The organism is Candidatus Latescibacter sp. IFSED24 (genome assembly GCF_058273205.1).
Genome location: NZ_CM177850.1, coordinates 1380917 through 1611602, shown reverse-complemented (window position 1 = coordinate 1611602; position 230686 = coordinate 1380917). Strand labels below are relative to the sequence as shown.

General features: G+C 68.4%; 187 protein-coding genes and 2 tRNA genes (1 of these 189 only partly in view). 154 read left to right on the top strand and 35 right to left on the bottom strand.

Going from position 1 to position 230686, the window contains the following annotated elements; translation table 11 throughout:
- The 23 genes from IFSED24_RS06630 to IFSED24_RS06520 form a co-directional block, all read left to right on the top strand.
- Positions 1-603 carry the 3' portion of a glycosyltransferase family 2 protein gene (locus tag IFSED24_RS06630; RefSeq protein ID WP_491334433.1) on the top strand. It extends 351 nt beyond the left edge of the window, so the window shows 603 of its 954 coding nt (coding positions 352-954); its start codon lies off the left edge, out of view; the stop codon is at positions 601-603.
- A gap of 30 nt (positions 604-633) precedes the next feature.
- Positions 634-3225 carry a hypothetical protein gene (locus IFSED24_RS06625; protein ID WP_491334432.1) on the top strand — a complete coding sequence of 864 codons (2592 nt, stop codon included), beginning with the start codon at positions 634-636 and terminating at the stop codon, positions 3223-3225.
- Positions 3218-3955 carry a polyprenol monophosphomannose synthase gene (locus IFSED24_RS06620; protein WP_491334431.1) on the top strand — a complete coding sequence of 246 codons (738 nt, stop codon included), beginning with the start codon at positions 3218-3220 and terminating at the stop codon, positions 3953-3955. The genes IFSED24_RS06625 and IFSED24_RS06620 overlap by 8 nt, the downstream gene beginning before the upstream one ends.
- A gap of 8 nt (positions 3956-3963) precedes the next feature.
- Positions 3964-6042: a glycosyltransferase gene (locus IFSED24_RS06615; protein ID WP_491334430.1), complete on the top strand. Its 2079-nt coding sequence runs from the start codon at positions 3964-3966 to the stop codon at positions 6040-6042.
- Entirely contained in the window at positions 6039-8474 is a 2436-nt protein-coding gene (locus tag IFSED24_RS06610; RefSeq protein WP_491334429.1) for a T9SS type A sorting domain-containing protein, read from the top strand. Before IFSED24_RS06615 ends, IFSED24_RS06610 begins: the two co-directional genes overlap by 4 nt.
- A gap of 14 nt (positions 8475-8488) precedes the next feature.
- A complete protein-coding gene (locus tag IFSED24_RS06605) occupies positions 8489-9952 on the top strand; it encodes a polysaccharide biosynthesis protein (protein WP_491334428.1) in 1464 nt (487 codons plus the stop codon).
- Positions 9949-10977, top strand: a complete 1029-nt coding sequence (locus IFSED24_RS06600) for a GNAT family N-acetyltransferase (protein ID WP_491334427.1) — start codon at positions 9949-9951, stop codon at positions 10975-10977. The genes IFSED24_RS06605 and IFSED24_RS06600 overlap by 4 nt, the downstream gene beginning before the upstream one ends.
- Entirely contained in the window at positions 10974-12272 is a 1299-nt protein-coding gene (locus tag IFSED24_RS06595) for an MATE family efflux transporter (RefSeq protein WP_491334426.1), read from the top strand. Before IFSED24_RS06600 ends, IFSED24_RS06595 begins: the two co-directional genes overlap by 4 nt.
- A gap of 217 nt (positions 12273-12489) precedes the next feature.
- The gene (locus tag IFSED24_RS06590; RefSeq protein ID WP_491334425.1) at positions 12490-12969 is read left to right on the top strand and encodes a division/cell wall cluster transcriptional repressor MraZ; all 480 of its coding nucleotides are present in this window, start codon (positions 12490-12492) and stop codon (positions 12967-12969) included.
- A 45-nt stretch (positions 12970-13014) separates the two neighbouring features.
- A complete protein-coding gene (locus IFSED24_RS06585) occupies positions 13015-13428 on the top strand; it encodes an STAS domain-containing protein (protein WP_491334424.1) in 414 nt (137 codons plus the stop codon).
- A complete protein-coding gene (gene rsmH / locus IFSED24_RS06580; protein ID WP_491334423.1) occupies positions 13425-14369 on the top strand; it encodes a 16S rRNA (cytosine(1402)-N(4))-methyltransferase RsmH in 945 nt (314 codons plus the stop codon). Before IFSED24_RS06585 ends, rsmH begins: the two co-directional genes overlap by 4 nt.
- Entirely contained in the window at positions 14366-14794 is a 429-nt protein-coding gene (locus IFSED24_RS06575) for a hypothetical protein (RefSeq protein ID WP_491334422.1), read from the top strand. Before rsmH ends, IFSED24_RS06575 begins: the two co-directional genes overlap by 4 nt.
- Positions 14791-16890, top strand: a complete 2100-nt coding sequence (locus IFSED24_RS06570) for a penicillin-binding transpeptidase domain-containing protein (RefSeq protein ID WP_491334421.1) — start codon at positions 14791-14793, stop codon at positions 16888-16890. The genes IFSED24_RS06575 and IFSED24_RS06570 overlap by 4 nt, the downstream gene beginning before the upstream one ends.
- Positions 16881-18419 carry a UDP-N-acetylmuramoyl-L-alanyl-D-glutamate--2,6-diaminopimelate ligase gene (locus IFSED24_RS06565; protein ID WP_491334420.1) on the top strand — a complete coding sequence of 513 codons (1539 nt, stop codon included), beginning with the start codon at positions 16881-16883 and terminating at the stop codon, positions 18417-18419. The genes IFSED24_RS06570 and IFSED24_RS06565 overlap by 10 nt, the downstream gene beginning before the upstream one ends.
- Positions 18412-19857, top strand: coding sequence for a UDP-N-acetylmuramoyl-tripeptide--D-alanyl-D-alanine ligase (locus IFSED24_RS06560; RefSeq protein ID WP_491334419.1), 1446 nt, complete (start codon positions 18412-18414; stop codon positions 19855-19857). The genes IFSED24_RS06565 and IFSED24_RS06560 overlap by 8 nt, the downstream gene beginning before the upstream one ends.
- Entirely contained in the window at positions 19854-21230 is a 1377-nt protein-coding gene (gene murD / locus IFSED24_RS06555; protein WP_491334418.1) for a UDP-N-acetylmuramoyl-L-alanine--D-glutamate ligase, read from the top strand. Before IFSED24_RS06560 ends, murD begins: the two co-directional genes overlap by 4 nt.
- Position 21231: 1 nt before the next feature.
- Positions 21232-22386, top strand: coding sequence for an FtsW/RodA/SpoVE family cell cycle protein (locus tag IFSED24_RS06550; protein WP_491334417.1), 1155 nt, complete (start codon positions 21232-21234; stop codon positions 22384-22386).
- A gap of 56 nt (positions 22387-22442) precedes the next feature.
- A complete protein-coding gene (gene murC / locus IFSED24_RS06545; RefSeq protein WP_491334416.1) occupies positions 22443-23828 on the top strand; it encodes a UDP-N-acetylmuramate--L-alanine ligase in 1386 nt (461 codons plus the stop codon).
- Positions 23825-24643: a cell division protein FtsQ/DivIB gene (locus IFSED24_RS06540; protein ID WP_491334415.1), complete on the top strand. Its 819-nt coding sequence runs from the start codon at positions 23825-23827 to the stop codon at positions 24641-24643. Before murC ends, IFSED24_RS06540 begins: the two co-directional genes overlap by 4 nt.
- Before the next feature lie 20 nt (positions 24644-24663).
- A complete protein-coding gene (ftsA, locus tag IFSED24_RS06535; RefSeq protein ID WP_491334414.1) occupies positions 24664-25896 on the top strand; it encodes a cell division protein FtsA in 1233 nt (410 codons plus the stop codon).
- Between the two features lie 112 nt (positions 25897-26008).
- Entirely contained in the window at positions 26009-27517 is a 1509-nt protein-coding gene (gene ftsZ / locus IFSED24_RS06530; protein ID WP_491334413.1) for a cell division protein FtsZ, read from the top strand.
- 1 nt (position 27518) lies between these two features.
- The gene (locus tag IFSED24_RS06525) at positions 27519-29207 is read left to right on the top strand and encodes a tetratricopeptide repeat protein (RefSeq protein WP_491334412.1); all 1689 of its coding nucleotides are present in this window, start codon (positions 27519-27521) and stop codon (positions 29205-29207) included.
- Positions 29208-29307: 100 nt separating this feature from the next.
- Positions 29308-30741 carry a tetratricopeptide repeat protein gene (locus IFSED24_RS06520; RefSeq protein WP_491334411.1) on the top strand — a complete coding sequence of 478 codons (1434 nt, stop codon included), beginning with the start codon at positions 29308-29310 and terminating at the stop codon, positions 30739-30741.
- Positions 30742-30750: 9 nt separating this feature from the next.
- Here the strand turns inward: IFSED24_RS06520 and rpmB are convergent, their stop codons facing one another.
- Positions 30751-30942, bottom strand: a complete 192-nt coding sequence (gene rpmB, locus IFSED24_RS06515; RefSeq protein ID WP_491334410.1) for a 50S ribosomal protein L28 — start codon at positions 30940-30942, stop codon at positions 30751-30753.
- 88 nt (positions 30943-31030) lie between these two features.
- On the opposite strand from rpmB, the gene recG reads away from it, so the two are divergent.
- Positions 31031-33118 carry an ATP-dependent DNA helicase RecG gene (recG, locus tag IFSED24_RS06510; RefSeq protein ID WP_491334409.1) on the top strand — a complete coding sequence of 696 codons (2088 nt, stop codon included), beginning with the start codon at positions 31031-31033 and terminating at the stop codon, positions 33116-33118.
- A gap of 92 nt (positions 33119-33210) precedes the next feature.
- The gene (locus tag IFSED24_RS06505) at positions 33211-33867 is read left to right on the top strand and encodes a zinc-ribbon domain-containing protein (protein WP_491334408.1); all 657 of its coding nucleotides are present in this window, start codon (positions 33211-33213) and stop codon (positions 33865-33867) included.
- Between the two features lie 81 nt (positions 33868-33948).
- Here the strand turns inward: IFSED24_RS06505 and IFSED24_RS06500 are convergent, their stop codons facing one another.
- On the bottom strand, positions 33949-34398 hold the full coding sequence (locus IFSED24_RS06500) for a hypothetical protein (RefSeq protein ID WP_491334407.1): 450 nt from the start codon (positions 34396-34398) through the stop codon (positions 33949-33951).
- 220 nt (positions 34399-34618) lie between these two features.
- Here IFSED24_RS06500 and IFSED24_RS06495 point away from each other — a divergent pair, with 220 nt between their 5' ends.
- From IFSED24_RS06495 to IFSED24_RS06485, 3 genes are read left to right on the top strand one after another with little or no spacing between them, the layout of a single operon-like run.
- Positions 34619-35407 carry a hypothetical protein gene (locus tag IFSED24_RS06495; protein WP_491334406.1) on the top strand — a complete coding sequence of 263 codons (789 nt, stop codon included), beginning with the start codon at positions 34619-34621 and terminating at the stop codon, positions 35405-35407.
- A gap of 46 nt (positions 35408-35453) precedes the next feature.
- Entirely contained in the window at positions 35454-36341 is an 888-nt protein-coding gene (locus IFSED24_RS06490) for a tetratricopeptide repeat protein (RefSeq protein WP_491334405.1), read from the top strand.
- 16 nt (positions 36342-36357) lie between these two features.
- On the top strand, positions 36358-37137 hold the full coding sequence (locus IFSED24_RS06485) for an undecaprenyl-diphosphate phosphatase (protein WP_491334404.1): 780 nt from the start codon (positions 36358-36360) through the stop codon (positions 37135-37137).
- Positions 37138-37139: 2 nt separating this feature from the next.
- Here IFSED24_RS06485 and IFSED24_RS06480 read toward each other — a convergent pair whose 3' ends face one another.
- A complete protein-coding gene (locus IFSED24_RS06480; protein WP_491334403.1) occupies positions 37140-37520 on the bottom strand; it encodes a response regulator in 381 nt (126 codons plus the stop codon).
- Between the two features lie 162 nt (positions 37521-37682).
- Here IFSED24_RS06480 and IFSED24_RS06475 point away from each other — a divergent pair, with 162 nt between their 5' ends.
- The gene (locus IFSED24_RS06475) at positions 37683-39089 is read left to right on the top strand and encodes a DUF4139 domain-containing protein (RefSeq protein ID WP_491334402.1); all 1407 of its coding nucleotides are present in this window, start codon (positions 37683-37685) and stop codon (positions 39087-39089) included.
- 1 nt (position 39090) lies between these two features.
- On the opposite strand, the gene IFSED24_RS06470 is transcribed toward IFSED24_RS06475, so the two are convergent.
- A complete protein-coding gene (locus IFSED24_RS06470) occupies positions 39091-41226 on the bottom strand; it encodes a tetratricopeptide repeat protein (RefSeq protein ID WP_491334401.1) in 2136 nt (711 codons plus the stop codon).
- Between the two features lie 286 nt (positions 41227-41512).
- On the opposite strand from IFSED24_RS06470, the gene IFSED24_RS06465 reads away from it, so the two are divergent.
- On the top strand, positions 41513-42403 hold the full coding sequence (locus IFSED24_RS06465) for a sigma-70 family RNA polymerase sigma factor (protein ID WP_491334400.1): 891 nt from the start codon (positions 41513-41515) through the stop codon (positions 42401-42403).
- 60 nt (positions 42404-42463) lie between these two features.
- Here the strand turns inward: IFSED24_RS06465 and IFSED24_RS06460 are convergent, their stop codons facing one another.
- Entirely contained in the window at positions 42464-43093 is a 630-nt protein-coding gene (locus IFSED24_RS06460) for an IMPACT family protein (protein ID WP_491334399.1), read from the bottom strand.
- A 190-nt stretch (positions 43094-43283) separates the two neighbouring features.
- On the opposite strand from IFSED24_RS06460, the gene IFSED24_RS06455 reads away from it, so the two are divergent.
- Complete coding sequence (locus IFSED24_RS06455) at positions 43284-43904, top strand: hypothetical protein (RefSeq protein WP_491334398.1); 621 nt, start codon at positions 43284-43286, stop codon at positions 43902-43904.
- Positions 43905-43951: 47 nt separating this feature from the next.
- A complete protein-coding gene (locus IFSED24_RS06450; protein WP_491334397.1) occupies positions 43952-44743 on the top strand; it encodes a hypothetical protein in 792 nt (263 codons plus the stop codon).
- 85 nt (positions 44744-44828) lie between these two features.
- Here IFSED24_RS06450 and IFSED24_RS06445 read toward each other — a convergent pair whose 3' ends face one another.
- On the bottom strand, positions 44829-46586 hold the full coding sequence (locus IFSED24_RS06445; protein WP_491334396.1) for a protein-disulfide reductase DsbD family protein: 1758 nt from the start codon (positions 46584-46586) through the stop codon (positions 44829-44831).
- A gap of 271 nt (positions 46587-46857) precedes the next feature.
- Here IFSED24_RS06445 and IFSED24_RS06440 point away from each other — a divergent pair, with 271 nt between their 5' ends.
- Positions 46858-47292: a TlpA family protein disulfide reductase gene (locus IFSED24_RS06440; RefSeq protein ID WP_491334395.1), complete on the top strand. Its 435-nt coding sequence runs from the start codon at positions 46858-46860 to the stop codon at positions 47290-47292.
- Between the two features lie 374 nt (positions 47293-47666).
- Here IFSED24_RS06440 and IFSED24_RS06435 read toward each other — a convergent pair whose 3' ends face one another.
- Positions 47667-50156 carry a SpoIIE family protein phosphatase gene (locus IFSED24_RS06435; protein WP_491334394.1) on the bottom strand — a complete coding sequence of 830 codons (2490 nt, stop codon included), beginning with the start codon at positions 50154-50156 and terminating at the stop codon, positions 47667-47669.
- A gap of 73 nt (positions 50157-50229) precedes the next feature.
- The gene (locus tag IFSED24_RS06430; protein WP_491334393.1) at positions 50230-51372 is read right to left on the bottom strand and encodes a right-handed parallel beta-helix repeat-containing protein; all 1143 of its coding nucleotides are present in this window, start codon (positions 51370-51372) and stop codon (positions 50230-50232) included.
- Positions 51373-51607: 235 nt separating this feature from the next.
- On the opposite strand from IFSED24_RS06430, the gene IFSED24_RS06425 reads away from it, so the two are divergent.
- The 5 genes from IFSED24_RS06425 to IFSED24_RS06405 are packed head-to-tail and all read left to right on the top strand — an operon-like array spanning position 51608 to position 59061.
- Positions 51608-54373 carry a valine--tRNA ligase gene (locus tag IFSED24_RS06425; protein ID WP_491334392.1) on the top strand — a complete coding sequence of 922 codons (2766 nt, stop codon included), beginning with the start codon at positions 51608-51610 and terminating at the stop codon, positions 54371-54373.
- A 20-nt stretch (positions 54374-54393) separates the two neighbouring features.
- The gene (locus IFSED24_RS06420; RefSeq protein WP_491334391.1) at positions 54394-55443 is read left to right on the top strand and encodes a helix-turn-helix domain-containing protein; all 1050 of its coding nucleotides are present in this window, start codon (positions 54394-54396) and stop codon (positions 55441-55443) included.
- 2 nt (positions 55444-55445) lie between these two features.
- Positions 55446-57464: an excinuclease ABC subunit UvrB gene (uvrB, locus tag IFSED24_RS06415; protein WP_491334390.1), complete on the top strand. Its 2019-nt coding sequence runs from the start codon at positions 55446-55448 to the stop codon at positions 57462-57464.
- Positions 57464-58333: a carboxylating nicotinate-nucleotide diphosphorylase gene (gene nadC, locus IFSED24_RS06410; RefSeq protein WP_491334389.1), complete on the top strand. Its 870-nt coding sequence runs from the start codon at positions 57464-57466 to the stop codon at positions 58331-58333. The genes uvrB and nadC overlap by 1 nt, the downstream gene beginning before the upstream one ends.
- Positions 58330-59061 carry a type III pantothenate kinase gene (locus IFSED24_RS06405; RefSeq protein ID WP_491334388.1) on the top strand — a complete coding sequence of 244 codons (732 nt, stop codon included), beginning with the start codon at positions 58330-58332 and terminating at the stop codon, positions 59059-59061. The genes nadC and IFSED24_RS06405 overlap by 4 nt, the downstream gene beginning before the upstream one ends.
- Positions 59062-59120: 59 nt before the next feature.
- On the opposite strand, the gene IFSED24_RS06400 is transcribed toward IFSED24_RS06405, so the two are convergent.
- The 11 genes from IFSED24_RS06400 to IFSED24_RS06350 form a co-directional block, all read right to left on the bottom strand.
- Positions 59121-59882: a hypothetical protein gene (locus IFSED24_RS06400; protein WP_491334387.1), complete on the bottom strand. Its 762-nt coding sequence runs from the start codon at positions 59880-59882 to the stop codon at positions 59121-59123.
- 147 nt (positions 59883-60029) lie between these two features.
- Positions 60030-61286: an NHL repeat-containing protein gene (locus IFSED24_RS06395; RefSeq protein WP_491334386.1), complete on the bottom strand. Its 1257-nt coding sequence runs from the start codon at positions 61284-61286 to the stop codon at positions 60030-60032.
- A 131-nt stretch (positions 61287-61417) separates the two neighbouring features.
- Positions 61418-62599 carry an acetyltransferase domain-containing protein gene (locus IFSED24_RS06390; RefSeq protein ID WP_491334385.1) on the bottom strand — a complete coding sequence of 394 codons (1182 nt, stop codon included), beginning with the start codon at positions 62597-62599 and terminating at the stop codon, positions 61418-61420.
- Between the two features lie 55 nt (positions 62600-62654).
- Positions 62655-65063 carry an SUMF1/EgtB/PvdO family nonheme iron enzyme gene (locus IFSED24_RS06385; RefSeq protein ID WP_491334384.1) on the bottom strand — a complete coding sequence of 803 codons (2409 nt, stop codon included), beginning with the start codon at positions 65061-65063 and terminating at the stop codon, positions 62655-62657.
- 10 nt (positions 65064-65073) lie between these two features.
- The gene (locus IFSED24_RS06380; protein ID WP_491334383.1) at positions 65074-66600 is read right to left on the bottom strand and encodes a surface lipoprotein assembly modifier; all 1527 of its coding nucleotides are present in this window, start codon (positions 66598-66600) and stop codon (positions 65074-65076) included.
- A gap of 12 nt (positions 66601-66612) precedes the next feature.
- Positions 66613-67518 carry a hypothetical protein gene (locus IFSED24_RS06375; protein ID WP_491334382.1) on the bottom strand — a complete coding sequence of 302 codons (906 nt, stop codon included), beginning with the start codon at positions 67516-67518 and terminating at the stop codon, positions 66613-66615.
- On the bottom strand, positions 67515-68654 hold the full coding sequence (gene pgsW / locus IFSED24_RS06370) for a poly-gamma-glutamate system protein (RefSeq protein ID WP_491334381.1): 1140 nt from the start codon (positions 68652-68654) through the stop codon (positions 67515-67517). The genes IFSED24_RS06375 and pgsW overlap by 4 nt, the downstream gene beginning before the upstream one ends.
- Complete coding sequence (pgsC, locus tag IFSED24_RS06365) at positions 68635-69108, bottom strand: poly-gamma-glutamate biosynthesis protein PgsC (RefSeq protein ID WP_491334380.1); 474 nt, start codon at positions 69106-69108, stop codon at positions 68635-68637. Before pgsC ends, pgsW begins: the two co-directional genes overlap by 20 nt.
- Positions 69108-70280: a poly-gamma-glutamate synthase PgsB gene (gene pgsB / locus IFSED24_RS06360; protein WP_491334379.1), complete on the bottom strand. Its 1173-nt coding sequence runs from the start codon at positions 70278-70280 to the stop codon at positions 69108-69110. Before pgsB ends, pgsC begins: the two co-directional genes overlap by 1 nt.
- A gap of 61 nt (positions 70281-70341) precedes the next feature.
- Complete coding sequence (locus tag IFSED24_RS06355) at positions 70342-74187, bottom strand: C25 family cysteine peptidase (RefSeq protein ID WP_491334378.1); 3846 nt, start codon at positions 74185-74187, stop codon at positions 70342-70344.
- Entirely contained in the window at positions 74184-75830 is a 1647-nt protein-coding gene (locus IFSED24_RS06350; protein WP_491334377.1) for a right-handed parallel beta-helix repeat-containing protein, read from the bottom strand. The genes IFSED24_RS06355 and IFSED24_RS06350 overlap by 4 nt, the downstream gene beginning before the upstream one ends.
- A gap of 488 nt (positions 75831-76318) precedes the next feature.
- Between IFSED24_RS06350 and IFSED24_RS06345 the strand changes: the two genes are divergently transcribed.
- From IFSED24_RS06345 to IFSED24_RS06250, 20 genes are all read left to right on the top strand, one after another.
- Positions 76319-81433 (top strand): C25 family cysteine peptidase, encoded by a 5115-nt coding sequence (locus IFSED24_RS06345; RefSeq protein WP_491334376.1) that lies wholly within the window; start codon positions 76319-76321, stop codon positions 81431-81433.
- Positions 81434-81522: 89 nt separating this feature from the next.
- Positions 81523-82239, top strand: coding sequence for a hypothetical protein (locus tag IFSED24_RS06340; RefSeq protein ID WP_491334375.1), 717 nt, complete (start codon positions 81523-81525; stop codon positions 82237-82239).
- A gap of 271 nt (positions 82240-82510) precedes the next feature.
- Positions 82511-82798 carry a co-chaperone GroES gene (gene groES, locus IFSED24_RS06335; protein ID WP_491334374.1) on the top strand — a complete coding sequence of 96 codons (288 nt, stop codon included), beginning with the start codon at positions 82511-82513 and terminating at the stop codon, positions 82796-82798.
- A gap of 60 nt (positions 82799-82858) precedes the next feature.
- Positions 82859-84508 (top strand): chaperonin GroEL, encoded by a 1650-nt coding sequence (gene groL, locus IFSED24_RS06330; protein ID WP_491334373.1) that lies wholly within the window; start codon positions 82859-82861, stop codon positions 84506-84508.
- 130 nt (positions 84509-84638) lie between these two features.
- Positions 84639-85760 carry a glycosyltransferase gene (locus IFSED24_RS06325; RefSeq protein ID WP_491334372.1) on the top strand — a complete coding sequence of 374 codons (1122 nt, stop codon included), beginning with the start codon at positions 84639-84641 and terminating at the stop codon, positions 85758-85760.
- A 153-nt stretch (positions 85761-85913) separates the two neighbouring features.
- Positions 85914-87089 (top strand): tetratricopeptide repeat protein, encoded by a 1176-nt coding sequence (locus tag IFSED24_RS06320; RefSeq protein WP_491334371.1) that lies wholly within the window; start codon positions 85914-85916, stop codon positions 87087-87089.
- 89 nt (positions 87090-87178) lie between these two features.
- Complete coding sequence (locus IFSED24_RS06315; protein WP_491334370.1) at positions 87179-88330, top strand: aminotransferase class I/II-fold pyridoxal phosphate-dependent enzyme; 1152 nt, start codon at positions 87179-87181, stop codon at positions 88328-88330.
- Positions 88330-88722, top strand: a complete 393-nt coding sequence (gene folB / locus IFSED24_RS06310) for a dihydroneopterin aldolase (protein WP_491334369.1) — start codon at positions 88330-88332, stop codon at positions 88720-88722. Before IFSED24_RS06315 ends, folB begins: the two co-directional genes overlap by 1 nt.
- Complete coding sequence (folK, locus tag IFSED24_RS06305) at positions 88719-89324, top strand: 2-amino-4-hydroxy-6-hydroxymethyldihydropteridine diphosphokinase (protein ID WP_491334368.1); 606 nt, start codon at positions 88719-88721, stop codon at positions 89322-89324. Before folB ends, folK begins: the two co-directional genes overlap by 4 nt.
- Positions 89299-89940: a deoxynucleoside kinase gene (locus tag IFSED24_RS06300; protein WP_491335034.1), complete on the top strand. Its 642-nt coding sequence runs from the start codon at positions 89299-89301 to the stop codon at positions 89938-89940. Before folK ends, IFSED24_RS06300 begins: the two co-directional genes overlap by 26 nt.
- 10 nt (positions 89941-89950) lie before the next feature.
- Positions 89951-90826, top strand: coding sequence for a 3-methyl-2-oxobutanoate hydroxymethyltransferase (panB, locus tag IFSED24_RS06295; RefSeq protein ID WP_491334367.1), 876 nt, complete (start codon positions 89951-89953; stop codon positions 90824-90826).
- A gap of 2 nt (positions 90827-90828) precedes the next feature.
- Positions 90829-91716 (top strand): pantoate--beta-alanine ligase, encoded by an 888-nt coding sequence (panC, locus tag IFSED24_RS06290; RefSeq protein ID WP_491334366.1) that lies wholly within the window; start codon positions 90829-90831, stop codon positions 91714-91716.
- A complete protein-coding gene (locus IFSED24_RS06285; RefSeq protein ID WP_491334365.1) occupies positions 91713-92462 on the top strand; it encodes an NTP transferase domain-containing protein in 750 nt (249 codons plus the stop codon). Before panC ends, IFSED24_RS06285 begins: the two co-directional genes overlap by 4 nt.
- 41 nt (positions 92463-92503) lie before the next feature.
- The gene (locus IFSED24_RS06280) at positions 92504-92968 is read left to right on the top strand and encodes an HIT family protein (protein ID WP_491334364.1); all 465 of its coding nucleotides are present in this window, start codon (positions 92504-92506) and stop codon (positions 92966-92968) included.
- Entirely contained in the window at positions 92965-93411 is a 447-nt protein-coding gene (locus IFSED24_RS06275) for a LytR C-terminal domain-containing protein (RefSeq protein WP_491334363.1), read from the top strand. Before IFSED24_RS06280 ends, IFSED24_RS06275 begins: the two co-directional genes overlap by 4 nt.
- Positions 93412-93593: 182 nt before the next feature.
- A complete protein-coding gene (locus IFSED24_RS06270) occupies positions 93594-93860 on the top strand; it encodes a DUF4321 domain-containing protein (RefSeq protein WP_491334362.1) in 267 nt (88 codons plus the stop codon).
- A 19-nt stretch (positions 93861-93879) separates the two neighbouring features.
- The gene (locus IFSED24_RS06265; RefSeq protein WP_491334361.1) at positions 93880-94143 is read left to right on the top strand and encodes a Sec-independent protein translocase subunit TatA/TatB; all 264 of its coding nucleotides are present in this window, start codon (positions 93880-93882) and stop codon (positions 94141-94143) included.
- 46 nt (positions 94144-94189) lie between these two features.
- Entirely contained in the window at positions 94190-96529 is a 2340-nt protein-coding gene (locus tag IFSED24_RS06260; protein WP_491334360.1) for a DEAD/DEAH box helicase, read from the top strand.
- Positions 96530-96545: 16 nt separating this feature from the next.
- Positions 96546-97730 (top strand): ribonuclease H-like domain-containing protein, encoded by a 1185-nt coding sequence (locus IFSED24_RS06255; RefSeq protein ID WP_491334359.1) that lies wholly within the window; start codon positions 96546-96548, stop codon positions 97728-97730.
- A gap of 73 nt (positions 97731-97803) precedes the next feature.
- Complete coding sequence (locus tag IFSED24_RS06250) at positions 97804-98226, top strand: sigma-70 domain-containing protein (RefSeq protein ID WP_491334358.1); 423 nt, start codon at positions 97804-97806, stop codon at positions 98224-98226.
- Between the two features lie 121 nt (positions 98227-98347).
- Here IFSED24_RS06250 and IFSED24_RS06245 read toward each other — a convergent pair whose 3' ends face one another.
- Complete coding sequence (locus tag IFSED24_RS06245) at positions 98348-100165, bottom strand: peptidylprolyl isomerase (RefSeq protein ID WP_491334357.1); 1818 nt, start codon at positions 100163-100165, stop codon at positions 98348-98350.
- Between the two features lie 254 nt (positions 100166-100419).
- Between IFSED24_RS06245 and IFSED24_RS06240 the strand changes: the two genes are divergently transcribed.
- From IFSED24_RS06240 to IFSED24_RS06180, 13 genes are all read left to right on the top strand, one after another.
- Positions 100420-100731 carry a hypothetical protein gene (locus IFSED24_RS06240; protein ID WP_491334356.1) on the top strand — a complete coding sequence of 104 codons (312 nt, stop codon included), beginning with the start codon at positions 100420-100422 and terminating at the stop codon, positions 100729-100731.
- 51 nt (positions 100732-100782) lie between these two features.
- A complete protein-coding gene (locus IFSED24_RS06235) occupies positions 100783-101202 on the top strand; it encodes a divergent PAP2 family protein (protein ID WP_491334355.1) in 420 nt (139 codons plus the stop codon).
- Positions 101203-101390: 188 nt separating this feature from the next.
- The gene (locus IFSED24_RS06230) at positions 101391-102464 is read left to right on the top strand and encodes an AAA family ATPase (RefSeq protein ID WP_491334354.1); all 1074 of its coding nucleotides are present in this window, start codon (positions 101391-101393) and stop codon (positions 102462-102464) included.
- Positions 102465-103019: a hypothetical protein gene (locus tag IFSED24_RS06225; protein WP_491334353.1), complete on the top strand. Its 555-nt coding sequence runs from the start codon at positions 102465-102467 to the stop codon at positions 103017-103019. It abuts the gene before it with no gap.
- A 63-nt stretch (positions 103020-103082) separates the two neighbouring features.
- Positions 103083-103616, top strand: a complete 534-nt coding sequence (locus IFSED24_RS06220) for a hypothetical protein (RefSeq protein ID WP_491334352.1) — start codon at positions 103083-103085, stop codon at positions 103614-103616.
- On the top strand, positions 103613-104992 hold the full coding sequence (locus IFSED24_RS06215) for an O-antigen ligase family protein (protein WP_491334351.1): 1380 nt from the start codon (positions 103613-103615) through the stop codon (positions 104990-104992). The genes IFSED24_RS06220 and IFSED24_RS06215 overlap by 4 nt, the downstream gene beginning before the upstream one ends.
- Positions 104989-106125, top strand: coding sequence for a glycosyltransferase family 4 protein (locus IFSED24_RS06210; protein ID WP_491334350.1), 1137 nt, complete (start codon positions 104989-104991; stop codon positions 106123-106125). The genes IFSED24_RS06215 and IFSED24_RS06210 overlap by 4 nt, the downstream gene beginning before the upstream one ends.
- A gap of 111 nt (positions 106126-106236) precedes the next feature.
- Positions 106237-107526 (top strand): glycosyltransferase family 4 protein, encoded by a 1290-nt coding sequence (locus IFSED24_RS06205; RefSeq protein ID WP_491334349.1) that lies wholly within the window; start codon positions 106237-106239, stop codon positions 107524-107526.
- A 67-nt stretch (positions 107527-107593) separates the two neighbouring features.
- Complete coding sequence (locus tag IFSED24_RS06200) at positions 107594-108151, top strand: hypothetical protein (RefSeq protein ID WP_491334348.1); 558 nt, start codon at positions 107594-107596, stop codon at positions 108149-108151.
- Positions 108148-109449 (top strand): hypothetical protein, encoded by a 1302-nt coding sequence (locus tag IFSED24_RS06195; protein ID WP_491334347.1) that lies wholly within the window; start codon positions 108148-108150, stop codon positions 109447-109449. Before IFSED24_RS06200 ends, IFSED24_RS06195 begins: the two co-directional genes overlap by 4 nt.
- A 135-nt stretch (positions 109450-109584) precedes the next feature.
- On the top strand, positions 109585-114387 hold the full coding sequence (locus IFSED24_RS06190; protein ID WP_491334346.1) for a C25 family cysteine peptidase: 4803 nt from the start codon (positions 109585-109587) through the stop codon (positions 114385-114387).
- 117 nt (positions 114388-114504) lie between these two features.
- Positions 114505-116139 (top strand): ABC transporter substrate-binding protein, encoded by a 1635-nt coding sequence (locus tag IFSED24_RS06185; protein ID WP_491334345.1) that lies wholly within the window; start codon positions 114505-114507, stop codon positions 116137-116139.
- A gap of 83 nt (positions 116140-116222) precedes the next feature.
- A complete protein-coding gene (locus tag IFSED24_RS06180; RefSeq protein ID WP_491334344.1) occupies positions 116223-116828 on the top strand; it encodes a hypothetical protein in 606 nt (201 codons plus the stop codon).
- Here the strand turns inward: IFSED24_RS06180 and IFSED24_RS06175 are convergent.
- A complete protein-coding gene (locus IFSED24_RS06175) occupies positions 116825-117169 on the bottom strand; it encodes a histidine triad nucleotide-binding protein (RefSeq protein ID WP_491334343.1) in 345 nt (114 codons plus the stop codon). The two genes, IFSED24_RS06180 and IFSED24_RS06175, sit on opposite strands and share 4 nt — an antisense overlap.
- Positions 117170-117258: 89 nt before the next feature.
- Here IFSED24_RS06175 and IFSED24_RS06170 point away from each other — a divergent pair, with 89 nt between their 5' ends.
- The 48 genes from IFSED24_RS06170 to IFSED24_RS05935 all read left to right on the top strand — a co-directional run bounded on the left by IFSED24_RS06170 (position 117259) and on the right by IFSED24_RS05935 (position 172312).
- Positions 117259-118197, top strand: coding sequence for a carbohydrate kinase family protein (locus tag IFSED24_RS06170; protein ID WP_491334342.1), 939 nt, complete (start codon positions 117259-117261; stop codon positions 118195-118197).
- 81 nt (positions 118198-118278) lie between these two features.
- Positions 118279-118890: a transcriptional repressor LexA gene (gene lexA / locus IFSED24_RS06165; protein ID WP_491334341.1), complete on the top strand. Its 612-nt coding sequence runs from the start codon at positions 118279-118281 to the stop codon at positions 118888-118890.
- Between the two features lies 1 nt (position 118891).
- A complete protein-coding gene (locus IFSED24_RS06160; protein ID WP_491334340.1) occupies positions 118892-119941 on the top strand; it encodes a hypothetical protein in 1050 nt (349 codons plus the stop codon).
- A 55-nt stretch (positions 119942-119996) separates the two neighbouring features.
- Entirely contained in the window at positions 119997-120434 is a 438-nt protein-coding gene (locus tag IFSED24_RS06155) for an Hsp20/alpha crystallin family protein (protein ID WP_491334339.1), read from the top strand.
- Positions 120435-120466: 32 nt separating this feature from the next.
- Positions 120467-122857 (top strand): endopeptidase La, encoded by a 2391-nt coding sequence (gene lon, locus IFSED24_RS06150; protein ID WP_491334338.1) that lies wholly within the window; start codon positions 120467-120469, stop codon positions 122855-122857.
- A gap of 34 nt (positions 122858-122891) precedes the next feature.
- The gene (locus tag IFSED24_RS06145; protein ID WP_491334337.1) at positions 122892-124016 is read left to right on the top strand and encodes a glycosyltransferase family 9 protein; all 1125 of its coding nucleotides are present in this window, start codon (positions 122892-122894) and stop codon (positions 124014-124016) included.
- The gene (locus IFSED24_RS06140) at positions 124016-125122 is read left to right on the top strand and encodes a glycosyltransferase family 9 protein (RefSeq protein ID WP_491334336.1); all 1107 of its coding nucleotides are present in this window, start codon (positions 124016-124018) and stop codon (positions 125120-125122) included. Before IFSED24_RS06145 ends, IFSED24_RS06140 begins: the two co-directional genes overlap by 1 nt.
- Positions 125119-125709, top strand: coding sequence for a D-glycero-alpha-D-manno-heptose-1,7-bisphosphate 7-phosphatase (locus IFSED24_RS06135; protein ID WP_491334335.1), 591 nt, complete (start codon positions 125119-125121; stop codon positions 125707-125709). The genes IFSED24_RS06140 and IFSED24_RS06135 overlap by 4 nt, the downstream gene beginning before the upstream one ends.
- Positions 125706-126860 (top strand): glycosyltransferase family 9 protein, encoded by a 1155-nt coding sequence (locus IFSED24_RS06130; RefSeq protein WP_491334334.1) that lies wholly within the window; start codon positions 125706-125708, stop codon positions 126858-126860. The genes IFSED24_RS06135 and IFSED24_RS06130 overlap by 4 nt, the downstream gene beginning before the upstream one ends.
- A gap of 112 nt (positions 126861-126972) precedes the next feature.
- On the top strand, positions 126973-127761 hold the full coding sequence (locus IFSED24_RS06125) for a DUF3108 domain-containing protein (protein WP_491334333.1): 789 nt from the start codon (positions 126973-126975) through the stop codon (positions 127759-127761).
- The gene (locus IFSED24_RS06120; RefSeq protein WP_491334332.1) at positions 127754-129358 is read left to right on the top strand and encodes a hypothetical protein; all 1605 of its coding nucleotides are present in this window, start codon (positions 127754-127756) and stop codon (positions 129356-129358) included. Before IFSED24_RS06125 ends, IFSED24_RS06120 begins: the two co-directional genes overlap by 8 nt.
- Entirely contained in the window at positions 129355-130044 is a 690-nt protein-coding gene (locus IFSED24_RS06115) for a sugar transferase (RefSeq protein WP_491334331.1), read from the top strand. The genes IFSED24_RS06120 and IFSED24_RS06115 overlap by 4 nt, the downstream gene beginning before the upstream one ends.
- The gene (acpS, locus tag IFSED24_RS06110) at positions 130045-130422 is read left to right on the top strand and encodes a holo-ACP synthase (protein ID WP_491334330.1); all 378 of its coding nucleotides are present in this window, start codon (positions 130045-130047) and stop codon (positions 130420-130422) included.
- A 117-nt stretch (positions 130423-130539) separates the two neighbouring features.
- On the top strand, positions 130540-131454 hold the full coding sequence (locus IFSED24_RS06105; RefSeq protein WP_491334329.1) for a PhzF family phenazine biosynthesis protein: 915 nt from the start codon (positions 130540-130542) through the stop codon (positions 131452-131454).
- A 52-nt stretch (positions 131455-131506) separates the two neighbouring features.
- Positions 131507-133162 (top strand): acyl-CoA dehydrogenase family protein, encoded by a 1656-nt coding sequence (locus tag IFSED24_RS06100; RefSeq protein ID WP_491334328.1) that lies wholly within the window; start codon positions 131507-131509, stop codon positions 133160-133162.
- Positions 133163-133164: 2 nt separating this feature from the next.
- Positions 133165-135297 (top strand): glutamate mutase L, encoded by a 2133-nt coding sequence (locus IFSED24_RS06095; RefSeq protein ID WP_491334327.1) that lies wholly within the window; start codon positions 133165-133167, stop codon positions 135295-135297.
- Positions 135294-136433, top strand: coding sequence for a hypothetical protein (locus IFSED24_RS06090; RefSeq protein WP_491334326.1), 1140 nt, complete (start codon positions 135294-135296; stop codon positions 136431-136433). Before IFSED24_RS06095 ends, IFSED24_RS06090 begins: the two co-directional genes overlap by 4 nt.
- Positions 136430-137239 (top strand): DUF6754 domain-containing protein, encoded by an 810-nt coding sequence (locus tag IFSED24_RS06085; RefSeq protein WP_491334325.1) that lies wholly within the window; start codon positions 136430-136432, stop codon positions 137237-137239. Before IFSED24_RS06090 ends, IFSED24_RS06085 begins: the two co-directional genes overlap by 4 nt.
- A 16-nt stretch (positions 137240-137255) precedes the next feature.
- Complete coding sequence (locus IFSED24_RS06080; RefSeq protein WP_491334324.1) at positions 137256-137966, top strand: hypothetical protein; 711 nt, start codon at positions 137256-137258, stop codon at positions 137964-137966.
- Complete coding sequence (locus tag IFSED24_RS06075) at positions 137963-138844, top strand: hypothetical protein (RefSeq protein WP_491334323.1); 882 nt, start codon at positions 137963-137965, stop codon at positions 138842-138844. The genes IFSED24_RS06080 and IFSED24_RS06075 overlap by 4 nt, the downstream gene beginning before the upstream one ends.
- Entirely contained in the window at positions 138841-139515 is a 675-nt protein-coding gene (locus IFSED24_RS06070) for a hypothetical protein (protein ID WP_491334322.1), read from the top strand. The genes IFSED24_RS06075 and IFSED24_RS06070 overlap by 4 nt, the downstream gene beginning before the upstream one ends.
- Before the next feature lie 97 nt (positions 139516-139612).
- Entirely contained in the window at positions 139613-140413 is an 801-nt protein-coding gene (locus IFSED24_RS06065; RefSeq protein WP_491334321.1) for a tetratricopeptide repeat protein, read from the top strand.
- 101 nt (positions 140414-140514) lie between these two features.
- The gene (gene efp, locus IFSED24_RS06060; protein WP_491334320.1) at positions 140515-141072 is read left to right on the top strand and encodes an elongation factor P; all 558 of its coding nucleotides are present in this window, start codon (positions 140515-140517) and stop codon (positions 141070-141072) included.
- Positions 141073-141226: 154 nt separating this feature from the next.
- Complete coding sequence (gene accB / locus IFSED24_RS06055; RefSeq protein WP_491334319.1) at positions 141227-141694, top strand: acetyl-CoA carboxylase biotin carboxyl carrier protein; 468 nt, start codon at positions 141227-141229, stop codon at positions 141692-141694.
- Positions 141695-141852: 158 nt separating this feature from the next.
- Complete coding sequence (locus IFSED24_RS06050) at positions 141853-143001, top strand: type IV pilus twitching motility protein PilT (RefSeq protein WP_491334318.1); 1149 nt, start codon at positions 141853-141855, stop codon at positions 142999-143001.
- 137 nt (positions 143002-143138) lie between these two features.
- On the top strand, positions 143139-144521 hold the full coding sequence (accC, locus tag IFSED24_RS06045; protein WP_491334317.1) for an acetyl-CoA carboxylase biotin carboxylase subunit: 1383 nt from the start codon (positions 143139-143141) through the stop codon (positions 144519-144521).
- Positions 144493-146841, top strand: coding sequence for a DNA translocase FtsK 4TM domain-containing protein (locus IFSED24_RS06040; RefSeq protein WP_491334316.1), 2349 nt, complete (start codon positions 144493-144495; stop codon positions 146839-146841). The genes accC and IFSED24_RS06040 overlap by 29 nt, the downstream gene beginning before the upstream one ends.
- On the top strand, positions 146841-148271 hold the full coding sequence (locus IFSED24_RS06035; protein ID WP_491334315.1) for a MiaB/RimO family radical SAM methylthiotransferase: 1431 nt from the start codon (positions 146841-146843) through the stop codon (positions 148269-148271). The genes IFSED24_RS06040 and IFSED24_RS06035 overlap by 1 nt, the downstream gene beginning before the upstream one ends.
- Positions 148272-148292: 21 nt before the next feature.
- Entirely contained in the window at positions 148293-148985 is a 693-nt protein-coding gene (locus IFSED24_RS06030; RefSeq protein ID WP_491334314.1) for a hypothetical protein, read from the top strand.
- Between the two features lie 34 nt (positions 148986-149019).
- The gene (locus IFSED24_RS06025; RefSeq protein ID WP_491334313.1) at positions 149020-149805 is read left to right on the top strand and encodes an outer membrane protein assembly factor BamD; all 786 of its coding nucleotides are present in this window, start codon (positions 149020-149022) and stop codon (positions 149803-149805) included.
- A complete protein-coding gene (locus tag IFSED24_RS06020; protein ID WP_491334312.1) occupies positions 149802-150398 on the top strand; it encodes a nicotinate-nicotinamide nucleotide adenylyltransferase in 597 nt (198 codons plus the stop codon). The genes IFSED24_RS06025 and IFSED24_RS06020 overlap by 4 nt, the downstream gene beginning before the upstream one ends.
- Positions 150395-153244, top strand: a complete 2850-nt coding sequence (polA, locus tag IFSED24_RS06015) for a DNA polymerase I (RefSeq protein ID WP_491334311.1) — start codon at positions 150395-150397, stop codon at positions 153242-153244. The genes IFSED24_RS06020 and polA overlap by 4 nt, the downstream gene beginning before the upstream one ends.
- Before the next feature lie 99 nt (positions 153245-153343).
- Entirely contained in the window at positions 153344-153961 is a 618-nt protein-coding gene (coaE, locus tag IFSED24_RS06010; RefSeq protein ID WP_491334310.1) for a dephospho-CoA kinase, read from the top strand.
- Positions 153958-155074 (top strand): peptide chain release factor 2 gene (gene prfB / locus IFSED24_RS06005; RefSeq protein WP_491334309.1). Its coding sequence is split into 2 segments (ribosomal slippage): positions 153958-154011 and positions 154013-155074, totalling 1116 coding nucleotides; the frame shifts between segments, so codons are not numbered across the junction. The genes coaE and prfB overlap by 4 nt, the downstream gene beginning before the upstream one ends.
- Positions 155075-155103: 29 nt before the next feature.
- Positions 155104-156666, top strand: a complete 1563-nt coding sequence (gene lysS, locus IFSED24_RS06000) for a lysine--tRNA ligase (protein WP_491334308.1) — start codon at positions 155104-155106, stop codon at positions 156664-156666.
- 17 nt (positions 156667-156683) lie between these two features.
- Positions 156684-157934, top strand: a complete 1251-nt coding sequence (locus IFSED24_RS05995; RefSeq protein ID WP_491334307.1) for an FtsX-like permease family protein — start codon at positions 156684-156686, stop codon at positions 157932-157934.
- A gap of 8 nt (positions 157935-157942) precedes the next feature.
- Positions 157943-158638 (top strand): ABC transporter ATP-binding protein, encoded by a 696-nt coding sequence (locus IFSED24_RS05990; RefSeq protein WP_491334306.1) that lies wholly within the window; start codon positions 157943-157945, stop codon positions 158636-158638.
- 1 nt (position 158639) lies between these two features.
- Positions 158640-159176 (top strand): UvrB/UvrC motif-containing protein, encoded by a 537-nt coding sequence (locus IFSED24_RS05985; RefSeq protein ID WP_491334305.1) that lies wholly within the window; start codon positions 158640-158642, stop codon positions 159174-159176.
- Positions 159176-160228 carry an ATP--guanido phosphotransferase gene (locus IFSED24_RS05980; RefSeq protein WP_491334304.1) on the top strand — a complete coding sequence of 351 codons (1053 nt, stop codon included), beginning with the start codon at positions 159176-159178 and terminating at the stop codon, positions 160226-160228. The genes IFSED24_RS05985 and IFSED24_RS05980 overlap by 1 nt, the downstream gene beginning before the upstream one ends.
- Before the next feature lie 155 nt (positions 160229-160383).
- Positions 160384-162840 (top strand): ATP-dependent Clp protease ATP-binding subunit, encoded by a 2457-nt coding sequence (locus IFSED24_RS05975; protein ID WP_491334303.1) that lies wholly within the window; start codon positions 160384-160386, stop codon positions 162838-162840.
- Between the two features lie 208 nt (positions 162841-163048).
- Positions 163049-165379, top strand: a complete 2331-nt coding sequence (gene bamA, locus IFSED24_RS05970; protein WP_491334302.1) for an outer membrane protein assembly factor BamA — start codon at positions 163049-163051, stop codon at positions 165377-165379.
- A 103-nt stretch (positions 165380-165482) separates the two neighbouring features.
- Positions 165483-166025, top strand: a complete 543-nt coding sequence (locus IFSED24_RS05965; RefSeq protein ID WP_491334301.1) for an OmpH/Skp family outer membrane protein — start codon at positions 165483-165485, stop codon at positions 166023-166025.
- A gap of 120 nt (positions 166026-166145) precedes the next feature.
- Entirely contained in the window at positions 166146-167189 is a 1044-nt protein-coding gene (lpxD, locus tag IFSED24_RS05960) for a UDP-3-O-(3-hydroxymyristoyl)glucosamine N-acyltransferase (protein ID WP_491334300.1), read from the top strand.
- Positions 167186-168499, top strand: coding sequence for a UDP-3-O-acyl-N-acetylglucosamine deacetylase (gene lpxC, locus IFSED24_RS05955; RefSeq protein WP_491334299.1), 1314 nt, complete (start codon positions 167186-167188; stop codon positions 168497-168499). The genes lpxD and lpxC overlap by 4 nt, the downstream gene beginning before the upstream one ends.
- Before the next feature lie 30 nt (positions 168500-168529).
- Positions 168530-169405, top strand: coding sequence for an acyl-ACP--UDP-N-acetylglucosamine O-acyltransferase (gene lpxA / locus IFSED24_RS05950; protein ID WP_491334298.1), 876 nt, complete (start codon positions 168530-168532; stop codon positions 169403-169405).
- A 40-nt stretch (positions 169406-169445) separates the two neighbouring features.
- Positions 169446-170618 (top strand): lipid-A-disaccharide synthase, encoded by a 1173-nt coding sequence (gene lpxB / locus IFSED24_RS05945; protein WP_491334297.1) that lies wholly within the window; start codon positions 169446-169448, stop codon positions 170616-170618.
- 1 nt (position 170619) lies between these two features.
- The gene (locus IFSED24_RS05940) at positions 170620-171243 is read left to right on the top strand and encodes a lysophospholipid acyltransferase family protein (RefSeq protein WP_491334296.1); all 624 of its coding nucleotides are present in this window, start codon (positions 170620-170622) and stop codon (positions 171241-171243) included.
- The gene (locus IFSED24_RS05935) at positions 171230-172312 is read left to right on the top strand and encodes a tetraacyldisaccharide 4'-kinase (RefSeq protein ID WP_491334295.1); all 1083 of its coding nucleotides are present in this window, start codon (positions 171230-171232) and stop codon (positions 172310-172312) included. The genes IFSED24_RS05940 and IFSED24_RS05935 overlap by 14 nt, the downstream gene beginning before the upstream one ends.
- Here IFSED24_RS05935 and IFSED24_RS05930 read toward each other — a convergent pair whose 3' ends face one another.
- Positions 172313-172921, bottom strand: coding sequence for a hypothetical protein (locus tag IFSED24_RS05930; protein ID WP_491334294.1), 609 nt, complete (start codon positions 172919-172921; stop codon positions 172313-172315).
- A gap of 266 nt (positions 172922-173187) precedes the next feature.
- Between IFSED24_RS05930 and nadB the strand changes: the two genes are divergently transcribed.
- From nadB to IFSED24_RS05850, 16 genes are all read left to right on the top strand, one after another.
- Positions 173188-174861: an L-aspartate oxidase gene (gene nadB / locus IFSED24_RS05925; protein ID WP_491334293.1), complete on the top strand. Its 1674-nt coding sequence runs from the start codon at positions 173188-173190 to the stop codon at positions 174859-174861.
- Positions 174858-175670, top strand: a complete 813-nt coding sequence (locus tag IFSED24_RS05920) for a class I SAM-dependent methyltransferase (RefSeq protein WP_491334292.1) — start codon at positions 174858-174860, stop codon at positions 175668-175670. Before nadB ends, IFSED24_RS05920 begins: the two co-directional genes overlap by 4 nt.
- On the top strand, positions 175667-177238 hold the full coding sequence (gene bshC / locus IFSED24_RS05915) for a bacillithiol biosynthesis protein BshC (protein WP_491334291.1): 1572 nt from the start codon (positions 175667-175669) through the stop codon (positions 177236-177238). The genes IFSED24_RS05920 and bshC overlap by 4 nt, the downstream gene beginning before the upstream one ends.
- Positions 177239-177258: 20 nt before the next feature.
- Positions 177259-178017, top strand: a complete 759-nt coding sequence (locus IFSED24_RS05910; protein WP_491334290.1) for a PIG-L family deacetylase — start codon at positions 177259-177261, stop codon at positions 178015-178017.
- Positions 178014-179147, top strand: coding sequence for an N-acetyl-alpha-D-glucosaminyl L-malate synthase BshA (bshA, locus tag IFSED24_RS05905; RefSeq protein WP_491334289.1), 1134 nt, complete (start codon positions 178014-178016; stop codon positions 179145-179147). The genes IFSED24_RS05910 and bshA overlap by 4 nt, the downstream gene beginning before the upstream one ends.
- A 110-nt stretch (positions 179148-179257) precedes the next feature.
- A complete protein-coding gene (locus IFSED24_RS05900) occupies positions 179258-179635 on the top strand; it encodes a Minf_1886 family protein (protein WP_491334288.1) in 378 nt (125 codons plus the stop codon).
- 158 nt (positions 179636-179793) lie between these two features.
- Positions 179794-180519 (top strand): MotA/TolQ/ExbB proton channel family protein, encoded by a 726-nt coding sequence (locus IFSED24_RS05895; protein WP_491334287.1) that lies wholly within the window; start codon positions 179794-179796, stop codon positions 180517-180519.
- Positions 180519-180917, top strand: a complete 399-nt coding sequence (locus tag IFSED24_RS05890) for an ExbD/TolR family protein (RefSeq protein ID WP_491334286.1) — start codon at positions 180519-180521, stop codon at positions 180915-180917. Before IFSED24_RS05895 ends, IFSED24_RS05890 begins: the two co-directional genes overlap by 1 nt.
- 3 nt (positions 180918-180920) lie before the next feature.
- On the top strand, positions 180921-181625 hold the full coding sequence (locus tag IFSED24_RS05885; protein ID WP_491334285.1) for a TonB family protein: 705 nt from the start codon (positions 180921-180923) through the stop codon (positions 181623-181625).
- Positions 181626-181628: 3 nt separating this feature from the next.
- A complete protein-coding gene (locus IFSED24_RS05880) occupies positions 181629-182927 on the top strand; it encodes a hypothetical protein (RefSeq protein WP_491334284.1) in 1299 nt (432 codons plus the stop codon).
- 32 nt (positions 182928-182959) lie between these two features.
- On the top strand, positions 182960-183529 hold the full coding sequence (gene pal / locus IFSED24_RS05875) for a peptidoglycan-associated lipoprotein Pal (protein WP_491334283.1): 570 nt from the start codon (positions 182960-182962) through the stop codon (positions 183527-183529).
- 15 nt (positions 183530-183544) lie between these two features.
- Positions 183545-184330: a tetratricopeptide repeat protein gene (locus tag IFSED24_RS05870; protein ID WP_491334282.1), complete on the top strand. Its 786-nt coding sequence runs from the start codon at positions 183545-183547 to the stop codon at positions 184328-184330.
- Between the two features lie 130 nt (positions 184331-184460).
- Positions 184461-186098 carry an L-glutamate gamma-semialdehyde dehydrogenase gene (gene pruA / locus IFSED24_RS05865; protein ID WP_491334281.1) on the top strand — a complete coding sequence of 546 codons (1638 nt, stop codon included), beginning with the start codon at positions 184461-184463 and terminating at the stop codon, positions 186096-186098.
- Positions 186099-186244: 146 nt separating this feature from the next.
- Positions 186245-186739, top strand: a complete 495-nt coding sequence (locus IFSED24_RS05860; protein WP_491334280.1) for a hypothetical protein — start codon at positions 186245-186247, stop codon at positions 186737-186739.
- A gap of 96 nt (positions 186740-186835) precedes the next feature.
- On the top strand, positions 186836-187339 hold the full coding sequence (locus tag IFSED24_RS05855; RefSeq protein ID WP_491334279.1) for a hypothetical protein: 504 nt from the start codon (positions 186836-186838) through the stop codon (positions 187337-187339).
- A 29-nt stretch (positions 187340-187368) separates the two neighbouring features.
- Complete coding sequence (locus tag IFSED24_RS05850) at positions 187369-187959, top strand: hypothetical protein (RefSeq protein ID WP_491334278.1); 591 nt, start codon at positions 187369-187371, stop codon at positions 187957-187959.
- 10 nt (positions 187960-187969) lie between these two features.
- On the opposite strand, the gene IFSED24_RS05845 is transcribed toward IFSED24_RS05850, so the two are convergent.
- Positions 187970-188057, bottom strand: a tRNA-Leu gene (locus IFSED24_RS05845).
- A gap of 132 nt (positions 188058-188189) precedes the next feature.
- On the opposite strand from IFSED24_RS05845, the gene IFSED24_RS05840 reads away from it, so the two are divergent.
- Positions 188190-188265 (top strand) — tRNA-Ala (locus IFSED24_RS05840).
- Between the two features lie 428 nt (positions 188266-188693).
- Here the strand turns inward: IFSED24_RS05840 and IFSED24_RS05835 are convergent.
- Positions 188694-189263 carry a hypothetical protein gene (locus tag IFSED24_RS05835; protein ID WP_491334277.1) on the bottom strand — a complete coding sequence of 190 codons (570 nt, stop codon included), beginning with the start codon at positions 189261-189263 and terminating at the stop codon, positions 188694-188696.
- A gap of 209 nt (positions 189264-189472) precedes the next feature.
- Between IFSED24_RS05835 and IFSED24_RS05830 the strand changes: the two genes are divergently transcribed.
- The gene (locus IFSED24_RS05830; RefSeq protein ID WP_491334276.1) at positions 189473-190102 is read left to right on the top strand and encodes an RNA polymerase sigma factor; all 630 of its coding nucleotides are present in this window, start codon (positions 189473-189475) and stop codon (positions 190100-190102) included.
- The gene (locus IFSED24_RS05825; RefSeq protein WP_491334275.1) at positions 190086-192116 is read left to right on the top strand and encodes a protein kinase domain-containing protein; all 2031 of its coding nucleotides are present in this window, start codon (positions 190086-190088) and stop codon (positions 192114-192116) included. The genes IFSED24_RS05830 and IFSED24_RS05825 overlap by 17 nt, the downstream gene beginning before the upstream one ends.
- A gap of 284 nt (positions 192117-192400) precedes the next feature.
- On the opposite strand, the gene IFSED24_RS05820 is transcribed toward IFSED24_RS05825, so the two are convergent.
- A complete protein-coding gene (locus IFSED24_RS05820) occupies positions 192401-193402 on the bottom strand; it encodes an AraC family transcriptional regulator (protein ID WP_491334274.1) in 1002 nt (333 codons plus the stop codon).
- A 224-nt stretch (positions 193403-193626) separates the two neighbouring features.
- Here IFSED24_RS05820 and IFSED24_RS05815 point away from each other — a divergent pair, with 224 nt between their 5' ends.
- From IFSED24_RS05815 to IFSED24_RS05790, 6 genes are all read left to right on the top strand, one after another.
- Positions 193627-195213, top strand: coding sequence for a DUF1254 domain-containing protein (locus IFSED24_RS05815; protein WP_491334273.1), 1587 nt, complete (start codon positions 193627-193629; stop codon positions 195211-195213).
- 241 nt (positions 195214-195454) lie between these two features.
- Entirely contained in the window at positions 195455-196975 is a 1521-nt protein-coding gene (locus IFSED24_RS05810) for a DUF1254 domain-containing protein (RefSeq protein ID WP_491334272.1), read from the top strand.
- 38 nt (positions 196976-197013) lie between these two features.
- Positions 197014-197571 (top strand): YMGG-like glycine zipper-containing protein, encoded by a 558-nt coding sequence (locus tag IFSED24_RS05805; RefSeq protein ID WP_491334271.1) that lies wholly within the window; start codon positions 197014-197016, stop codon positions 197569-197571.
- Positions 197572-197606: 35 nt separating this feature from the next.
- The gene (locus tag IFSED24_RS05800; protein ID WP_491334270.1) at positions 197607-198023 is read left to right on the top strand and encodes a hypothetical protein; all 417 of its coding nucleotides are present in this window, start codon (positions 197607-197609) and stop codon (positions 198021-198023) included.
- Positions 198024-198073: 50 nt separating this feature from the next.
- Positions 198074-198832 (top strand): hypothetical protein, encoded by a 759-nt coding sequence (locus IFSED24_RS05795; RefSeq protein WP_491334269.1) that lies wholly within the window; start codon positions 198074-198076, stop codon positions 198830-198832.
- A gap of 67 nt (positions 198833-198899) precedes the next feature.
- Entirely contained in the window at positions 198900-199700 is an 801-nt protein-coding gene (locus tag IFSED24_RS05790) for a bestrophin-like domain (protein WP_491334268.1), read from the top strand.
- A 149-nt stretch (positions 199701-199849) separates the two neighbouring features.
- Here the strand turns inward: IFSED24_RS05790 and IFSED24_RS05785 are convergent, their stop codons facing one another.
- On the bottom strand, positions 199850-200734 hold the full coding sequence (locus IFSED24_RS05785; protein ID WP_491334267.1) for a DUF1295 domain-containing protein: 885 nt from the start codon (positions 200732-200734) through the stop codon (positions 199850-199852).
- Between the two features lie 79 nt (positions 200735-200813).
- Between IFSED24_RS05785 and IFSED24_RS05780 the strand changes: the two genes are divergently transcribed.
- The 4 genes from IFSED24_RS05780 (at position 200814) to IFSED24_RS05765 (ending at position 204908) form a co-directional block, all read left to right on the top strand.
- Positions 200814-201134, top strand: a complete 321-nt coding sequence (locus IFSED24_RS05780) for a linear amide C-N hydrolase (protein ID WP_491334266.1) — start codon at positions 200814-200816, stop codon at positions 201132-201134.
- A 302-nt stretch (positions 201135-201436) separates the two neighbouring features.
- Complete coding sequence (locus IFSED24_RS05775) at positions 201437-202237, top strand: neuromedin U (RefSeq protein ID WP_491334265.1); 801 nt, start codon at positions 201437-201439, stop codon at positions 202235-202237.
- 79 nt (positions 202238-202316) lie between these two features.
- Positions 202317-203741 carry a DUF1254 domain-containing protein gene (locus IFSED24_RS05770; RefSeq protein WP_491334264.1) on the top strand — a complete coding sequence of 475 codons (1425 nt, stop codon included), beginning with the start codon at positions 202317-202319 and terminating at the stop codon, positions 203739-203741.
- A gap of 51 nt (positions 203742-203792) precedes the next feature.
- Entirely contained in the window at positions 203793-204908 is a 1116-nt protein-coding gene (locus IFSED24_RS05765; RefSeq protein ID WP_491334263.1) for a hypothetical protein, read from the top strand.
- Positions 204909-204967: 59 nt separating this feature from the next.
- Here IFSED24_RS05765 and IFSED24_RS05760 read toward each other — a convergent pair whose 3' ends face one another.
- Positions 204968-206569, bottom strand: a complete 1602-nt coding sequence (locus tag IFSED24_RS05760) for a hypothetical protein (protein ID WP_491334262.1) — start codon at positions 206567-206569, stop codon at positions 204968-204970.
- Between the two features lie 183 nt (positions 206570-206752).
- On the opposite strand from IFSED24_RS05760, the gene IFSED24_RS05755 reads away from it, so the two are divergent.
- Complete coding sequence (locus tag IFSED24_RS05755) at positions 206753-207055, top strand: hypothetical protein (RefSeq protein ID WP_491334261.1); 303 nt, start codon at positions 206753-206755, stop codon at positions 207053-207055.
- Between the two features lie 88 nt (positions 207056-207143).
- Positions 207144-209522, top strand: coding sequence for an arylsulfatase (locus IFSED24_RS05750; RefSeq protein ID WP_491335033.1), 2379 nt, complete (start codon positions 207144-207146; stop codon positions 209520-209522).
- 34 nt (positions 209523-209556) lie between these two features.
- Here IFSED24_RS05750 and IFSED24_RS05745 read toward each other — a convergent pair whose 3' ends face one another.
- Complete coding sequence (locus IFSED24_RS05745) at positions 209557-210381, bottom strand: DUF169 domain-containing protein (RefSeq protein WP_491334260.1); 825 nt, start codon at positions 210379-210381, stop codon at positions 209557-209559.
- Between the two features lie 260 nt (positions 210382-210641).
- Between IFSED24_RS05745 and IFSED24_RS05740 the strand changes: the two genes are divergently transcribed.
- Both IFSED24_RS05740 and IFSED24_RS05735 read left to right on the top strand, forming a co-directional pair.
- The gene (locus IFSED24_RS05740; RefSeq protein ID WP_491334259.1) at positions 210642-211661 is read left to right on the top strand and encodes a hypothetical protein; all 1020 of its coding nucleotides are present in this window, start codon (positions 210642-210644) and stop codon (positions 211659-211661) included.
- A 278-nt stretch (positions 211662-211939) separates the two neighbouring features.
- Positions 211940-213355, top strand: coding sequence for a FlgD immunoglobulin-like domain containing protein (locus IFSED24_RS05735; protein WP_491334258.1), 1416 nt, complete (start codon positions 211940-211942; stop codon positions 213353-213355).
- A gap of 104 nt (positions 213356-213459) precedes the next feature.
- Here the strand turns inward: IFSED24_RS05735 and IFSED24_RS05730 are convergent, their stop codons facing one another.
- The 5 genes from IFSED24_RS05730 to IFSED24_RS05710 all read right to left on the bottom strand — a co-directional run bounded on the left by IFSED24_RS05730 (position 213460) and on the right by IFSED24_RS05710 (position 225245).
- Positions 213460-214566, bottom strand: a complete 1107-nt coding sequence (locus tag IFSED24_RS05730) for a hypothetical protein (protein WP_491334257.1) — start codon at positions 214564-214566, stop codon at positions 213460-213462.
- Between the two features lie 159 nt (positions 214567-214725).
- Entirely contained in the window at positions 214726-218481 is a 3756-nt protein-coding gene (locus tag IFSED24_RS05725; protein ID WP_491335032.1) for a S8 family serine peptidase, read from the bottom strand.
- Between the two features lie 44 nt (positions 218482-218525).
- Positions 218526-219626, bottom strand: coding sequence for a helix-turn-helix domain-containing protein (locus IFSED24_RS05720; RefSeq protein ID WP_491334256.1), 1101 nt, complete (start codon positions 219624-219626; stop codon positions 218526-218528).
- A gap of 165 nt (positions 219627-219791) precedes the next feature.
- Positions 219792-223973: a hybrid sensor histidine kinase/response regulator transcription factor gene (locus IFSED24_RS05715; protein ID WP_491334255.1), complete on the bottom strand. Its 4182-nt coding sequence runs from the start codon at positions 223971-223973 to the stop codon at positions 219792-219794.
- A 117-nt stretch (positions 223974-224090) separates the two neighbouring features.
- A complete protein-coding gene (locus IFSED24_RS05710) occupies positions 224091-225245 on the bottom strand; it encodes a hypothetical protein (protein ID WP_491334254.1) in 1155 nt (384 codons plus the stop codon).
- A gap of 340 nt (positions 225246-225585) precedes the next feature.
- Between IFSED24_RS05710 and IFSED24_RS05705 the strand changes: the two genes are divergently transcribed.
- Positions 225586-228381 (top strand): cytochrome c3 family protein, encoded by a 2796-nt coding sequence (locus IFSED24_RS05705; protein WP_491334253.1) that lies wholly within the window; start codon positions 225586-225588, stop codon positions 228379-228381.
- A 22-nt stretch (positions 228382-228403) separates the two neighbouring features.
- Here the strand turns inward: IFSED24_RS05705 and IFSED24_RS05700 are convergent, their stop codons facing one another.
- Complete coding sequence (locus tag IFSED24_RS05700; RefSeq protein ID WP_491334252.1) at positions 228404-229225, bottom strand: hypothetical protein; 822 nt, start codon at positions 229223-229225, stop codon at positions 228404-228406.
- 241 nt (positions 229226-229466) lie between these two features.
- Between IFSED24_RS05700 and IFSED24_RS05695 the strand changes: the two genes are divergently transcribed.
- Complete coding sequence (locus IFSED24_RS05695; RefSeq protein WP_491334251.1) at positions 229467-230045, top strand: hypothetical protein; 579 nt, start codon at positions 229467-229469, stop codon at positions 230043-230045.
- An 81-nt stretch (positions 230046-230126) separates the two neighbouring features.
- On the opposite strand, the gene IFSED24_RS05690 is transcribed toward IFSED24_RS05695, so the two are convergent.
- The gene (locus IFSED24_RS05690; RefSeq protein ID WP_491334250.1) at positions 230127-230657 is read right to left on the bottom strand and encodes a DinB family protein; all 531 of its coding nucleotides are present in this window, start codon (positions 230655-230657) and stop codon (positions 230127-230129) included.
- Positions 230658-230686 lie beyond the last annotated feature (29 nt).

Below are 230686 nucleotides of genomic sequence, written 5' to 3'. Positions count from 1 at the left end.
GCCGACCCCGTCGCCTGGGCCGCGACCCCGCGGATCGTCTATGCCGACGATCCCGGCCGCGCCTGGTACGACGGGGGACTGGTCGGGACCTGGAGCGGCTGGGTGCGCCACGTGGGCATCCGGCGCCTGGCCGGTCGCCTGCCCGTGGCCAACCGCCACGTCGAGTACGGCACCGGCTGCGCCCTGCTCCTGGCTCGCGAAGCGGTGGAGCACTGCGGCCTGCTCGACACGGCCTACCATTTCTACGGCGAGGATGCCGACTACTGCCTGCGTCTGCGTCGGGCCGGCGGTGCGGTGCTGCACGTGCCCCGGGCGGTGGTGCTGCACAAGGTGTCGGCCTCGCTGGGCGCCGCGAGCCCGCGCAAGGTCTACTTGCGGAGCCGCAGCCACGTCCGCCTGTTGCGCCGGCACTGGTCGCGCTGGCGCTGGCCGGTGCTCCTGCCGGCCCAGGCCGCCTACTTCGCCGGCCACGCGGCCTGGCACCTCTGGCACGGACGACTGGAGACGGCCCTGGCGCTGCTGCAGGGCGTCATCGACGAGATTCGCCTGCAATGCTCGACCGTGGGCGATGTGGACAGCCGGTCCGGACCGATGGTACCCTGACCGGCACCAGCAACCGACAAGGAGCTCGCATTGGCCAGGCGTACCCGCCGCGGACGGCCCGACAGGGCAGCCGCTCAGGATCCGGACCAGCCCCGAGGTCTGCTCGCGTCCGCCTCGCTGGCGGGACGGCTGCGACCCTGGTTGCCGCTGCTTGCGGTGCTGGGCTTGCTGGCGATCCTCTATCCCGAGGCCCTGTTCCAGGGCCAGGTCTTCGGCGCCGCGGACACCGCGGCCAGCGAGACCTTCCGGCAGGTCGGCGATCAGGCTCGCGCGCAGGGCGAGTATCCGCTGTGGAATCCCTTCATCTTCGGCGGCATGCCCAGCTTCGGCTCGCTGGCCTACACCATCGGCGTCTACCCGCCCACCATGGTCATCGAATTCCTGCAGTCACGCCTCGGCCTGCCGCCCCTGAGCTGGATGCTGCTGCACCTCCTCTTCGGCGGCCTCGGCATGTGGTGGCTGCTCGGTCGCTGGAACGCGCCCTGGGCCTCGCGACTGCTCGGCTGCGTGGCCTGGCTCTGGTTTGCCCGCGTGGTGGCCTGGGGGGTCCACGGCCATGGTTCCAAGCTGGGGGCGGCCATGTATCTGCCCTGGCTGCTCGGGTTGACCTGGGAGATCCTGGTGCGGGGCAACCTGCGCGCCACCGCGCTGGCGGCGCTGCTGCTGGGACTCCAGTTCCTGCGCGGGCACGTCCAGATCAGCTACTACACCTTGTTGCTCCTGGGGGCGCTGACGGTCTGGAGCCTGTGCTGGCCCCTGGGCGAGGCGCCGCGACCGCGGCCAGCGGTGCGCTGGCGTCGGGCCGGCCTGATGGTCCTGGCGATCGGGCTGGGGTTCGCCCTGGGATCGGCCCTGCTCCTGCCGGTGCACGATTACGCCGCGCTCTCGACCAGGGGGGCCGGCGGCGCCAGCGGCGGCGGCGGATCGGCGTTCGATTACGCGACCAACTGGAGCCTGGCGCCGGAGGATCTGCAGGCGGCGTTCCTGCCGGCGGCCGCGGGCTTCGGCAAGGCCACCTACATGGGCCGGATGCCCTTCACCGACTATCCGAACTACGCCGGCCTCCTGCTGCCGCTGCTGGTGGCCGCGGCCTGGCTGGCCCGCCGGCGCAGCCTGGTGGTTTCGCTGGCCGCCATCGCCCTGCTCGCCGTCCTGGTGAGCATGGGGCGGTTCAGCCCGGGGCTCTACCAGCTCGCCTACGCGGTGCTGCCCTACTTCGACAAGTTCCGCATTCCCTCCATGATCCTGGTGCTGCCGGCCTGTCTCGGCGCCGTGCTGGCTGGCCTGGGCTCCGCCGCCCTGGTCTCGGCAGGGGCGGAGCGGCCGCTGCTCCTGCGTCGCGCCGGTCTCGCGTTGCTCATCGCGGGCGCTGTGCTGACGCTCGCCGGGGCCTCCGGCGTGGTCGCCGACACCTATCGCGAGAGCCTGGTGGCCATGGCCGCGCGCAGCGGCAAGCAGGCGGCGTCGACGCTCCTGGAGACGGCCTGGAGCCTGCATCGGTCGTTCCTGTTGCGACAGGGACTGGTGCTGCTGGCCGCCGGTGGAGCGGTGCTGCTGGCCGGTCGTCGACCGGCCTTCCGGCAGCACTGGCTCGTGCCGGTCCTGGCCGTTTTGGTAGCGGTGGACCTGGGCAGCGTGGCCAGGCTGGTCACGCACCCCGAGCAGGCCCTGGTCCAGGTGGTCCGCACCGCCGATGGGGGCGGTAGGCTGGCACCGGCGACGCGGATGATCCGACCCTACCGCGGCGCCACGCTCGCACCGGTCGACCCGCAGCTGGCCGGCCTGTTGCAGGAGACCGTGGGGCACGGTCGGCTCCTGCCCCTGGGCAGCGACGCCACGGCCAACGAGTACATGACCATCGGGGTCCGGTCGCTCGGCGGTTACCATCCGGCCAAGATGGCGGCGGCCGAGGCCATCCGGCAGCGGCTCTTCGGGCGCATCCCGTCCGGACACGTGGCCCGCTGGCTGGGGGCTCAGGCGCTGACCTACCCGGGCGCGCTGCCCGAGGGCGCGCTGCCCGTGCTCCACGACGCCGGCCTCGACCTCGACCCGCGCGGGCTTGCGGCCGGCGGGACCGTGGTCTACACCATCACCAATGCGCTCCCGCGCGCCCGGCTGGTGGACGCCTGGCAGCCGCAATCGGTGTTGCCTGCAGGGGACGCCCTGGAGCCCTTCCTGGACGCTATCGCGAGCGGTGAACATGATCCCACCGCCGCGGTCGTGCTCGACCAGGAGCCCCGACCCGCTCCGCAGGCCGGCGGCGCGCCCCTGCCCGAGCCGGAATTCGTGGTCGATGGCCTGAACGAGGTCATTCTGAGGGTCGAGACACCGCGTCCGGCCCTGCTCTTGCTTGCGGATCTCATGGCGCCCGGCTGGCGGGTCGCCGTCGACGGCGAGGACGTCCCGCTGCTGACGGCGGATCTGTTGCTGCGGGCGGTTGCGGTGCCCGAGGGTACCCACGAGGTCCGGTTCTCCTATCATGATCCCGCCGTGCAGCGCGGGCTCGTGCTGGCGGTGATCGGGCTGCTGGGCATGCTCGTCCTGCTGGCGGCGGGCTGGCGACGGGATCGGAATCGAGCGGCTGACCTTCCCGAGGGCAACGAGTATGGCGACGATGGATAGACAGCCCGAACGCACCCGTGTCGAGCGACCCGTGGTGGTCATCCCGACCTACAACGAGGCCGACAACATCGGCCGCATCGTGCCGCAGGTCCTGGCCCAGGATCCGCGGCTCTCGGTGCTGGTGGTCGACGACAACTCGCCCGACGGCACCGCCGACATCGTCCGCGGCCTGCCCGATTTCGGCGGCCGGGTGAACCTGCTGCTCCGCGAGAAGAAGGAGGGCCTGGGGCCGGCCTACATCGCGGGCTTCACCTGGATCCTGGCCAACACGGACCACGATGCGGTGTTCGAGATGGACGCCGACTTCAGCCACGATCCGGCCGCGCTGCCCCAGTTCCTGCGCGAGATCGCCACCTGTGACCTGGTGGTGGGCAGCCGCTACCTGCGGGGCATCACCGTGGTCAACTGGCCGCTGACGCGGCTGATCCTGTCGGTGGGGGCGAACATCTACGCCGGCAAGGTGACCGGGCTGCCCATCAAGGATTGCACCGGCGGCTTCAAGTGCTTCCGCCGCGCGGTGCTGGAGGCCCTGCCGCTCGACCGCATCAAGAGCGACGGCTACAGCTTCCAAATCGAGCTGAACTACCATGTCTGGAAGCGCGACTACCGGATCAAGGAGATCCCCATCATGTTCGTCGATCGCCAGGTGGGGAGCAGCAAGATGACGCGACGCATCATCTGGGAAGCCGCCTGGATGGTCTGGGCCCTGCGCTTGCGACGCATTCCCTAAGGAGCAGTGTGGCGGTCCGACTGGGCATCGTCATCATCCACTACAACACGCCCGAGGATCTGGGTCGCTGCCTGGAGTCCCTGCGTGCGCAGGCGCCGACCTGCACCCACGAGGTGCTGGTGGTGGACAACGCCAGCGCCCCCGTGGGACTCGACGAACTGCAGGAGCGGTATCCGGAGGTGCAGTGGATCCGGAACACCGAGAACCTCGGGTACGGCCGCGGCTGCAACCAGGGCATGGCGGCGCTGGCCGCGGATTACCACCTGATCCTGAACCCGGACATCGTGGTGCTGCCCGGTTCGCTGGACGCACTGGTCGCCTTCGCCGACGAGCATCCCCGGGCCGGTCTGATCGGTCCGCAGCTCCTCAACGAGGACGGCACGATCCAGGAGTCCTGCCGGCGCTTCTACACCTTCTGGACGCTCCTGCTGCGCCGGACGCCCCTCGGCAAGCTGCGCCCCAACAGCCGCACCATCCAGCGCCACCTCATGCGCGATTTCGACCATGGCAGCGTGCGGCCGGTGGACTGGGTGCTCGGCGGCTGCCTGCTCGTGCGCCGCGAGGCGCTGGCGCGCTGCGGTCCCATGGACGACCGCTTCTTCCTCTACTTCGAGGACGTCGACTGGTGCTACCGCATGTGGCAATGCGGGTTCGAGGTGGTCTACCTGCCTACGGCCCGCTTCGTGCACCGCCACCGCCGCAGCAGCGCCAAGGGCGCCCTGAACCGGAGCTTCTGGCTGCATCTGGGCAGCCTGATCTCGTTCTACGAGAAGTGGAGCCTGGTGGTGTACGCCGCCAAGAAGTGGCGGCGACCCCTGGAGGTGGGGCTGCACTGGCTGCTGGACATGGCGCTGCTCGCGGTCGCCCTGCTCGGGGCCTACGCCGGGCGCCGTCTGGCCCAGCCCTTCTTCGACGAGGACCTGCTGCCGCTCTCGTGGTACGGGTCGTGGTTCGGGTACGCCGCCATCCTGGTGACCGTGGCCTTCGTGGTCATGGGGCGGTACCGCGCGGCGCGTCTCCACGAGGGCGTGTCCCCTGGCGATCATCTGCGCCAGATGGGACTGGTGGCGCTCATGCTGCTGGCGGGGTCGTACCTGGGACGCGACAGCGTGGTCAGCCGGGTGGTACTCCTGCTGACGCTGGGCCTCTACACCGGACTGACGGCCTGGGCAGCGCAACTGGTGGGTCGGGTGCACCGGCGGCTCGAGCGCGGCTACTTCATCCTCGAGCGGACGCTCCTGGCGGGGCCCCGAACCGAACTGGACCGCTGGCTCCTCGCGAGCGGCGACCTGCGCGATCTGGGCGCCGACGTGGTGGGCTATGTCACCGACGATCCGGCCGCCGCGGGCGGACATCATCCCGTCGGTGGCGGCGACGTTCCCTGGCTGGGCACCGTCGAGCAGTTGCCCACCCTGGTCGATCGGTTCCGCGTATCCCAGGTGGCGTTCTGGCAAACGTCGCAGCCGGGAGCCCTGGCGCCGGCGATCCTGGTGCCCCTGCGCCGGGCGCGGATCCGGCTCCGCTGGATCCTCGACGAGGCCTGGCTGCTGGCGGTGGGCGCGCGGGCCGAATCTTTCGGCACCTCGGCCAGCGGTGTGCTCGACCCCGATGACGGGCAGTCGTTGCGCCGCCTGGCCGCCCGGCCGCCCGAGATCCTGGTCGCCACGATACTGCTGCTGATCTCGGGCTGCCTGGCGCTGCCGCGCTGGTGGCGGCTGCGCGCCGGGAGCATCCGTCGGGAAAGGGTCGACGGATCACCGTCCCGGACTGATAATGGTTGGATCACAGTGTATACCGATGGTCAGGGGCAGGGACTGCCCCTCTGGTGGCAATCGGGCCTGGCGCTGGCGCTCTTGCGGGGGGATCTGGCGCTCAGCGGCCGGCCGCTGGCCGGATCCGACCAGCCGGTGGATCCCGTGCGTCTGTTGCTCGATACCGGTGCCGACCGACCCGGGCTGACCGGGCCCTGGGCCGAACGCGGCCGGCTGACGACATTCCTGTTGAATCCCGGGGGATGGGCGGCTGCCGCCGGTTCCGGGGAGGGCGAGACGCCCCGCTCAGGCGGGGAGGAGGTCAACGAATCATGAGGCCGAACCACTGCCGAATCTGCATCTTGCTGGCGTCGACCTGGCTGTTCGCCATGACGGTCGCCACGGCCCAGACGCCCACGTTCCAGCCGCTGGTCACCGGCCAGTTTCCCGGTTCCGCCCAGTATGTAAACGGCCTCGTCTACACGGGCCTGCAGATGGGCGGCCTGGTGGAGTGGGATCCCGAACAGGAGGCCACGCGACGCCAACTCACCCGGGCCCAGGGGCTCGGCGGCCACTTCGTGCAGGACCTGGCCTGGTCCGGGGTGCACCTCTGGGTCGCCACCGCGGACGGTGGCCTGACCGCCATCGCCGACCCGGGCGGCAACCAGGAATCGCTGCGCATCTTCAGCAGCGCCATCGCGTCGCTCGACGTCACCACGGTCACCGGCCAGCTCATCGGCAGTACCGAACGCGTCTATTACGGCACCAACGGCGCGGGGATCGGCGAGATCGTCAGCGGTTTGCCCGGCGCCTTCTACTCGACCCAGGAAGGGCTCATCGACAACACCATCGACGACATGGCCCTGTCCGGCGACCTGCTGCTGGTGGCCACGCCCACCGGCCTCTCGCGTTTTGCCGAGAACACCTTCACCAATTATCCATACGGCAATGCCGACACCGAGGCGGTGATCGCCCTCGAACGCGATGCGGACGGCAATATCTGGGCGGCCACGTGGTCGGGCGTGAAGCGCTGGAACGATGAGACCCGCAGTCTGGAGTTGGTGCTCTCGGCCGGCTTCATCCGCGACATCGCCATCGACGGCAACGATGTCTACGCCCTGACCTCGAGCGAGACGTTGTTCCGGATCCGCGATGATGTCGGCACGTCCATCTTCATGCCCGCGGTGCCCGAGGGCCACACGCGCGACAGCCGCTCGCTGGCAGCCGGCGGAGGGGGGATCTGGGCTGCCGGTCGAGCCCGCCACGGCGTCATGGCCAGCCCGAACACGAGGCTCTGGCAGCCCTGGATCGGTGAGTCCGATCAAAGCGGCGCCGAGGTCGATTACCTGGACACCTGCATCATCGGCGCCACCGGCGGGTTCGACGGTGTGGCGTTCGACGACCAGAACCGGGCCTGGATCGGCGACCGGGAAGGCGATGGTCTGGCGGCCCTGACCGACGCGGGCTGGTACAACGTCTACCAGCTGGCCACGGTCGACAACGATTCGCTGGGCCTCTTCAACCACTTCGGCAACCTGCTGGCCATGGCGGGCCAGGGCGGCGACATCTGGTTCGGCCAGTTCGGCACCGGCGCTATCCACTTCCAGCCGGCCGACACGCCCGGCGGGGTGGAGGACTGGGACCTCTTCCGACCGCTCCACGAACCGATCCAGGGCCGGCAGTTCATCCAGATCGGGATCCATCCCGACGGCCAGGTCCTCCTCTGCACCACCGACAACGCCCCCGACGAGAATCTCGGTGTCGATGTGCTCGTGGATCCCGAGCGGCCCTTCGCCGGCGATTCCTGGCTGCACATCGACGCCGATGTCCTCGGGGGAGGGAACATCTGGGCCATCGGCATCGAGCGCCGCGACGTGATCTGGTTCGGCGTACGGGGGGACGGTCTGCAGCGCTGGGACATCAACGGCCTGTCCAACGGGCCGGACGATCCCCTGACCTGGCTCGACACCTCGGACGATCACTGGCGTGAGATCGCGCTGACGGCCGTGCCGGGCAGCCAGTTCGATTTCCTCAGCGCCAACGCCATCGCGTTCGACCCCGCCGATGGCAGCCTGTGGGTCGGCGCCGGTTCGGGACTGGTCAACTTCACCTACGACGAGTTCTTCGGCAACGCCACCCTGGTCCAGGAGTGGGGCGAGAAAGAACAGACCTTCGTGCCGGGGCTCCTGGGGGCGCGGGTCCTGGGGCTCGGTTTCGACCGCAACCAGGCGCTCTGGGCGCTCACCTCCAACGGTCTGAACCGCCTGCGCTTCGCGAGCGATGGCGGGGTGACGTTCGATGCCTTCACCGATCTGGCTACCTACTTCAGCCTCGATCCCAGCTTCTACTCGCCCAACATCATCGTGCCGCTCTGCGGCGGGACGTACCGGCGTCTGGCGCTCAGCGCCGATGGCACGCGCCTGGCCCTGACCAGCGACCTCGGCGGCACCCTGGCCGACATCCCGGCCGCCGGCTCGGGTGGCGGCGGCGAGGCCAGTCAGGCGTTCCTCTATCCCAATCCGTTCCCGGGCGAGAGCGGCGTCGAACTGCTGAGCCTCGGCGGGCTCGACACCAGCGAGTTCACCGCCGAGGTGGAGATTCTCAACCTGGCGGGCCAGGTGGTCTATCGGAACCGCTCGGTGGCGAACGAGGTCGGCTTCTGGGACGGTCGCAACCGCCAGGGGCGGCTCGTGGCGTCCGGGCTCTACGTGGTGCGCATCGAGCACGGTGGTCGCACCGAGGTGCGCCAGCTCGCGGTCACGTTCTAGGAAAGGACCAGCTGTTGGCAAGCAAAGGCAGCAACGGTCGGAAGCGACTCTTGATCGTCGGTGCGGGCGAGGCCGGGCGGGCGCTGGCCGAGGAGATGCGGGCCACGCCCGACCTCGGGCTATTGCCGGTGGGCTTCGTGGACGACGATCCCCGATTGCTCGGAACCGCGGTCGCCGGCTTGCCCGTGGCGGGCGACACTTCGCGCCTGGTGGAGGCGGCCGCGGAGGTGGCAGCCGACGAGATCCTCATCGCCATCCCCTCGGCTCGCGGCTCGCTCATCCGGCGCCTGGTGCTGCTCTGCAAGCGGGCGAACCTGCCTTTTCGCATCGTGCCGGGGCTGCGCGCCATCATCGAGGGCGACGCCAGCTTCAAGCAGGTACGACCGGTCTCGCCCGAGGATCTCCTGGGCCGGGAGACCGTGTCGTTCCAGGCCGGTCCGGCCCGGTCGGTGGTCCAGGGGCGCACGGTGATGGTCACCGGTGCCGGTGGTTCCATCGGTGGGGAACTCTGCCGCCAGCTGCTGCCGCTCAGACCGGCGGAGTTGATCCTGCTGGGTCGCGGCGAGAACAGCATCTTCGAGATCCTGAACGAGCTCGCGCTGAACGCCCAGGACACGCGCCTGGTGCCGGTGATCTGCGACGTGCGGGACCACCGACGCCTCGAGGTCCTGGCCTCACGCCACCGCCCCGATCTCATCCTGCACGCTGCGGCCCACAAGCACGTGCCCCTGATGGAAGACAATCCCGAGGAGGCGGTGGTGGTCAACGCGGGCGGCACCGCGAACCTGCTGGCCTTCGCGCGGCGGGTGGAGGCCGAGCGCTTCGTCCTGATCAGCACCGACAAGGCCGCCGAGCCCGACAGCATCATGGGGGCGACCAAGAAGCTGGCCGAGCTCCTGGTCCGCCAGGCGCAGGCCACCAACGGGGCGACGCATTTCATGACCGTGCGCTTCGGCAACGTCCTGGGCAGCCGCGGCTCGGTGGTACCCTTCTTCCAGAAACGCATCGCCGCGGGCCGGCCCCTACCGGTGACGCACCCGGAGATGACGCGCTACTTCATGACCATTCGCGAGGCCGCGCTGCTGGTCATCGAGGCCATGGTCCTGGGCGAGGCCGGCGCCACCTACATCCTGGAGATGGGCGAGCCGGTGCCCATCCTCGAGCTGGCGCGCAACCTCCTGGTGCTCTCGGGCTTCGGCACCGAGGACGACGGTCCCGGCATCGAGATCGTGGGGACCAGGCCGGGCGAGAAGCTCCACGAATCGTTGCTGGATCCGGGGGAGAGGCTCGAGGATAGCGGCAGCCCGCTGATCCACAAGGCGCGGTGCCGGACCGGCGATCCCGCGCTGATCGCCAGCACCCTGCCCGAGCTCCTGGCCATGGCCGGCCAGGGCGACCGGACCGGTCTGAGGGCGAAGCTGGCCGCGTTGCTGGCGCGGCCCGGTCTGGCGGAACCGGCGGCCCGGAGCGAACCGTGAGCCCCGGATCAGGGGCCCCGGCCGTGACCGTCGAGCTGCTGACCTCACCACCCGATTCGCCCACCGATCAGGCGACCGATGTCTTCACCGCCAGCCCGCTCTGGGCCAGTCTGTCGGCCCGCCATTACCGTCAGACCAGCGCGTTCTGGCTCCAGGCCGAGCTCGCCGGCCGGATGGTGGGGACCTTGCCGGTTCTACGCCGCCGCCATCGCGGCATCGACCGCCTCGAGAGCAGTCTCGACGGCACGGTCGCCGGCCCCCGGCTGGCCGCCGATCTCGACGACGTGACGGCCAGGATGGTGAGCGAGGCCCTGTTGACAAGCCTCGCCGACCAACTCGGGGGACGGACCATGGTCGCGGCCGTGACTCTGGATTCGCCGCGCGTGCACCACCTGGCTGCCCGTGGGCTGACCTCGCCATGGACCATCTCGCCCTACGAATCGGCCGTGGTGGATTGTCGCCAGGGGCTGACCCAGGTCGAGGCCGAACGCTGGACCAACAACCGGCGCAACGAGCGTAACCGCGGGCTCAAGCGCGGCTGCTCCCTGCACACCGAACATGATCCGGAGGCGGTGGCGACCTGGTATCCGCTCTACCTGGCCGGGACGAGGCGCTGGAGCCAGGCTCCCGTGCCCCTGGGCTTCCTGCAGGCGCTCCTGCGCGAGGCTCCCGGCCAGACCGCGTTCAACTGCGTGCGCCTGGCTGGCGACCTGGTCGCCGGGCACTTCTGTTTCGTCTCCCGGGGCCGTCTGGTGGCCTGGCAGGGAGCGGTACGGCCCGACCTCGCCCGGACGCATTTCCTGACCACCCTGCTCTACTGGCAGGACCTGGTCCATGCCTGCGAGCGCGGCCTCGCGGCGGTGGATTTCGGCGGGTGCGTGGGGCGGGACGGTCTCTGGGATTTCAAGCGGCGCTGCGGCGCCGAACCCGAGCCGCGCTGGCAATTGCTGGCACGCTCGGGCTCCGGACGCTGGCTGCAGCGCCTGACCGCCGGCTTGCGCGCCCGCCGGGGAGGGGCCGCATGAAGCTGGCGGTCACCGGCTCCCGGATCCTGGTGCTGCGGACGGTGCAGAAGGCCGCCAACGCCGCGGTGGCCATCGTGATCATGCAGGGACTGGGGCCGGTGGGCAACGGTCGCTACAGCCTGACGGTGACCATCGTGACCGTGCTCGCAGCCGTGCTGGCCGGTGGTGTGGGGCTGGCCTCGGTCCCGATCCTGCGGCGCCGGACGGCGGCGCCGTGGCGGGTGCTGCGGGCCCAATCGCTCTGGTTCGCCCTGGTGGCCGGGGTGCTGGTGACGGCTGTCGGCGTGGTGCGCGTCACGCCGGTCTGGACCTGGCTTTATCTCGAATTGACGTGGAACGAGGCGCTCCTGGCCTGCGCGGCCGCCACGGTCCTGGCCATGCTCGTCTTCGAGACCGCCAATTACAGCCTCCTGGCGGCGGGACGCGTGGTGCAGGGGACGGCGGTGGCGGCGATCCGGACGCTGGTGCTGGTGGTGGTTCTGGGCGCGTTCCTGTTCCTGGGGCGGCTCCAGTTCGCCATGGCGTTCGTGGTCTTCGCCCTGCTGCAGGCCATGGGAGCGGTGGTGATGCTGAGGTCCAGCCGCCGCGAGGTCCTGGCCGGGCCCGGGCCGGGACGGGAGACGGATCCGCCGGGATGCCGGGGTCTGCTGGCCACCTTGCTGCGGAACGGCTGGCTGGGCCAGCTCTCGGCCCTGAGCTACCTGCTCCTGCTGCGTCTCGACCAGTTCTTCCTCGAGGCCAATCTCGACACCGCCGCCGTGGGTCTCTACGCTGCGGCCGTCTGGGGCGCCGAACTGCTCTGGCTCGTGCCCGAGGCACTCAACCCCTTGCTGGTCCATTCCTCGGCCGACGAACACGACACCGGTCGCGACCTCACCGCGGCCCGGGCGGTGCGCCTCGGCCTGGGGTTGACCGCGCTGGCGGCGATCCCGTTGGCCGTGGCCGCCGGCCCTCTGCTCGGATTGCTGCGCGACGGCGCCTACCTGCCGGCAGTGACCCCGCTGCAAGTGCTCTTGCCCGGTGTCATCGCCTTCGCCCCGGGGGCGGTGCTGGCCGGTGATTTCATCGGACGTGGGCGACCGCACTGGAACACTCAGGCCAGCGTGGTCACCGTGGTGGCCAATGTGACGCTCTGCCTGCTCTGGATCCCTCGCTTCGGGATCCTGGGAGCAGCATGGGCGTCCACGGTGGCCTATGCCCTGGGTTCCGCCATCATGCTGCTGCGTTTCCGCCAGGTCACCGCCTTGCCCTGGCATCAGATCCTCCTGCCGCGACCTTCCGATCTGCGGCACTGATCAAATCCCCACTGGGCCCCACCAGGCGCCATCGGCGGCGAAATCCGTGATCTAGTCCATAATTTGGTGCCCAATGGCCTGATCTGGCCTATGTCGATTTTCCAAAAAAAAGGCTATTGACACGATCTGGGGGGTTGTATTACCGTGCAGTGGTGATCAGTGGTGTTGAGTGGTGATTAATGGTGAAAATGAAGCGGACAGGCGGAAGCCAGGAACGGTGAACGAGCAGCTGGACACGAGCACGAACACGCCGGAGCCATTGCTATATGGCTCCTATGAACGGGCCCTGGACGCCAAGGGCCGGTTCAACGTGCCGTTCCGCTTCCGCAAGAAGGATCTCAAGAAGGAGGAGGAGCCTCCCCGCTTCATGATCACCGAGGATCCGCAGGGCGTGGTCAGCCTGATGACCTGCCAGGAATACGAGCTGGCCCTGTCGCGGGCCAAGTCGCTGGGCAAGGGCCGCGAACAGTGGACCTTCCTGCGCTGGCTGGCGACCCACTCGCAGGAAGTCCAGCTCGATGGCCAGGGCCGGGTGGCCATCCCGCAGAAGTATCTGGAACGCATCGGGGCCGAGAAGCGGCTCCTGGTCATGGGCGTGGGCACCAGGATGGAACTCTGGGAGCCCGGCCGGTTCGAGGCGGTCCAGGCCGCCACCGGCGCCCCCACCGAGGAGTTCTTCGAGGAATTCTACCAGTAGGTCGGCCGTCCACGGAGGGATGGCCAGAGGGGAAGGGAGTCCGCCATGCCGAGCGAGGGGATCCGGCAACGCGATGGCGCTGCGACGAGCAGACCTTTCTCCACGTGCGACCTCGTGGTCCGGGGCCAGACCGTCCGGGTCCGCCTCGCCGGCATCCTCGACCGTCAGAGCCTGCGGCGCCTGATGGTCGAGGCCGATCACCATCTCTATGGCCGGAATCGGCTCTTGATCCTGGATGGATCGCAGCTGCTCCACCTGGACTACCGCTGCGTGCCCATGCTGCTGCAATGGGGGCGGGGCCTGCGATCCTTCGGACACCGGCTCTATCTGGCCAACTGGAACGATTATCTGAGCGCCATCCTGGCCATGGAGGACTGGGATGGTGAACTGGAGCAGGGAGCCCTGCGCGCCCCGGCCACCGCGGCGCCAGGGCTGCCCCGGCAACTCCAGGTACCATGACCGACCGCTTGCACGTCCCGGTACTCAGGGACGAGGTCCTGAGCTTCCTGGAGCCAGGGCCGGGACGGCGGATCGTGGATGGAACCTTCGGCTTCGGGGGTCACAGCGTGGCCATGCTCGAGGCCGGAGCGGATGTCCTGGGTCTGGACCTGGACGAGGAGGCGGTCGCGGCCTGCAGAAGGATCTCGACCGACCGCCCCCGCCTCTCCTGCCAGCGGCGAAGCTTCCGCGAGCTTCCCGACGCGCTGGCGGAGGCGGGCTGGGACCTTGCCGATGGCTTGCTCCTGGACCTGGGCGTGAGCTCGCGACAGCTCGACGACCCGGCCAAGGGCTTCACGTATCGCGCCGACGGCCCGCTGGATCTGCGCTTCCACCAGCACCGAGGCCAGCCGGCCCACGTCCTCCTCGCGGCGATGGACGAGAAGGAACTCGTCCGGATCCTGCGCGACTACGGGGAGGAACGCGGGGCCCGACCGCTGGCCAGGGCCATCAAGGGTGCGGGGCGGACGGAGCCGCTCCGCACCACGGCGCAACTGGCCGACGCGATCCGCGAGAGCCTGCCACCCGGCGCGCCGGTGAACGCCATCCTCAGCCGGGTCTTCCAGGCGTTACGGATCGCGGTCAACGAGGAGATGTCGGCACTGGGCGAGGTCCTCGAGGTGGCGGTCCACCAGATCAGGCCAGGCGGCCGGATCGCGGTCATCGCCTACCACTCGCTGGAGGATCGTCTGGTCAAGCGCTGGCTCGACCGTGAACGACGCGACTGTCTTTGCCCGCCGCAGGTCCCGATCTGCCAGTGCGGGCACCACGCCACCCTGAAGCCGGTGACCCGCCGGCCGGTGACGGCCACGGCGGCCGAGGTGGCCCAGAACCCGCGGGCCCGCAGCGCGAAGCTGCGCGTGGCCGAGATCCTGCCCTCCACCGGAAGGAGACCGTCGTGACCGGCCTGTCGTCCAGCGCACCCGCGGCCTCCTGGTGCATGGCGCGCCCACGCGGACGGGGTCGCCACTGGCCGCTCTGCGTCGTGGGGATCGGACTGCTGGCCACGGGCCTCTTGGCCGGGTCGATCCAGCTCAGCAACGTCAACACCGCCCTGCGGCAGGAGATCCAGGACCTCCAGCAAGGCTGCGCCACCGGGGAAGCCCAGCGCGCCCTGCTCTCGGTGCGCTGGAATACCGCCAGTTCACGCCAGCTGATCATGGGCCGCGCCGAGCGCGAACTGGGCCTGATCTGTCCGGAGGCTCCGGGTACCATCCTCGTGGCGGCACGGCGACCCGCCTCGCGCGAGGGCTGGCTGCATACGGTCCAGCTGGCCACGCCCGCACCCTCGCTGCCGGCGGCCGTGGCCGCCACCGAACAGCCATGACACGCGGGCGCGGCACGGCGCAGCGCTTCCTGATGATCCAGGTGGCCTGCCTCGTGTTCGCCCTGGTCCTGGTGGGCCGCCTCGTCCATATCCAGGTGATCCAGCACGAACGCTTCGCCACCGAGGCGCGCCAGCAATGGCTGCAAGTCCGCACCCTCGCGCCCGACCGCGGCGATCTCCTCGATCGCCAGGGACGACCCCTGGCGCTCACGGTGCGCTCCTATCGGGTGGGGGTGGCGCTCAAGCTGGTGAAGGACCGCGCCCGGCTGGCGGCGGTCCTCGCCGAGATCCTGGCGGAGGACCAGGAGAGTGTCGCCCGGCGTCTGCAGGGACAGGGCCATCTGGTGCTCAGCCGGCAGGCATTCCTCGGGCCCGACGAGATCAACCGGCTGAGGCGATTCCCCGCGGTCACCCTCGACGCCCAGCACAGCCGGGTCTATCCCCTGGATGGGGTGGGTGCCTCGCTCGTCGGCTTCCATCGCGAGGACCCAGACAGCACCGTGCATCAGACGGGACTCGAGCGTGGGCTCGATCATCTGCTGGTGGGCCAGCCCGGTCTGGCGCGTCTGGTGCGGTCGGCCCGACCGGGGGAGGATCACGGCGAGGTGGTGGTGGAGCCCGTGCGCCACGGCGCGGACGTGGTGCTGACGCTGGACGCCGACCTGCAGGAGATCTGCGAGAGCCGTCTGCGCGACGCGGTGGCCAGCAGCGGCGCGGCCAGCGGGTCGGTGCTCGTGCTGGACCCGCAGAACGGAGACGTGCTGGCGGCGGCGAGCTGGCCGCTGCTGCCAACCCGGCAGACGCGGGTGGCGGATGCGGGTTGCTGGATCAACCGCAACGTGACGGCGATGTACGAGCCGGGTTCGGTGTTCAAGATCTTCACCGCCGCGACGCTGCTCGCGCACGGGGCCGTGGACACCGCCACGATCTACGATTGTGCGGACACCCGGTTCGACGGTTTCCGGATCCGCGAGGCCGCCGGCCACCACTATGGTCGGCTGACCTTCATGGAGGCATTCGCCCAGTCGAGCAATGTCTGGTTCGCTCGCGCGGTGGCCAACCTGGATCCCGAGGAGCACTATCGGGCGCTGCTCGACTTCGGTTTCGGGCAGGGCACGGGCGTGGAGTATCCCGCCGAGGTGGATGGGATGCTGGCGGATCCGGCGCACTGGTCGAGCCGTTCGCAGGCCACCCTCGCCATCGGACAGGAGGTGGCGGTCACGCCGCTGCAGCTCGGCCTGGCGGTGGCCGCGGTGGCCAACGGCGGCACACTCTACGCGCCGCGCCTCTATGCCGAGGTTCGCGACGGTGACGGTGGCGTGCTGCAGGAGAATCCCGCCCGGCCGCTGCGGCAAGTGCTGCCTCCAGGCCTGGACCGGTTGCTGCGTCAGGCCATGCGGCGCGTCGTCACCACGGGGACCGGCGAGGTGGTGAATCGTCCTTGGATCGCCATCGGCGGCAAGACGGGCACGGCGCAGAAGAGTCTGCCGGGACGCGGCTACGTCGAAGGCCACTACACGGCGACGTTCGCGGGCATGCTGCCGGTAGAGGAGCCCCGGCTGGTGATCGTGACCGTCCTCGACGAACCCCAGGGCATCAAGCACTATGCGGCGCAGAGCGCGGCCCCGCTCTTCGCTGCGGTGGTGGATGACATACGCCGGACCACGCGCTGGTTGACGGCGGTCGATGAGACCTGCACCCGGGTGGTGTCCGCGACGCAGGTGGACGCCGTGATGGTTCCCGACGTGCTGTACCTCGAGGCGACCAACGCCGCGCTGCGGCTGCGTCAATCCGGACTGACGGTGGTAGGCGCAGAGCAGGCCGGTACGGTGATCATGCAGGTACCCAATGCCGGCAGTCTGGTCGCTCCGGGCAGCATGGTCAGTCTCACCGCCGAGGTGCGCGGCGGCGACGAGTCGCAGCTCTGTCCCGACCTCACCGGCCTGAGCAACCGTCAGGTTCGCGCCCTGGCTGCGCGCCTGGGCATCCCGATCTCGGTGGCAGGCGTGGGTTACGTCGAGGAGCAGGCGCCGGCGCCCGGCGCCCGGCTGACCCGGACCGGTCTCCAGGTGAGGATGGCTCCATCATGGCCGTGACCTTCGGGCAACTCTGTGCGCCCTGGCCCGACATCGAGGTGGTTGTCGGAGCGCAGACGCCGATCCACGCCGTGGTGGAGGATTCGCGCGCCGTTGTTCCGGGCGCCGTGTTCGTGGCCGTCAGCGGCCATGGCCACGATGGCCACCAGTTCCTGGCCCAGGCCCTCGCCGGCGGCGCCGCCGCCGTGATCGTGGATCGTCATCGTCTGGCTGAATTCCGGGCCGCCCTTCCTGATCCCTCCGTTGCCTGGGCGACGGCCTCCCGCACCCGGGGGCTGCCGTCCCGTCTGGCACGGGAGTGTGAGGGGCGGCCCGATGAACAACTGGTCACCGTCGGTGTGACCGGCACCAACGGCAAGACCACCACGGCGTTCCTGCTCCAGGAACTCCTGGGCACGCTGCAGGGTCCGTGCGGTCTGCTGGGGACGATCCGGTACGACGATGGCCGCGAGCGCGTGCCGGCTCCCCTGACCACGCCGGGCGGGCCCATGCTCTTCGCCTGGCTCGCCCGCATGGTGGCTGCCGGCTGCCGCGCCGCCGCCATGGAGATCTCGTCCCACGCCCTCGATCAGGAACGCCCCGGTGAACTCGCCCTCGATGTGGCCGTGCTGACCAACCTGGGCCGCGACCACCTGGACTACCACGGCGACATGGCCCGCTACCTCGCCGCCAAGGCCAGCATCATGGAGCTGCTGCGCGCCGGACCGCATCGCGTCAAGCCCGAGGGCGCGGTGGCGCTCAACGTGGCTGACGAAGCGCTGGCAGGATTGGGCACCGGCGGCCTGCGCAGCATCCGCTTCGCGGCCGGTCGGGTGCCGGCATCGGTGCCGGTGGATCTGGCCGTCAAGGATGTCGAGCTCTCCCTCACCGGCACGCGGATCGACCTCGACTGGCGGGGTCGGGCGCTCACCCTCGCGAGTCCGCTGGTGGGGCGCTTCAACGTGGAGAATCTGCTGGCTGCCCTGGCCTCCGGTCTGGCCCTGGGGTACGCGGCCGACGAATGCCTCGCGGCCCTGGCCGGCATCGCCCAGGTGCCCGGGCGCATGGAACGCTTCCTCTTGCCCGCCGGCGCCCTCGCCGTGGTGGATTACGCCCACACCCACGACGCCCTGGCCGCGGTCCTGGGCACCTGCCGCGAACTCTGTCCCGGTCGGCTGCACGTGGTCTTCGGTTGCGGCGGAGACCGGGACCGCGGCAAACGACCGCTCATGGGCCAGGTGGCCGCCCGGCACGCCGATTCCGTCATCATCACCTCCGACAACCCGCGCAGCGAGGATCCCGCCGCCATCTGCCACGAGGTGGCGCTGGGCTTCGACACCGCCACCGATCGGCGCGCGCTCTCCAGGCGCGTGATCGTCGATCGGACCGCCGCCATCACGGCGGCCCTGTCCGGTGCCGAAGCGGGGGACGTGGTGGTGGTCGCCGGCAAGGGACACGAGGACTACCAGCTGGTTGGCGGCCGCACGCTGCATCTGGACGACCGCGAGATCATCCGGTCCTGGCTCGCGAAGGAGTCGGCCGATGCCTGAGCACTACACGTTGCAGGACGCGGCACACGACCTGGATCAGGCCGGACTCCTGCTGGCCGTGGCGGTGGCGGACCGCGGGCGCTGGCGCACGGTGACACCGTCTCTTGCTTGCGGGCACTTCCGGGGCGCGATCCTGGATTCGCGCGAGGCGCGGGCGGATGTCCTGTTCGTGGGGCTGTCCGGAACCCGGACCGATGGCCGGATCTTCGCTCCCGCGGCCCTGGCCGCCGGCGCGCATGCGCTCGTGGGACCCGGCGACGCCGATCTGGTCCCCGGGGGGACCGCACCCCAGCGCGGGACCATCCTCGTCAGCGGCGATCCAGAGGCGGCGTTGACCCTGCTGGCGAAGCGCTGGCGACAGCGGCTCCACGCCACCGTGGTGGGCGTGACCGGTAGCAACGGCAAGACCACCACGAAGGATCTGCTGGCGGCGCTGCTGTCGGCGGCCGGTCCGGTCCTGGCGACCACGGGCAACCTCAACAGTGCCCAGGGCGTGCCCGTGACCATCCTGGGACTGGGCCCGGAGCATCGCTTCGCGGTGGTGGAGATGGGGGCCTCGGCGGTGGGCCACATCGCGGCGCGGGCTGCCACGGCGCAACCACGTATCGGCGTGATCACCAACGCCGCCGCCGCGCACCTCGAGGAATTCGGCAGCCTGGAGCAGGTGATCCGCGGCAAGGGTGAACTGGTGGAGGCGTTGCCGCGTGACGGCGTCGCCATTCTCAACGCCGACAGCCCGGGATTCGCTCACTGGAGCGCCGCCGCCCCGTGCCCGGTGGTCTCCTGGGGGGGCGAGGTCGGCGAACACCGCTGGACCTGGCAGCCCGGCACTGCGGCCACGCCCGGGTGGCTGGAACTCGACGGCAAGCGCTGGCCCGTGCCGTTGCCGGGGCGTCATAACGCCGCCAATCTCTGCGCCGCCATCCTGGCGGCGCGGGCCGCGGGCCTGGCGGACGACCAGCTGCGCGCCGGACTCGCCGCGTTCCGACCGTCCCCGCACCGGGGCGCAGTGCGTCGGCTGGGCGGTCGTCTGGTTCTGGATGATTGCTACAACGCCAATCCCGCCAGTATGCTGAGCGCGGCCCGCACGCTCCTGGCGCTGGCCGGCGGGCCGGCGTTCCTGGTGCTCGGAGGCATGGCTGAACTGGGACCCGATTCGGACACGCTGCATCGCGACTGCGGACGCGAGCTGGCGGAGCTGGGGCCGGCGACCCTGATCGCCGTGGGCGCGGCGGCCACACCGCTAGCCACGGGCTTCGGCGACGCCGGTGGGCGGGTCATGGCGTGCCCGGATCATGAGGCGGCGGCCAGCCTTCTGGCCCGCGAAGCCCCGCCCGACGCCCGCCTCCTGGTCAAGGGTTCGCGCTCGACCGCCATGGAACGCGTGCTCGTCTCGCTGGTCGACGATCATCACTGGCTGGAGGACGACACCTCATGAGTTGCGATGTCCGCGACCGCACCTTCCTGGTCCTCGGCCTCGGCCGGAGCGGCTGTGCCGCCGGAGCACTGCTGCGACGCCATGGCGCCCGCGTGCTCGGTGCCGACGATGCGGCCGAGTCGGAGGTGACCCGGCGCTGGCAGCGCGAGGATCTGGAAGAGCTGGCTGCGGAGGCTTTCGACGAGGTCCTGGCCGGCGGGACCTGGCAAGCCCTGACGGCAGACACGGTCGCGGCCGTGATCCTGAGTCCGGGCGTACCGCCCGTCAACCCCGGCCTCGTGGCGCTCCGGGCGGCCGGAGTGCCGGTGCACGGCGAGCTCGAATGGGCGTCGCGTTTCTACGCCGGCCGCCTGGTGGCCGTGACCGGCACCAACGGCAAGTCCACCACCACGGCCTGGATCGCGCATGTGCTGGCCACGGCCGGTCTGGAGAGCCCGGCCCTCGGCAACCTGGGTCGTCCGCTGGCCATGGAGGCGGATCGCCTGCCGGCGGGGTCGGTGGCCGTGGTCGAGTGCAGCAGTTTTCAGCTCGAGACCATCGAGACCTTCCGGCCCACGGTGGGCGTCCTGCTGAACCTGGCGCCCGATCACCTCGATCGATACCCCGATCTGGCCGCCTATTACGCCGCCAAGGCGCGGCTGGCAACCCACGTCGCTGCCGACGGGACCTTCGTCGCCTGGACCGGCTGTCCCGAGGCGCTGGCCTGGCCCCATGGTGGCCGGCGGATGCTCTTCGGCGACCGCAGGGATGACGCCTGCTCCTGGCTCGCCGAGGGCAGACTCTGGGTGCGCCATCACCACGCGGACCACGCGCTGCTGGACCTGGCCGACCTGGCTCTGCAGTCGCCGCCCAATCTCCTGAACGCCGCGGCCACGGCAGCGGCGGTGTTGCCGCTGGTCGACGACCTGGACGCCGTGGCCGCCGGGCTCTGCAGTTTCCGTGGTCTGGCGCATCGGCACCAGCTGGTGGGCCGTCTCGGCGCCATCCGCTTCGTCAACGACACCAAGGCCACCAACGTGCACGCGGTGTGCGCCGGGTTGCGCGGCTATCCCTCGCCGGTGGTGCTCATCGCCGGCGGCAGCGGCAAGGGCGAGGATTACACGCCATTGCGCGAGGTCATGGCCGCCGTCCGGCACGTGGTGACCATCGGCGAGGAGGGTCCGGCCATCGCCGCGGCCCTGGCCGGCGCCGTGCCCTGCAGCGCGGCCGAAGACCTCGAGTCGGCGGTGGCCAGGGCGGCCGAACTGGCCGCCCCAGACGCCACGGTCCTCCTGAGTCCGGCCTGTGCCAGCTTCGACATGTTCACCAGTTACCGTCAGCGCGGCGAGGCCTTCGCCGCGGCGGCACGCGCCCTGGGCGCCCGGGAGGATTGACATGCACTCGCCGCGGCTCCTGCGTCGCCTGCACCTCGACGATCACGACCACTGGTTCTCCGGTGCGGTGCTCGTGCTCTGCCTGCTGGGGATCGTGGCGGTCTACGGTGCGGGCAGCTGGCGCTCGGCGGCGCTGGGCCAGTACTTCTATCTGCTCAAGCATCTCGAGCGACTGGCCATCGGGCTGGTGGCCATGCTGGTGCTGGCCTCGGTGGATCACGTGCGGCTGCGGCGCTCGTGGCTGGTGTGGGGGGCGCTCGCCACGGGACTGGTGCTGACCGCCCTGCCGGTGTCCTTGCGCAGCCTGGGCATCGACCGCTGGGTGGAGGTCCCGGGCCTGGGCCAGTTCCAGCCGCTCGAGCTGGCCAAGCTGGCGCTGGTCTATTTCCTGGCCTACCGCCTCTCCGCGCCGGCGCTCGACGGGCCGCTGCAGGGGCGCCAGCTCGGCCTCACGCTGCTCGCGGGTCCGCTGGCGCTGATCGTGCTCCTGGCCCTGCAACCGAACTTCGGCAACGTGGTGGTCATGGCGCTGGTCACCCTGCTCATGCTGATGGTGGCCGGTCTGCGCTGGCGCTGGCTGGCCATGGTCGTGCCCGCCGGGACCGCCGCCGCCACGCTGGGCTACTTCGTGGTTGGCAAGCTCCACCAGCGCATCACCGTCTGGGCCCTGGGCTGGCAGGGGCGCGGCCTCGATGGCGATCAGCCCTTCGGCTACCAGGTCCACCAGTCGCTCCTGGGCATGGGCGCCGGGGGTTGGCATGGCCTCGGGCCGGGGAACAGCCACAACAAGTTCGCGTTCCTGCCCGAGAACCACACCGACTTCGCCGTCTCGTTCCTCGGCGAGGAACTGGGCCTGATCGGCACGCTCATCGTGGTGGTGGCGCTGACGGTGTTGGTCTGGCGCGCCATGATCATCGCCCAGCGGGCGCCCACGCGCTTCGGGCAACTCCTGGCCGCCGGCCTCGGGGGCATGCTCTTCATCTACGGCGCCGCCAACATCGCCATGGTCACCGGTGTGATCCCGGTCATGGGGGTGCCGCTGCCCTTCGTCAGCTACGGCGGCTCGGCGCTCATCACCAACCTCGCGGCGGTGGGCCTGATCCTGAACGTGGACCGCCAGGGCCGCGGCCGACGCCATTCCCGCTCTCGTATTTGACCGCGGCGCCCAACCGCGCTAGCATGGTCCGGGATCAGCGAGCGCAAGGAGGCGCCATGTTCCGGAATACCCGCCACATCCACCTCGTCGCCATCGGCGGCGTGGGCATGAGTGGAATCGCCGAGGTCCTGCTCAATCTCGGCTTCTCCGTCAGCGGCAGCGATCTGCACCGCTCACCCAACACCGAGCGGCTGGCGCGCCAGGGTGCGCGCATCCACATCGGCCATGCCGCCCTCCAGGTCGAGGGCGCCGACGTGGTGGTCCGCTCGTCGGCGGTCACCGAGGCCAACGCCGAGGTCCGCGAGGCCCGGCGCCGCCGGATCCCGGTGATCCGGCGCGCCGAGATGCTCGCCGAACTCATGCGCCTGCAGGAAGGCGTGGCCATCGCCGGTTCCCACGGCAAGACCACCACCACCAGCCTCACCGCCACCGTGCTCGCCGCCGGTGGCCTCGACCCCACGGTGATCGTGGGCGGGAAGGTCCTGGCCCTGGGCACGGGCGCGGTGCTCGGACAGGGTCGATACCTGGTGGCCGAGGCCGACGAGAGCGATGGCAGCTTCCTGCATCTGGTGCCCACGGTGGCCGTGGTCACCAACATCGATCACGAGCACATCGATCACTATCCCGACCTCGACAGCCTGCGTCGGACCTTCCGAGATTTCCTGGGCCGCGTGCCGTTCTACGGCACCGCGGTGCTCTGCATCGACGATCCGGAACTGCGCGACCTGGCGCCCGGGCTCGACCGCAAGGTGGTGAGCTACGGGCTGGCGCGGGAGGCCGAGGTGCGCGCCGATCCCCAGACCATCGAGGCGGGTCCGGACGGCCAGTCGGCCGAGGTCTGGTACGGCGAGGAACTCCAGGGTCGCCTGGCGCTGCCCCAGCCCGGCCAGCACAACCTGCGCAACGCGCTGGCCGCCCTGGCCGTGGGCCGGGAGCTGGGAGTGCCGTTCACCGCGGCGGCGGCGGCGCTGGCGGGATTCGCCGGGGTCGGGCGCCGCTGCGAGAACCGGGGCGAGCACGACGGCGTGCTGGTGTTCGACGACTACGGACACCACCCCACCGAGATCAGCGCCACCATGGAGGTGGCCAGGGCCCAGCACCGGCGCCTGGCGGTGCTCTTCCAGCCGCATCGCTACTCGCGCACGCGGCATTTCGTGCGCGAGTTCGCCGACGCGCTCAGCGGCGCCGCCGACCTGGCCTTGCTGCCGGTCTATGCCGCCGGCGAGATCGACCCCGGTAATGCCGGGAGCGACTTGCTGGCCGAGGAGGTCCAGCGGCTCAACGACCGCGCGCCCACGCTTCTGGCGGGGACGGACGCGGTACCCGACTGGCTGGACTCGTGCGTGCGGCCCGGGGACCTGCTGCTGACCCTGGGCGCCGGCGACATCGGGCGCCTGGTGCCCACGATCTGCCGACACCTCGACGAGAGGGCCCGCACGTGAGGACGCCGCCGCTGACCATCGGCGAGTACCGGGGCAGCCGGGGACGCAGTCTGGCGGCATCGCGGCGCGACCGGCCTTCGCCGCGGCGCTGGATCTGGCGGGGCGGCGCGATCGTGTTGACGGTGGGGCTGCTGGCCTGGGGGGGGCACTGGCTGCTGACGTCGCCGGTCTTCGCGGTGGCCAAGGTCCAGACCGGTCGTTACCGGTTCAGCAGTCGTGAGGATGTGGAGGCGGTGCTGGGCACCTGCCTCGGACGCAACATCTGGACGCTCACCGGTCGTCAGGTCGAGGAGGTTTTCGCCACCTTGCCCTGGGTGCGGGCGGTGAGTCTGCGCCGCCGTCTGCCCGACACCCTGGTGGTCGAACTGAACGAGTGGCATCCCTTGCTGGCGGTGGCGGTCCCGGAAGCCGAAGGCAACGAGCAACTCCTGCTGGACGACGGCCGTATCCTCGCGGTGCCCGCGCACCTGACCACGCCGGGGTTGCCGCTTCTGACCGGCGCGAGCCTGGAGCTCGGCGCCGATGGGCAGCGCCGGCTGACCAAGCCCACGCCCGCACTGGTGCAGGACCTGGTGCGGGCGCTGGCCGCCACGGGTCTGGAGAGCACCTGCCCGGTCGACTTCGTCCACGCCACGGAGCGCGGATTCGAGGTGGTCCTGCAGGAACGAGCCGGGCGCCTGCTGCTCGGGTACGAGGAATTCGCGGACCGGATCGAACGCTACCTGCTCGCTCGCGACCGCATCCCCTTGGGTGCGGCCGTGGACCTGCGTTTCGCCGACCGGATCACCTTCGAGCCGCCGCCGCGCCGGACCTGAGGCTGGCCGAAAGGACGAGCATGACCGAGGGCAACCTCATCGTGGCCTGCGACTTCGGGACCACGGGCTTCCGGGCCCTGGTGGCCGAGGTCGACGATTCGGGCCAGCCCCGCATCCTGGCGGGCGCCACCGGACCGGCCGAGGGTTTCCAGGATGGCGATTTCGTCGACGTCAAGTCGGGCAGCCTGGCCATCGCCAGGACCATCCGCGCGGTGCAGGACGCGGCCAACGTGGACGTGACGGGATTCGGCTTCAACGTCTCGGGCTCGCACCTGCGCTCGGTCATGGCCACGGGACAGGTGCCGCTGGGCGCGGGCGGCCGCGAGATCGGAGCGCGCGACGTGGCCGAGGTCATGACCATGGCGCGCAGCCTGACCATCCCGTTCAACCACCGCATCCTGGCGGTGAATCCGGTGGAATTCTCGGTGGACCGGGTCGGGGGGATCCTCGACCCGCGCGGTCGCGAAGGGAGCCGGCTCGAGGTGAAGGCACACCTGATCACCGGCTCCTGCTCGGTGATCCGCAACATCGAGAACGCCGTGGAGAAGGCCGGCTTCACTCCGGCGGGCCACGCGGTGGACGTGCTCGCCGCGGCCAGTTGCCTGCTGTCCGCCGACGAGATGGACCAGGGCGTCCTGCTCATCGACATGGGAGGGACCGTGACCCACTGGGCCGTCCTGGCCGGCGGCCGCCTGCTCGGCATCGGCTCGACCCCCTGGGGGGGACAGCACCTGACCGCCGACCTGGCCAGCGGCCTGCGGATCGGCGCCGAGGCAGCCGAGGCGGTCAAGCGCGATCGGGGGGTGGTCCTGAGGAGCCTGGTGGAAGAGGTCGACGTGAACGTTCTCTTCGAGCACGAGGATCCCGAGGAGACGCCGGGTCTGGTGGCGGCCATCCTCGAACCCCGCTGCGAGGAGATCCTGTCGCTGGTCAAGGATGCGCTGGGACCGGCCTTGCCGCTGTCGCAGCTGGGAGCGGGCGTGGTGCTCACCGGCGGCGGCAGCCGCTGTCGGGGGTCGCGTGAACTCTGCGAGGAAGTGTTCGGACTGCCCGTGCGCACACGGTACCTGCCGCCGGTCCTGGCCGGCGTGGAACGCCTGCCCGAGGGCCAGTGGGCCACGGCCGTGGGCCTGGCCCTGTGGAGCGGAGGCCTGGGCAACACCGACGCCAGCGAGCCGGATGATCCCTCGCCCCGGTCGGACGGATTGGTGGGCCGCTTGCGCCGACTGTTCGGCCGGAAAGGACAGGCATGACGTCCCGGCCCGGGCGAGAGAAAGTCCTTGGCCGCGCTCTCATCATGTGTTACTAAGATTTCACGGACGAGGAGCGTCCGGAAATGCCCATCTCATGGAGGAGGCGGGTGTCATGAACATCCATTTTGCCCCCGATAAGAATGAACGGCGGGTCAAGATCAAGGTCGTCGGCGTCGGTGGCGCCGGCGGCAACGCCGTCAACCGCATGATCGAGGCCGGCCTCTCCGAGGTCGATTTTTACGCCGTCAACACCGACGCACAGGCGCTCGATACATCCCGTGCCCACCAGACCCTGATCATCGGCAGCCAGCTCACCCGCGGCCTCGGCGCGGGCGGTGACCCCGAGGTCGGCCGTCAGGCCGCCGAGGAGGATCGCGAGCTGCTGACCACCATGGTCGAGGACGCCGACATGGTCTTCGTCACCGCCGGCATGGGCGGTGGCACCGGCACCGGCGCCGCGCCCGTGGTGGCCGAGGTGGCGCGCCAGAGCGGGGCGCTCACGGTGGCCGTGGTCTCGCGTCCCTTCCTCTTCGAGGGTTTCCGTCGCATGGCGCAGGCCGAATCCGGTCTGGACGCCCTGCGCGACCGGGTGGACGCGTTGCTGGTCATTCCCAACGAGCGGCTCATGGAGATCGAGCTGGCCGACGGCGGCATGAACGAGGTCTTCCGTGTGGCCGACAACGTGCTCTACGAGGCCACCCGCGGCATCAGCGACATCATCGCGCACCACGCCGTGGTGAACCTCGACTTCGCCGACGTGCGCACCGTGATGAAGGACAGCGGCGCGGCGATCATGGGCACCGGCACGGCCAGCGGCGCGGACCGCGCGGTGTCGGCCGCGGCGGCGGCCATCTGCTCGCCGCTGCTCGAGAACGTCAACATCCACGGGTCGCGGGCCGTGCTGGTCTACCTCACCGCCGGCGCCGTCAACCGCGACGACCTGCGCGGGGCCATGGGCCACATCCAGCAGGCCGCCGGTCCCGATGCCCACATCTTCTTCGGCTTCACCGACGACGCGGAGCTGGGCGACGAGCTCCAGGTGACCGTCATCGCCACCGGGTTCCCCGCCGCCGCCGAACCGGCGGCCATGCCGGCGATGCCCGCGGCGGCCGTGGCACCCGCGCCAGAACCCGAAGTCCCGGTAGAGCCCGAACCGCTGCTGGCGGTCGAGCCCGCGGCCGAACCCGAATCGGTGGCCGAACCCGAACCGGTGGCCGAAGCGGTCCAGGAGCCCGTGCCGATGCCTGTGGTGGAGGAGGCCCGACCTGGGCCAGCCGCCACGCCGGTGACGGCGGCGGCACCCGAGTTGCCACTGGCACCGCCAGAGCCACCGCCGGTACGGGTCGTGGTGGAAGAGCGCACCGAGGCTTCCGGGCTGGCGGCGCTGGCCGCCGCAGCGGGAGGCCAGGCGAAGGTGGTGACTCAGCCGCCTGCTCCGTCGGAGATCGCCCCGTCCCAGCCGTCGGAGACCAGTCGGCGCTTCCTGGATCCGCTGGGTTCGGTGACCCTGGACGCCCAGCCCCAGTCCGCCGAGGCGCCGCAGCCCGGGCAGCGCTTCCGCAGCTCGGTGCTCAGCGAGGACAAGATGCGCCCGGCCTGGGAGAGGAAATACGTGGACTGACATGGCCTTCTTCCGCAAGCTCTTCGGAGGACGGGACGACGATGCCTATCACGATGGTATCGCGCTCTTCGAGCAGGGTCGGGCGGAGGACGCCATCCCGTTGTTGCGGACCATCTTCGCCAAGGACCCCGGTTCTCCCCGGGGCTCCCTGGCGGGGTATTACCTGCGTCAAGCCCTGGTGAGCGAGGGCCGCCGTCGACTCCAGACCGGCGATGCCGATTCCGCTGCGACATTGCTGGAGGAGGCTGTCCGCCACTGGCCCGAGTTCCCCGATCTCCAGTTCCTCTCGGGAACCGCCAGGGGGCTGGCCGACCGCTGGGGCGACGCCCTGGAGGCGGCGAAGCAGGCGCTGCGGCGCAATCCGGACTACTGCGAGGCCCGGTTTCTCGAAGCCTGCGCCCTGCAGGCCCTGGACCGGCCGGTCGAGGCCGCCGGGAGCCTCGACCAGCTCGTGGAGAGCGGTCGGCGTGTCGATCACGTCCTGGTCCGTGAACTGGACCACGACGCGGGCCACGACCCCAGGAATCTGCCCAGCGAACTCGTGGCGCGGCTGCGTCGGCTGGCCATCGGCGACGACGCCAAGGATCAGCTCGCCGAGGCCGTGGCCATCTGCCGGGCCGGTCGCTGGGATCAGGGGCTGGCCGAGTTCGCGCGCCTGGTTGCCGAGTACCCGCGCTATCCCGACATCCGGGCCCGGCATGCGGCGGCGCTCTACCAGATCGGGCGCTCCCACGAGGCGCTGGTGGAGGCCGACGCGGCCCTGGAGGCCAATCCGCGCTACCGCACCGCGGTGGCGCTCAAGGGTCTGATCCTGGCCGAACTCGGCGAACTGGCCCAGGCCCGGTCGTTCCTCGCCGATGCGGTGCCGCGACTCGAGGGCACGGTCGGACGTCACGAGGAACTCTTCCTCGCGTACCTGCGGGCCACCCTCGGTCTACTCACTGGAGAGCTGGAGGAATGTCGCCAGTTCCTGGCCGGCTGGAACGATCTGCCCCGGCAGTTTGCCCGTGCCGAGCTGCTGCTGGTCGCCTGCGACGATCTCGCCGGCCGCGGGGAGACCGCCCTGCGCCGGCTGGAGGCCCTGGCCGAGATCTGGCCCGCCGATGCGGATCTGCAGCTTCTGCGTGTCTCCTTCGCCCTCGATGCGCACCAATGGTCGCTGGCCGAGACGATCCTGGCGAACTGGCCCGCCTCGCGCGAGGCCGAGCCCGACCAGCGCCCGCTTCTGCTGCGCGCCCGTCTGGACGTGGCGCGGGGACGCGATCCCGGCCTGGCCGAGGGAGTGGTCGGTCCGGAACCGCCGGCCGCCGCCACCGAAGAGCCGGCGGTCCATCCGGCTGCCTGGCGGCAGCTCGCCATCCAGGCCCATCTGATCCGGGGCGAAGCGGCACCGGCCCTGGACCTGGCCCGCATCCAGCTGGAGGCGGGACACGCCGACGAGGAGACCGGTCGCCTGCTCCTGCATGCCGCTGGCCAGTCAGGCCAACGCCCGCCCGCCGACCTGGCCGGCCGCATCGGTGCCGCGGACAGCTGGGGTCCCGAGCTCTGCCGACAACTGCGCCGCCAGGGCTCCGGGGCGGAGGCCGAGGCCTTCGTCCGTCAGCGACGACAGGTCCGTCCCGAGCTGCGCGCCTGGTCTTGGCTGTCGGCCGGCTTCTGGCTGTCGCCGGTCCGGCGCTGGCTGGCCTGAACAGCGCCGCGCACTTTCGAGGCCCGTCGTGATCCCTTATCTTTGAGCCAGCGTCCGCCAGCTGCTTGGCGCTGTCATCGTCTCATGGGAGTAGGTCAACGTGATCCCCATCGTCCGCCGCTTGTCGCTGCTACTGTGCTGCCTGTCGCTGGCCGGGGTCGTCGCGGCCCAGGAACTGTCCGACGATCCGTGCCTGGCCGGTCGGGACCTCTTCGTGCAGAACAACTACCTGGGCGCCGAACCGCTCCTCAAGCGATGCCTGGAACGAGGCGAATCGTTGCTCGCGCTGCTGCCACTGACCATGATCACCGTGACCCAGGAACGCGCCCAGGACGGCGTGGAGTATGGTCGACGTGCGGTGGCCGTGGGGCCGGACAATCCCAACGTGCGCTACTGGTACGGCCGCGCCTTGCTGCTGGCCGGCGATGCGGCCGGCGCCTCGGCGCAGTGGGAAGAGGGTTTGCGGCTGGACACCAGCCACGTGGGGATCCTCGAGGGCATGGCCCGTTTGGCGGTGCAGCAGGGACAGGATGCCAAGGCATACAACCTGCTCTCGCAGCTTCGTTTGCAGGGTGTCGACGATGCTTGGGTGCACCGGCTGCTCTCGGGTCTGGCGCGTCGCAAGGGCCTCTGGGACCAGGCCGCCGTCCACTGGCGCGACGTGGTCGCGCGCGAGGGGGAGACCGAGCAGAATCTCCTGGTGCTCGGTGAGTTGACCATCCTGGCCGGCAAGCCCGAGGAGGCGGTGGAGATCTTCCGCCACGGCGTGGCGACGCAGCCCTCGGGCGCCATGTACGGCGGCCTGGGCGAGGCCTGGTTCACCCTTGACCAGGTCGATTCGGCGGTGGTGGCGCTGCAGAAGGCGGTGGAACTCGACCCCCAGAATGCCCGGAACCGGTTCAACCTGGCCAACGCGCTCGAACTGCTCGGCGATCTGGAAGGCGCCAGTGCCCAGTTCCAGACCTACCTGCAGCAGTCGCCCCAGGATCCGGTGGGTCACTTCAACTACGGCGTCCACCTCGAACACCGCGGCCTCGTGGAGGAGGCGCTCGACCAGGTGGAGACCGCCGTGATGCTCGACCCCGAGTACATCCAGGCGCAGGTCGTGCTGGCACAGATGTACGAGAACCTGGGGCGGACCGACGATGCTCTCGGCGTCCTGGACGACCTCGAACAGCTGGACACCGGCGCATCGGCACAGCTGGCCGAGTGGCGACAACGCCTGCAGGCCGATCAGGCCGAGGCCGAGGTGGCGCTGGGCGAGGGTAAGGTCCACCTGCTGCACATCGTCACCGGGGATCCCGTGGCGCAGGATCTCATCAAGCAGGGGTTGGCTGACGGCGAGGATTTCGCCGCCATGGCCACGCGCTATTCCACAGGACCTACGGCGGTGCGCGGCGGGGACATCGGTTGGGTGGTGCCGGGACAGATGGTCTCACCGTTGCGCGAGGCCATCGAGGCGCTTCAGCCTGGCGCGACGAGCCCTCCCGTGGAGGCGGGAGGGCTCATGCATGTCTTCAAGCGGATCCGGTAGGCGCGAGCGTCAAACGACCTTCTTGACGCTGCCAGTCCGCAGGCAACGGGTGCAGACATAACCACGCTGCACCTTGCCGCCCTGCTCGAACTTGACCTTCTGCAGGTTCGGCAGCCAGCGGTGGCGAGTCAGGTTATGAGCGTGGCTGACCCGGTTGCCGTACTGGGGCCCCTTGCCGCAGACAGAGCATTTCCTGCTCATGACATCCTCCGATCGGCGTTGAATTCCAAGGCCAGGCAATATACCATCCAGGCTTGCGTTCAGCAAGACGATTATCCCCCATGAGGCCATGACCAGCAAATCCCCACTCAGCGAAGAAAGCCCGGTCCAGTTCCTCAAGACGGTGGGACCGGCCCGGGCCACGGCACTCCGGCGGCTCGGCATCGAGACGGCCGGCGACCTGATCCGCCACTTGCCGCGTGGCCACCTCGACCGCACCAGGGTCGAGCCCATCGGCAAGCTGCGCCCGGGCCAGACCGCCACCATCCTCGGCGAGGTGCTGACCAGCGGGGAACGCCGCACACGTCGCGGCGGCAGCCTGCAGACCGTCACCGTGGGCGACGCGACCGGGGTCATGTTCTGCATCTGGTTCAACCAGCGTTACGTGCTCAAGCAGTTCCGCAGCGGGCAGAGGGTCATGCTCAGCGGGACCGTCCAGATCCACGGCGGTCGCCGCCAGCTGGCCCATCCCGACTTCGAGGCGCTCGACGGCGAGGGCGAGTCCCTGCACACCGGCCGACTGGTGCCGGTCTATCCTCTGACGGCGGGAGTCGGTCAGCATTGGCTGCGGCGCCTCATCCATGCCACGCTGGCAGAGCTGTCCCCGCGCCTCGTCGACCCCCTGCCCGAGGAACTGCTCCGGCGGCAGGGGCTCCAGACCCTGGCCGCGGCGCTGCAGGGACAGCACTACCCAGCGGACCAGGCCGAACTCGCGGCCGCCCGACGCCGGCTCGTCTTCCAGGAGCTGCTGGAGATCCAGCTGCTGATGGCCCTGCGCCGCGGGGTCCGTGATCGACGCCGTGGCGTGGCGCTGGCCAGGCCGGGCGACCTCACGCGCCGGCTGGTGGCAGCGCTGCCCTTCGCTCTGACCGCCGCTCAACGGCGCGTGCTGGCCGAGATCCTGGCCGACCTGCGCCGGGGCGAGGTCATGCATCGTCTCCTGCAGGGCGACGTCGGCTCGGGCAAGACCCTCGTGGCGCTGATCGCGGCGCTCTTCGTGATCGAACAGGGCTATCGAGCGCTGCTCATGGCGCCCACCGAGGTCCTCGCGCAGCAGCACGGCCGGACCCTGCGGAGCCTGGCCGAACCGCTGGGCGTGGTGGTGGAGACGCTCACCGGCTCGCTGCCGGCCAGCGAGCGCAAGCGCATCCTGGCCACCGCGGGGCGCGGCGAGATCCAGCTGCTGGTGGGCACCCACGCGGTGATCCAGGACCAGGTCAGGCTGCCTGGACTGGCGCTGGCCATCGTCGACGAGCAGCATCGATTCGGGGTGAAGCAGCGGGGACGCAGCGCCCGTGGCGAGGACGACGGTCCGGTCCACCTGCTGGTCATGAGCGCCACGCCGATACCGCGCAGTCTGGCGCTCACGCTCTATGGAGATCTCGACCTCTCGGTGATCGACGAGATGCCGGCGGGTCGGGTCCCGGTCACCACCAGTGTCGAACCGGCTGCCCGCGAGGAGGCCGTGCTGGCCGAGTGCCGGCGACTGGTGGCGGCGGGCGCGCAGGGCTATGTGATCTACCCCGTGGTGGAGGAGTCCGAGAAGCTGGACATCAAGGCGGCGGTGGCCGAGTACGAGGCCCTGGCGGCCGGTCCCCTGCAGGGCCTGCGGGTGGGGCTGGTCCATGGCCGCCTGAAGGCCGCGGCGAAGCAGCAGGTCATGGAGGCCTTCGCCGCGGGAGAGCTCGATGTCCTGGTGGCGACCACCGTGGTCGAGGTGGGGGTCGACGTGCCGGGGGCCAGCTGGATGGTGATCCATGCGGCGGAGCGCTTCGGTCTCGCCCAGCTCCATCAGCTGCGAGGCCGGATCGGCCGCGGAGGCGGTGCCTCGCGCTGCTGGCTCCTGCCCTCGGACCGCCTGCCGGAGGAGACCTTCGAACGCCTGCGCTTCTTCGCCGCCACCACCGACGGCTTCGCGCTGGCAGAGGAGGATCTGCGGCGACGCGGCCCTGGCGATCTCTGGGGTGTTCGCCAGCACGGGGTGCCGGGCTTCCGCCTGGCCAACCCCTTGCGGGACGGGGAGATCGCCGCCGCTGCCGCGGCCGAGGTCCGCTCCATCCTGGCCGAGGATCCCGGTCTGCAGACGCAGCGGTTCCGGTCCTTGCGGCAGGCCCTGACCACGGCCTACGGTGCGCTGGTCCCGGCGGGGACCGGTTGACCTGGTGCTGAGGGCTAAAGGTGTGGGCTGGAACGTCGATCATGGACGGGAGAGGCCATGACTGTGAACCGGACCCCAGGAGGAACCCGGACATGATCACCACCTGCACCGGCTGCCACGCTCGTTACCGCCTAGATCCGGACAAGGTGCCGCCGCGCATGATCCGCGTGCGCTGCCCCGATTGCGGCAACGTCTTCGATCTGGACGGCACCCTGCGTGGCGCCGTGGACGCAGCTTTCGAGGCTCCCGTACCTGGTCTGGAACGAGCGGGTGCCAGCCTGGATGGCTTTGCCAGTCCCGAGGCCACACCCAGCCTCGATCTCGATCTGGATGGGGATGCGACCCCGCCCCCGGAGGTCGACACGGCGCCGCGTTCCGACGATCTGGTCCTCGAGCCGGCAGCGGCGGCCTGCCTCGATCCGGCACCTGGTCCGGTGACACCGACGGCTCCGGCGAGCCAGCCCGCCGGTGGCGTGGCCGTGGCCGATCCGCCCCGGCCGTCCCGCCGCCGCCGCCGGGACAAGTCGGAGATGCTGGCCCGCGCCCTGGTCTCGGACATCCTGGTCTACAACCGCGAGGCTCGGGACAAGGCGTTGAGCGAGGGGAATCTTCTGGAGGCCCTCGGGCCCGAGATCAAGAAGTCCTGGGAGCTCTACAAGGAGAAGGTGGGGGCCGAGACAGCCACCGGCACGTCCCACTTCAAGGATGCCTTGAACGAGATCCTGGCCGAGGGCCAGAGCATCTTCTAGAGCCGAGCTCCGGTACGACGACGGCGATCCCCGCCTCGCGGGGATCGCCGTCCTGCATTGGTCACCCTTCGACCACCTTGGTCAGGACTCGGGCCATTTCTCCTTGGCGATCTCACCCAGGATGTCGTCGATCTGCTGCTTCACGCGGAGGTTCTGATCGGGTTCGAACAGCGCCTTCCGCACCCGGCCCTGGTCGTCCTTCTTGACGTAGCGCAGGGCCTGGAGGTCGGCCATGCCCATCAGGATGTCCTTGCTGACACGGACCTCGAGCGGGCTGGTCTCCAGGTCGCTCGTGGGGTTGTGGTAGGGATGCATTCCGTTGCCCCAGCCGTGCACCACCATGGAGCAGAGCAAGGCCCGGAAGGTGTTCTGCCCCTGCACGGTCTCCAGGTCAAAATTGCCGCTGACACGGTCCATGACGCTGTCGATGACGGCACTGAGTCGCTGTTCCAGGTCCTCGTCGACCTGGAAATTGAGCAAGCGCGCAAACATGGTGCGGAGGATCTGGTCGGTGTTGGTCTTCGTGGCCATGTTCTAACTCCCGGGTGGTGCAAAGCGGACCATCTGCGGGGCCCTGGGGCCGTTGAATAAAGCTTTGTCATACGGAGCCATGCAATTTGCTTGCCGCAGTGGGCAGAGCTCCGCCGCGTCATCATTCTTACTTGCCTGAAGCGCGTGAGGGTTGTCCGGGATGGCATGCGGGTTGCAAGACGATCACGTCAGTCATCATCCTGGTTCCGGGAGGCGGACCTTGCCGACCACCATGGCCACGGGCCTGCGCACATGTCGCATTCTCTATTACGGGCCGTCCGGGTGCGGAAAACGCGAGAACCTGGCGCGGATCCAGGCCTCGTTGCCTTCCGAGCACCGCCTGGCCATGGCCACCGACGATCCGACCCGTCAGATCGCTTTCCTGCTGCGCAATGGCAACCAGGGCGACTGGCAGGTCTTCGTCCAGGCCGTGGACGCGGGGCAGGAGCCCGGAGTCGCCAAGCCCGACCGGGCCCCCTTCGATGGCGTCGTCTTCGTCTGCGATTCGGGCGCCGGCGCCCTGGATACGGGCCTGTCCGCCATGGAGAGCCTCAAGAACTACCTCGACCTCTGGCACCTGGACCTCATGTCGGTGCCCATGGTCCTGCAGTACAATCGCAGCGCGGAGACGGGCATCCTGCCCGTGGACCGGCTCGAGAGCCTGCTCAATCCCTGGGGCCTGCTCTCGTTCCCCTCGGCGGCTGCCGCAGGCGAGGGTGTGCGCGAGACCCTGAAGGCCGTCCTGAGCCTGACCATCAGCCACATCCTGCAGCGGGACGTCACCACCGGTGCGGGCATCGAGCGTGGTCTGGCCATCGATCCCAATCCGCCGGTCCCGGGCAACGAGTACACTGCCGATCCCCCTGCCGCCAAGCCGGTGGAGGCGGCTACCCGGACGCAGGATCTGGGGCAGGCCTCGCTGGTCATCCCGGTCCGGGTGCCTCGCAGCGCTCTGGGTACCGATGGCACCGGACGGATCATCCTCGAGGTCCGCATCGTGGACGACTGAACGGCCGCCGTTGACCGTCGACCGGACCCGCATTAATGTACCGCCCATGAATAATCCCCATGCCATGCCGCCGCAGGGCGAGGCCGGATCGTCCCCGGCCATGATCTTCGATCAAGGTCGATTGGCCGAGGAAGCCGGTGATCTCGAGCAGGCGTATGCATGCTACCGGCGGGCTCTCGTGGCGCGCGATGGACATGCCGACTGGCATTACCGCCTGGGTTGCGTCTGCCTCAAGAGCGGCCGCTTCGACGAGGCCCGTGTCTGCTTCGAGACCGGTCTGCGCCTGCGGCCGGGTGATGCCCGCATGCTCACCAATCTCGGCGCGGCCCTCGACCGTCTGGGCCGTCGCGAGGAGGCGCTGGTGGTCTACCAGCGCGCGGCCTTCCTGGATGGCGCCCCGGCCGAGGCCTTCCACAACCTGGGGGCGCTCTACGCCGAGGCCGGCCGGACCGAGGAGGCCATCCGCGCGTTCAGCGAAGCCGTGCAGAAGACTCCCGACGCCGAGGGCTACTGCAGCCTGGGCATGGTCCTGATGGCCAGCGGCGACCTGATCCGGGCGCTCGACAGCTTCGAACGCTGCATCGCCTGCGACCGGGGACACACGCGGGGGCATTACTATGCCGCCGCATGCCTGCTCAAGCGCGGTCGCTATCAGGAAGCCCTGTCGCGCTTCGATCTGGTCCTGGGGCAGGAGCCAGGGCTGGTGCGGGCCCACTTCCACCGAGGCGTCTGCCTGCACAAGCTGGAACGTTTCAAGGCGGCGCTGGCCGCGCTCTCCCAGGCGGAGGCAGCGTTTCCCGAGGACGGCAAGATCCACTTCCAGCTGGCTTTGACTTGCGACGCCCTCGGCCTGTCCGCCGAGGCCCGCCGGCACTACCATCTGGCCCGCCTGCTGCGCGACGCGGATCCCGGCGGCGGCTCCACCCTAGAGTAGATAGCGAGCGACTCCGATGCTGGACATCCTGCTTCTGGCCGTGGTCCAGGGCCTCACCGAATTCCTTCCCGTCAGCAGTTCCGGACACCTCGTCCTGTTGCAGAACATCCTGGGCGGGCATGAGGGCGATCTCTTTCTCGACATCGTCCTGCACTGCGGGACCCTGGGCTCGGTGCTGGTGGTCTACCGCCACGAGATCCTGCGCCTCTTGCGGCTGGACCGGCCGGCGTTGCTGTACGTGCTGGCACTGGCGGTAGGAACGGTGCCTTTGGTGTTAATAGCGCTACTGTTTAAGGGTTTAGTAGTTTTTGTATACAAGGCACCTGTAATTGCAGGAATCGGGCTGCTGGTCACCGGCGTGGTGCTGCTGACCACTAGAGCCGCCAAGGCGGGGGATGACCTGCCCGAGCCATGGCAGCCGCGGCCGCTGCCGCTCTTGAAGGCCTTGCTCATCGGCTGCGCCCAGGCCGTGGCCATCTGCCCGGGAATCAGCCGTTCGGGCAGCACCATCGGCGCCTCGCTCTGGCTGGGCCTGCCGCGGGCCGAGGCGGCTCGCTTCAGCTTCCTGCTCTCGGTGCCGGCCATCGCCGGGGCCCTGGCCTTGCACGTGCTCGACGGTGACCTGGTCACGCGCACCAGCCCGGTGGGCCTGGTCGCGGCGGCGGGCGCCGCGTTCCTGGTGGGGCTGCTGGCCATCCGCTGGACCGCGCTGGCGGTGGTCCAGAAGCATTTCTGGAAGTTCTCGTTCTACGTGATTCCGGTGGGACTGGTGGCGCTCGTCCTGCTCCTGCGCTGAGGTCAGCTGCCGATCAGCCGGCGCGATTGCACCTGCCGCATGGTCTCCTCGACCCGCTCGGCCTCGAAGGGCTTGATGACGAAATCGCCGGCGCCGGCCCGCACCGCCTCGAGGACCTCGTCCTTCTGGCCCAATGCCGAGATCATGACAACCTGCGCGCCCGGGTCGGCGGCGACGATGCGGCGACAGGCCTCCACACCGTCGAGGACGGGCATGGTGATGTCGAGCATGATCAGATCGGGCCGCAACTCGAGGTAACGGGCCACGGCCTCCTCGCCATCGGCGGCCTCGGCCACGACCCGGCAATCCATGTCTTCCAGGATGTCCTTCAGCATCACCCGCATGAACTGGGCGTCGTCGGCGATGATGACCGTCTGCTGCATGCTGTCCTCCGCCGGGACCGGTTGGGCGGCGATCGTGCCGCTGGTAAACGACTGGCGTGATGACGCCGTCTGGTGTATTCAGAGATCGACCCGCAGGCGCGCTTCTTTAGCCGCGTCTCCCACGTCCGGTTCGATCCGGACACGTCTTCAGGAGGAGCCAGCATGGTGCCCCGCAGGATCCCCGCTCTCGTGGCTGTCGTGGCCACTCTCGCTGCCGTGTCGGCCCTGGCCACCGAGGTGGTCGTCTCGGGGCCCGACCAGCGCAGCACGCTCGAATTGACCGTCTACAACCAGGACCTGGCGCTGATCCGCGAGTTGCGCACGGTCGAGCTCCCCTCCGGCCCGCTCATGCTCGAGTTCCAGGGCGTGCCCGAACGCATCCGACCAGCGACCCTGCTGGTGGAGGCCGGCGGCAGGACGGGCCTGGTGGTGCGCGAGCAGAACTACGAGTTCGACCTCATGTCCCGGGAGAAGATCCTGGAGAAGTACGTGGGCCAGGAGCTGGCCTGGATCCAGGAGGATGGCGAGCGGATCACCGGCCGTCTGCTGGGCATGGCGGCCGGGCCGGTCTACGAGGTCGGCGGCGAGGTGGTGTTCGAGGTCCCTGGCCGGATCGCGTTGCCCCGGTTGCCGGAGAACCTGCGTGCGCGGCCGACGCTGGTCTGGCGCGGCGAGACCGAGCGCAGCGGCAAGGCCGATCTCGATGTGAGCTACCTCACCGGCGGCCTGTCCTGGAATGCCGACTACGTGCTGCAACTCGACGCCGCGGGCAAGCAGGCCGACCTCAAGGGTTGGGTCACGGTGGAGAACCGCAGCGGTGCCGGCTTCGCCGCAGCCACGCTGCAACTGGTGGCCGGGGAGATCAACCAGGTCCGTTCGGCCTTGGGGCAGCGGAATTTCGCCATGATGGACATGGAGGTCAAGGCCTCGGCGCGGGCCCCGCAGGTGGAGGAGGAGTCGCTCTACGACTATCACCTGTACACGGTGCCCTGGACCACCGACCTGCCCCAGAACAGCAGCAAGCAGGTGTCGCTGCTCGACGCCGCCGGGGTCGCGGTGACGCGCCACTACACTCTGCATGGCGGCAACCATCTCTTCCGCGGGGCTTCGCCGCAGGACCGCGAGGACGTCTGGGTGAGCTACAGCTTCCTGAACGAGGAGGCCAACCGGCTGGGGCTGCCCCTGCCGGCGGGAACCATGCGCGTCTATGGCCAGTCGGAGGCCGGCAAGCGCCAGCTGCTCGGCGAGGACCGCATCGCCCACACGCCACGCGACGAGGAGGTCGAGCTCAGGGTGGGCAAGGCCTTCGACATCGTGGCCGAGCGGGTCCGCAAGGATTATCGCCGGGTTTCGGATCGAGTCCACCGCACGAGCTGGGAGATCACGCTGCGCAACCACAAGGACGAGGACGTGACTGTCGACGTGCGCGAGATGCTGGGTGGCGACTGGGAGGTGCTGGCGAGCAGCCTGCCGCACACCAAGCTGTCGGCTCAGGAGATCCAGTTCCACGTGCCGGTGCAGCAGGATGGCGAGGTCGTGCTCAGCTACACGGTCGAGGTGACCTACTAGGTCAGCGGCCCAGTTCCCTGGCCCGGGCCCTCAAGCGCTGGTCGTCCGGCCGGAGCTCGAGGGCCCGCGCGTAGGCCCTGGCGGCGGCCTGTCGGTTGCCCTGGCGGCGTTCCACCTCGGCCAGGTTGGCCCAGGCCTCGAAGTTGTCGGGATCACGGCGGGTGGCCAGGGTGAAGGCGTGGGCGGCCTCCCGCGATCGGCCGAGCCGGAAGAGGCAGTTGCCGGCATTGACCAGCGGCGGGGCCGCGTTGCGATTGAGACGGGCCGCGGTCTCGAAGTGGCCGAGCGCGTTGGCGAACTCGCCCCGCGACAGCAACTGGTTCCCCTTGTTGTGATGCAGGGTCGGGTGATCGGGACAGTGCTCCAGCCCCAGGTCGAGCAGCTGCTCACCGGAGGCCGGGTCCCCGATCAGGTTGAGTAGGCTGGCCCAGGCCGCGACCTCGTCGGCCAAACGCACATCGCGCCCCGGCGCGGTATCGGCCAACCGATTCCGGAAGGCCGAGATCGCGGGCCAGAGCGGTGAGGGCGCGCTGGCCGGCGCGTCGCCGTCACGGCGCACGAAGGTCACGCCGGCTACCCCGACATCGCTCATGGACCACTCGCTGGCCCCGTCCAGCGTGCGGAGCAAGGGATGGGCGGCGGTGTTGCGGTGCGCCAGGCAGACCGCGGCGGCCCGCCACCGTCGCAGCAGGTTCAGTGCCTGCGCGCCCCCGGTCTTGAGGGTCGCGTAGTCACGCCAGACGTTGGACGGATAGGCCTCGGTCCGGCCATCGATGGCGATGGGACCGGCACCGGCCGCGACGAGGGTCGCGGCGGCGTCCACTGTGTTGGCCACTCGTCTGGGACTGGTCGCGGCCAGGCGGACGGCCTGTTCCTCCGGGTAGGTGGCCGGAGTCAGCCCCGTGCCCCAGCGCCGCGCGACGCCCTCGCGCAGGTAGAAGGTGTCGCTGGCCAGGGCGAGGAGCCACCAGCCGATGGTGAGCCAGGCTAGCGCGGTGGTCAGTCCGGTGAGGACCAGCCCGGTTCGCCGCTGACCCGGCCAGGGGCATCGTTCCCGGAGCCGATCCCAGGGCGTCCGGGCCGGGACCTGGCTCCCGTGCAGGACCAGGAAGGCCACGGCGTAGAAGCCCAGGTTCCGCTGCCCCTGCCAGGCGGCGAACGCGGCCAGCAGCCAGAGGGCGGCGCGCAACCGCGACACCCTGCCCCAGCCCAGGACGATCCAGAGCGCGCCCCAGACCAGCGAGACCTTGAAGGCCAGGAGGGTGAGGGCGAGGCTGCCTCGGGTCTCGAGGAGGGGGACCAGCTCGCTGATGACCTCCCTCAGGTCGACGCCGCTCTCACCGAACTGGCCGAGGGCGCGCAACGGGTAGAGCAGGCCCTGCAGGCCGTTGGGCGTGAGCAGGCCAGCCACCACGGCCAGCAGCAGCCCGGTGAGGGTTAGACGCCAGCGCTGGACGGGGCTCAGGCCCGGCGCCGGGGCCAGCCAGCCGGCCAGGAGCCAGAGAGGCAGGGCCAGCGCGGCGAAACCATGCCACTGATACCAGACCAGGGTCAGGATCAGGGCCTGTCCGCCGGGACGACGAGGGTCGAGGAGCTGGCGCCAGAGGTTCGGACCGGCACCCGTGGCCAGGGTGGTCTCCACGCGGCCCAGGAGCAGGACCAGCAACACGAAGCTGCCCAGTTCGGGGCGCAGCGTCAGCCGGGTCCAGAGCATGGCCAGGCCCAGCAAGGCCACCGGACCGAGCCAGGGTAGGGCCCGGGCGGCCATCTCGCGTTGACGCCACCAGGGGAACGCCAGGGCTCCCAGCAGGCAGGCCGTCAGGACCAGCCGCACCGCGATCCAGCCTCCGGACCGCTCGCCCAGGCTCCGACCGTCCCCGGGGCCGGCGGCGGCGGACACGGTCACCTGGAACAGCCACTCGTGGTCGAGCCAGGCCGTCTGCGGCGCCGTGAACGAGTAGGTGTTGGTGCGGGGGATCCCCTGGCCGGCGAGGATGTCGCGGCCGGTGCGATCGTGGAGGGGAAGGTCGAGATCCGAGATCGAATGCCAGGCGAGGGCCAGGCCCAGCAGGACCAGGGCGGCCAGGGAGAGCGAAGCAGCCAGGCGGCGCCAGGGCGAGGACAGCGGTTCAGTCATGAAACCAATCTAGCGCGTGCAGCCCCGCTGGCACAAGAGGCAACGGCGCTGACACAATTTCGGCTGCGGAATGCGGTCTTTGACATATTGTCAAAACCGGACATTTGAAATCCATATTAAGGTAAATGTTAAAGCTATAACTTGCTTTCGATAAATGACTTAAGAGGCTCCCTCCACGCCTGTCCAGGCCGGAAATCATGGTATGGATCTTGTTAATAGGATGAGTAAATACGGTCCGTACCCCACTCGATTGATCGGGTATCGCGATAGAAGGAACGAGGTAACCATGGCCAACGTCAAGAAGCATCACGAAAAGTCTTCCGGCGGTGCTGCGCAGCTGATGAGCAACCTGGATCTCTATTTCCAGGAAGTCAAGGCGTATGACCTTTTGACCCGGGAAGAGGAATGTGAGCTGGCCCGTGGCATCCATCAGGACGACCAGGAGGCGCTGCATCGGCTGGTCAAGGCCAACCTGCGGTTCGTGGTGTCCATCGCCAAGGAGTACGCCCACTACGGCGTGCCCCTGGAGGACCTCATCAACGAGGGTAACCTCGGCCTGTTGAAGGCGGCCCAGCGGTTCGACGAGACCCGCGGCTACAAGTTCATCAGCTACGCCGTGTGGTGGATCCGCCAGTCGATCCTGGCGGCCCTGGCCAACCATAGCAAGATCGTCCGCATGCCCCTGAACCGGGCGCGGGTGCTCAACCAGATCAAGAAGGTCTCCAGCGAGCTGCAGCAGAAGCTGCGCCGCAAGCCCGAGGCCGAGGAGATCGCCAAGGTCCTGGGCCTGTCGGTGGACGAGGTGAAGGACACCCTGCCCCTGATGCAGGACAACTTCTTCCTCGACGACTACGTCGGCAACGACGAGGACAGCACCTACCTGGACTTCCTGGAGGACACCACCAGCGAGGGGCCGGATTCGCACGTGATGGAGGACGATCTGCATCAGTCCATCCACCGCATGCTGGGCGACCTCAAGGAACGCGAGGCGCGTGTCCTGCGCATGTACTACGGGCTGGGGACCGACCGTGAGATGACCCTCGAGGAGATCGGCCAGGAGATGGGGCTGACTCGCGAGCGCATCCGCCAGATCAAGGAAGAGGCCTTCGAGAAGATCCGCAGCAGCAAGACGTTCCGCTACATGCACGACTACACCGAGATGGACCGCGCGATCTAGACGGTGTCTTTTCGGAGCTGACGAGGGGCCCCGCCGAGAGGTGGGGCCTCTTGCATGGGCTCAGTCGTCCGCACCAGTCGCGGTGAGCTCGATCTGTCCGGCCGAGGCCTCCTGCAACGCCCGGGCGAAGCCTTCCCATGACGAGTGAGGCAGCCAGATCTGCCAGTGCACACCGGTCCCGTAGTGCTCTTCTTCGGTGCGCCCGCCGTGAGCGGCCAGGAGGTGGGCCACGGTCTTCTGGTGGGCGTAGGGGAACTCGAGCACGAAGGACCGGCCCAGGAGGACGGTGCGTCGCGGAGCGGCGGCCAGCGCCTCGCTGGCGACGCCGCCGTACGCCCGGGTGAGCCCTCCGGTTCCCAGCTTCACGCCACCGAAGTAGCGCGCCACCGCCACCACGGTGTCGGTGAGCCGGGCGCCCCGGATCGCCAGCAGGATGGGCTCGCCTGCGGTTCCGGACGGTTCGCCATCATCGCCGCGGACCTCGGCCGGCGCGGGGGCGATCCCCAGTCGCCAGGCGAAGCACACGTGACGGGCGTCGTGGTACCGCCGACGCATATCCTCGATGAGCATCCGGGCCGCCGCCTCGTCCGCGGCGGGCGCCGTCTCGGCCAGGAACCGCGAGCGCTGGATCCTCTGCTCGGCCGCGGCTGGTCCGGCCAGGGTGAGGTAGCTGTCTGGCAAGGCGGGCATGGTCCTCCGGTGGTCGCCTGCTGGTCCAGGACCAGACACCCTTCGGCGGGAAGAGCGCCTGACTCTGGAGCATACGGCATAGCTTCATCCACGGCAATGCGTTACGGAAGGGGCTGAGGCGCTGGTCTGGCACGACGATTGCGTTGTCCGGGGATGCGGACACCGAGAGGGTACCGCAGAAAGGATCGTCGTGACCCGTCGTCGCTGGCTGCGGCCCCTGGTGGCCGCCGTGCTTGTCGTGCTGCTGCTCGCCATCGGTCGGGCCCGGGCCGAAACCGGGTCCTATGATCCCGGCTCGCATATCCAGCGGCCCGTGGGCGTCGGTCCCGCCTACGTGACCTTCGCTGCCGGGGGCGGCGCGCTGGCAGACGGGGACCAGGCGCGACCCGGATACAGCTTCTCGCTGGTCGCCCGGCCCCATCGGGCGGCCGACTTCTTCAACGGACTCTACGCCTGGAACACGGGACTCGTCCTGCAGGTCGATCGCCAGGGCGGCGGCCCGGCCACCATCATCTCCGGTGACCTGATCCTGCGCCGCTACCTGTCCGACATGCGACCGATCTCCGGCGGCAAGTCCGCGTTCTTCGGCATGGGGGTGGGCCTCAGCCACGTGGAGTGGAGCCACCGCGAGGATCGCCCCGATGGCGCCACCGACAACTTCTCCTTCCTCGCCGAACTCGGATTAGAATGGAACCTCGATCCCGCGCTGGTATTGGTAGGCAAGGGACAGTATCGTCTCTACAACCGCGGCGGCATCGACCATTCAGGTTGGTCGATTCATCTGGGGGCAGGGCTACCCTGGCCCTTCTGAGATTCCTCTCGGTCGTCGCTCGGACCCGTTGCGCGCGAGGTCGATCCATGTCAAGCAACCATCCGTCGGTGTGGATGATCCTGGTCGTGCTACTCGTCACGGCCACCGGGGTCACGGCCCAGGAGGAACTGGCTTACGCCGAGTACCGTGCCATCGCCCAGAGCGCCATCACCCTGCATCATTGCGCCATGTTCGAGCCCCTGGAAGGCCAGCCGGGCATGATGCTCGTGGTCGGCGACAAGTTCGGCAAGCTCAACGTCTTCTGGCTCCGGGCCGGCAGGGAACACGAGCGGGTCTGGGTGAGCCGCCAGCTCGAGGGCAACGCCGACGAGGTCCTCGTGGCCGATCTCGACGGCGACGGACTCGACGACAGCATCCTCGCCCGCACGCCACGGCGGCTTTACGTCTGGGACCTGACCCGCGACTACTTCAACAGCTTCGAATCCTCGCCCAACGACTTCCAGGATATCCGGGCCTTCACCGTGGCCAACGTGGACGAGGATCCGGCCAAGGAGATCGTGGTCAATGCAGACCTGAAGATCCACTACGTCGATGGCGTGCAGTTCAGCAAGGATTGGACGAGTCTGAACGATTTCGAGGCCACGCGCATCCGCTGCGGCGACGTCGACGGCGACAATCGCATGGAGCTGGTGCTGAACACCGGTCAGGTTCTGGATTCGGCGACCGGCAACGTGGAGTGGGAGGACCAGGTCTTCGGCACGCGGCTCGAGCTGCTGGACTTCGACGGCGACGGGATCCTGGAGATCCTCACCGAGGGCGACGGCACGCCACTGCGCGTCTGGGATGCCGATTCGCGGAGCGAGAAGCGCTTCCAGTGACCGGCGCCCTGCCGGCCATTCACCGGCGAGGCCGACTCCTACGGGAGTCGGCCTCGCTGGCTTCTGGATCCTATTGGTCGCGGGCTCAGTCCACCGAGCGCATGGCCGCCAGGAACTCGTCGGCCTCGTGCCAGCCGCTGAGCGTCTTGCCGTGGAGGATCCGACCGTTGCTGTCGATGAACGCCACGGTCGGCAGCCCCGGCACGCGGAACAGTTCCTTCACCGCGGCCATGTCCGCGTCGTCGGCCTTGGTGGCGTCCACCTTGATGGTGATGTAGCGCAGGCTCTCGCGCACCACCTCGGGCTCCACCCACACCTTCTTGTCGAGCTTCTTGCAGTAGGCGCACCAGGTGGCCCAGAAGTCGATGATGATGGGCTGCCCCGTGCTCTTCGCCAGCTCGATCTTGCTCTCGATGAAGGCCATCACGTTCTCACCGGTATGGACCTTCTCCCACTGCACCTTGTCGGGCAGGGGGGCGGCCGCGGTCTGGCTCGAACCGGCGGGCCCGGCGGCCAGGGCCGCCACCGGCTGGACGACCGTCGGCGCGGGCAGCAGGTCGGGCAGGACCGCGCGGCCCAAAAGCCAGATACCGGTCAACAGGACGATGATGCCCAGGCCCTTGCGGGTCCGATCCCACCAGTGGGTCTCCGGGGCCATGCGGTCGAAGGCGCCCATGAACACCGAGACCAGGATGGTCACCCCGCCGAGCAGCGGGTAGAAGAACTTGGCGGGCAGGACCAGCCCGGGGCGGACGAAGAAGAAGGCCATGTAGAGCAGCAGGAGCCCCATGCCCTTCTTCACCGATTCCATCCAGCCGCCGCTCTGCGGCATGCTGCTCATGAGCGAGGGGAAGGTGCCCACGGCCACCAGCAGCGCGCTGAGACCCAGGCCGAAGATGAAGAGCGACCAGAAGCCGAGGAAGATGCTCCCGGTGGTGCCCACCCAGACCAGGAGGGCGGCGAGGAAGGGACCCACGCACGGCGAGGCCACCAGGCCGGCCACCATGCCGGCGACAAAGGCGCCGGCCACGCCGGCCTGGCCGCCGCCGGCGCCCTGCAGACGGTTACGCAGGAAGGCCGGGGCTTCGAGCTCGAAGGCGCCGAACATGGCGAAGGACATGCTCACCATGAGCACGGCGATGGGCACCAGCACCGCGGGGCTCTGCAGGAACGCCGTGATGCCGCTGAAGACCGTGGCGGAGACCACGCCGATGATGCCGTAGACGATGGCCAACCCCAGTCCGTAGACCAGCGAGAGCAGGAAGCCCTTGCCCAGGCCCTTCTCCTGGGTCTGGGCTCCGATCACCGCCAGGGTGATGGGAATCATGGGGTAGATGCACGGCGTGGCGCTCATGAGGATGCCGCCGAGGAACACCAGGCCGAGGAACAATAGCAGGCCGCGGTTGGCGATGAAGTAAGTGATCCGCTCGGCGGTCCACTCCTTGCCGAAGTCCACCACCACCGTGCCGGACCAGACATGTTCGCCGGCGGGGCTGGTGACCGCAACCTCGAGGCCGTGCTCGCCAGGCTGAGCACCGGGATAGACGGGCGCGGACCAGATGAACTGGCCGGGCGCGTCACCGGGCTTGAGCGGGTAGGGCTCCTCGAGGAGACGAATCTCGGCTGTCCCCGTTCTCGTCACGGAGACAGAGATGAGCCCAACATCGCGACCGGCCGCGGCGGGCAGTTGCAAGGTGAGGGTCAGGTCCTTGCCGATGATGGTGGTCTCGCCCACCTGGGTCACCGTGAAGTCCTGGGCTCCTGCGGGGAGGGCTGCCAGCGCGGTCAGGATGACGACTCCGACCATGGCGGCGACACGTCGATTCAGCGAGCTGCTTGTCATGGATCCTCTCGATTCTCTACGATCGTGGAGTTCATGCCAGGGGTGGCAAAGTTTCCATTCGACCTTAAAAGTTATACCATGGAGTGACACTAGGCCATTATTGATTACGCCGTTTTCCTGACGGCTCCAGCGAAAGGACAGCGAGTTGAAACACCATGGTGGTGGGATTTTTGCCCTGATTCTGGTTAGCGGTCTTTTGATCGTCGGTGGATGTGGGAGCGACGATGAGGGTGGCTCGGAGTCCGTCCAGGACGCGAGCGCCGCTCCGGCCGTGTTCGGTATCGGCAGCGACGCCCCGGATTTCGTCCTGAAGGACCTCGCCGGCGTGGACGTGAAGCTCTCCTCGCTGCGTGGCAAGGCCGTGATCGTGGATTTCTGGGCCACCTGGTGTGGACCCTGCAGAGCGGTCATGCCCCACCTGCAGGCGCTCTCCGAGGAGTATGCAGGTCAACTGGAGATCCTGGCCGTCTCCCTGGACCAGGTGCCCAGCGAGGCCGTGCCCCCCTTCGTCGAGAAGCATGGCCTGACCTTCACCATGCTCGCCGACACGCGCGCACCGCAGGTGGCCAGCCAGTGGGGCGGAGTCAACCGTATCCCCACCTCGTTCCTGGTCTCGCCCGACGGCAAGGTCGCCTATCGCTGGCAGGGCGTGCATCAGCGCGAAGAATACGAGAAGCAGATCAAGAAGGTCCTGGGGCTGTCCTAGGCGTGGTGGGAGTGGGGGAACCGAGGCTGGCGGAAGGTCCGGGCAAGAAAGAGTCCCTGGTCGCGGTGGTGAAAACCTTCGACCAGGGACACGCCGATGGCTGGGATCATTTACGCAGCCACCAGAAGAGATCGATGAGGCCCAAACCCATGATCACTAGGCAAATCGGACTCATGTCACTCCCCCTTTCCCGGTCAGAGGTTCATGCTGTGGACAGTTGTTGCATCGGCCGGGGCGGGGGAGACTTGAGTCCCACGGGATCGGATGGTGGGGGCTCGGCTTGAGCGGTTTCCGATCCTGGAGTAGCAAATCGAGGGCCCGCCGGCCAATCCGATAGTGCAAGTTCGGGGCCAGCGGGTACGGGAATCCCGTAACTATTGGTACTTCAAGACGATGACGGTCCTGTCATCGGACACGGCGGCGCCGCCGAATTCCTCCACACTAGTGAAAATCTGGTCGCAAAGGCGTTCCGGAGTTCCCTGGTGGGCGTTGGCGGCCATGGCTTCGAGTCGCTCGATCTCGAAGAACTCCTTTCCGTCAGGGCTCGTCTGCTCGGTGATCCCGTCGGTATAACCCAGGATCATATCGCCGGGTTGCAGGCGGACAGTTCCGCGTCGATAGGGGACGCCGGCGCCGATGCCGATCACTGGACCGCCACGACGCAGTGGTTCGCGGCGGCCGTCCGTATGCAGCAGCAGCGGAGGTTCCAGGCCCGCATTGCAGTAGGTGAGCAGGCCCGAGCGGAGGTCGAGGACCGCATAGAAGAAGCACACGAAACGGCCGGCGGTCAGGACCTCACCCATCCGCCGATCCAGGGCGCCGATCACGGTCTCGGGGTTGACCCCGGGCTGGGCGAGCTCACGGAAGGTCACCCGCACCGTGGTCATCATCAGGGCGGCGGGGATACCCTTGCCCGCCACATCGGCGATGCAGAAGCCCAGGGAGTGATCCGGCACCAGGGGGAAGTAGTCGTAGTAGTCGCCGCCGACCTGGCGACAGGGATCGTTGCGGCCGCAGATCCGCACCGCGCCAGTATTCAGGGGTTCGGTGGGGAGCAGCTGGGCCTGGATGTCGCGCGCCACGGCCAGCTCGGTCTCCAGCTGGCGGCGACGCAGGCTCTCGGCATAGAGCCGCAGGCTCTCCAGGACGGGGGCGGTCTGCAGCGCCAGGTTGGCCAGGTTGGCCAGGTCCTCCTGCGAGTAGAGCGAGCCACTGGCCTTGGGGCCACAGGCCAGCAGTCCGAGCAGGCGGTTGCCGGTGATCAGGGGCACCATCAACTCGGTGTTCAGCGGCAGGGCCGTCCGGCTGCCCGGGCTGCCCAGCCCTGGGCCGGCCCAGTCCTCGAATTCCTCGCGAAAAACGGGCCGCCGCAGGCGATCGAGGAAGGCGACGGCGGGGTCGGATAGGAGCAGGTCGGGCCCGTGAGCCTGATCGACGGGCATCCGGCCCACATCGACCAGCGAGGAGGCCTCGGCATCGCTGGCGAGATAGAGCGCGAGCCAGCGCGGGCGGTAGAGGTGGTGGAGCCGGGCGAGCAGCATGGAGTGCGCTTCCTCGGCGCTGACCTGCACCGCCAGGCTGCGGCCCAGGTTGGCGATGGCCTCCCGATTGGCTCGCCGCGAGGGATAGAAGGTGGCGTCGACCACGCCCTGGACCCGCCGGCGCAGCGGCAGCACCGAGAGGCTGGAGGCCGCGATCACCACCACCAGCACAGGGTAGGCCGAGACCTGGAAGGTGCGCGTCACCAGGGTCCCCATGATTCCGGCCAGGACGATGTAGGCGGTCAGGATGGCCAGGGTCAACAGGCCGTAGACCAGGCTTGTGCGCACCACGAAGGCGGTGTCCAGGGCGCCGTAGCGCATGATCGCCAGGCCGAAGCTCACCGGGACCAGGAGGAGCGAGAACCCGAGATACTCCCAGTGCGGGAAGGACGGCAGCAAGCCGCCGCCCACGGCCACGGCAACGAGGAACGGGACCAATCCACCCAGCAGGCCGAGCAGGATGACCCGCAGCTTGGTGTGGAGGATCGGCCGGTCGCGGCGCAGCACCTTGCGGGCGAAGACCACGAGGCCGAGGACGAAGAAGATCAGGAAGTGCAGCTGGGCCGCGCCCTGGAGCACGCCGGCCGCGGTGGATTCCTCCGCGATCCCGACGAGATGGGCGAGGACAGTCAGGACGATGAGCAGGCCGGCGGGCACGAAGAGATAGCGCTGCAGGCGGACGGTGCGCACCCGGCCCGTGGCCGGGAACATGAGGAAGAAGCGCAGGAAGTAGACCGGCCAGAGGTACTGCAGGAGCTCGCGCAGCATCTGCTTGAGCTCGAGATAGCCGCGTAACGGCAGGTCGGGGATGTCGGCGAGGAAGAAGGCGAAGATCAGGCACATGGCGAAGAAGTCGCGGCCCACGGTGTCGTGGCGCCGCCCCAGGACCCACCAGCCGATGAGCAGGAACGTCAAGCCCGTGAGCCAGGTGCTCAGGCCGAAGATCATGCGCGAGCGGCCCGGGCGGCGGGGCACGATGCTGGCGGTGAGATTCTCGCCTGCGCGCGTCACCGTGAGCAGCCGGGGATCCAGGGAGTAGTTGCCGGCGCAGGCGGCGAACCAGTCGACCATGCGGTGGATTTGCACGCCATCGAGGGCCAGCAGGTGATCGCCCGCCTGGATGCCGGCGCGCGCTGCCGGACCGTCGGGGGCCACGGCGATGACCTGGGTCCGATGGACCGCCAGGCCCAGGTCGGGCTTCTGGAGGATGTGGACCGAGACTGGCAAAGCCGCCAGGGCGAGCAACGGCGCCAGGGCATACCGCCCGAGGAGGCGGGTCCAGCGTTGTCGACGGGTCTCTGCGGCCGGGGTGGTCGCAACCATGGGCCGTCCTTCCGCGCAGGGGCCTCGGTCAGGCTACCACGCACCGCCGCGGGAGGGAAGGCCGGGTTGACGGTCAGTCACACCCGCGATCACGGGCACCGATGAGCTGGGTGGTGCGGCCGTTGCGGGCTCCCGGCAGGCAGGGCGAACCGGCACGGAGGTCGTAACGACCCCGGGAGCGGGCGCAGAAGCCAGGGTCCTGGCTGAAGTTGCCGGCCTGTCCGGCCTGTCCCGCGAGGGGGCCGATCCAGTCGCCGGCGGTGTGGCCGAACACCACGCATCCGGACAGGACACAACGGTCGCTGGCGGTGGCGGCCACGGCCTCGTGGTCGTTGAAGGCGAGGATGGATCGTTCGAGCGAGGGGTTCGCCGAGTGCAGGAGCAATGCCCCGCCGGCGGCCTCGACCTGGTTGTCGACCAGGGTGCAGGCCACCAGCCGCGGCTGACCCGCCTGGCAGGCCAATCCGCCTCCGCCCAGGCCGCCGTGGTTCCGGGCCAACAGGCAGCGTCGCAGCTCGGGTCGACCCGCGGCGAGCCAGAAACCGCCGCCGCTGGAGGCGGCCTCGTTGCGCTCGATGTTGCATCGATCCAGGGTCAGGCCATCGCCCTCGAGGCAGGCCATCCCGCCGCCGGTGAGAGCCAGGTTGGCGGTCAGGTCACAGCGCGACAGCGAACCGCGACCGGACCAGAGGATGCCGCCGCCGAGCAGATCGGCCTCGTTGGCGGTGAACACGCAGTCCTCGACCTGGGGACCCTGCCGGCCAAAGACCGCGAGCCCGCCGCCCCGGCTGGCCCGGCTGTCGCGGATCACGCAGCGCGAGATCCGTGGGGAAGCGTCACGACAGCTGATGGCGCCGCCGTCGCCGTCATGGCGTCCGTTCCGCAGGGTGAAGCCCACCACCGCCGTGGTGGTGTCGCAGCCGCTGAAGACGAGGACCCGGCCGCGACCCTGCGCGTCGATGGTGACACAATCCGGCTGCAGGGTGCCGCTCCACAGGCTGACCCCGGGCTTGACCAGGATATCGTGCTCGTAGTATGTCCCGCAGCTCACCAGGATGATGTCGCCCGGATTGGCCCGGGCCATGGCCACGGCGATGCTGCGAGCCTGCTCGGGTACGGCGATGGTGCGGCTGCTGGCGGGGCCCGCCAGGACCAGGATCAGGATCAATGCCAGATAGCGGAAATCGATCATCTGAAACGAGATACGGCGCAGCATGAAGACTCCAATCCCGGGTCGGGAAACCATTTGCCCCAGGAATACAGTTTTCGTGGCAACTTGGCCAGGAAAATCCAGGATCCCGGTGGAGGTCCCCGCCGAACCAGTCGGTTGATGTCGCCTGCGGGCGGTGTTACCTTCCCAGCCGGTCAACTCGCGATGGAATCGGCCCTTTCACCCTTCCCGCAACGCGGCAGATGGCGTGGCCGCCCGGCGGCCCGCCAGGGAGCGTCCCGTGAACGACATCAGGCAGATGGCGCAGTACGCGCCCCAGGGTATCGAGCAGAAGTGGTATTCCCTCTGGGAAGACGAGGGACTGTTCGCGCCATGCGATGTCGAGGGAGCCGAACCCTTCGTCATCACCCTGCCGCCGCCGAACGTCACCGGCATCCTGCACATGGGGCATTGCCTGGGCAACTCGATCCAGGACACCCTGATCCGCTGGCATCGCATGCTCGGCTACGCCACGCTCTGGGTCCCCGGCACCGACCACGCCAGCATCGCCACCGAGCAGGTGGTCAGCCGCCAGATGCGTGAAGAGGGGCTGGACAAGCGGAGCGCCGGCCGCGAGGCCTTCCTCGAGCGCGCCTGGACCTGGAAGGAGCACACCCACGGGCGGATCACCGCCCAGCTCCGCCGCCTGGGCTGCTCGCTCGACTGGCCGCGCGAGGCCTTCACCATGGACGAGGCGCGCAACCGGGCGGTGACCCGCGCGTTCGTCGATCTGCACCGCAAGGGCCTGATCTTCCGCGACCTCTACCTGGTGAACTGGTGTCCGCACTGCCTGACCGCCATCAGCGACGACGAGGTCGAGTACAAGGAACTCGAGGGCGCCATGTGGCACATCCACTATCCCTTCGCCGATGGCGAGGGGCACGTGACGGTGGCCACCACCCGTCCGGAGACCATGTTCGGCGACAGCGCCGTGGCGGTGAATCCCGACGATCCCGAGCGCAAGCATCTCATCGGTCGCACGATCCGTTTGCCGTTGACCGACCGGGTGATTCCCATCGTGGGCGACCACCACGCCGACCCCGAGAAGGGCACCGGCTACGTCAAGATCACGCCGGCCCACGACCCCAACGACTTCCTCGTGGGCAAGCGCCAAGACCTGCCCCAGGTGATCTGCATGGACCCGCATGGGGTGATGAACGAGGCGGCCGGCGAACTGGCCGGCCTCGACCGCCTCGAGGCGAGGCAGCGCACGGTGGCCGCGCTCGAGGAGCTGGGCCTGCTGGCGAAGATCGAGAAGCACGTCCACCAGGTGGGGCACCACGATCGCTGCGGCACCATCATCGAGCCCTACCTGAGCAAGCAGTGGTTCCTGCGCATGGAGGAGCTGGCTGCGCCGGCGGTGGCCGCGGTGGACGACGGGACGATCACCCTCTTCCCCGAGCGCTGGGTAGGGGTCTACCACAACTGGCTGCGCAACATCCGCGACTGGTGCATCAGCCGCCAGCTCTGGTGGGGACACCGGATCCCGGTCTGGTACTGCCAGGAATGCCAGGCCGAGGTCGTGGCCGCCGAGACGCCCGCAGCTTGCACCGCGTGCGGATCGCAGAATATCGAGCAGGACGCCGATGTGCTCGACACCTGGTTCTCCAGCTGGCTCTGGACGTTCTCGCCGCTGGGCTGGCCCGAGCAGTCCGCCGACCTGCAGCGCTTCCATCCCACCAGCGTCCTGGTGACCGCCGCGGACATCATCTTCTTCTGGGTGGCCCGCATGATCATGGCGAGCTACGAGTTCCTCGACGAGCCGCCGTTCCGCGAGGTGCTGTTCACCGGGATCGTGCGCGACGCCGAGGGGCGGAAGATGAGCAAGTCGCTGGGCAACAGCCCCGACCCCATCGACCTGATCGACAGCTACGGCGCCGACGCGCTCCGCTGCTCGCTGGTCATGCTCACGCCCACCGGCCAGGACATCTTCTACAGCGAGTCCTCCCTCGAGGTGGGCCGCAACTTCTGCAACAAGATCTTCCAGGCGACCAAGCTGATTCTCGGCGTCTGGGACGAGTCGGGTCTCGAGGCGCAGTCGACACCGACGCCACCGCCCTGCGGCCGGATCGAACTGATCGCCGGCCGCGACTGGCAGCATGCGCCGGCGGCCACCCTGGCCGCGCTCTGGCGCGACACCTTCGGTGCCGAGCCGCCGGCGACCCTCACCGACGACGATCTGGCGTTGCCCGACCGCTGGATCCTGGGCCGCCTGTGCGCCACCGCCGCCGAATGCAACGAGCACTATGCCCGCCGGCGGCTCAACGACGCGGCCTACGGCGCCTTCAACTTCTTCCGCCACGAGTTCTGCGACTGGTACCTCGAGGCGGCCAAGCCGCGGCTGCGCGACCCCGAGGCCGGTGCGGCCGCGCTGATGGTGGCGGTGCTGAACCTGGCGCACAGCTACAAGCTGCTCCACCCGGTGATGCCGTTCATCACCGAGGAGCTCTGGAGCTGGCTGCCCGCCACCAGCGGCCGGATCATGGTCTCGCCCTATCCGGTGGCCAACGGCGCGGCCCCCTTCGCCGCCGACCAGGACGCCTTCGCCACGGTCATGGAGGTGACGGGGGTGCTCCGCAACCTGCGCAGCGAGCTCGGAGTCCAGCCGGGCCGGCGGGGCCAGGCGGTCCTGCGCGTGCCGTCAGCGGACCGCCTCGCGGCGCTGGAGGCGGACGCGCCGCTGATCGCGTTGCTGGCCAAGCTGGAAACGGTGGGCGTGGTCTGCGGCGGCGACGATCCCAAGCCCGCCGGCGTGGGGCTGGCCGGCGACGTGGAGGTCTTCCTGCCCATGGCGGGCCTGGTGGACCTGGCGAAGGAGCGCGAGCGCCTGACCAAGGAGCTCGCCAAGATCGAGGGCTGGCTCAAGGGCTGCCGCGCCAAGCTGGCCAACGAGAAGTTCGTGGGCAACGCTCCGGTCGAGGTGGTCGAGAAGCAGAAGGAACTGCTGGCGGAGAACGAGGCCAAGGCCCTCACGCTGCGTGAGCGGCTCGAGGGGCTCGGGACCTGAGTACCCGCGGGAGGCGAAGCATGGCCGAGGATTTTCCCAACCGGACCCCGGGAGAGCTGCTGAGGGCGGCCCGCGAGGCGCGTGGTATCGATGTGGACACGGCCCACGAGGGGACCAAGATCCCGCTGCGGCTGATCGAGGCCATGGAGCGCGACGAGTACCACAAGCTCTCCGGACCGCTCTACGTGCGCAGCTTCCTGCGCAACTACGCCGGCTGGCTCGGTCTGGATACCGAGGACATCCTGCGCGTCTACGAGCTGGCCACGGGGCGACCCGAGACGCCCCAGATGTCCGAGGAGATGGTCTGGACCGAGGACGAGGTCGCCGTCAAGCGTGTCGGCGTGCCCTGGCTGAGGCTGACGCTGATCGCCGTGGGTATCGTGGTCGGCCTGATCGTCTTGATCTGGCTCGGGATGACGCTCTTCGGTGGTGACCGCGACGGTGACGAGGCGGCCGGCCCGCCGCCGAGTCGGCCGGTGGCGGCGGTGGTCGAGCCCACGCCCGCGACCCCGGTCCCACAGGAGCCGGAGCAGGCAGCCGTCCAGTCGGAGCTGGGGTCTGCACAGCGCACGGAGACCCCGGAAGAGCGTCTGGCACGGCTGCAGCAGTACAGCTTCGGCGGGGTGGACGACGAGACCGGAACCGCCGCCACCCCGCCGGCGGCTTCAGCCGACGAGAGCGTCGACCATGCCGACCTCGCTCCGCCGCCGCGTGGCGATTCGGCGCTGCGGTTCACCGACGGCGCCACGTTCCCGCTGGTCCTGCGCGTGGTGCTCCCGGCGCCCACCAACTGCACCGTGCGTCGCGACGGCTCGGGCAGCAGCGTCCCGGTGATCTGGCCCGATCGACCCGGTCCCCTGCCCGCCTACAACATCCGGGCGGGACAGGCCTATGCCGTGCGCGGCGGGTTCGCCATCTACTGGGGCGCCGAGGACAACTTCACGCTCAGCCTGGACGACCTGCGCGGCGCCCAGGTCTCGCTGAACGGCCAGCCGCAGGATGTCAGCCGCTGGCGGCCCGGCCAGGCCGTGGTCCTCGATCGCTTCCTGGTCGACCGTGACGGCGGCTGAGCGTGGGCCTGTTCGATCTGCATGCCCCCTTCGTTCCCACCGGTGACCAGCCCGAGGCCATCCGGCAACTCGTGGCCGAGATCCGGCGCGGCACCCGGTTCCAGACCCTGCTGGGAGTCACCGGCTCGGGCAAGACGTTCACCATGGCCAACGTCATCGCGCAGCTCGAGCGGCCGACCATGGTCTTCAGCCACAACAAGACCCTGGCCGCCCAGCTCTACGGCGAATTGAAGGGATTCTTCCCACACAACGCGGTGGAATACTTCATCAGCTACTACGACTACTACCAGCCCGAGGCCTTCATCCCCCAGACCAACACCTACATCGAGAAGGACACCAGCATCAACGACGAGATCGAGCGACTGCGCCTGCGCGCCACCAGCTCGTTGCTGGCCCGCCGCGACGTGGTGGTGGTCTGCTCGGTATCGGCGATCTACGGCCTCGGCAACCCACGCACCTTCAAGGAAGGCATCATCCACCTCGAGCAGGGACAGAGCCTCGACCGCGACGAATTCCTGCAGCTGCTCGTGGACGCCACCTATCGGCGCAACGACACCGCTCCGGACTACGGCACCTTCCGCGTCCGCGGCGATGTGGTCGAGGTGCGGGCGGCCCACGAGGAGCGCACCCTGCGCATCGAGTTCTTCGACGACGAGATCGACCGTCTCGCCTGGATCGACCACCTCTCGGGCAAGACCCTCGAGGCGGTGGGCCAGGCCGCCATCTTCCCCGCGAGCCAGTTCATCACCGACCGCAGCCGCTCGCAGAGCATCGTCGAACAGATCTCCCGCGACCTCGAGGATCGCCTCGCCGAGTTCGACGCCGGCGGCCAGCAGCTCGAGGCCCAGCGCCTGGCGAGCCGCGCCCGCTACGACATGGAGATGATCCAGCAGATCGGTCACTGTCCCGGCGTGGAGAACTACTCGCGCTACTTCGACGACCGGCGCCCGGGCGAGCGGCCGGCGTGCCTGCTCGACTACTTCCCCGAGGACTTCCTGCTGATCATCGACGAGTCGCACGCCACCGTGCCCCAGATCGGCGCCATGTACAACGGCGACCGCTCGCGCAAGCTCAAGCTGGTGGAACACGGCTTCCGTCTGCCCAGCGCCCTGGACAACCGCCCGCTCCTGTTCGACGAGTTCGAGCAGCTCATGCCCAGCACCATCTTCGTCTCGGCCACCCCGGGCGACTGGGAACTGGCCCAATGCGGGGGCGTGTTCGTGGAGCAGGTGATCCGGCCCACCGGCCTGGTCGACCCGCCCATTGAGGTGCTGCCGGTGGCTACCCAGGTCGACGACCTCATGGCGCGCTGCCGCGAGGTCACCGCGCGCGGCGAGCGCGTGCTGGTGACCACCCTGACCAAGAAGATGTCCGAGGATCTGACCGAGTACCTGGGCCAGGCCGGCCTGAAGGTGACCTACCTGCACAGCGACATCTCGGCGCTCGACCGCATCGAGATCCTGCGCAAGCTGCGACTGGGGGAGAGCGAGGTGCTCGTGGGGGTGAACCTGCTGCGCGAGGGGCTGGACCTGCCCGAGGTCTCTCTGGTGGCCATCCTCGACGCCGACCGCGAGGGCTTCCTGCGCAGCGCCCGCTCGCTGATCCAGACCGCCGGCCGCGCCGCACGCAACGTCAACGGCAAGGTGGTGATGTACGCCGACCGCCTCACCGATTCCATGCTCAAGGCCATCGACGAGACCGAGCGCCGCCGCGCCAAGCAGCTCGCCTACAACGAGGAACACGGCATCACACCGCGGACGATCCACAAGACCCGCGAGGAGATCATGCAGCAGACCATGGCCGCGGGCGATCGGCAGCCGGAGCCCGCGACCGAGGAGCGGCCCTGGGAGCACATCCTGCGTGGCGACTTGACGCCGCGCGACATGATCGAGATGCTGGAGAGCGAGATGCGCCAGGCGGCCGGCGCGCTGCAGTTCGAGAAGGCCGCCCAGATCCGCGATCGCATCGAGGACCTCAAGGCTCAGTGGGGCGTGGGGCTCCGCGGCGACAAGGAGTCGTGATGGACCGCCACCGCTTTCCCCACCATGCCTGGCTCGACACGCTGGTCGCCCAGGCGCTGGCCGAGGACATCGGCACCGGGGACGTCTCCACCGCCATCACCGTGGCGGCCGGCACGACGGCGCTGGCGCGGGTGGTGGCCCGCGAGCCCGGGGTCGTGGCCGGTCTGCCGCTGCTGGCGCCGCTGCTGACGCACCTCGATCCCCTGGTCGGTGTCCGGCTCCGGGTCGCGGACGGCGACCGCCTGCTGGCCGGCGACGTGGCGGCCGAACTCTCGGGTCCCGCCGCCCCGCTGCTCACCGCAGAACGGACGGCGCTCAACTTCCTGCAGCAGCTCTCGGGCATCGCCACCTTGACCGCCCGCTACGTCGACGCCGTGGCCGGCACACGTTGCCGGGTCCTGGACACGCGCAAGACCCTGCCCGGCTGGCGCGCCCTGGCCAAGTACGCCGTCCGCTGCGGCGGCGGCAGCAACCATCGCCTCGGCCTCTACGACCGCATCATGCTCAAGGACAACCACTGGGCGGCCGGGGGCGATCGCATCGCCGAGCTGGTGGCCCGGGGCCGGCGCGACCATCCCGACCTGGCCATCGAGGTGGAGGTGGATTCTCTCGACCAGCTCGACCGGGTGCTGCCGTTGGCGGTGGAGTGGGTCCTGCTCGACAACTTCACTCCCCAGCAGGCGCGCGAAGCGGTCCGGCGGCGCGACCGGAGCACCGCGTCGCGCACGCTGCTCGAGGCCAGCGGCAACGTCGACCTCACGACCATCGGCGAGTTCGCCCGGGCCGGGGTGGATGCCTGCTCTGTGGGCCGCCTGACCCACTCGGCGCCGGCGCTCGATCTGGGCCTGGACATGGAGCTCCAGCCATGACCGTGCTCCTCGTCAACGTGGGCAATACGCGCACCGTGGTGGCGCGCGGCGTGGTCGGCGGCGGGCGTCTGACGGAACCACCGGCGCTGCTCTTCGCCCAGCAGACACCGCACACGGAAGCGGAGCAGGAGGCCCTGTCCGAGCGGCTGGCGTCGTGCCGGCGCGACGGCGAGCCCGTGGGCGTGGCCTCGGTGGTGCCGGCGGTGAATGCGGCGGTGGTGCGGGCGCTCCCGGAAGCCCGGCTCGTCGATCACACCTGGGATTTCCCCTTCGTGGTGGCGGTGCGCGGCGCCGAGACCGTGGGCGCCGACCGCTGGTGCAACGTGGCTGCGGCCGTCGCTGCGGGATTCGCCGATGCCCTGGTGGTCGATGCCGGCACCGCGACGACCATCGACATCCTGCAGGACGGGCGTTTCCTGGGTGGACTCATCGCGCCGGGCATGGCCTTCGCGGCGGAGCAGCTCCAGCGAGCCGGGGCGCGGCTCTGGCCCGTGTCCTTCGCGCCCTGCGAGCTGCGGCCGGGGCGCGACACCGAGGAGGCGCTGGGTATCGGCGCCTTCCATGTCGGGGTGCACGGGGTCACCGGGACAGTGGAGGCGCTGCTCGCCGAGATCCCCGCTGCCCGGGTCGTGGTCACCGGCGGCCTGGGCGTTCATCTGGCCAGGCCGCAATGGCTGCACGATCCCCACTGGACCCTGCGCGGACTGGCCTGCTTGCTCCTGAAGTGAGCCCGCTCCTCCGGGGGGAAGAGCGGGCTCAGGGGAACCGGGCGCATGGGAGCCGGCCGCTAGGGTGCGACCACGCTCACGTTGTCGACGAAGAAGGTGCCCGCGCCATCGTTCCAGGTGGCGAAGCTGATGTGGGTGATCTTCTCGGGAGACGGCAGCTTCTTGGTCTTGAAGGCTGCCAGCGGCTGGCTCACCGGCCCGTCGCCCACCTGCACGGTATAGTTGCCGGCCGCGATGTCCACGCTCACGGTCACCGTGTACCAGGTCATGAGGTCGAGTCCCGTGGCCAGCACGGTCCATTCGTCCCAGTCCGAATCCGCTTCACGGGCGAACAGGTCGATCTTGCCCTCGCGGTCGGTGTTGGCGAAGCCCAGGAAGACGAAGCGCTCCTTGCCCGTGCTGTTGGGCCCGTTCTTCTTGTCGTTGCTGACGCCGGCGAAGAAGAAGCCGGAGCGGTCGTACTCGGGGCGGATCTGCTTGATGCAGATGTCGTAGGTGATCTGCAGCTTGCCGGTCTGGGTCTTGGCCAGGCGCTGGGACAGGTAGGTGTTCAACTCGGGGTGCGCCTTGAGCATGGCCTTCTTGGTCTTGTTGCCGGCGACCTTCTTGGAACTGAGGATCAGCTGCTTGCGCCCCTCCTTGTCCTTGCGGCTCTCGTACCAGTCCTGGCCATCGTCATCGCGGCGGAGTGCGTCGCCGTTCTTGAGCGACTCGAAGTCGCCGTTCTTGAGCAGCTCGGTGGCGGCCAGGGCCACGGGCACGAGGATGAGAGCGAGCAGCGCGCCGCCGAGCATGAGGCGGAGGCCGGAACGGCTGGCCATGGGGACCTCCCGGGACGGAGAATGGAACGCTCGCGCGAACAGGCTGCCGTCCGCGCCGTATCGTGGCAGCATACCGCGAACCGGGAACGGACGACAAGACGGTAAAGTATCCGTTTTTCGGGAAACGCAGCCGCGATGGGCGCTCGCTCAGCGCACCCCGTAGCAGATCACTTCCATGGGTCTGGGCTCGGCGTCCTCGTGGCCCTCGACCCCGCCGAACATGGCGCGCACCGCGTCCATGAACCCCGTCACCAGGATCATGCGGTCGGTGCTGACGAAGAAGATGGCGTCCTCCTGGCCGTCGCCGGGGCAGGCCACGCGGACCTGCTCGACGAAGCCGCCATCGGGCGCGAAGACATCGTAGGTGAGCATGACTCCCGGGGGCTGGTCCACCGCGCTGCGGCTGTTTCGCACCCAGAGGCGACCGTCCTCGCGGGCCCAGAGCCCGCCGAAGATCCAATCGATGGGGGCGGCCGTGGGGCAGAGGTCGATCTGCATCTCGAAAGGCACGTTGCGCATGGAGGCAGCAAAGAGGCGACGCCACTCCTCGAGCTCGTCGGCGGTGCGCCGGTGCTCGGGATAGTCGCGCTCGATGACGTGATGGAGCCGTCCGTCGGGCTCGTAGACCTCCACACGATAGGCTTCGCGGTCGGGCGCGATGTAGACCCGGCCCTGGCCATCCACGCTGAACCGGCGCAGCGCGATGTCGAGCTGGCTCGCCTCGTGGAACGTCTGCTCGCTGAAGACCAGCTCGTAGCTGTCCTCGAAGTAGGTCGCGGTCACCGCGCCGTCGTCCGCGTGCGCGGCGATGCGCGGCTTTCGGACCTGCATGCCGGCCGCCTGATCGGTACTCACCAGGGTCGATCCCAGCACGGTAAGACCGCCGCCGTAGCGGCTGCTGCGCAGGATGGCGAATCCGCCCTGGGCGGGGTCGCCGGCCCCGAGTTCCAGGGTGCCGGCGGGCTGTCCCGCGAGGTCGACATAGACCACGCGGCCCGGAAACCCCGTGGCCAGGCCCAGACGCCCGTCGTCGGTCAGGAACATGTCGCCGGGGCGCCGCGTCTCGCCGGGTCCATCGCCTTCGCGGCTCAGGTTGCCCAGGAACTCGCCGTCGGGCGTGAAGACCGTGACCTGGGAGAGCTGGCCATCGAGTAGGTAGATGTTGCCCTCGCGGTCGACCGCCACCTGCATGAGCACGCCGAAGAGTACCTCCTCGTCGTCCTCGCCGCCGCGCCGCCAGAGCTCCTCCAGTTCCAGGGTACGCACGCCGGCGCGGGGTTCGGCACCGCTGCGGATGAGGGGGGCGTCGGCGGCCTCAACGGTCTGCGCTGCGGGGGGACAGCTCATCAGCGCCAGGAGGGTGCCGAGTAGCAGACAGGTCCGGACAGGGCGGGGGCAGGACATGGCGCAACCTCGTCGGTCTGGAGTTCGTGGACGACCTGACTTTCTACGCAGACCTGCCCGACTGGTTACGGGCAAAACGAAGCCGGGGGCGCCGCTCGCGACGCCCCCGGCCGACCTGGTCCAGGCTGGTCTCAGATCATCCTGATGAACCAGCTCTTGTTGGTCCGCTTGACCTTGCCGAACCAGATGGCCAGCGGGTACATCACCGCGAGCAGGCCCACCCAGACCAGCAGGCTGTCGGACACGTCGCCCGCGTGGTAGGGCAACAGGTTCAGGCGCCGGAAGACGATGGCCAGCAGCGGGATGTGCACGCAGTAGAAGAACAGCGGCACCTTGCCCACCACGGCCAGGGGCCGCAGCACCGGCCAGCGGTTGTCGATCCAGGCGAACAGGCCCACCATGAAGATCACCGCGCCGGCGAACCAGAACTGGTGGGTCAGGCTCGGGGGATACTTCTGCACCAGGAAGAAGCTGTAGGTGAACCAGCCCTCGCTGGGGAAGATGTTGGCGTAGGCGCTGCCCCAGTCGCGCAGCCCGAAGGCGACGATCACCAGCAGCAGACCCAGGCCCATGCTCTTGTAGGCGCGCTCGTCGGGTTTGCGCTTGTCGGTCCAGACGGTGAACCAGAAGTGCGCCATGACCGAGCCCACGCAGGCCAGCGAGAACCAGGGGATCAGGGGATACTTGGTGAAGTCGCCGCTGTCGACGAAGAACTGCATGGGATAGTGCAGCCAGCCGTCGTGATCGTAGGGGATCCGCAGGAGCAACGGGTGGATGAAGAAACCGGCGGCGGCTACCGACAGCCGCTGCCACCACTTCCACTCGACCATCAGGGCCACCAGGATCATGCTGATGCCGATGGTGGCGATGATGCCCATGTGGTCGAGGCGCAGCCGCGAGAAGCCGCCCCAGGCCGCGTTGACCCAGACCCACTGCACCACCACCAGGAAAAGGCCGCGCTGGACGAAGTCCCAGGTGGCGCGACCGCGGCTCAGGCCCCGCTTGCGGCGGCGGGTGAACGCCCAGTAAGCCATGGCGCCGTTCATCATCAGGAAGCCCGGGGCGCAGAGGTACCCCATGTAGCGGATGAGGAACTGGGGCAGGTTGTCGAAGAAGGGGTCGATGGGGTCGAGGCTCAGCCAGGCCGCATTCATGTAGTACTGGGCGTGGCCCAGCGCCATCATGATCCCGATCAGTCCCCGGAACTCGTCGATGAAGGTGAAGCGTAGCTTCTTGCCGGGCATGGCGGCCGGCTGGGTGCCGGGCGCGGCCTTGGTCCTGGCGGCATTCTTGGTGATCGCTCTGGCGGCCATGACGTCCTTTCCGGGGGCCGGGCGGAACCCGGAGGTTCCGCCCGGCCGCAGGGGATCAGCGGCTGAAAACGGTCCGCACCACGCGGAAGCCCACGGTGTTGTCGGGGCTGTCGGGCGGGAACGATCCGCGGGCGGCGCTGCGGCAATCCTGGGCGCTGTAGTACCAGGAGCCGCCGCGACAGGACCGACGCACGCCGAGCGACGGGCCCTCGGGGTCCAGCACCGTCTCGGTGGTGACGGTGTCGTACCAGTCCCAGCACCATTCGCGCACGTTGCCGCTCGTGTCGTGAAGGTTGAACTGGTTGGCGGTCTTCTGACCAACCACCTCGGTACCGTCGGCCGCGTTGCCGCAGTACCAGCCGATGCTGTCGAGGTTGAAATCGAGGCGGCAGTTCAGCTCGACAAGATCGCCGCTGTACAGAGCGGTGGTCGTGCCGGCGCGGCAGAGGTACTCCCATTCGGCCTCGGTGGGCAGGCGGTAGCCGTCGGCGCCACGATCCCAGTCCACGGCACCGGTCACCTCGTTGATCGCGTAGACCGGGGTCAGGCTCTCGTCCAGCGAGCGGGCGTTGCAGTAGCGGATGGCATCGAGCCAGAGCACGCTGTCGACCGGGCGATTCGCCCCCGGGAATTGCGCGGGGTTGCTGCCGGCGGGCATCACGGCGTCCCACTCGGCCTGGGTCACCTCGTGGGGCTCGGCCACCACGTCGTGGCTCAGGACCACGGTGCGCTGGACCTCGTCATCGTCACGGCCGTTCTCGCCGAGGGGACTGCCCATGGTGAAGGCCACCAGACCGACCAGCGGGCCGGACGCGTCCTCGGTGACGGCGTCGGCCACGTCGGCCGCGGTGAAGCGGAATGAGTAGGTGTGGGCCCCGGTGGGCAGGGTGGTCTGATAACGGTAGAGGTTGCCCTCGACGTTGGTCATGGTCTGCGGCGTGCCGTCGATGATCACCTCAGAGGCGGTGAAGGGCGCTTCCCAGATGGCCTCGATCTGGTAGGTGAAGGTGTCTTCAATGGTGCCGCCGTCGATGTCCAGGCTGGCATTGCGCAGGGTGATGCCCGCAGTGGTGCTGGTGCTGGCGGGGTTGGAGAGCACCGAGATCTGATCGGCATCGTCCATGACCCGCATGGCGAAGTGGTAGGTCGTGGTGGGCTCCAGGTCTCCCACTGTCAGGGTCATGAGGGTGCCAGGGGCCTCGGGCACGGGGAGTCCCGACAGCGTGGTGGCCGCGTCCCAGGTCTCCTCGTCGATGATCGGAGCGTCGGCCATGCGGATCTCCAGGCTCGCGGCCGTGCCGATGAACCGGTCGTCGCCGGTCATGGTCCAGGACAGATCGATGGCGCGGTTGCCGGCGGGCAGGGCGGCCAGATCGCCGACCTTGCCCGGACGGGTCTTGTCGAGGAACGGTCCACGACCGCCGAGCACCAGGAGACCGTCGTCCTCATCGACCACGATGCAGTGGCCGTCGTCGGCGAAGGCCACGTCGGTGGCGTAGCTGGTGGGAGTGGTGCCGAGGTAGATGGGCTCGAGGGGGTTGCTGACGTCCATGAAGTGGACGCCGCCGCCGTTGGCCGCGAGGGCGCAGAGGCCGTCGCGCACCTCGATGGCCTCGCTGAAGCCGCCGAGGTCGTAATGGGCCACCAGCTCCGGAGTGTCGCCCTCGTGGATCCGGAAGACCGCCAGGCCCTCCACGCCATCGGCCACGAACGCGTAGTCACCCTCGATGGCCACGGCCCGGGCGGTGCCGTGGGTGTCGGCCCATGAGACGAGCCGCACCGCGTTCAGGTCGAGGATTCGCAGGTCGAGCACGCAGAGGCCCATCTCGTTGTCGGCGCAGTAGCCCCACCCGTCGCGCACGACGAGGCTGTAGGCCTTGCCGTTGGTGCCCACGAACACGCCGTTGTAGGCGAGCACGCCGGGGTCGGCGGGCACGGACTCGAAGATCCGCACGCCCTTCCAGTCCTCGGCCAGGTAGACGATGTAAGGTTCGGTGGGATCATCGGACTGGTCGATGTAGACCGTGCGTCCGACCACCGCCGTGGTGCCGGTGCTGTAGCTGATGGGCATGGCCGGATCGGTGACGTCGTAGCTGGTGACGCCCTCGGTACCTTCGACCACGTGGCAGATGTCGCGCAGCACGCCGTCGGTCATCGTGCGCAGCACCTGGACGTCGTCGGCGTACTTGGTTGTGTTGATCGTGGCCAGCAGCTGGGGGGCCGCCGGATCGGTCCAGTCCACCGAGTGCAGACCCGCCTCGCCGCCCGCGACGAACGCGCTGCGGCCGATGACGTCCACGCCCTCGTTGATCGAGGGCAATGGCAGCTGGCCCTCGATCGCGTAGGGAGAACCCGGCGGATCGTAAAGGTCCTGCTTGGCGCAGCCGCCGGCCAGCAGCGCCGCCATGGTCAGCAGCGCCGCGGCGATGAGCAGCAGGTGTCGTGTCGTCAGATTCGCGTGCATGGCCACTCCTCTAGAATCTGTAGGTCATGCCGACCCAGTAACGGTGCTGGATGTAATCCTTGTCCAGGGTGATGTCGCCGTAGTAGGGCGACTCCACCGCGCGCTCGGAGTATCGGAAATCGCCGTAGACGCTGATGGTCTTGTTGATCCGCTTGCTGAGGCTGACCGAGACCTTGGTCACCTTGTCGCGACGGCCCACGTGGTAGGGGTCGTCGAAGAGGGGCACGGAGGTGGGGTAGTAGTAATCCATGAACAGGTACGATCCGTCGATGGAGTCGAAGAACGGCCGGGCCCAGCGCGTGGTCCAGGCGAAGCCCACGCGGTAGAGGTCGCGCCGGTAGCTGGCGTCGCCGTCGTCGTTGTGGTCGCTGTCCTCGTCGGCGGCGTCGTAGCCACGGGCCTTGGCATCCTCGTAGCTGTAGTCGAAGGACAGCTTCAGCCGCCGGTGGATCTTGTAGCCCACCGAGCCGCGGATCTCCCAGGCCTCGATATCGTTCTCGATGAACGGCTTGTTGTAGTAGCGCATGTTGGTCTCGACGATGAGCTGGTAATCGAACTTCTTGCTCAGGCGGTGGCGCCAGCTCAGGTTCACCACGTTGCGCGTGAAACGGAACTCCTTGTACTCGATCGGTTCGTCGGGATCGCTGTAGGGCGGCCGGTCCGAGAGCATGCGGATGAATTGCTCGGGCGCGTAGTGGATGAAGAGCTCGAGCGACTTGCCACCGGGGAAGTACTGGCGGATGTACCAGTTCAGATCGGTGTTGGTCTTGATCGGATTCTGCGTGTACATCCAGCGCTTGATCTTGAAGCGGAGGCGCGTCTTGCCGAAGTCCCAGAAGTTGCGTTCGGCGGCGAAGTCGAGCCAGGGCGCCACCAGCAGGTCCTCGATGGCGCCGATTCGGAACTGTTCGGGCGTGACCCCGTCGACCCAGGCGTCGACGCCGTCGTCGCTCTGCGTGATGACGTTGTCGTCGTAGATGACCTCGACGCCGAACTGGTTGCGATAGCGCCAGGGGCTCTCGCGGACCCGCGCATCGCCCTCGACCGCTCCGGCCGTCGGCTGCGGCGGGCCGTCGAAATAGAGATTCGCAGCGAGCAGGTTCCCTTCGGGCTGGGTCCCGCTGACTTGCACGCTCCACATGCCCTTGGGGATGTAGAACTCGAACTGTCGGCCCATGCTCGGCCGGCCAGGACGACCGTCACCCCAGGTGGAGACGCTGCTGGGCTCGAAGTTGAGGGGCAGCTTGATGGTCCGCTCGCCCACGCCCTGCAGCATGATGGTGCCCGACTTGGTGCCCGACTCGCCCGGCGCGAAGCCGGCTCGGGCATAGCCATAGAGGCGGCCCGGTCCCTGCAATAGCACCAGGATCGGTTCCTGGTCGAGCAGGTAGTAGTCCTTGTCGCCCACGGGGATCACCGTGACCCGGGATGTGGGCTCCACCACGAAGCCGGCCGCGGCGGAGCCGGCGAGGGCTCCTGCCAGCAGCACGGCGGCGAGCCAGGGGATCAGAGGAGAGGATCGAGGGCGCAGAATCATGGACGGGCTCTCCTAGCGCTCGAGGTCGCTCTTGGGGATGTGGATCATGGTGGCGATGCCGCAGGCGTCCGGCCGGACGCAGCGGATCGCCACTTCGTGGCGGCCCCGGGGGACCGTGATCCGGAACTCACGCCGGTTGCCGGGCAGGATATCCTGCCGCTCGAGCCAGATCGCGCTGCTGAGCGCGGTGCTGTCGAAGTGGAAGGTCCGCCAGACCTCGTCGTCGATGGTCACCTCGAGGGTGTAGGTCTGGCTGCCGTTCATCGTGTGGTCGAAGTCGAGGCGAGTGCGCACCCGCAGCGAGGTCGGGCCGCCCACGGTCATCCGCAGGGGCTGGTCAGCATCGAAATGGTAGTACGTGGAGGTGCTGCCACTCTCGAACTGCAGGTGACGGACCCCGGCGTAGGCCTCTGGAGCGAAGGGCACCCAGCTCTCCCGGCGGCGGCGCACCTGTCGATAGAGACGGATGGCGACCTTGCCGTTCCCCTCGGCCTCGGCCCGGATGGTCAATTCGTGACTGCCGGCGGCCAGTTCGAGGTAGCCCCGGCGCAGCGTGCCGACGCGCCGGCCATCCTCACAGAGCGTGATGGTGTCGTGCGGCTTGCCCGTGAACGACTTGCGCAGGACCTCGTGCCCGTCCACGCTCAGGATCACCGTGTAGGGAACGCGGTCGAGGTCGCCGTCGGCGAAGACGTAGCGACTGACGAGCTTGAGGCGCCGCGGCCCCGCCACCACGCAGGTGGCGGCATCGGTTCCACCGAGCACCGCATACTCGAATTGGCGACCGCCCACGTCGAGGCAGGCCTCGCGCACGCCGCCGAGATCCTTGATCGAGACCCACGAGGTCTCGGCGACCGCGGGAACCGACAGCATGGTCATCAACACCAGGACAGGCGCGATGGACCGCCACGTTCTCATACCCTGTCCTCCTCGGCCGACTCCGGCAGGCGCCGGCGCGGCCACATGTCGAAGATGCCGCGGCGTAGTTCCGGCGCCAGGATCAGTGCGCAGAGGCCGCAGTAGACCACCAGCACCGCCAGCGCCAGCCAGAACCGGTACATGGTCTTGACGAAGATCTCGCCCTCGCCGGGGGCGGGTGTGTAGTCGGGGGAGATGGGCAGCCCCAGGTCGCGCGCGAGCGAGACGATCCGCAGCAAGTGGACCACCGGCACGCCCTTCTCCGAGAAGAGGATCATGGTGCCCTTGCGCGTCCAGTTGTGTGCGCCGAGTTCCTGGGTGAGGCCCGAGGGCAGCAACGTCCGGTTGTGGCTGCTGCCGAGGCTGGCCACACCGCCGCCCACGTTGATGTACAGGCGGTAGGCTCGCCCACGGGCTTCCTGCTCGTAGAAGGCCATGCGCTGGGCGATGGCGTCCTCGATGCTCGTCGGCTCGAGCAGGGGTACCCCGTTGCGGCGGGCGGCCTCCTCGATCATGGCGCGACCGTCGGGGCTCAGGCCGCGGCCGCGATCGTTGCCGCCGCCGAAGCTGGCCAGGGCGCTGCGGGTGGTGAAGACACCCTTGTCGAAGAGCACCGTCTCCATGTCGAGCCAGGTGAAATCGGGATCGTTGGCGCCCCACATCGAGGCGCCCACCGAGGTGATGACCACCGGGCGCAGGCGCATGGTCTCCATGGCGGCATAGAGCGCGATGTTCATGCCGGGGAACGATCCGGAGATGGCCACCGCCACGGGATCGCCCGGCTTGAGGCTGGCCTGGCGGAAGTACTGGACCAGTACGCCGGCCCAGTTGGGGTTCAGGCTGGTGAGCTTGGCCTCGAGATTGCCCTGGGCGTTAGTGATCTGGCTGAACTCGGGACCGATGAGCCCGGTGCCCGCCGGGTCGTTGAGCATGTCGAGGTGGGCGTCGTCGAGCTGGCGGTGCGCGCGCAGGACGGCGAACGCCTGGCTCGCATTCTGGGCAGCGGTCAGCTTCAACTCGTAATCACGCTGGCGAACCGGTGCGCGGGTGGCGTCGAGCAACGACTGCAACAGCAGCGCCAGCACGGCCAGACCCAGCAGGATCCACTTGCGACGGCTATCCAAACGCCAGCTCAATGAGCTTGCCTCCGTGGGCGACCACCAGGGCCAGCCGGACGATGAACGCGGCCATGAACATGGTGCAGAGCGTCTCGACGATGCCCTGCCGCATCATCCAGTAGGCGATCAGCCCCGGGATGATGTAGCCCACCGACTGGATGAGGGTGGCCTCCATGCCCAGGCCGATCAGATCGTTGAGCACCAGCAGGTAGCGGGTGAGGTATCCGAAGAAGAATCCCGCCAGGACGCAGAAGACCATGGTGCGGCGCCCGTAGAGCAGGATGAAGTTGCCCAGCAGCCGGACGAAGCCGAAGGTGACCAGGGCCGCCAGCACCGTGCCCAGGATCCGCAATGGCTGGTCGAGGAACAGCGCGATATAGCCGGGGACCACGAGACCGCCGGCCGCGAGGCCGAGGATCTCGGTGAAGACCAGGCTCACGACCAATCCGAGACCGATGGCCTGATAGAGCATCAGGCGACCTCCTGGGGCAACCGGGCGCGCAGATGGTCGAGCAGCGCGTTGCCGATGCCCTTGATGTTGCCGATTCCGATGATCAGTCCTCCGGGCGGGCAGAGTTCGACCAGCATGGCCCAGAGTTCGGGGGCGGGCCGGCGGGCGAGATCCTCGACGCGGTCCATGGGCACCTTTTCACGGCGCAGCATGTCGGCCACGATCCTGGTCTCCTCGCCGATCAGGACATAGCGGCCGGCCGTGAGCTGGCGGCCGAAGAGAGGCGTCAGGTCCTTGGCGCGTCGCATGCGGTCCTCGCGGTTGTTGAACACCAGGACGACCTCATCGGCGCGTTCGTGCAGCTTCAGCCGTTCCCAGATCCGCAGGTAGCTCTGGGGATCGTTGGCGGCGAATCCGTTGACGAAGGTGACCGGTCCGCGCTCCTCCACGAAGGTCCAGAGCGTCATGGCGCCGACGTCGGGCTGGACCGCGTACATGGCGGTCAGGGCGTCCTCGCGGGGCACGCCGACGGCCTGGCAGACATCCAGGGCAAGCGCGACGTTCTCGGGGAACTCCACGTACCGGAAGCCCTCCATCTCCCGCGCGGATACCGTGTCGCCATCGGCCCGCGTGCACCGGGAGTGCTGTGCCCGGGAGCGTCCCGCGAAGTAATCGGCGAAGACATCCTCGGCGTGGAAGAGGTGGCCGCGACGCGGCACGGTGCCGGCGAGGCTGGCGGCCACGTCGGGCATGGTCGGTCCCATGACCTCGAGGTGATCGGGACGGACGTTGGTGATCACGCCGTGGGTGGATCGCACGATGTGGTGCTCGCAGGTGCGCTGCAGGTCGGGTCGCACGGCCATGCACTCGATCACGAGCGCGTCGCATTGCTCGCGGGCGGCTTCGCGGATGATGCGCAGCTGCTCGCGGATGTTGGGGCCTCCCCGGCGGATGACCGGGGTCTCGCGGCCATCGACGTGGATCATGGCCGCCGCCGAACCCGTGGTCTTGACCACCACGCGCAGGTTGCCGCCGCGCAGGCCGGCGGCGATGAGCCGCGAAACCGAACTCTTGCCCCGGCTACCGTTGACGTGCACGCGCACGGGGATCCGCCTGAGGAACCAGCGGTGCCGCGCGGTTTCCCAGACGCCCATGGCGATCAACAGCAGCAGAAGAAGCGCGATCAGTTTCATTGCTCACGGGGTGCATGCCGACCGGACGTCCCCGGGGGAACGTCCGGTCGGGTGAAGGTCATCAGCGAACGAGCAGGAGCTTGCGCGTCAGGCTCTGGCCAGCGTGCTCGAGACGGTAGAAATAAACGCCATCGGCCAGTTGCCGTCCGCGGTCGTCGCGACCCTGCCAGACCACCAGCCCGTCGCCGGCTTCGGCCCGGCCATCGAGCAGGGTGCGCACGAGGCGGCCGCGCACGTCGAAAATGCGCAGCTGCACGTGGCCGGAACGGGGCAGGGCGAACGAGATGCGCGACTCGCCGCGCACCGGGTTGGGGTGCGGCTGGCCGAGGGCGAAGGCGGCCGTCGTGATGCCCGACAGCGCCTTGCCGGCGTCGCAGGTCGTTCCGCCGGGCAGCAGCGCCTCGAGGACCAGGTCGCAATCGGGGTCGCAGGTCAGGTCGCTGGTCCGGACGTCGGCGGCCAGGGGCTCCGCGGTCAGGCAGGTCCGGCGACCGGCGTGGTCGGCGTAAACGTTCCAGCCGATCACCGGCCGGGGATCGCTGTAGGTCCAGGTCAAGGTGGCGCCATCGGCGCGGGCCTGGCGTTCGAGCTTGTCCACCACCAGCGGCACTCGTACCGGCGTGGCAGTGGTCACGCGGATCGCCGAACCCGGTCCGAAGACCATGGTGCCGGCACTGCGGACGCCGTCGTAGGTCAGCTGCAGGCCGTCGGTCTCGTCGGGCGACTCGATACCCACCGTGGCCCACATACGCAGGAAATCGTTGTCGGCCACCTGCTTGTAGAAGAAGAGGATCTCGCCGTCACCGCTGGGCGTGGTGTACGTGGCCGGGTTGCGCAGGACGGCCTGGAAGGTCTGCCGATCGATGATGTCGGGATCATCGTCCTCGGGGTTGCCGGCCTTGTAATGGCGCATCCGGCTCCACTCCACGATGAACTCGTCGTTGGCGGTGTCGTGGTAGTAGAAGATGCCGTCGGTCAGCGTGCCGATGGGGTCGACATCGGGGTCGTAGTACGAGGGCGGCACCGGGATGAAGTTGTCCCAGAACGGCGCGACCAGGGCGCCATTGCCATGGGTCGAGGGGATGGGCCAGTTGTAGAAGTTGTAGTCGTCGTTGGTGGCCTCGAAGCTGAGCCAGCCGTTGTCCGAGACGCGGATCTGCGTGAAGCTCTCGCCGTAGAAGGTGAAGGTGAAGGGCAGGTCCACGATGACGTCGCGATCGTAGTTATCCTCGTCGTACACCAGCTGGGTGCCGGCGCCGCCGAAGGTGGTGGAGATCTCCAGCCAGCGGTAGACCGGGCGCTGAGCGGGGTAGAGGTAGTCGGCGCTGTCGTAGGCGTAGTAGCCGTGGTTGTCGGGGCCGGCAGGCTCGCCGCTGCTTCCCTTGCCCACGGGCACCGGGACGGTGGTGTCGAACTCGGTCCCTTCGGCGAGGGTGGCCTGGACGACGAGGGTCACCGTGACGCCCTCGACCACGTCATCGGCCAAGGTCAGGCTGATCGGGCCGGTGGTCGTGCTCTCGCCGCTGGCCATGGCGCCGAAGGACACGCTGCTGGTCTGCAGGGTGACGCCTTCCGGGGCCTGGAGGCTCAGCGCCAGGTCGCCGCCCGTGGTGGCCAGCGACCCCTGGTTGAGCAGGGTGAGGGTCAGGTCGGTCGTATGCCCGGGATCGAGCCAGCCATCGCCACCGTCTTCGCCATGGGCCGTGATCTGCAAGGTGGGGGCGGAGATCTGCAACTCGAAGCCGGCGAGGTCCACCGCGCCGTCGTGGGCGATGGCGAGGCGACCGGTGATCAGCGCGCCGTCCGGCGCGTCGGGCGCGATGGTCAGCTCCAGCGGCGTGTCGATGACGCCGCTGGCTCCAGCCGCGAGACCGGCCAGGCTGGCGCTGCCGTTCGTCACGGTGGCGGGGCCGTCGATGGTCAAGGTCACGGTGGCCGCGGCGGCGGCCTCGCTGCCCACGTTGCGCATGGTGGTGGTCAACGCCAGCGTCTCACCGGGGTTGGCCTGGCCGTCGCCGTTGCCGGCGGGGGCCTCGTCGTCGATGGCCAGCGATTCCAGCGCCACGTAGATCACGCTGAGGTCGGCGTTCAGCAGGGTGGTGTAGGCGAGGCGGTCGGGATAGGTGACCGTCAGGCTCACCGCGCCCTCGCCCACCGGGGTGCTCAGGGCGACCCGGGCCTCGCCCGAGTCGTCGCTGAAGGCCGCACCGAGCAGTTGACCGTTCTGGGCCACGCCGATGCGGGCGCCGGGCAGCACAGCGCCGCCTTCCTCGCGGACCGTGAGTTCGAGGAACGAGGCGCCCACGGGGATCTCGGCGTCATGCGTGACCTGGAGCGCGGTGGGGGCGGCCCGGTAAAAATTCAGCTCTGGATCGCCGAGGAGGTTGTAGATGTGGAAATAGAACTCCACCGACTCCTCGTTGCCGGTGTCGTTGAGCTCGCCGGGATAGTATTCCAGGAAGCGGAGTTTGCCGGCGTTGAGCAGCGCGCCCAGGGTGTTGATCTCGGGCTCGACGACGCGTTCGAAGAAACCGATGGCCATGGCGTCGTTGAAGCGCGTGTGCGACCAGTGCTCCCCGTTGCCGATGAACGCCACCGCGCCGCGGAAATTCTCGGGTGAACTGCCGCCCTGGCGGGTGAAGACCTCGCCGAAGCACGCCTCGCTCGCCTGGAAATCGCCATTGAGGCAGACGAAACTCATGACCACCGGCAGCATCTGTCCGTTGGTCAGGGCCGGGATGTGGTCCACGGTGTAGGTGGGCGGCTGCCAGCCCGCCGTACCGTAGGCCCAGCCGCGGTAGACCACGAACGAGCAGCCCTCGTCGATGGAGGCCTTGATCACGACGGGGCCGCTGTCCTGCGGGATTCCCATGCCCTCACGCGGCTGGTACGGCGAGACGATGAAGTTGCCCTCGTCGCCGGGGATGGGGGTGACGGGATCCAGCGGGTCGAATCCGATGCTCTCGAGCTGCTCGCCGCAGAACTGCACGGTGTACATGGGGGTGGTGGAGGCGTACTGGCCGGCCACCATCACCGAGCGCGTGAACCAGGCGGTCTCGTCGATGAAGGGGGCCTGTTCATAGGCCACGGACTTGGCCACCATGGCCTGGCACTCGGTCTGGTTGGATACCGAGAAACGGCCCAGCATGACGTCGGGCAGCCAGTCGTCGCCGTCGAGCAGGGCATAGGGCATGTCGGTGACGTTGCCCGAGAAGTCCCAGGAGGGGATCACGTCCACGTCGCCCACCAGCAGCACGTATTCGGGGGGACGCTGCCAGGTGTCGTAGGCATCCTGGAGCCAGGCCTTGATGGCGGCGTTGGTGGACCCGGTGACGTCGGTGGTCACCGTGACCACGGGCCAGCCCTTGCGCAACTTCCAGTCGGCCAGCGGCGCCACGGCCGAGGCGTACTGGGGGCCGACCACGATGACGTAGCTGCCACCCATGGGATGCGAGGCGGCCTTCAGACCAAGATCCGGCTGGCCGGGCAGGCTGGCCTCGAGCGCGGCGGAGCCAAGACGGTCGTTGCTCTTGGCGCTCCACGATCCGTTGTGGCGGACGGCCACCACGATTGGACCGGCGGCGGGTTCCTGGACCCGGACCACCACGGCGGCCTGGCCACGCATGCGCATGGCCTCGCCCTCGATGGCGACGCTGGCGGCCCGTCCGGAGATCAGGACCGCCTCGGCTCCGGTCGCGTCGGCGGGCAGGGCCACCACGGCGCCCAGATCCGTTGCCATGTCGTCTGTGGACTGCTGTCGCGCCGGGAAGGTCAGGATGGTCTCGTTGTCATGGACGTCGTAGGCGGCGGCGGGGGGCGGTGTCGCGGGACCTTGGGCCGTGGCCGCCACGGGGGCGGCCACGGTCAGGCAGGTCAGCGCGATGCCCAAGATTAGGCTTCGCTTCATCGGATCAGACTCATCCTCTGGCTGGTGGTCATGCCGTTGCTCTCGAGGCGGTAGAGGTAGACGCCGCTGGCGAGCGAGCGACCGTCCTGGTCGCGGCCGTTCCAGTTGATCTCTTGCCGCACACCGGCGGCCACGCCGGCACGCTGGAAACTACGGAGCAGGTGGCCGCGCAAGTCGTGGATTCGAACCACGACGTCGCCGGGCTCGTCAAGCACGAAAAAGATGGTGGTCATGGGGTTGAACGGGTTGGGCGCGTTGCCCAGGAGAACGCCGGCAACGGGCACGTCGCCCACGGCGTTGCCGCAGCCGGCGGGGTAGGCGCCCACGTACGTGGCCCCGCAGTCCCCACCGTCGGGGTGGTTGCCCGCGGCGCAGGGGCTGCCCGGCTGGATGCGGTAGTTGTTCTCGTCGGGATTGCAGTAGAGCGGGTCGGCCGAGAAGTTGCAGCCGCCATCATTCGCAAAGAGAATGCCGCCCTCATCGTTATTCCAGAGGTTGCAGCCGGTCAAGGTTGTTTCGGCGGAGAACATGCAGTAGATGCCTGCACCACCCGTCGAGTCTGTGATCAGACAGTTCGTGATCTGGGGATCACCGCCCCATTGCACGAAAATTCCGGCGCCAAGAGTGTCAGCATAGCAACTGTTGCCGACCAGGGTACAGTTCTCGATGGTCGGCGATGGCGTGAACTGGACATCGATTCCGCCGCCTACGGAATTCGCGGAGTTGGCAGCATTGTCGATGATCCGCAGATTTCGCAGCGTGGGAGCGGACTGCTGGCAACTGATGCCCCCACCGAAGTTGTAGGCGACGGTTGTGTAATTGCCCACGATGTCACAATCCTCGACGGTGCCAGTGGCGCCATCCTTGTAGACCAGGCCGCCGCCGTTGCCCTCGGTGGTGTTCTCGGCGATCTCGCAGCCGCTGATGTCGCAGTGCGAGTCCTGGACGCAGACTCCGCCGCCGTTGCCGAAGTCGGCGTTGATGGCGTTGCGGGTGATGGTGCAGCCGGTCATGGTGACCGTGCAACCGGCGCGGATGAAGATCCCGGCTCCCGTGGGGGCCGTGTTGTCGTCGACGACGCAGTCGGTGATCACTGCCGTGCTGCCCTCTTCCACCGCCAGGCCGCCGCCCTGCTTGGCCTCGTTCGCAAGGAAATCGACGCTCGTGATGGTGGCCTCGGCGTCGTTGATCACTACGATGCCGCCGTCACCGTTCTCCCGCACGGTCACGTTCTCGACCACGGCGCCGGTGGAGCCCTGACGGATCAGGATGCCCGCGCCGAAGATCTCGGCGTAGGCGCCGCGGACCTGCAGGTCGGCGATGACCACGTCGTCGGTGTCGTGGACGTAGATGCCGCGGCCCAGGCCCTCGGCGTCGATGATGGTGGCCTCGGGGCCGGCGCCGCGCAGGGTGACGCCGGGGCGCATGATGACGCAGGCGAGGGTGGAGCCGGGTCCCTCGGTCTCATGGGTGCAGTCGGTGTAGGTGCCGGCTGCCACGATCACGACGTCGCCGGGATTGGCGGCCTGCACCGCATCGTTGATCTGGGCGTAGTCGCCAGGCACGTTGATCTCGACGGCCAGGACGGTCCCGGCGCCGAACAGCAGCGCGAGGGCGGTGGTGGCAAGGATGAGGCGCTTCATGATCGTGGTCCTCCCGCAGGAATGGGCCGCGGCGACGACAGCGGTCGCCGGTCGGAGATGCACTCATAAGTATATCATGCCGCCCCAAGCACATACCATAGGACGTATTCTAACTTTTTTGTGATAGACGGGGCGAGAAGGCGAATCATTTTGCCAGTTGGACGGTTATCCGGCATGTATGGTGTGTTGACGCTGCGGGGGAGAGGCTGAGAGTGCACGGTCAATTCACATCGAGATGGGGACAGTTGCCTGGTTTCGTGCTTGGCGACTAACAGGAAAAAGTCTCAACATTTAGTCCCGATATCGTGAAATCTGAAACCTAAAAGCAACAAATGAGACATGTTCTAAGCATATGGCTCACAATTGTAATGATTTAGGACAGCGTTTCTCGTGCTCTATCTGATATAATCAAGGATGGTATGCAAACCCGAACCGGCTCGGATGACGCGGCCAACCCCGCCCCGTGCTGTCAACTGACGGAGGCCGAAATGAACTGCGCTCGCTGGTCCCTTCTGCTGCTCGGCTTGCTCCTCGTCGCCGCCCCCTTGGCTGCGGCGGAGGAGCAGACCCAGACGCTGTCACTCTCTGCCGAGGGCGCCGGCGGTGCCCCCAGCGTCCTGGTCCGCACCAAGACGGCGTCGGGCCTGGTCCTGGATCTGGACCTGCCCAGCCTCGAGTCCAGCAGCCTGGATCTGGAGGGTCGTACGTTCCAGTCGCTCGAGCTGGTCGGTGGCGGTCATCGCGGCCGCGACGGTCAGGCTGCCCTGCCGACCATCACCCGGCTGGTGGCCCTGCCTGCTGGCTCGGGCGTGTCGGTGAAGGTGGTCGAGCGTGATCTGGTGAGCCTGGGCGCCATGTCCCTGGCGCCCAATCAGGGACTGGTGGACGCGGCCAAGGCGGCCTCGCCCGCGTTCGATGCCGCGCTCTATGCCGCCGCACCTGCCAGCGAGGCCACTGCCCTGGTGGGTGAGCCCGCGCTGCTGCACGGCCTGCGCGTGGTGCCGGTGACCTTCAGCCCCGTGGCTTACGATCCGGCGACCGGTGAGGTCACCGTGGCGCGTCGCATGACCGTGGAGGTGACCTTCTCCGGCCGGGACGACCGCAACAGCAAGGCCGCCTCGCCGCAGCTGATCCCCGAGTCGTTCGCGCTGATGTACGAGCAGGAGGTCCTGGGCTGGACCCGCGACGCGGGCGTCCAGGTGGGCCCCGGCAAGTACATCATGATCTGCCCGAACAACAGCACCGTCACCGGCATCGTCGAGAAGCTGGCCGACTGGCGCCGTCGCCAGGGCTACACCGTGGAAGTGGTCACCACCGCCACCACCGGTTCCAGCACCACGGCCATCCGGAGCTGGCTGCAGAGCCAGTACACCAACAGCAGCATCCCGCTGGAGTTCGTCACCCTGGTGGGCGACGCCAACGGCGCCGTGGCCATCCCCACCTGGCACGAGAGTTACTCGGGCTACAACGGCGAGGGCGACCACGAGTACTCGCTGCTCGACGGCGGCGACGTGCTGGCCGACGTGCACCTCGGCCGCATCTCGGTGACCAGCACCAGCCAGCTGCAGACCGTGATCGACAAGATCGTCGACTACGAGAGCGCCCCCGACATGTCCGACCCGAGCTGGTTCACCACCGCCGGCCTCACCGGCGACCCCTCGGCCTCGGGCTACAGCTGCATCTTCACCAACCAGTTCGTCAAGCAGCAGCTCCAGGAACTGAACTACACCCGCATCGACACCATCTGGAGCGGCAACTTCGTCACGCAGATGCTGACCACCATCAACCAGGGCGAGAGCATCTTCACCTACCGCGGCTACTGGAACATGAGCGGCATGAGCGAGTCGCACATCCAATCCACTGGCAACGGGCAGCAGCTGCCCTATGCGGTGATCCTCACCTGTGACACGGGAACCTTCGAGGACGACACCACCTGCCGCAGCGAGGCGTTCCTGCGCGCGCCCAACGGCGGCGGCATCGCCAGCATCGGCACCGCCACCACGGGCACGCACACGCGCTACAACAACTGCATGTTCCTGGGCATCACCAACGCGGTGCTCACCACCGGTGAACATCGCGTGGGTCCGTCGCTGACCCGCGGCAAGCTCAATCTCTACAAGAACTACTACGAGAACGAGTGGCAGAAGGTCTGGACCTGGTCGACCTGGAACAACCTCATGGGCGACCCCGCCACCGAGATCTGGACCGCCGTGCCGGCGGCCATCGACGTGGCCTACCCCTCGCAGGTGGCGCTCGGCGCCAACGCGCTGCCGGTGGCGGTGACCCTGGGCGGCGCGCCCTTGGCCGGCGCCCGCGTGGCGGTCCATCAGGACGGCGCGGTGCACGACTTCGCCTACACCGACCAGAACGGGCAGGCGATGCTGGAGATCACCGACGCCGCGGCTGGCGACGTGCTCGTGACGGTCACCGGCACCAACCTGCACCCGCACCTGGGCCAGACCGCGGTGGGCACCGTGGCGCGTTCGCTCGACTTCGACGCCCTGACGGTGAGCGAGGTCTCGGGCAACGGCGACGATCAGGCCAACCCGGGCGAGGTGCTCGATCTCGAGATCCGGCTGCGCAACCACGGCACCAACGCGGTGAGTGCGGCGGTGGGCACGCTGCTGGAGTCGCTGCCCTACGTGGCGCTGCTCGACGGCGAGGCGAGCTTCGGCACCGTGGCCGCCGGCGGCACCGCCACCGGCGTCTTCCGCGTGGAGCTCGCCAGCGACGCGCCCGGCGGCGAGACCGCCGAACTGCGCCTGGACGCGAGCGGCAGCGGCGAGACCTGGACCAGCCTGGTGGCGCTGCCCATCCACGGGCCGCAGGGCAGGATCAATCGCCTGACCTTCGGCGGCAGCGGCGGCGACCTGGATCCGGGCGAATCCGGCACGGTGGATTTCAACCTGGTCAACGCTGGTGACCTCGCCACGGCAGGCATCACGGCGAGCCTGAGCTGCGCCAGCCAGTGGGTCACCGTCAGCGATCCTGACGGCAACTGGGGCGCCTTGACTTCCGGTGCAGCCGGCAACATGAGCGATACTTTTGCGGTGACCATCGCCAGCGATTGCTATCCCGGCCACATCGCGTCCCTGGTCGTGGAGCTGACTTTCGCCGAGGGCGGCACCCAGACCCTGGTCTTCCCGGTGACCGTCGGCACCGCCGGCGTGGGCGATCCCACCGGCCCCGACACCTACGGCTATTACGCCTTCGACAACGCCGACACCGCGCCCGAGGCGCCGGTCTACGACTGGGTCGAGCTGGCGGGCGTGGGCACGAACACCGGCATCAGCGACACCGGCCGCCACGACGACGAGACGCGTCGGTTCGATCTGCCGTTCGACTTCACCTACTACGGCGAGACCTACGACCGCGTCTCGATCTGCTCCAACGGCTGGCTCTCGTTCGGCGGCACGGACATCAAGCTGTACCGCAACTGGACGCTGCCCGCCGACGGCTCGCCCGACGCCATGATCTGCGCGTTCTGGGACGACCTGGCCGGCGGTCAGGTCTACACCTGGTACGACGAGGCGAACCACCGCTACATCGTGCAGTGGGACGCGTTCGGCTCGTACACCGGAAGTTCTTACAACGGCAACTGCACCTTCGAGATCATCCTTTACGATCCGGCGCATCATGCCAGCGACACCGGCGACGGCCTGATCGTGCTGCAGTATCAGAGCGTGACGGTGAACGGCGACGAGACGACGTACTTCACGGTCGGCATCCAGGACCACACGCGGACCGTGGGCCTGACCTACGTCTACGGCAACAACTATCCTGGCGGGTCGGCCGCCATCGCGGCCAACCGGGCCATCGCGTTGCGTCCCATCGTGCCGCAGGCGCAGGGGACCCTCAGCGGCGAGATCACCAACTCCAGCAACGGCGGCGGCGCCATTCCTGGTGCCGTGGTGACCATCATGGACCAGGGCCGCCAGTTCTATTCGAGCGGCGACGGTACCTACGAGGGCAACGTCACCATCGGCACCTGGGACGTGGCGGTGTGGCACGAGAGCTGCGCACCGGATACTGCCTACGGCGTGGAGATCCTGGAGGGCGAGGTCACCGAGCTGGACTTCGCGCTCGCCGACAACCGCGGCCCGTTCATCGCCGACGTGACCCAGCTCCCCGACACCGAGGACACCGGCGGTCCGTACGTGGTCGAGGCCAACGTCACCGACCTGACCGGGGTGGCGAGCTACACGCTGCACTACACGTCGAGCAGCTCCGGTGGGCCTTACTCGGTGCCCATGACGCTGGTCGACGCCGGCACCGGTCTGGTGCGGGCGACGATCCCCGGCCAGGCCGACGGTTCGCGGGTGCAGTACTGGCTGACCGCCAGCGACGTGCTGGGCTACGGTTCGGCGGCTCCGGCTGGCGCGCCGTGGCCGAACTTCAGCTTCATGGTGGCCAGCGTCTCGGTGATCGCCGAGGAGGATTGCGAGTCGGCCACGGGCTGGACGGTGAACCTCGGCGGCGGCGACACCGCCAGTGCCGGCATCTGGGAGCACGGCGACCCCATCGGCACCGAGTACAACGGCCAGCCGGTCCAGCCGGAGAACGACCACACCCCGGCCCCCGGCGTGAACTGCTGGTTCACCGGGCAGCACCAGGCTGGTGAGAGCGCGGGCTACAACGATGTGGACGGCGGCACGACCACCCTGACCAGCCCGATCTACGATCTGACGACGCACGGTGCCGTGTCGGTGAATTACTGGCGCTGGTACACCAACGATCTCGGCAACGAGCCGGGCGTCGACGCCTGGGTGGTGCAGGTCTCCAACGACGGCGGCTCGACGTGGGCCAACGTGGAGAACACTACCGCCTCCAACAATGCCTGGCAGCAAGTCAGCTTCATGCTCAACGACCTCTACGCTGAGCCTGGCCAGATGCGTCTGCGCTTCATTGCGTCCGATGCCGGCGCCGGATCGCTGGTCGAGGCGGCGGTCGACGACCTGGTCATCACCGCCAGCAGCGCCGTGGCCGACGTGGCCGCGCCCACCGTGGCGGTGACCGCGCCGGCGTCCGGCGCCCAGCTCGTCCAGGGCCAGACCATGTCCGTGACCTGGAACGCCGGCGACGACGTGGGCGTGGTGGCGGCGCAGGTGTGGCTGTCGCTGGACGGCGGCGCCAGCTTCGACCAGCTCATCGCCGAGGGCGCGCTCCTGGGCGCGGCCGAGTGGACCATCGCGGTCCCGGCCGGTCCGCCGAGCTACAGCTGCCGCGTGAAGGTGGAGGTCTTCGACGGGATGGAGCGGATGGCCGCCGCCGAGTCCGGCGTCTTCACCATCATCGCCGGCACCACCGACACCCCCGACGCGGGCACGCGCCTGGCGCTGGCCCAGAACCACCCCAACCCGTTCAACCCGGCCACCGTGCTGGCGTTCTCGCTGCCGCGGGCGCAGCAGGCGACCCTGGCGGTGTACGACGTCCAGGGCAAGCTGGTGCGCACGCTGGTCCGCGGCCGGCAGACCGCGGGACGGCACGAGATCACCTGGCAGGGCCGCGACGATCGGGGCAACGGCGTGGCCAGCGGCATCTACTTCTACCGGCTCGTCACGGAGGACGGCTCGCTGGTCGGGAAGATGACGTTGTTGAAGTAAGGCTGGCGACGTGTCAGTCTAGGTGCTCCAGGGCGGCGGTCGGATGCCACCGGCCGCCGCCGCACTGACAACCCGCAGGAGGCGACTTCATGACCCACGGGGGTAGCTGGCGGTCCAGCCTGGCGTGCGCCCTGCTGCTCGGCGCCATCGTCACCATGGTCGGCTGCACGACCGAGGAGGCCGCGGAAGCACAGCGGTATCAGGCATTGACGGAAGCGGGCGAGGACGCGCCGGCCGATCTCTTCCACGCCGAGGTGACGCTCTACCGCCGGTACTCGGGCGACTGGCGCCTCGACAAGGACCATGAGTTCACCATCAAGGACGAGAGCCACATCAAGGCCGAAGTGGTTCTGCATCCATTGCAGCTCGACCGCACCTACAGTGTGCATCTGGTCTGGATCAAGCCCGGCGGCGAGGAGATGTTCCGCCGCTACGCCGAGGTGACCAGACGGGAAATCACCCTGCCGGCGGGGGTGGCACCTGATAGCTCGGGGGCGTTGCCGGAACAGTTCCTGGCCGATCTGAGTCGGCGGTACGGCAAGAAACGCGGCGCGCAGATCGGCAAGAAATTCGCGGCCGACCCAGACCAGCCCGTTGCGGTGACCGAGACCACCTACAAGAAGGCCGTGGATCTGGGTTATGCCAGAACGAGCGTGTCCCTGCGGAGCGCGCCCACCGCCGAGCTGGATTCGCGGCTGAATATCTCCCGGGAGAAGGAGCGTGGACCAGGGGCTTACTTGCTGCGCATCTATCTGGACCGCCAGCTCCTGCAGGAGGTGCCCTTCACCGTGCAGGAACGGACCTGACCCTGCCGGAACGTCGAGGACGAGAGCCCGCCTGACAGGCGGGCTCGTTTCTTGGGCCATCATTGCTCAAAAAGACGGCAGCAATGTCGTGCTCGTCTGCCAATCTGGCAGCCGGGGGCCGAGATCCCCGAAAATCCCCATGTCTTTGCATTTTCTGCCTTGCGACTCGTCTCTGGTCGGATATATTCCGCCCCGCTTAGCAGTCGCGGGGCGAGAGTGCTAAATTGTCCCGCAAAGACAACCTGAAACCCAGATCATTGAGGAGGCAAGCATGGCCATCTCCATCAAGCCCCTGGCCGATCGCGTCATCGTCGAGCCCCTGCCAGGCGAGACCATGAAGGGCGGCATCATCATTCCCGACACTGCCAAGGAGAAGCCCCAGCAGGGCAAGATCATTGCCGTGGGGCCCGGCCGGGTCGACGACAACGGCCAGCGTGTGGCGCCCGAGGTCAAGAAGGGCGACGTGGTCCTGTACGGCAAGTACGCCGGCACCGAGGTCACCGTCGAAGGTCACGAATACCTGATCCTCCGTGAGGGCGACGTTCTCGCCATCCTGTAGCAAGTTGTCGGGTCGGTGACTGCCCAGGGCAGTCGCCACGCCAATAAAGGAGAATGACCCATGGCCAAGCAGATCAAGTACACCGAGGACGCCCGCGAGCACCTCAAGCGCGGCGTCGACGCTCTCGCCAACACCGTGAAGATCACCCTCGGCCCCCGCGGCCGGAACGTTATCCTGGACAAGAAGTTCGGCGCTCCGCTGGTGACCAACGACGGCGTCACCATCGCCAAGGAGATCGAGCTCAAGGATGCCTTCGAGAACATGGGCGCCCAGATGGTCAAGGAAGTGGCCAGCAAGACCAACGACGTCGCTGGCGACGGCACCACCACCGCCACCGTCCTGGCCCAGTGCATCATCCACGAGGGTCTGAAGAACCTGGCCGCCGGCGCCAACCCCATGTTCATGAAGAAGGGCATCGAGGACGCGGCTCGGGTCGCGGTCGAGGCCATCGCCAAGCAGTCCAAGCCGGTCAAGGACAACCAGATCATCGCCCAGGTCGCCGCCATCTCGGCCAACAACGACATGACCATCGGCCAGATGATCGCCGAGGCCATGGACAAGGTCGGCAAGGACGGCGTCATCACCGTCGAAGAGGCCAAGGGCATGGAGATGGAGCTGGACGTGGTCGAGGGCATGCAGTTCGACCGTGGCTACCTGAGCCCCTACTTCGTGACCAACGCCGAGCAGATGCGCGTGGAGCTGGACGACCCCTACATCCTCATCCACGACAAGAAGATCAGCAGCATGAAGGACCTGCTGCCCATCCTCGAGAAGATCGCGCAGATGGGCAAGCCCCTGCTGATCATCTCCGAGGACATCGAGGGCGAGGCCCTGGCCACCCTGGTCGTGAACAAGCTGCGCGGCACCCTGAACATCGCCGCGGTGAAGGCGCCCGGGTTCGGTGATCGCCGCAAGGCCATGCTCGAGGACCTCGCGATCCTCAGCGGCGGCCGCGTGATGAGCGAGGATGCCGGCCTGAAGCTGGAGAACACCACCACCGCCGATCTCGGCCGCTGCGGCAAGGTCACCATCGACAAGGACACCACCACCATCGTCGGTGGCAAGGGCAAGGCGGGCGACGTCAAGGCTCGCGTGGCCCAGATCCGCGCCCAGATCGAGGACACCACCAGCGACTACGACCGCGAGAAGCTCCAGGAGCGCCTGGCCAAGCTCGCCGGCGGTGTGGCCGTCATCCGCGTCGGTGCCTACACCGAGGTCGAGATGAAGGAGAGGAAGCACCGGGTCGAGGATGCGCTGCACGCCACGCGCGCCGCGGTGGAGGAGGGCATCGTCGTCGGTGGCGGCGTGTCCCTGCTGCGCGCCAGTGAGGTGGTCAAGAAGCTGGACCTGACCGGCGAGGCCGCCGTGGGCCGCGACATCGTGGCGCGCGCCATGGAGGAGCCCCTGCGGCTGATCGCGGAGAACGCCGGCGTCGAGGGCAGCCTCGTGGTGGCGCGCCTGCGCGACGAGAAGAAGGGCAGCAACGTTGGCTTCAACGCGGCGACCCGCGAGTACGAGGATCTGATGGTCGCCGGGATCATCGATCCGGCCAAGGTCACGCGTTCGGCCCTTCAGAACGCGGCGTCCATCGCGGCCATGCTCCTGACCACCGAGGCCTGCGTCGCCGACGAGCCCGAGAAGGACATGCCCGGCATGCATGGCGGCGACATGGGCGGCATGGGCGGCATGGGTGGCATGGGCATGATGTAAGCCGTTTTCCCGCGGGAAGACAGCTTGCGCAAGCCAGCCGGTCGCCAGACCGGCCACCGGGCGGCCCCCCTCCACCGAGGGGGGCCGCTTTGCGCTTTCGGGTCGTCCTGGTCTGGAGTAGATTCGCCCCATGCGCATCCTGCACCTAGGCAAGTACTACGCTCCGGACAAGGGCGGCATGGAGACGGTCCTGCGGCACATCACCGAGGGCCTGCTCGACAGGGATTGCGAGGTGCGTGTGCTGGTGGCCGGACACGGACGGCGCACCGTCCGCGAAGACCTGCCCGGCCAGCCGGGGGCGCTGGTCCGAGCGGGCGTGGTGGGAACCTGGAACAGCCAGCCGCTGACGTTCGGCCTGGCCCGCCTCCTGCAGCGCGAGATCGCGTCCTTCCTGCCCGATGTGGTTCACCTGCACTTGCCCAACCCGCTGGCCTGCTGGGCCTGGCTGCGCAGCCGCGTCGTGGTCGAGCGCGCCGGCTGCAAGCTGGCGGTCTGGCATCATTCGGACATCGTCCGCCAGCGCCTCAGCGGTCGGCTTGTGGCGCCCTTGACCCAGCGGTGCCTGGCCGCCGCGGCGGGGATCTGCGTCTCGAGCGCAGCGCAGCGCGACCAGGCGACCGAGCTGTCCCGCTGGCGCCAGCGCGTGCAGGTGATCCCCTTCGGCATCGATCCGACCCCTTTCGCAGGCGCGTCACCGTCCGCTACCGGCCCCTTCCTGTTCGTGGGCCGGCTGGTGCCCTACAAGGGGCTGGATGTCCTGCTGAACGCGCTGTCGGGCCTGCCTGGGGTCCAGCTGGATATCGTGGGCAGCGGTCCCCTGCATGCGCATCTGGTCGGGCGTATCGCCGCGCTCGCTCTCGGCGATCGGGTCTGCCTGCGCGGGGAGGTCCCCGACGAGGAATTGCCCGGACTGTTCGCCCGCAGCCGGGCCCTGGTCCTGCCCAGCCGTGATTGTAGCGAGACCTTCGGGCTGATCCTGCTGGAGGCCATGGCGGCGGGGCTGCCGCTGGTCACCAGCGACCTGCCCACCGGTGTGCGCGAACTGAATCGTCCCGGAGAGACCGGCTGGCTGGCCAGGCCGGGCGATCCGGACGATCTGCGGCGTGCGCTGCAGGCTGTCCTGGCCGATCCGGACGAGGCCCGCCGACGGGGGGAATGCGGTCGGAAACTGGTCCGTGAGGGCTTTACCCGCGGGCACATGGCCGCCGAGCTGATTGCCTGGTACGAGGCGCTCGTCGGGAACTCTTGCTGATTCCGGACTGTTGAATGCCAAATCTCGCTGGAAAACACCGATCGATCGGGTCGGATGAATTGACAGCCCCGCTGGACCCTTGTTATCGTTCCGATCCCGGCACGAGCCGGTTTTTTACTGAGACTTGGCCCGCTGTTCTCCTGGAGGTATCCCGTGCCCACCCCGACGACTCGTAGATACGTGCTCGCCGCCCTCGTCCTCGTCGCCGCGACGATGCTGGGAGCCGGCGGCGCCGTCGCCCAGTGTACCGAAGGCCAGATGACCGAGGCCCAGCTCCAGTTCGGCGGCGCGCAGCAGTTGTTGCAGGCCAAGCAGTGGGATCAGGCCATCGGCCAGCTCCAGTCCATCGTCGAATTCTGCCCCGAATTCTTTCCCGCGCTGCGTGGTCTCGGCCTGGCCTACCAGAACACCGGCCAGCTCGACCTCGCCGCCGATGCGTTCGGCAAGGCCATCGCCGTCCAGAACGGCCAGGCCGGCGCGGTGGACTACGCCAACCTGGCCAAGGTCCTGACCATGCAGAAGAAGTACAAGGAAGCGCGCGCCGAGTATCTCAAGGCGCAGAAGCTCGATGCCGAGAACTGCTTCGTCCTGGTGAATCTGGGCATCCTGCACAACGCCTCGGGTTTCCCGACCCAGGCCGTGGACACCCTCGAGGACGCCATGATGTTCTGCCCGGACCTGCAGCCCCAGATCCTGCCGCGCCTCGCCGAAGCCTGCGCCAAGGCCGCCGACCAGCAGAAGAAGATCGGCAACCCCGAGAAGGCCGAGATGTACCTGGCCAAGGCCCGCGAGTACGGCGGCAGCGCCGGCGGAACCACGGCCTACAAGCAGATCGAGACGCAGATGAAGCAGGGCGACTACGCCGGCACAATCGAGCTCTGCGACCAGCTGCTGGCCAAGCAGCCCGATCACGCCAACGCGCTGTTGACCAAGGCGCGGGCCGCCGACGCCCTGGGTCGGAAGCCGGTGAGCGTCGAGGCCTACCAGAAGTACCTCGCTCTGCGACCCGACAACATGAACGAGACCGCCAACATGATCGTGGTGATGGCCGAGGCCGGTCAGTGCAACCCGGCCATCGCGGCCGCGAAGGACGCCATGACGCGTTTCGCGGGGACCGGCGCCAAGGAGCTGGGCAAGATCAACTTCGCCTACGGCAAGGCGCTCTTCTGCGCCGAGGACTACGCCAGCGCCAAGGCCCAGTTCCAGCGGGCGGCCAGCAGCGGCGACACCAAGTGGGCGCCCTACGCCCGCGAAGGCATCGCCGCCTGCGACGAGTATCTCGACTTCGCCGACCGCAAGGCCAGGGCCGAAGCCCAGCAGGGTCGCTGAATCGACCGCTTCTTGCTACGTTGCCCCGCGGGTCCCGGCCCGCGGGGCTTCCTGCGCCACCTCGACCGATCAGACCGGAGCGATGGATCATGGGACGACTGGACAAGCTGCCACCCTATCTCTTCTCCGAGATCGACAAGGCTCGCGATCGTGCTCGCGCCAAGGGTGTCGACGTCATCGATCTGGGTGTCGGCGATCCCGACCAGCCCACCCCCGAGGCCCTGGTCGAACTGGCGGCCACGACGGTGAAGACGCCCGAATACCATCGTTATCCCGCCGGTCGTGGCGACGCCCGCCTGCGTCGCGCCATCGCCGGCTTCCTGCGCCGCCGCCATAACGTCGACGTGGATCCGGACCACGAGGTCCTGGTGCTGGTGGGCAGCAAGGAGGGCATCGCGCATCTGCCCCTGGCGCTGGTGGAGGAGGGGGACAACGTGCTGGTGCCGGACATCGGCTATCCCGTCTACACCCAGTCGGCCATTCTGGCCGGCGGCGAGGTGCGCCCGTTCACCCTGGCGGCCGACCGCGCCTTCCTGCCCGACCCCGCCCAGCTCGCCACGCTGGCTGACGATCGCACGCGACTGCTCTGGCTCAACTACCCCAACAACCCCACCGGTGCCGAGGCCGGTGCCGGTCTTTACGAGCCCCTGGCCGCGCTCGCCCGCAAGCGCGGGTTCGTGCTGGCCAACGATGCGGCCTATCTCGAGGTGAGCCTGGACGGACACCGCCCGGTGAGCATGCTCGAGACCTGCGATCATCGTCGGCAACCGTTGATCGAATTCCACAGCCTCTCGAAGATGTTCAACATGACCGGCTGGCGGGTGGGCTTCGCCGTGGGCCAGGCCGAACTGCTGGCCAAGCTGGCCCGGGTCAAGGAGAGCATCGATTCCGGTGTCTTCACCGCGTTGCAGGAGGTGGCCACGTTCGCGCTGGGCCGACGTGCCGACGACCTGCTCGACGAGGTCATGAAGCCCTATGCCCGGCGGCGCGAACTCGTGACCGCCGCGCTGGCCCGTGCCGGACTGGAGATCTTCCCGACCCAGGCCACGTTCTACGTCTGGGCGCGCGTGCCGGCCGGCGAGTCCAGCCTCGGCTTCTCCGCCCGGGTGCTGCGCGATCAGGGCGTGGTGGTCACTCCCGGTGTCGGCTTCGGGGACGGAGGCGAGGGCTGGTTCCGCATCAGTCTGACCGCCCCCGACGCGCGCGTGGCCGAAGCGGCCCGACGTCTGGAGGCGCTGTGATGGACCGCATCACCATGGCCGGGATCGATGTCTACGCTCACCATGGCGTGCATCCGGCCGAGCGCGAACTCGGCCAGCGCTTCGTCATCGACGTCGCGCTCGAGGGGGACTGGAGCGCCGCCGCGCGCAGCGACGATCTCGGCGAGGCCCTGGACTACGTCGCGGTGCACCGGCGGATCCACGAGGTCACCGCCGCCAACAGCTTCCTCCTGCTCGAGGCCCTGGCCGAGGCCATCTGCGCCGATCTGCTGCGCGCCTTCCCCGTGGCCCGGGTCGTGGTCACCGTGCACAAGCCCAACCCGCCCATCCCCAACTTCCTGGGCCGGGTCTCGGTCACCCTCGATCGTGATCGAGGCTGGCTCGCCGCTCACGGCGGGGATCCCCGCTCTTGACCGGCCCGGCCGCACACCTGGTCCCTCCGCGCGGGGCGGAGGAGGTGGTCCTCGGACTCGGCGGCAACCTGGGCGACCGCCTCGCTTTCCTGCGGCGAGGCCTCTTCGCCCTGCTGGCCCATCCCGAGATCCGGGTGACGGGCTTCAGCCGTGTCTGGGAGAGCGAGTACGTGGGGCCGGGCAGCCAGGCGCCCTACCTCAACGCGGTCTGCGCCGTGCGCACCGCCCTGGCCCCGGCGGCGCTGCTCGCGGTCCTCAAGGGTGTCGAGCAGCGGCTGGGCCGTCCGGTGTCCGGACACCTGCTGCCGCGTGTCCTCGATCTCGACATCCTGCTCTTTGGCGACCGGGTGGGCGCCGATGTGCTGCTGACCTTGCCCCACCCTCGCCTGCACGAGCGCGGTTTCGTGCTCGGTCCGCTGGCCGAACTGGCGCCGGCGTTGATTTTGCCCGATTCCGGGGAGACGGCTGCCGCTGCCTGGGCTAGAATCCAGGCCGAAGGCGGGCCGTGGTTGCGTCCGCTCACCGAGGATCTGGTAACCACCGGCGCCGCCGCCGGTGGTGAGGAGGAGTGGCGTGCTGCCCTGGCGGTACATTGTCGTTGAAGGCGTCATCGGCGTGGGCAAGACCAGCCTGGTGAAGCTGCTGGCCACGGCGTCCGGTGGGCGGGTGAACCTGGAGGTGGTGGAGGAGAATCCCTTCCTGGCCAGCTTCTACCAGGACCGCGCGGCACATGCTTTCCAGACCCAGATCTTCTTCCTGCTCAGTCGTTTCCGCCAGCAGCAAGCCCTGGCCCAGCCCGAGCTCTTCAGCCAGCTGGTGGTCTCGGACTATCTCTTCGCCAAGGACCGGATCTTCGCCAACCTCAACCTCAGCGACGACGAGCTGGCGCTCTACAACCAGCTCGCCGGCATCCTGGAGGACCGTATCCTGCGGCCGGATCTGGTGATCTACCTGCAGGCCAGCACCGACCTGCTGCTCGAACGCATCCGCATGCGGGGTCGATCCTTCGAGCGGAGCATGGAAGCCGACTACATCGAGAGCCTGAATCGGGCCTACAATTTCTTCTTCCACCATTACCAGGACACGCCGCTGCTGGTCGTGGCTGCCGATCACCTCGATTATGTGGGTGTTCCGACCGATCTCGACCTGCTCGTCGACCAGCTGCGCGAACCGTTCACCGGGACCCGGTTCTTCGCGCCCCGGGCCGGCGGCGCCTGAGAGGATCGCCATGGCGAAGCTGCCCAGTCTCGACATCTTCACCGCCCGTCGTCCCGGCGATCCCCCTCTGGTGGTGCTGACGGCCTACGACGTGCCCTCGGCCAAGCTCGCGGCACGGGGCGGGGTGGACGCCCTCCTGGTGGGCGACTCGCTGGGGCAGGTCCTGCTGGGTTACGACAGCACGTTGCCGGTGACCCTCGACGACATGCGCCACCATGCCCGGGCCGTGACCCGGGCGGACACCGGCCTGCCGGTGATCGTGGACCTGCCCTACGGCACCTTCCACGTCGAACCGTGCGAGACCGTGCGCGCCGCGCTCCGGCTCGTCCAGGAGGCGGGGGCCCAGGCGGTCAAGCTGGAGGGCGGTCGAGCCCGCGCCGCGCACATCGCCGCGCTGCTGGCGGCCGAGATCCCGGTCATGGGCCACCTGGGGCTCACGCCGCAGAGCCTGAACCGCTTCGGGGGTTACAAGGTGCAGGGCCGCGGGCGTGACGCGGCCCAGGAGCTCCTGGACGAGGCCGCCTTCCTCGCCGAGGCCGGCTGCTTCGCCATGGTGCTCGAGTGCATCCCCGCCGAACTGGCCGCCCGCATCACGGCCCAGGTGGACATCCCCACCATCGGGATCGGAGCCGGACCCGGCTGCGCCGGCCAGGTCCTTGTCTACCACGACCTGCTCGGGCTGCTCGACGATTTCAAGCCACGTTTCGTCAAACGCTATGCCGAGCTCGGCGACGCCAGCGCCGAGGCCATCGCTGCCTACGCTCGCGACGTGCGTGCGGGCGCCTTCCCCCAGGCGGCACACACGTATGGCCGCGGCAAGCGCCCGACCGATGCCAAGGGCGAGGGTGGCGGCTACCTGGGCAAGGTCGACGAGGGAGAATCCTGAGCATGGAGCTCCTGCACACCCGCGCGGATCTGGCGAGCCTCGAGCCCCTGCGTCGCGCCGAGCGCCCCCTGGTGCTGGTGCCCACCATGGGGGCGCTGCATGAGGGACACCTGCAACTGGTACGGCGAGCCTGCGAGCTGGGGGAGGCGGTGGTCTCGATCTTCGTCAATCCCACGCAGTTTGGCCCCGGCGAGGATTTCGAGGCCTACCCGCGCGACCTGCAGCGCGACCTAGACCTGCTCGCGCCGCTGGGCACCACCGCGGTGTTCGCCCCCTCGGTGGCGACCATGTACCCGCGTGAGGGCGGGGTCTCGGTGCACCCGGGACCGGCCGCTGCCGGGCTCTGCGGCACCGGCCGGCCCGGCCACTTCCAGGGCGTGCTGACCGTGGTGGCCAAGCTCTTCAACCTGGTCCGGCCCGACCTCGCGATCTTCGGCCGCAAGGATGCCCAGCAGTGTCTGGTCATCGCGGAGATGGTGCGCGATCTGGCCATGCCGGTGCGCCTGCTCGACGAGCCGACCGTGCGCGAACCGGACGGCCTGGCCATGTCCTCGCGCAACGCCTACTTGCCGCCCGAAGCCCGCCAGCGGGCTCTCTGCCTGAGCCGGGCGCTCGCCGTGGCCAGGGAGCGCCTCGCCGCCGGTGAGCGCGACTCCGAAGCCATCGAGGCGGTCATGCGCGCCGAACTGGCGGCGGCCGATAGTCTGGAATACGCGGTGGTCCGGCAGGTGCCCGACCTGTCGCGGCCGGAGCGGGCCGCGGGACGCCTCCTGCTGGCGGTGGCGGCGCGCGTCGAGCCGGCCCGCCTCATCGACAATCTGGTGCTCGACGTGTCCAGCAACGATGTCCAGCCAGCCAGATTGCTGGACGATCCGGAGGCGATGACATGAATCACGGTCCCCTGGTGGACGCGGTGATCCTGGCCGCTGGCAAGGGTACCCGCATGCAGAGCGACAAGCCCAAGGTCCTGCACGAACTGGCCGGACGCCCCCTGCTCGACCACGTGGTGGACGCAGCGCGGCGTGCCGGCGTGGAACGCATGGTGGTTGTGGTGGGCCATCAGGCCGAGCGCGTGCGCGAGACCTGCGCAGCGCCCGATCTGGAGTTCGTGCTCCAGGAACCCCAGCTGGGAACGGGGCATGCGGTCCAGATGGCCGCCCCGGCCCTGCGCGACGGCGGCTGGACCGTGGTGCTGGCCGGCGACGTGCCGCTCCTGAGGGCGGAGACCCTCCAGCGCCTCGTCGACGCCACCGTGGCCAGCGAGGCCGCCGCCACGGTCCTGACCTGCGTGGTGGACGACGCCGGCGCCTACGGTCGCATCGTCAAGGATGCCGGCGGCGACCTGCGCAAGATCGTCGAGGCGCGCGATGCCTCCGACGAGGAGCTGGCCATCGGCGAGTACAACAGCGGCGTCTACTGCTTCCTGACCGACCGCCTCCACGAGGCGCTGGCCAACCTGACCACCGACAACGACCAGGGCGAGTATTACCTCACCGACACCATCGGCTGGCTGGTGGACCAGGGTGCGGTGGTGCGCACGGTGGAGACCGCCGACACCGACGAGGTGGTGGGCATCAATACCGTGGCGGAACTCGAGGCGGCCGAGCGCCTCTACCTCGCCCGAGCGCAGGACTGATCCACATGGACCGACTCTACACTCCCTGGAGGTACGATTACGTGACCGGTGCCAAGACCGAGGACGGCTGCGTGTTCTGCCGGGTGCTGGCCTCGCAGGACGATGCGGCCGACTTCGTGCTGTACCGCGGCCAGCACTGGGTGGTGATGCTGAACCGGTACCCTTACAACAACGGACACCTGCTGCTGGTGCTCGACCGGCATCAGCCGCTGCTCGGGGCCTGCAACGCCGGCGAACTGGCCGAGATGGGCCTCCTCCTCGCGGCCATGGAGCAGGCCTTGCAGGCGAGCATGAATCCCCACGGCTTCAACTGCGGGTACAACGGCGGCACCAGCGCCGGCGCGGGCATTCCCGAACATCTGCACCTGCATCTGTTGCCGCGCTGGGCGGGAGACACCAACTTCATGACGACCGTGGGCGAGACCCGCGTCATGCCCCAGTCCCTCGAACAGGCACGCGACCAGATCCAGCCCCACCTGATCCGGATCCTGGCGGAGGGGTCGTGAGCAGGTGGCGGAATCCCCTGCTGCTCCTGCTCGTCCTGGTGTGCGCCGGGTCGTTCTACTGGGCGCGCCGTCCCGACCATCCGCCCTCAGCCAGGCCGCCGCGTGCGGAAGGCGCCCCCGAGCCGACGGCCGTGGTGGAGGAGACGGTTCATCTCGCCGTCCTCAACGGAACCGGCGAGCCGGGACTGGCCCGCCGCCTGAGTCGTCAGCTCGCTGCGCGCGGGTGCGTGGTGGTCCGTCTGGACAATGCGCCCCACGAATCGTTCGCCCGGACGCTCCTGATCAACCGACGTCTGCCCCGGACGGCAGCCCGGCGTCTGGCGGCCCGCCTGGGCGGACCACCCCTGCTGCAGGAATGGGATCCCCGCGGGCGGGAGGACGCCGTCCTGGTGCTCGGGCGCGACCATGCCCGCTATGTCACGGGCCTCGACGGGACACCCTGACCCCGACTTTTCCGCTGGCGAAAACAAGGCGAATATATTATGTTGGCCCTAGAATCCAGGGCTATGGTTCCATTTCCTGCTGGTAGGCCCCGGGTGTCGGCTCTATTATTCGGCCGGTAACCCGTGGTGCTGGGCAGGGGGCGCTCGTTCGCGAGCGGTCCGGGCAGGAAAGACGAGACCGCATGCAGAAGAGCCTGGGAAAAATCGCGCTGGTGCTGCTGCTGGGAGTCCTGATCGGGGCCGTCTTCAGCGAGGTGATCGGTCTTTTCCTGCGTGAAGGGAGCGTGGCCGAACAGGTCTTCGTGAACTACAAGGAATTCGGTGTTCCCACGGTTCACCTCGACCTGGTGGTGGTCGAATTCACCTTCGGCTTGACCTTCCATGTCAATTTGATGAGCGTCGTGGGGGTCTTCATCGCCTCGCAGCTCTTGCGCTGGTACCGGTACTGATCCACGTTCGGGAGGCAACATGGCTCCGTTCATCGGCTTCATCGGCCCCATCGGCTGGCAGGAGCTCCTCATCATCCTGGCCCTGGTCCTGATCATCTTCGGTCCGCGCAAGCTGCCGGAGATTGCCGAGGCGTTCGGCAAGTCCATCAGCAAGTTCAAATCTGCGACCAGGGAAGCCTCGGACGAGGTGAAGCGGGAACTGAACGACGCCCGCCGCCATGTGGAGGATGACGGGACCGAGCCGCCCAAGCAAGAGACCCCGGAGCGGCCCAAGGACTCCTGACCCATCCGGCACCGAGGCGGCCCGTCTGTCCGGCACGGAGGCCGCCATGAATCTAGCCCAGCTATTGAGCCGCCTGCGAGTGGACGACCGCTTCGTGCGCCACGTCACGCGCTGGGAAGTGATCCCTGCCAGCGAGGGCCGGTATGCCGACTATCCGGAGGCCCTCGAGCCCCGGCTGGTGGCGGCCATGCGCGAGCGCGGCCTCACGCGCCTCTACAGCCACCAGGCAGCCGCGGTGGAGCATGCTCTGGCCGGACGCTCGGTGGTGGTGCCCACGCCCACCGCCTCGGGGAAGACCCTCTGCTACAACCTGCCGGTCTTCGACGCCCTGCTGCGCAACCCGGAGGCACGCGCGCTCTACCTGTTCCCCACCAAGGCGCTGAGCCAGGACCAGATGCACGAGGCGCACGAGGTGGCCCGGGCGACCGGCGCGGACATCAAGATCCACACCTTCGACGGCGACACCCCGGAGACCGCGCGGCGCGCCATCCGCAGCAGCGGCCACATCGTCATCACCAACCCGGACATGCTGCACCAGGGGATCCTGCCGCACCACACGCTGTGGGTGAAGCTCTTCGAGAACCTGCGCTACATCGTGGTCGACGAGGTCCACCAGTATCGGGGCGTCTTCGGCAGCCACGTGGCCAACGTCCTGCGGCGGCTCCTGCGCATCGCGGCGTTCTACGGCTCGCGCCCTCAGTTCATCTGCTGTTCGGCCACCATCGCCAACCCCGACGAACTGGCCGCACGCCTGACCGGGCAGGATCTGGCGCTGGTGGCCGAGAACGGCGCACCGCGCGGCGAGAAGCACTTCATCTTCTACAACCCGCCGGTGGTCAATCCGGAGCTGGGAATCCGGCGGTCGGCGGTGAAGGAGACGCGCAGCATCGCCGAGCGCTTCCTCGCCACCGGCGTGCAACTCATCGTCTTCGCGCGCAGCCGCATGCGCGTCGAACTCCTGTTGACCTATCTCGAGAAGGCCGGCCGCCGGGTGGGGATCAAGGGTGGCGATGTCCGCGGTTACCGTGGCGGCTACCTGCCGACCGAGCGGCGCGCCATCGAGCAGGGGCTGCGCGACGGATCGGTGCGCGCGGTGGTCTCCACCAACGCCCTCGAGCTGGGCATCGACATCGGGCGCCTCGACGTGTGCATCATGTGCGGCTACGCGGGCACCGTGGCCTCGACCTGGCAGCAGGCCGGCCGGGCCGGCCGGCGCAATGATCTCTCGGCCGTGGTCCTGGTGGGCACCAGTTCGCCGGCCGACCAGTACATCCTCGGCAACCCCGACTACTTCCTGGGCCGCTCACCCGAGCACGCCACCATCGATCCCGAAAATCTCATCATCCTGATGAGCCACCTCAAGTGCGCGGCCTTCGAGCTCCCGTTCCACGCGGACGAGGAGTTCGGCGGCCGGCGGGTGACCGAGATCCTCGACTATCTCGCCGACGAGCGGGTGCTCCATGCTGCCGACGGCCGTTACCACTGGATGGCCGACACGTATCCGGCCGAGGACGTGAGCCTGCGGTCGGCGGCGCCGGATAACGTGGTCATCATCGACCAGTCGGTACCGGGCGGGCGCATCATCGGCGAGATGGATCTCTTCTCGGCGCAGGAGATGCTCCATGACGAGGCGGTCTACATCCACGGCGCCCAGCAGTACCACGTGGACAACCTCGACTGGGACCGGCGCAAGGCCTACGTCCAGCCAGTGAACGTGGACTACTACACCGACGCCCAGCGCAAGGTGGAACTCAAGACCCTCGACGCCGACGAGACCCGGCCCGACACCCACCTGGGCGATCTGGGCACCGGCGAGATCGGTCTGGTGGACAAGGTCACGGTGTACAAGAAGATCAAGCTGGGGACGCACGAGAACGTGGGCGCGGGCAAGGTCAACCTGCCCGAGATGGAGATGCACACCACCAGCTTCTGGTGGCGCCTGCCGCCCGCCATCGCCGACGAGATGGTGGCGGCCGGCCTCGACCTCGGCGACGCGCTCAAGGGCCTGGCCCACCTGCTGGGCACCGTGGCCCCGGTGTTCGTGATGGCCGACGTCCGCGACCTGCACGCGCAGGCCATGGTGCGCGCGCCGTTCACTGATGCGCCGACCCTCTATCTCTACGACGCGGTGCCAGGCGGCGTCGGTTTCGCGCGGCGCATCTTCCAGCAGTGGGAGGAGATCCGCGCAGCGGCCCTGGCGCACGTGCGCCGCTGTCCCTGCCAGCACGGGTGCCCGTCTTGCGTGGGGGCGGTGGTGGAGTCGGGCGACCGCGCCAAGCACGGTGCGGCCTGGCTGCTGGCGCGCGCCGCCGACGGCCGCCTGATCACGCCCGCCACCGGCCGCGAATCTGCGCCGCCGTTCGGCGACCAGCTCTCGGCGAACTGATCCCGGAGGCCGACCCGTGGACCTGCGCAAGCGCCTGGCGCGTCTCGATGGCCTGACCCGCAAACCCGGGTCCACGGCGGCGAGCGTCCGCGGCGGGGCGGCGCTGGATCGGGAATACCGCCGTTCCCTTGAGGCGCTGGGCCTGGTGGAAACGTCGACCGCCACGGGGTCGTGCTGGGTTCGCGAGGATCGGCGGCCCGAGGTGCCGACCCCCGCCCAACCGGTGCCCATCCTGGATGGCATCCTGTCCGCCGGGGTCCCTGCGGACCTGCGCTGGGACGAGGTCCTGTTCCTCGACACCGAGACCACGGGTCTGGCTGGCGGCACGGGGACCCTCGTCTTCCTGGTCGGACTGGCCTGGTGGAGCGGCGACGCGTTGACCGTTCGCCAGCTCTTCCTGTCGGGGCCGGGCCGGGAGGCGCCGTTGCTGGCCGAGCTGGCCGAGCTGGCCGGCCGTTTCCGGGTAGTCGTCACCTACAACGGGGGTTCGTTCGATCTGCCGCTGCTGCGGACCAGGGCCCTGCTCTGCCGCCGCGAAGATCCCTGCGCCGACCTCGCGTCCTGGGATCTGCTCACCGCGGCGCGGCGGCTCTGGGGGCGCGGGCTGTCCGATTGCCGCCAGCAGACCATCGAGCAGGCGATCTGCGGTCGGGAGAGGGGACCGGGCGACATCGAGGGCGCCTTGATCCCGGCCGCTTATCAGGCCTATCTGCAGACCGGAACGCCGGGCTGCCTGCCCGAGGTCCTCCGTCACAACCGCCGCGACATGGACGGCCTGGGGCTGGTGCTGGGCGCGGTGGCCGCGGCTGCCGCCGAACTGACTCGCGGTCCGCTGGCGTGGACGGGGTCCTGGGCCGAGGCCTGGGGCCGCGCCCTGGTGGCGGAGCGCCGCCGGGACACCACCCTGGCGTCGGCCTGGGCCACCGCCCTGGCCCAGGCCGCGGTCGGGGGCGAGCCGGTGCCACTGGCCGGGCTGGTCGATGCCATCCGGTTGCTCAAGCGGGTGGCCGACTGGCCCCAGGTGGCCGCGCTGGTGCGGCTGGGGTTGGCGCGCTGGCCGGACGAGACGCGGCTGCACTACGAGGGCGCGGTGCTCTACGAACACCGCCTGGCCGACCTCGACCAGGCCCTGCAGCACGCCGCCATGCTGGGCGACACCCATCGCCTGCGGCGGTTGCAACAGCGCCGCGAAGGTCGCTGACTCCCGGGATTGCCGCGGTTCGCTCCAGTGGCTATGCTTCCACGGCAACACCATGACCCGCGGAGGATTGCCCATGCCCAACCTCGATCGCCACGATGCCCATCTCCTGCTGGCTGCCATCCGGGTGCTCTCGCACCGCCTGGAGCGTTCGCCGCGGCCCGACGAGGTGGCCGAGCTGCTCGAACTGCCCGAGTCGACGATCCGGATGCAGGCGGTGGCGCTGCAGGATCTCGGGGCAGCGGTCCTGGTCGAGAGCGCGTTCGAGACACACCTCGAGATCCGCGACCACCGCTGCATCGAGGATCTCACGGAAACACGCGACGACGCGCTGGCCGAGGATCTGGCCGACTTCGATCGGCGCAAGCAGGCCGAGGCCGAGAAGATGTCGCAGCTCTTCGCCGACGGCAGCATCGAGCAGCAACGCCGCCAGAAGCTCGAGGAGATGGACGAGCTCTTCCGCAAGAAGCCCCGGAATCCGTTCGGGGATGACGGCTGACCCTGACCCCCCTGACCGGGCCGACGCGCCCCGTCCAGACACAGCAGGGCCCCTGCACTGGATCCTCGCCATGGCGAGATCCATCGCAGGGGCCCCTGTGGAACGGTTCGACTCGACGCCGTTACAACCCCGCCACCAGTTCGTCGCGATAGTCGCGGATATCCGCGCTCTCCTCGCGCTCCTGGATCCAAGCTTCGAGCATGGCATTCTGCTTCTGCTGGATGAGCAGGGTGCGGATCTGGTCGCGGCGCGCCGCGAAATCCTCCTCGTCGAGGGGCTTGGCCCAGAGGACTTTCAGGGCGAAGACCCCGCGATTGGTGGCCACCTCGGGCACGAAGTCGCCCTCTTCCAGACGCAGGGCCACGGTGTTGAACGGAGTGGCGTAACCCACGTCGGCGATGTTGGCGTTGGCGCCGATGGTGTCGGTCACCGCATGGAGCAGCCCGAGCTCGGCGGCCACCTCGGCCATGGACTCACCCAGCTGGATGCGGCCGGCAGCGGGGGAGAGCTTGGCGGTCGCCTCCTGCTGCTGGCGCTCGCGCTTGAGCGCCAGGACCACCTGGCCGTGGACCTTCTCGAGTTCCTGGGCGCCCTCGGGCTGGATCCCCTCGGCGAGCACCACGTAGACGTGGTCCTCGGAGTACATCAGCGGGCTGATCTCGCCGGGCTCGGCGCGGAAGACGAAGCGACCGCCGGCGGCCGATTGGCGCAGGCCGGGGATGTCCCGACCCTCGAAGAACGGCCTGGGGCTGAGCACCTCGCAGGTGGTGTCGGCGCTGGCGAGGGTCAGGAAGTCCTGTGCGGTGACGGACCGGCGGAACTGGGCGGCGTGTTCGTAGACCGCATCGCGCGTGTTCTCGCTGGGGGTGACCTTCAACAGGATGTGGCGCGCGTGGATCTGCGTCACCTCGCCGTCTTCCTCGATCCGCTCGAGAACCTCGATGAGGTGGAAGCCGAACTGGGTCTGGATCGGGTCCGAGATCTGGCCGACGGGCAGGGCGAAGGCGGCCTCGGTGAACGGCGCCACCATGCGGTTGCGGTCGAAAGTGCCCAGATCGCCGCCGCGGCTCGCCGAACCGTCTTCGCTATAGACGGCGGCGGCTTCCTCGAAGGTCCGGTCCCCACGCTCCAGCTCGCCCTTGACGTCCAGGGCCAGCTGCCGCACCTCGTCGAAGTCCGTGGCGGAGGCGGCGATCTCCCAGGCCGCGACCTTGGCCAGGCCCTGCGGGCCCTGGAGGAAATCGCCGGGGTGGGCCTCGTAATAGGCCAGGATCTCTTCCTCGGTGGGCTCGTAGTCGGGAGCCATGTCGGTGAGCGCCAGGCCCACGTATTCGGCGACGCAGCGATCGGTCTGGGCCAGGTAGTGGTCGCGCACCTCCTGGTCGGTGACCGAGGCGCCCGCCACCAGGATCTGGATGAGCTTCTGGCGTGGCAGGGTCATGCGCACCCAGTTCTCCACCTCGACCCAGTTGATGCCGCTGGCGGGGTTGCCCAGCGCCGCGTAATAGGCCTGGTAGTCGATCTGGCCGTCCTCGGTCCGGAACGCGGCCAGCACCTCCTGGGGAGGGTTCTCCTTGAACAGGCGGACGATCTCCTCGTCGGAAACCGTCAGGCCCAGGCGTTCGATCTCCGACTGCAGCAGCCGCTCGCGGACCAGCTGCTGCCAGGCCTGCTCGCGCGCCATGGCGATCTGGTTGGCGGTCAGGGCCTGGTCGGGACTGTTGCGCCGGTAGCTGGTCTGGATGTCCTGCACCACCCGGTCGTACTGCAGGGCGGAGATCTCCATCCCGTCCACCGACCCCACGCTGCTGGCGCCCTGGCGCGGTCCGCCGCGGCTGCCGGCCATGTCCATGCCCCAGGCCACGAAGATGAAGGCGACGAAGGTGGCGGCGATGATCCAGTAGAAGAACTTCGCGTTGGAGCGGAGGAATTTGAACATCTTAATCGAACTCCCGGTGTCCCGTGGCCGTGGTCGGCGACGGGCTGCTGTCACGCCAGCGATGGCCGGCGCAAAACGACCCGGACGGGGTGGAGCTCCCCGGCCGGGAATGTGTGATCGATCGACCGAACGGGAAAAGATAACACATGACCGGGCCTTTCCTCAAGTCGCGGCTTCATCGGAGAGCGGATCGTCTCGTTTCCAAGTAGATTGCCGACCGTTCCATGCCTGGCCGCCTCCGGGAGGAATCCTGCATGAAACGCGTCAAACGCACGCGCAGGACAATCGAGGTTCCGGCCCATGGCCCCGATCTCGAATCCTTCTTCCGCCCGCTCCAGGCTGACGGCGACCCCGCCACCGCCACCCATGAGCGCGCTGGCGACCTCGATCTGGCCCAGGTGAACGCGTCCTGGTCCGAACAGGGTCGCTCGCCGCTGGCGCGCGTGCCCGCGCTCGAGGCGGATGAGGTGTTGCGCGAGGCGCTGAGCGACTTCATCATGCAACAATCCTTCAGGGCCCAGAAGCCGGTCTGGCTCGAACATGGCCTGCGGGGGATCCCTGGGTAGTGGAGCGGTACCTGGCGACCTGCTGGCGGCCGCCTGGAGCGAGGAGATGGCATGCTCAACGTCGGGGTCCTGGCCATCCTCAGCGGACTGGCGGCCCAGGCCTTGAAGGTCTTGCTGGAACTGTTGGCGCACCGTCGCTGGCGGCCGCGACTGTTCTTCCGCAACGGGGGCATGCCCTCGTCCCACACCGCTTCGGTGGCGACCCTGGCCGTGCTGGTGGGACACGACGTCGGGGTCCACGCTCCGATCTTCAGCCTGGTGCTCGTCTTCGCGCTCTACGTGGTGTTCGAGGCCACGGGTCTGCGCCAGGAGGTGGGACACCAGGCCCGGCTGGTCAACGACCTGGTGGAGACCATGAAGCGGACCCATCATCTCGATGCCCAGGATCTGCGCGAGTTCGTGGGGCACACCTGGGGCGAGGTGGCCGGGGGCGCGGTGTGCGGCGTCATGTTCGCCCTGGCCTGCCTCTGATCCGACGCTTTCATTTTTTTCCCTAAGGAAAACATTACCGCTTGACAGCTCTCCGGACGGCAGGGGATCCTGAACCGACAACCAGGTAGGGCCAGGCCCGACCAGCTACGGAACGCCGGAATCCACGGACGGAACAGGCATCCGAGCAGACGCAACCGGCTCCGGCATCATGACGAAAGGATTCGTTCATGAGAGTCATTGCCCTCGCCAATCAGAAGGGCGGTTGCGGGAAGACCACCACCGCCGTCAACCTCGCTGCCGCCCTGGCCCGCCAGGGGCAGCGGGTCCTGCTCATCGACAACGACCCGCAGGGGCACGCCTCCCTGGCCCTGGGCTATGGCGAACGCGACTTCTCCCTCTCCACCTACGACCTCTACCTGACCACCGACATCCTCGTGGAGGATGCCCGGGTCGATGTGGCCGATCGCCTGCACCTGCTGCCGGCCGGGGTCGAGCTGAGCGCCGTGGAGCAGCGCCTGGCCGGCGTCGACGGCCGCGAGCACCGCCTGCGCGACACCATGCGACGTTCGGACCTGGACTACGACGTGATCCTGCTGGACTGCCCGCCGTCGGTGGGCTTGCTCACCTTCAATGCCCTGCTGGCCAGTGGCGAGGTCATCGTGCCGGTGGACGCCAGCACCTACAGCGTGCAGGGCGCCGCCAAGCTGCACGAGACCCTCGACGTGCTGCGCCAGCGCCGCGGACACGAGCTCACTTGCCGCGTGCTCCTGTCGAATTTCGACCTGCGCTCGCGGCATGCCCGTGCCATCCGCGACCAGTTGCAGCAGCGCCATGGTGAGGCCCTGCTCGCCACCATCGTGCACCCCACCGTGCGGCTGCGCGAGGCTGCGGAACGCGGCTGCTCGATCCTGGACCACGACCACGGGTCGCGGGGCGCTCAGGATTTCCGCGACTTGGCGCGCGAGATCTCCGGTCACGCCGTCGACCTCTCGGTGACGGCGCTCGACCACTGGGCGGCCCTGCTGCACGGGCCCGAACCCACCCACGAGGGCGTGCGCTTCGTCGCCGATTTCCCGCGTGCCCAGGACGTTCGCTTGACCGGGACCTTCAACGACTGGTCGGCCCAGGGGACCCCGCTCTATCGCCGCGAGGATGGCCACTGGGAGTGCCTGCTGCCCATCGAGCCCGGTCGCTACGAGTACCGCTACATCGTCGATGGCATCTGGGTGCCCGATCCGCACAACGAGCAGAACATCACCAACGAGTTCGGGGGCGCCAATAGCCTGGTGGCGGTGCCCTAGATGTCCAGCGCTGCCGAGCGATTTCCAACCTACGGCGAGCCCAGGGCCGCGGGTCGCCATCATCTGGCCTCGGTGGCCGATGTCTTCCTGTCCGGGCAGGAGGCCGGGCGCATGGTCTGCGTCGCGGCGCCTGGTGCGGCCGATACCGGAGGCACCCTGGCCGCGCTGGTCGACGGTCGGGATGCGGTGCGCGGCCACGATCTGGGGTCGGCCGTCGGCGTTCGTTTGGCCCGCTGGGAGCGGGACGCCAGCTTGCAGGCGCTCGGCCAGTCGTGCCCCGACCTGATCTGGTGCCCGCGCGGTACGGAGGGGCTCTCGCTCGTGGCCAGCCTGGCCCTCGGCCGGCTGGCCGCCCTTCTCAGGCCGGATCGGCTGACCGTGTTCTGGTTCGGCCAAGGCCAGGCCGGCGAGGCGCCGCCAGGGCCGTCGCTGCGGCGGCAGGCCCAGAAACTGGCGGCCGCCGCCGTACCCCGGGCCATGGTCCGACTCCACTGCCTGGGTTGGCTGGGGGACGAGGCGGCGGACCTGGCCGCCATCGTCCGTCAGGGGCGATGAGCAGCCGATCCGGGCGGGACATCCTGCTTGCCTGGGTGGCGGGCGGACGCTAAGGTGCGCGGCATGGACTTCCAGCGCACTCATTCCTGGCTGATGCGAGCCTGTGCGGCGCTCCTGCTGCTCGTGCTCGTCGGGACGGCCTCCTCGGCGGCGGCCCGGACGCTCCTGCTGGTCGTGGAGGCAGCTCGCGACACCACCCGCGGGTTCGTGGCCCAGCCGTTGCCCTCGCTGGGACGTCAGGCGCTGGCTTGGCCGGAGGGTGTCATCACCACTCCCGACAGCCTGGCCTGGCTCGAGCATGGTCCCCGGGATCTGGCGTTCCGCCTGGAATCGCCGCCCCTGGTGGGCGCTGGCGCCACGGGCCTGTTCACCGGCGAACCTGGCAGTTACGACATCGACACACCGCTCTACCTGGATGACGGCCGGGTCGTGATCTGCTTGACCGGTGGCCGTCTGGAGGTCACGGCCACCGGCCTGGTCTACCGCCGCCCCGCCACCGGCCGCTCGCTCCATGCCGACCTGATCCTGCTGGCCGGACTCGCCCTGGCCACCGCCCTGCTCCTGCGTCTGGCCCGTCGCCGTACCCGCTCCTCATGAGATCGCGCCGACTCGCCGACATTTGCTACCTCGCCGCGCTCGCCTCCCTGCCGCTGGTGGGGCTCGGCCTGGTCCGGTCGCTCAGCGGCGTGGATCTGGGCACGGGACTGCAGCCGGCCTACCTCTTGCTCGCCGCTGCCTGGTGCGCTCGCGCCATCGACCTCCTGGACCCTCGCCACCAGGAACAGCGGCGGCTCTGGCAGCGCTGGCCAGTGCGGTCCTGGTTGGCCTGGGGGTTGGTCGGGGCCGCTGCCCTGGTGCTGTCTGGACTGGGCCTGATGCTCCAGCCGGCCCCCTTGCTCAGCGGCGAGGCCTGGCCCCGCTATGTCCGTCAGATGGTCCAGATCGCGGTCATGGCCGGATTCCTGGCCTATCCCGCGCTGTGGACAGTGGGCTGGCGGCGGTGGCGGGCCACGTCCGCCTGGCTCGCGTGGTCGACGTGGCTGCTCGTGGCCTATGCCCTGATCCAGGGTGTCCATGAGCTCCGGCCCTTGCCCGGCATGACGGGCCTGGAGCGGATCCTGACGAGCAATCCCGGGATCCTCTCGGGGTCCGAACGACTCTATCTCGAGGGGTTCACCGTCCTTCCCCGCCTGCGGGGGACCATGTGCGAACCGCTCTATCTGGGCAGCTACCTGGTGGGCGTGCTGCCCTTCCTGGCGAGCCAGGGCCGACCTCGGCTCGTGCTGGTCGCGACGGTGGTCTTGCTGCTGACCTGGAGCCGTGGTGCCTGGCTGGCGGCGCTCGTGGCCGGAGTGGTCTGGTGGGTCCTCCGGCGGCGCGCGGGGCTGGCCGGGCCCGACCGTCGTGTCCTGGCCTGGTTGGGCGGCGCTCTGCTGGTGGGGCTGGCCCTGGTGGCCCTGCTCGCCGGGCCCGAGGCCCTGCTCTGGCCCGGTCGCAGGCTGGCGCAGACCCTCGATCGCACCGACTGGTCCAACCTCACGCGGCTCTACAGCCTGCAGGCCGCCTGGCGCGCCTTCCTGCAATCGCCGGTGGTGGGTGTGGGTTGGGGGCAGTTCCCCTACCATTTCTATGCCCTGGTGGACCTGTCCGGGCTGCAGAGCCAGTTCACCTGGCCGGTGGTCAACAACATCCCGTTGCTCGTGCTCTGTGAGACCGGCCTGGTGGGTTTCGCGGTGCTGGCCGGGGCCTCGGGCACCCTGCTCGCGGCCACCTGGCGGGCCCTGGCCCGGCCGAACAGCCCGGACCGCCAGGCGCGGCTGGCCGGCCTGGCTGCCGGCGGCTGTGGCCTCGCGATCCAGCTCCAGTTCTTCTCGCAATACAACCTGCCGCATCTCTGGGTGGTGCCGGGGCTCTGGCTGGCCGCCCTGGCCGCCTTGCCGCCGTCACCGGTCGCCGCGAGGAGGAAACCGTGAAGCGCCCCCTGGTGGCCCTGGACGCGCTGCTACTGCGCTCGCGACCCACGGGAGTCGGCCGGGCGATCATCGAGCTGACCACGGCGCTGGCGGCCGCGGATCGTGGGATCGACTTCGTGGTGCTCTGCACCGCTCCCGAGCTGCTCGAAGATCTGGCCGACCGCCCCGGCTGGCGGCTCGTCGCCTGTCCCGGCGCCCGGGGGGGGACCCTGCGCAAGGCGCTCTGGACCCAGCTGGCGCTGCCCCGTCTGTTGCGCCGTCTGGACGCCGACCTCCTGCATTGTCTGCAGTTCGTGGCCCCGCTGTGGTCCCCGTGCCCCACCGTGGTCACGGTGCACGACCTCGGTTATCTGCGGTTTCCGCACACCATCGAGGAGCCACGCCGGAGTTATTATCGCTCGCTCGTGCCGCGGTCGTTACGCGGTGCCGCCGCCGTGGTCTGCAACTCCCGGGCCACGGCCGATGATGTCTGCCTGCGCTTCCCCGCGGTGGCCGGACGGGTTTCGGTGACCCCTTTCGGAACACCCAGCTGGGCGGCTCGGCGCGCCGTCGCCCCCGCGGAACGACCGCCGGAGGCCCCGTTCCTCTTCGTGGGCACCCTCGAGCCGCGCAAGAACCTGGAGCGATTGCTGCTTGCATACCGGTCGTTTCTGGGGGAACGTGAGAACCAGGGTAGCGCCGCGCCCGGGTTGACCCTGGTGGGCGGACGAGGCTGGCAGGACAGCCGGTTGAATGAGATCTTGAGCCCCCTGGCCGAGGCGGGCCGGGTCCAGGTCCTGGACTACTGCGGACCCGAGGAATTGTGGCGGCAGTATCTTTTGGCGCGGGCCTTGCTCTTTCCCAGCCTGCACGAGGGTTTCGGGTTCCCGATCCTGGAGGCCATGGCCGCGGGATTGCCCGTGCTGACCAGCGACGGCGGCGCCATGGCCGAGGTGGCCGGGCCAGCGGCCCTGCTGGTCGATCCGCACGACGAGAGGGCCATCGTTGCCGCGATGCACCGGTTGACGGACGAGGCGGCTCTGCCCCGGCATCTGGCGAATCTGGGCAGCGTGCGCTGGGGTGAATGGACCTGGGAAACCACGGCTGCGACGACCGTCGCGGCCTACTGTCGGGTCCTGGGAGTGTCCTCCTGAGTGACCATGGTGGTTTCAAATAGATATTGCCGCTTGCGGGGCATTGCGATAACTTCGGGCCGCTCTTGAGCATCACGCTCCGAGGGAACGGAGTCACGATTCGGAGGAGACGTGGAACGAGGGATCGTACCCCTGGTGAGTTTCGGCGTGGCGTTCGTCATGTCCTGGCTCGTCCAGCCGCATTTCAGGAATCTCGGTTTCTTGACCGAGATCGTGGACCATCCCGGTGATCGCCGGCCTCATCGCGAGACCGTGCCGCGCACCGGTGGCATGGCGATCTTCATCTCCTTCTTCTGCGCGCTCTATTTTCTCGAGCATTTCGTCCTGCGCATGGCCTTGCCCTGGCCATGGCTGGCCATCCTCATCGGGGCCGGGCTCGTCATCCTGGCCCTCGGTGTCGGCGACGACCGCTTCGGCATCCACGCCGAGAAGAAGCTCTACGGCCAGCTGATCATCATCCTCGGGCTCATGCTCCTGGGACAGCGGTTCGAGTCGGTGGTGCTGCCCGTGGTGGGGTCGGTCGAACTGGGCGGCTGGTCCTGGCCGTTCACTCTCTTCTGGTATCTGGGCTTCATCAACTCCATGAATCTCATCGACGGCCTCGATGGCCTGGCCAGCGGCATCAGCGTCCTGGGGGCGCTGTTCCTGGCCGCGCTGGCGGTGGCCTTCGGCGAAGCCACCTCGGCCCTGCTGGCCACCACGCTGGCCGGGTCGACCATGGCCTTCCTGTACTGGAACGTCTCGAGCCGCAAGATCTTCCTCGGCGATTCGGGCAGCATGTGGATGGGCCTGGTGCTGGGCACGCTCATGCTCAACCTGGGCCGCAACGCCGCCGTGCCCCTGCCCATCCTCCTGGCGCCCATGGTGGTGCCCATTTGGGACACGGCCACGACCATCGTGCGTCGCTACCGGCGGCGGACCTCCATCTTCACCGCCGACGACAACCATCTCCACCACCGCCTGCTGCGCCTCGGCTTCAGCCCTGGCCGCGCGGTCTGCACGCTGCTGCTGGTGACCGCGGGATCGGGACTCTTCGCGCTCAGCGACGTGCTCGAGCTGGCCTGGCTGGGCCTGCCCGCCATGGCGGCCTGGATGGGCGCCGCTCAACTGGGCGCCTTGCAGCACCTGCGGAACCGGCGCAGCGGTTGGGATCTCTTCTCCGAGTTGCTGTACGCCCTGGGTTTCGACGACCGACTGGTCGAGCGCCGGGGCATGGTCGAGCGACGCGTGGCCGAGATCATCGACCTGCATGCCGCCCGCCAGCCGGTGCACCAGGTCAAGAAGGTCGCCGGCGGAGATCTCGACATGACGCCGCCGACCGACGAGAAGACCGATTCCGGCGACGTCTCCGAGGGGGCTGGCGAGGATGCCGTTTTCCCCACTTCCCGCGACCTTTATTGACGACCTGCGGGATCATGCCCCCGGGGGAATCCTGGAACTCGGGTGTGGCGACGGCGGCCTGACGGCCTTGCTGCATGCTCAGGGCGTCCAGCCCGTCACCCTCGATCGCGCCGGACCGTTCGCCGGAGCCCGTCCCCAGATCCGTGGCGACGCGCTGGATCCGCCTCTGCGCCGACGCTTCTCGCTGGTGGTGGCGGCCAACCTCCTGCGACACCTCTGGCCCCGGGTCCGCGCCACGGGTCCGGCAGCCTGGCGTGAGCTGGTGGCGCCCGGGGGTTCGCTCTGGATCCTGGAGGACGAACCGCGCGATCGCCCACCTGCGGCGCGCAATTATCGTGATCTCCAGGCGTTCCTCGCCCGCGTCACACCCGAGTCCAGGCGACCGCTGTTGCCTCTGGCCACCTTCCAGCAGCGCCTCGCGCACTGGGACTGGGGCGGGCGGTGGCAAGCGTCCACCCAACCGAACAGCTGGCCGGCCGACCTGGCGGCGGTCCTGGCCTGGCTGAGCGGCGGGAAGGCTGCCGCCGGGGATGAAGCCGCCCGGCTGGTGGCGGCCATCCGGCGTGATGGTCTAGACTATGGAGAGTACTGGTGGGCTCGGTGGAGCGATGAGGACGTGCGATGAAACGATCAGCCAACACCTGGGTGGCCACGGCCGTGATCCTGCTGGGGCTGGGCGTGGGCCTGGTCTGGGGGCGGAGTCCCGGCGCCGTGGACTGGCGCCGGGCGCGCGCGGTCTGCCTCCAGAGCGATGACTGGGGCCTTTGCGGCTTCCTGCCCGACAGCACGGCCCTGGCGAGCCTGGACCGTGAGGCGCTCGCGCCGGGCCGCTTTCCGCCGGTCTACTGGCATTCGACCCTCGAGGACAGCGACGCGGTGAGCAACCTCTGCCAGGCGCTGGCCGCCCATCACGGCCGCGACGGTCTGGCGGCTGTGCTGCAGGCGAACTACATCATGGCCTCGCTGGGATATGAGACTGCCACGGGCGACAGCGCCGCCGTCTGGACCATTCACGAATTGCCGGATGTGCCGCCCGGTTTCGAGCGTCCCGGGCTCTGGACGGCGGTCCGGGCCGGCCAGGCGGCCGGAGTGTGGCAACCCGAACTGCATGGCCGCTGGCACTACGACCCCGATCGCCGCCGCGCCGCGACGGCTGCGCACCCCGCCGTGGCCCGGGCCGCCGCGCATCAGATCCTGCTCTTTCCCGCGAGTGAGCGGGCCTGGGAGCTGGGGCCCTGGCGTGATCCGGCCACGGTGAGCGCCGAGTTCGACCGCAACCTGATGCTGTTCCGCGACCTGTTCGGCACGGCCCCCCATTCGATCATGGCGCCGGACTACGTCTGGAACGATCACCACGAGGCGCTCTGGCTGTCGCGCGACTTGCGCACAATCCAGGGCAAGCGCCAGCAGCGGATGGCCTCGTGGCGCGGCCGGGTGGGGCGGATCCAGAAGCTGGCGCACCGGACCTGGGCGCGCTGGACGCGTCAGGACCGGGCCTACCTCGAGCGCAATTGTCGCTTCGAGCCGGTGCAGGCCGAGCGACCGCGCGAGATCACGCGGACCGCCATCGCCGAGGTGCAGGATGCCTGGCGCCGGGGCGAACCCGCGGTGGTCGAGGTGCACCGCATCAACTTCACCCACCTGGACCCGGCCGTGCCCGCCCTCGGGCTGCGCGAACTGCATGCCCTGCTCGCCGCTGTCGATGGCCACGCTCCGCTCTATCTCGTCGACGCCGAGCTGGCCGCCCTGATGCGCCGCGGTACGTCCTGCACGCGGCGTGGGGAGCGACTCGTCGTCCGGAACCTGACGCGGTCCCGGCGGCTGGTGATCGTGCCGGGTGAGGAGTCCGGGTCGGAACTGGCCATGGCGTTGTCGCCAGGGGAGATACGGCTCCTGGACGCACCCATGCCACCATTCCGGTAAACCGATGTCGAATTGACCAGTTATGTTATTTATGGTATCATGATGATTCTCTCGTGTGGCCCTGGACAGCCGGTGTCCGGGGCGCACGACTGCCTGGTCGACGCCTGGTTCGACCCACCTTCCTGGAGGACCTGAATGTTGCGCCACAAGGCCCTGTTCGTCGCCCTGTCCGGATCGCTGTGGCTCGCTTGCGCGACGGCCGCCCTGGCGGCCACCGGACCGATCCTCCACGAGGGTCGACTCGATCCCGCCAGTTACCACTGGACCTCGCTGGCCGATGGCGCCGTCCGGCTGGAACTCGCCGACAGCCGCCCCCTCGGGGTCACCGATCAGCCGGACCTTCCGGCGCTCGACCTGCTGCTGCTGGTGCCGGCCGATCTCGCGGTGGCCGGAGTCACCATCGAACCGGTCACGGTGAACGTCGTGGACGTGCCGGGTCGCCTGGCACTGGCCGGGCCGCTCGAGACCAGCCAGGGCGAACTCGTGCCACAGTCGCACCTGGAACCGGTGGCTGGCGTTTTTCCGGGAACCTGGGGCCAGTTTGGTGGCCTGCATACCTGGCGCGGGTATCGACTGCTGGCCGTCACCGTTCATCCGTTCCGGCTGGTGACCGGGAGTGCTGATCAGCCGCCGCAACTCGAGGTGCTGCTAGAGTATCGTATTCGCTTGCAGACCACGGGCGCGTCGCTGCCGCCGGCCTTGCTGGCGCGGGAACGTCTGGTGCCCGGCGAGCGACAGGCCCTCGAGGCCAAGCTGCGCAGCCTGGTGGCGAACCCCGGGGCGCTGGGCGGCTACCAGCGCCAGGACGGGGTCGCGCTGACCGAGAAGGGTGCGCCGTATCTGCCCTCGCCCAACCCCGAGATGCAGGGCAGCGCGGTGCGTTATCTCATCGTGACCAGCGAGGCCCTGGCGCCCGAGTTCGAGCGGCTCGCCGAGTACCGCACCGCCCAGGGGCTGCCGGCCCTGGTGGTCACCCGGGAGTGGATCGAGAGCAATTTCCGCCACGGCGCCGATTTCCAGGAGACCCTCCGCATGTTCCTCCAGCGGGCCTACGCCATGTGGGGCGTGGAGTACCTGCTGATCGGCGGCGACACCGACATCCTGCCGCCGCGCTACATCCGCAGCTCCTTCTATCCCTTCGGGGGGCACACCGATATCCCCACGGACCTCTATTTCGCCGGCCTCGATGGCAACTGGAACGCCGACGGCGATGCCTGGTATGCCGAACCCTATGTGAACGACAGCAACCGTGGCGATGACGCCGACATGGCGCCCGACCTCGCCGTCGGCCGGGCCCCGGTGTCCACGGCCGCCGAGGTGGCCGACTTCGTCGACAAGGTCATCGCCTACGAGACCACCGCGCCCGCGTCACCGTGGACCAACCGCTTCCTCTTCGCCGCCGAGGTCCTCTTTCCGCATCCCTACAATCCCGGCGGCCCCATCACCCTGGACGGCGCGCTCTATGCCGCCAGCCTCATCGAGGACATCCTCATCCCGTGCACCGACATGGAGTACATGCGGATGTACGAGGTCGACATCAACCACGAGCGCGACGCGCCGCTGACCCGGGCCGCGCTGATCGACACCCTGAACACGGGGCATTACGGTCATTTCGACCAGTTCGGGCACGGGCACTTCTTCAACATGTCGGTGGGGGATGCCCAGTTCACGGTACTGGATGCCGATGCGCTGACCAACGCACCGCATTACTTCATGCTCTTCGCGGTGAACTGCGCCTCGGGGGCCTTCGACGTGTCCTGCCTCATGGAGCGGTTCGTCAAGAACCCGCATGGCGGATCCATCGTCTCGGTGGGCGCGGCACGGGAAGCCTTCCCCTCCAACTCCTACGGGTACCAGGAGACCTTCTACACCTCCATGGCGTGCGAAGGCATCCTGCGGACCGGGGATGCCATGAACTCGGCGCGACTGCGATACATCGGCAACACTCTTCGCAACACGGTGGACCGCTGGACCCAGCTCAACGCCGTGATCATCGGCGATCCGGCGGTCAGCATCTGGATGGGCCTCCCCGAGGCACCCGACATCACGGCACCGGCGAGCCTCTTCTCGGGGGCGCAGGAGGTGCCGATCCAGGTGCTGGCCGGTGGTCAGCCGGTGGCCGGTGCCGATGTCTGCCTGACGAAGGGTGAGGAGACCTACGCCCAGGGCATCACCGACGAGGCGGGCAACATCATCCTCTCGGTGACGCCGCAGACCGCGGGCATGGCCACGCTCACCGTGTCCGGCGCCGGCCTGGCCCGGACCCAGCAGGATCTGCCGGTCGCCGGCAGCACCAGCTATATCGCGCTGTCCAACCTGAACATCAACGACAGCGCCGGCGGCAACGCCAACGGCAAGCCCGAGGCCGGGGAAACCCTCTCGCTGCTGCTCCTGCTCCACGACGTGGGCGGCGGCGGCGCCACCGACGTCACGGTGAACATCGCGAGCCTCGATGGGGCGGTCCAGGTGGTGTCGGGGACCTCGGCGGTGAACGACATCGCGCCCGGCGGCTACGGGGTCAACAGCCAGCCCCTGAGCGTTGTGCTGCCTGCCGATCTTGTCGATGGGACCTTCGCCGAGCTCCTGGTCACCGTCACCGCCGCCGGCGGCTCAGCCTGGGAGAGCCACGGCCGCTTCGAGGTCCTGGCGCCCGAACCGGAGATCGTGGGCGTCCTGCTGGACGACAGCGTCCACGGTGATGGTGACGGGATCATCGAGGACAACGAACGGTTCGACCTGACCGTCCGGTTGAAGAACTACGGAGCCGGTCGACTCGATCACCTGGACCTGGAGATCACCAACCTGCAGCCTGGCGTGATCGTCCATGCCAACGGGGCCACGGTGGACAACCTCAATCTGCTGAGCGAGGTCACGGCCAGTGGTGTGTTCTCGCTCGAGTTGTCCGACATCGAGATGCGGAGTCCCTGCCAGCTGACGGCCACCGACAATCACGGTCGCACCTTCGTGCACCCGTTGGAATTCGTGGCCCCGCCGATACCCACGCTGCCCACGGCCGATCCGACGGTGGCGTCCGACGCCATCGCGCTGCGCTGGGGCGTGGCGGAGAGCCAGCGGGTCCGCGGTTACCATGTGTACCGTGCCGATTCCGCGGATGGGCCCTGGGAGCGCGCCAACATCGACATGCTCGAGGGCGTGGCGTACTTCGAGGACCGCGGCCTGTCGCAGTTGACGCCGTACTGGTACAAGGTCACCACCGTGGACCTCTACCTGCTCGAGGGGGCGTTCTCCCCGGTGGTCTCGGCAGGCACCATGCCGGCCGAGGTCGACAACTTCCCCCTGCCGTTCCAGCTGCAGACCAGCGGCCACTCCGCGGTGGGCGACGTGGATGACGACGGCCGGCTGGAGATCGTGGTCGGGGCCGACGAGATCTACGTGTGGAAGGATGATGGCGGCGAGCTGATCGACGGCGACATGGATGCCCAGACCACCGGTCCGCTGACCGGTGTCAATGGTCAGTTCGAGCCGTCCGGCGTGACACTGGCCGATCTCGATGGCGAGCCCGGCCTGGAGATCATCGGCAGCGAGCACGCCGTGGACAACCAGATCCACATCTACCGTGCTGACGGCACCATGCTGCCCGGCTGGCCGCGCGAGCTGGTCGGCGACGATTGGAACTGGGCCACGCCCACCGTGGGCGATGTCGATGGCGACGGCGATCCCGAGGTCGTGGTCAACGACATCGGAGGCCGGACCTACGTCTGGCATCATGACGGCACCGAATTGCGCGACGGCGATGCGAATCCCGAGACCGACGGTGTGTTCGTCAAGCGCAGCGGCGAGAGCTGGGGCTACTCGTCCCCAGCGCTCTACGACCTCGATGGGGACGGTGCCCGGGAGATCATCCTCGGCACGCGCAAATCCAGCGGCAACGCCCTGGAGGCCTATCGCTACGACGGCTCCTCGGCGCCCGGCTTCCCCTTCAGCACCGGTGGCGGCGCCATCATCTGCAGCCCCGCCATCGCCGACCTCGACCATGACGGCGATCGGGAGATCATCTTCTTCACCATCGCCCACACGCTCTACGTGCTCCACCACGACGGCACGCTCTACGACGGGTTCCCGGTCACCGTGGAGGCCAACTGGGACGAGAGCGCCGGCCCGAGCCCGGCGGTGGGGAACTTCGACGACGACGACGATCTGGAGATCCTCTGGCCGGTCAACAGCGGCGGCTTCCAGATGGACCTCTACCTGGTGGACACCGGGGTCGGCGCTGGCACCGCCGGCGAGATCATGGCCGGCTGGCCCGTGTCTTTGGCGGCCAACAGCGAGGGCAGTCCCGTGGTCGGCGACATCAATGGCGACGAGCTGGCGGACATCGTCCAGCCCGTGGGCAACAGCGACACCGAGACGCCCGATCTGATCTACGCCTTCAACGCCGACGGCACACCCATCGCGGGCTTCCCCATCCGACTCAGCGGGCACTGCCGCGCCACGCCCACCATCTGCGACCTCGAGGGTGACGGCGACGTCGATATCGTCTACGCCAGCTGGGATAATCTGCTCCACGTCTGGGACATGCCATTCCCCTACGACCCGCGGAACATTCCCTGGCCGACCTTCCAGGGCAATCCGCGACGCACCGGCGAGGCGCGGGTGTTCAGCTACACCCCGGTGGAGGACGCGGGCGTGCCGCGGGCCTTCACCGTTTTACCGCCGGCGCCGAATCCGTTCAACCCCGTGACCACGCTGCGGCTGTACGTGGCCCCGGGCAGCGCGGACCGTCTCGAGGTGTCGGTCTACGACCTGCGTGGCCGTCTTATCCGTCAGTTGCACGCCGGACCGGCCGAGCCGGGCTGGCACGAGTTCACCTGGGACGGACGCGACGATGGCGGTCGCGGCCAGGCCAGCGGGCTCTACTTCGTGCGCGCCCGTCAGGCGCAGGAGGCACGGACCTTCAAGATGACCCTCGTGAAGTAGGCGCGCCCTTCGGAGCAGCCCGGCTGTCCCATCGGTTCCACCCCGACTGGACAGCCGGGCTTCCGTTACCCCGCGGTGCCCGTTGACCAGGATCGCGGCGCCCCCTAAGATCACTGCATGCACAGGTCCACGAGCACATTCGCCGCGCTCCTTGTGACGGTCGCCCTGCTGGGCTGCCAGCGGGACCGCCCGGCGCCGTCCGGCGAGGCGGCCGATTCCACGGCGACTCCGGTGGCCGGCGGAACCGCGGTGGTCGCGCTGCCCGGCGAACCCGACGTCCTGAACTCGCTGGTCCGCACCTCGGCGGTGGCCGGCATGGTCCTCTCGGTCTTGCAGGCGGGGCTCGTGGAGATGGGGGAGGACCTGACCTGGCAACCCATGATCGCCGGGAGCTGGGACATCGCTCCGGACAGCCTCGCGGTCACCTACCACCTGCGGCCCTGGCGCTGGGAGGATGGGCAACCGCTGACGTCCGAGGACGTGCGCCTGACCTACGACCTCCTGCGCGATCCGCGGGTCGGCAGTCCGCGGGCGGATCATCTGCGGGCGGTGGTCGCCATCGAGACTCCGGATCCGGCCACGGTGGTCTACCGCTTCGCCCGGCCGCCGGCGCAGCCGATCCAGAGCACCGCCCATGCCATCCTGCCCGCGCACCTGGTCCGCGACCTCGACCCCGCCGCGGTGGGGACCTGGCCGCTGAACCGGCGCCCGCTGGCCTCGGGTCCGTATCGCCTGCTGAACTGGGAGCCGGGACGGCAGCTGGTCCTCGCGCGCAATCCGGGCTATCCACTCTCCCCGCCACTGCTCGACCGGGTGGTGCTGCGCATCCTGCCCGATCCCACGGCCAGGATCCTGGCGCTGGAGACCGGCGAGGTCGACATGGTCTACGACGTGCAGCCGTCGGAGGCGCGTCGTCTGGCGCGGGATCCCGAGGTGCGGCTCGTGGAGGTGACGGGGCGCGTCTTCGGCTTCGTGATGTGGAACGTGCGGCGACCCCCGCTCCACGATCCCCTGGTGCGGCGGGCGCTGTCGCTGGCCATGGATCGCGAGCGGTTCGTGACCGACCTGTTGGCCGGTTACGGTCAGCCGGCCGCGTCCTACCTGCCGCCGGCGCTCTGGAACCACAACCGGGACCTGGCGCCGGATCCTTTCCGACCCGACTCGGCGCGGACGTTGCTCGCGGCGGCTGGCTGGGCCGATCACGATGGGGACGGAGTGCGCGAACGCGACGGGCGGAAGCTGGCGTTCGAACTGATCCTCCGCGGCGGCGATCCGCTCCTGGAGAATGGCGCCGCTGTCCTGCGCAAGACCCTGCAGGACGTGGGGGTGTCGGTGACGTTGCGGTCGCTGGAACTGGCCACGGCGATCGACTTCCTGAGGACCGGCCGCTTCGACGCCTACTTCGGCGAGTTCCAGGCCAACCTCTACGCCGACCCCTCGCCGCTGGTCGCGGCGGGCGCCACCGACCGGTTCAACTTCGGAGGCTACGCCAACGCGCGGGTGGACTCGCTCCTCGTCGCCGCGCTCGCGGTGGCCGACCGCCGGCGGAGCCTGCCGCTGTGGTACGCCCTGCAGGAGGAACTCCACGCCGACCAGCCCGCGGCGTTGCTCTACTATCCGCGGCAGGTGGTGGCGATCAACCGGCGACTCCGCGGTGTGAGGCCGCACATGCTGTCACCCGTGAACAACCTGTTCGAGTGGTGGATCGCGCCTGCCGATCGACACTGGGCGGCCGCTCGCAATGGCGAGTAATATTACAATTATGGTTGACGGCCTTTCCGGGCATTCCTAAGCTGAACATGCGGTAATATTACACCCCACCCTGAGGAGTCCCCATGTCTGCTGATATCAATCATCTTCTTGCCGAGTTGAGTCGTGCCGATCTCGAGAAGTTGCTGGCGGCGAAGGACGAGGTCGAGTCGCTCGAGCAGCGGCGCGACGCTTTGCTGAAGGAACTGGCGGCGGTGGAGAAGAAACTCGCCCAGGTCGTGGGGCGTGCGGTGGGGGCCGGGACGACAGCCAGGAGGGTTGCCAAGAAGGCAGCCAAGAAGGCGACCAAGAAAGCAGCCAAGAAGGCGACCAAGAGAACGACGAAGAAGACCGCGAAGAAGACGACCAAGAAGGCTGCCAAGAAAGCGACCAAGAAGGCGACCAAGAAGGCGACCAAGAAGGCGACCAAGAAAGCTGCCAAGAAGAAGACCACCACCAAGGCCGCACGCGGCGGCAAGGTTGCCAAGAAGCCGCGCCTCACCCTCGAGAGCGTGGTCTGCGACCTCCTGGCGAAGCGCGGCGAGCCCGTGACCTTCAAGGACATCCACGCCACCATCGTGGGCGAGAAGCTCTACGCCAGCAAGGCCGGGAGTTTCGAGAACGTCCTGAGGCGCACGCTGTCGACCAGTGAACGGATCAAGCGCGTCGGGCGCGGCCTCTACACCGTCTAGCCCGGTGGCCAGCCCAGCGAGCGGCCGCCCAGCAGGTGCAGGTGGAGGTGGGGGACGGTCTGGCAGCCGTCCGCGCCACAGTTGATCACGAACCGGTAACCCGTCTCCGCCAGTCCGAGCTGGGCGGCGACCCGGGTGGCCGTCAACTGGAGACGGCCGACGAGGTCGGTGTCCGTGTCGGTCAGGTCGGTCAACGCGGCCACGTGGCGGCGTGGGATCACCAGGACGTGGACGGGTGCTTGCGGGTTGAGGTCGCGAAAGGCCACGAAGTCCTGGTCGCTGGCCACCTCGTCGCAGGGGATCTCCCCGGCGGCGATCTTGCAGAAGATGCAGTCGGTCATGGCTGGTCCTTTCGGCGGGGTGCGGACTCCGGGTTCGCGAGCACACCAGCACGCTAGCACAGGCCCGACGATCACGGCAAGGAGCAGGCGTGGACATCCTGGTGGTGGGCTACAACGCCTTCGACGTGACCGTGCCAGTGCACGGCCTGCCCCCGGTGGACAGCAAGTGCGAGGTGCGCGAGATCCTGCACGGCGGTGGTGGTCCCGGCGCCACGGCGGCGGTCTGTCTCGCCCGGCTCGGCGCCCGGGTCCGTCTGGTCACCGTCTTCGGCGACGATGTCGGCGCCCTGGTCCAGCGCCGCGAACTGGAAGCCGCTGGCGTCGACCTCGCCCTGAGCGTCACCGCCCCGGGACACCGCTCGCCACAGGCGGTGATCCTGGTCGATCCGGACGCCGAGAGCCGCACCATCTTCTGGACGCGGGGCAGCTTGCCCGAGCTGACGCCGGATCAGGTGGACACGGCGTGGCTGCGCGGCTGCGACCTGCTCTACTGCGACGGCCATGAACCGGCGGCGGCGTGTCCGCTCGCCACGGCGGCGCGGGCGCAGGGCATGCCGGTTGTGCTCGATGCCGGCTCGGTGCGGACGGGGTCGGCGGACCTGGCGGCCGCGTGCACCGACGTGATCTCCTCGCGGCTCTTCGCACCCACCCTCACCGGTCGCAGCGATCCCGTGCAGGCCCTGCTGGCTTTGCGCGCCCGTGGGCCGGCGCTGGTGGCCATGACCTTCGGCGAGGCGGGCGTCCTGGCCCTGGCCGAGGAGGCGGACGACCCGCTGCACGTGCCGGCCTACGCCGTGGATGTCCGCGACACCACCGGTGCCGGCGACACCTTCCACGCGGGCTACGCCTTCGCCCGGGCCCGTGGCGACGGCTGGCAACGCTGCCTCGAGCTGGGGGCTGCGGTGGCCGCACTCAAGTGCCGCGACTGGGGTGGCCGGCGCGGATTGCCCACCCTCGCCGAGGCCGAGGCCCTCCGCGACCATGGCCCCCGCCGGCGCGAGCGTCCCCCCGGGTGGCCGGGCGCCTGAGAAACGGCTGGACATTCGCCTGTTTTTCGCCTAGCTTGGGCGAACACGCAGCGAATTCGCAGTTCAGCCGGAGGTGCGGCCATGCCCTTGACCCGCCGTCAGTCCCAGATCCTGGATTACATCAGCGAGTACTGCGAGGAGTTCGGCTTCGCGCCGACCCTGCAGGAGATCGGCCAGCGCTTCGGCCTGTCCTCGGTGGCCACGGTGCACAAGCACGTCAGCCAGCTGGTGGACAAGGGCTATCTGAGGCGCGAGCGCCGCAACGCCAGCCGCGATCTCGAGGTGGTGGGCTCCCATCGGTCCGCCCGCGACGGCGCGGTCGTCGTGCCCCTGCTGGGCACGGTGGCGGCCGGGTTGCCCATCGAGGCGTTGCCCGAGACCGAGGAAATCGTCTTGCCCGAGCAGTGGCTGGGACGCCGGCGGACCTTCGCGCTGCGGGTGCGGGGGGATTCCATGATCGAGGAGCAGATCCGCGACGGGGATGTGGTGGTGGTGGAGGAGCGGGAGATGGCCCGCAACGGCGAGACGGTGATCGCCCTGGTCGACGGCGAGAACGCCACGGTGAAGCAGTACCAGCGCCAGGGCGCCAACATCCGCCTGATCCCCGCCAACCCCACCATGTCGCCCCTGGAGTATGCCGAGGAGCGGGTGCGCGTCCAGGGCGTGGTGATCGGGGTGCTGCGGCGGTTCTGACGTGCGCGGCGCGGTCCTGCATCTGCGGCCGGCGGCGTCCGTCGCCGGCCGCCGTGTCTTTGACCTCGACGGAACGGGTCTGGCCGAGTTCTGCGGGCGCTGGACGCCGGCCTGGGAGGCCGCCGCCGGCGGCGTCTACCTCGACCTGAGCGGCACCGACCGCTGGCTCGGGGCCGGGGCCGACGGCGCGGTCCAGGTCTGTCGCGAGGCGCGACGGCGCTGGGGCGTGGTGAGCGGTGGGCTGGGCCAGGGCGTCCTGGTGGCGCTGCTGGCGGCGCGGCTGGCGTCCGCCGCGCCGGGGCAGCTCCTGCTGGTCCCCGTCGGCAGCGAGCCGGTCTTCCTGGCCCCGTTCGCGGTGGACGTCCTGGCGGGGCGTTTCGCCCGCGAGGTGGCGCACCTGCAACGGCTGGGCGTGCGCACGCTCGGCGACCTGCAGACCGCGCCGCGTGCCCTGCTCGAGGCGACCTTCGGACCGGTGGGCGCCGATCTGGCGGCCGCCGCTCGCGGCTGCCTCGCGGGACAACTCCGCTCCGACCGCCGGCGGCACCCGCACGAATCGGTGGTGGTCCGGGCCAGCTGGCAACGGCCCCTGGCCGGCGGTCCCTGCGAGCGCGCCCTGCAGCGCGCCGTGGCGCGCCGGGCCCTGCTGGCCTGCGCCGGCGGCCCCCGGCGCTGGCAGACCTGGTGCCTGCGGGGCATCTGGGCCGGCGGCACCGTGGCAGCCGCCACCGGTCCCGGTCGTGGCGACGATTCCTGGGACGCCTGGCTGGCGCTGGTGGCGGACCTCTGGCGACGCTGGCCCCATCGCCGTCGGGGCCTGGTCGGGCTGGAACTGCGGGCGGGGCGGCCGCGGCACGTGGGAGACCAGGGTTCGCTCTTCCCCGACCCGGCCGCTGCCGGTCGGGTGCGCCTGACCGCCGGGTGGCGTCGGCTGGCCGGCGGGTACCTGCAGTTCGCCAGCGAGGCGGTGCTCGTGGACTGGGGGATCCGGTGGGATGAGGCCCCCGCCCCGGCCGAGGCCCTTGTTGACGCTCGCCAGGCCGACCGTTAGCATTGCCAGCACGTTGATCCCGGGCTCCGGCAGCAGCAATCGGTGGAGGCTGACGATGACACGATCAGGCCGCAAGGGTGACCTGGAGGAGATCTTCGAGATCCTGGTGACCTCGTACGGCCAGAAGGGCGGCGCGCTGCCCGCCGAGGGCGACCTCAGCTGGCGGCCAGCCACCGATGTCTACGAGACCGAGGACTCCTTCGTGGTGCAGATGGATCTGGCGGGCATGGATCCCGCGCAGATCGAGGTGATCTGCGACGGGCAGACCCTGCTGGTCCGGGGCATCCGTGCCGAATCATCCGGGCCCGGGCGCAAGCACTTCCACACCATGGAGATCAACGTGGGGCCATTCGTGCGGCGGGTGCCCATCCTCGCCGACGTCGACCCCGACAGCGCCACCGCCCAGTACCGGGGCGGATTCCTGTACGTGACCTTCGGCAAGGGCGAGCCCGGCCGGGCCCGCCGCCGCCAGATCGACATCGACCGCACATGAGCATGCGTTAGCGAGGGCGGAGGAGCCAGTCCATGTCCGAAAGCGCGACCGGTAGCCGGAACGACCAGAGCCAGCAGAACGTGTCGCTGCCCGCGACCATGCCCATCCTGCCCATCAGCGAGGCAGTCATCTTCCCCTACATGATGGTGCCCCTGGTGCTGAGCGACGCCAACCTCATCAAGCTGGCCGACGAGTGCCTCGCGGGCGACAAGATCCTGGGGGCCTTCGCGCAACGCCCCGAGATCGACCTGGACGACGATGAACCGGATCAGGAACCGGTCAGCGACGCCGACCAGATCTACCGCGTGGGCACGGCGGTGCGCATCCAGAAGATGCTGCGCTTCCCCGACGGGAGCATGCGGCTGCTGGGGCAGGGCATCGCGCGCTGCCGCATCGAGGCGATCCTCCAGGACGAGCCCTACATCCGGGCCGCGATCTCGACCGTGCCCGAGGAAGAGGCCGAAGATTCGCAGACCCTGGCCTACATGCGCGGGGTGGCCAACAATTTCCTGAAGATCATCGACGCCAGCGAGAACCTCTCCGACGAGCTCAAGGTCGTGGTGATGAACATCGACGACCCCGGGCGGCTGGCCGACCTCATCGCCACCAATCTCGACATCGACGTGACCGAGAAGCAGGAGATCCTCGAGGAGAGCTCGCCGCGCCGCCGCCTGCAGATCCTCTCCAAGATCGTCATGCGCGAGCTCGACGTCCTCGAACTGGGCCAGCAGTTGCAGACCAAGGTCCGCAAATCCATCGACAAGGACCAGCGCGAGTACTACCTGCGCCAGCAGCTCAAGGCGATCCGCCGCGAACTCGGCGACGAGGACGAGGGCTCGGTGGAACTGGAGGAGCTGCGCGAGCGTCTCGACCAGGCCGACCTGCCCGAGAAGGTGGAGGCCGCCGCCGAGCGCGAGTTCGACCGCCTGTCGCGCATGTCGCCCGGCGCCAGCGAGTACACCGTCAGCAAGACCTACCTCGACTGGATCCTGGATCTGCCCTGGAAGGTGGCCAGCGAGGACAAGATCGACCTCAAGCACGCCGAGGAGATCCTCGAGCGCGATCATTACGGCCTGGAGGACGTGAAGGAACGCATCCTCGAATTCCTCTCGGTGCGCAAGCTGAAGGGCGACCATCGCGGCCCGATCCTGTGCCTGCAGGGACCGCCCGGGGTGGGCAAGACCTCGCTGGGCCGCAGCATCGCCGAGGCCGTGGGCCGCAAGTTCTTCCGCTTCTCCCTGGGCGGCATGCGCGACGAGGCCGAGATCCGCGGCCACCGCCGCACCTACGTCGGCGCCATGCCCGGCCGGATCATCTCGGGCATCAAGGAGTGCGGCACCAACAACCCGCTGATCATGCTCGACGAGATCGACAAGCTCGGCCAGGATTTCCGCGGCGACCCGGCCAGCGCGCTGCTCGAGGTTCTCGATCCCGAGCAGAACAGCGACTTCACCGACCACTACCTGTCGCTGGCCTTCGACCTCTCCAAGGTGATGTTCATCACCACCGCCAACATGCTCGACACCATCCCGCGGCCGCTGCTCGACCGCATGGAGATGATCCAGCTACCGGGCTACACCAACCTGGAGAAGCTCCAGATCGCCAAGCGCTACCTGGTGCCGCGGCAGGTGGACGAGAACGGACTGACCCGGAAGAAGATCCGCTTCACCGACGCCGGACTCATGCACATCATCGAGGGCCACACCCGCGAGGCGGGCGTGCGTGAACTCGAACGGCGCATCGGCGCGGTCTGCCGCAAGGCCGCGCGCAAGGTCGCCCGCGGCGGCCGCAAGGCGCACGCCATCAACGCCAAGAGCCTGCCCGACTATCTGGGCCCGCCGACCTACACCGGCGACCAGCTCCGCAAGCGGGCGGGCGTCGGAGTGATCACGGGGCTGGCCTGGACCCCGGTGGGCGGGAAGATCCTCTACATCGAGGGGCTGACCATTCCCGGGGGCAACGGTTCGCTCAAGCTCACCGGCCAGCTGGGCAAGGTCATGCAGGAATCGGCGAGTGCGGCGTTCAGCCTGCTGCGCAACCGTTTCGGCGACGATGAGGATTTCGCCGAATTCTTCAAACACGACGTGCACATCCACGTGCCCGCCGGCGCCATTCCCAAGGATGGCCCATCGGCGGGGATCGCCATGGCCACCGTGCTGCTCTCGCTGCTGCTCGGCCGGCCCGTGGATCGCCGCACCGCCATGACCGGCGAGATCACCCTGACCGGACAGGTCCTGGCCATCGGCGGCCTGCTCGAGAAGGTGCTGGCAGCCCATCGGGTGGGGATCCGGCGCGTGATCATTCCCGCGACCAACGCCACCGACCTCGACGCCATTCCCGACGAGGTTCGCGAGGTGGTGGAGTTCGTCCCGGTCAGCCATGTCGATCAGGTCTGGGAGACGGTGTTCCCGGAGGCCTTCTAGCCCCGGGAACGAGGGACCCACGGAAGGGACGCCCGTGCTCGAGAAACTCAAGCAGACCCTGCGCGGTCGCAAGGATACCGGCCCTTTCCGGGTGCCCGGGCAGATCCATGACGGGTCACGGCTGCTGGCCATGGCCACGCCGGATCTCTCCCAGCTGCTCTTCCACGTGCCGCTCTTGACCGCGATCCGACGGAACTGGCCGGGGGCCAGCATCGACTTCCTGGTCCCCGAGCCGTTCGCACCCCTGGTGGTGCCCAGCGGGCTGGCGCGCCAGGTCCTGGTCTACGGCGAGAAGCAGCTCACGGGCTGGAAGCCGGCGTTCCGCAACCTTCAGCGCAGCCTGGCTGGCGCCGGCTACAACGTGAGCCTGGTGCTCTCCCAGGATCCCGCCCCCAGCCTGGAAGGGCTGGGTCTCGCCTGCGGCGCCGCCCTGCGCTACGGACCGTCGCACGACGGGGCCTGGCCGGCGGTGAACCTGGAACTGCGCCGTCACGACGAGGCTCCCGGCTACGCCGGCGACCGCATCCGCAGCCTCGCGCCCTTCCTGGGACTGGAGGCGGGGCTGCTCCACCCGTCGTGGCCCCTGCCCACGGACAAGCTGCGCCAGGTCGCCCAGCTGGTGCACTTCAACAAGCCGCGGCCCGAGGAACTGCTCATCGGGATCGACCCTGGTCCCGACAAGTCCGGCCGCGCGCTCTCGAGCAAGAACCTGTCGTTCCTGGTGCAACAACTCAAGTCCCAGCTGCCCTGCCGGATCCTGCCGCTGGGCACCAACGAGGGCGAGGATCGCCTGCGCCAGTTCGAGCAGGAGCTGTCCTCGCCCGTGCCCCCCGCCTTCAATCGCGACACCCTGCTGGAGACCATCCTGCTGCTCTGCCAGTGCGACCTCTTCCTCGCCGGCAACACCGATCTCTTCCACCTGGCCGTAGCCGAGGGCGTGCCCACCATCGGCCTCTTCGGCGGCCACGTCGAGCAGCGCTGGCATCCCGTGAGCCGTCGTCGCTGCCAGATCCTGCCCGTGGCCAAGGGCGAGAAGGTCGACATCGCCACGCTCATGGAAGCAGTGGACGCCGTGCGCCGGACCGAGGCCGTCAGGCCGCCCGCCGACCTTCCCCACGACGGCCCTGCCAACGGGCCATTGCCCGCACCGGGAACGTGATGGACGTGCCCGCGCAGGTGGGCCGTGTGCTGGTGGCCCTGCCCAACTGGCTGGGCGATCTGGTCATGGCCACGCCCCTGCTGGATCTGTTGAACGACGCCCGCGACGCCCGCGGGCATTGCCTGGAGGTCCACGGCTGCGTCCGGCGTCGCTGGGCCCCCCTGCTCGTCCGGGATCCCCGCCTGGCAGGTCTGGTGCCGTATGAGCGCACGGGCCGACACGCCGGCTGGCGGGGGATCGCCTCGCTGGCCGCCGACTGGCGCCAGACCGAAGCCACCGCCGTGCTGCTCTGCCCGCCGTCGCTGCGCATGGGCCTGGTAGCCCGGCTGGCGCGCATTCCGCGACGGATCGGCTATGCCACCGGAGCGCGTGGCCCCTTGCTGACCCTGAGCCTAAGACCCGAACGTTCGCGGGGCCGCTGGCATCACAGCGAGGAGTTGCGGCGTCTGGGACTGGCCCTGCTGGAGGTCCTTGGTTGCGAGCCGGGGTCGACCGGCGAACCGGGACCGCCACGGCTGCCGGGACTGGACGGTCTGGCCGCGACCTCGCTCGGCAGCGGCCCGCCGCTGTGGATCCTGGCCCCGGGAGCCACGTTCGGTCCGGCCAAGACCTGGCCCGTGGCGCGCGCGGCCGAGTTCGTGCGCCTCGCCGTGGGCAGCGAGGGCGTGCGCCTGGCCATCGTCGGCGATACCGCGACCACCGCATTCCTGAACGAGTTGCGCCAGGCCACGCCGGACCTGCCCTGGCGCCGCGACCTGCTGGGCCCGGCCGGAGCCATCGATCTGGTCGGCGGGACCACCCTGGTCGACCTGGCGTCGTTGCTCAAGGCCAGCCAGGCGTTCGTGGGCAACGACAGCGGGGTCATGCATCTGGCCGCCGCCCTGGACGTGCCCACGCTCGGTCTCTTCGGTTCGAGCAGCGCTGCCTGGACCGCACCGCTAGGTCGCCGGGCGAGGGCCCTGACCGCCACGGGATTCACCTGCCAGCCCTGCTTCCGCAAGACATGCAACCAGGAGGTCTTCTGCCTGGACACCCTCAGCGGCGCCATGGTCCTGGCGCAGCTCCAGGCGCTTCTGGCCGGGTCGGACGAGGAGTGGGCGACGTGAGCCGCTGGCTGTCCGCCCCGGCACCGGGCGCTCCGCCGCCGGGCGCTCCGGCCTTCTTTCTCGACCGGGACGGGGTCCTGATGGTGGAGAAGGATTACCTCTGCGACCCTGCCCTCGTGGAACTGGTGCCCGGTGTGCCGGCAGCCCTGCGCCGGGCGCTCGCGGCGGGCTGGCTGCTGATCGGGGTCTCCAACCAATCCGGCCTGGGTCGCGGCCGATTCACCATGGCCCAGTTCTCCGCGGTCATGACCCGCCTGGATGAGCTGCTGGCCGCGGAGGGTTGTCCGCTGCACGGGTTCTTCTACTGTCCCCACGCGCCCGACGCGGACTGCCGGTGCCGCAAGCCGGCCCAGGGACTGCTCGTCGAGGCTGGCCGTTGCTATCGCTGGGACCCCATGCGGTCCTGGGTCGTGGGGGACAAGGTCTCGGATGTGGATCTGGCGCTGGCCACCGGCCTGCGGCCCGCGCTCGTTCGAACCGGCCATGGGCGCGATCAGGAGGCCCAGCTCGGCGACCGCCAGGGCGTCCTGGTGGCCGACGACCTCCCCGCGGTCGTGGCCCGGGTGCTGGCGAGGGAGGCCCCGTGAGCTGGACCCTGGACGGCCGACCCCTGCAGCGCGTGCTGGTCACCCGACTGCGGTACCTCGGGGACATCGCCATGTCCACGGTGGTGCTCGAGGTCCTGCGCCGGGGCGATGCCGGGCTCGAACTGGGCTTCCTCTGCGAGGCCCAGCACGCGCCCCTGATCGCGGGCCATCCGTTACTGTCGCGCTGTCACGGGCTGAGTGTCCAGCGCCGCGGCGCCGATGCCGCGGCCCGTAGCGGTCCGGACACCGCCACCGCCATCCCGACGGCCCGGGGCACCCTGGGGACCGTGGCGGCGTTGCGGCGCGCTCGTTATGACCTGGCCGTGGACCTCTTCTTCAATCCCCGCAGCGCGTGGCTCCTGCGCCTGGCCTCGATCCGCGCCCGCATCGCCGGGTCGGTCAGCCCGAGCCGTCAACGGCTCTACACCCATCAGGCTCCATCACCTGCGCCTGCAGAGCGACCCGACCTCTTCGCGGTGGCGGGTGGCGTGCTCGGCGAGCATCTCAGCCGGCTGGCGCCGCTGCGTCACTCGGATGGGCGTCCGTTCCTGGATTGGCTGGCCCACACCTACGAGCCGGGCGAGCTGCGCCCGCGCCTGCCACGCCCGGAGCTCACAGGGACCGCGCGCGCCGCGCTGGCCGCTTGCGGTCTCCAGCCCGGCGGGTTCACGCTGCTGGCGCCGGGCGCGACCTGGCCGTCCAAGGAGTGGCCGCTGGCGCACTGGCGCACGCTCATCGGGCAACTGCAGGCCGACGCACCCATGCCGGTGGCCGTGCTCTGTCCGCCGGGTGCGGCAGGCCGGTTCGCCGACCTCGCCGCCGCCATGACGCCCGCCGGTGGCGGCTTGCTCGCGCCCCTGCCCCTCGCAGACGCCCTGGCGGTGACCGCCGCATCCGCGCGCCTGGTCACCGTCGATGGTGGCATCATGCACGCCGCGGTGGCCTACGGGGTGCCGACCCTCGCGCTCTTCGGCCCCACCGATCCCGGACTCTGGTTCCCTTACGCGGGGACCGGTCGCTACCAGGTCCTGGCCATGCGGCCCGCGTGCCATCCTTGCCACCGCCACGTCTGCGACGAGTTCGTCTGCTTGCCGGACCTGCAGCCGGCGCAGGTGGCGACGGCGCTGGCTTCGCTGGACCATGTGGTATGACCGGCGTCGGGACGCCGCGGCCGCGGGGTGGGAACCCCGGCCCTTCCGTGCCTGTTGCCTTGACCATCAAGACGCTGGCCCCCTGTTTCCTGGACCGGGTGGAGGATCGACCATGACGCTGGACCCGCGACGTTCCCTGCTGCTCTGCGGCTTGCTGTTCTGCATCCTGACTGCCGGACCGGCACCGGCCGACGAGCCGCCCGCCCGCCTAGCGGCGCCGCCCTTCGCCGTCGGCGAGAAGCTGGTCTTCTCCATCGACTACGGCCTGGTCAACGCCGGCGAGGGCGTACTCGAGGTGGTCGGGGTCGTGGATTTCCAGGGTCACCCGTGCTACCGCATCGAGAGCACGGCGAGCAGCAACCGCTTCTTCTCGGGGATCTACAAGGTCCGCGACAAGGTCGTCAGCTACATCGACCAGGAAGGCCTGTTCAGCCGCTACTTCATGAAGCGGCTGCGCGAGGGGACCTATCGCAAGACGGTGGAGATCGAGTTCGACCACGAGGCCGCCGTGGCCCGCTACCACGATGGGCGCGAGTTCGAGATCGCCGCCGGCGTCCACGACGTTCTCTCGGCCTTCTACTTCGTGCGCACGCTGGACCTGGAGGTGGGTCGCGACGTATTCTTGTCCGCGCACAGTTCACGCAAGACCTACGACCTGCGCGTGATCGTCCACCGGCAAGAAGCCGTGGAGACCGATTTCGGGACCTTCGACTGCTTCGTGGTGCAGCCGGTGATGGTGGGTGAGGGGCTGTTCAAGCACGAGGGGGACCTCATGATCTACCTCACCACCGACGCGCGCCGGATTCCGGTCCTCATGACCACCAAGCTGCCGGTGGGCAGCATCGCGGCGCACCTGCGCGAGTACGTGCCCGCGCCGGCCGGCGGAGGTGACGGTGACTGACCACCCGGTTTCCGAGAAGACCACCCGCGCCTCGCTGGTCCCGCCGGACGGCTGGCTGGCGTCCGCCCGCACGGCCACCGACTCGCCCGGAGCCCGCTACTTGCTCCTGGTGACCGGGCTGGCGCTGGCGCTGCGGCTGCTGCGGCTGGGGTCCATGTCGCTCTGGATCGACGAGTGGTTCACCTGGGACCTGGTGGCGCCCGGCCGGGGCTACACCTTCCTCGCCCAGATGCTCGATGCCTACCAGGGACCGCTCTACTATGTCGCGGTCTGGCCGCTGCTGCGGCTGCAGGACACGGTCGTCATGCTGCGCCTGCCGGCGGCGCTGGCCGGGACGCTGGCCGTGCCGCTCCTCGGGCTCGTGACCGCCCGGCTCTGGGGGCGGCTGGCCGGACGGCTGGCGGCGCTCTTGCTGGCGCTCAGCCCCTTCGCCGTGTGGTACGCGCAGGAGGGGCGCGGCTACAGCTTCGTGATCCTCTTCGCCATCGCGTCGGCGCTGCCGCTGGTGACCATGCTCCGCCGGGGGCCCGACCCGGCGCGCGCCGGCCTGCTGGCCGTGCTCTGCTTCGCCGGTCTGGCCAGCAATTTCTCCTTCGTGTTCCTGCTGCTGGCCTTCGGCCTGACCGTCCTGATCGTGGCGCCGCCACGGCGCCCGCGCGACTGGCTGCTCTGGAGCCTGGCGCTGGGCGGCGGGGTGGTGCTGGCCGCGCCGTGGCTCTTGAAGGCAGCGGGCATCTGGGAAGTGGGCCGGATGATGCCGGGCGCCAGCACCGGCGAGTCGCTGCGCGGGGAGACCACGTTCAATCTCTGGGCCCTGCCCTTCACCGGCTTCAGCCTGTTCTACGGGTTCAGCCTCGGCCCCTCCCTGGCCGACCTCCACGGTGCCGATCGGCTGGCGGTGGTGAAGGCACACGCGCCGATCATCGGCCTGGGCGCCCTGGTGGCTGCCGCCGTGCTGGTCGCCGGGGCCGGGCGTCTGACCCGGCGGCGCTGGACCATCCTGCTGTGGATCCTGGTGCCCCTGCTGGGCGTGTCGCTGCTGGCCTGGCGCAACATCAAGCCCTTCAACGTGCGCTACACCGTCGCGGCGTTGCCCTGGCTGCTGGCGCTGGCGGCGGCCGGCCTCGCCCGGCTGCCGGGGCGCTGGCGAGCCGGGCTCAGCCTGGCGCTGTGCATGCTCTTCGCCCTGTCCCTGGGCGGCTTCTTCCTCGATGACCAGTATGCCAAGGCCGACCTGCGCGGTGCCGTCGACGCCATCGCGGCGGCTCCCGCGGCCGAGCGCCCCATCCTGGTGCCCGTGGTTGGACCGGTGGTCCGCTACTACTGGCAGGATCGGAGCCCGGTGCTCGGCTGCTGGGACGAACCGGTCATCCGCGACGCGGCCATGGCCGACCAGCTCGTGACCCGTCAGCTGGCCGGCCAGGCGAGCGCCTGGGTGATCTGGGCCCGGTCGTGGGATCTGGATCCCCGGCACCTGCTGCCCGGCGCTCTCGAGAGGGCGGGCAGCCTGGAGCGGCTCTACGAGGGGCCCGGCGTGGCCGTGGATCTCTGGCGTCGCCAGGACGCTGCGGACGCGAGCCGGGGGCTGTCGCCATGAGTGCCGCCGATTTCTTCACCGACCGGGGCGGCTACGACGCCTTCATCGCCGAGGTCAAGGACGGCTACGACCGTCCCGTGGGCCTGGCCTACCGCGTGATCAAGCGCCTGGTCGACATCGTCGGGGCGCTGGTCGGCCTGCTGCTCCTGCTGCCCCTGCTGCCCTTCATCGTGGCCATGATCAAGCTGGAGACCCCGGGCCCGGTCCTGTTCAAGCAGCAGCGGGTGGGGCTGCGGGGGCGCTTCTTCGACTGCTACAAGTTCCGCTCCATGGGCGTGGACGCCGAGGTGCGCAAGCAGGAGCTCGCCCACCTGAACGAGGCCTCGGGCGCCGCGTTCAAGATCAAGGACGATCCCCGTATCACGCGGGTCGGTCGCTGGCTGCGCAGCAGCAGCCTCGACGAGTTTCCCCAGCTCTGGAACGTGCTGCGCGGCGACATGTCCGTGGTGGGACCGCGGCCCCAGATTCCCTCCGAGGTGGCGGACTACACCCCGCAACAGGCCCGCCGGCTGCTGGCCAAGCCCGGCTTGACCTGTCTGTGGCAGGTGTCGGGTCGCAGCCACCTGGATTTCGAGGAGTGGATGGAGCTGGATCAGGAGTACGTGCGCCAGCGTAGCCTCCGCTACGAGATCGGCATCCTGCTGCGCACGCTGCCGGCGGTGATCGAGCGCAAGGGGGCCTACTGAATGAGCGTTCTCGGCCTGGGTACCGACATCGTGCGCATCGCGCGCATCGCCGACCTGGTCGACCGCTACGGCAGCCGGTTCCTCGACCGGGTGTTCCAGCCGGCCGAACAGGCCGTGCTCGAGCGCGCCGCGCCGGCCGCGCGCGCCGCCCTCGCCGCGCGCTGGGCGGCCAAGGAGGCGTTCGTCAAGGCGCTCGGAGCGGGCGCCTCCGGGGTGCCCTATCGCGACGTGGAGGTGGTGCGCGGGGCTGCCGGGGAACCCTCGTTGCGCCTGCATGGCGCCGCGGCCCGGGCCATGGCCGACCTCGGGGCCACCCGGGCGCTGGTCTCGCTCAGCCACGAACACGACCACGCCACGGCCACGGTGATCCTTGTTTGAACCCGATGACCCCCTTGATTTTCCCACAACCGCAGGTTGTCTTGGCTCGGCGGAAAGCCTATGCTACGCTCCCGTCGTCCATCTGCGCGTGCTCGTGGCCATGAGGTGTCAGATACGGTGACCCGGCTCGAATTCCTCCTCATCGACGTCTTCAGCGACCACCCCTTCGGAGGCAGTCGCCTGACGGTGTTTCCCGACTGTTCGGCGCTGTCCCCGGACACCATGCACCATCTTGCCCAGGAGATGGGGTCGGGGGAGACGGCGTTCGTGCTCCAGCGGCCCAGCCCCGGCGGTGGCCGCGCCCGACTGCGCGTCTTCACGCCGCAGGTGGAGATCCCGTTCGCCGGCCACTCGATTCTCGGCGCGGCCTTCGCTCTCGACGAACTCGGGCATCGCGTGCCCCAGGACACCGACGTGCCGCTGGTCTGGGAGATGGAGGCCGGCAGTTTCGAGGTGACCACCTCGGCCAGCGATCGCGGACCGATCTACAGCCTGCGCCACGACACGCCGTCCTTTCTCGGCGAGTACTACCACCGTGGCAAGGTGGCGCGGGCGCTGGGTCTCGAGGAGGGCGATCTGGCCATCACCGGTCTGCCTTGCGAGATCATCTCCACGGGGCTGCCCATCCACGTGGTGCCGGTGGGCTCGCTCGGCGCTGTGAAACGCGCCAGCCTGCGCCGTCGCGAGGCCGACGCCATCGCGCGCGACCTGGGCTTCGGCGACCTCTTCCTCTTCACCTTCGAGACCGAAAACGCCGAGGCGACGGTGCACACCCGCATGTTCGCACCCCATTTCGGCATCCCCGAGGACCCCGCCAGCGGCGCCGCCTACGGGGCGCTGGCCGCGTACCTCGTCAAGCACCGCCTGGCCCGGGCTGGTCAGCGCCTGGCCTTCATCGGCGAACAGGGCCTCGAGATGGGGCGGCCCAGCCGCCTCTTCGTCGAGGCCGCCGTCGTCGAGGGCCGCGCCGTGGACATCCACGTCGGCGGCCACTGCGTTCTGGTCGGCCGCGGCCACATCCAGCTACCCTGAATGCATGCCGAGCGGCGCCGTCGCGCCGCGTAACCTTCACGGAGGAATGCCGATGACCCGACCCGCCGGACTGGCTCCCGAGATGACCGAGATGGTCATCCAGACCCTCAGGCAGGTGGTGGCGCGCGAGCTGCCCGATGCCAAGATCCTGGAGCTGGACGAGCAGGATGTGTTTCCGCTCGAGCTGATCCAGAAGCTGCTCTCGCCCGAGGTGGGCCTGCACCTGATCTTCCTGCCCGAGTCGGCCGGAGGCCTGGGCGGCGGCGCCCGCGACATCTGCAAGGTCAGCGAGGAGATGGCCGCCGCCGACCTCGGCGTGGCCACGGCCTTCCTGGCCATCTGCCTCGGCACCGACCCCATCCTGGTCGGCGGCACCGAGGAGCAGAAGAACGAGTGGCTGCCCAAGATCGCCCAGGGGCTGATCGTGGCCTACGGGGTCACCGAGCCCGAGGCCGGCAGCAACGTTTCGGCGCTCAAGACCACCGCCAACCCCATCACCGACGAGGCGGGCAACGTCACCGGCTACCGGCTCAACGGCGCCAAGCAGTGGATCACCAACGGCGGCGTGGCCGACCTCTTCACCATCCTGGCCAAGGCGCCGGGCGGCCCCACCTTCTTCATCGTGGAGAAGGGCACGCCTGGCCTCTCGGCGGGCAAGAAGGAGGAGAAGCACGGCATCCGCGCCTCCAACACCGCCTCGGTCATCCTCGAGGACGTCGACGTCCCGGCCAGCCAGCTCGTGGGCGGCGTCGAAGGGGAGGGCCTCAAGCAGGCGAATGCGGTGTTCGGGTACACGCGGCTGATGGTGGGCTCCTTCGGCCTGGGCGGCGGCCAGGGCGCGCTCGACCGCGCGCTCCGTTACGCCCGCGAGCGCATCCAGTTCGGTACGCCGCTGGTGGAGAAGGAGGGCTACCTTCTCAAGCTCATCGCCCCGCACTGGGTCGACCTCGCCGCGGGCCGCGCCTATGCCGATGACGTCGCGCTGCGCATCGATGCGGGCGAGCACGCGCTGCAGGTCGAGGGGTCGGTGGCCAAGCTCTGGTGCACCGAGGCCGGCAACCGCGCCGCCGACGCGGCGATCCAGGCGCTGGGCGGTTATGGCTACAGCCGCGAGTACATGGTGGAGAAGATGCGCCGCGACGTGCGCATCACCTCGATCTACGAGGGCACCAGCGAGATCCAGCAGAACATCATCGGGGTGTTCCGCTGGAAGGAGACCGTACGCAGCAAGGGGGCGTTCTACGAGGCCATGGCCCAGGCCTGCCAGGAGGCCCACGACCAGGATGGCGACTGCGGCTGCGATCTGGTCGCGGTGGCCCTGCGCGGGCTCAACGCGGTGGTCCTGGACGCTCACCAGACCAAGGTGATCCGTCACCAGCTCGCCCAGTTCGTCCTGGCCGACGTCATGACGCGCTGCGAGGTGGCCGCCTCGCTGGCGCAGAAGGCCGTGCGCCTCGGCCGCGAGGCTCACGCCGATGGCGAGCTCTTCGCCGCCGCGAGTCGCTATTTCGCCCGGCTGACGGTGAAGGAGGTGGCCGAGGCGGCGCGCCTGGTGACCGCTGGTTTCGCCGAACGCGGCGACCTCGCGGCCTCCGACAAGAGCTGCAAGCTGGCCCAGTCGGTTTGCGATCAGGTACACGAGGGCGCCATGGCCGGTCAGTGGACCGACCTGGCCCGGGTTGGTGAGCTGTTGAAGCAACGCGACTGACCATGAACCGGGACGCCGTCAGCCTCCCGGCCGGCCTCTCCGAGGACGACGACCGCTACCTGGCGCGGTTGGCCCGTGGGATCGTATCCCGCGGGCTGGCCGCGCCGGCGATTCTCGCCCTGGAGTGCCTGCGTCCCACGGCGTTCCTCGGTGGGCAAGCCATGCGTTTGCTCTCTCCGTTCATCCAGCTCGCCAGCGACGGTCGCGACTGGGATCGGCTCGCCCAGCTCCTGGAGGTGCGCGGCTCGGTGGAGCGCCTGCTGGCGCACCTCGAGGCCGTGCCCGAGGCGCTGGCCCGCGAGCGTGCGCAATCGCGTCCCGACGACGCCGCCTACGTGGTGATCGATTGCGGCTCGACCACCACCAAGGCCGTCCTGCTGACCCGCCGGGGCGGTGCCTACCGCCTCGTCGGCCACGCCGAGGCGCCTACCACCGTGGAGGCGCCCATCGAGGATGTCATGGTGGGTGTCCGCAGCGCGCTCGGGCTGCTGCAGGAACAGACCGGACATCCTATCCTCCGCGACGAGGTCGAACTCGCGCTGGTTCCGGCGCAGGGGCCCGACCACGGCGTGGGCGCGTTGCTGGCCACCAGCAGCGCCGGCGGCGGTTTGCAGATGGTGGTCATGGGGCTGGTCCGCACCATGACCGCGGCCAGTGCCGAACGGGCGGCGCTGGGCGCCGGCGCCATCGTCACCGAGGTCCTGGCCTGGAACGATGCGGAACCCGAGGCCGAACGCCTCGATCGCCTGCGCCGGTGCCGACCGGACATGGTGTTGCTGGCCGGGGGTACCGACGGGGGCGCCACGGCCCAGGTGGTGGCGCTGGCCGAGCAGCTGGCCGCCGCCGGCCTGCAGTCGCGCTGGGGCGATGGCAAGCTGCCGGTGGTGTTCGCGGGCAATCGCGAGGCTGCCGAGGCCGTGGTCGCCGCGCTCGACGGTGTGGCCGATGTTGCGGTGGCGGCCAACCTCCGCCCCGATCTGGAATCCGAACAGCTGGGCCCGGTGCGGCGGGCGCTCCACGACGTGTTCCTGCGGCACGTCATGGCGCGCGCTCCGGGGTATCCGGCGCTGCAGCGCCACTGCACCGCGCCGGTCCTGCCCACCCCCGCCGGCTTCGGCGAGGCGCTCGATCTGCTGGCCGAAGGACAGGGGGGCGACGCGGTGGCCGTGGACCTCGGCGGGGCGACCTGCGACGTCTTCAGCGTGCGCGAGGGACGGGTGTACCGCAGCGTCTCGGCCAACGTGGGCCTGAGCTACAGCCTGGGCGCGGTCTGCCACCGCGCGGGCTGGGCCAACGTGGCGCGCTGGCTGCCCTTCGCCATCACCGAGGAGGACCTGCGCGACCGGGTCCGCAACAAGATGCTCCGGCCGACCACCGTGCCCCAGACTCCCGAGGATCTCCTGCTCGAGCAGGCGGCGTCCCGCGAGGCCCTGCGCCTGGCGCTGGCCGACCACGACCTGGCGCTGCAGCCCCTGCGCGGTGGTCGCGGTCAACCCACGGGAGTGGAGGCCCTGGCTGCGGAGGCGGAGGACCCGGTCGGAGTGCACTGGCCTGCGGTGCGGCTGTTGCTCGGGTCGGGTGGCCCGCTGGCGCATGCGCCGCGCCGCCTGCAGGCGGCGGCCATGCTCATCGATGCCTGCCGGCCCCAGGGGCTGACCGAACTGGCGGTGGACTCGGTGTTCGTGCTGCCGCACCTCGGTGCGCTGCGACAGGTCGATGCGGCGGCGGCGGCGGCCGTGCTCGACGCCGATGCCATGGTGATGCTGGGCTCCTGCCTGGCTCCCGTGGCCGGAACCCGCGGCGAACCCGAGGGTCGGCTGGCCGAGGTGGTGCTGATCGATCCGCAGCGCGAGGAGCGGGTGGCGACGCATGTGCTGCACCGTGGCGAACTGGTCCGCCTGCCGATCGCGACCGATCAGGTCCTGCGCCTGGAAGTGAATCCGGCCGGGGAATGCGACTTCGGGGCCGGCCCCGGCCAGCGGGTCAACGCCATGGTGCGTGGTGGACCGGCGGGACTGGTCCTCGACGGTCGCCATCGCGATCTGGTCTGGCCGACGGCCGAGCTCGCCAGGCGCGAACTGGTGCGCCGCTGGCTCGTCGCCCTCGACGCCTTGCCTGCGGGGGTGTCGGCATGAGCGTGGGCCGGGCCGGACCCTTCCTGCAGCGCCAAGCCGTGCTCCACCGACGCCGCCTGCTGCCCGTGCCCGGTGAGGTCCTCCTCGAGGTGGGCGATCGGGTGGCTGGCGATACCGTGGTGGCCAGGGCGCCGGGCCGGGGTCGCCTGCACACCATCAACGCCGCCAGGATCCTGGACATCCTGCCTGCCGAGGTGCCCGGAGCCATGCTGGTCGCGGTGGGCGATCAGGTGGCGGCGGCACAGCCGCTGGCCCGGTCGCGGGGCCTGTTCGGCTTTCTCGCCGCGGTGTGCCGGGCGCCGGTGTCGGGCCAGGTGGCCGCCATCTCGCCGCACACCGGACGCATCCTGCTGGAGGAACCGGCCGCACCGATTGAGGTGCGCGCCTTCCTGCCCGGCATCGTCACCGAGGTGCTGCCGGATCGTGGCGTGGTGGTGGCGGGCTGGGCGGGGCGCGTGGCCGGAGTCTTCGGGGTGGGTGGCGAACGGCGTGGTCCGCTCTTACCGGTGGTGCGGCGGCCGGGGACGGTCCTCGAGGGCGCCATGCTCGATTCCGGCGTGGCGGGGAAGGTCCTGGTCGCCGGCTCGCTGGCCACCGCCAGCGCCCTGCAGCGGGCCACTGAGCTGGGTGCGGTGGGCATGATCGCCGGCGGGGTCCACGACCTGGACCTGCAGGCCTGGCTCGGCCAGTCGCTGGTCCTCGCCGATACCACGGGCCTGATCGCGCCCCTGACCCTGGTGGTCGTGGGTGGCTTCGGGCGCACGCCCATGGATCCCGAGACCTTCGCCCTGCTGCTCGAGCACACGGGGCAGGAGGTCGGCCTCACGGGGCAGACCCGGGTGCGCGCCGGGGCCCTGCGCCCCGAACTCATCATTCCACTGGCTGCCGATCCCGAGACAGCGGCGTCCATCACCCCGCCGCCGCCGCTGGCCGTGGGCAGCCGGGTGCAGATCGTGCGCGCGCCATGGTTCGGCCAGCGCGGTCTGGTGGGGCGGCTGCCTGGCGAAATGCGGCAGGTCGAGAGCGAGGCGCAACTCCTGGTGGCCGAGGTCGACCTGGAGGACGGACGCACCGTCACCGTTCCGCGCACGAATCTCGAGGTCCTGTCGGGACCCGGAGAGGGGAAGGACCCATGAGCGGCTGGTGGGATGCGAGCACCTGGAACCTGGCCGTGATCGTGTTCGCCCTGGCCGGCGCACTGGTCTGGGGCGTGCATCGCGCGCGTGGCGGTCGCCTGCCGCAGGTGCGGCGGATCGCCGGGGTGGCCGCCATGGAGGAGGCCGTGGGACGCGCCACGGAACTGGGTCGACCGGTGTTCTACGTGGCCGGCACCCAGGATCTGGACGACGTCCAGACCGTGGCGAGCCTGGGCATTCTCGGGTCCGTGGGCCGCATGACGGCGCGGCACGGCTGCGCGCTGGTCATGCCAACCGACCGCAGCCTGGTGCTGGCCGCCGGACGCGAGGTCCTGCGCGAGAGCTACACCGCCGTGGGTCGGCCCGACAGTTTCAGCCCCGACATGGTCTCCTACATCTCAGACGACCAGTTCGGCTTCGCGGCGCGGGTGGATGGGATGATCGCGCGGCAGCGCCCGGCCGCCTGTTTCTTGCAGGGGGCATTCTATGCCGAATCGCTGCTGCTGGCCGAGGCCGGAGCCCAGGCGGGAGCCGTCCAGGTGGCCGGGACGGCCATGAGCCACCAGCTGCCCTTCCTGGTGGCCGCCTGCGACCACGTGCTCATCGGGGAGGAATTCTTCGCCGCCGAGGCCTATCTCTCGGGCGACCCCGACAAGCTGGGGAGCCTGCGCGGACAGGACCTGATCAAGGATGCGGTGCTGGTGGTGTTGCTCGGCGGCGCCTTGCTGGTGAGCGTGGCGGCCCTGAGCGGCTGGGCGCCGCTGGCAGCGGTCGCCAACGGTCTGCTGAGGTTGTTGCAGCCATGAAGAGGGGCCCGGCTCGATGAAACGACTGGTGCCAAGACTGATCACATCCTTCGTGGGGATCCTCCTGATCCTCACGGCGTTCGGCGCGCGCCCCGGCGCCGACGGCGGCGGACCCTGGCCGGTCCGGGCCTTCGATTACATCGACCGCAATTTCTCGATCTGGTTCAACATCCTGGCCGTGTTCGCCTTCATCCTCGGCGGCGCCAGTCTGCTCAAGAGCCACGTGGGCAGGATCGTCCAGCGGCGACAGGACTGGCCCTACTCGGTGGTCACCCTGGTCTCGTTCGTGGTGGTGCTGGTGATCGGCCTGGCCAAGCTGGGCGGAGCTCCCGGCCTGCAGGGCACGGTCACCGCGCCCGACGCCTGGCTGATGGTGATCTTCACGGCGCTCTATGAACCGCTCATGGCCACCCTGTTCTCGCTGCTGGCCTTTTTCGTCGCCTCGGCGGCCTACCGCGCCTTCCGACTCCGCTCGCGCGAGGCCGCCATCCTGCTGATCGCGGCGTTCGTGGTGCTGCTGGGACGCACGCCGCTGGGCACCTGGTTGAGCGACCTGCTGCCTCGCGGCCTGCAGTTCCTGCGCGTGGACACGCTCAGCATGTGGATCATGCGGGTGCCCAACGTGGCCGGGCAGCGGGCGGTGCTCATCGGCATCGCCGTCGGGGTCGCGGCGCTCACCCTGCGCATCCTGGCCGGACGCGGCGGCGCGGAAGGGGAACGCTCGTGAGCCATGACCGTGACACCGGCTGGCTGCAGGGATTGGGGCGACTCGATCGGCGTTGGCTCTACCTCACGCTGCTGGTCGCGCTGAGCGTGACCCTGGTGGCGCGGCCCCTCTTCCCCGACGTCCCCTCGGCCTTCACGCGACCGGTCTTCGCGCGCATCGAAGCGCTGGCGCCGGGACAGCCGGTGCTGGTGTCGCTGGACTACAGTCCGGCCTCGGCGCCGGAGATCGAACCCATGGCCTTCGCGGTGACCCGACATCTGCTGCTGCGCGGGCTGCGACCGGTCTACGTGACGCTCTGGCCCGAGGGGAACAACATGCTGCAGCGGCTGCGCGAGCAGGTGATCGTCAGCGATTTTCCGCATCTGGTGGAAGGCCGAGACTGGATCGCACTGGGGTACAAGGCCGGCGGGCGCATGGTGATCAACGCCCTGCGGCAGGACCTGGGCGCGATGTACACCACCGACCTGGGCGGACAGCCCCTGGCGGAAATCGCGGTCCTCGAGGGGATCGTGAGGCTGGAGGACTTTCCGCTGGTGGTCGCGCTGTCCGGAGGAACGCCGGGGCTCAAGGAGTGGATCCTCTACGGCGGCGACCCCACGGGCACCCCCGTGGCCGGCGGCTGCACGGGAATCGGCGCGCCGGAATTCCTGGCCTACTTCCCCGGCCAGCTGGTCGGTCTGCTGGGCGGTCTCAAGGGCGCCAGCGAGTACGAGGCGGCGCTCGCGGCCCGTTACCCCGAACGAGACTTCCCACGCCGGGCCGGCCGGGCCATGGGACCCCAGACCGTGGCGCACGTGCTGATCCTGGTGTTCCTGGGTCTGGGCAACGCGGCCTATCTGCGCCATCGGCGCCGCGAACAAGACGGGGGGCGCGCATGAGCACCAGCATCGAGATCTGGATCGGCGCCGCGCTCACCCTGATGGTCTTGAGCTTCCTCTGGCGCGACAACTCGCTCTACAAGTTCGCCGAGCATCTGTTCGTGGGAGTGTCGGCCGGCTACTGGATGGTCATGGGTTTCTGGTCGACTCTCTGGCCCAACGCCATCGTCAAGCTGGTGCCCGCGGCGGCCCGGGTCACCGATCCCGCGGCGGCTCTGCCGGAGCGGGAGCCGCTGGTGGTGATCCCGCTCCTGCTGGGGGTTCTCATGCTGCTGCGGCTCTGGCCGCGGCTCTCCTGGCTGGCGCGCTGGCCGACCGCCTTCGCCGTCGGCACCACCCTTGGCTACAACCTGGTGCGCGCCGTACGCTCCGACTTCCTGGCGCAGATCCACGCCACCGTGGCGCCCGGGGTTGTGATCATGGGCGCGCACGGAGTCGACTGGGCGACGACGCTCAACCAGTGGGTGATCATTGGCGGTACGGCCTGCTGCCTGGTCTACTTCACCTACACCCGCGGCGGGCGAGGGATCCGGGCCGGGTTCGCGAGGGCCGGTCTGTACGTGCTGATGGTCGCGTTCGGGGCGAGCTTCGCGTACGCGGTGATGGCGCGGGTGTCGGTGCTGGTCAGCCGCCTGCAATTCCTGCTCGGAGACTGGCTGGGGCTGGTGTAGCCCGGCGACCGACGTTCGAGGGTCTTGCCTCTAGCGCGCTGCCGAGTTAAAATGGCTCCCCGATTCAGCCCTCATCGTTGCTCAGGTGGAGTGGACCATGGCTTCCGATCTTCCCGGACTCGTTCAGCAGATCGCACACTTCGAATCGCGCCTGCAGGCCGACCCCGCATCGCGGGTCTTCCTGCCGCTCGCGGACCTCTATCGTCGCGCGGGTCGCTTGGAAGAGGCGCGCCGGATCCTGCTATCGGGCCTGGATAACCACCCCGACTTCCTGACGGCACGGGTCGCTCTGGGACTGGTTCTCACCGAGCTGGGGGACATGCAGCCCGCGCGCCAGACCCTGCAGGCCGTGCTCGCCAACGATCCCGACAACCTGCTGGCCTTGCGGCTGCTCGGGCGCGACGCGGCCGAACGAGCGGACTGGGACGAGGCCTGCGCGCTCAACGAACGCCTCCTGCGACTCGAGCCAGAGGACGGGGCCGTGCGCGAAGCGCTGCGGGAGGCGCGGCTGCGACAGGAAGAAGCCCCCCACCGCGAGGCGGATCCGGCAGCTCCGGCAGCCGCAGCGATGGCGACCTCGGGATCCGGTGCCGCCGGCGGCGGCTTCGAAACCCCGACCCTGGCCCAGCTCTACATCCGCCAGGGCCATCCCGAGAAGGCCCGGCTGATCCTGGAACGGATCCTGGCCGCAGAGCCTGGCCGCCAGGATGCCCTGACCCTGATGGAAAAGCTGTCAACCGAAGCCGCCACCCCGCCGCCAGCCGCCTCCGCCATGGAAGCCCAGGCCGTCGCCGACGACGTCGCCAACATGTCGGCCACCATGTCCGGCGGGGAAGATCTCGACCGTTTCCGCGCCTGGCTCGACGCCACTGCCGACGCTCGGCAATCCGAGAGCTGAGTACTCTGGTCCATTCCATTGCTGCGGGGATCCGCACGCACTATTCTTGAGATCCAGCGAGGACGCATGGCTCGTCCTCGTGCCAGGAAAGCGAGGCCATCGTGGCAGACACCACCGATTTCCGGACCGGCTTCACCATGCGCTACAAGGATAATCTGTGGAGCATCATGGAGTTCCAGCACGTCAAGCCGGGAAAGGGCCCGGCCTTCGTGCGCACCAAGCTGAAGGGTGTGACCACGGGCAAGGTCATCGAGGAGACCTTCCGGGCAGGTGAGAAGGTGGAGGAGGTGCGCCTCGAGAAACGCGATTACCAGTACCTCTACAACGACGGCGAGTTCTTCACCTTCATGAGCCTGGAGACGTACGAGCAGATCCAGTTGCCGGCCGACACGCTGGGCGACCTGCCGAAGTACGTCAAGGAGAGCGAGATCTGCAGCGTCCTGCTCTTCGAGGACAAGCCGCTCTCGGTCGAGCCGCCCTTCACCGTGGAGTTGGCGGTGACCCAGACCGATCCGGGCTTCAAGGGGGACACCGCCCAGGGCGGTTCTAAGCCCGCGACCCTCGAGACAGGCCTCGTGGTCCAGGTGCCCCTCTTCATCGAGGAGGGCGAGGTGCTGAAGATCGACACCCGGACCGGGAAATACCTCGGGCGCGTGTGATTCGAACGCACTGCCGGCGAAACAGAACGGCCCGCCGGTTGGCGGGCCGTAACAGTTTCGCCGGCGCCGCGAGCGAATCTAGGGTTGCGGGGGAGGGGGAGCTTGGTGATGATGGGGCGGCTAAGGATTACCATACCAGCGATGGAGGTCGCGCATGGACGTCGCCAAGATTCGTGAACTGGTGGAGCTGGTGGCCGAGAGTGGCATCGCCGAGCTGGAGATCGAGGAGGAAGGGCTCAGCCTGCGTATCGCCGGCGCCATCACGGCGCCCGTGATGACCGTGGCGCCGCAGCCCGCGGCGGCCCCGGCGCTGCCGGCCAACCCGGCGCCGACGGGGGTGCCGGCGGCGGAGGCGGTCGCTTCGTCCGGGGGCGATCCCTCGTGGCGCGAGGTCACCTCGCCCATCGTGGGCACCTTCTACCGTTCGCCCGACCCCGATTCGCCTGCCTTCGTGGAGCTGGGCCAGCGGGTGGCGGTGGGGCAGACCCTCTGCATCGTCGAGGCCATGAAGGTGATGAACGAGATCGAAGCAGAGTTCGCGGGCATCGTCCGCGAGATCTGTCTGGATAATTCGCAGCCCGTGGAGGCCGAGGCGGTCCTCTTCCGTATCGAACCGGCCTGACCCTGGCACACCGTCGACGAACGCCAGGCCCGTCCCGCGAGGGGCGGGCCTTTGCCATGCCCCGGCTCAAGTCGAGGCCGGCGCGGCCGATGATGTCGTTAGGATTGTGGCAGTCGTAGTGCGCCACCAACGACCATGTTTGGCAAGGAGCGGTCGCCGTGCCCCTGGACATCAAGCATATCCTCAAGGAGATGATCAGCCGTGGTTCCAGCGATCTTCACCTGAAGGTCGCCTCGCCACCCATCCTGCGCATCAACGGCAGCCTCGACATGCTCGACATGCCGGCCCCGACGGTCCAGGACATGGTGGCCGTGGCCCAGCAGATCCTGACGCCCTCGCAGCGCGAATCGTTCGAGAAGACGCGCGAGATCGACTTCGCCTTCGGTGTGCCCGGGGTGGCCCGGTTCCGCGCCAACTTCTATGTCCAGCGCGGCAGCATCGCCATGGTCTTCCGGCACGTGCCGGTGGAGATCAAGACCCTCGACGATCTGGGCCTGCCGCCGGTGCTGCGCGACCTGGCGCTCAAGCCCCGCGGCCTGATCCTGGTCACCGGCACCGTGGGGTCGGGCAAGAGCACCACCCTGGCCAGCATGGTGGACATCCTGAACACCGAGTGCTCGAGCCACGTCATCACCATCGAGGACCCCATCGAGTTCCTGCACAAGGACAAGCGGAGCATCATCAGCCAGCGCGAAGTCGGTGCGGATACGGGCAGTTACGCCGAGGCCCTCAAGTATATTCTGCGCCAGGATCCCGATTGCATCCTCATCGGCGAGATCCGCGACGCCGACTCCATGAAGGTGGCGCTGACCGCCGCCGACACCGGCCACCTGGTCCTCAGCACCATGCACACCATCGACGCCACCCAGACCATCAGCCGCATCATCAGCTTCTTCCCGCCGCACCAGCACCAGGAGATCCGCTACCTCCTGTCGTCGACCCTGCAGGCGGTGGTTTCCCAGCGCCTGGTGGCCGATCCGCACGGGGAGCGACGGTTCCCCGCGGTCGAGGTCATGATCAACACCAGCACCATCAAGGAGTTCATCCGGGAACCCGAGAAGACGGTGATGATCCGCCAGGCGATCCAGGAGGGATTCGTCCAATACCGCATGCAGACCTTCGACCAGTCGTTGATGCAGCTCTACAAGCAGGGGAAGATCAGCCTCGAGGCGGCCATGCACGCCTCCAGCAATCCTCACGAGTTCTCGCTGCGCATCAAGGGCATCCAGGCCAGCTCGGACACCACCTGGGATCAGTTCGAGAGCGGCGAAGGCGCCCCGGCCGGAATCCCGGACGGTTTGCAGTAGGTTTCACCGCGTCAGCTTCGCGAGGCGGGACCCTGGTGGTCCCGCCTCTTGCCGTCGGGCTGGATCTCTGCGATCCTGGACCACATCCCCGGGCCCGGCGTCCTGGCCTGCCCTTCACCCGACCGGACGGATTTGCCATGTTCAAGAAGATCCTCATCTGCAACCGGGGTGAGATCGCCCTGCGCATCATGCGGACCTGCAAAGAGCTGGGTGTGGAGTGCGTGGCCGTGCATTCGGCAGCCGACCGTCACTCGTTGCATGTCAAATACGCCGACGAGTCCGTCTGTGTGGGCAAGACCAGCAGCGCCGAGAGCTACCTGCGGGTCCCCAACATCATCGCCGCGGCGGAGATCACCGGCGCCGAGGCCATCCATCCGGGTTATGGCTTCCTCTCCGAGAATGCCGATTTCGCCGAGACGATCATCGAGAACGGGTTCATCTGGATCGGCCCGGCCCCCGAGACCATCCGCAAGATGGGGGACAAGGCCACCGCGCGCGCCACCGCCGAGGCCGCCGGAGTGCCCACGGTGCCCGGCACCGGCCTGTTGCCCACGCTGGAGTCGGCGCTCAAGGCGGCCGAGCGCGTGGGCTACCCCGTGCTGCTGAAGGCCACCGCCGGCGGCGGCGGCAAGGGGATGCGGCCAGCCAGTGATCCGACCCAGCTCGAAAAGGCGTACCAGACGGCCAAGGCCGAGGCCAAGGCGGCCTTCGGCGACGATGGCCTCTACATGGAGAAGTACCTGGCACGGCCGCGCCACGTGGAGATCCAGATCCTGGCCGACGCCCACGGTAACGTGGTCCATCTCGGTGAGCGCGACTGCTCGGTCCAGCGCCGTCACCAGAAGCTCATCGAGGAGGCGCCGTCGCCGGCGGTGGGCCCCGAACTCCGCGCGCGCATGGGCGCCGACGCGGTCAAGTTGGCCAGGAAGGTGGACTACCGGTCAGCGGGGACGGTGGAATTCCTGCTCGACGAGGACGGGTCGTATTACTTCATGGAGATGAACACCCGGATCCAGGTGGAGCATCCGGTGACCGAGTTCGTCACCGGGGTCGACCTCATCCGCGAGCAGCTCCTGGTGGCAGCCGACGAGCCGCTCGATTTCTGCCAGGACGACGTGGTGGTCTTCGGACACGCCATCGAGTGCCGTGTCAACGCCGAGGACCCGGCGCGGGGCTTCCTGGCGCAACCGGGCACGGTCCGCGATTTCCACGCCCCGGGCGGTCTGGGCGTGCGGGTGGATTCTCACCTTTACACGGGCTACACCGTGCCACCATACTACGACTCGCTGCTGGCCAAGATCATCGTGCACGGCCGCGACCGCACGGAGGCGATCGCCCGCATGGTCCGCGCCCTCGACGAGAGCGTCTTCGAGGGTGTCCCCACGAGCATCCCCTTCCATCTGGCGGTCCTGGCCCATCCCGTCTTCCGGGACGGTCAGACGACAACCCGTTTCCTCGAGGAATACGGCGACCAGTTGCTGGAGGCGATGCATGTCCGCGCGCAGGCGCAAGAAGCCTAGCCCCTCCTGGTGGGAAGCTCCCTGGCTGGCAGGGCTGTTCCTGATCGCCCTGGCGATCTACCTCGGCCTCTGCCTGACCGGTCCCGCTTCGCCATGGTGGACGGTGCTCGAGGGAGGGCGGCTCGAGAGCCCCCTGGCCTTCACCAATCCCGGCGGTCCCGTGGGCGCGGTGCTCGCGTTCGGCCTGCGGGTGGCGTTCGGCGCGGCCTGGGCCTGGCTGGTGCCGCTGGTCCTGCTGCTGGTCGGTGGCGGAGCGCTGCTGGCGCGGCCCGGCGTGGTACGGCGGCTGCTCGTCAGGGCGGTTCCGCTGTGGCTCGTGACCACCGCGTGGTGCGGACAGCCCGGCTGGCCCTGGGGTGATGCCGTGTCGGCCCGCTGGGCCGGTGCGGTGGGGACCTATCTCGCCCGCGGTTTCCACGAACTCGTCGGACTCTGGGGCGGCCGCCTATTCCTGAGCCTCCTGTTGCTGGTCGTGCTGACGCTGGTGCTGCGCCCGTGGTGGGAACCGCTGGGGCGCATCCTGCGCGTGTTCTGGCTGCCGGTGGTCTGGCTCATGCGACAGCTCGCCGGGGGCCTGGCCGATCTCGGTCGCTGGCTCTGGCAGCTCTTGCGCGGCGCGTTCGTGCGCCCGACGGCGCCGACGCCTCAGGCGAGCCGGCGGCGCCCCAGCGCCCCGGACAGCCATGACGACGCCATGATCGAGGAGCCCGACGATCCCGGTCCCCAGGCCCCGCCGCGGGAGCGTCGGGTCCACTGGCCGGATCCCGGCGAGCAAGGGGGGGGCGCCGCGCCTGCCGGACGCGCCGAACCGGCCGGTGACGAAGGCGACGATGACTTCGGCGTGCAGCTGGTGCCCGCGCCCACCGGTCCGGTGGAATTGCCATCGCTCGAACTGCTGGCCACCCCGCCGGCCGAGGCGCCCGAACTCAGTCCGCAGGAACTGGACGACGCCGCCGACCTGCTCGAATCCACCCTGCGGTCGTTCGGGGTGGCCGGCGAGGTCAAGGACGTCCGACCCGGACCGGTGGTCACCACCTACGAGTACCAGCCCGCGTCCGGCACCAAGGTCAGCCAGATCGTCCAGCGCGCCGACGATCTCGCGCTGGCCATGCGCGCCCGGAGCCTGCGCATGGAGGCACCGATCCCGGGCAAGGCCGCGGTGGGCGTAGAGATTCCCAACCGCACCGCCCAGCTGGTGAGCCTGCGCGACGTGCTGCAGCTCGAGCAGGGCAAGCCGCGCAACCCGCTGACCGTGACCATCGGCAAGGACGTGGTGGGCCAGCCCGTGAGCATCGACCTCGCCGCGCAGCCGCACCTGCTGGTGGCCGGCTCCACGGGCAGCGGCAAATCGGTCTGCCTGAACGCCATGATCACCAATCTGCTCCTGTGCAACGACCCGGCCCACGTCCGGCTCCTCCTGATCGACCCCAAGATGCTCGAGATGAGCGTCTACAACGGGATCCCCCACCTGCTGCTGCCGGTGGTGACCGACCCCAAGGACGCGCTGCGCGCCATGAACTGGCTGGTGGCCCAGATGGACCAACGCTACCGGCAGCTCAGTCAGCACGCGGTGCGCAACATCGAGCAGTACAACGTCAAGGTTGCCCGGGGCGAGATCCTCGACCGCGAGGGCGAGCCGGTTACCCAGCCCATGCCTTACTACGTGACAATCGTCGACGAGCTGGCCGACCTCATGGTCCAGCTGGGCCAGGACTTCGAGATCCCGGTGACCCGGCTGGCGCAGAAGGCCCGCGCGGTGGGCCTGCATCTGGTGCTCGCCACCCAGCGACCCAGCGTCGACGTCCTGACCGGCGTGATCAAGGCCAACATCCCCTGCCGTATCGCCTTCCGCGTGATCCAGCGCAACGACTCGCGCACCATCCTCGACCAGAACGGCGCCGAGCAGCTGCTGGGCCGCGGCGATATGCTCTACCTCATGCCCGGGCGTGCCCAGCCGATCCGCGTCCACGGCGCGTTCGTCGACATCCCCGAATGCGAGGCCGTGGTCGAGCACTGGCGCCAGTACTCGGGGGTGGCCGAGGAGATCAGCCTCACCGCCGGCGGCGCCGGCGGCACGGGCATCCACACCGGCGAGGACGACCTCTTCGCCGATGCGGTCAAGGTGGTGGTGCTGCATCAGAGCGGCTCCACGAGCCTCCTGCAACGGCGTCTGCGCATCGGCTACACCCGCGCGGGCCGCCTCATGGACATGATGGAGGAGGCCGGCATCGTCGGGCCGTTCACCGGCTCGAAGGCCCGCGACGTGCTGGTCAAGCCCGACGACCTGCCCGACCTCTTCGACGGCGAGGAGCCCGAGTGATGAACCAACCCGTCCGCCGGGTCTACTGCCACACCCTGGGCTGCGACAAGAACCTGGTGGACTCCGAGGCGCTGCTCGGTCGCTTCGCCGGCCGCGGCGTGGTGCCCGAATCCGATCCCGAGCGCGCCGACATCTGGATCCTCAACACCTGCGGCTTCATCGAGGCGGCGCGGCACGACAGCGAGGAGGCCATCGCCGCCTTCGCCCGCGAGAAGGGACGCCGCACCCTGGTGGTCACCGGCTGCCTGGCCCAGGAGCATGGCGACCGCATCCAGCGCGACCATCCCGAGGTGGACGTCGTCGGCGGCGTGGGCGAGTTCGACCGCGTGGTGACGGCCGCCCTGGCCGGGTTCGCCGACTGGCTCGCCGTGCCCGCCATGGAGGCCCGCTACGAGGGCCTGGTGCGTCGGCCCCTGCTGACTCCCGCCCACGTGGCTTTCGTCAAGATCGGCGAGGGCTGCAACCAGGCGTGCACCTTCTGCCGCATCCCCCTGATCCGGGGCAAGCTGCGCAGCCGGCCCGTCGCCGAGATCGTCCAGGAGGTCCGTAACCTGGCGGCCGGCGGCGTGGGCGAGGTCCAGCTGGTGAGCCAGAACACCAGCGACTTCGGCCGCGGCACCGGCGAGGATCTGGAGGACCTGCTCGGCGAGCTGGCCGCGATTCCGGAACTTCGCCGCATCCGCCTGCTTTACCTCTACGCCGGCCTGTTCCCGGTGGCGCGCGCCCTGCGCATCCTCGAACTGCCCAAGGTGACGCCCTACCTCGACCTGCCGGTGCAGCACGCGTCGCCGCGGCTTTTACAGGCCATGAAGCGGCCGGGCGATCCCGTGAAAGCGGCGGCGTTCTTCCGCACCCTGCGCCGCGAACGCCCGGACCTGGTCCTGCGGTCCACCGCGCTGCTGGGGTTCCCGGGCGAGCAGGAGGAAGACGTGGAGGAACTGCTGGATTTCCTGGCCGAAGTCGAATTTGACCACCTCGGGACCTACCGTTATTCTCCGGAGACCGGCACGCCGGCCGCGGCCATGGCCGACCGTCCGGACGACGAGGAGGTGGCCGATCGCGAGGCGCGGGTCCTGGATCTGCAGTCCGAGATCGCGGGCCGCCGCATGGCCGGCCGGTTGCAGCATTCGTTCGAGGTGGTCGTGGACGAGGTGCTCGACCCCGCCGACGGGGCCCAGCGTGAACGCCTCGAGGAGCTGACCGGGGCGCTGCTCGAGGGAGTCTGGAAGGACGAGGAGGCCCGGCGTCGGGCCGCCGATCTGGTCGCCGCCGGCGCGCCTCTGGCGCTTGGCCGCAGCGTCCATTTCGGGTACGATCTGGACGGTGTGGTCGTCATGCCGGCCGGTGTGGACCTGGCTCCCGGGGTCTGGTGCCAGGCCGAGTTCACCGGTGTCACCCCCTGGGATGTGTGGGCCGAACCGGCACACTGACCTTCTGCAAGAGGAATCTGCATGAAGCTGCGACATTGCCTGGCCTGCCTCGCGCTCCTCTGCCTGCTCGGTCCGGCGGCGGCCCTGGCCCAGGACCAGGTCGAGAGCATCGTTCCCGCCGATCCGGACCTGACCTTCGCCCTGGACGGCGCGGACACCCTGCGTTCGAACCTCTGGGTGGCCGAGGCCCTGCTGGGCGAGGCGGTGCAGACCATCATGGCCGAGCTGCCGCCCGCGCCGGCGGCGGTGGTGCTGGTGCCCGCCAGCAGCGACCAGGCCATCAACCTGCTGAGCGAGGTGGCCACCTTCCATCTCCAGCGGGCCGGTTACGACGTGCACCTGGACATGGCGCCCGGGGGAACCGATCTGCCCGTGGTGGAGTTACGGTACCGCGTCAGCGAGCTGGATCTGAGCTACCCGGACACCGGCCGGCGGCTGCTGTTCTGGAAGAGCTGGATCGCACGCCAGATGGACTTCGTCGGCCAGTTCACGGTGGTCGACCATGCCGACGGCCAGGTCCTGGCGAGCCAGCGCCTGGCGCGCAGCTTCCAGGACCGGATCCCGCCCGAGTACTTCGCCGCGGTGGAATCGAACATGTACCAGTTCACCCGCGCCGAACAGAAGGGTGGCACCTGGTCGCGCCGCATCGAGGAATTCGTGGTGCTGGGCGCCCTGGTCGGCCTGGTGGCTATCTACTTCGCGAACACCGAGTGACCCCGGCGCCGCGCGGCGCCGGTGGGAGGACCCGTTGACTGAACTGAGTGGAGCGCGCGGCCGGACGGTCGCGGTATGGCTGTTGATCCTGGGCACCTGCCTGGCCCTGGGGGCGAGCGGCGGCTGCGGCACCAGCAATCCCTACGCGCTGGGCAGCTACCAGCGCGGTACGTTCTGGCTCGAGCGCGGCCGCTATCAGGAGGCCGCCGAGGCGTTCGAGGTCTTCGTGCGCCAGAATCCCACCGATTCGCTCGCGGCCCAGGCCCAGTTCGAGAAGGCCCGGGCCTACATGGAGATCAAGGAGTACCCGCTGGCGGCGGTGGAGCTGCAGATCCTGCGGCAGGATTTCCCCATCAGCCCGCTGGTCGAGGACGCCATGTACCTCGAGGGGTGGTGCTACTACAACCAGATCGGCCGGATCGAACGCGACGTGACGCCGGCCTACGAGGCGCGGGTGCACTGGCTCGAGTTCGCCCGGACCTATCCCACGTCCAAGTACATGCCAGAGGTCCGTAAGGCCATGCAGGAGATCGCCGACCTCATGGTGCTCAAGCAGCTGCGGGCGGCCAAGGTCTACGAGCAGCTGGGGCGCTGGGAGGCCGTGGGCATCACGCTCGAGCGCATCCTCGAGCAGGAGCCCAGCTCCTCGCTCCTGGACCAGGTACTCTGGAAGCGCGCCAAGGTGGCCCAGCGCCTCGACGATCCCAACACCGCCATCGTGATGTATCAGCGGCTGGTGGACGGGTATCCCGACAGCGAGTACCGGGAGCGGGCCGAGAAGGCCCTGGGCAAGCTCCTCGTCGACGCGGACGAGCCGTGATCCGCGCCCTCTACGGAGGGAGCTTCGATCCGATCCACGCTGGCCACGTGGCACTGGTCGAGACCATGCTCGATCGGGGCCTGGCCCATGTGGTGCACGTGGTCTGCGCACGCCGATCCCCCTTCAAGCCCGACGGCACCGTCACCGATCCCGCGGTCCGCCTGCACCTGGTGCACCTCGCGCTGGACGGCCATCCCGGCGTGGAGATCGATGGACGCGAGCTGACCCGCCCCGAACCCAGCTACACGGTCACGACCCTCGCCGAGCTGGTGGCCGAGCATCCCGGCGACCGCTGGCGCCTGGTCATCGGCGGCGACAACGTCGGCGATTTCGTACGCTGGCACGAGCCGGAGCGGTTGCTGGCCCTGGCCGAACCGCTGGTGGTGGCCCGTGGCGAGGTGACCCTGGTCGCACCGCTCGCTGGCCGGGCGCTGGTGCTCGACGACTTCGCGCACCCGGCTTCCTCGACCGGGATCCGCAACGACCTGGCGGCCGGGCGCCGGCCCGGCCCCGACCTGCTGCCGACGGCGGTGGCGGAGCATATCGTGGCCGCCGGGCTCTACGACTGGCCGCAGCGAAAGGATCCGCAGTGAGCTCGAGCCTGATCCTCATCGACGGCTCCGCCCTCATCTACCGGTCGCACTACGCCTTCGCCAACCGGCCGTTGACCGCGCCCTCGGGCGAGATCACCTCGGTGGCCTTCGGCACCGTCAACGCCGTGCTGCAACTGGTGGAGCGCTACGAGCCCAGCCACCTGGCGATGGTCTTCGACAAGAAGGGGCCTACCTTCCGCCACGAGATCTACCCCGAGTACAAGGCGCAGCGCAAGCCCATGCCCGAGGAGCTGGCCGAGCAGCTGCCGCGGTTGCGCGAGCTCCTCGACGCCTGGCGGCTGCCGGTGCTCGAGCTCGACCGCTACGAGGCCGATGACGTCATGGCCACGGCCGCGCAGAGGAGCGCGGGCGAGGTTGAACGGGTCTGGTTCTACACCGGCGACAAGGACTTCCAGCAGCTGCTCGACGAACGGACGGGGATGCTCAAGCCCGGCCGGCGCGGCGACGACATCACCGAGGTCACCCTGGAGACGCTGCGGCGCGAGACCGGCCTCACGCCGGCGCAGATCGTCGACTGCTTCGCCCTGGCCGGCGACAAGTCCGACAACATTCCCGGCGCTCCCGGCGTGGGCGACAAGACCGCCATGAAGCTCATCGCCGAGTACGGCGACCTCGAGACGCTCTACGCCGAGCTCGAGCAGAGCAAGCTGACCCCGCGGCTGAAGCGCGTGCTCGGCGAGAACCGCGAGCAGGTCCTGCTCTCGCGGCGCCTGTTCCTGATCGACCGCGACGCGCCCATCACGCTGGACTGGGACGCGCTGCGCACCGTCCTGCCCACCGCGCCGGCGGTGCAGCGGCTCATGGACGAGCTGGGCCTGCAGCGGCCATTGCGCCGCGCCGAGCAGCTGGCCGAGCGCCTGGAGTCGGGACGACCGGCCAAGGGCGCCGCGGAACCGCGGCCGGACGCGGCGGACCCGGATGAGCCGTCGCCCGCACCCGCCGACGAACCGGAGGCGCCGGCCAAAGCGCGGCTCGCGGAACGGGGGTACGAGCTCCTGGTCGACGCGGCGGCGCTGCAGGACTGGCTCGACCGCCTGCCCGCCGAAGGTCCGCTGGCCGTCGACACCGAGACCGACGACCTGGTGGCACACCGGGCGCGCCTGGTGGGGATCTCGCTGGCGGCGCCGGGATGTCCGGCGGCCTACGTCCCCGTCATCTGGCGCGACGAGAGCGCCGACGCGGCCGGCGGTCGGACCGGGACCCTCTTCGCCGTGGGCGAGGAGCACGAGCAGCTCGCGGCGGTCCGCGAGCGGTTGCAGCCGGTGCTGGGCGATCCGCGCCGCCTCAAGGTGGGCCAGAACCTCAAATACGACCTCTGGATCCTCGAGCGACACGGCTTCACGGTGGCGGGCCCCTGCTTCGACACCATGATCGCGAGCTACGTCCTGGACCCCGGCCGGCGCAGCCACGGACTCGACGAGCTCGCCCGCGCCTTCCTCGCCGAGACCATGATCGGCTACGACGAGCTCTTCGCCCGCGGCGATCGTCAGAAGGACATCCTGGGCGTGCCGCTGCCCCGGCTGGCCGAGTACGCCGCCGAGGATGCCGACATGACCCTGCGCCTGTACGAGGTCCTGGCGCCCCAGCTCGCCGAGCAGGGCCTGGAGGCGCTCTTCCAGGATCTGGAGATGCCCCTGGTCCGCGTGCTGCTGGACATGGAACGCACCGGCATCAAGATCGACCGCTCGTTCCTGGACGAGCTGCGCGAGGCCTTCGCCCTCGAGCTGGCCGACCTCGAGCAGAAGATCCACGACCTGGCCGGCGAACCGTTCAACGTCCAGAGTCCCAAGCAACTCCAGGTGATCCTCTTCGAGAAGCTGGGGCTGAAGCCGCTGAAGAAGACGAGCACCGGCTGGTCCACCGACGTGACCGTCCTCGAGCGGCTGGCCGAGGAACATGAGCTGCCCGGTCTGATCCTCGAGCACCGCCAGGTGGCCAAGCTGCAGGGGACCTACGTCACGGCGCTGCCGGCGCTGGCCGACCGCGACGACCTCATCCACACCAGCTACAACCAGGCGGTGGCGGCCACCGGGCGCCTCTCCAGCAGCGACCCCAACCTGCAGAACATCCCCATCCGCACCGAGCTGGGGCGCCGCATCCGGCGCGCGTTCATCCCTCGCGTCGCGGACAACGTGTTCCTGTCTGCGGACTACTCGCAGGTCGAGTTGCGGCTGCTCGCCCACCTCTCGGGCGACGCCGCGCTACGCCAGGCCTTCGCCGACGGCGCCGACGTGCACCGCCGCACCGCAGCGCTCATCGGCGGGGTCGACGAGGACGCGGTGACCAGCGAGATGCGCTCACGGGCCAAGGCCATCAACTTCGGCGTGATCTACGGCATGGGCGCGCGGGCCCTGGCGCGCCAGATCCAGGTCAGGCAGACCGAGGCCCAGGAGTTCATCGACCAGTATTTCGCCACCTATCCGGGGGTGAAGGGCTACATCGAGGAGACCCGGGAGCGGGCGCGCCGCGAGGGCTACGTCGCGACCATGCTTGGCCGGCGGCGATTGCTGCCCGAGATCCACTCGGCGAACAATCGGATCCGCAGCTTCCAGGAACGCATCGCGGTCAACACGCCGATCCAGGGCACGGCGGCCGACCTGATCAAGCTGGCCATGCTGAAACTGTCGGCGGCGCTGGCGGAGGCCGAGACCGGGGCCATGCTCCTGCTGCAGGTCCACGACGAGCTGGTGCTCGAGGTGCCGCGGCCCGAACTCGCGACGGTCACGACCCTGGTGCGCGACTGCATGGAAGGGGCGCTGGAGCTGTCGGTCCCGCTCGTGGTCGAGGCCCACGCCGGCGACGACTGGCGCGAGGCGCACGGCTGACCACGGCCGATTCCTGATTCATTTTCCCCCCTGCGCGCCTTATCATGGCTCGTGATCGGGATACACGGCGAATATCACCTCGCGGCCACGGATTCCAGCATGACACGCTGCCTCGCCATCACCGGCCCCACGGCTGCCGGCAAGAGCCGGCTCTGCAGCCTGCTGACGGCCCGCGGCGCCGTGCTGATCGATGCCGACCGCGTGGGACACGAGATCCTCGACGATCCGGCGGTCCGGGCGGATATCGTGGCGCGCTTCGGACGCGGGATCCTCGCCCGGGACGGACGGGTCGACCGGGCGCTCCTCGGCCCCCTCGTCTTCGCCGATCCCCTGGCGAGAGCCGACCTCGACGCGCTGGTCCACCCCGCCCTGGCTGCGGCCTGCACCGATCGGCTGGCGGCGGCGGTCGCGGCCAATCCGCCCCTGGTCATCCTGGAGGCGGCAGTGTATTTTCTGTTGCCGGGACCGCCGCCGGTGGATATGACTGTCACCGTCACGGCCCCCGCCCCGGCGCGGCTCGCCCGCCTCGTCTCGCTGGGCCTCGCGCCGGACCGTGCCCGCGCCCGCATCGCCGCCCAGGCGCATCTCGAGCCGCTCTGGCCGGGCGCCGACCTCGTGATCGAGAATACCGGTCCGGAGGCCATGCTGGCCGCCGTGGCCGATCGCCTGTGGCAGGACCATGCCACCCCATCATCCCCGGGAGGGACGACGCCATGAAGGAGACCCTGGATACGCTCGAGGCGCAGCGCACACGTCTGGCCGAGCTCAAGGAGGGTCTTTGACTACCCCTCCCTGTTGGTCGAACTGTCCAAGCTGGAAGCCACGCAGAACGAACCCGAATTCTGGTCCGACCAGGATCGGGCGGGAGAGGTGGTGCGCCGGCTGAGGCAGCTCAAGACCTGGACCGAGCCGGTGCAGGCGGCCGAGGCTAAGGTCGAGGAGCTGCTCTTGCTGGCCGAGCTGGCCCAGGAGGAGGACGATAGCGAGACCGCCGAGGAGGTGGCTGCGGGCACCCGGCAGCTCGAGAAGCTCATCGCCAAGCTCGACTTCCAGTTCCTGCTCAACGGACCCGAGGACGGCCGCGGGGCGATCCTCGAGATCCACCCGGGCGCCGGCGGGGTCGAGTCGCAGGACTGGGCCGAGATGCTCCTGCGCATGTACACGCGCTACCTCGAGCGCAACGGCATGAAGTTCACCACCCTGGACCTGCAGCCAGGCGAGGAGGCGGGGATCAAGAGCGTCTCGCTGGAGATCGACCACCCCTTCGCCTACGGGTATCTCAAGAGCGAGACCGGGGTGCATCGGCTGGTGCGCATCTCGCCCTTCGACGCCCAGAGCCGGCGGCATACCTCGTTCGCCAGCGTGTTCGTGTTCCCGCTGGCCGACGCGGACGTCGAGGTGGAGATCAACCCGCAGGACCTGCGGGTGGACACCTACCGCGCCTCGGGAGCCGGCGGCCAGCACGTCAACAAGACCGACAGCGCGGTGCGCATCACCCACGAGCCCTCGGGCATCGTGGTCCAGTCGCAGCAGGAGCGCAGCCAGCACCGCAACCGCGAGCTGGCCATGACCATGCTGCGCACCAAGCTCTACATGCGCGCGCTCGAGGAGCAGATGAAGGAGCGGCAGGCCGCCGAGGACAACAAGATGGAGATCGCCTGGGGGAGTCAGATCCGCAACTATGTCCTGCAGCCCTACACCAAGGTGAAGGACGTCCGCACCGAGCACGAGACCGGCAACGCGCAGGCGGTGCTCGACGGGGAGATCGAGGATTTCATCGACGCGTACCTGCGTCACAAGAGCGGCGACGTCGTTCGCAACCGCGAATGAGCGAGCGCCCCACCGAAGGGATGGCGAAGGTGTCCGAGCAGCAGCAGAACAACCAGCCCGGCGGTCCGGCCGAGGGTCTCGAGAGCATCATCCAGGGTCGGCTCGAGAAGCTGGAACGCCTGGCCGAGCTGGGGCCGGTCTACCCTTACGGCTTCGATCGCACGCACCGGTCGCACGAGGCCCGCGAGCAGCGCGAGGCGCTGATGGCGTCGGGCGAGAAGGTGCGCTACGCCGGCCGGCTCATGGCCAAGCGCGGCATGGGCAAGACCATGTTCGCGCCGCTGGACGACGAGTGGGGCCGCCTGCAGGTCTACTTCAAGAAGGACGACCTCGGGGACGAGCGCTTCAAGACCGCCCAGAAGCTGCTCGATCTGGGCGACCTGGTGGGCGTGGAGGGATACCTCTTCGAGACGCGCACCGGCGAGCTGACCATCCACGTCGAGGACTTCCAGCTGCTGGCCAAGGCCATTCGACCGCTGCCCGAGAAGTACCACGACATGTCGGTGGAGCTGAAGAGCCGCCGCCGCCATCTCGATCTGGCCATGAATCTCGAGACGCGCCAGCGCTTCCGGCGCCGGTCGGCCATCGTCTCGACGCTGCGCGAGATGCTCGACGCCGAGGACTTCCTCGAGGTGGAGACGCCGGCTTTGCAGCCGCTATACGGCGGCGCCACCGCCCGGCCCTTCGTCACCCGGCACAACGCGCTGGACATGGAGCTGTACCTGCGGATCGCCGACGAACTCTACCTCAAGCGGTGCATCGTCGGCGGCCTGGATCGGGTCTACGAGATCGCCAAGGACTTCCGCAACGAGGGCATGGACCGGACCCACAACCCCGAGTTCACCATGCTCGAGGCCTACGCCGCCTACTGGGATTACCAGCAGATGATGGACCTGAGCGAGCGCCTGTTGCGCGGCCTGGGCGCGCGATTCGGCGACCAGGGGAAGGTCACCTTCGGCGACGAGGTGGTGGACTTCTCGCAACCGTTCCGGCGCCTGCGGTTCATGGATGCCCTGGCCGAGAAGGTGGGCTGCGACCTGCGCGCGCTCCCCGACGAGGAGGTGGCGGCCAAGGCGCGCGAGCACGGCGTCAAGCTGAAGAAGGGCATGGGCCGCGACAAGCTGCTGGACGAGCTGTTCTCGCTGCTGGTCGAGCCCGAGCTGATCCAGCCCACGTTCGTCATGGACCATCCCAAGGAGCTGTCGCCGCTGGCCAAGGACCATCGCGAGGAGGCGGGGCTGGTCGAGCGCTTCGAACTCTTCGTCTGCGGCTTCGAGCTGGCCAACAGCTTCTCCGAGCTGAACGATCCCCGCGAGCAGCGCCGCCGGTTCGAGGCCCAGATGGCGCTGGCCGCCGCCGGCGACGACGAGGCCCAGCAGCTCGACGAGGACTTCCTCGAGACCATGGAGCACGGCATGCCGCCCACCGGCGGCATCGGCATCGGCGTCGATCGCCTGGTCATGCTCTTCACCGATTGCCACAGCATCCGCGACGTGCTGCTGTTTCCCGCCATGCGCCCCGAGGGCCGCCAGGAACGTCCCGGGTTCAGCAGCGAGTGGCAGCAGAAGGCCGACGACGGGAAGGAGGGCTAGGCGGTCCGCCGCCGCCCATGGGTGTCTCCCGCTACATCGCCAAGCGCTACCAGCGCAGCCGCCGGCGCAGCCGCGCGCTGAGCCGGGTCTCGGTCATCGCCATCGTGGGCATCGCCGTGGGCGTGCTGGTCCTGGACATCACCCTGGCGGTGATGAACGGATTCCACGCCGAGCTGCGGCGCAGCTTCGTCGACACCATGCCCATGATCACCGTCACCTGCCACGATCCCGAGGGTTTCGTCGATCTCGACCGCGTGATGGCGACCATCGCCGCCGAGCCGGGCGTGACCGGCGTCTCCCCGCTGATCCGGCAGGAGGTTGTGATCTCCAAGAAGCGCCGCTTCGGCTCGCCGCTGTCCCGCGGCGCCATCACCTGGGGGATCGACCCCGACCGGGTCGACCAGGTCCAGCCGTTCAGCCAGCAACTCAGGCCCGACCCCGGCGTGCGCGAAAGGCTGCGCCCGCGCGCCGGCGAAGCCCCGCGCCTGGTCCTGGGCCGCGAGCTGGCTCTCGGACTCTATGCCGGCCTCGAGGATACGGTGCTGGTGACCGCCCCGCGCGGCGAGCCCACGCTCGACGGCATCGAGGCCGAGACGCGGCCCTTCGTGGTGGCGGGCTTCCTCGAATCGGGCATGTACGAGTTCGACAGCCGCTTCGTCTATCTGGATCTGCAGGACGCCCGCGACTTCTACGGCTACGGCCGGCGCGGCGCCGGCATGGTGGGGGTGCGGGTGGCCGACATGATGCAGGCCGCCGCCATCGGCGACAGCCTCGAGGTCCGCCTGGGCAACACCTACCACGCGGTGGACTGGATGGCGCTCAACTCCACCATCTTCCGCTGGGTCAAGCTCGAGAAGATCCTGATGTTCCTGCTGGTGGGGCTGATCATCCTGGTGGCCGCCTTCAACATCATCGGCATCCTGACCATGCTGGTGGGCGAACGCGGCCGCGAGGTGGGCATCCTGCTGGCCATGGGCGGCGCCCCGGGTCAGATCCAGCGGATCTTCGTCTATAACGGTCTGTGGCTCGGCTTCTGGGGCACCTTCATCGGCAGCTTCCTGGGCTGGCTCGGCTGCCAGTACCTGGTCCACTTCGGCATCCCCATCCCCGGCGACGTCTACTTCGTGGACCACCTGCCGTGCATCCCGGAATTCTGGGACTTCACCTTCGTGGCGCTGTCCGCCCTGGCGCTCACCCTGCTGTCGACCCTGGTGCCCAGCCGCGAGGCCTCGCTGCTGGACCCCATGGACATCATCCGCTACACGTAGGAGGCGGCATGGCCCTGCTGGCAGCCACTGGACTCTTCAAGAGCTTCCCCAAGGCGAGCGGGAACGTGGACGTCCTCTGCGGGGTGGATTTCACGCTGGAGGCGGGCGAGGCCGTGGCCGTGGTCGGGTCCAGCGGCGCGGGCAAGAGCACGCTGCTGAACCTGCTGGGCGCGCTCGACCGCGCCGACGCCGGCCAGATCAGCCATCACGACCAGGTCCTACGCTCGCGACCGCGGTCGCTGGTCACCCACTGGCGGCGGCACGTGGTGGGATTCGTGTTCCAGTACCATTTCCTGTTGCCGGATTTCACCGCGCGCGAGAATCTCCTGGTCCCCGTGCGTCTGGTTCGCGAACCAAACGACCAGGACCGGGAACGGGCCGCGGACCTGCTGCGGGCCATGGGGCTCGAACAGCGCGCCGACCATCGTCCCGGCGAACTTTCCGGCGGCGAGCAGCAACGCGTGGCGGTGGCCCGCGCCTTCATGAACCGACCCGACGTGGTCCTGGCCGACGAGCCCTTCGGCAATCTGGACAAGGTGAAGGGCGCCGAGCTGGGCGATCTGCTCTTCACGCTACGCGATCGCGAGGGGACCGCCCTGGTGATCGTCACCCACGATCCGGAACTGGCGCAGCGGGCCGACCGGATCCTCGAGCTGACCGGCGGTCAGCTGCGACCCCTGGCAGCCGCTTCGCGGGAGGGGTGAGATGAACTGCGAACGATGCCGCCGTCGTCCGGCGGCGGTCAAGTACATCGAGGTGGAAGACGGGGTCAAGCGGACGCGCTGGCTCTGCGAGGAATGCGCCACCGAGGAGGGCGCCGCCCCGCCCCAGCCCGCCGCCACCGACACCGGCGTGAACCTGCAGGCCTTCCTGGGCGAGGCGCCGGCGCCGGTCGATCCCGACCGTCCCGAGCCCGCACCCTGTCCCCAGTGCGGCGGCGGGGTCGACCAGCTCCACGACACCGGTCTGCTGGGCTGCCCCCACTGCTACGAGCATTTCCGTGACCTGGTGGTGCCGCTGGTACGACGTTACCACCGAGCCGCGGTCCACCTGGGCAAGGCGCCGCGGGCGCGCGGGCCGCGCGCGGCCCGGCGCCTCGAGCTGGCCCAGCTGCGTAGCGCGCTGGAGGCGGCGGTGGCCGCCGAGGACTTCGAGGAGGCCGCCCGATTGCGCGATCGCGCCGCCAAGCTGCAGGACGAGCTGCGGTCGGCCGGGGAATCCGCAGCCGGCGAGGACGTGTGATGTTCGACACGAACGCCTGGCAGGAACCGGCGCCCTGGCTCGACGGCAAGGGTCCGGTGGCCGACATCGTGGTCTCGACCCGGGTGCGCCTGGCGCGCAACCTGGTGGGCCTGCGCTTCCCGCATCGGGACGATGAGACCGAGCTCAACCGCCGCCGCCGCTTCATCGGCGAGCGCGTGAGCCGCTGTCAGCCATTCGACGACGCCTGGGTGCTCGATCTGGCGGTGCTGGAGGATCTGGAGCGCAAGGCGCTCAAGGAGATGCACCTGGCCAGCCCGGACCTGCTGCGCGAACCCGAGGGCCGGGGGCTGGTCGTGGCCCGCGACCGCATGCGGGCGGTGATGATCAACGAGGAGGACCACCTGCGGCTGCAGGTCTTCCGCGCGGGTTTCGATCCGGTGGCGGCCTGCGAGGCCGCACTGGCCTGCGACACGGTCCTCGAGACCGAACTGGACTACGCCTACAGCGACGAATTCGGTTACCTCACCGCCTGCCCCACCAATCTGGGCACCGGTTGCCGTCTCTCGGTGCTCATCCACTTGCCGGGGCTGGTGCTCTCGGGCGAGATCGAGAAGGTCCTCAACTCGTTGCGGCAGCTCCAGTTCTCGGTGCGGGGCATCGACGGCGAGGGCAGCGCCGTCCGCGGGGCGCTCTTGCAGATCTCCAACCTGGCCACCCTGGGCCGCAGCGAGCAGGACCTCACCGCCGAGTTCGCCCGCCACGTGGCCAAGGTGATCCAGTACGAGCGCATGGCCCTGGAGAAGCTCCACGACCGCGATCCGTCCACCATGGAGGACATCGCCCACCGGGCGCTGGCGCTGGTCAAACACGCACGGGTCATGACCACCCAGGAGGCGTTCGATCGGCTCAGCCAGGTCCGTCTGGGCGTGGTCCTGGGGATCCTGCCACCGGTGGACATGGGCCTCCTCAACGGAGCGCTGGTGAGGCAGCAGGCGGCCCATCTGCAGCTCAGCGCCGAACGTCGGGTCCCCGTTCAGGAGCGCGGGCGCCTGCGCGCCGATCTGCTGCGGCAACTTTTCCGGGACGTCTGAGGTCTGGTATTTTTCCGGAACTGCCTCAAGCGGGCCCAGTTATGGTCGATCAGGAAACGTGGGGTCGACCCGGCACGGGATGGCGTGCCTGGCCGGGGCGGCTTATCTTGGCCCAGAAGGACCGCATCCACTGCCACGAACGGAGGCGAGAGCGGATGAACGATCGATTCACCCAGAGGGTCCGCAAGGTCCTCTTCCTGGCCCGCGACGAGGCCGGCCGGTTGCAGCACGAGTACATCGGTACCGAGCACCTGCTCCTGGGCATCATCCGGGAGGGCGAGGGGATCGCCGCCAACGTCCTGCGACGCCTCGGCATCGATTTCGAGCGCATCCAGAAGGAGATCGAGGCCACGGTCTCGCCCATGAACGGACCGGTCTCCATCGGCGAGATCCCCTTCACGCCACGAGCCAAGAAGGTGCTGGAACTCTCCATCGACGAGGCCCGTCTCCACAACCACAACTACGTGGGCACCGAGCATCTCCTGCTGGCTTTGATCCGTGAAGGCGAAGGAATCGCCGCCGACGTGCTGAACCGCCTGGGCGCCGACCACGAGACGGTCAAGCGCGAGGTGATGAAGGCGCTCGGCGCCACCGGCGGCCGCGCCGGCGGACAGGCCAAGAAGAAGGAAAAGAAGGACAACCCGGTCCTCGAGCAGTTCGGCCGCAACATGACCGAGATGGCCCGCCAGGGACAGCTCGACCCGACCATCGGCCGCGACAAGGAGATCGAGCGGGTCATCCAGATCCTCAGCCGCCGCAAGAAGAACAACCCGGTGCTCATCGGCGAGCCGGGCGTGGGCAAGACCGCCATCGTCGAGGGCTTCGCTTCGCGCATCGTCGAGCACAAGGTGCCGAGCGTGTTGCGCGAGAAGGAGATCGTGACTCTCGACCTCGCAAGTGTCGTGGCGGGAACGAAATACCGCGGCCAGTTCGAAGAGCGCCTGAAGCAGATCATGGCCGAGATCCGCGAGAATCCGGATATCATCATCTTCATCGACGAGCTGCACACCATCGTCGGCGCCGGCGGGGCGGAGGGGGCCATCGACGCCTCCAACATGCTCAAGCCCGCCCTCAGCCGTGGCGAGATCCAGTGCATCGGCGCCACCACCATGGACGAGTACCGCAAGTTCATCGAGAAGGACGGCGCGCTCGAGCGCCGCTTCCAGGCGGTGATGGTCAACCCGCCCACCGAGGAGCAGACCGTCGAGATCCTCCATGGCCTGCGCGACAAGTACGAGGCGCACCACCGCGTGGAATACTCCGACGAGGCGCTCTCGGGAGCGGTCTACCTCTCCAACCGGTACATCAGCGGCCGCTCGCTGCCCGACAAGGCCATCGACATCATCGACGAGGCCGGCAGCCGCGCCCGTCTCTCGGCCACCGAGATCCCCCCCGATCTGCGCGACATCGAGGAGCGGATCGAGGAGGTGGTCAAGGAGAAGGAAAGTTCGATCCAGGCCCAGGAGTTCGAGAAGGCCGCGCGGTTCCGCGACCAGGAGAAGGAGCTCAAGAAGGAGCTGCTGAACCTGAAGCAGAGCTGGCACGACCAGAAGAACGAGAAGCGGGTGACGGTGGACCAGAAGCTGGTCTGCCGGGTGATCGCCGACATCACGGGCATTCCGGTCACCGACGTCGAGGAGGAGGAGACCGAGAAGCTGCTGCGCATGGAGGACGAGCTGCGCAAGTGGGTGGTGGGCCAGGACGCCGCGCTGGAGGCGGTCTCCAAGTCCATCCGCCGCAACCGCGCCGGCCTGCGCGATCCCAAGCGGCCCATCGGCTCGTTCATCTTCCTCGGCCCCACCGGCGTGGGCAAGACCGAGGTCGCGCGCCGGCTCACCGAGTTCCTCTTCGGCGATCAGACTTCGCTGGTGCGCATCGACATGTCCGAGTACATGGAGAAGCACGCGGTCTCGCGACTGGTCGGTGCGCCTCCGGGCTACGTGGGTTACGAGGAGGGCGGCATGCTCACCGAGAAGGTGCGCCGCCATCCCTACTCGGTGATCCTGCTCGACGAGATCGAGAAGGCCCATCCCGACGTCTTCAACATCCTGCTCCAGGTCCTCGAGGACGGCAACCTCACCGACTCGTTCGGGCGGACGGTGGATTTCCGCAACACGGTGCTGATCATGACCAGCAACGTGGGCAACCGGAAGACCCATTCGAGCCGCAGCCTCGGGTTCGCCAGCGACACCGAGGACCACGAGAAGCAGAACCAGGTCAAGGCCACGGCGAACATCGAGGAGGACGTCAAGAAGACGTTCAGCCCCGAGTTCCTCAACCGGATCGACGAGCGGGTCATGTTCCGTTCGCTCGGCCGCGACGAGCTGCACAAGATCGTGGACATCCTGCTGCGCGACGTGACCAAGCGGCTGGTCAACATGAACATCGAGTTCCAGTTCACCGAACCGGCCAAGGACATGCTCTGCGACCTGGGCTACGATCCGGCCATGGGGGCCCGTCCCTTGCGGCGCGCCATCCAGCGCTATCTCGAGGATCCGTTGAGCGAGCGTCTGCTCCGCGGCGAGGTCACCAGCAACTGCCGGCTCAAGATCGATGCCGGCAACAAGGAGCTGGTGTTCACCGTCACGCCGCAGACCGAAGCCCAGGTCTGACCCGTCCCTCGGCGACCGGCACGGCCTCTTCCCGCCCGGGAGGAGGCCGTTTCCGTGCTACCCAACCACCAGGCCATGCAGTATATTGCGACGTCGAATGCGGGCGGCGGAGGGAACCAGCCGCCCGCCTCAGTGTAGAAGGCGGGGTTCCGGACGGCCCGTCCCCGGCCGTCCGCCTGCCGTATCGCCCGGGAGCGAACTGCCCGATATGCCCAGAGCCTACCGCTGCCTCTTTCTCTTGTTCGTCCTGCTGGGATGTTCCGTCGGCGTATCGCCAGCGGGCGCCGTGGGCGAACTGAACGGTCGCGAGATCGTCAAGATCGAGGTGGTGGGGGCCATGACGGTGAACCCGCGTCAGGTCACGGCCTGGGCGGGACTGGCCGAATCCCAGACCCTGAGCACCAACCTGGTGGCCGGCGCCGTGCGCCGCCTCTTCGCCACCCGCAAGTTCAGCGACATCTACGTCTACGCCCAGGAGATGCCCGGGGGCGTCAAGCTCGTGGTCAATCTGCGCGAATTCCCCCGGATCCGGAACATCGCCTTCCAGGGGAACCAGCGGCTCAAGGACAAGGACTTGCGCGAGGCGTTCCCCATCTCGGTGGGGCAGTTCGCCAACCCGGCGGCGGTGAAGCGCGACCTGCAGCCGGTGCGCGAGCTCTACTGGGACAAGGGCTACTTCAACGTCGCCATGCACACCGACTCCTCGAGCATCGACGCCAACAACATGGAGGACCTCGTCGTCACCATCGACGAGGGCAAGAAGGTGAAGGTCAAGTCCATCTCGTTCGCTGGCAACGAGACCCTCGATGGGGGCGGCCTCCGCGGCGCCATGAAGCAGGGCACCACCGGTTTCCTGAAGAGCGGCACCTTCAAGAAGCAGCAGTTCGAGGAGGACAAGGACCGGATCGTCACCTACTGCAAGGACAACGGGTTTCTCGACGCCACCGTCGACCGGGTCGAGTTGAATCCGCGCGAGGACCGGCCCGAGCACCTGGACATCGTGGTCCACGTCACCGAGGGCCGTCGTTACTACGTGGGCCAGGTGAACTGGCAGGGCAACACGGTGTACGACGACGTGACCATCGCCGAGAACATCTACCTGGAGAAGGGCAAGGTCTTCAAGGAGAAGGAGTACCTCGAGACGCTGGAGACCCTACAGAGCCTCTATGCCGACCAGGGCTACATCTACATCGGCGTCGAGCCGCTGCGCGAGATCCGCGAGGATCAGGTCAACGTGACCTTCAACATCGTCGAGGGGCAGCCGGCCAAGGTCCGCGACATCCTCATCTCGGGCAACACCAAGACCTACGACGAGGTCCTGTTGCGCGAGTTCCACATCTACCCGGGCGACGTCTTCAGCCGCAAGCGGATCGAGTACTCGGTGCGCGACGCCATGCAGAGCGGCTACTTCGAGGAGGTCATGCCCGACTTCCGTCCCGTGGGCGACGGCGGCGACATCGATCTGGTCTTCAAGGTCAAGGAGAAGCAGACCGGCCAGTTCATGTTCGGCGCGGCCTACAGCGCGGAGACGTCGATCTCGGGCTTCATCCAGGTGCAGGAGACCAACTTCCGGGGCAAGGGCCAGAACATCGGCGTGACCTGGCAGTTCGGCTCGCGCCGGCGCTACGTCGACCTCAGCTTCACCGAGCCCTGGTTCATGGGCAAGCCCATCCTGGTCGGCGCCGACATCTTCGACCGCTACCAGTACAACTACGACGATTTCTACGAGAGCCGGGTGCGCGGCTTCGCCCTGCGCACCGGGACGCGCATCCCGGGGACCCGGTTCTCCAACGTCGGCCTGCGGTACGAGCTGTCCCAGACCAAGCTCAGCAACTTCAGCCAGAGCTACATCAACTACCTGGACAGCCTGGAGGAGAGCCTGGGCACCAGCGGAGTGCCCTTCGAACGGCTCGACGAGGTCGATTGGCCGCGGACCAAGAGCAGCATCCGGGTGACCTACAACCGCAACAGCACCGACAACCCGTTCTTCCCCACCGCGGGCTCGCGCACCACCTACAGCTTCGAACTGGCCGGTGGACCGCTCGGCGGCGAGATCGACTATCACGAGCACCAGTTCAAGCATTCGTACTACCAGCGCCTGCCGCTGAAGCTGGCGCTCCACGTCAAGGGCATGCTCGGGGTGATCGAGGGCATCGAGGGCGGTTCGGATAACGTCCCCGACTACGAGAAGTACCGGCTGGGCGGCAACCGGCTCTACCCGCTGCGCGGGTACTCGGACCTCGAGGTGGTGCCCCGCGGCAACCCCAGCTTCATCGGTGGCCGGGCCTACACCATCTTCAGTACCGAGGTCCTCTACTCGTTGACGCGGGCGGTGCAGTTCCTGACCTTCCTGGACATGGGCGACACCTGGAACAGCCTGGGCGAGGCGAATCTGGCCAACCTGCGCAAGGGCGCCGGTTTCGGCATCCGCGTCGAGGTGCCCATGATGGGGACCATCGGTTTCGATTACGGTTACGGTTTCGACAAGCTCGGCGGCCCCGCCTGGGAGCCGCACTTCAATATCGGCACGATGTTCTAGCGAGCCGACAGCTCTGGCGCCGCCGCCCGGCGGATGCTATCCTGCTCGGCAGATTTTCGAGAAGAACCTGTTCCTGAACGGTTCCGGTCCCGAAGGAGTAACCATGCGGAAGTCTTACCAGCAGTGCTTCGGCCCGCTGTTCCTGGTCCTGGCCGCCATCGCTGTCCTGGTCCCTGCCGCGGCTCTCGCCGCCGATAGGCCGTTCGGCGTGGTCGATTCGCAGCGGATCGTGGAAGAGTACGAGGCCGCCAAGGACGCCCAGGCCCAGTGGCAGAAGTATGTCCGCGACAAGGAGAAGGAGATCGCGGAGAAGGAGCGCGAACTGCAGCGCATGGTCGAGGAGATCGAGAGCCAGAAGATGTTGCTGGGCGAGGAGGCGCTGAACGCCAAGCTCCAGGAACTGGAGTCGGAGAAGGCAGAGTACTTCCGGTTCCGCGAGCAGGTCGACCAGCAGGTGCAGCAGGAGTATCAGGACAAGATCGGCCCCATCATCGACCAGGTGAAGACCATCGCCGAGCGGATCGGCAAGGAAGAGGGCTACGGCATCGTCATCGACAGCGCTGCCATCACCGTGCTGTACCTGGATAACGAGGTCGACCTCACCAACAAGGTCCTGGCGGCCCTGGCGCGCGGCGAGGAAGATTGACGGTTCAGGGTTGACATCGTGCCAGGCGCCGGTCAAATTCTTGTTTAGCATCATCTTGATTGTGATGCCCCCCCTTCACCAGAGGGTGAAGGGGGGTTTGCTTGAACAGAGGAGCCCCGCATGGATCCCGTGCGGCTTCACGATCTGGCGATCCAGCTGGGCGCCGAGCTGATCGGCGACGGCGACGTCCTGATCACCGGAGCGGCCGGCCTCGAGCATGCCGGGTCGGGAGACATCACGTTCCTGGCCAAGGCGGGTCTGGCGGGCAAGCTCGCCGGCTGTCCCGCCTCGGCGGTGATCATCGGACCGGATCTCGAGCCGGATCGTCCGGCCTTGCGCGTTGACGATCCCTACCGTGCGTTCGCCGCACTGCTGGCGCGCCTGGACACGCCCCTCGACCGCCTCTTCCCACCTGGCATCCATCCCACGGCGGTGGTGGATCCCACGGCGGAGATCGCCGCGGACGTCAGCCTGGGCGCGTACGTGGTCGTGGGTGCGGGCTGCCGGCTCGGCCGCGGTTGCCGGCTGGGTCCGCACGTGGTCCTGGAGCCCGACGTGGCCCTGGGCGCGGAATGCCGCCTGTACGCCCACAGCGTGGTGCGCACGGGCTGCCGGCTCGGTGATCGCGTGATCCTGCATCCCGGCTGCGTGCTGGGGGCCGATGGCTTCGGCTACCGGCCCGGCCCGGCGGGCCTGGAGAAGATTCCCCAGGTGGGGGTGGTCGTGCTCGGGGACGACGTCGAACTGGGCGCGTGCACCTGTGTCGACCGCGCCACAACCGGCGTCACCGAGATCGGCGCGGGCACCAAGCTCGACAACATGGTCCAGGTGGGGCACAACGTGAAGATCGGTCGCCACAGCGTCTTCAGCGCCCAGACCGGGATCTCGGGGAGCTGCACCATCGGCGACGGCGTGACCATGGGCGGCCAGGTGGGCCTGGCCGACCACATCTCGGTGGGCGATGGCGTCAAGGTCGGCGCCAAGTCCGGGCTGCACAAGGACGTCCCCGCGGGCGGGGTCGTTTTCGGGTATCCGGCCCTGGAGGCCGGCGAATCCATGCGCATCGCGGCGGCCCTGAGGCGGCTGCCGGAGATGGTGCGCACGTTGAACAGGCTGGAAAAATCCATCGGCGCGAAGGGCGCCGCTGGGGAGGACCAAGGGTGATCTGGCTCCAGAAGACCGTCCGCGCCCCGGTCTCGGTGGAAGGCGTGGGCCTGCACACGGGGGAGACGACGCGCCTGACCTTCGTGCCGGCGCCCGTGAACACCGGCTTGGTGTTCCGGGTCCGCTCGTCCTCCGGTGAGGCCGAGATCCCCGCGCTGATCGAGAACGTGCCCGAGGGCGAGCTCGCCATCCGCAACACCACCCTTGCCAGCGGCGAGGTCAAGATCTTCACCGTGGAGCACGTGCTCGCCGCGCTGGCGGGGCTGGGCGTGACCAACTGCTACATCGACCTCGAGGGCTGTGAGCCGCCCATCACTTCCTGCGGCAGCGCCCTGCCCTACGTGGAGATGATCCGGGAGGTCGGCCTCGAGGTGCAGGGTCCGCCGGCCGGGCACTACCGCATCAACGCGCCCGTGGCGCTCCGCGAGGGCGATATCGAGATCGTGGCCGAACCCTGCGACCACTTCCGGCTGAGCATGGAGGTGGATTACGACGACCCCCTCATCGGCCGTCAGACCGCCAGTTTCGAGATCACGCCTGAGGTCTTCGCCCGGGAGATCGCGCCCGCGCGCACCTTCGCGTTCATGGCCGACGTGGTCAAGCTGCGTGAACTGGGTTACGCCCAGGGTGGATCGCTCGAGACCGCGCTGGTCATCGATGACGGGGAACTGGCCGGCGATCAGGAGTTCCGCTTCCCCGACGAGATCGTCCGCCACAAGATCCTCGACCTCCTCGGCGACGTGGCCCTGCTGGGCATGCCGCTGCAGGCGCACATCCGCGCCCGGCGTTCCGGCCATGCCAGCAACGCGCGGTTCACGCGGAAGCTGGCTGATCAGGAGCGACGCAGCAGCCGCATCTTCCCCCGCCGCAATCCCGAGGACTTCGACATCTCCTCCATCCTGGAGGTCATGCCGCACCGCTATCCGCTGCTCCTGGTGGACCGGGTCATAAAATTGGAACCGATGAAGAGGGTGATCGGTCTCAAGAACGTCACGATCAACGAGCCCTTCTTCCAGGGCCACTTTCCTGGACATCCGATCATGCCGGGTGTGCTGATCATCGAGGCCATGGCACAGGCCGGCGGAGTCTTGCTTTTGACGAGCGTGGACGAGCCACGAGGCAAGCTGGTTTACTTCACTGGGATCGACGAGGCGCGCTTCCGGCGCCCCGTGCTGCCCGGAGATGTCTTGACACTGGACTGTCAGCTGGTCAAGCTCAAGGGGCCGATCTGCAAGATGCGTGGGGTCGCGAGCGTCGGCGACGAGAAGGTCGCTGAGGCGACACTCATGGCGAGCCTGGTGGACGCCTAGGATCCCGCGCACCCAAGGAGGACACAGAACGTGGAGCCCATCAAGTTCACCCGACCCGCTGGACCGCGCCCCGTGCGCACGGCGGAGATCCACCCAACCGCGGTCGTGCATCCCGAAGCACGGCTCGGCCACGACGTTCAGGTCGGACCCCACGCGGTTGTGGGAGCCGGGGCGCAGATCGGCAACGGCTGTGTCATCGGACCGTCGTCGGTCATCGACGGCAGCGTGGTCCTCGGTGACGATTGCCGCCTGGGGCCGTCGGTGATGCTCACCGGCAACACGACCATCGGCAGCGGCAACCGGTTCTTCCACGGGGCCTCCATCGGCAACGATCCCCAGGATCTCAAGTTCCAGGGAGAGGACACCTATCTCGAGATCGGCGACGACAACGTCTTCCGCGAGTTCTGCACCGTCCATCTGGCCGCCGGCGAGGGCGAGATGACGCGGATCGGCGATGGCAACCTGCTCATGGCCTATGTCCACATCGCCCACAACTGCATCATCGCCAACAAGGTGATCATCGCCAACGCGGTGAACATCGCCGGTCACGTCGAGGTGGAGAGCTTCGCCACCATCGGCGGCATGACCCCGGTGCACCAGTTCGTTCGCATCGGCGCCTACAGCATGGTTGGCGGCGGCAGCCGCCTGCCCCAGGACGTGCCCCCCTTCGTGCGGGTGGCCGGCAACCCCGTGGAGGTCTGCGGCATCAACAGCATCGGCCTGAAGCGGCGGGGGTTCGACGATGCCGAGCTGCTGAACATCAAGAAGGCCTACCGGCTGCTCTACCGGGCCGGTCTGAACGTGCGCCAGGCGGTGGAGCGCATCGCCAGCGATTGCCAGCTCACCAAGAACATCGAGGACCTGCTGGAGTTCATTCGCCGGTCGGAACGGGGGATCGTCCGCTGAGGCCTGACCGGAGGTCGGGCCCGCTTCGAGGCGGGTGGGCATGATCATGAGAGGAACCCGCACGCCGCACATCTTCCTATCCTGTGGTGAGGCCAGCGGCGACCGCTACGGAGCGGCGCTGCTGGCCGCCTTGCATCGCGAGCGGCCCGACCTGCGCGTCTCGGCCATGGGCGGCGGTGCGCTGGCGGTGGCCGGCGCCGAGATCATCGAGTCGAGCGAGGCCATCGCGGTGATGGGCTTCGGAGAGGTGCTGACGCACCTGCGGCCCATCCTGCGCACCCGCCGGCGGATCTGGCAGCACGTCGCCCGCAGCGGGGTGGACCTGGTGGTGCCCATCGACTTCCCCGGTTTCAACCTGCGCCTGGCGACCCACGCCCACCGGCTGGGCAAGCCGGTCTTCTACCTGGTGCCGCCGCAGCTCTGGGCCTGGGGCCAGTGGCGCCTGGGCCGGCTCCGGCGCGACGTCGACCGGCTCGGCACCATCCTGCCCTTCGAGCCGGGCTGGTTCGCCGACCGCGGGCTGGAGACCGTCCACATCGGCCATCCGCTGATGGAGGACTATGCCGATTATCCCTTCGAGGCGCGCCGCCGGGCCCGCGAGGAGCGGCTGCTGGACACGAACGCGCCGCTGGTCGTGGGCCTGATGCCGGGGAGCCGGCGCCAGGAGATCGAGCGCCTGCTGCCGAGCATGCGGGTGGCGGCGGGCATGGTGCAATCGTGGCTGGGCCGGCGGCGGGTGCGCGTGCTGGTGAGCCGGGCTCCGGGCGCCAACGCCCAGCACCTCGCCGAACTCGCGGGCGAGGCCTGCGAGGTCACCGACGAGCCCCTGCCGCTGCTCCTGGACCGCCTCGACCTGGCCCTGGTCTGCAGCGGAACGGCGAGCCTGGAAGCCGCGTTGGCCGGTGTGCCCCATGCCCTGGCCTATCGCACCAGCCCGTTCAATTACGCGGTGGCCAAGCGCCTGGTGAAGGTCCCGGCCATCGGCCTGGCCAACCTGGTCCTCGAGCGGCACCTCGTCCCCGAGCACATCCAGGACGCCGCCGACCCCACCCCGTTGGCCAACTCGCTGCTGGGATACCTGAACACCCCGGGGCGGCGTCAGGAATACTACCGAGGTTGCAGCGACCTGCGCCGGCGCTGCGGCGGGGCTGGTGTCTGGCGCCGGGCGGCTCGCGCCATCCTCGCCCTGCTGGACCAGAACCGGGGGGCGTGACGTGCCGCTGGGGCGGCTCAAGCTCTGGCTGGCGCCTACGGCGTGGCGGCTGCTCTCCGGTTGCTGGCGGTGCAACGCCACCCCGAGGGTTCCGGGGCCGGTGCCCCATCCCGTCATCTTCGCCTGCCTGCATCGCGACATCCTGGCCGCCATCCGCTACTGTCGACCGGCCCGGCCGACGCTCCTGGTCAGCAAGAGTCCGGATGGCCAGATCCTCATCCGCACCCTGGCTCGCGAGGGCTACGGTTTCGTCCGGGGCAGCACCGGCCACGACGGCCACGAGGGATTCGTGGGGTTGCTGCGCACGCTGCGGGCCGGTCGGCACGTGGGGGTGGCCGTGGACGGACCGCGTGGCCCCTTCGGCCACATCCATCCCGGGGCGTTGCAGCTGGCCCGACGGTCGGGCGCCCCCATCGTCCCGCTCACGGTGAGCGGACAGGGCTGCCTGAACCTGCAGACCTGGGACCGGACCCTGGTGCCGCTGCCCTGGGCGCGGCTGACCGTCACGGCCGGCGAACCGGTGCCGGTGGCTGCTGATGCCGATCCCGCGGAACTGGACCGGCTCAGCGAACTGCTGGCCCGTCGCCTGGGTAGCTTGCCGGAGGATGATCTTGGAGATCCTTGACCTGCGTTCCCGGTTCGAACGCCGCCTGGACACCTCGCGCCCCGACCGGATCCCCACGTGGCCGGCCCGGATGCTGGGCCACCTGGTGGGAACGGTGACGGCCCGCCGTCTGGCGAGTCGTCCCGCGCCGCCTCGGGATGTGCTGGTGGTGTCGGTGGGGAACCTGCGCGTCGGGGGCACCGGCAAGACCCCGGTGGTGCAGGGTCTGGCCGCCGAACTGGCGCGCCGCGGCATCGCCGGGGCCGTGCTCACCCGGGGCTACAAGGCGGTCGCGCGCGGTCCCCTGATCGTGCAGCCGGCGAACGTCGAGGCCGGTGACGAGGCGCGCCTGCTCGCGGCCGCCCTGCAGGGGACCGGCTGGGTGGTGGTCCAGTCGTCGCGCCGCTCGGCTGGCCTCGACCTGTTGCTGAAGCAGGGGGCTGCCCTACCCAGGCGACCGCAGGTCATCGTGCTGGAGGACGCCTACCAGACCACCGATGTGGGGCGACACCTGGATGTGCTCATCCTCGACCGCTGGGCCGAGGAGGCGGGCCGGATCGCGCCGCGTGCCGGGGCCGTGCTACCTTTCGGCCCCTATCGGGAGCCGGCGTCGGCTGCTTTCCGCGCGGACGTCTGGCTCCTCGAGACCGCCTTGCCCGGCGGCTGGAGGGCCGTGGCCTCTTCCGTCGGCCTGGCCGGTTTCACGCGCGATATGACGCTGGCTGGTCCGGCACCGCACGGGGAGGCTGGCGAAGAGGAGAACTGGGGCCTGCTCAGCGGCCTGGCGCGACCGGCTGGTTTCGAGCAGGGGAGCGCCCGCCTGCTCCCGACCTTACCGCTGCTCGCGGTCCGCTTCCCCGATCACTGTCGATACACGCCGGCGGCACTGGCGCCCGCCCTGGCCGCTGGCCGGCGCCTGGGGATCACGCACTGGCTCACCACGGAGAAAGACGCGATCAAGCTGCACGAGATCTGGCCGGCGGATCTGCCGCTCCAGGCTGCCGGCCTGTCGGTGCGCTGGCATGGCGAGCAGGCGCTCCCCGACCTGGTCGAGGAGCGCCTGATGGCCCTGGGTGCTGGGCCGAAGTGACTAGTCGCCGCCGATGAGGACGCCGATGAAGTGCACGCGCAGGGAAGCCGGCACGGCGATCTCCTCGGTGTTGCCGCTCTCGTGACCGTAGAAGGTCAGCCGGGCGTTGGCCTGGAACGAGCCCAGGTCCCCGGTGAAGAGGTTCACGAACCAGGCGGCCTCCCTCATGTCGAGCCCCGAGACCAGCACAACGCCGCTGCCCTCGTCATGGATGGGCACCATGGCGTCCAGGCCGCCGCGCTCGATGTTGTGGGGCGAGAGATCCACGCCGTTGTCCGAGGTGTTGTCCCACACGAGGTCGTAGCTCGTGACGTGGAACCAGCTGTAGACGCCATCCTCGGGGATGGTCACGCTGGATCCGTAGGGCCGGGCTCGGAACACCACGGGAACCGAGTCGATGGGCACGAAATCGTCATCGGTGCCCACCTGGTTGTCATTTCCGGCGTTCAGGTAGGCCGACACCAGGGGATTGCCCTCGTTGACCGAACTGACCTCGCAGACGAGCCGCTGCCATTCGTTGCCGTCGTGGTTCTCGCAACCGGCCACGGTCAAGAGACCGATCACCAGCAGCAAGCTGCTCGCAGTGGTTAGCATCGCGCGGGACTTCACGTCTTCCCTCCCGGGGTTTCAGCGTGCCGCCGCGTGGCGTCGGCACGGTCGTGGGTTCCGAGTTCCAGGCTGGTTATCGGCACGTCCGGGGCCGCACTTGACCACAGATTCCACCTCGCCGGGTCGGATCAAGCGATCATCTAGCAGAATTCGGGCCAGAATGGCCGTATTCAGCCGACGTTGCCTTGGAGCCGGGGGCGGTGTTATCGTGCAGATAGCTCGCAGCGCACCCCTGGCCTGCCCGGCAGCCCGCGAGGAATGCACGCATGCACGTGGAAGATCCCTGTGTCAGTCGTTGTCTGGTGATCGGGACCGGCATCGCCGGCCTGCAATTCGCCCTGCTGGCCGCGGCCGACGGCGCGGTGCGGATCATCACCAAGAAGAATCCGCAGGAGAGCAACACCAACTATGCCCAGGGCGGGATCGCGGCAGTTTTGTCCCCGCTGGACGATTTCGAGCTTCACGTCGAGGATACCCTTGCCGCGGGCGACGGCCTCTGCCACGAGGACGTGGTGCGGCGCATGGTGGAAGCGGGGCCGCGCCTCATCGAGCGCCTGCTCGTCGAGGGGGCCAGCTTCCAGCGCGAGGGTGAAGCCGCCGACGCGCCGTTCAGCCTCGGCCGCGAGGGCGGTCATTCGCGGCGCCGGATCCTGCACAGCCAGGACCTCACCGGTCGCATGCTCGAGAGTACGCTGCTGGACCGCTGCTGCGAGCACCCCGCCATCACCATCGACGAGGACCATCTGGGTGTCGACCTCATCCGCGGGGCCGACCTCGACCTGCAAGGAGTGCCCGCCGACCGGGTGGTGGGCTGCTGGGTCCTGGATCGGCGCACCCAGATCCGCCGGCCCTACCTGGCCGACGTGGTGGTGCTGGCCACCGGGGGATGCGGCAAGGTCTACAGCTACACCAGCAATCCGGACATCGCCACCGGCGACGGCCTGGCCATGGCCTACCGCGCCGGGGCCCGCCTGGCCAACCTGGAGTTCGTCCAGTTTCACCCGACCTGCCTGTACCATCCGGCGGCCAAGAGCTTCCTGATCAGCGAGGCGGTCCGGGGCGAGGGGGCCCACCTGATCAATCGCCGCGGCGAACGCTTCATGCCGCGCTACCACCCGCTGGCCGAGCTGGCGCCCCGCGATTCGGTGGCCCGGGGGATCGATAGCGAGATGAAGCTGAGCGGCGATCCCAGCGTGTTCCTCGACCTGCGCCACCTGCGCCGCGAGCACGTGGAAGCGCGCTTCCCCAACCTGGTGGCCACGTGCCACCTCTACGGCATCGACATGGCGGGGGAGCCGGTCCCTGTGGTGCCCGCCGCGCATTACATGTGCGGCGGCGTGGCGGTGGACCTGGATGGCCGCTCCTCGTTGCCAGGCCTCTTCGTGGTGGGCGAGGCGGCCTTCACCGGGATCCACGGCGCCAATCGCCTGGCGAGCAACAGCCTGCTCGAGGCGGTCTACCTGGCGGAGGCGGCCGCCAGTGCTGCGGCCAAGGAATCCCGGGCGGTCTCCCAGGCCACCGTCCGCACACCGGCCCACGATCCGCTCAAGCGAACCGGCGACCCGGCCGCGGTCATGATCCTCGAACACGACTGGGATTCGACGCGCCGGGTGATGTGGGATTATGTCGGCATCGTGCGCGACTGCGAGCGGCTGGAGGTGGCGCTGTCGCGGTTGCGCTCGATCCGGGACACGGTTGAGGCGACCTACGCCACCTGCGCGGTGGTGCCCGAACTGGTGGAGTTGCGGAACATCGCTCTTTTGGGCGAGCTGATCGTGATCTGCGCCCGGGGACGCCAGGAGAGCCGCGGCCTGCACTACGTGGTCGACTTTCCCGGTCAGCTCGAGGGCGAGCCGCGCGACACCGTCATCGCTCGCGACCTGCCCGTGGCCGGCGAGATCGCCAGGGTGCCCGACGGCCAGGTCGGAGGGATGGCGTGACCCGCACCACCGGCGACCCCTGGTACGAGGTGGCGTTCGGCGCGCATTATCCGTTGCTCTACCACCATCGCGACCAGGCGGAAGCTCGCCGCGTCCTGGCCCTGCTGCCCGTGCTGGCGCCGCTGGGGCCGGGGCCCGTGCTCGACCTGGGCTGCGGCCAGGGGCGCCATCTCCAGGCGCTGCGGCAGGACGGGGTGCCGGCTTTGGGGCTCGACCTCTCGGCCCCCCTGCTGCGGCAGGCTCGCCGCGACCACGGCCCCTTGCCCGTGATGCGCGGCGATATGCGGCAGCTCCCGGTGCGGGACGGTGCCGTGACCGCGGTCCTGTCGCTGTTCACCGCCTTCGGCTATTTCGGCGCCAGCGAGGCGCATCGCCCGGTGACCAGGGAGATCGGGAGGGTCCTGGCCAGTGGCGGGCACTGGTTCCTGGACTTCCTGAACAGCCGGCGGGTGGCGGCCGAACTCGCGGGAGGGGACCTTGTGCGGGAGCGGGTGCTGGGCCCGCTGCGGATCCACGAACAGCGGCGGCTGGTCGACCGTCCCCGCCGGGTGGTCAAGACCGTGAGGGTGGTCGCCGAACCGGGCCAGGAAGCCGTGGCTGCCGATCTCGGCGTGTCGGCGACGGGCCTGGTCTATGCCGAGGAGGTCACCCTCTTCGACCTCGCCGAGATCGACGAACTGGCGGCTCACGGCGGGATGCAACGAGTGGCGGCAGCGGGCGATTACGACGGCGCGCCGCTGCAGGCCGAGGTCAGTCATCGCTGGCTCCTGGTGTATCGCCGCCAGGAGCAGGAAGGGACGCGAGGATGATCGGTGTTCAGATGGGGCCGGGGCTGGCCGGCCATGCCGATTTCGGCGACCTGTTCCGGGACTGGCTGGGCGGCCACCAGGAACTGGGCGCCGCCACCACCGAGCTGGCGGCATTCTTCGCCCCGGCGCCCAGGCCGGCGAAGGGCGGGCGCGCCTGGGTTGACGCCGCGTGGCGAGACGGCTGGCTCGCGGATCTGCTGCCGGATCTCCCCGGTGACAGAGCCCGGCAACGGGCCCGCGAGGACGTCGCTCGGCTGACCGCCGGCGAGGCCGACGTGGTCATCACCGGGCAACAGCCCGGTTTCCTCGGCGGGCCGCTCTACACCCTCTACAAGATCGCCGTCTGCGTGGTGCTCGCCGAGATGCGCACCGCGGCCGGCCAGCCCACCGTGCCGGTGTTCTGGTCGGGCGACGACGACGACGACCTGCGCGAGGCGCTGTCCCCGGTGGCGTGGGATCCCGGACGCGAAGTCCTGTTCCGGCACGAGGGCCATGGGCAGCGCGGCCTGGCGTCCGATCGGATGGTCGGAGAGATCCCGTCGCCGGAGATCGCCGCGGGCACGGCGGCCTGGCTCGCGGGGTTGGCCGGACGCAATGCCCTCGCCGGAGATCTGGCGCGGCTCTGGCACGACGCCGTGGCCGAGGGGCTGCCGTGGTCCCGGCTGCAGCGCCGCGCCGTGCTGCGGCTCTTCGCCGATCACGGTCTGCTGGTGGTCCATGGCAACGATTCCGCGCTGCACGCCGCGGCTGCTTCGTTCTACGCGCAACTCTGGGATGAGCGCGACCGGCTTCGCGATGCGGCCCGCCGCGGTGGTCGTCAGCTCACGGCTGCCGGATATGCGGCGGCCGTCACCGAACCCAGCATCCAGCGCTTCCTGCACCTCGGCAGTGAGGGCCGCCGCCGACCGCTGGCTGCCGAGCACGCCGGGGTGTTGCCGCCCGCACCGACATTGCGGCCCGGCGTGGTGGCGCGCTCGCTGGTCCAGGACTGGCTCTTCGAGCCTGCCGGGGTGGTGGTGGGCCCCGGGGAAGTGGCCTACCTCAAGCAGCTGGCGCCGGCCTACGAGGCCTTCGGCCTGCCGCGCGCCCCGCTCCTGCCGCGGCTCTTCGCCCAGCTCGGCCCGGCCGGCCGGGGCGCCTTCACGGCCTGGGCCATGGACCTGGCCGACCGGGATCCGGAGCCTGGCGAGGACGCGCTCGAGGCCGCGGCCCAGCGTGCGGCTGCCGCCAGCCGCAGCGGCGTGCAGGCGGTCCTGCGCGAAGAAGGCGGTGTGGGTCCCGAACGGCTGCCTGCGCTCACCGACCAGATCCTCCAGCGCTGGGCCCGGCATCTGGAGGGGCTCCTGCGTCGCGAACAGAAGCGTCAGCGTGCCGACATGGGTGCAGGCCAGCCCCACTGGGTTCGCCCCGAGGGCCGGCGCCAGGAGCGGTCGCTGGCCGCGCTGGGTGCGGCGGCGCTGTGGGGCGACGAGTTCGTCAAGGCGCTAGCCCACGCCAGCCGGCGCCACATCGACACGGGTCTCGACGGCGACTGGCACGAGTACCTGCTGACCGTCCCCGAACCCTGAGCGCGGAAGCGAGGCGACCCATGCCGGAGACCGGCTGCGACCTGCTGTGCATCTGCCCCCATACCGACGATGCCGAGATCGCCCTGGGCGGGACGTTGCGCCTGCTCGCCGACCGCGGCCGGCGAGTCTGGGTCTGCGACCTGACCCGCGGCGAGCTGGCGTCCAATGCCGACAGTGACGAACGGTGGCGCGAGGCCGCCACCGCCAGCGCCTGCCTGCAGCTGACAGGGCGCCTGCAGCTCGCCCTGCCCGACGGATTCCTCGATCCCGGCGATCGCGACCAGGTCGCCGCCCTGGTCTGGGTCCTGCGCCGCCTGCGCCCGCGCTGGGTGGTGACCGCGCCCGAGGCGCGCCGGCATCCCGACCATCTGGCCACGCCGGCGCTGGTGCGCCGGGCCGTGTTCCTGGCGCGCCTGCGCACCCTGGAGGTCCATGCGCCGGCGGCCCGCTGGTGGCCAGTCGAGCCCACGGGCGCGGCCGCCGCCACCTGGATCTGCGAGGCCATGGGCGAGACGTGTCCCGAGGGCGAGGAGCCCAGCCTGGTGTTCGACGTCAGCACGACCTGGGCGGCCAAGCGCGAGGCGCTGGCCTGCTACGCGAGCCAGTTCCAGCGCGACGGCGGCCGGCTGGCCACCCACATCAACGACCCCGATTTCCTGGTCCGGATCGACGACCGCGGCCGCACCTGGGGCCGCCGCGTCCACGTGGCCTGGGGCGAGGCCGTGAAGCTCGACGCGGTGCCGGTCCAGGCCGACCTGCCGCCGGAGCGCTGGGCGTGAGCCGCCTGCCCGCCATCGGCATCACCTGCTACCCGAGCCAGGGTGGCAGTGGCATCGTGGCCACCGAGCTCGGACTGAACCTCGCCCGCAGCGGCTACGCGGTGCACTTCATCTGCGCCAGCCTGCCGCTGCGCCTGCGGCAGTACGAGGAGAACGTGTTCTACCACGAGGTGGAGGTGGTGGACTATCCCGTCTTCACGTATCCGCCCTACGCGCTGAGCCTCGCCACCGCCATGGCCGACACCGCCACCAGGGTCGGGCTCGACATCCTCCACGTGCACTACGCCATTCCCCACGCGGTCAGCGGCTACCTGGCTCGCCAGATGGTCGGGCCGGAGCGGTTGCAGCTGGTCACCACGCTGCACGGGACCGACATCACCCTGGTGGGGCAGGAGCCCTCGTTCTTCCCGCTGACCCGCTTCGTCATCGAGCAATCCGACGCCGTCACCGCGGTCAGCGGCTTCCTGGCGCGGGAGACGCGACGGGTCTTCGGGGTCGAGCGTCCGGTGGAGGTGATCCCCAACTTCGTGGACACGCGCCGCTTCCATCCCCGGGAGGACGCCGCGGCGCGCCTGCGCTTCGCGCCCGCCGGCGAACCGCTGCTCGTGCACGCCTCCAACTTCCGCGCGGTCAAGAACCTGCCGGCGGTGGTGGAGGTGTTCGCGCGGGTGGCGGCCGAACGGCCGGCCCGGCTGCTGCTGCTGGGCGACGGTCCCGAGCGCGAACCGACCCTGGCCAGGCTGGCGGAGCTCGGACTCGGTGATCGGGTCTCGTCGCCGGGGCTGGTGGAGGATCTGGAGTCGTTCCTGCCCCTGGGCGACATCCTGCTGTTGCCCTCGCGGCACGAGAGCTTCGGCCTGGTGGCGCTGGAAGCCATGTCCTGCGGCGTGCCCGTCATCGCCACCGACCAGGGGGGCACCGACGAGTTCATCGACGATGGCGTCAACGGCTTCCTGCGCGATCCGGAGGACCACGCGGGGATGGCCGAGGCCGCGCTGACCGTCCTGGCGGATCCCGGCCTGCAGCGCCATCTGGGCGAGGAGGCCCGCCGCGACGCGGTGGAGACCTTCGGCGCCCGCTGCGTGCTGAAGCGCTACATCGAGCTCTACGACCGGATCCTGGCGAAATAGCCGCATGCTGCCTGTTGACAGCGCCCCGGACGTCCCTGACATTGTGCGTCAGGAGGCGTCGTCGACACGACGCCGGAAGAGGCGCCCGAATCCCGGGGAAGGGTTGCGCCATGGACGAACCGCGTGACTTCATGCGCCAGATCGAAGCCATCGCCGAGGGCCACGGCTCGTTCCGTCCCGAGGCGTATCTCTTCGTGCTCGAAGCCCTGGAGAAGGCCATGGCCGACAGCGGCCGCCGTCGCCACATCTCTGGCGGGGATCTGCTCGAGAGCATCAAGGACCTCGGCCGCGACCGCTATGGGGTCATGGCCACCGACGTGTTCTCGGCCTGGGGCGTGCGGTCGACCCTCGATTTCGGCCGTTGCGTGTTCCACATGATCGATGGCGGGCTCCTCAGCAAGCGCGACGAGGATTCGTTGCGCGACTTCATCGACAAGTACGATTTTCGCCAGGTCTTCGAGGAGGACTACTTCCTGGGCAAGGCCTGATCGGTGGAACCTTTTCCACCACCGCTCGTTTCGTTGAACGTGTTCCGTAATGACCCGCCCGTGGGCGGGCAGAGCGCCGGGCCAGGGAGGGCCCGTCGCGGGAGGGCGATCCCGGTTGCCGGGCTAGCCCCACCGTCAGCTGGCGCCAAGGAGAAAGCATGCCCGCCGCCACAATTGCCTTGACCCTCGGGACGTCCGAACTGGTCGGACTCCTGGCCGAGACCACCTTCTTCGGCAAATTCATCCTCCTGGTCCTGCTCGTCCTCTCGGTGGTCGCCTGGGCGGTCATGATCGAGAAGGGTCGCGTGCTGGCGCGAATCCGCAGCGGCCATCTGCGCTTCTGGGATCGGCTGGAGGACTGGCTCGACGGCCGCCTGGCCGCCGAGGACCTGCACCGCTGGTGCGAGGAGCAGCCCGACCTGCCGCTGGCCAACCAGTACCTCGAGACCAGCGGACTGATCGAGGCGCCGTCGGTGCGCCGGGCCAGCGAGCGGATCACCTACCTCGAGGTCGAGCGTCTCGAGCGCTACCTCTCGCTGCTGTCGACGGCCGTGACCATCGCACCGTTCCTGGGCCTGCTGGGTACGGTGTGGGGCATCATGACCAGCTTCTGGGACATGGCCGCGCTGCAGAGTGCCAACCTCACGGTGGTGGCGCCGGGCATCGCCGAGGCGCTGGTGACCACCATCGCCGGCCTTTCGACGGCCATCCCGGCGGTGATCTTCTACAACGCCCTGGTCCGCAAGATCGACCTGGTGGCCAACGAGATGGAGCGCCTGCGCACCATCCTCGAGGAACAGGCCGGCGGCGGCCGCGGCGAGATCCACCCCGGGGTGCGCGACTTCGCGGCACGGCCCGCCCAGCACGACGAGGGGCGGATCTGATGAGACGCAAGGGGTCGTTCCGCAGCATGGCCAGCATCAACATCACCTCGCTGGTGGACGTGACCCTCTGCCTGCTGATCATCTTCATGCTGACCGCGCCCTACATCCAGGGCGGGGTGGACGTGGACCTGCCCCAGGCCGACACCCGGACCCAGATCGTCAAGGAAGGGCCGGTGATCAGCATCACCGACAACCGCCAGATCTACTTCATGGAAGACGCGGTGACCATGGAGGAGATGGCCGAGCGGCTGGCGCCGTTCCTGCCCGACAAGGACACCCTCCCGGTCTACCTGCGCGCCGACGAGGAGATCCCCTATGGCTTCGTCCTGCAGGTCATGGCGGCGGTGGAACGCGCGGGTTTCGTGAACCTGTCGCTCGTGGCCGATCCGGAGAACTAGACCATGGGTCGGGGCATGCCCTGGAGCATCATCGTGCATCTGGCGGCGCTGGGACTGCTGGCCGCCTGGGGCGGCCATGTGCCCCAGCCGCCGCTCGAGCCGCAGCGCGTCATGCGGGTCTCGCTGGCGCATCTGCCCGAGGTGATCCAGCCCCAGGTGAGCCAGCCGGCGGCCGAGCCCGAAGCCGAGCCCGTGATTCCCACCGCCGAGCCGGAGCCCAGGCCCGAGCCGCAGGAGGCGCTGCTGCCGCCCAAGGAGGTGCCGCGGGAAATCGAGACCAAGCCGGCTCCAGAGCGGAAGCCCGAGCCGAGTCCGGTGCGACCGGCGCCGGAGGAGCCCGCCGACAGCGAGCCCCTGGACGAGGTCGAGCCGGCACCGGCAGCCAGCGGCCCCGCGGTCTCGGGCACCGACGTGGACTTCCCCTTCGCCTGGTACATCAACCGGGTGGAGGGGATCGTCGCGCGCAACTGGAAGCCGCGGCAACTCGGTTTCCGCGAGGGCTCGACTCGCGCTTGTGTGGTCCATTTCATGGTGGGGCGCTCCGGCCAGATCTCGCAGGTCACCCTGGTGCGCGGCAGCGGGGTCTCGCTCTTCGATCGCGAGGCGCTGCGCTCGGTGAAGGCCAGCCGTCTGCCGCCACTGCCGGCCAAGTTCCCGCACCAGGGCCTGGGCGTCACCTTCACCTTCACTCTCCAATCCGGGGTCTAGGACATGTTCGCCGCTTCGCACCGCTGCCTGCTCTCGCTCCTCGTCCTGATCCTGGCGGCCGCTGCCACGGGTCAGGTCGTGCCCAACGTGGACATGGGCGTGACCAAGACCGCCTACGAGAAGATCGACATCCTGGTGGGGACCCTCGACGTGCTGTCGGGCGGCATGGCCGCGGTGGACGACGCCACCCTGATCGAGCACACCCTCGCCGACGACTTCGATTTCAGCGGCCTGTTCCGGGTGGGCATCCTCGAGAAACAGGCCGAGACCGACAGCCTGAATTTCCAGTTCGCCATCCGGGGCAGCGTGGAGGGGCCACTGCGCGACGCGCGGGCCACCGGCGAGGATCAGCCCACCACCATCAGCCTCGACCTGGTGACCTATCCCGGCGGCCAGCTCCTGCTCAACAAGCGGTACCGCCCCTTGCCCGACCAGATGCGCATCACCGCGCACCACTTCGCCAACCAGGCGATCGAGATGCTCACCGGCGAGCCGGGCATCGCGCTGACGCGCATCGTGTTCTCGCGGGGCCGCGGCGACCGGCGTGACCTCTACGTGGTGGACTACGACGGCGAGAACCTCATCCGCCTCACCGCCAACCGGACCCTGAACCTGTGCCCGGCCTGGAAGCCTGACGGCTCGGAGATCGCCTTCACCAGCTATGCCCAGGGCATGCAGGGGCTCTACAGCCTGGACACGGGGACCGGCCAGGTGCGCAAGATCCTGGCGCTGGACGGGTTGAACCTCGGCGCCAACTGGCATCCCGACGGCAGCGAACTGCTGGTGTCGCTCTCGCACAGCGGCGATCCGGAGATCTATCGGGTCTCATCGTCGGGCGAGATCCTGCGCCGGCTGACCGCCATGCCGTCCATCGAGATCAGCCCGAGCTGGGACCCCGCCGGCCGCGATCTGGTTTTTACGAGTGACAGGACGGGAACCCCGCAGTTATATATCGTCGATGGTGACGGGGCGGGGCGCCGTCGGCTGACCTTCGAGGGTCGGTACAACGATTCCGCCAACTGGTCGCCCACGGGCGAGAAGATGGTGTACGCCACCCGGATCGGGAACTACACGCAGCTGGTCCTCATCAACCCCACGGGGGAGGATCGCCGGCTGCTCACCGATCGGCGGTGGCGCAATTGCGAGGATCCGAGCTGGGCGCCGGACGGACGCCACGTGGTGTTCGCCTCCGACCGCAGCGGGGTCTTCAAGTTATATGCGATGGACGTCGTCGAAGGCGACGCCCGCCAGTTGACGTTCGGCGACGAGCCGGACATCACCCCGGCCTGGTCCCCGCGATAGGGGCCGGCCGCTAGCAAGGAGTCGAGCGTACGATGAAGGGTACCGGAACGACCCCCCGCCAGCTGCTCACCATCCTCGGCATCGTCGCCCTGGTCTGCGGCCTCGGCCTGGCCGCCGGCTGCGGCGGCCAGGACAAGCCCGAGCCCGAGACCGATCCCACGGCCGGCCTGCCCGCCGCGGAAGAGATCGAGACCGTGCCCGAGACCGTGACCCCCGAAGTGCCCGAGGAAGCTGAACCCGCTCCCGACTACGCCGCCATGCAGCCGGCCGAGTACGGAGTGGAGGACATCTTCTTCGCTTTCGACGAGTATGATCTCGACGACGTCGCCATGGGCACCCTGGCGCGCAACGCCCGCATCTTCAAGCAGCATCCCGAGGTGGTGGTGCTGGTGGAGGGCCACTGCGACGAGCGCGGCACCGTGGAGTACAACCTGGCGCTGGGCGAGAAGCGCGCCAAGGCCGTGCGGGACTACCTGGTGAGCCTGGGCGTGAGCTCCAGCCGCCTGCGCGTCACCAGCTACGGCGAGAGCCGCCCCTTCGCCCTCGGTGGCGACGAGGACGCCTGGGCCAAGAACCGGCGGGCGCACTTCGCCCGGCCGTAGACCGGGAGCCGACGCATGACGTCAACGAGATGCTTGCGGGCCGGCGCCACCATCGTGGTGGCCGCCGGCCTCGGCCTGCTCGCGGCCTGCGCCCCGCAGCTCGACCGCATCGAGCTCGCGGTGCAGGAGAACCACGACGAGATGGCCGAGATCCGTGCCGAGAACCGTCGCCTCTCGCAGGAGGTGACCGCCCTGGCCGAGTTGCTGCGCCTGGAATCCAGCGCCGGCGACGAGACCAACGCCCAGCGGCTGGCCAAGCTGAGCCAGGTGTCGCTGCGCCTCGACCAGCTCATGCAGAAGCTCGACGACAACGCCGAGTACATGCGCGAGCTGTCGGCGCGGGTCGACCTGCTGGCCACCCGCTCGGGGGTGCCCACCCTCGGCGAGTATCGCCCGCCCGAGACCACGGCCGACGAGGGCCTGGCGGCGCTGCCCGAGGAGGGCCGCTCGATCTATCAGGCCGCCCAGCTCGACCGCAGCCGCGGCAACGTGGAGCTGGCCCGCGACGGCTTCCGCGAGTTCCTCGACCGCTTCGGCGAGAGCGAGCTCGGTGACGACGCCCGCTACTGGCTCGGCGATCTGGCCTACGGCGAGAAGGACTGGACCGACGCCGCCGACCAGTTCGAGCGCCTGCTCGCCGACCATCCCGGGTCGCCGTGGGCCGCGGCCGCGCTCCTGAAGCGCGGCTACAGCCTGCAGAACCTGGATCGCCAGGACGAGGCCACCGCGGTCTTCGCGGTCCTGGTGGAGCGGTTCCCCGAGTCCAACGAGGCGGCGCTGGTGCGCGACCTGGTCGAGTAGCCGCACGCTCCGGCCACGACTCCGGCGCACCGGTCTTTGCCGGTGCGCCTTCTCCTTGCCAGTCACGGCTTTGTTTGGCACATTGGCGCCGATGCATTCCCGTGTCCCCGGATTCGCCAAGGAGGAAGCCATGGCCGACAGTATCGTCAACGTGCCCATCCCCGAGAACGAGCCGGTGCTGAGCTACGCGCCCGGTTCCGACGAGAAGAAGGCCCTCAAGGCGGCCCTCAAGAAGCTGTCGGGCGAGCAGATCGAGATCCCGCTGATCATCGGCGGGCAGGAGGTCCGCACCGGCAAGCTGGGCAAGTGCGTGGTGCCCCACGCGCACAAGAAGGTCCTGGCGACCTACCACCAGGCCGGCCCCGCCGAGGTGAAGCAGGCGATCCAGGCCGCCCAGAAGGCCAAGGCCGAGTGGGCCGCCATGCCCTGGCAGCAGCGCGCCAGCATCATGCTCAAGGCCGCCGACCTGCTCACCGGCCCCTGGCGCCAGACGCTGAACGCCGCCACCATGCTCAACCAGAGCAAGACACCGGTGCAGGCCGAGATCGACGCCGCCTGCGAGCTCATCGACTTCTGGCGCTTCAACCCCTACTACTACGAGCAGGTGATCAGCGACCAGCCGCCCTACAGTCCCACCGGCATGTGGAACTACGTCGAGCAGCGCCCCCTAGACGGCTTCGTGTTCGCCGTCACGCCGTTCAACTTCACCAGCATCGCCGGCAACCTGCCCACGGCGCCCGCGCTCTGCGGCAACACCTGCGTGTGGAAGCCCGCGAGCAGCACCGTCTTCAGCAACTACTACTTGATGAAGCTGCTCGAGGAGGCCGGCATGCCCGCCGGCGTCATCAACTTCGTGCCCGGCCGCGGCGCCGACGTGGGCAACCCGGTCATGGCGAGCAAGTACCTGGCGGGCGTCCACTTCACCGGTTCGACCGCGGTGTTCCAGGACATGTGGCGCGTGGTGGGCCGCAACATCAAGCGCTACGGCCAGTACCCGCGCATCGTGGGCGAAACCGGCGGCAAGGACTTCGTCTTCGCCCACGCCTCGGCCGACGTCGACGCGCTGGTGATCGCGCTGCTGCGCGGCGCCTTCGAGTTCCAGGGCCAGAAGTGCTCGGCCGCGAGCCGCGCCTTCATCCCCGCGTCGCTCTGGAAAGAGGTCAAGCGCAAGCTGCTGGCCCAGATCGCGACCATCAAGATGGGCGACGTCACCGATTTCACCAACTTCATGGGCGCGGTGATCGACAAGCCGGCCTACGACAGCATCAAGGGCTACATCGATCGCGCGAAGAAGGCCAAGGGCCAGGCCAGGATCATCGCCGGCGGAAAGTGCTCGGCGACCACGGGCTACTTCATCGAGCCCACGGTGATCGAGTGCACCGACCCCGGCTACGAGTCCATCGTGGAGGAGATCTTCGGCCCGGTGCTGAGCGTCTTCGTCTACGAGGAGAAGGACCTGGTCAAGACCCTGAAGATGGTGGACAGGGCCAGTGCCTACGCGCTGACCGGCGCCGTCTTCGCCCAGGACCGCGCCGCGATCTGCCAGATCAAGGACGCGCTCTCGGGCACCGCCGGCAACTTCTACATCAACGACAAGCCCACCGGCGCCGTGGTCGGCCAGCAGCCGTTCGGCGGCAGCCGCGCCTCGGGCACCAACGACAAGGCCGGCAGCTACCTGAACCTGGTGCGCTGGGTGAGCCCGCGCACGGTGAAGGAGACGTTCTGCCCGCCCAAGGACTACGGCTACCCGCACATGGGTCAGAAGTAGTTCCTGGCGGCGATCGGTTGACAAGAGGGCGGTCCGTAAGGGCCGCCCTCTCTCGTGCCTAAGGATCGGTGGGATTGACGCGGACAATTCACCTGTTTACGCTGTCCGGTGACCGATGCGTTCGTCATCACCCGGGAGGTCATGACATGAAACGCCTCGCCCTCTTGACCGTCCTGCTGCTCATCGCCACGCCATCCCTCGTCCGCGGCCAGTGCGACGGCATCACCTGGCAATGGGATCCCGACCTGCAGCTCCTGGCCATCGACCACCACTTCGAGGACAACTGCGCGGTCTTCGCCATCGAGTACGCGGTGACGATCACGGAGGCCGTCATCGCGGTGGAGGAGACCTCCATCTGCACCGCGGCGGCCTACTGCATCTGTCCCTACGAGGGGCACCTGAAGCTGGCCGACCTGTCGCCCGGGCCGTACGCGCTGCAGTGGCACTACGCCAACCCATATCTCGGCGACGAGTGCGAGACCGAGCTGTGGATCACCGTCCCGGCCGATGCCGCCGGCGGGGTGGCCCACCTGCAATCGGTGACCACGGCGGGCTGCGGGATCGTGCCGACGGCCGTGCCCGACGACCAGGGGGATCCGGGCCAGCGGACCTGGAGCGGCGTCAAGGGCCTCTACCGATAACGGCCCACCGCGGGTATTCTTGCCCCTCGTTGAGGATTGTGGACCGTTGACGATCCATGTTCAGCGGTCTACGCTCCCGTAAGAGGAGGTGCCGCCATGTTGCGTCCGATCCATCTGATCGCTGCCGCCCTGATCCTGTGCCTGCCCGTGGCCGCGGCCGCCCAGTGCGAGGGCATCACCGTCGAGCAGGACGGGCTGTTCCTGGTCATCAACCACGACGCCGAGTACAACTGCGCGGTCTACACCATCGGCCATCAGGTGGAGCTCGACGGCTCCGTCCTGAACGTCACCGAGCTGGCCACCGCCAATGCCTGGGCGGATTGCTACTGCCCCTACTTCAGCAAGGTGGTGGTGGGTGGCCTGCCAGCCGGCGATTACACGCTGCACTACGCCTACACCGAGACCGTGGAGAACGAGGAACCGCTACCCTGGACCTGGTGCGAGCTGCCGTTCACCATCACCGACGCGGGCCTCGACCAGGACCAGATCATGGTCCAGACCTCGGCCAGCGGCTGCGGCATCCCCGTCACCGCCGTGCCCGACGACCCGCAGCCCGGCGGCCCGATCACCTGGAGCGCGTTGAAGGCCCGGTTCGACTGACCCAGTCACGAACTTCCGGAGGTGCCATGATGACCCGGTCACGATGGCTGCTGGCATGGTCCATCATTCTCTCGAGCGCCATCGCGCAGGCGCAGCCGCCGACGGCCAGCGTGCCGTTCCGGGCGGCGGGGGAGGAGAATCTCCTGCGCGTCACCATGCGGGTGGACGAGTATCCGGTGTGCCCCGAGAGCGCCCCGGTGGTCACCGCCGTGGTGGACGACGCACAGGTCTGCCTCATCGTGCGCCTGCCGGCCCTGGAGATCTGCGCGGAGACCGCTGTCCACATGCTGCAGGTGGAGATCGCCGGGCTCGCCGCGGGCAGCTACGCGGTGAACTGGTACGACCTGCGCGAGGACTGGGCCGCCGAGGAGCAGACCAGGGCCAAGGGCAACTTCGCCGCAGTCACGGTGCCCGGGACCACCGATCCCGCGGAGGACCTGGAGCTGACGGCACGGACCTGGGACGCGGACGAACTGGCGGTGGATCTCTACATCGGCCAGGAGTCGACCTGCCCGCCGCTGACCCTCCAGGAGGATCCGGGACCGCCGGGTGCGGTGACCGGCGTGGACCTGGGGCCTCCGGGAGCGCCTGGCCAGCCGACGATCATCGAGGTGGAATGAGGGGGAGGGCTGGTGCCGGAGGTGGGGCTCGAACCCACACGTCCCAAGAGGACACAGGATTTTGAGTCCAGCGCGTCTACCAATTCCGCCACTCCGGCACCGGAGATGGGTGCCGGCATGTTAGGTGTCGCCTCGTGGCAAGTCAAGTTCAGGGCGGCGATTGCGGCCAGGAAAATGCAGTCGGGTGTTTGACATCGGGCGGTGGGATGCTATATTGCGTTGCCTCAGGTGGGGCCATAGCTCAGCTGGGAGAGCGCATGACTGGCAGTCATGAGGTCAGGGGTTCGATCCCCCTTGGCTCCACCAACCAGAATCCATGAGAAACAACGAGTCGCGAGAGCGGCTCGTTTTCTCGTCCTAGAGCTGCTGACTTCTCACATTCGGTTCGAGTCCAACCAGGACCCCAAGGCTAAAAACCTCTGAAAGTCTGGGTTTCTATGTCGCTGGGGCAAAGAAGTCAACAGCGGGGGGGCATCCCGGGCTGCCGCGTTCGCGGCTTCGTTCAGCTGATCAGGCCGTCAGATGCAGGTCCTTCGACGCCAACCAACTGTGATATGGTCATTTCATCTCGGAGTGGCCTATCAACTCCGTGGCGTAAGACCCTCAATGGTTGGGTGGACGAATATTCCGAAGAGGCAAGGGTTCGGGGGAGGTCAGGATACGATGATGGTCGCGAATACGGAGGAGTGCCCGCGGGCGGCACTCCTCATCGCGACGGGCGCCGGCGATCAATATCAGCGGAAGAGGTCCTTCACCGAACTCAGGGTATGGAACTCGGTCGCGGCGGCCTTGGCGCTGCCAGGTATCTGGAAGTAACCCTCGAAAGTCACCCACTGAGCACCCAGGACGGCGCTGAAGCTGCCCCGGTGCTTCCAGCCCTCGAAATCGCCGTAGCCACGTGCGTAATTGTAGCTTCCGTTCAACACGAAACCCGTGATCGTCGCGGTCAGGCTCCCACGGAACGACCCGGTGAGGTCGCCATAGGTGATGGGATCGCCGACGGCCTTCGACTGGTAGTCACCATTGCCGGTGGTCATGTCGATGTTCATGTTGACCGTGTACACGGTGGATTGGGTGATCAGGACGCCATCGGGGTCATAGGCCGACTCGCCGCCGACCTGGATCCGATCCCGGATGTGCGTGATGCCGTCGGCGTCGATCCACTCGATGCCGGGGTCGACGGTCACCACCGGACCATCGCCCTCGATCGGGATGACGACCGCCTGCGCGCAGACCGTGCTGCCGCTGCCCAGCGCGAAGATCAGGAGCGTGGCGACGACAAGAAACAGAGCTTTGGGGTTCATGACTTGGCCTCCTTCGAAGCGGAATTTGCGGCCCGGGTTCGTCCCAGGGGCCCTCATCTCTTGCGACGTCCGGATCGCTGAATGCGAACGCCGGAAGATTGGCCCCGAATGGCAGACCGGTGTTGCGCTGTCGGGATTCGCGCACCAAAACCGATGAAGCCGTGGTATGCTCAGACCCGTATCCCGACCGATACCGATCGAGGTATGGCATGAATGGCTCGCCCGAGAAGGCGCCACCAGGACCTGCGACTCGGAATCGACCACCAGAGTGGGCCACGACCAGCACACGTAGCCTTCTCGCTCGCGCACAGACGGGTGACGAAGAGGCGCTGGAGGAGATCCTCGCCCGCTACCTGCCACGGATGATGCGCTGGGCCTCCGGGCGGCTACCCGCGGCGGCCCGGGACATCGTCGATACCGCCGACGTGGTGCAGGAATCGGTCATCAAGGTCGTGCGCACCCTGGGTGGGATCCGCGAGCACCATCCCGACACCTTCCCGGCCTACCTGCGGAAGGCGGTCCTGAACCGCCTCCGGGACGAGGTGCGCCGCGCCGCCCGCCGGCCGGACCTGATCGACATCGACGGCACCGAGCCGGATCCAGCACCGACACCCCTCGAGGAATGCGTCGGTCGGGAACTGGTCGATCGCTACGAGACGGCGCTGCTACGATTGAGCGCCCAGGATCGCGCCGTCCTGTTCCTGAAGATCGAGATGGGCATGCGCTACCGTGAGATGGCCGAGGCGCTGGACAAGCCGAGCGTCGACGCCGTGAGGATGGCGGTGAACCGGGCCGGGCTTCACCTGGCGAGGGAAATGGCTCATGCAAGAAGATCGTGAATTCGCCGAGGGGACCGTGGTGTGGGAGGTGGCCGATGCCATCTTCTCGGGCCGTGATGCCGTGTGGGAGGATGCGACGGCGGCGACACCGGCGGACCTGCAGCCCGTGCTGCAGGAGCTGCGATCGATCGTCGACCTGATCGCCGCCCACGAGCAGCGGCAGCGGCAGCAAGGCCTCGGAGAGGGCGAGGATCTTGCCGGCACGACCTGGGGCCCACTGGTGATCCTCGAGCAGATCGGTGCCGGCGCCTTCGGCGAGGTCTTCCGGGCGCGCGAGCCGAGGCTCGATCGGCAGGTGGCGCTCAAGTTCTACCGGCCGCACCGCCTCGGCGCGGCGCAGCTGACCTCCGACGTGATCGAGGAGGGCCGCCTGTTGGCGCGGGTGCGCCACCCCAACGTGGTGACTGTGTACGGGGCGAAGCATCTCGACGGTCGCTTCGGGATCTGGATGGAGCATGTCGAGGGATCGACCCTGGAGAAGATCGTCGCCGAGCAGGGGCCGATGAGCGCGGCCGAGGCCGCGACGATTGGCCGCGACCTGTGCGGCGCCCTGACCGCCCTGCACGAGGCCGAGATCCTGCACCGTGATATCAAGGCCCGCAACGTGATGCGCGAGACGAGCGGCCGCGTGGTCCTGATGGATCTCGGGATCAGCTGCGAGATCGATCGCAAGGTGCCGATCCAGCAGTACGGGACGCCACTCTACACGGCGCCCGAGGTCCTCCTGGAAGGGACTTCGAGTCGCCAGGGAGACATCTACAGCCTCGGCGTGCTGCTCTACTTCATGGTGAGCGGTTCCTATCCGGTCTCGGGCGCCAGACTGGCCGACATCCAGCAGGCGCACGAGAACGGCCTGGCCGAACCTCTGGCCGCGGTGAGACCGGAGCTGCCGGACGCCTTCGTCCAGATCGTGGAGAAGGCACTGGCGAGGAATCGCTACGACCGCTTCGCGACGGCCACCGAGCTGAGGCAGGCGCTCGCGCAACTCCTGGAAACACCGGAACGGGTCGGGCGCAGTCCCGAGATCTGCACCGATGAAGAGGCTCAGAATCACTACCTCATGGGCCAATCCTTCTGGGCTCAGCGCGCCCGGGGCGGATTGCCCAAGGCACTCGAGTGCTACCGCCAGGCCGTGGCCAGGGATCCCGAGTTCGGGCCGGCGTACGTCGGTATCGCTCGCTGTTTCAGCCTCATAAGCTACTGGCAATACGTTAGTCCGCGCGATGGCTACGGCCAGATGAGAGCGGCGGCGGAGCGGGCATTGGCGCTCGACCCTGGTCTCGGCGAGGCGCACGCGGCGCTTGGTTGTGTCCACATCTTCCACGATTGGGATGCCGAGGCGGCGGAGCGCGAGTTCGAGCGGGCGGTTCAGCTCGATCCACAGGCCATCTTCACGCGTTCCTGGTACGCCTTGTTCCTCTCCACGGAATCGCGGCACGACGAGGCCATCGCGGTGACGCCGACGCGGGCCGAGCTGGACCCGTCCTCGCTCATCCTCAACCTCGAGGCCATCGTGCTGTCGCACGCCGGTCGCCTGGAGGAGGCCCTGAAGATCTTCCACATGGGGCTGGCGGCGGATCCCGATTCGCTGCCGCACCACAACCACACGGGGCTGGCGTACATCCTCGCCGGGAAACCAGTCGAGGCGGAGGCTTGTCTCAGGCGGGCGTTGGCCGTCTCAGCAGGTGAGGATCCCTGGACCACGGGCATGCTGGCGCTATTGCTCGCGCGGTCGGGTCGTGATGGCGAAGCGCGGGCGCTGATCGCGCAGAACGAGGTGCTCGCGCAACGGCGGTACGTGTCGTTTCTCTGCCAGTCTCTTCCCTGGATCGGACTCGGGCGGAACGACGTTTGGGAGCCGGCGATGGCCAAGGCCATCGAGGAGCGGGATACGTACCTGGTTTGGATGCGGTCGCTGGGGGACCGGATCGCGGGGATCATGGTGCCGCGCTTCGTGGAGATACTGGATGGGGCGGGGTTGCTGGAGTGGCCGTTGGGATCTGCGCGCGGCTAAGGGCCTGCCCCGTGACCAGGCAGGCGGGTCACCGATCAATGGAATGCCGGTCGCCCTGGCCCCAACGCTCCGGATCGAGGTCGACGTCCCGGTCACCTGGGATATCCCGAATGATCGCGTGGATTATTCATCCGTCGGCCTGGTCATCGGCGGGACCCTGGACCTGACCCAAACGCCACCAAAACCTCACAGATAGCCGCGTAGATGCTGTTGCGAAACAAGTTAGAGGACGTTGCGCTGCGGACTGGCAGTCATGAGGTCGGGGGGTTCGAACCACCGTCGGTCTATCCGGTTCGATCCCGCCGGTACTCCGAGGGGCTCATGCCGGTGATCCGCCTGAACGCGCGGTCGAAGGAGCTGAGTTCGGCGTAGCCGACCTTCGCCGCGATCGCGCCGACTTCGATCTCGGTCTCGGTGAGCGCCCTGATCGAGACTTCTTCGACGACACTGTCCCTGAGCTCGCGAAATGTCCGCCCGCAGGCGGCCAGGCGTCGCTTCAGGGTGCTGCGCGAAAGAGCCAGATTGCGGGCCACGTTGTCTAGGCTGGCGCTCCCCTGCTCCAGGTTCTCCAGGATCTGGAGGCGGACGGTCGCCGCGAAGGCGTCGGGTTGCGCGAAGTTCCGCAACAGGATCTCGGCCTGGTCGGTCAGCACCCGGAGGAGTCCCGCATCCGTGGTGTTGATGCGGCGGTCGAGGATGGTGGTCTCGAACACGAAGGCCGTGCGCGGTGCATCGAAGCGGATGTCGTCGCCGAAGACTCGACGCAACGCGGTCGTGTCGGCCGGCTCCCGGTGCGTGAATTCCGTCCGTAGGGGAACCCAGCCATCCGCGAGTCTCCTGGCGATGAAATCCACGAAAAAGCCGAGGGACCACTCGTTGTCGTGGCGTCCGGACGCGGCCGCGCCGCCCCGGACCCGATATTCGAGGGAGCCGACGTCGCTGTCGCTACCGAGACGGAGGACCGAGCCGCGGTAGAAGGTCGGATAGAACTGTTCGGCGATCTGCAGAAACCGGCCGATGGTCGGTGCGTTGGTCAGGAGGTAGCCGTAGGTTCCCAGCATGGCCGGGTCGACGAAGTCGATCATGTGGAGCCCGAAATCTTCGTCTCCACTCAACCGGGCACAGGCGTCGAGGATGGTGTTCACGTCGCGGGGCAGGAGGTCGCCCGGGGCTTGAAGCATATGGCGGATCTCGACCGGGTTCTCCCGGGTGAGCCGGTCCGCGTCGACGCCTCCCCGTCGAAACGCCTCCAGCAACCAGATTCCGGGCAGTTCTTGCTTCTCCATGATTGGTCCGAAGTGTCAAGCGCATGAGCCGAAATGTCAAGCGACACCTTGCGGGAATGCTATATTGACGGTTCAAATCAATCAGATTCAGAACCGCGACCTGCGGAAGCGGTTTGCAGGACCATGATCGCTTCGTTCTCGTGGGGAACCCGTTTGTTCCGCATGGGGGACATCCAGGGGGATCGCTCCCCGGTGAGGGCGATGAACGATAAGGAGAACGATTCATGAATGCAGGTACGATCCGGAGCGGTACACGGCGGGTAATGCTGACCCTGTTGGTAGCCATGCTGGCAGCGTCCGCGAGCGCCGACGCACAGCCGCCGACGAAGATGAAGATGACGACGGATATCCCCGCGTCCATCACCACGCCGGACCGCGTCGAGACGCGCATCGGCACCCTCGAGTTCTTCGACGGGATCCCCAGCAAAGAGACGGCCGACCTGGTCTACGACTACCTGGACTTCTCACGGGCCATGGAGACCTTCCTGAACGGGATCCCCGCCGCCTCCATCGAAGCCCTTCGGCTCGGGGCGGCGTCCCTCGGGCAGACCAGCTCGAACCAGGTCCTCTACTTCGACGAGCTGATGGACAGCAAGGCGCTGTTCCTGACCGGCAACACCAGCACGGTCTACGCCATCCCCATCCTCGACCTCAAGAAGGATGGCCCGACGGTGGTCGAGATCCCGGCCGGGGCCGGCCCGGGAACGGTCAACGACGCCTTCTTCCGCTTCGTGGTCGACATGGGTGCTCCCGGCCCGGACAGGGGCAAGGGCGGCAAGTACCTGATCCTGCCCCCGGACTATGAAGGCGAGCTCGAGGGTCCCATCGGCGGCAAGGCACAGGTCATCGACGGCGAGACCTACTTCGTCGCCAAGTCGCCCAGCTATGTGACCTGGATTGGATTGCGCGGATTCCTGGTCGACGGCAAACCGGACGCAGCCGCCAAGATGTGGAGGGACGGCCTGAAGATCTATCCCCTCGCCAGGAAAGACAATCCGCCGCAGATGGAGTTCATCAGCGGCTCCGGCAAATCGTTCAATACGATCCATGCCAACAATTTCGAGTTCTACGAGGAGCTCCACACCGTCGTCGAGCGGGAACCCGTCGAACTGTTCGACCCCGAGCTGCGCGGGCTCTTCGCCTCGGTCGGGATCGAGAAGGGCAAGCCGTTCGCCCCGGACGCGCGGATGAAGCAGATCATGACCGAGGCGGTGGCGGTGGCCAACGCGGCTTCACGGGCCATGCTCTGGGACGAGCGCAAGAAAGAGGAATTCCTCTATGAAGGAAGCTCCTGGAAGAGGGGTTACCCCGGCGACAACTATCAGTTCCTCAAAGATGAGGGGATGGGCGGGCGCAACCTGGACGCAAGGACCAGCTTCTACTACTTCGCCACGGTGAACACCCCGGCGATGGCGATGAAGCTGATCGGCGCCGGTTCCCAGTACGCCTGGGGCTATCTGGACTCGAAGGGCAACCATCTCGACGGCAGCAAGACCTACAAGTTGAACATCCCCAAGGATGCTCCCGCCCAGAAGTTCTGGTCGGTGTGCGTCTACGATCCCCAGACCCGCTCCATGCTCCAGACGGACCAGACCTTCCCGAGCAAGCAGAGCCAGCGCGACAAGATGATCGCCAACGACGACGGGTCGATCGATCTGTACTTCGGCCCCAAGGCCCCGGCCGGCATGGAAGCGAACTGGACCCAGACGGTCCCCGGCAAGGGTTGGTTCTGTCTCCTGCGTCTCTACAGCCCCACCGAGGCCTGGTTCGACAAGACCTGGCGACCGGGCGAGATCGAACTCGTGAAGTGATCGACCTTCTGGCGTCCGCCGTCGCAGGGTGGCGGACGCCGGCGGTGCCCGACGCGTCCGGTGCTCGAGACCGATCAGACGTTCGGCAAGAGCCGGAACGTGCTCCTGCGCGTGGACGGCGCGGAGCAGGCCTGGTTCGACAAGACATGGAAGCCCGGCGATTTCGAGCTGGCGAGGTTGGACTTACCGGATTTTCGATTACGGCCAGAAGTCATCACCGATACAGGGAGGAACCCGAGAGATGAGCACGAACAGCTATATGCCCAGGCTGCTGGTCGCCACGGCGGCCTTGACCGCAATCTTCTCCGCCGCCTTCGCGGCGGACCCCAAATACAAGGCCGATGTGCCGAACAGCCTGATCACGCCCGACAAGGTGCAGACCGAGTTCCTCGGCGAGCTCGAGTTCACCGACGGCATGCCCAGCGAGGCCACGGTCAAGAAGACCTACGACTTCATCGACCTGTCGCGGGCCGTCGATGCCTTTCTCAACGGAATTCCGGCCGCGTCCATCTACGCCATGCTGGAAGGTCTCGAGCAGGCCGGGGCGGAACCTGGCGACCTGGTGTTGTGGGAGCAGCTCTACGACGCCCGGAGCCTACTCCTGACGCCGCAGACGACCACGCCCTATGCCTTTGCCGAGATCAACGTCAAGGACGAGCCGGCCATCGTGGAAGTCCCTGCTGGGCGTCTCGTGGGAGCGGTGGACGATGCCTTCTTCCGCTGGGTCACTGACCTCGGAGTGACCGGCCCGAACCAAGGTCAGGGCGGCAAGTACGTTTTTGTCGGTCCCGACTACGACGGCGAGCTTCCCGAGGGATACCGGGTGGTCAAGACCCCGACCTACCGCAACTGGATGTTCCTGCGCGCGCTGGTCCAGGACGGCGACCTGGCAGCGGCCACCCTGGGCCTGCGAACCCAGTTCCGCATCTATCCCCTCTCGAAGCTGGACAGCCCGCCCAAGGGGAGGGTGGTCAATGCTTCGGGCGCGAAGATCAACACCATCCACGCCAACGATTATGGCTACTGGGAAGAGCTGAACGCGGTCATCCAGTACGAGCCCGCCGACGCCTTCAACCCCGAGCTGGTGGGCCAGTTCGCCGCGATCGGGATCAAGAAGGGCAAGCCCTTCGCGCCGGATGCCCGGATGAAGAAGATCCTCACCGAAGGCGTGGCCATCGGCAACGCCACGGCGCGTTCGATCACCTTCCGGCCTCGCTACGAAAGCGCCTACTTCTATCCGGGCCAGCGCCAGTGGTACTCCTGCTTCACCGGCGGCAGCCACGAGTTCATGAACAACGGCGAGCTGGTGCTGGACGACCGCATCATGTTCCACTACTACGCGACCGCCATCACCCCGGCCATGGCCAAGCCCAAGGTGGGCACCGGCTCCGCCTACGAGATCGGCGCTCATGATTCCGAAGGCCGCTACCTCGACGGCGGCAAGACCTACAAGGTCACCCTGCCAGGCCCCGTCCCCGCCAAGGACTTCTGGTCCTTCATGGTCTATGACAACCAGACCCGTTCGGTGCTGGAAACCGACCAGAAAACCGGCGGCCTTGACAGCAACAACCCGTCCGTGAAAGCCAACGCTGACGGTTCCTACACCATGTGGTTCGGGCCAAGGCCACCGGAAGGCCACGAAGGCAACTGGATCCAGACCATGCCCGGGAAGGGCTACAACATCCTGCTGCGCCTCTACGGCCCGCTGCAGCCCTGGTTCGACAAGACCTGGATGCCCGGTGATCTGGAGCTCGTCAAGTAGACACCAGCGTGGAAACCTTTGAAGGAGGGCAGAGCAACATGTTCGAGTCCGGCAAGAGAATAACCCTGATCGCCCTGATGCTGGCCCTCGTGGCCGCAACGGTGATGGCGGCGGACGAGCAGCCTGCAGCCGAAAAGGCCAAGTCCACCGTCCCGCCCAGCACCAACCCGACCCAGCGTGTCATCTACCCCGGTGAAGGCCAGACCGAGGAGCAGCAGTTGACGGACCAGCTGGAGTGCTACCGCTGGGCCTCGGAGCAGACGAATTGGGATCCCTACGAGGCCTATGACGTCCTCGTCGAGAAGGGCTACGTCGCCGCCCAGACGGCCGAGCAGGCCCAGGGTGGCCTGATCTCGGGTGCGGCCCGCGGGGCCGCCGCGGGCGCCATCATCGGCGCCATCGCCGGGGATGCCGGCAAGGGCGCCGCCATCGGCGCGACGGCCGGAGGCCTCGGCGGCGGCATGCGCTCGCGCCGGGCCCGGGCAAGCGCCCAGACCGAGATGGACGCGGCCATCGCCGAGTTCGAGCGCAACCTGCAGCAGTGGGATCGCAACTACACCGCCTGCATGAGCGCCAAGAACTACACCGTCAACTAGCCGCGGCACGCGGTGCGGCCGCAAGGAGAACGATCATGAAGACCATGGTTTGTACGGTGCTCGTCCTGGCATCGGCCCTGGCCCTGGCGGCCGGCGCGGCCGCCGCCGAGAAGGAGTGGATCTGCTCCATCACCGACGCGGTGGAGTGTTCGGAAGGCATGGAATGCGTGGCGCCCGATTTCGGCGGCGTCGAGCCGCCGAGCTTCCTGCACGTCGACATCGACAAGCAGGTGGTCACGTTGCTGGCGCCCACCGCTCGGCGTGGCGAGACCAACCGGATCGACCTGGTGCATGAAACGACCGGCGGCTGGATCCTCGCCGGCATCGACGGGACGCGAGCCTGGAGCATCTACCTGACGACGGACGGCAACATGACCCTCTCCATCGCCATGGACGGGACGACCTGGTCGGCGTTCGGGAAGTGTATGCCGGCTGCGGACGCCAAGCCGTGATGTCGGGGATGTCCAAGAGTGAGGGTGTTCGACCACGGGGGTTTGGTGGCATGATCCGTTGCGTGGTCGTCCTGCTGGTGATCCTGGCGCTCGCGCCGAGCGCCGGCGCGCAGCCGGCCGCGGATGCGTCCACGCCGGGAATGGTTACGCCGCCCAGCACCGAGACGGTGCCCTGGGAGTTCTCGCTCAAGCCTTACGTGTTTCTGTCTGGCCTGGCGGGGTCGGTCACCGCCGGCGACGTCACGTTTCCCGTCAACAGCAACTTCAGCGACCTGGTCGACAACCTGCGCGTGGGCGGCTTCGTGTCGCTGGCCGGCACCAGGGGACGGTGGGGCTTCCTGGCCGACCTGGAGTACATCAGCTTGAAGGGCGAGAGTACGGGCCGGGTGCCGGCCGAGCTCCGCCTCGACACCACGATCGGCGAGCTGGACGCGACCGTCGGCCCGGCGCATGGTTGTGGCCTGAGGTTTGTGGGTGGCGTGCGCCTCTTCGACGTCAGCCAGTCGCTGCGTGTCGCCGAGGACCCGGCCCTGGAAGCAAGCACCACGGTCGTCGATCCGATCCTCGGTGCAGTCGGCACGTGGGGGTTGGGCGACCGTTGGCGGTTCGGGATGCGGGGCGACATCGGGGGCTTCGGTGTGGGGTCCGAGTTCACGTACCAGCTCATGCTGGAGTTCCAGTTGCATATCTCGGGCAGCGTGGGGCTGCCGTTCGGGTACCGCGTCCTGGGCTACCAGATCCGGCAGGAATCGATCCAGCTGGACACCAGGCTCGGCGGGCTGTTCCTGGGTATGGAGTTCCGTTTCTGATCTCCGCCGGGAAGTCTGATGATCGTCCGGGTCGACCAGGCCCGGCAAGAATGGAGCAGGACTGCGCATGATCACCGAGACGATCCTCGACCAGTGCCCCGTGTGGCTTCTCTTCGTGGGCACGATCCTGCTGCTGTTCGCCGGCAGCGAGATCGGTTTCAGGGCCGGCGCCTGGCAGCATGCCCGCCGGGCCGAGGGGGACAAGACGCCCACCAACGCCATCATGGGTTCGACCCTGGGCCTGCTGGCGTTCATGCTGGCGTTCACCTTCGGGATGTCGAACACGCGGTTCGACGCCAGGCGGAATCTCGTGCTGGACGAAGCCAGCGCGATCCTGCGGACCTACCAGCGCACGCAGTTCCTGCCGGACCCCCAGCGCGACGAGTGCAGCCGGTTGCTGCGCGAGTATGTCGCGGTGCGGATCGAACTTCCGACGCTGGCGAACGTCGATGACGTGGCAGCGGCCATCGCGCGATCCGAGGCCATCCAGGACGAACTTTGGGCGCAGGCGAGGACCATGTCCGACCGGCCGAATACGATCCTGTCCGGTTTCATGCAGGCGTTGACCGAATTGACCGATGTGCAGATGAAACGAGTCCGTGCCGCCGTCTGGAACCGCATCCCCGCGACCATCGTGCTGATGCTCTACACCATCGCGCTCCTGGGCCTGGCCACGATGGGCTACGGCGCCGGCCTGGTGGCAAGCCGAACGATGGTGCCGAGGATCGTGCTCGTCATCGCCTTTTCGGCCGTCATCGTGCTGATCGTGGATCTGGAGCGTCCGCGCCAGAAGCTCTTCCATATCTCGCGGGAACCGATGACGACGGTTGCGCACCGCATCGGGGCGCTTCCGGTTCCGGGGGAATAGTGGCTCGGAATCCCGCGACATCGCGTGCGTTCGCGACGTTGCCCTTCCGCGCAGTCCAGCCGCCCGCCGCGGCACGGTCGTAACTCTCCGGATTGCCGTGCGGACGAATCATGGGCAGGGGCAGGGGAGACCCGCGCGTGTTTGGCGCGTCAGCGTCGCCGGGCCGGCGGTCGCGGCAACAGCACCGGCGTCCGCCGCTTGTAGTCCTCGTATCGCTCCTGGCCGCCCCACCGCGCGTCGGCCCTCGCCTCGAGCAGCGGGATGCCGCTGATGCCGATCAGCAGGAACGACACGAACACGGGCGAGACGAGCGTGGCCCACTGCCAGCCGTGCAGCACCGGCGCGGCCACCAGCGCCATGCCCGTCCAGAGCACGATCTCCCCGAAGTAGTTGGGGTGCCGCGACCAGGCCCACAGTCCGACGTCGATGAAGGCCCCCTCGTTGGCGGGGTCGGCCTTGAACCGGGACTTCTGGCGGTCGGCGACGATCTCGACGAGCATGCCGACCGCCCACACTGCGACACCGGCCATGCCCACCGCCCCGAGCGGTTCACGCACGCCGCCGGTGATGACCGCGAGGGCGGCGGCCGCCGTCAGCAGCACCCACAGGCCCTGCAGCGTCCAGGCCATGAAGAACCGCACCGGTCGGTGCTTGAGGTCGTCGAAGCGCCCGTCGTGGCCGGCCCTCTTGATGCGCAGGAAGAGGAACGTGGCCAACCGCAGCGACCAGACCAGCACCATGGCGGCCACGAGGGAGGCGCGCAGATCGAGGCGGCTGGACAGCAGCACCGCCACCACGGTGACGCTGACGTAGGTGACGCCGCCGACCAGGTCGTAGTAGCGCTCGGTGCGCGCCAGCGCCGAGGGCACGAAGGCCAGCCAGTTGACCGCGAAGGCGAGGACACCGCACAGCGCGAAGACCGGGACGCCGCCGATCCGGTCTCCGCCAGCGCTCCCGGCCCACGCCATGGCGGCACCCGCGGCGGTCGCCAGCAAGACCGCGGCCACGGCTTGTGTGTTGCTGGGCGTGGACATGCGGACTCCTTTCCCCTCGCCACCGATCTTCGCTCTCCAGTGACGTCATGTCGATCGAAAAGCGGGCCTGGTTCGCTGGATGCTCAGCCAGTTCGCCACGGTGGCGGAGGTGAAGGCGGCGCTGGCCGACATCACAGTCGTGCCGATCTACATCGACGAGAACGGCGTGCCGTCCCCCACCGCGCACTGGCGGGTCACCGACAAGGCCGGGGGCAGCATCGTCATCGAGATCATCGACGAGGGCGAGGTGCACGTCTACGACAACGAGGTCGGTGTGCTCACCAACGCGCCTGGCTTCCCGTGGCACCTGCTTGACCGGCTGGATTTCACGAATGGCGAGGAGAGATCCCACGCCATCGATCAGGGGCGGTTCCACTACGAAGATGGGACGCCCCGCTGATGTCGTCGCCGGTCGACGTCCACGGTACGAACCAGTGTGGCCTGCCCGATTCCGAATCCTCGTGCAGGTGACTGGTGTGTTGCCTGGAGATGTTGAACTGAGCGCATTCCGCAGGCGCGGCAGCCGCGATGACACTTGGATCCGCGGGTGGATCCGAGTCGTGTCGACACGGTATTCCGTTAATAGCTTAACTTACCATCCATTATGTGCCATGGTGTCTCCTGGAGGCGGATACCGGTGAGCTCGGCTGCCGATGTGGTCGCCATGCTCCGGTAACTCCGTCACGAATGAGAGGAGACAAGATGAGGATGCTGATAACCTCAATCGCCGTGATACTTGTCCTTTCCGCCGGACAGCTCGCCGCCCAGCCCACCCGCGAGGAGCTCTCGCAGCAGGCGGCGAACCCCATCGCCGACCTGATGAGCTTCCCGTTCCAGAACAACACCGACTTCGGGCTCGGGCCCTACGACCGCGCGTCGAACGTCCTGAACATCCAGCCCGTCATCCCGCTTGCGGACGGCAAGCTGATCACGCGCACCATCTTCCCCTTCGCCTGGATCCCGGACGTCGCGGCGGAGAGCGGCCTGCGCTCGTCCGGCCTGGCCGACGTCTCGTTCACGGCCTTCTACGCGCCGGGCGGAAGCTCCACCATGTGGGGCGTCGGCCCGATCCTGGAGTTCCCCACCGGCGGTTCCGAAAGAGGCTCCGAGAAGTGGAGCGCCGGCGTCTCGGGAGTCGTCCTGGCGCAGCCCGGCGACTGGACGCTGGGCCTGCTCGCCAACAACCTCTGGTCCTACGCCGGCGCCGACGACCGCGACGCCGTGAACAAGGGGCTGCTGCAGTACTTCGTGGTCTACCAGCTGGGCGGGGGCTGGTACCTCAACAGCGCACCGATCATCACCGTCGACTGGCAGGCCGCGTCGGGCCAGCGCTGGAAGGTCCCCTTCGGCGCCGGCGGCGGCAAGGTCATGTTCGTGGGCAAGCTGCCGGTGAACGTCCAGGCGCAGGCCTACACCTTCGTCGAGAAGCCGGATGTCGGACCCGACTGGCAGCTGCGGGTGCAGCTGCAGTTCCTGTTGCCAGCGCCGGGTGGGGGCAACTGATCGCGAGAAGTCGGAGGGCCGCAGGCCGGCGCCGTCACGATCGTCGGCCGGTCACGAATAGAAACGAGGGAGAATCGTCATGAAACACCCGATCCTCGCCCTGGTCCTGATCATCCTCATCAGCGGCTGCACTGGCGATTCCACCGAGAAGCCGACACCCGAGCAGGTCCAGGCCATCGCCAGGGATGCCTACGTCTACGGTTTCCCGATGGTCATGAACTACAAGACCATGTACCAGTACGTGGTCGACACGGAGAGCCCGGATTACAAAGGGCCGTTCAACGAGGTCGCCTGCGAGGCTCGCCTGTTCACGCCGGACGACCGGGCCGTCGTCACCCCCAATGCCGACACGCCCTACTGCATGTTCTGGGTGGACCTGCGCGCGGAACCATTGGTCCTGTCGGTGCCGGAGATCGCCGGCGAGCGATACTACAGTTTCCAGCTCATCGACCTCTACACCCACAACTTCGCCTACGTGGGCACGCTCACCACGGGCAACGCGGCCGGGCGCTACCTGCTGGCCGGACCGGACTGGAACGGGGAACCGCCGGCGGACATCACCGAGGTCATCCGGTCCGAAACCGACTTCATCTTCAACGTCACGCGGACGCAGCTCTTCGGTCCGGACGACCTGCCGGAGGTCGCGTCGATCCAGGCGCAGTACGAACTGGTGCCGCTGAGCGCCTTCCTCGGCAAGGCGGCCCCGGAGCCTGAGTCCCCACCCGCGTTTCCGGAGTGGGTGGAGGGCTCGCAGTTCGACGAGCGTTTCTTCACCTACCTGGACTTCATGATGGATCTGCTCGAGAAGCCAGGACCGGGTGAGGATGCGCTCTGGCGGGACCTCGCGCGCCTCGGCCTCGGCCCCGGCAAGACCTTCCACCTGGACAGGCTCCCGGAAGAACACGTGGCGGTGTTGCGGGCTGGAGCCGAGGAGGCCTTCGCCGCCATTGAGTCGTTCATCGCCAGCCAGGCCGGCGATCCCTTGATCAGCGGGAAGATATTCGGGACGCGGGAGTTCCTCGGCGAGAGCGCCCGGAAGAACTACCAGCTGGACAGGCCGGACATGCTTCGCGCCGTGGCCGCCCACATGGGTCTGTACGGAAACTCGGCGGCGGAGGCCACCTATCCCACGTTCCTGGTCGACGCCGATGGCGCGCCACTGGACGGCTCCGCCCACGCCTACACGATGACCTTCCCGGATGGGGCGCTCCCGCCGGTGAAGGCCTTCTGGTCGCTGACCATGTACGACGGCAAGACCCAGCTCTTCATCGAGAATCCGCTCGATCGCTACCTCCTGAGCTCCGAGATGCTGGATCAGTTCAAACGCGAGGCCGACGGCTCCCTGGTGCTGCACGTCGGCAAGGATTCGCCCGGCGAGGACCTGAAGGCCAACTGGCTACCGGCGCCGGACGGACCCTTCTACCTTGTCATGCGTCTCTACGGACCTGAGGAGGCGGCCCTCGAAGGTCGCTGGACACCGCCAAGGGTCCACAAGGCAGATTGATGGTTGTACCCATGAGACTGTGTCCGGTCCCTGATTTGCAGTATCAGGGGCATGAATACTCACCATATCTATCATCAGGATTGGCGGCCCCCACATTGCCCCAACCCTGACTGCAAGTTCCACAACGACTTGCCCGAGCCCTGGCCCTGCAAACGCATGGGCTTCTTCTACCGCAAGGCCGCCCCCCACCGTATCCGACGGTTCCTCTGCCTGCACTGCCGTGTCTCCTTCAGTTCACAGACCTTCTCGACCACCTACTACCTTAAACGTCCCGACATCCTGCCCCAGCTGATGACCAAGACCGTCGGCTGCATGGCCAATCGCCAGATCGCCACCGACCTGAAGGTCTCCCCGACCACCATCGACAACCAGCTCAACCGCCTCGGCCGCCACTGCCTGCTCTTCCACGAGCAGGTCCGGCAGCGGATGTCGCCGTCCCGGGTGATCGCCGTCGACGGGTTCGAGAGCTTCGAGCTGAGTCAGTACTTCCCGTTCCACTTCCATCTGGCAGTGGACTGCCGCACGGGGATGTTCCTGCACTTCACCGACAGCCCGCTCAGGCGGAAGGGGTCGATGACCGCGCGGCAGAAGGCGCGGCGGCAGGAGCTGGAGGAGCAGTTCGGGCGTCCGGATCCGCGGGCCGTGCGTAAGGACATGCAGGAATTGCTCGAGATGGTGACGCGGAATGCGGCGGCGGTGACGATCCGCAGCGACGCTCACAAGTCGTATCCGCCGGCGATCCGGGCTGTGGAGTCGGCGTGGAAGGTGATCCGGCATGAGGTGACGAGCTCCAGAGATCGTCGAGATCAGCACAACGCGCTGTACGAGATCAACTTGCTGGATCTGTTGCTGCGTCATGGGAGCGGGAATCATAAGCGGGAGACGATCGCGTGGTCGAAGCGTCGCCAGGGAGCGGCGCTGCGGTTGGCTGTGTTCCTGGTGTGGCGGAACTACGTGCGGCCTCGTTGGACGAAGAAGTGTGGGGAGACGCCAGCGATGCAGGCTGGGTTGTTCGGGGGGCGGTTGACGGTAGGGAAGATCCTGGGTGGTCGGTTGTTCGTGTCGAAGGTCGGGCTCGCGGGGCGGTGGCGGGAGTACTACTGGGGGGAGGTGGAGACGCCGGCGTTGGGAGTGAATCGGCGGCATGCGTTGAAGCGGGCGGCTTGAAAGAGAGGGCCTGGGCGTTGGCCCAGGCCCGGGACACAGTCTCGATGGTACAACCCACCTCAAGCGGTCCTCTTCATCCCCGCTAGCACCAGACCATCGATGAATTCCTCCTGCAGCGACTTCTCCTTGACCGATCGTGCGATGAGTTCCTCCGCACGGCCAGGCAGGTCCGGTTTCTCCGCGAGGAGTCTGGCGAGCCATGGTTCGGCCTCGTCGTACCGGCCCAGCTTTCCGAGCGCGGCTGCCATGAGCGCCAGGTACCAGAATCCCGACTCGTCATGACCGCGTACGGCCCTGAGGGCTCCCTCGTAATCGGCGCCATGAAACCGTTCGAGGTACACGCCGTGCCGGAACCACTGCGGGTGGAACGGATTCGACGTCATCGCGCGGTCCAGCAGCAGCCGGCCCCGCGCGAAATCACCGGCGAGAACGGCCAGGTAGCCGATGGTGCCGGTGGCGTAGGGATTCGCAGGGTTCAGCGCGAGGGTCTTCGCCGCCTCCTCGCCGAAGGCCGCGAGGTCGTTGCTGAGCAGTAGCGCGTAGGCGAGGACCAACCGGCTGCCCTGACGCTGTGGGGCGATGGCGACGCCCCGTTCAGCATAGGCCAGACCGGTGGCGAGCGGGTCCTCGAACCCGGGCACGTCCCAGCCATACATCTGGCAGTAGAGCGAAGCGAGCGCCGACCACACGGGCCCGTATTCGGGTTCGCGGTCGGCTGCAGCACGGAGGGCGGCGAAGCAGCTGGTGCTCGCGTCCGGCGACGGGGCGATCTGATAGCTGTAGTAGCGGAGCATGGCCTCGTAGGTGCTCAGGTCGGCAGGTGCTTTTGTCCGTGACTCAGCTGCCAGGCGACGGGAGATGATGCCGTGCTCGCTCGCGATGGTCGCCACGACGTTGTGGGCGATCTCTTCCTGAATCCCGATGAGCCTGGCAGCCTCGAGGCGGTGCTTGAAGGTTCCGGACCAGACCTGGCGACCCGTGGCCGCCTCGACCAGATGGACGGCGACCTTCACGGCCTCCGTGTCACCGCGGATCGATCCCGAGAGCAGGAACCGGGCGCCGAGCGAGCGACAGAGCTGCTCCGGATCGGCCGGCGGATTGCCGCCCGCCAGGGCTCGATGGCAAGGGATCACGGTCAGGTCCTGGTAGGAGTTCAACTCGGTGACCAGCTCTTCGGCAAGTCCCATGCTGAAGAAGTGTCTGCTCGCATCTCCGGTCAGGTTTTCGAGCGGAAGTACGGCCACCGCCGGCTTCCCTGACCGCGGCAGCTTGGGATAGGGTGACGGTGATGTGCGCGCCGGCCAGTCGCTGGCGGTGCGGGTGGCGAATCGCGGCACGTATCGGCCCTTCGGTACATCGATGATGATCGGATCGTTGCTGCCGGCCACCAGGTAGTACCGTTCCAGCGCCCGGCGCATGCGGCCGGCCTGGATGCGGACGATCGGATCCTGCGCGGGGTCGAAATCCTGTCCGCGATCCATGATGGACGTGGCGATGGTGTAGCCCTTCAGCTGGTCGGACCGCCCGGCGAGGGTCTCCTCGACGATGAATCGCAAGAAATCGCGCACCCGTTCGGTCGCCTGGAACTCACGGCTGGCGAGGATGCGCGCGAGCTGTTCGCGGATGGCGTCGTGCGTCGGTTCGCAGGACGAACTCCTCACGCAGGACGATTCATGCGCCGGTGGAACGCGGGAACTCTCTTTTCCAGGCACGACACGGACTCGATCGATCTTGCAGGTGATTGTCAGCCAACGTCTTCGCGAGTGTAACTTACATGCCATTACCGTAAAACCCTTTTCGCCCCGTCCGCCTGCCGGCAAGGTCGCTTCCGGAGGCAGATATCCATGAGCTCGACTCTCGACATGTTCGCCATGGTCCGGAAACACGTCTCCGGCCAGGAAGAAGTCCTCGAACGCATCTACTGGGCCGACTCCTCTTTCCGGGCCCTCTGCCACGACTTCCTGGCCTGCCAGGCCGCGTTGGCGCGGTTGCGACGACAGGATACTCCGGACACGTTGCTCAGACAGGACGAGTACGCCGGACTCCTCGAGGAACTCGCCGCGGAAATCCGTCACTGGCCGGACGATCGAACACCCACCGGGCCGACGGACCGGGGGCCCGACACTCCTGGGCGTCCTGGTCGATAGATCAGACGGTGCGGCCGAGATCGTCGCTTGACAGCTTAAAAAGTGAAGGGACAAGCAGATGAAGATCACGCACAAGACGATCACATGGATGGCGATCGTGTCATGCCTGACCTTGGTCGGCGGCGGCCTGGTCGCGGCCCAGGCGCAGGACGTCCTGCCGTTTCCCGATCCGCCGATGGGCGGCGAGGTCGGGCCCACGATGCAGCAATCCGTCCACCAGTGGCGCGAGCAGCCGCGCCACCTGCCCGAGGACGCGCCCAATATCCTCATCGTCATGTTCGACGACGCGGGCTTCGGGCAGCCGAGCACCTTCGGGGGCGAGATCGAGACGCCGACCCTGTCGCGGCTGGCGGAGGAGGGCATCGCCTACAACGCCTTCCACACCACCGCCATGTGCTCGCCCACTCGGGCCGCCCTCATGACGGGCCGCAACCACCATCGCGTCGGTGCGGGCATCATCGCCGAGTTCGCCAACGACTGGGACGGCTATTCGGGCGTCATCCCGAAATCATCGGCGACCATCGCCGAGGTTCTGCGCTATTACGGCTACGCCACGTCGGCCTTCGGCAAGGACCACAACACGCCGGTGGAGCAGATCGCCAACGGCCCCTACGATCGCACCCCCACGGGGCGGGGCTTCGACTACTTCTACGGCTTCATCGCCGGCGAGACCTCGCAGTGGGAGCCTACCCTGTGGGAGAACACCACGCCGATCTCGATGCCTCACGTGGACAACCATGAGGACTTCCACCTGACCGAGGCCATGGCGGACAAGGCCATCACCTGGATGCGGCGCCACCTCGCCATGAATCCGGATCGTCCGTTCCTGATGTGGTGGACGCCGGGCGCCGTGCACGGCCCCCATCACGTGGCCCAGGAGTGGGCCGACAAGTACAAGGGCAAGTTCGACGACGGCTGGGACGCCTACCAGAAGCGGGTCTTCGAGCGCCAGAAGGCCATGGGCTGGATCCCGGCCGACACCGAGCGGCCGCCCCGCCCACACGGCATGCCCGCCTGGGAGGACATCCCCCAGGACGAGCGCGCCTTCCAGGCACGCCTGATGGAGGTTTATGCTGGTTTCCTGGAGCACACTGACGCCCAGGTCGGCCGCCTGATCGACGAGCTGGAGGCCCGGGGCATCCGCGACAACACCCTGGTCCTCTACATTGTCTCGGACAACGGCGCCTCGGCCGAGGGCCTCGATGGAAGCGTGGCGGAGCTGAACGCCCAGAACGGCATTCCGACCACGATCGCCGAGCACATCGCCGTGGCGCAGGAGCTAGGCGGGCTCGAAGCCATCGGCGGGCCGAAGATGGACAACATGTACCACTGTGGCTGGGCCTGGGCGGGCGACAGCCCCTTCCGCTACACCAAGCTGATCGCCGCCGACTGGGGCGGCACGCGCACGCCCATGGTCGTCTCCTGGCCGCAGCGCATCAAACCCGATGCGACCCCGCGGCCGCAGTTCACCCACGTCAACGACGTGGCGCCCACCATCTACGACATCCTCGGCATCGAGCCGCCCAAGGTCGTGGACGGCCACGTGCAGGACCCCATCGACGGAGTCAGCTTCGCCTACACCTTCGACTCGGCCGACGCCCTGGAGCAGAAGCAGACCCAGTACTTCGAGTGCCTGGGCAGCCGCGGCATCTACCACGAGGGCTGGATGGCCAGCACCTTCGGGCCGCGCACACCGTGGGTGGCGCAGATGCCGGACCTGACCAGCTGGGATCCCATGCAGGACGAGTGGGAGCTCTATGACACCCGCAGCGACTACTCGCTGATGAACAACCTGGCGGACGAGCACCCCGAGAAGCTCGAGAGATTGAAGGCCCTCTTCATGCAAGAAGCCGAGGACAACAAGGTCCTGCCCATCGGCGGCGCCCTGTACACCGGGCTCAACCCGCAAGAGATGAAGCGCAGCGCCAACACAGAGTGGACCCTCTTTGCGGGCATAACCCGGATTCCCGAGAGCCAGGCGCCCAACGTGCGCAACGGCAATCTCCGAGCGGAGATCGAGGCGACGGTGCCGTCAGGCGTCAACGGCGTGATCTTCGCCATGGGCGGCTACACCGGCGGCGTGAGCCTCTATGCCCTCGACGGCGTGCTCTACTACGAGTACAGCGCCCTCCTGCTCAAGCGCGACAAGATCGAGGTCGGGCGTCTACCCGCAGGCGACGTGACCATCGCGCTCGAGATGCGGACGCCTCTGCAGAGAGCAGCGCCCGCACAGCTGACATTCTGGATCAACGGCGAACAGACGGCCACCGGAACAGTCCGGCGCACGGTCCCTGCCGTCTTCACCGCATCCGAGACCTTCGACGTGGGCATGGACACCAGCTCGCCGGTTGCGGACGATTACTTCGACAAGGCGCCGTTCGAGTTTGAAGGGACGCTGAAGAGACTCTATTTCAAGTACCTGCCGGTGGGGCAGCCAGCTTTCGTCGGCTCGCCGGACGACGACTGAGGATTGACGACGCACGACTGGAGCTCGCTGGCCGTCACGCCTCCTCGTCCACCAGTCCTCGCCAGACGTGCGCCTCGAGGAAGCTGCCCGCGACATGGGCTTCCATCTCGCGGTACAACGGCAGCGGGGCGGTGAACGACATGATGTCCTTGCCGAGAGAGGCGCGCACGTTGCGCCGCGCCGAGATGTCGGTCATTCCCACCAGGGCGCGCGGTTCATGGCGTTGCATCTCGCGGTACGCCAGGATCCCCATCACCTGGCACCCGGCCGCGTAGGTCATCAGGACGTTGTCCAGCCCCTTGCGGGCGTAGTTGGCCAGGATGACCAGCGCCGAGAGCTGGTCCGGATTGACGAAGTAGGAGATGTTCTGGATGTCGTCGTCGGCCTCGACCAGTGACAGGGGCTTGACCACCACGTAACGGGTGGGGATGTCCATCATCGGCAGATCGGCGACGAATTCCTGCGTCAGCTTGGCGTTCTTGACGTACCGCTCGCCATGCAGGTAGGTGCCGGCGAAGCGGGCGCCGGCGGGGTCCTGCTTCATGTGTTCGCCGATGGCGCGGCCGCGCTGGTTCGTCTCGTTGCCCTCGGACAGGAAGTGGCAGAATCCTTCGACGCCGCCGGGAAAGTCCTCGTAGCGGTTGCCGAAACCGAGTCCGACGCCGCCGCCCCAGCAGCCGAAGGTCTCCCGGCTGAAGACGCCAGGTCGACCCTTGGTCGCCGCGGTGGCGAACAGGCTGACCACGCAGCCGAACCTGCCCGGCTTGAACTCCATGGCGTCGTCGGGCTTGTGGTCCGACCAGAGGACCGCCACCGGCTCGGTCTGCAGCTTGATGGCCTGCGCGATCTTGCTTTGCATCTCTACCTCGCAATCTTCATGGCTGTCGCTTCTGCGACAGTACATGGGCAGCGCCAATCCAATCAAGATCAACGGCTTCGAACCGGGCTCCCACGCACGGACTGGATCCCGGTCGGTTGATCCGGTCCTGTCCGAACCGATATAATCTAGTACGACCTCGCAGCCCGCCAGCCGACTGTACAGCGGCACCGGCGACCCCCGCCAGCTGGCGCTCGCGGTCGGATCAGGAGACCACCGACCTCTTGAACGGAGGCTCGCCCATGAAGCTCATCGTCCTCTGCCTGCTCTGCCTGGCCGCCGCGGCCCCGGCCGCTGATCTGGGCACCACCCCGCCCGCCAAACCGCCGGCGAACCACCAGGCGCCGCCGCCCGAACCGGCCGTGCTGCGCCAGGGCGGCGACACCATCGCCGACGCCGTCACCATCCTCGTGCCTTACGACGGCACCGGCGCCACCATCGGCTACACCGACGACTACGACGAGGCGTGCCCCTACGAAGGCAGCACCTCGCCCGACGTGGTGTACCGCTTCGAATGGTGGATGGGCGGGGGCAACGGCCTTTTCATCGACATGTACGGCTCCGGCTACGACACCAAGATCTACCTCTACGACGAAGAGCTGAACCTGGTGGACTGCAACGACGACTGGTACCCCGACTACACGTCGCTGATCACCCTCATCGACGCCGGCGTCTACTACCTGGTGATCGACGGCTACGGCGGCGACGCCGGCGAGTATCACCTGCAGCTCCACGAGTTCTACTGGGACACGGTGGAGTGCCCCGGCGGCGACGTCCAGCTGGAGGGGGAGCCGCCCCTCGTGGTGGACTACGTCGACGCCTTCAACGGGGGCTGCAACAGCCCCGACCAGGGCGCGCCGTTCCAGACCATCACCGACGATGTGTTCTGCGGCGTGTCGGGCTGGTACCCTTTCGAGGGCGCCACCAACCGCGACACCGACTGGTTCCTGCTCACCCTGCCCGCCAGCGGCACCATGGAGATCATAGGCGACGGCGCGTTCGCCACTTACATGTTCGAGCTGGGGCCGCAGGACTGCGGTGAGGTGGGCGTGTTGCAGAGCGTGGAGGTGGGACCGCTCCAGGAAGGCACCATGTTCGTCACCGGCGAGCCGGGCGCTACCGTCTGGTTCTGGGTGGGGCCCACGGAGTTCACCCCGCCCGGAGGCTTCGACGTCTACGAGTACGAATACGTGCTCTGGATTCCGGACGTGGTGGCCACCGAGCGGCACTCCTGGAGCAGGGTGAAGGCGCTGTTCGATTGACCAACGAAAGTAGCCGCGCAGACAGACTCTGGCGAGGTCCCCGCACGCTGCGTGCGGACGCTTCCCAATATCAGTGTCCAATTGTGCAACCACCATTGATCCGTGGAAGTTGCGGATTCCTGATGTGGTCGATTTCGCCTCTCTTCTAACATCGTTCCTGGAACGTCACGCGAACGGGACGTTTGCCCGAGGAGCATGATGGAGGCCGCCGTCGCCGGGACTCGGCAGAAGGAACCGCACGGCGCGGAGGGCTATCCATCGCAAACAGGGAGCTGACCATGAGACGATTGATCTTGAGTCTGGCCCTGCTCGCCATGGCGAGCGCGGTGCCAGCAGCCATCGTGACCGTGGAGCCCGTGGAATACCCGGTCGAGGCCTTCTGGGCCGCCATGGACGCCAGTTACGATGGTTCGCGAATCGTCGCCAATTTCGGTGGCGACATCTGGTTGTGGGAGGCCGGCGCCTGGACTAACATCGGCTTCGGCCATCCGCTCAGCGCTGGCGTCGGCATCTCGGCCGACGGCACGGCCATCATCAGCGCGCAGGACGATACCGACACCGGTCTGCGCAACCCCGCCATCTGGTACGAAGCGGATGGCTGGGCCCCGACGCTGCTGGGTGGGATCCCCGGCTACGACAGCTGCGACAACAGCGTCGGCAGCGGCTATGCCCTCAACCACGACGGCTCCATCGCCGTGGGCCTGGGCTGGAACGCCTGCCAGGGCGTGGCCTTCATGTGGACCGCCGAGAGCGGCATGGTGGACATCGGCGGCGTAAGGGCTTCCATGATCTCCGATGACGGCACCGTCGTCACCGGCTTCGACCACCATCCCGACTGGGGCGGCCGCCGGGCGGTGATGTGGAACAACGATCCCCTGAGCACGCCCCCGGGTAGCGTCGACGGACCACACCTGCTGGCCAATCCAAACGACGCGCCGGGCGAGGGCTATGACATCACCTCCGACGGCAGCCTCATCGCCGGCGAGTACTACGAGGACGGGTCGGGCTGGAACTACAGCCGCGCCATGATCTGGACCGCGGAGACCGGCGTCATCTCGCTGGGCACCCTGGGCGACAACGAGTGGCATCGCAGCATCGCCAACTTCTGTTCCGACGACGGCAAGGTCTGCGGCGTCAGCGGCGATCCTCCGCCGTGGGGCCAGTGGGACGTGTTCCTCTGGGACGCCGAGAACGGCATGCAGCAGCTCAAGCAGCTTTGCCTGGAATCCGGCGCAGCCCTGCCCGAGGGATTCGAGGCGAACTACCTGGTGGGCACCCTCGCCCTCTCCGGCGACGGCTCCACGCTCCTGGTCCAATGGCAGGACGACATGTGGAACCAGGGCGCCTACAAGATCACCTTCGAGGGCTCGGTTGCCGTCGAACCGATCGACGACCAGCCCGCGGACGTCCTGCCCCAGGCCGTGACCCTGCAGCAGAACTTCCCCAACCCCTTCAATCCCATGACCAGCATCTCCTTCACTGTGCCTCGCAACGAGCACGTGAAGCTGGCCATCTACGACGTGAAGGGCCGCCACGTGCGGACCGTGCACGACGGCGCGGTCGCGGCCGGCGAGCACACCGTGGTCTGGAATGGGACCGACAGCGCGGGGAACGGCGTGCCTTCCGGCACCTACGTCTACCGGCTGATCACCGATAACCGGACCTATCATCGGACGATGTCTCTGCTGAAATAGGTTGTGCCCACGAGAATGTGTTCCGGGCCTGGGTCAACGCCCAGGCCCTCTCTGTTATTCCGTGCAGAATGTTTCCAGCCCTAAGGCGGATCCGAGTCCAACTTTTACACCGCATACGCCAAGTCATGCCGTCTATTGACTTTCAACGCCCGCGTCTCGACTTCCTGCCAGTAGTAGTGCCGCCATCGCTCCGGCAACCGCACCAGACCCACGAATAACCGCCTGCCCAACACCTCCCCCACCGTCAACCGTCGACGACACACACCCAGCAGCTGCGCCGGCGTCTGCCCACAACCCCGCACACGCTTCGTCTTCACGTAGTTCTTCACCACCAGGAAGATCGACAGCTTGTAAGCCGCACTGTTCCGACGCTTCGTGTAAGCGATCGTCTCCCGCTTGTGCTCTGCCTCACCATGGCGGATCAACAGGTCAAGCAGGTTAATTTCGAACAGCGTGTTGATCCGGTTTCGAACCTCCTTCGAATTGGTCACCACATGTCGGATACGACAGCTTAGGGCCCGCAACGCCCTGGGATACGCCTTATGCTCATCGCTGTGGATGGTCATCTCGCTCGCCCCCTCGGTCAGGTACTCCAGCAGCTCCTGCATGTCCTTGCGCACGGCCTGCGGGTCGGGCCTGCCGCGGACCCGTTCTAGGACGGTTCGTCGTACCTTCTGCTTCGGGGTCATCGTGCCCGACCGGCGCACCTCGCTGTCGGTGAAGTAGGGGAAGAAGGCAGTCTTCCTGTCGACTGCGACATGGAAGTGGAACGGGTGAAATTGGCTGTGCTCGAAGGAGACGAAGCCGTCGACGGCCAGGTCCTTGAAGACCGGTCTGTTCTGCATCATTTGTGCGTGGAAGAGCAGGGCATGGCGTCCGAGACGGTAGACCTGGCGGTCGATGGTCGAGGGCGCGACGCCAAGGTCGAAAGCGATCTGGCTGTTGCAGGAGCCGCCAGTGACCTTGGTGGGCAGCTGCTCGAGAATGTCGGGCCGCTTGAGCCAGTAGGTGGTGCTGAAGGTCTGTGAACTGAAGGTGACGCCACAGGCGAGGCAGCGAAACCTGCGGATACGGTGCGGGTGGAGCTTGCGTCGGTAGTAGCCGAAGCGTTTCCAGCGCCAGCCTTCGTTCAACGGGTTGTGGTAGAAGCAGTTGCGGGAGGGACAGTGGGGTGGGGCCCACGCGGGATTATGCAGATCATGATTTTCCATGAAGAGGAAACTGCAATACGGGGGCCGGAAACAATCTTCGAGGAATAAGATAGTGTCCGTCCGAGGGGAGTGTCGTGGGAGTTTTGCGGTATATATCGGCCCCGAGCGAAGCTCGGGGCCTTAATAGAAGACGATCAATGGTTGACTAGCCGGTCCACATCAGCGAACCAGGGTCATCTTGTGCACTTGCGTCTCATCGCCAGTCGCTAGACGGCAGAAGTAGGTCCCACTAGCCAGATTACGACCGCCGTCACCACGCCCGTCCCAACTCACCTGGTGCCAGCCGGCGACGTATCCGTCGTCCACCAGGCGGCGCACCAGGCGTCCGCGCAGGTCGTGCACGTCCATGCGCACGTGTCCCGTGCGGGGCAGCTCGAAGGCGATCACGGTCTGCGGGTTGAACGGGTTGGGGAAATTGCCGACCAGGCGCGTGGCCAGCGGCAGGTCTCCGGATTCGACGGCCGTCACCGGCTGGGCCACCAGCAGGTTCAGGCCCCACGCGTTGAGCGTGCCCCAGACCGCGTAATTGGTATCGGCCACGAAGAGCGTCCAGTCACCCTGGATGTCTTCGCCGTGGAAATCCTCCAGCAGGCCCGGTCCGTCCACCGAGAGGGTCGCGGGCCAGTTTCCCACGATGTCGTCGGCGCTCGAACCAGTGTGGTCGTGAAGGGTCACGGTCGTGCCCTGGGGGCTGGTGAGGGTGACGATCAAGTTGCCGATGTAGTTGTGGCTGATATCGATATCCACGGAGAGGCCCAGCAGGTCGCCCGCCTCGGACACGCTGATCACGCTGGTTACGCCCTCGGGATCGTAGTCGGGGATCGGCAAGTCGGCCTGTTCGGTGTAGTGGACCTCGGACACGGGGAAGAGCACGAAATCCTGGCCGCCCAGGTACTGGTCGTCCATCAATTCGACCGTCTGGCTCGCGGGGGCATAGCCGTCCTTGGTCGCGGTGACCAGGAAGGTGCCGCCGTAGAGTCCGGCCAACTCGTAGCGGCCGTCCGGTGCCACGAGGGTGGACCCGTAGCGGCACGAGACCACCGCGCCCGCGGGGTCGGTGCCGTCGGCGAGGGAGACCGTGCCCGCGATGGTGGCGCCGCCCGGAGGTTCGGGCGCCAGCAGGTAGGACATGGCGTTGGCCATGAGGTCACGCCCCACCGCGTCGTCGAGGAAGCTGACGTCCAGGGAGATGTATACCGTCTGGCCGGCCTCGACGGCCGAGTTGTCGTCCCAGGTGACCACGCAGCCGGTGGCGGCATTGTAGACGGTGCGGTACGGGATCCGCGTGCCGGCGGCGCCGAGCACCACGTCCGCCAGGTTGTTGTAATAGGGACCGGGGGAGTTCACGTGGAGTTCGTTGCCCAGCCGGTGGGGTCGGTTCAGCAGCGGATGCCAGGTCAGGTCCTGATTCGCCAGGTAGTCGTAGACCCAGTCGCCATAGAAGGCGTCGATGTGCAGGATCTCGGCCGCGAAATCGGGGAAGCCGGGATACTCCATGGCGGCGTAGGCAACCTCGCCGCCCTCCACCAGGATGCGCCCACCGTCGTGGACCCAGGACAGCAGCGTGCTGCGCAGGTTGCCGCTGCCGGCTGCCGCGCCGTTGCTGCCGCATGACAGCACCACGGCGTCGCGGCCGAGGAGAGCCTGGTCGGTCACTCCGGCATAGCCGATCTGGTCCACCTGATAGCCTGAACTGATGAGCCAACCGGCGATGAGCTCGGCGCTCGCGGTGATCTCGAGCGCGATGTCGGCGCCGCTCTCGGGACCGTCGAGCGCGGCGCTCGGCTCGCCGCCCGGACCGTTGTCGATCACCAGCACCGATCCGAGGTGCGTTTGCACGGACACCGGGTACGGGTCGCTCACGGTAGTGTTGGCGGCCCCGGACGCGTCGACCGCGGTGAGCCGGTAGACCAGCTCGTCACCCACCTGGACGCTCGCCAGCGGGAAGACCAGCTGGTAGTGGTCCTCCGCCGGCGTCATGACGAAGGGACCCATCTCTGCGCCGCCGTTGTGCTGGTAGGTCAGCTCGAGGCGGTCGATGCCGATGTTGTCGCTGGCCGTGGCGCGTACCGTGGGCGGCCAGATGCCGGGCGTCTGGGTCATGAGCCCGACGTGTTCCAGGGTGGGCGCGAGGGTGTCGGTGATCACCGTGAAGGAATGGAGGCTCGAGGGGGCGGCGAGGGGATGGGTGAGCACGATGCCGTCGTTGTCGCCGGCCTCGAAGTAGTACTCCAGCTGGGTGCCGACGGGTTGGCCGGGGATCGGGGCCGTGTAGTCGTCGTCGCCGGCAGGGGTCAGCGCCACGGTCTGCCAGGGGCCGCCGTCTGCGCGCCAGTGAAGCGCCAGGGTCGGCGCGTCCAGCCCCGCGCGGCTGGTGATGGTGGCCGTGGCCACATAGGGGCCGGTGGTGTCCTCGGTGTCGCCAGGGGAGGTGTGGGCGATGGCGGGGCCGTAGTAGTGGAGCGCGGCCAGGGCGTCGACCACGCCCCAGCCGAAGTCGTCGTCCTGCCGTGGGCTGTTGTCGGCGGTCTCGCGCAGGGCCTCGCGGATCTGGAGGGGGCTGAGGTCTGGCAGCCGTTCGAGCAGGAGCGCAGCCACCCCGGCCAGCAGCGGTGTGGAGTAGCTGGTGCCGCTGGCACCCATGTAGCTGTAGTCGTTCCAGTCGGCGATGGTGTGGGCGCTCACGCCGTTGGCGGTGAGGTCCGGCTTGGTGCGGCCGTCGTAGGTGGGGCCGGGGGAGCTGAAGTCGGCCAGGTTGCCGGCCACGTCCACGGCGCCGACGGTGATCACGCTGTCGCCGTCGGCCGGAGCGATGATGTGGGGGAATTCGGCGTCGCCCCGCTGGTTGCCGGCGCAGTTGAACACCACGACGCCGTGGCTCACGGCGATGTCGGCCGCGATGGTGCAGTACGCGGTGTTGCCGTCGAGGTCGGAGAAATCGTACCAGTAGTAGTAGCCCAGGCTGCTGGTGACGACGTCTGCGCCCAGGGATTCCAGCCATTCGATACCGGCCACCCAGTTGTCCTCCTCGGCGGGGGTCTCGTCGGCAAGGTCCTCGGTCTTGGCCAGGATCACCGCGGCACCGTAGGCCGAGCCCACGATCTCACCGTCCATGAAGGCGGTCATGACCGAGAGGGTCTTGGTCCCGTGGTCGGCCTGCCAGGGGATCTCGTCCTGCTCGGGATCGTAGGCCACGTCGGGGTCGCCGTGGACGAAATCCCAGGTCGCGAGGATCTCGAGGTGGGCCATGGCCTCGTGGGTGGTGTGGAAGCCCGAGTCGAGCATGCCGATGACGACGCCGGCGCCGCTGAGGCCCAGTGCGTGCACCGGCGGCAGATTGATCTGCTCGGCGGCGGGCAGGCTGCCACCGTAATTGAATACACCGCGGCCCTCGGCGGCGGCCCTGGCCGCCCGGCGCTCGTCCGCCGTGACCTCGTGACGATCGTCCGGCGTGGGAGGCCGACGATCACCGACGGCCACCAATTCCACCTCGGCCACGAAGGGCAGGGCGGCGATTGCGGCGATCTGGGCATCGGTCGCGTCGAAGCTGGCGGCGTTCAGCCAGCGGGATTGTTGCCTCAACGCGGCGCCGGTGGCCGCCACATCTTCCACGTAGCGCCGGGCGGGGGCGAGGTCGCGAGCGCTCACCAGGGGTTCGTTCGCGCCCTTCGTTCGCGTGCGGCGCAGGAGAACCCGTGGCTTGAGCATGGCCGCGGCGTCGACCAGGGCGGCGTCGAGAGCGGCCTCGTCGAGGCCGCGATCGGTGAAGCGAACCCAGACGGCGTGCGTCCCGTCGGCCTTGCGCAGCGGTCCGTCAGGATCGGCCAGGGCTCGCTCGAGGCGAGGGCTCACGTCCGCGAGAGCCGCCGCAGCGGTCATGATCGTGAGCAGACATACAGTCAAGATGGATCGCATCACGTTCGTACTCTCCAGGTTGGAAGGAACTTGACCTTGGCTCGCTAGAGCAGGTTCCAGGAGCGAAGCGAGGTGGCGACCCAGCCGGCCAGGTCCTGGATCGGGTCCGCCGTCGACGGTCGATGGATCAGGTCACCGCGCTGGTGCCGCGCGCGCTGTCGGGTTTCCGAGGGGAGCTCGCCGAAGAGCGTCCGGTAGTCGGCCGCGAAGCTGCCCATGTGCCAGAAACCCCAGCGGTTTGCCACGTCCACGACCTTCAGGTCGCCACCGCCGAAGCGGTGGAGATCGTCGCGGACGCAGTTGAGCCGATACACCGTGAGGTAACGCTTGGGGTTGATCCCGTAGTGTTCAAGGAAGGCGTACTGGAGTGTACGCTCGCTGACCTGGCCCGCGTCGCATAGATCCTGGACGGTGAGATCCTCGGCATCGTTCTCGAGGATCAGCTTGCGGGCCGCGATGAGAGCCTGGTCGCGCCGTCGCAGGGGGCGCGGCTCCACGAGGTCGGCCTGCACGAGGCCGGGCATGAGATCGTCGAGGATCTCGTCGGCGGACACGTGGCACAGCACTCGTCGGGTACTGCGAGGGAGGGTCGCGTGCAGGCGGTGTAGGCCGGCGCGGATCCGTCTGATCTCGGGGACGGTGAACAAGCACGCGTCACGGCCAGCGATCGCGCGGCCCAGGGCCAGGAACTCTCGTGAATCGAGCCGGGCCTCCAGCGTGTCCTCGGCCACCGAGACGGCGAAGATGTCGAGCCCCGGCGGCGTGACCGCGAAGACCGTGGTGTCCGTGGGCAGCAGCAGGACCTGACCGTCGTCCACCCTCTGGCCGAACCAGGTGAGACGCTGTCCGGGATCGGCGGGGATGATGAGGGTACGCATGCCCTGAGGCCCGCGTCCGAGGTGTTCGAGGGCCTGGTTGGCGCGCCAGCGACTCAGGTGCAGGTCCGGCAGGACCAGCTGCATGAGCTTGCCGCGGAAGGCGCCCCTGCTCAGCTGGCAGAGCGCCAGGTCCCAGTCGCGACACGAACCGGAGAACGCGGCAGTGTACGAGTAGTTGCGGCTCAACAGGCCGTGGCCGGCCGAGGCTCGGTCGGGGCGGCTGTCGGCGGGGGCGGAGGGTCCCCAGATGCTGGCGTTCAGGCTCATCGATTTCATCCGGCGGTCCGACCGGCGACGGGGCCGCGACATGCGGCCGGTCTCGACGAGCTGGAAGATACCCGCCTGGCAGACATCCGCGCTAACAGCGGTGTCGCAATATTGAGGCTCCATGTTGCATCACGTGCAACGTGTTATAGCGTAATGTTTTATGTCTCAAGAATCGCCGTTTAAATCGTCCGGAAAGGAGGAAGGAGGGACCCCGAACTGTTCGCGGAAGCAGCGGGCGAAATGGCTGGGATTCTTGAATCCCACGGCGTAGGAGACCTCGGTGACATTGCCGAAACGGCCTCGGAGCAGCTCGGCGCCCCGCATCAGGCGATGGGACCGGATGAATTCGCGCGGGCTGAGGTCCGTGAGAGCCTTCAGCTTGCGGTGCAGCTGGGCCCGGCTCAGACCGACCTGATGGGCGTAGTCCTCCACCGTCATGTCCTCGTCGTCCAGGTGCTCGTCGATGATCTCGCGGCATCGCTTCAGGAAGCGGTCGTCCATGGAGACCACCGGCAAGGCCTCGAGCTGGACCGTCTGGACCTGAGCTGCGAATCGTTCCTGCAATTGGCGCCGCAGCGCGATGAGATTGGCCATGCGGGTCAGCAACTCGCGGGCGTCGAAGGGCTTGACCAGGTAGTCGTCGGCGCCCTGTTCGAGCCCGGCGAGGCGGCTCTCGGTTCCGGCCTTCGCAGTCAGCAGGATCACCGGCACGTGGCTGGTGCGCCAGTTGGTCTTGAGGTGACGGCAGAGATCGAAGCCGTCGCGGCCGGGCATCATCACGTCCGACACCACCAGATCGGGTATCTCGGCCAGGGCCATCTCCAGCCCCTCGTCGCCGTCGGCGGCGGTGAGCACATCGTACGCCGGCGTCAGTTCCCGCGACAGGTAGGCGCACATGTCGGCATCGTCCTCCACCACGAGGACCCGGGGCGTCGCGGGTGCAGCCGCGTCCTCGTCCTCGTCGGCCGCATCATGCGGGTCCGACGCGCCGTGATCCGAGGCGGAGTCCGCGACCGGTGCCGCGGCCGCGCCTGCCCCCGGCGGAGCCGTGGTGAACAACGACAGTTCCACCGAGAAACAGGTGCCTGCGGCGGGCTCGCTCGACAGCCGGACCGAACCTCCCAGCAGGCTGACCAGCTCCTTGACCAGCGCCAGCCCGATGCCCACGCCGCCGGCCTCGCTGCCTCCCGACAGCTGGTGGAACCGGTCGAAGACCAGATCCTGTTCGTCGGGAGGGATGTAGGACCCCGTGTTGGCCACGGAGAGTGTCAACGCCCGGGCCGGGCCCTCGGCCGATGACCGGCCTGATCCGGGCGTGTGGGGGATGGATCGGGGCGCCACCGTTCCCGCGACCGCGGCCCGGACCTCGATCCGGCCCTGCCGAGGCGTGTGCTTGACCGCATTGGAGACCAGGTTGGAGATGATCTTATCGAGCACGTCGGCATCGAACCAGAGCATGGCCGGGGTGGCCGGCAGGTTCACCTGCAGGTCGATGCCCCGCTCGCGGGCCACGGATTCGAATCCGACCAGCAGACCCGCGAGGAAGCCCGTCACGTCGTGGCAGCGCCAGGTCAGGGGCAGGCGGCCGGCCTCGAGACGAGAGAGGTCCAGGAGCTGGTCGATGAGCTGGCCGAGGCGGTCGGCGTTGCGGCTCATCATGGCGAAGAGGTCGGCGTCACCGGTGTCGGGATTCTGGCGCAGCTGCTTCAGGGGGGTGCGCAGCAGGGTCAGGGGGGTACGGAACTCGTGGGACACGTTGGCGAAGAACCGGGTGCGCAGCCGGTCGAGTTCCTGCAGCTGATGGGCCTCGGCGCGCTCCACTTCCAGGGCGGTGCGCATGCGCTCGCGTTGGATGATCTGGCGGTAGACCAGGGCCACGAAGGTCAGGGCCGCCAGCACGTACACCGTCACGGCCCAGGTGGAGAACCACCACGGCTGACGGATCCGGATGGCCAGGGTGGTCTCGGCGTCGTTCCAGACCCCGTCGGCGTTGCTACCCCGGACGCGGAAGGTGTAGCGGCCGGGGGCGAGGTTGGTGTAGAAGGCGCGTGGCTGGCGACCGGGATCACGCCAGTCATCGTCGGCGCCGTCGAGACGGTAGCGGTAGCGATTGCGCTCGGGGTGGGCGTAGTGGAGGGCGGCGAAACCCAGGGTGAGATCGTTCTGGTGATGGGGGAGCCGGACCTCGTCCGCATACTCGACCGCGACGGCGAGCACCGATTCCGGACTCGGACGCAGCTGGCGATCGGCGACCCGCAGCTCGGTAATGACCACCGGTGGCACGAATTCGGACCTGTGGAAGCCATCCGGATCGAACGAGACCAGGCCGCGCGGACCTCCGAAATACAGGGTGCCGTCATTGCCCCGGGCATGTCCGAAATGGACCTCGTTGGTCGGCAGGCCGTCGCTGCGGTCGTAGGTGCGGATGTCGCGGGTCCGGGGATCGACGCAGACGAACCCGTTTGCCGTTGACAACCACAACCGGCCGGTCCCATCGGCGAGGACGGAACCGACCATCTCGTTGGGCAGACCCTCCCGGCTGCCAATCGCCTCGACCACCTGGCCCGAACGGTCGAGCTTCAGCAGGCCGGCGAAGGTGCCCACCCAGAGGTTGCCCTGCAGGTCCTCGGCGGCGGCCAGGGGGGAGACGAGGCCACGGTCGGCGTCGAAGCAAGGGACCAGGCCTTCCGCCGCCGGGTCGTAATAGGCGATGCCGCGCGCGTCGAAGAGAACCCACATCCGGCCCTGACGGTCGCGGTAGAAGCTGTGCACGTTCCGTCCCATCGGGACTGCCGGGTCGGATCCGACCGTGGTGAGGGTCCGCATGCTACTGGTCGCGGGCTCGTAGACCCGGATTCCGCTGGCGAAGCCGCCGACCCAGATGCGCCCCTGCAGATCGATGGCCAGACCATTGACCGTGCTGTGATGCAGGGGTGCGCCGGGGGTGGACAGCCCCGGCACGCGTTCGGGAATCATCCGGCCGCTCGCCAGCACCCACAGGCCCCGGTCCGTGCCGATCCAGATGTCGCCATGGCGGTCTTCACAAAAGGCGTAGACGGTCGTGGGCTGCAGGGGATCGTCGGGGGAGAAACGGTGGTGGCGGAACACGTCCTCCCCGGGCAGCCGGCTGTTGAGCCCGCCCTGATTGACGCCCATCGTCCGTTCTCCGGTTCCCACCCAGAGCACGCCATGCGAGTCCTCGAACACCGCCTGCACCGCATCGTAATCCAGCGACCCGGGATCGTCGCCGTCGTGATCCTGGATCCTGAAGACGTTGGCCGCGGGGTTCAGCTTGTTCAGGCCCGCATGCCAGGTGCCGGCCCAGACGATGCCCGAAGCGTCGCAGAGAACGCTCAGCACGGGTCCCCGCAGGATCGACCCGGTCAGGTCGGGGTCGTGGTCGTAATGCTCGAACGCCCCGGTCTCCGGATCGAAGCCGAACATGCCCATGGCGGAGCCCAGCCAGAGTCGACCATCCTGGTCATGGGCGACCTTCACCAGGTAGTTGGCGATGGCGTCGGGGGCGTCGGGGCCCGGTACGAAGCGTGTAAAGCCCTGAGTCGTCGGATTGAAGCGGGCGAGACCGTGGCGGGTGGTGAGCCAGATCCGGCCCCGGTCGTCCTCGTGTACCTGGGTGACGATGTCCGAGGGCAGGCTGGCGGGATCCCCGGGTTGGTGGCGGAAATGCCGCCAGCGCTCCGATCCCGGCACACGGTAGGCTGCCCCCCAGCCCTCGCTGGTGACCCAGAGCCGCCCGGCAGTATCGACCATCACCGAGGTCTGGGCCGTGTCGGGTGGCGCCGTCTCCACCGGCGCCCCGGAATCTCGTCGTAGGTGTTGCACGAGACCGTTTTCCGGATCGACGCTCGCCAGGGATCCCTCTCCCGTCGCCACCCAGATGGTGCCGTCTGGAGCCTGGCAGATGCTTTCCACCTGGAAGCCGCCCAGCTGCCGTTCCGGGGGACAGTCCGGTCCCCAGTGGTCGAAGGTTCCCCGATCAGGACGCAGGCGCCAGAGGCCTGTGGAGAAGGTGCCGATCCAGAGCGCTCCCTCACGGTCTTCCATCAGCGCGATGGTACCCAGGTTCTGGGGACGGCCAGATACCTCGTCGAGGGGGGCGAAGGGCGTCATGACCCGTCCATCGAAGCGAACCAGGCCGTTCTGCGTGCCGAGCCAGAGGAAGCCAAGGCGATCCTGGACCATGGCGCGGACAGAGCTGTCCGGCAGGCCGTCGTCCACGGTCAGGTGCTCGAATCTTGGTCCGACCGGCAGAGGTCGAACTCCGGCTGCGGTGCCGGCAGCCAACAGAAGGATCAAGGCGACGGCCTGGAGGCCTTTCAGGAGCACGGCACGATCCTCTCGGCCATGAGCTGGGTGATGCATACACGGTTGCCACAGTGGGCGCCGGCTGGAGTATACCCGCTTCGAGTACGGTCTGGCCATGCATCGCTCATGAGGCGGCCCTCAGCGCAGGCGCAGGGGTTGGCCGGGCGCCTTGGGCGGCGGCGGCCAGACCTGACGATCGGATGGAGGCGGCCACGAGGTGTCGGGCGCTCGGCTGGCCACCGGCAGGGTCTCGTAATCGGCGGCGGTCAGACCGGTGACCAGCCAGCTGCTCCGGCTCATGTCGGAATCACGCCAGGTGCCCAGGATAGCGGAGCCGTCGTTGCTGATCTCGAGTGCGTCGGCGAGAATCATGTTTCCGGGGATGTTCGCGCCGAGGCTGGTCAACCACTCGTGCAGCGGGAGCATGCCCGATCGGGCGGTCCAGACGAATGCCGTCAGGTCGTCCCAGGCTGGCGATCCGCTCCACCCCACCACCACCCCTCGGTCCGAGACGTCGGCCGCCAGGCTCTGGTCCCAGGCGCCGTCGCCGAGCACGCCCATGTCCACCAGGCCGGCGGTGTCGTCGAAGTAGAAGGCGCGGCCGTCGAGCTGACCGCATAAACGCTCTCCCCTACCATCGATGGCGTACACCTCCCCGGTCTGCTCGGGCTGGGCCAGGAGCTGGAGGCGGCCAGCGACCCAGCGGGCCGGGCGTCGGTGGCCCGTGCTGGGGTGTTCATCGAAACCCACGGCCACGTCCGCTGTCATGGCGGTGTCCGAGGCCCGGCTGCCGTGGCCGGAGTCTGGCAGTGGAACGACTCCGCTCGCGGCTGTCCAGTGCAACGCCGTGGCACCTGCTGAGGACCAGGTCAGACCGACGGCCACCGTGCCGTCCTGGTTGGTTGCGTAGCAGCTGCTCTGGCGGTCGACGCTCGTGGGGTAAGTCGGCCTGGCCACGAGTGGAGTCCAGCCGCTGCCTGCCCGCCAGACGGCGGCCGTTCGTTGTCCCGTGATCGGGTTCAGGACGGTGCCGCAGACGGTTCTTCCGTCGCCGGAGATGCCAACGCTGGCGGTGAGTTCGTGACCGGGGCCCAGATCCTGATAGCCTCCGGTGGCGGTCCAGAGGTAGTAGTGGCCGCCGGCGTTCACGGCCACCACGCGGCCATCGGAGGAGAGCGCGTGGGTGACCCAGTAGGCCTGCCGGGGCGGTTCGAGAAGCTGGAAAGTCATGGCGCTGGCCGTGAGGGGGACGGCCGCCATGTAGATGCAGCAGGCTGTCAACCAGCGGATCAAGACGGGTTCCTTTCCGGGCTTCTCCTGACATCACGGGGGCGCGACGAAGATAGTCGGTCCTGGGGCATCTCCGCGCATCCGGACGTTGCAAATGCTGTTCTGGATGTTGCTTTCCTGCATCCGCCATTCCCTTAGACATTGGTCGTACATTCGAGGTGTTCGCGGTAGGGATTGGTTAGGAGAACGAGGAGATAAAGCCAGAATAGGGGCGCTATTGATAACGCAAGTCATTGTCACAAAACCTCTTATTGACTGGAGACGGGATGCGATAGATCTTTAATCTCACACCAACCAGCCTCCGCAATGACACCTCCGGGTGTCCCGACCAAAAGAGGTCCCGATGCGTCGCAGCCCCACTCTGCTCCTGATCGCGACCACCCTCCTCCTCATCCTCGCACCCTCCGTGCCGGCCCAGGACAACGACCTCTGCCTCATGTGCCACGAGGACACCGAGCTCACCAAGATCCGGGGTGAGCGAGTGGTCTCGCTGTACATCGACGCCGACAAGTTCGTGGCCTCGGTTCACGGCCAGGAGGAGATGTCCTGCATCGACTGCCACCAGGACCTCGCCGGCCTGGAGGACATGCACGACGAGGAGCTCGAGCCGGTGGATTGCGCCATGTGCCACGACGCCGAACAGGGCGTGTTCGAGCACAGTCTGCACGGCACCGAGCTGGCCAAGGGCAACCCGCTGGCGCCGCACTGCTGGGACTGCCACGGCGCTCACGACATCCTGCCGCCCAGCGAGCCCACCTCGCGGGTGAACCGCTTCAACATCCCCTTGATGTGCGGCAACTGCCACAAGGAGGGCGCACCGGTCGCGCGGTTCTACGACATCCCGCAGGACAGCATTCTGGCCCACTACCAGCAGAGCATCCACGGCGAGGGCCTGTTCAAGCGCGGGCTCACCATCAGCGCCGTCTGTATCGACTGCCACACCGCCCACGACGTGCGCAACCACCTCGACCCGCAGTCGTCGATCCACCGCGACAACGTGGCCGGGACGTGCCAGCAGTGCCACGGTCGCATCGAGCAGGTACACCAGAAGGTGGTGGCGGGCGAGCTCTGGGAGAAGAAGCCCGACAAGGTGCCGGCGTGCATCGAGTGCCACCAGCCGCACAGCATCCGGCGCGTGTTCTACGATGAGGGCATGTCGAACCAGGAATGCCTCGAGTGCCACGGTCGCGAGAACCTGACCATGCAACGCGACGGCGAGACCGTCTCGCTCTATGTCGACCGGGCCGAGCATCTGGATTCGGCTCACGTCACCACGACGTGCGCCCAGTGCCACACCGGCGCTACGCCCGGACACGACGAGCGGCCGTGCGCCACCGTCATCGAGAAGGTCGACTGCGCCATCTGCCACGCCGACCAGGTCAACCTCTTCAACGAGAGCACCCACGGCACCCTGCTCGCCCGTGGCGATCAGGATGCTCCCGACTGCGTCGACTGCCACGGCGTGCACGGCGTGCGCAAGAAGCTCGACCCGCGGTCGCCCACCTACGTCAGCAACATCGCCGACCTCTGCGCCAAGTGCCACGGCGAGGGCGGCCAGGCCGACGTGCGCTACGACGGTCGCGACAAGGGCATGGTGGAGAACTACGCCGAGAGCGTGCACGGTCGCGCGGTCCAGCAGGCGGGCCTCGTGGTCTCGGCCACCTGCACAGATTGCCATACCGCGCACCACATGCTGCCGGCCGACAACGTCGCTTCCACGATCCACCGCACGCGGATCGCCGACACCTGCGCCAAGTGCCACGAGGGCATCCTCGAGACCTTCCACGGCAGCATCCACTTCACCGGTGAGGCGCGCGACGGCCACAAGCTGCCCATGTGCAACGACTGCCACTCGTCGCACGAGATCACCAAGACCGACGCCCAGGGCTTCATGCGCGAGATCGTCAGCACCTGCGGCAAGTGCCACGAGGACGTGACCGAGAGCTACTTCGAGACGTTCCACGGCAAGGTCGTCAAGCTGGGCTACACCGAGACCGCCAAGTGCCAGGACTGCCACGGCGCCCACAACATCCTGCCACCTTCGGATCTGAACTCGACCCTCTCGCGCGACAACATCGTCGAGACCTGCGCAAAATGTCACCCGCAGTCGCACCGCCAGTTCGCGGGCTACCTGACCCACGCCACCCACCACGACAAGGACAAGTATCCGTTCATCCACTACACGTGGCTGTTCATGACCGCGCTCCTGGTGGGCACCTTCGTGTTCTTCGGGATCCACACCTTGATGTGGCTGCCGCGGTCGATCCAGGCGCTGCGGCACTCACGCCAGCTGCGCGCCGAGCAGAAGCCGGGGGAGAAGCAGTTCCGCCGCTTCGGCCGCCTGCCGCGCTACCTGCACATCCTGGTGATCATCTCGTTCCTCAGCCTCGCGGTCACGGGCATGACGCTGAAGTTCTCGTACTTCGGCTGGGCCCAGACCATCAGCGCGGCGCTCGGCGGGTTCCAGGGCACCGGTGTGATCCACCGCCTGGCGGCGCTGGTCACGTTCTTCTACTTCGTCCGCCACATCATCGCGCTCTTCGCCATGCGCCGGCACTCGGGCCAGAGCTGGAAGGCGTTCCTCACCGACCCCAACTCCATGCTGCCCAACAAGCGCGACGGCCAGGAATTCGTGCAGACCATGAAGTGGTTCGTGGGGGTGGGGCCGCGGCCCGAGTACGGCCGCTGGACCTACTGGGAGAAGTTCGACTACTTCGCGGTGTTCTGGGGCGTGGCCATGATCGGCTTCAGCGGGCTCGTGCTCTGGTTCCCCGAGTTCTTCACCCGCTTCCTGCCCGGGTCGTTCATCAACGTGGCCACCATCATCCACAGCGACGAGGCGCTGCTGGCCACCGGCTTCATCTTCACCATCCACTTCTTCAACACGCACTTCCGCCCCGACCGCTTCCCCATGGACCCGGTCATCTTCACCGGCCGCATGTCGCTGGAGGAGTTCAAGGAGGACCGGCCGCGAGAGTACGCCGAGCTGGTGGCCAAGGGCGAGCTGGAGAAGCACCTGGTCGAACCCATGGATCCCATGATGGTGCGCGCCATGAAGATCTTCGGCTTCTCGGCACTGTTCGTAGGCCTCAGCCTGATCGTGATGATCATCTGGGCGGTGCTGTTCGGCTATCGCTAGCCTGGTTCGAGGGGCTGGGAGCTCAATGCTCCCAGCCCACGATCCTCCCCAGCAGCCACCAGAACGCCATCCCCTTCCGGTAGCAGTTGTAGCAGTGCGAGTGGGCGCAGCCGCCGCACTCGGGGCAGTCGTGCGTGGCGCACCAGTCGCTGCACCAGCCGCAGGCGTCGCTCTCGTCGGGGTGGAACGTGCCGGCGGGGTCGTGGCTCTCGATGGCGGCGAAATCGAACAACCACTTCTCGTGCGCCTGGCAGTAGGCGCGGATGCGGTCGTTGTTCGCACGCAGGGTGCCGTCGGGCCCGCTGCCGTCGAGGTGGCCGGTCATGTAGACGAAGGTGATGGCGGGGTAGTCCACCTCGAGCTGGTTCATGGCCGCCAGGTAGGTGTCGATGCCCTCGGGAGTGTTGTCGGAACAGCCGCCGCACCACGACCAGACCACGACATGGGTTTCCTGGGCATGGTCGGCGAGCCAGGCGCGGGTGGCCTGTTCCCAGGCGAGGCTGCCGTTGTGTCCGAGGTCGCCGCCGGGCTCGTGGACCGTCGGCTGGCGGTAGTCCGCATCCTCGGCCTCGACCATGTCCAGGCCGGTCATGAGCTGGCTGCCGTGGCTGGTGTGGCCGTAGTAGATGCGCAGGGTGTCGGCGATGGCGGTGGCCACCGACACCGGGAGCAGGTCGAAACCGGCCACGGCGCCCTGATCGGCCACCAGGCCATCGACGGTAATGGGGGGGGCATCGCCCGCGGCGGGATCCGGCGTCACCGGGTCGTCCTCGCCGCCGCTGCAGGCCATCAGGGCGAATAGCAAGCCGAGGGCGATGCCCGGGAGTTTCTGGTGCTTGCGCATGACGCCTCGTTTCGGTGGGAAGTCCCGGCCCCGGTTGAACGCCCCGGATCATGCAAGCATCATTCCGTAGGCGTCGGTTGAAAACAGGATGCATGTGGGGTATCATGGCGCCCACGTATGGTTCCGTGCACGTCTATCGCGAACGACATCGGTTTTCTCATCGTCATGACAGCGGGCGCACTGCAGCCAACGTGGACGTCCTGGAACGATCCCATCGCCTAGCATACCGAGGAGGATCTCCATGAAAACCATGTTTGCGCTGCTCGCCATGGCGCTGGTCGCCGGCGGCGCTCTCGCCCAGGGTGCCGACGAATTCGGTCTCTGGCGCATGGACGGCGAGGCCTATCTCAACGACATGAATCCCGTGGTCGCTGGTTCCTTCGACCTCTTCATCACCTTGCATAATCCCAGCATCGACCCCGTCGGGGGCTTCGAGGTGGGCTTCGAGCTGCCGCCCGAGGTGATCATTTCCGACCTGGTCCTGGGCACGCCCGGCATCAACTTCGGCGAGGGGGATACCGATCTGCTGGTGGGTTTCGGCGAGCCCTTGCCGGTGATCGCTGGGATCAATGTCCTGGCCACGCTGGAGTGCGTGATCATCGATCCCTTCACCGATCCGTGGCTGGTCGAATTCCACTCGCCGGTCAACCCGAGCATCCCCGGGTTCGACGGGCCGGTCTACTCCAACGGCGAGTTCCCCGACCAGCTGATCATGTGCGAGACCGTCACCGGCATGCCGGGCGTCTTCGTCTTCGCGGGCGAGGGGCCGGTGGGGGTGGAGATGCGGACCTGGAGCGGGGTGAAGGCGCTCTTCGAGTAGTTACCGCACCCAGATGGAACGGGCGAGGCCATGCTCCTGGCGAGCATGGCCTCGTTGCCATCGGGCGGCGACGCGCACCGGTCACATGCCCCAGAGGTGCATGGTGTTGACCTCGTGACCCTGGAGCTTGAGATAGTAGAACAACTGGCCCTTGTGCTGGTTCAGGTGCATGACCATGCTCAGCAGATGGGCGCCGAGGGGCCGACTCATGCCCTCGGGCTCCCAGGGCGCGGTCATCATCTCGCCGTCCAGGCGCTCCTCGCCGGCCTCGGCGATCATGCGCAGCGCCACCTGGCGGTCCTCGTCGAGGAGGCGGCGCGCCTCGGCCACGCTGTCGATGGTGGGCAGCTTCTCGGCCGGTGGCAGCATGTCGCCCTCGGGCATCTCGCTCATGTCCATGCCCTCGGGCATGCCCCAGTCGCCCGTGACGAAGCCCTTGCAGCAAAAACCGCAGGCCGTGGTCAGATGCATCAGGAGCTGGCCGGTGGTCATCCAGTTGGATCCGGTGGCCGGTTTCCAGTCCAGAGCATCGTCACTGCAGAGAGCCATGAGTCCATCGGTGGGGGAATAGGCCTGATTCACGGCGTCGGTGAGCAGATCGGTCCAGGTCATGGCAATTCCTTCCGGAAGAGAACACGGTG

Excerpts from the sequence above, each read along its gene's own strand:
- IFSED24_RS06620 (WP_491334431.1), top strand. The coding sequence starts at position 3,218 with ATGGATAGACAGCCCGAACGCACCCGTGTCGAGCGACCCGTGGTGGTC.
- IFSED24_RS06610 (WP_491334429.1), top strand. The coding sequence starts at position 6,039 with ATGAGGCCGAACCACTGCCGAATCTGCATCTTGCTGGCGTCGACCTGG.
- IFSED24_RS06595 (WP_491334426.1), top strand. The coding sequence starts at position 10,974 with ATGAAGCTGGCGGTCACCGGCTCCCGGATCCTGGTGCTGCGGACGGTG.
- IFSED24_RS06585 (WP_491334424.1), top strand. The coding sequence starts at position 13,015 with ATGCCGAGCGAGGGGATCCGGCAACGCGATGGCGCTGCGACGAGCAGA.
- rsmH (WP_491334423.1), top strand. The coding sequence starts at position 13,425 with ATGACCGACCGCTTGCACGTCCCGGTACTCAGGGACGAGGTCCTGAGC.
- IFSED24_RS06570 (WP_491334421.1), top strand. The coding sequence starts at position 14,791 with ATGACACGCGGGCGCGGCACGGCGCAGCGCTTCCTGATGATCCAGGTG.
- IFSED24_RS06565 (WP_491334420.1), top strand. The coding sequence starts at position 16,881 with ATGGCCGTGACCTTCGGGCAACTCTGTGCGCCCTGGCCCGACATCGAG.
- IFSED24_RS06560 (WP_491334419.1), top strand. The coding sequence starts at position 18,412 with ATGCCTGAGCACTACACGTTGCAGGACGCGGCACACGACCTGGATCAG.
- murD (WP_491334418.1), top strand. The coding sequence starts at position 19,854 with ATGAGTTGCGATGTCCGCGACCGCACCTTCCTGGTCCTCGGCCTCGGC.
- IFSED24_RS06550 (WP_491334417.1), top strand. The coding sequence starts at position 21,232 with ATGCACTCGCCGCGGCTCCTGCGTCGCCTGCACCTCGACGATCACGAC.
- murC (WP_491334416.1), top strand. The coding sequence starts at position 22,443 with ATGTTCCGGAATACCCGCCACATCCACCTCGTCGCCATCGGCGGCGTG.
- ftsA (WP_491334414.1), top strand. The coding sequence starts at position 24,664 with ATGACCGAGGGCAACCTCATCGTGGCCTGCGACTTCGGGACCACGGGC.
- ftsZ (WP_491334413.1), top strand. The coding sequence starts at position 26,009 with ATGAACATCCATTTTGCCCCCGATAAGAATGAACGGCGGGTCAAGATC.
- IFSED24_RS06525 (WP_491334412.1), top strand. The coding sequence starts at position 27,519 with ATGGCCTTCTTCCGCAAGCTCTTCGGAGGACGGGACGACGATGCCTAT.
- rpmB (WP_491334410.1), bottom strand. The coding sequence starts at position 30,942 with ATGAGCAGGAAATGCTCTGTCTGCGGCAAGGGGCCCCAGTACGGCAAC.
- recG (WP_491334409.1), top strand. The coding sequence starts at position 31,031 with ATGACCAGCAAATCCCCACTCAGCGAAGAAAGCCCGGTCCAGTTCCTC.
- IFSED24_RS06505 (WP_491334408.1), top strand. The coding sequence starts at position 33,211 with ATGATCACCACCTGCACCGGCTGCCACGCTCGTTACCGCCTAGATCCG.
- IFSED24_RS06500 (WP_491334407.1), bottom strand. The coding sequence starts at position 34,398 with ATGGCCACGAAGACCAACACCGACCAGATCCTCCGCACCATGTTTGCG.
- IFSED24_RS06490 (WP_491334405.1), top strand. The coding sequence starts at position 35,454 with ATGAATAATCCCCATGCCATGCCGCCGCAGGGCGAGGCCGGATCGTCC.
- IFSED24_RS06485 (WP_491334404.1), top strand. The coding sequence starts at position 36,358 with ATGCTGGACATCCTGCTTCTGGCCGTGGTCCAGGGCCTCACCGAATTC.
- IFSED24_RS06480 (WP_491334403.1), bottom strand. The coding sequence starts at position 37,520 with ATGCAGCAGACGGTCATCATCGCCGACGACGCCCAGTTCATGCGGGTG.
- IFSED24_RS06475 (WP_491334402.1), top strand. The coding sequence starts at position 37,683 with ATGGTGCCCCGCAGGATCCCCGCTCTCGTGGCTGTCGTGGCCACTCTC.
- IFSED24_RS06470 (WP_491334401.1), bottom strand. The coding sequence starts at position 41,226 with ATGACTGAACCGCTGTCCTCGCCCTGGCGCCGCCTGGCTGCTTCGCTC.
- IFSED24_RS06465 (WP_491334400.1), top strand. The coding sequence starts at position 41,513 with ATGGCCAACGTCAAGAAGCATCACGAAAAGTCTTCCGGCGGTGCTGCG.
- IFSED24_RS06460 (WP_491334399.1), bottom strand. The coding sequence starts at position 43,093 with ATGCCCGCCTTGCCAGACAGCTACCTCACCCTGGCCGGACCAGCCGCG.
- IFSED24_RS06450 (WP_491334397.1), top strand. The coding sequence starts at position 43,952 with ATGTCAAGCAACCATCCGTCGGTGTGGATGATCCTGGTCGTGCTACTC.
- IFSED24_RS06445 (WP_491334396.1), bottom strand. The coding sequence starts at position 46,586 with ATGACAAGCAGCTCGCTGAATCGACGTGTCGCCGCCATGGTCGGAGTC.
- IFSED24_RS06435 (WP_491334394.1), bottom strand. The coding sequence starts at position 50,156 with ATGGTTGCGACCACCCCGGCCGCAGAGACCCGTCGACAACGCTGGACC.
- IFSED24_RS06430 (WP_491334393.1), bottom strand. The coding sequence starts at position 51,372 with ATGCTGCGCCGTATCTCGTTTCAGATGATCGATTTCCGCTATCTGGCA.
- IFSED24_RS06420 (WP_491334391.1), top strand. The coding sequence starts at position 54,394 with ATGGCCGAGGATTTTCCCAACCGGACCCCGGGAGAGCTGCTGAGGGCG.
- nadC (WP_491334389.1), top strand. The coding sequence starts at position 57,464 with ATGGACCGCCACCGCTTTCCCCACCATGCCTGGCTCGACACGCTGGTC.
- IFSED24_RS06405 (WP_491334388.1), top strand. The coding sequence starts at position 58,330 with ATGACCGTGCTCCTCGTCAACGTGGGCAATACGCGCACCGTGGTGGCG.
- IFSED24_RS06400 (WP_491334387.1), bottom strand. The coding sequence starts at position 59,882 with ATGGCCAGCCGTTCCGGCCTCCGCCTCATGCTCGGCGGCGCGCTGCTC.
- IFSED24_RS06395 (WP_491334386.1), bottom strand. The coding sequence starts at position 61,286 with ATGTCCTGCCCCCGCCCTGTCCGGACCTGTCTGCTACTCGGCACCCTC.
- IFSED24_RS06390 (WP_491334385.1), bottom strand. The coding sequence starts at position 62,599 with ATGGCCGCCAGAGCGATCACCAAGAATGCCGCCAGGACCAAGGCCGCG.
- IFSED24_RS06385 (WP_491334384.1), bottom strand. The coding sequence starts at position 65,063 with ATGCACGCGAATCTGACGACACGACACCTGCTGCTCATCGCCGCGGCG.
- IFSED24_RS06380 (WP_491334383.1), bottom strand. The coding sequence starts at position 66,600 with ATGATTCTGCGCCCTCGATCCTCTCCTCTGATCCCCTGGCTCGCCGCC.
- IFSED24_RS06375 (WP_491334382.1), bottom strand. The coding sequence starts at position 67,518 with ATGAGAACGTGGCGGTCCATCGCGCCTGTCCTGGTGTTGATGACCATG.
- pgsC (WP_491334380.1), bottom strand. The coding sequence starts at position 69,108 with ATGCTCTATCAGGCCATCGGTCTCGGATTGGTCGTGAGCCTGGTCTTC.
- pgsB (WP_491334379.1), bottom strand. The coding sequence starts at position 70,280 with ATGAAACTGATCGCGCTTCTTCTGCTGCTGTTGATCGCCATGGGCGTC.
- IFSED24_RS06355 (WP_491334378.1), bottom strand. The coding sequence starts at position 74,187 with ATGAAGCGAAGCCTAATCTTGGGCATCGCGCTGACCTGCCTGACCGTG.
- IFSED24_RS06350 (WP_491334377.1), bottom strand. The coding sequence starts at position 75,830 with ATGAAGCGCCTCATCCTTGCCACCACCGCCCTCGCGCTGCTGTTCGGC.
- IFSED24_RS06345 (WP_491334376.1), top strand. The coding sequence starts at position 76,319 with ATGAACTGCGCTCGCTGGTCCCTTCTGCTGCTCGGCTTGCTCCTCGTC.
- IFSED24_RS06340 (WP_491334375.1), top strand. The coding sequence starts at position 81,523 with ATGACCCACGGGGGTAGCTGGCGGTCCAGCCTGGCGTGCGCCCTGCTG.
- groES (WP_491334374.1), top strand. The coding sequence starts at position 82,511 with ATGGCCATCTCCATCAAGCCCCTGGCCGATCGCGTCATCGTCGAGCCC.
- groL (WP_491334373.1), top strand. The coding sequence starts at position 82,859 with ATGGCCAAGCAGATCAAGTACACCGAGGACGCCCGCGAGCACCTCAAG.
- IFSED24_RS06325 (WP_491334372.1), top strand. The coding sequence starts at position 84,639 with ATGCGCATCCTGCACCTAGGCAAGTACTACGCTCCGGACAAGGGCGGC.
- IFSED24_RS06315 (WP_491334370.1), top strand. The coding sequence starts at position 87,179 with ATGGGACGACTGGACAAGCTGCCACCCTATCTCTTCTCCGAGATCGAC.
- folB (WP_491334369.1), top strand. The coding sequence starts at position 88,330 with ATGGACCGCATCACCATGGCCGGGATCGATGTCTACGCTCACCATGGC.
- panB (WP_491334367.1), top strand. The coding sequence starts at position 89,951 with ATGGCGAAGCTGCCCAGTCTCGACATCTTCACCGCCCGTCGTCCCGGC.
- panC (WP_491334366.1), top strand. The coding sequence starts at position 90,829 with ATGGAGCTCCTGCACACCCGCGCGGATCTGGCGAGCCTCGAGCCCCTG.
- IFSED24_RS06285 (WP_491334365.1), top strand. The coding sequence starts at position 91,713 with ATGAATCACGGTCCCCTGGTGGACGCGGTGATCCTGGCCGCTGGCAAG.
- IFSED24_RS06270 (WP_491334362.1), top strand. The coding sequence starts at position 93,594 with ATGCAGAAGAGCCTGGGAAAAATCGCGCTGGTGCTGCTGCTGGGAGTC.
- IFSED24_RS06265 (WP_491334361.1), top strand. The coding sequence starts at position 93,880 with ATGGCTCCGTTCATCGGCTTCATCGGCCCCATCGGCTGGCAGGAGCTC.
- IFSED24_RS06260 (WP_491334360.1), top strand. The coding sequence starts at position 94,190 with ATGAATCTAGCCCAGCTATTGAGCCGCCTGCGAGTGGACGACCGCTTC.
- IFSED24_RS06250 (WP_491334358.1), top strand. The coding sequence starts at position 97,804 with ATGCCCAACCTCGATCGCCACGATGCCCATCTCCTGCTGGCTGCCATC.
- IFSED24_RS06245 (WP_491334357.1), bottom strand. The coding sequence starts at position 100,165 with ATGTTCAAATTCCTCCGCTCCAACGCGAAGTTCTTCTACTGGATCATC.
- IFSED24_RS06240 (WP_491334356.1), top strand. The coding sequence starts at position 100,420 with ATGAAACGCGTCAAACGCACGCGCAGGACAATCGAGGTTCCGGCCCAT.
- IFSED24_RS06235 (WP_491334355.1), top strand. The coding sequence starts at position 100,783 with ATGCTCAACGTCGGGGTCCTGGCCATCCTCAGCGGACTGGCGGCCCAG.
- IFSED24_RS06230 (WP_491334354.1), top strand. The coding sequence starts at position 101,391 with ATGAGAGTCATTGCCCTCGCCAATCAGAAGGGCGGTTGCGGGAAGACC.
- IFSED24_RS06225 (WP_491334353.1), top strand. The coding sequence starts at position 102,465 with ATGTCCAGCGCTGCCGAGCGATTTCCAACCTACGGCGAGCCCAGGGCC.
- IFSED24_RS06220 (WP_491334352.1), top strand. The coding sequence starts at position 103,083 with ATGGACTTCCAGCGCACTCATTCCTGGCTGATGCGAGCCTGTGCGGCG.
- IFSED24_RS06215 (WP_491334351.1), top strand. The coding sequence starts at position 103,613 with ATGAGATCGCGCCGACTCGCCGACATTTGCTACCTCGCCGCGCTCGCC.
- IFSED24_RS06195 (WP_491334347.1), top strand. The coding sequence starts at position 108,148 with ATGAAACGATCAGCCAACACCTGGGTGGCCACGGCCGTGATCCTGCTG.
- IFSED24_RS06190 (WP_491334346.1), top strand. The coding sequence starts at position 109,585 with ATGTTGCGCCACAAGGCCCTGTTCGTCGCCCTGTCCGGATCGCTGTGG.
- IFSED24_RS06185 (WP_491334345.1), top strand. The coding sequence starts at position 114,505 with ATGCACAGGTCCACGAGCACATTCGCCGCGCTCCTTGTGACGGTCGCC.
- IFSED24_RS06180 (WP_491334344.1), top strand. The coding sequence starts at position 116,223 with ATGTCTGCTGATATCAATCATCTTCTTGCCGAGTTGAGTCGTGCCGAT.
- IFSED24_RS06175 (WP_491334343.1), bottom strand. The coding sequence starts at position 117,169 with ATGACCGACTGCATCTTCTGCAAGATCGCCGCCGGGGAGATCCCCTGC.
- lexA (WP_491334341.1), top strand. The coding sequence starts at position 118,279 with ATGCCCTTGACCCGCCGTCAGTCCCAGATCCTGGATTACATCAGCGAG.
- IFSED24_RS06155 (WP_491334339.1), top strand. The coding sequence starts at position 119,997 with ATGACACGATCAGGCCGCAAGGGTGACCTGGAGGAGATCTTCGAGATC.
- lon (WP_491334338.1), top strand. The coding sequence starts at position 120,467 with ATGTCCGAAAGCGCGACCGGTAGCCGGAACGACCAGAGCCAGCAGAAC.
- IFSED24_RS06140 (WP_491334336.1), top strand. The coding sequence starts at position 124,016 with ATGGACGTGCCCGCGCAGGTGGGCCGTGTGCTGGTGGCCCTGCCCAAC.
- IFSED24_RS06125 (WP_491334333.1), top strand. The coding sequence starts at position 126,973 with ATGACGCTGGACCCGCGACGTTCCCTGCTGCTCTGCGGCTTGCTGTTC.
- IFSED24_RS06115 (WP_491334331.1), top strand. The coding sequence starts at position 129,355 with ATGAGTGCCGCCGATTTCTTCACCGACCGGGGCGGCTACGACGCCTTC.
- acpS (WP_491334330.1), top strand. The coding sequence starts at position 130,045 with ATGAGCGTTCTCGGCCTGGGTACCGACATCGTGCGCATCGCGCGCATC.
- IFSED24_RS06100 (WP_491334328.1), top strand. The coding sequence starts at position 131,507 with ATGACCCGACCCGCCGGACTGGCTCCCGAGATGACCGAGATGGTCATC.
- IFSED24_RS06095 (WP_491334327.1), top strand. The coding sequence starts at position 133,165 with ATGAACCGGGACGCCGTCAGCCTCCCGGCCGGCCTCTCCGAGGACGAC.
- IFSED24_RS06090 (WP_491334326.1), top strand. The coding sequence starts at position 135,294 with ATGAGCGTGGGCCGGGCCGGACCCTTCCTGCAGCGCCAAGCCGTGCTC.
- IFSED24_RS06085 (WP_491334325.1), top strand. The coding sequence starts at position 136,430 with ATGAGCGGCTGGTGGGATGCGAGCACCTGGAACCTGGCCGTGATCGTG.
- IFSED24_RS06080 (WP_491334324.1), top strand. The coding sequence starts at position 137,256 with ATGAAACGACTGGTGCCAAGACTGATCACATCCTTCGTGGGGATCCTC.
- IFSED24_RS06070 (WP_491334322.1), top strand. The coding sequence starts at position 138,841 with ATGAGCACCAGCATCGAGATCTGGATCGGCGCCGCGCTCACCCTGATG.
- IFSED24_RS06065 (WP_491334321.1), top strand. The coding sequence starts at position 139,613 with ATGGCTTCCGATCTTCCCGGACTCGTTCAGCAGATCGCACACTTCGAA.
- accB (WP_491334319.1), top strand. The coding sequence starts at position 141,227 with ATGGACGTCGCCAAGATTCGTGAACTGGTGGAGCTGGTGGCCGAGAGT.
- accC (WP_491334317.1), top strand. The coding sequence starts at position 143,139 with ATGTTCAAGAAGATCCTCATCTGCAACCGGGGTGAGATCGCCCTGCGC.
- IFSED24_RS06040 (WP_491334316.1), top strand. The coding sequence starts at position 144,493 with ATGTCCGCGCGCAGGCGCAAGAAGCCTAGCCCCTCCTGGTGGGAAGCT.
- IFSED24_RS06035 (WP_491334315.1), top strand. The coding sequence starts at position 146,841 with ATGAACCAACCCGTCCGCCGGGTCTACTGCCACACCCTGGGCTGCGAC.
- IFSED24_RS06030 (WP_491334314.1), top strand. The coding sequence starts at position 148,293 with ATGAAGCTGCGACATTGCCTGGCCTGCCTCGCGCTCCTCTGCCTGCTC.
- coaE (WP_491334310.1), top strand. The coding sequence starts at position 153,344 with ATGACACGCTGCCTCGCCATCACCGGCCCCACGGCTGCCGGCAAGAGC.
- IFSED24_RS05995 (WP_491334307.1), top strand. The coding sequence starts at position 156,684 with ATGGGTGTCTCCCGCTACATCGCCAAGCGCTACCAGCGCAGCCGCCGG.
- IFSED24_RS05990 (WP_491334306.1), top strand. The coding sequence starts at position 157,943 with ATGGCCCTGCTGGCAGCCACTGGACTCTTCAAGAGCTTCCCCAAGGCG.
- IFSED24_RS05985 (WP_491334305.1), top strand. The coding sequence starts at position 158,640 with ATGAACTGCGAACGATGCCGCCGTCGTCCGGCGGCGGTCAAGTACATC.
- IFSED24_RS05980 (WP_491334304.1), top strand. The coding sequence starts at position 159,176 with ATGTTCGACACGAACGCCTGGCAGGAACCGGCGCCCTGGCTCGACGGC.
- IFSED24_RS05975 (WP_491334303.1), top strand. The coding sequence starts at position 160,384 with ATGAACGATCGATTCACCCAGAGGGTCCGCAAGGTCCTCTTCCTGGCC.
- bamA (WP_491334302.1), top strand. The coding sequence starts at position 163,049 with ATGCCCAGAGCCTACCGCTGCCTCTTTCTCTTGTTCGTCCTGCTGGGA.
- IFSED24_RS05965 (WP_491334301.1), top strand. The coding sequence starts at position 165,483 with ATGCGGAAGTCTTACCAGCAGTGCTTCGGCCCGCTGTTCCTGGTCCTG.
- lpxD (WP_491334300.1), top strand. The coding sequence starts at position 166,146 with ATGGATCCCGTGCGGCTTCACGATCTGGCGATCCAGCTGGGCGCCGAG.
- lpxB (WP_491334297.1), top strand. The coding sequence starts at position 169,446 with ATGATCATGAGAGGAACCCGCACGCCGCACATCTTCCTATCCTGTGGT.
- nadB (WP_491334293.1), top strand. The coding sequence starts at position 173,188 with ATGCACGTGGAAGATCCCTGTGTCAGTCGTTGTCTGGTGATCGGGACC.
- bshC (WP_491334291.1), top strand. The coding sequence starts at position 175,667 with ATGATCGGTGTTCAGATGGGGCCGGGGCTGGCCGGCCATGCCGATTTC.
- IFSED24_RS05910 (WP_491334290.1), top strand. The coding sequence starts at position 177,259 with ATGCCGGAGACCGGCTGCGACCTGCTGTGCATCTGCCCCCATACCGAC.
- IFSED24_RS05900 (WP_491334288.1), top strand. The coding sequence starts at position 179,258 with ATGGACGAACCGCGTGACTTCATGCGCCAGATCGAAGCCATCGCCGAG.
- IFSED24_RS05895 (WP_491334287.1), top strand. The coding sequence starts at position 179,794 with ATGCCCGCCGCCACAATTGCCTTGACCCTCGGGACGTCCGAACTGGTC.
- IFSED24_RS05890 (WP_491334286.1), top strand. The coding sequence starts at position 180,519 with ATGAGACGCAAGGGGTCGTTCCGCAGCATGGCCAGCATCAACATCACC.
- IFSED24_RS05885 (WP_491334285.1), top strand. The coding sequence starts at position 180,921 with ATGGGTCGGGGCATGCCCTGGAGCATCATCGTGCATCTGGCGGCGCTG.
- IFSED24_RS05880 (WP_491334284.1), top strand. The coding sequence starts at position 181,629 with ATGTTCGCCGCTTCGCACCGCTGCCTGCTCTCGCTCCTCGTCCTGATC.
- pal (WP_491334283.1), top strand. The coding sequence starts at position 182,960 with ATGAAGGGTACCGGAACGACCCCCCGCCAGCTGCTCACCATCCTCGGC.
- IFSED24_RS05870 (WP_491334282.1), top strand. The coding sequence starts at position 183,545 with ATGACGTCAACGAGATGCTTGCGGGCCGGCGCCACCATCGTGGTGGCC.
- pruA (WP_491334281.1), top strand. The coding sequence starts at position 184,461 with ATGGCCGACAGTATCGTCAACGTGCCCATCCCCGAGAACGAGCCGGTG.
- IFSED24_RS05860 (WP_491334280.1), top strand. The coding sequence starts at position 186,245 with ATGAAACGCCTCGCCCTCTTGACCGTCCTGCTGCTCATCGCCACGCCA.
- IFSED24_RS05855 (WP_491334279.1), top strand. The coding sequence starts at position 186,836 with ATGTTGCGTCCGATCCATCTGATCGCTGCCGCCCTGATCCTGTGCCTG.
- IFSED24_RS05850 (WP_491334278.1), top strand. The coding sequence starts at position 187,369 with ATGACCCGGTCACGATGGCTGCTGGCATGGTCCATCATTCTCTCGAGC.
- IFSED24_RS05835 (WP_491334277.1), bottom strand. The coding sequence starts at position 189,263 with ATGAACCCCAAAGCTCTGTTTCTTGTCGTCGCCACGCTCCTGATCTTC.
- IFSED24_RS05830 (WP_491334276.1), top strand. The coding sequence starts at position 189,473 with ATGAATGGCTCGCCCGAGAAGGCGCCACCAGGACCTGCGACTCGGAAT.
- IFSED24_RS05825 (WP_491334275.1), top strand. The coding sequence starts at position 190,086 with ATGCAAGAAGATCGTGAATTCGCCGAGGGGACCGTGGTGTGGGAGGTG.
- IFSED24_RS05820 (WP_491334274.1), bottom strand. The coding sequence starts at position 193,402 with ATGGAGAAGCAAGAACTGCCCGGAATCTGGTTGCTGGAGGCGTTTCGA.
- IFSED24_RS05815 (WP_491334273.1), top strand. The coding sequence starts at position 193,627 with ATGAATGCAGGTACGATCCGGAGCGGTACACGGCGGGTAATGCTGACC.
- IFSED24_RS05810 (WP_491334272.1), top strand. The coding sequence starts at position 195,455 with ATGAGCACGAACAGCTATATGCCCAGGCTGCTGGTCGCCACGGCGGCC.
- IFSED24_RS05805 (WP_491334271.1), top strand. The coding sequence starts at position 197,014 with ATGTTCGAGTCCGGCAAGAGAATAACCCTGATCGCCCTGATGCTGGCC.
- IFSED24_RS05800 (WP_491334270.1), top strand. The coding sequence starts at position 197,607 with ATGAAGACCATGGTTTGTACGGTGCTCGTCCTGGCATCGGCCCTGGCC.
- IFSED24_RS05795 (WP_491334269.1), top strand. The coding sequence starts at position 198,074 with ATGATCCGTTGCGTGGTCGTCCTGCTGGTGATCCTGGCGCTCGCGCCG.
- IFSED24_RS05790 (WP_491334268.1), top strand. The coding sequence starts at position 198,900 with ATGATCACCGAGACGATCCTCGACCAGTGCCCCGTGTGGCTTCTCTTC.
- IFSED24_RS05785 (WP_491334267.1), bottom strand. The coding sequence starts at position 200,734 with ATGTCCACGCCCAGCAACACACAAGCCGTGGCCGCGGTCTTGCTGGCG.
- IFSED24_RS05780 (WP_491334266.1), top strand. The coding sequence starts at position 200,814 with ATGCTCAGCCAGTTCGCCACGGTGGCGGAGGTGAAGGCGGCGCTGGCC.
- IFSED24_RS05775 (WP_491334265.1), top strand. The coding sequence starts at position 201,437 with ATGAGGATGCTGATAACCTCAATCGCCGTGATACTTGTCCTTTCCGCC.
- IFSED24_RS05770 (WP_491334264.1), top strand. The coding sequence starts at position 202,317 with ATGAAACACCCGATCCTCGCCCTGGTCCTGATCATCCTCATCAGCGGC.
- IFSED24_RS05765 (WP_491334263.1), top strand. The coding sequence starts at position 203,793 with ATGAATACTCACCATATCTATCATCAGGATTGGCGGCCCCCACATTGC.
- IFSED24_RS05755 (WP_491334261.1), top strand. The coding sequence starts at position 206,753 with ATGAGCTCGACTCTCGACATGTTCGCCATGGTCCGGAAACACGTCTCC.
- IFSED24_RS05750 (WP_491335033.1), top strand. The coding sequence starts at position 207,144 with ATGGCGATCGTGTCATGCCTGACCTTGGTCGGCGGCGGCCTGGTCGCG.
- IFSED24_RS05745 (WP_491334260.1), bottom strand. The coding sequence starts at position 210,381 with ATGCAAAGCAAGATCGCGCAGGCCATCAAGCTGCAGACCGAGCCGGTG.
- IFSED24_RS05740 (WP_491334259.1), top strand. The coding sequence starts at position 210,642 with ATGAAGCTCATCGTCCTCTGCCTGCTCTGCCTGGCCGCCGCGGCCCCG.
- IFSED24_RS05735 (WP_491334258.1), top strand. The coding sequence starts at position 211,940 with ATGAGACGATTGATCTTGAGTCTGGCCCTGCTCGCCATGGCGAGCGCG.
- IFSED24_RS05730 (WP_491334257.1), bottom strand. The coding sequence starts at position 214,566 with ATGGAAAATCATGATCTGCATAATCCCGCGTGGGCCCCACCCCACTGT.
- IFSED24_RS05725 (WP_491335032.1), bottom strand. The coding sequence starts at position 218,481 with ATGCGATCCATCTTGACTGTATGTCTGCTCACGATCATGACCGCTGCG.
- IFSED24_RS05720 (WP_491334256.1), bottom strand. The coding sequence starts at position 219,626 with ATGAGCCTGAACGCCAGCATCTGGGGACCCTCCGCCCCCGCCGACAGC.
- IFSED24_RS05705 (WP_491334253.1), top strand. The coding sequence starts at position 225,586 with ATGCGTCGCAGCCCCACTCTGCTCCTGATCGCGACCACCCTCCTCCTC.
- IFSED24_RS05700 (WP_491334252.1), bottom strand. The coding sequence starts at position 229,225 with ATGCGCAAGCACCAGAAACTCCCGGGCATCGCCCTCGGCTTGCTATTC.
- IFSED24_RS05695 (WP_491334251.1), top strand. The coding sequence starts at position 229,467 with ATGAAAACCATGTTTGCGCTGCTCGCCATGGCGCTGGTCGCCGGCGGC.
- IFSED24_RS05690 (WP_491334250.1), bottom strand. The coding sequence starts at position 230,657 with ATGACCTGGACCGATCTGCTCACCGACGCCGTGAATCAGGCCTATTCC.